This is a genomic window from uncultured Pseudomonas sp. (assembly GCF_913774235.1).
Lineage (GTDB): Bacteria > Pseudomonadota > Gammaproteobacteria > Pseudomonadales > Pseudomonadaceae > Chryseomonas.
Genome location: NZ_CAJYDW010000002.1, coordinates 1 through 216,263, shown reverse-complemented (window position 1 = coordinate 216,263; position 216,263 = coordinate 1). Strand labels below are relative to the sequence as shown.

222 protein-coding genes, 2 tRNA genes, 1 other RNA gene and 4 pseudogenes are annotated in these 216,263 nt (G+C 64.3%); 81 read left to right on the top strand and 148 right to left on the bottom strand.

Going from position 1 to position 216,263, the window contains the following annotated elements; genetic code table 11:
- Window positions 1-519: 519 nt before the first annotated feature.
- The gene (locus tag QZ471_RS01615) at window positions 520-2,424 is read left to right on the top strand and encodes a UvrD-helicase domain-containing protein (RefSeq protein WP_295460571.1); all 1,905 of its coding nucleotides are present in this window, start codon (window positions 520-522) and stop codon (window positions 2,422-2,424) included.
- 49 nt (window positions 2,425-2,473) lie between these two features.
- Here QZ471_RS01615 and QZ471_RS01610 read toward each other — a convergent pair whose 3' ends face one another.
- The 4 genes from QZ471_RS01610 to QZ471_RS01595 all read right to left on the bottom strand — a co-directional run bounded on the left by QZ471_RS01610 (window position 2,474) and on the right by QZ471_RS01595 (window position 7,016).
- Window positions 2,474-3,649, bottom strand: coding sequence for an L-rhamnonate dehydratase (locus QZ471_RS01610; RefSeq protein WP_295460570.1), 1,176 nt, complete (start codon window positions 3,647-3,649; stop codon window positions 2,474-2,476).
- Window positions 3,650-3,743: 94 nt separating this feature from the next.
- Window positions 3,744-4,757, bottom strand: a complete 1,014-nt coding sequence (locus QZ471_RS01605) for a 4-hydroxythreonine-4-phosphate dehydrogenase PdxA (RefSeq protein ID WP_295460568.1) — start codon at window positions 4,755-4,757, stop codon at window positions 3,744-3,746.
- On the bottom strand, window positions 4,754-5,704 hold the full coding sequence (locus QZ471_RS01600; protein WP_295460567.1) for an amidohydrolase family protein: 951 nt from the start codon (window positions 5,702-5,704) through the stop codon (window positions 4,754-4,756). The genes QZ471_RS01605 and QZ471_RS01600 overlap by 4 nt, the downstream gene beginning before the upstream one ends.
- Entirely contained in the window at window positions 5,697-7,016 is a 1,320-nt protein-coding gene (locus QZ471_RS01595; protein ID WP_295460566.1) for an MFS transporter, read from the bottom strand. The genes QZ471_RS01600 and QZ471_RS01595 overlap by 8 nt, the downstream gene beginning before the upstream one ends.
- A 293-nt stretch (window positions 7,017-7,309) precedes the next feature.
- Between QZ471_RS01595 and QZ471_RS01590 the strand changes: the two genes are divergently transcribed.
- The 5 genes from QZ471_RS01590 (at window position 7,310) to QZ471_RS01570 (ending at window position 12,670) form a co-directional block, all read left to right on the top strand.
- Window positions 7,310-8,308: a tripartite tricarboxylate transporter substrate binding protein gene (locus QZ471_RS01590; protein WP_295460565.1), complete on the top strand. Its 999-nt coding sequence runs from the start codon at window positions 7,310-7,312 to the stop codon at window positions 8,306-8,308.
- 28 nt (window positions 8,309-8,336) lie between these two features.
- On the top strand, window positions 8,337-8,855 hold the full coding sequence (locus tag QZ471_RS01585) for a tripartite tricarboxylate transporter TctB family protein (RefSeq protein WP_295460564.1): 519 nt from the start codon (window positions 8,337-8,339) through the stop codon (window positions 8,853-8,855).
- The gene (locus QZ471_RS01580; protein ID WP_295460563.1) at window positions 8,852-10,372 is read left to right on the top strand and encodes a tripartite tricarboxylate transporter permease; all 1,521 of its coding nucleotides are present in this window, start codon (window positions 8,852-8,854) and stop codon (window positions 10,370-10,372) included. Before QZ471_RS01585 ends, QZ471_RS01580 begins: the two co-directional genes overlap by 4 nt.
- Before the next feature lie 91 nt (window positions 10,373-10,463).
- The gene (locus QZ471_RS01575; RefSeq protein WP_295460562.1) at window positions 10,464-11,417 is read left to right on the top strand and encodes a LysR family transcriptional regulator; all 954 of its coding nucleotides are present in this window, start codon (window positions 10,464-10,466) and stop codon (window positions 11,415-11,417) included.
- 221 nt (window positions 11,418-11,638) lie between these two features.
- Entirely contained in the window at window positions 11,639-12,670 is a 1,032-nt protein-coding gene (locus tag QZ471_RS01570; protein ID WP_295460561.1) for an AraC family transcriptional regulator, read from the top strand.
- Here the strand turns inward: QZ471_RS01570 and QZ471_RS01565 are convergent.
- Window positions 12,667-13,644, bottom strand: coding sequence for an AraC family transcriptional regulator (locus tag QZ471_RS01565; RefSeq protein ID WP_295460560.1), 978 nt, complete (start codon window positions 13,642-13,644; stop codon window positions 12,667-12,669). The two genes, QZ471_RS01570 and QZ471_RS01565, sit on opposite strands and share 4 nt — an antisense overlap.
- A 180-nt stretch (window positions 13,645-13,824) precedes the next feature.
- On the opposite strand from QZ471_RS01565, the gene antA reads away from it, so the two are divergent.
- Genes antA through antC form a run of 3 tightly spaced genes read left to right on the top strand, consistent with a single transcriptional unit; the run spans window position 13,825 to window position 16,746 of the window.
- The gene (gene antA / locus QZ471_RS01560; RefSeq protein WP_295460559.1) at window positions 13,825-15,213 is read left to right on the top strand and encodes an anthranilate 1,2-dioxygenase large subunit; all 1,389 of its coding nucleotides are present in this window, start codon (window positions 13,825-13,827) and stop codon (window positions 15,211-15,213) included.
- Window positions 15,210-15,701 carry an anthranilate 1,2-dioxygenase small subunit gene (antB, locus tag QZ471_RS01555; protein WP_295460558.1) on the top strand — a complete coding sequence of 164 codons (492 nt, stop codon included), beginning with the start codon at window positions 15,210-15,212 and terminating at the stop codon, window positions 15,699-15,701. Before antA ends, antB begins: the two co-directional genes overlap by 4 nt.
- A 10-nt stretch (window positions 15,702-15,711) precedes the next feature.
- Window positions 15,712-16,746: an anthranilate 1,2-dioxygenase electron transfer component AntC gene (gene antC / locus QZ471_RS01550; protein WP_295460557.1), complete on the top strand. Its 1,035-nt coding sequence runs from the start codon at window positions 15,712-15,714 to the stop codon at window positions 16,744-16,746.
- A 674-nt stretch (window positions 16,747-17,420) separates the two neighbouring features.
- Here the strand turns inward: antC and QZ471_RS01545 are convergent.
- The 6 genes from QZ471_RS01545 to QZ471_RS01520 form a co-directional block, all read right to left on the bottom strand.
- The gene (locus tag QZ471_RS01545) at window positions 17,421-18,353 is read right to left on the bottom strand and encodes a transporter (protein ID WP_295460556.1); all 933 of its coding nucleotides are present in this window, start codon (window positions 18,351-18,353) and stop codon (window positions 17,421-17,423) included.
- A 97-nt stretch (window positions 18,354-18,450) separates the two neighbouring features.
- Window positions 18,451-18,978: a flavin reductase family protein gene (locus QZ471_RS01540; RefSeq protein WP_295460555.1), complete on the bottom strand. Its 528-nt coding sequence runs from the start codon at window positions 18,976-18,978 to the stop codon at window positions 18,451-18,453.
- Between the two features lie 10 nt (window positions 18,979-18,988).
- Window positions 18,989-20,227 carry a styrene monooxygenase/indole monooxygenase family protein gene (locus QZ471_RS01535; RefSeq protein ID WP_295460574.1) on the bottom strand — a complete coding sequence of 413 codons (1,239 nt, stop codon included), beginning with the start codon at window positions 20,225-20,227 and terminating at the stop codon, window positions 18,989-18,991.
- A 76-nt stretch (window positions 20,228-20,303) separates the two neighbouring features.
- Complete coding sequence (locus QZ471_RS01530) at window positions 20,304-21,098, bottom strand: SDR family oxidoreductase (protein WP_295460554.1); 795 nt, start codon at window positions 21,096-21,098, stop codon at window positions 20,304-20,306.
- A gap of 4 nt (window positions 21,099-21,102) precedes the next feature.
- On the bottom strand, window positions 21,103-22,350 hold the full coding sequence (locus QZ471_RS01525; protein WP_295460553.1) for a dienelactone hydrolase family protein: 1,248 nt from the start codon (window positions 22,348-22,350) through the stop codon (window positions 21,103-21,105).
- Between the two features lie 249 nt (window positions 22,351-22,599).
- Entirely contained in the window at window positions 22,600-24,510 is a 1,911-nt protein-coding gene (locus QZ471_RS01520; RefSeq protein WP_295460552.1) for a sigma 54-interacting transcriptional regulator, read from the bottom strand.
- 239 nt (window positions 24,511-24,749) lie between these two features.
- Here QZ471_RS01520 and QZ471_RS01515 point away from each other — a divergent pair, with 239 nt between their 5' ends.
- The 12 genes from QZ471_RS01515 (at window position 24,750) to QZ471_RS01460 (ending at window position 35,500) form a co-directional block, all read left to right on the top strand.
- The gene (locus tag QZ471_RS01515) at window positions 24,750-25,232 is read left to right on the top strand and encodes an MSMEG_0572/Sll0783 family nitrogen starvation response protein (protein ID WP_295460550.1); all 483 of its coding nucleotides are present in this window, start codon (window positions 24,750-24,752) and stop codon (window positions 25,230-25,232) included.
- Between the two features lie 74 nt (window positions 25,233-25,306).
- The gene (locus QZ471_RS01510) at window positions 25,307-26,251 is read left to right on the top strand and encodes a Nit6803 family nitrilase (protein ID WP_295460549.1); all 945 of its coding nucleotides are present in this window, start codon (window positions 25,307-25,309) and stop codon (window positions 26,249-26,251) included.
- A gap of 4 nt (window positions 26,252-26,255) precedes the next feature.
- Window positions 26,256-27,335, top strand: coding sequence for an MSMEG_0568 family radical SAM protein (locus QZ471_RS01505; RefSeq protein WP_363286467.1), 1,080 nt, complete (start codon window positions 26,256-26,258; stop codon window positions 27,333-27,335).
- Between the two features lie 12 nt (window positions 27,336-27,347).
- Window positions 27,348-27,911, top strand: a complete 564-nt coding sequence (locus tag QZ471_RS01500) for an MSMEG_0567/Sll0786 family nitrogen starvation N-acetyltransferase (RefSeq protein WP_295460547.1) — start codon at window positions 27,348-27,350, stop codon at window positions 27,909-27,911.
- Complete coding sequence (locus tag QZ471_RS01495; RefSeq protein WP_295460546.1) at window positions 27,901-28,887, top strand: sll0787 family AIR synthase-like protein; 987 nt, start codon at window positions 27,901-27,903, stop codon at window positions 28,885-28,887. The genes QZ471_RS01500 and QZ471_RS01495 overlap by 11 nt, the downstream gene beginning before the upstream one ends.
- A 1-nt stretch (window position 28,888) precedes the next feature.
- The gene (locus QZ471_RS01490) at window positions 28,889-29,218 is read left to right on the top strand and encodes an MSMEG_0570 family nitrogen starvation response protein (RefSeq protein ID WP_295460544.1); all 330 of its coding nucleotides are present in this window, start codon (window positions 28,889-28,891) and stop codon (window positions 29,216-29,218) included.
- A gap of 14 nt (window positions 29,219-29,232) precedes the next feature.
- Complete coding sequence (locus tag QZ471_RS01485; protein WP_295460543.1) at window positions 29,233-30,483, top strand: MSMEG_0569 family flavin-dependent oxidoreductase; 1,251 nt, start codon at window positions 29,233-29,235, stop codon at window positions 30,481-30,483.
- A 221-nt stretch (window positions 30,484-30,704) separates the two neighbouring features.
- Window positions 30,705-31,439: an SDR family oxidoreductase gene (locus QZ471_RS01480; RefSeq protein WP_295460542.1), complete on the top strand. Its 735-nt coding sequence runs from the start codon at window positions 30,705-30,707 to the stop codon at window positions 31,437-31,439.
- Between the two features lie 208 nt (window positions 31,440-31,647).
- Window positions 31,648-32,877, top strand: coding sequence for a zinc metallochaperone GTPase ZigA (zigA, locus tag QZ471_RS01475; protein ID WP_295460541.1), 1,230 nt, complete (start codon window positions 31,648-31,650; stop codon window positions 32,875-32,877).
- Window positions 32,878-32,891: 14 nt separating this feature from the next.
- Window positions 32,892-33,791 (top strand): GTP cyclohydrolase FolE2, encoded by a 900-nt coding sequence (gene folE2, locus QZ471_RS01470; RefSeq protein WP_295460540.1) that lies wholly within the window; start codon window positions 32,892-32,894, stop codon window positions 33,789-33,791.
- A gap of 225 nt (window positions 33,792-34,016) precedes the next feature.
- On the top strand, window positions 34,017-35,120 hold the full coding sequence (locus QZ471_RS01465) for a transporter substrate-binding domain-containing protein (RefSeq protein WP_295460538.1): 1,104 nt from the start codon (window positions 34,017-34,019) through the stop codon (window positions 35,118-35,120).
- Between the two features lie 116 nt (window positions 35,121-35,236).
- Window positions 35,237-35,500 carry a hypothetical protein gene (locus tag QZ471_RS01460; RefSeq protein WP_295460537.1) on the top strand — a complete coding sequence of 88 codons (264 nt, stop codon included), beginning with the start codon at window positions 35,237-35,239 and terminating at the stop codon, window positions 35,498-35,500.
- A 217-nt stretch (window positions 35,501-35,717) separates the two neighbouring features.
- On the opposite strand, the gene QZ471_RS01455 is transcribed toward QZ471_RS01460, so the two are convergent.
- Window positions 35,718-37,154, bottom strand: a complete 1,437-nt coding sequence (locus QZ471_RS01455; RefSeq protein WP_295460536.1) for a sensor domain-containing diguanylate cyclase — start codon at window positions 37,152-37,154, stop codon at window positions 35,718-35,720.
- Between the two features lie 798 nt (window positions 37,155-37,952).
- Between QZ471_RS01455 and QZ471_RS01450 the strand changes: the two genes are divergently transcribed.
- Entirely contained in the window at window positions 37,953-39,053 is a 1,101-nt protein-coding gene (locus QZ471_RS01450) for a PIN domain-containing protein (RefSeq protein ID WP_295460535.1), read from the top strand.
- 209 nt (window positions 39,054-39,262) lie between these two features.
- On the opposite strand, the gene QZ471_RS01445 is transcribed toward QZ471_RS01450, so the two are convergent.
- Both QZ471_RS01445 and QZ471_RS01440 read right to left on the bottom strand, forming a co-directional pair.
- Window positions 39,263-39,700 carry a hypothetical protein gene (locus QZ471_RS01445; RefSeq protein WP_295460533.1) on the bottom strand — a complete coding sequence of 146 codons (438 nt, stop codon included), beginning with the start codon at window positions 39,698-39,700 and terminating at the stop codon, window positions 39,263-39,265.
- Window positions 39,701-39,778: 78 nt separating this feature from the next.
- Window positions 39,779-39,898: pseudogene (locus QZ471_RS01440) on the bottom strand (hypothetical protein); the annotation flags it as partial.
- 97 nt (window positions 39,899-39,995) lie between these two features.
- On the opposite strand from QZ471_RS01440, the gene QZ471_RS01435 reads away from it, so the two are divergent.
- Complete coding sequence (locus QZ471_RS01435; RefSeq protein ID WP_295460532.1) at window positions 39,996-40,208, top strand: hypothetical protein; 213 nt, start codon at window positions 39,996-39,998, stop codon at window positions 40,206-40,208.
- A gap of 614 nt (window positions 40,209-40,822) precedes the next feature.
- Here QZ471_RS01435 and QZ471_RS01430 read toward each other — a convergent pair.
- The 16 genes from QZ471_RS01430 to QZ471_RS01355 all read right to left on the bottom strand — a co-directional run bounded on the left by QZ471_RS01430 (window position 40,823) and on the right by QZ471_RS01355 (window position 52,464).
- The gene (locus tag QZ471_RS01430) at window positions 40,823-41,089 is read right to left on the bottom strand and encodes a hypothetical protein (protein WP_295460531.1); all 267 of its coding nucleotides are present in this window, start codon (window positions 41,087-41,089) and stop codon (window positions 40,823-40,825) included.
- Complete coding sequence (locus QZ471_RS01425; RefSeq protein ID WP_295460530.1) at window positions 41,086-41,499, bottom strand: hypothetical protein; 414 nt, start codon at window positions 41,497-41,499, stop codon at window positions 41,086-41,088. The genes QZ471_RS01430 and QZ471_RS01425 overlap by 4 nt, the downstream gene beginning before the upstream one ends.
- A complete protein-coding gene (locus QZ471_RS01420) occupies window positions 41,496-42,140 on the bottom strand; it encodes a glycoside hydrolase family 19 protein (protein ID WP_295460529.1) in 645 nt (214 codons plus the stop codon). Before QZ471_RS01420 ends, QZ471_RS01425 begins: the two co-directional genes overlap by 4 nt.
- 57 nt (window positions 42,141-42,197) lie before the next feature.
- Window positions 42,198-42,584 (bottom strand): hypothetical protein, encoded by a 387-nt coding sequence (locus QZ471_RS01415; protein WP_295460528.1) that lies wholly within the window; start codon window positions 42,582-42,584, stop codon window positions 42,198-42,200.
- A gap of 3 nt (window positions 42,585-42,587) precedes the next feature.
- Window positions 42,588-43,010, bottom strand: a complete 423-nt coding sequence (locus tag QZ471_RS01410) for a DUF4376 domain-containing protein (protein WP_295460526.1) — start codon at window positions 43,008-43,010, stop codon at window positions 42,588-42,590.
- Window positions 43,003-43,356: a hypothetical protein gene (locus QZ471_RS01405; protein ID WP_295460525.1), complete on the bottom strand. Its 354-nt coding sequence runs from the start codon at window positions 43,354-43,356 to the stop codon at window positions 43,003-43,005. The genes QZ471_RS01410 and QZ471_RS01405 overlap by 8 nt, the downstream gene beginning before the upstream one ends.
- A complete protein-coding gene (locus tag QZ471_RS01400; protein ID WP_295460524.1) occupies window positions 43,356-43,967 on the bottom strand; it encodes a hypothetical protein in 612 nt (203 codons plus the stop codon). The genes QZ471_RS01405 and QZ471_RS01400 overlap by 1 nt, the downstream gene beginning before the upstream one ends.
- A 27-nt stretch (window positions 43,968-43,994) precedes the next feature.
- Window positions 43,995-44,666, bottom strand: a complete 672-nt coding sequence (locus tag QZ471_RS01395; protein ID WP_295460523.1) for a hypothetical protein — start codon at window positions 44,664-44,666, stop codon at window positions 43,995-43,997.
- Window positions 44,663-44,947 carry a hypothetical protein gene (locus tag QZ471_RS01390; RefSeq protein ID WP_295460522.1) on the bottom strand — a complete coding sequence of 95 codons (285 nt, stop codon included), beginning with the start codon at window positions 44,945-44,947 and terminating at the stop codon, window positions 44,663-44,665. Before QZ471_RS01390 ends, QZ471_RS01395 begins: the two co-directional genes overlap by 4 nt.
- Window positions 44,944-48,399, bottom strand: coding sequence for a phage tail protein (locus QZ471_RS01385; RefSeq protein ID WP_295460521.1), 3,456 nt, complete (start codon window positions 48,397-48,399; stop codon window positions 44,944-44,946). The genes QZ471_RS01390 and QZ471_RS01385 overlap by 4 nt, the downstream gene beginning before the upstream one ends.
- 58 nt (window positions 48,400-48,457) lie before the next feature.
- A complete protein-coding gene (locus tag QZ471_RS01380; protein WP_295460519.1) occupies window positions 48,458-48,940 on the bottom strand; it encodes a hypothetical protein in 483 nt (160 codons plus the stop codon).
- 152 nt (window positions 48,941-49,092) lie between these two features.
- Window positions 49,093-49,344 carry a hypothetical protein gene (locus QZ471_RS01375; protein WP_295460518.1) on the bottom strand — a complete coding sequence of 84 codons (252 nt, stop codon included), beginning with the start codon at window positions 49,342-49,344 and terminating at the stop codon, window positions 49,093-49,095.
- 8 nt (window positions 49,345-49,352) lie between these two features.
- Entirely contained in the window at window positions 49,353-49,970 is a 618-nt protein-coding gene (locus QZ471_RS01370; RefSeq protein ID WP_295460517.1) for a tail assembly protein, read from the bottom strand.
- Between the two features lie 472 nt (window positions 49,971-50,442).
- Complete coding sequence (locus QZ471_RS01365) at window positions 50,443-51,369, bottom strand: ORF6N domain-containing protein (protein WP_295460516.1); 927 nt, start codon at window positions 51,367-51,369, stop codon at window positions 50,443-50,445.
- Complete coding sequence (locus QZ471_RS01360) at window positions 51,366-52,265, bottom strand: BRO family protein (protein ID WP_295460515.1); 900 nt, start codon at window positions 52,263-52,265, stop codon at window positions 51,366-51,368. Before QZ471_RS01360 ends, QZ471_RS01365 begins: the two co-directional genes overlap by 4 nt.
- A 43-nt stretch (window positions 52,266-52,308) precedes the next feature.
- Entirely contained in the window at window positions 52,309-52,464 is a 156-nt protein-coding gene (locus tag QZ471_RS01355) for an Arc family DNA-binding protein (RefSeq protein ID WP_295460514.1), read from the bottom strand.
- Between the two features lie 102 nt (window positions 52,465-52,566).
- Between QZ471_RS01355 and QZ471_RS01350 the strand changes: the two genes are divergently transcribed.
- Window positions 52,567-53,094, top strand: a complete 528-nt coding sequence (locus QZ471_RS01350; protein ID WP_295460512.1) for an Arc family DNA-binding protein — start codon at window positions 52,567-52,569, stop codon at window positions 53,092-53,094.
- Between the two features lie 40 nt (window positions 53,095-53,134).
- Window positions 53,135-53,440 (top strand): hypothetical protein, encoded by a 306-nt coding sequence (locus QZ471_RS01345; protein ID WP_295460511.1) that lies wholly within the window; start codon window positions 53,135-53,137, stop codon window positions 53,438-53,440.
- Between the two features lie 71 nt (window positions 53,441-53,511).
- Here the strand turns inward: QZ471_RS01345 and QZ471_RS01340 are convergent, their stop codons facing one another.
- The 37 genes and pseudogenes from QZ471_RS01340 to QZ471_RS01160 all read right to left on the bottom strand — a co-directional run bounded on the left by QZ471_RS01340 (window position 53,512) and on the right by QZ471_RS01160 (window position 76,059).
- Window positions 53,512-53,829, bottom strand: coding sequence for a helix-turn-helix domain-containing protein (locus tag QZ471_RS01340; RefSeq protein WP_295460510.1), 318 nt, complete (start codon window positions 53,827-53,829; stop codon window positions 53,512-53,514).
- Window positions 53,826-54,194: a toxin gene (locus QZ471_RS01335; RefSeq protein ID WP_295460573.1), complete on the bottom strand. Its 369-nt coding sequence runs from the start codon at window positions 54,192-54,194 to the stop codon at window positions 53,826-53,828. The genes QZ471_RS01340 and QZ471_RS01335 overlap by 4 nt, the downstream gene beginning before the upstream one ends.
- A 481-nt stretch (window positions 54,195-54,675) precedes the next feature.
- Window positions 54,676-55,431 (bottom strand): C40 family peptidase, encoded by a 756-nt coding sequence (locus QZ471_RS01330; protein ID WP_295460509.1) that lies wholly within the window; start codon window positions 55,429-55,431, stop codon window positions 54,676-54,678.
- Between the two features lie 2 nt (window positions 55,432-55,433).
- Window positions 55,434-56,183: a phage minor tail protein L gene (locus QZ471_RS01325; RefSeq protein WP_295460508.1), complete on the bottom strand. Its 750-nt coding sequence runs from the start codon at window positions 56,181-56,183 to the stop codon at window positions 55,434-55,436.
- On the bottom strand, window positions 56,180-56,518 hold the full coding sequence (locus tag QZ471_RS01320) for a phage tail protein (RefSeq protein WP_295460507.1): 339 nt from the start codon (window positions 56,516-56,518) through the stop codon (window positions 56,180-56,182). The genes QZ471_RS01325 and QZ471_RS01320 overlap by 4 nt, the downstream gene beginning before the upstream one ends.
- Window positions 56,508-59,366 (bottom strand): phage tail tape measure protein, encoded by a 2,859-nt coding sequence (locus QZ471_RS01315; RefSeq protein WP_295460505.1) that lies wholly within the window; start codon window positions 59,364-59,366, stop codon window positions 56,508-56,510. Before QZ471_RS01315 ends, QZ471_RS01320 begins: the two co-directional genes overlap by 11 nt.
- Window positions 59,367-59,403: 37 nt before the next feature.
- Window positions 59,404-59,697 (bottom strand): hypothetical protein, encoded by a 294-nt coding sequence (locus QZ471_RS01310; RefSeq protein ID WP_295460504.1) that lies wholly within the window; start codon window positions 59,695-59,697, stop codon window positions 59,404-59,406.
- Between the two features lie 14 nt (window positions 59,698-59,711).
- Complete coding sequence (locus tag QZ471_RS01305; protein ID WP_295460503.1) at window positions 59,712-60,080, bottom strand: phage tail assembly chaperone family protein, TAC; 369 nt, start codon at window positions 60,078-60,080, stop codon at window positions 59,712-59,714.
- Between the two features lie 9 nt (window positions 60,081-60,089).
- Window positions 60,090-60,305 (bottom strand): annotated as a pseudogene (locus QZ471_RS01300) (phage tail tube protein); the annotation flags it as partial.
- A gap of 225 nt (window positions 60,306-60,530) precedes the next feature.
- A pseudogene (locus tag QZ471_RS01295) lies at window positions 60,531-60,839 on the bottom strand (phage tail tube protein); the annotation flags it as partial.
- A gap of 65 nt (window positions 60,840-60,904) precedes the next feature.
- Entirely contained in the window at window positions 60,905-61,270 is a 366-nt protein-coding gene (locus tag QZ471_RS01290) for a DUF3168 domain-containing protein (protein WP_295460502.1), read from the bottom strand.
- Complete coding sequence (locus QZ471_RS01285) at window positions 61,270-61,704, bottom strand: HK97-gp10 family putative phage morphogenesis protein (RefSeq protein WP_295460501.1); 435 nt, start codon at window positions 61,702-61,704, stop codon at window positions 61,270-61,272. The genes QZ471_RS01290 and QZ471_RS01285 overlap by 1 nt, the downstream gene beginning before the upstream one ends.
- Before the next feature lie 2 nt (window positions 61,705-61,706).
- Entirely contained in the window at window positions 61,707-62,045 is a 339-nt protein-coding gene (locus QZ471_RS01280) for a phage head closure protein (RefSeq protein ID WP_295460500.1), read from the bottom strand.
- Window positions 62,045-62,521 carry a head-tail connector protein gene (locus QZ471_RS01275; protein WP_295460499.1) on the bottom strand — a complete coding sequence of 159 codons (477 nt, stop codon included), beginning with the start codon at window positions 62,519-62,521 and terminating at the stop codon, window positions 62,045-62,047. The genes QZ471_RS01280 and QZ471_RS01275 overlap by 1 nt, the downstream gene beginning before the upstream one ends.
- Window positions 62,522-62,524: 3 nt before the next feature.
- Complete coding sequence (locus tag QZ471_RS01270) at window positions 62,525-62,995, bottom strand: hypothetical protein (RefSeq protein WP_295460498.1); 471 nt, start codon at window positions 62,993-62,995, stop codon at window positions 62,525-62,527.
- 41 nt (window positions 62,996-63,036) lie between these two features.
- Window positions 63,037-64,224 (bottom strand): phage major capsid protein, encoded by a 1,188-nt coding sequence (locus QZ471_RS01265; protein ID WP_295460497.1) that lies wholly within the window; start codon window positions 64,222-64,224, stop codon window positions 63,037-63,039.
- Window positions 64,221-65,084 carry a head maturation protease, ClpP-related gene (locus QZ471_RS01260; RefSeq protein WP_295460495.1) on the bottom strand — a complete coding sequence of 288 codons (864 nt, stop codon included), beginning with the start codon at window positions 65,082-65,084 and terminating at the stop codon, window positions 64,221-64,223. Before QZ471_RS01260 ends, QZ471_RS01265 begins: the two co-directional genes overlap by 4 nt.
- 3 nt (window positions 65,085-65,087) lie before the next feature.
- Complete coding sequence (locus QZ471_RS01255) at window positions 65,088-66,398, bottom strand: phage portal protein (RefSeq protein WP_295460494.1); 1,311 nt, start codon at window positions 66,396-66,398, stop codon at window positions 65,088-65,090.
- Window positions 66,391-66,555, bottom strand: a complete 165-nt coding sequence (locus tag QZ471_RS01250) for a hypothetical protein (RefSeq protein ID WP_166655923.1) — start codon at window positions 66,553-66,555, stop codon at window positions 66,391-66,393. The genes QZ471_RS01255 and QZ471_RS01250 overlap by 8 nt, the downstream gene beginning before the upstream one ends.
- Window positions 66,552-68,285: a terminase large subunit gene (locus QZ471_RS01245; RefSeq protein ID WP_295460493.1), complete on the bottom strand. Its 1,734-nt coding sequence runs from the start codon at window positions 68,283-68,285 to the stop codon at window positions 66,552-66,554. The genes QZ471_RS01250 and QZ471_RS01245 overlap by 4 nt, the downstream gene beginning before the upstream one ends.
- Window positions 68,285-68,770: a phage terminase small subunit P27 family gene (locus QZ471_RS01240; RefSeq protein WP_363286443.1), complete on the bottom strand. Its 486-nt coding sequence runs from the start codon at window positions 68,768-68,770 to the stop codon at window positions 68,285-68,287. Before QZ471_RS01240 ends, QZ471_RS01245 begins: the two co-directional genes overlap by 1 nt.
- Before the next feature lie 115 nt (window positions 68,771-68,885).
- On the bottom strand, window positions 68,886-69,260 hold the full coding sequence (locus tag QZ471_RS01235) for an HNH endonuclease (protein ID WP_295460491.1): 375 nt from the start codon (window positions 69,258-69,260) through the stop codon (window positions 68,886-68,888).
- A complete protein-coding gene (locus QZ471_RS01230; protein WP_295460489.1) occupies window positions 69,260-69,445 on the bottom strand; it encodes a hypothetical protein in 186 nt (61 codons plus the stop codon). The genes QZ471_RS01235 and QZ471_RS01230 overlap by 1 nt, the downstream gene beginning before the upstream one ends.
- Window positions 69,442-69,678, bottom strand: a complete 237-nt coding sequence (locus QZ471_RS01225; RefSeq protein ID WP_295460488.1) for a hypothetical protein — start codon at window positions 69,676-69,678, stop codon at window positions 69,442-69,444. The genes QZ471_RS01230 and QZ471_RS01225 overlap by 4 nt, the downstream gene beginning before the upstream one ends.
- Window positions 69,675-69,998 carry a hypothetical protein gene (locus QZ471_RS01220; protein ID WP_295460487.1) on the bottom strand — a complete coding sequence of 108 codons (324 nt, stop codon included), beginning with the start codon at window positions 69,996-69,998 and terminating at the stop codon, window positions 69,675-69,677. Before QZ471_RS01220 ends, QZ471_RS01225 begins: the two co-directional genes overlap by 4 nt.
- Window positions 69,998-70,288 carry a hypothetical protein gene (locus QZ471_RS01215; RefSeq protein ID WP_295460486.1) on the bottom strand — a complete coding sequence of 97 codons (291 nt, stop codon included), beginning with the start codon at window positions 70,286-70,288 and terminating at the stop codon, window positions 69,998-70,000. Before QZ471_RS01215 ends, QZ471_RS01220 begins: the two co-directional genes overlap by 1 nt.
- Window positions 70,289-70,587: 299 nt before the next feature.
- Window positions 70,588-71,151 carry a hypothetical protein gene (locus QZ471_RS01210; protein ID WP_295460485.1) on the bottom strand — a complete coding sequence of 188 codons (564 nt, stop codon included), beginning with the start codon at window positions 71,149-71,151 and terminating at the stop codon, window positions 70,588-70,590.
- 2 nt (window positions 71,152-71,153) lie between these two features.
- Complete coding sequence (locus QZ471_RS01205) at window positions 71,154-71,453, bottom strand: hypothetical protein (RefSeq protein ID WP_295460484.1); 300 nt, start codon at window positions 71,451-71,453, stop codon at window positions 71,154-71,156.
- Window positions 71,431-71,862: a hypothetical protein gene (locus QZ471_RS01200; protein WP_295460483.1), complete on the bottom strand. Its 432-nt coding sequence runs from the start codon at window positions 71,860-71,862 to the stop codon at window positions 71,431-71,433. Before QZ471_RS01200 ends, QZ471_RS01205 begins: the two co-directional genes overlap by 23 nt.
- Window positions 71,859-72,296, bottom strand: coding sequence for a VRR-NUC domain-containing protein (locus QZ471_RS01195; protein ID WP_295460482.1), 438 nt, complete (start codon window positions 72,294-72,296; stop codon window positions 71,859-71,861). The genes QZ471_RS01200 and QZ471_RS01195 overlap by 4 nt, the downstream gene beginning before the upstream one ends.
- Window positions 72,297-72,492: 196 nt before the next feature.
- A complete protein-coding gene (locus tag QZ471_RS01190) occupies window positions 72,493-72,798 on the bottom strand; it encodes a nuclease domain-containing protein (RefSeq protein WP_295460481.1) in 306 nt (101 codons plus the stop codon).
- A complete protein-coding gene (locus tag QZ471_RS01185) occupies window positions 72,795-73,022 on the bottom strand; it encodes a hypothetical protein (RefSeq protein ID WP_295460480.1) in 228 nt (75 codons plus the stop codon). Before QZ471_RS01185 ends, QZ471_RS01190 begins: the two co-directional genes overlap by 4 nt.
- Complete coding sequence (locus QZ471_RS01180; RefSeq protein WP_295460479.1) at window positions 73,019-73,309, bottom strand: hypothetical protein; 291 nt, start codon at window positions 73,307-73,309, stop codon at window positions 73,019-73,021. Before QZ471_RS01180 ends, QZ471_RS01185 begins: the two co-directional genes overlap by 4 nt.
- 118 nt (window positions 73,310-73,427) lie before the next feature.
- Window positions 73,428-74,090, bottom strand: a complete 663-nt coding sequence (locus QZ471_RS01175; protein ID WP_295460478.1) for a replication protein P — start codon at window positions 74,088-74,090, stop codon at window positions 73,428-73,430.
- Entirely contained in the window at window positions 74,090-74,932 is an 843-nt protein-coding gene (locus tag QZ471_RS01170; protein WP_295460477.1) for a helix-turn-helix domain-containing protein, read from the bottom strand. Before QZ471_RS01170 ends, QZ471_RS01175 begins: the two co-directional genes overlap by 1 nt.
- Entirely contained in the window at window positions 74,929-75,669 is a 741-nt protein-coding gene (locus QZ471_RS01165) for a phage antirepressor KilAC domain-containing protein (protein ID WP_295460476.1), read from the bottom strand. Before QZ471_RS01165 ends, QZ471_RS01170 begins: the two co-directional genes overlap by 4 nt.
- A gap of 162 nt (window positions 75,670-75,831) precedes the next feature.
- Window positions 75,832-76,059 carry a carph-isopro domain-containing protein gene (locus QZ471_RS01160; RefSeq protein WP_295460475.1) on the bottom strand — a complete coding sequence of 76 codons (228 nt, stop codon included), beginning with the start codon at window positions 76,057-76,059 and terminating at the stop codon, window positions 75,832-75,834.
- 44 nt (window positions 76,060-76,103) lie between these two features.
- On the opposite strand from QZ471_RS01160, the gene QZ471_RS01155 reads away from it, so the two are divergent.
- The 12 genes from QZ471_RS01155 (at window position 76,104) to QZ471_RS01100 (ending at window position 82,037) form a co-directional block, all read left to right on the top strand.
- Entirely contained in the window at window positions 76,104-76,856 is a 753-nt protein-coding gene (locus tag QZ471_RS01155) for a S24 family peptidase (protein ID WP_295460474.1), read from the top strand.
- Between the two features lie 91 nt (window positions 76,857-76,947).
- Window positions 76,948-77,271 (top strand): hypothetical protein, encoded by a 324-nt coding sequence (locus QZ471_RS01150; RefSeq protein WP_295460473.1) that lies wholly within the window; start codon window positions 76,948-76,950, stop codon window positions 77,269-77,271.
- Window positions 77,272-77,371: 100 nt separating this feature from the next.
- Window positions 77,372-77,689 carry a hypothetical protein gene (locus QZ471_RS01145; protein ID WP_295460472.1) on the top strand — a complete coding sequence of 106 codons (318 nt, stop codon included), beginning with the start codon at window positions 77,372-77,374 and terminating at the stop codon, window positions 77,687-77,689.
- A 180-nt stretch (window positions 77,690-77,869) separates the two neighbouring features.
- Window positions 77,870-78,106 carry a hypothetical protein gene (locus tag QZ471_RS01140; protein ID WP_295460471.1) on the top strand — a complete coding sequence of 79 codons (237 nt, stop codon included), beginning with the start codon at window positions 77,870-77,872 and terminating at the stop codon, window positions 78,104-78,106.
- A 179-nt stretch (window positions 78,107-78,285) separates the two neighbouring features.
- The gene (locus tag QZ471_RS01135) at window positions 78,286-78,546 is read left to right on the top strand and encodes a DUF1654 domain-containing protein (protein ID WP_295460470.1); all 261 of its coding nucleotides are present in this window, start codon (window positions 78,286-78,288) and stop codon (window positions 78,544-78,546) included.
- Between the two features lie 726 nt (window positions 78,547-79,272).
- Window positions 79,273-79,497 (top strand): hypothetical protein, encoded by a 225-nt coding sequence (locus QZ471_RS01130; protein ID WP_295460469.1) that lies wholly within the window; start codon window positions 79,273-79,275, stop codon window positions 79,495-79,497.
- Window positions 79,494-79,718 carry a hypothetical protein gene (locus tag QZ471_RS01125; protein WP_295460468.1) on the top strand — a complete coding sequence of 75 codons (225 nt, stop codon included), beginning with the start codon at window positions 79,494-79,496 and terminating at the stop codon, window positions 79,716-79,718. Before QZ471_RS01130 ends, QZ471_RS01125 begins: the two co-directional genes overlap by 4 nt.
- Before the next feature lie 47 nt (window positions 79,719-79,765).
- The gene (locus QZ471_RS01120; protein WP_295460466.1) at window positions 79,766-80,104 is read left to right on the top strand and encodes a helix-turn-helix transcriptional regulator; all 339 of its coding nucleotides are present in this window, start codon (window positions 79,766-79,768) and stop codon (window positions 80,102-80,104) included.
- 144 nt (window positions 80,105-80,248) lie between these two features.
- Window positions 80,249-80,500 carry a hypothetical protein gene (locus tag QZ471_RS01115; RefSeq protein ID WP_295460465.1) on the top strand — a complete coding sequence of 84 codons (252 nt, stop codon included), beginning with the start codon at window positions 80,249-80,251 and terminating at the stop codon, window positions 80,498-80,500.
- A gap of 520 nt (window positions 80,501-81,020) precedes the next feature.
- Window positions 81,021-81,239, top strand: a complete 219-nt coding sequence (locus QZ471_RS01110; RefSeq protein WP_295460464.1) for a hypothetical protein — start codon at window positions 81,021-81,023, stop codon at window positions 81,237-81,239.
- Window positions 81,236-81,541 carry a hypothetical protein gene (locus QZ471_RS01105; protein ID WP_295460463.1) on the top strand — a complete coding sequence of 102 codons (306 nt, stop codon included), beginning with the start codon at window positions 81,236-81,238 and terminating at the stop codon, window positions 81,539-81,541. Before QZ471_RS01110 ends, QZ471_RS01105 begins: the two co-directional genes overlap by 4 nt.
- Complete coding sequence (locus tag QZ471_RS01100) at window positions 81,501-82,037, top strand: hypothetical protein (protein WP_295460462.1); 537 nt, start codon at window positions 81,501-81,503, stop codon at window positions 82,035-82,037. Before QZ471_RS01105 ends, QZ471_RS01100 begins: the two co-directional genes overlap by 41 nt.
- Here QZ471_RS01100 and QZ471_RS01095 read toward each other — a convergent pair.
- Window positions 82,016-82,639, bottom strand: a complete 624-nt coding sequence (locus QZ471_RS01095; RefSeq protein WP_295460460.1) for a hypothetical protein — start codon at window positions 82,637-82,639, stop codon at window positions 82,016-82,018. The two genes, QZ471_RS01100 and QZ471_RS01095, sit on opposite strands and share 22 nt — an antisense overlap.
- An 86-nt stretch (window positions 82,640-82,725) precedes the next feature.
- Here QZ471_RS01095 and QZ471_RS01090 point away from each other — a divergent pair.
- The 3 genes and pseudogenes from QZ471_RS01090 to QZ471_RS01080 all read left to right on the top strand — a co-directional run bounded on the left by QZ471_RS01090 (window position 82,726) and on the right by QZ471_RS01080 (window position 86,259).
- Window positions 82,726-84,515, top strand: a pseudogene (locus tag QZ471_RS01090) (DNA cytosine methyltransferase).
- A gap of 450 nt (window positions 84,516-84,965) precedes the next feature.
- On the top strand, window positions 84,966-85,208 hold the full coding sequence (locus tag QZ471_RS01085) for a DUF4224 domain-containing protein (protein ID WP_295460459.1): 243 nt from the start codon (window positions 84,966-84,968) through the stop codon (window positions 85,206-85,208).
- Window position 85,209: 1 nt separating this feature from the next.
- Window positions 85,210-86,259, top strand: a complete 1,050-nt coding sequence (locus tag QZ471_RS01080) for a tyrosine-type recombinase/integrase (protein WP_295460458.1) — start codon at window positions 85,210-85,212, stop codon at window positions 86,257-86,259.
- 120 nt (window positions 86,260-86,379) lie between these two features.
- Here the strand turns inward: QZ471_RS01080 and QZ471_RS01075 are convergent.
- A tRNA-Ser gene (locus QZ471_RS01075) sits at window positions 86,380-86,467 on the bottom strand.
- A 127-nt stretch (window positions 86,468-86,594) separates the two neighbouring features.
- On the opposite strand from QZ471_RS01075, the gene QZ471_RS01070 reads away from it, so the two are divergent.
- The 7 genes from QZ471_RS01070 to QZ471_RS01040 all read left to right on the top strand — a co-directional run bounded on the left by QZ471_RS01070 (window position 86,595) and on the right by QZ471_RS01040 (window position 90,724).
- Window positions 86,595-87,263 carry a Bax inhibitor-1/YccA family protein gene (locus tag QZ471_RS01070; RefSeq protein ID WP_007162313.1) on the top strand — a complete coding sequence of 223 codons (669 nt, stop codon included), beginning with the start codon at window positions 86,595-86,597 and terminating at the stop codon, window positions 87,261-87,263.
- Window positions 87,264-87,312: 49 nt separating this feature from the next.
- Window positions 87,313-87,708, top strand: coding sequence for a sulfurtransferase complex subunit TusD (gene tusD / locus QZ471_RS01065; RefSeq protein WP_295460457.1), 396 nt, complete (start codon window positions 87,313-87,315; stop codon window positions 87,706-87,708).
- 1 nt (window position 87,709) lies between these two features.
- Window positions 87,710-88,066, top strand: coding sequence for a sulfurtransferase complex subunit TusC (tusC, locus tag QZ471_RS01060; RefSeq protein ID WP_295460455.1), 357 nt, complete (start codon window positions 87,710-87,712; stop codon window positions 88,064-88,066).
- Complete coding sequence (gene tusB, locus QZ471_RS01055; protein ID WP_295460454.1) at window positions 88,063-88,362, top strand: sulfurtransferase complex subunit TusB; 300 nt, start codon at window positions 88,063-88,065, stop codon at window positions 88,360-88,362. Before tusC ends, tusB begins: the two co-directional genes overlap by 4 nt.
- Window positions 88,363-88,364: 2 nt before the next feature.
- Window positions 88,365-88,679: a TusE/DsrC/DsvC family sulfur relay protein gene (locus QZ471_RS01050; protein WP_295460453.1), complete on the top strand. Its 315-nt coding sequence runs from the start codon at window positions 88,365-88,367 to the stop codon at window positions 88,677-88,679.
- Window positions 88,676-89,659, top strand: a complete 984-nt coding sequence (locus QZ471_RS01045; RefSeq protein ID WP_295460452.1) for a glycosyl transferase family protein — start codon at window positions 88,676-88,678, stop codon at window positions 89,657-89,659. The genes QZ471_RS01050 and QZ471_RS01045 overlap by 4 nt, the downstream gene beginning before the upstream one ends.
- 63 nt (window positions 89,660-89,722) lie before the next feature.
- Window positions 89,723-90,724: a glutathione S-transferase family protein gene (locus QZ471_RS01040; RefSeq protein ID WP_295460451.1), complete on the top strand. Its 1,002-nt coding sequence runs from the start codon at window positions 89,723-89,725 to the stop codon at window positions 90,722-90,724.
- Between the two features lie 4 nt (window positions 90,725-90,728).
- On the opposite strand, the gene cysG is transcribed toward QZ471_RS01040, so the two are convergent.
- From cysG to QZ471_RS01015, 5 genes are read right to left on the bottom strand one after another with little or no spacing between them, the layout of a single operon-like run.
- Window positions 90,729-92,123 carry a siroheme synthase CysG gene (cysG, locus tag QZ471_RS01035; RefSeq protein WP_295460450.1) on the bottom strand — a complete coding sequence of 465 codons (1,395 nt, stop codon included), beginning with the start codon at window positions 92,121-92,123 and terminating at the stop codon, window positions 90,729-90,731.
- Complete coding sequence (gene serS / locus QZ471_RS01030) at window positions 92,123-93,400, bottom strand: serine--tRNA ligase (RefSeq protein ID WP_295460448.1); 1,278 nt, start codon at window positions 93,398-93,400, stop codon at window positions 92,123-92,125. The genes cysG and serS overlap by 1 nt, the downstream gene beginning before the upstream one ends.
- Window positions 93,401-93,447: 47 nt before the next feature.
- Entirely contained in the window at window positions 93,448-94,776 is a 1,329-nt protein-coding gene (locus tag QZ471_RS01025; protein WP_295460447.1) for a replication-associated recombination protein A, read from the bottom strand.
- Between the two features lie 9 nt (window positions 94,777-94,785).
- Window positions 94,786-95,409: an outer membrane lipoprotein chaperone LolA gene (lolA, locus tag QZ471_RS01020; RefSeq protein ID WP_295460446.1), complete on the bottom strand. Its 624-nt coding sequence runs from the start codon at window positions 95,407-95,409 to the stop codon at window positions 94,786-94,788.
- 18 nt (window positions 95,410-95,427) lie between these two features.
- A complete protein-coding gene (locus tag QZ471_RS01015) occupies window positions 95,428-97,902 on the bottom strand; it encodes a DNA translocase FtsK (RefSeq protein ID WP_295460445.1) in 2,475 nt (824 codons plus the stop codon).
- Between the two features lie 256 nt (window positions 97,903-98,158).
- Between QZ471_RS01015 and aat the strand changes: the two genes are divergently transcribed.
- The 3 genes from aat (at window position 98,159) to infA (ending at window position 99,905) form a co-directional block, all read left to right on the top strand.
- A complete protein-coding gene (gene aat, locus QZ471_RS01010; RefSeq protein WP_295460444.1) occupies window positions 98,159-98,848 on the top strand; it encodes a leucyl/phenylalanyl-tRNA--protein transferase in 690 nt (229 codons plus the stop codon).
- A 35-nt stretch (window positions 98,849-98,883) separates the two neighbouring features.
- Complete coding sequence (locus QZ471_RS01005; RefSeq protein WP_295460442.1) at window positions 98,884-99,591, top strand: arginyltransferase; 708 nt, start codon at window positions 98,884-98,886, stop codon at window positions 99,589-99,591.
- A gap of 95 nt (window positions 99,592-99,686) precedes the next feature.
- A complete protein-coding gene (gene infA, locus QZ471_RS01000; protein WP_002553999.1) occupies window positions 99,687-99,905 on the top strand; it encodes a translation initiation factor IF-1 in 219 nt (72 codons plus the stop codon).
- A 66-nt stretch (window positions 99,906-99,971) separates the two neighbouring features.
- Here infA and clpA read toward each other — a convergent pair whose 3' ends face one another.
- A complete protein-coding gene (gene clpA, locus QZ471_RS00995; RefSeq protein WP_295460417.1) occupies window positions 99,972-102,242 on the bottom strand; it encodes an ATP-dependent Clp protease ATP-binding subunit ClpA in 2,271 nt (756 codons plus the stop codon).
- A gap of 47 nt (window positions 102,243-102,289) precedes the next feature.
- Window positions 102,290-102,646, bottom strand: coding sequence for an ATP-dependent Clp protease adapter ClpS (clpS, locus tag QZ471_RS00990; protein ID WP_295460416.1), 357 nt, complete (start codon window positions 102,644-102,646; stop codon window positions 102,290-102,292).
- Between the two features lie 222 nt (window positions 102,647-102,868).
- On the opposite strand from clpS, the gene cspD reads away from it, so the two are divergent.
- On the top strand, window positions 102,869-103,144 hold the full coding sequence (gene cspD, locus QZ471_RS00985) for a cold shock domain-containing protein CspD (protein WP_295460415.1): 276 nt from the start codon (window positions 102,869-102,871) through the stop codon (window positions 103,142-103,144).
- A gap of 2 nt (window positions 103,145-103,146) precedes the next feature.
- Here cspD and QZ471_RS00980 read toward each other — a convergent pair whose 3' ends face one another.
- Window positions 103,147-103,470 (bottom strand): SelT/SelW/SelH family protein, encoded by a 324-nt coding sequence (locus tag QZ471_RS00980; RefSeq protein WP_295460414.1) that lies wholly within the window; start codon window positions 103,468-103,470, stop codon window positions 103,147-103,149.
- A 70-nt stretch (window positions 103,471-103,540) separates the two neighbouring features.
- Between QZ471_RS00980 and QZ471_RS00975 the strand changes: the two genes are divergently transcribed.
- Window positions 103,541-105,739 carry a patatin-like phospholipase family protein gene (locus QZ471_RS00975; RefSeq protein ID WP_295460413.1) on the top strand — a complete coding sequence of 733 codons (2,199 nt, stop codon included), beginning with the start codon at window positions 103,541-103,543 and terminating at the stop codon, window positions 105,737-105,739.
- A 105-nt stretch (window positions 105,740-105,844) separates the two neighbouring features.
- Here QZ471_RS00975 and QZ471_RS00970 read toward each other — a convergent pair whose 3' ends face one another.
- The 3 genes from QZ471_RS00970 to recQ form a co-directional block, all read right to left on the bottom strand.
- The gene (locus QZ471_RS00970) at window positions 105,845-108,013 is read right to left on the bottom strand and encodes a FimV/HubP family polar landmark protein (RefSeq protein WP_295460412.1); all 2,169 of its coding nucleotides are present in this window, start codon (window positions 108,011-108,013) and stop codon (window positions 105,845-105,847) included.
- Window positions 108,014-108,251: 238 nt separating this feature from the next.
- Window positions 108,252-108,686 carry a MarR family transcriptional regulator gene (locus tag QZ471_RS00965; RefSeq protein WP_017641756.1) on the bottom strand — a complete coding sequence of 145 codons (435 nt, stop codon included), beginning with the start codon at window positions 108,684-108,686 and terminating at the stop codon, window positions 108,252-108,254.
- 73 nt (window positions 108,687-108,759) lie between these two features.
- Entirely contained in the window at window positions 108,760-110,898 is a 2,139-nt protein-coding gene (gene recQ, locus QZ471_RS00960) for a DNA helicase RecQ (RefSeq protein WP_295460411.1), read from the bottom strand.
- A gap of 162 nt (window positions 110,899-111,060) precedes the next feature.
- Here recQ and QZ471_RS00955 point away from each other — a divergent pair, with 162 nt between their 5' ends.
- Together QZ471_RS00955 and QZ471_RS00950 are read left to right on the top strand one after the other, a co-directional pair.
- Complete coding sequence (locus QZ471_RS00955; protein ID WP_295460410.1) at window positions 111,061-111,645, top strand: YecA family protein; 585 nt, start codon at window positions 111,061-111,063, stop codon at window positions 111,643-111,645.
- A 3-nt stretch (window positions 111,646-111,648) separates the two neighbouring features.
- Window positions 111,649-112,047 carry a YbaN family protein gene (locus QZ471_RS00950; protein WP_295460408.1) on the top strand — a complete coding sequence of 133 codons (399 nt, stop codon included), beginning with the start codon at window positions 111,649-111,651 and terminating at the stop codon, window positions 112,045-112,047.
- Window positions 112,048-112,117: 70 nt separating this feature from the next.
- Here QZ471_RS00950 and QZ471_RS00945 read toward each other — a convergent pair whose 3' ends face one another.
- The 4 genes from QZ471_RS00945 to QZ471_RS00930 form a co-directional block, all read right to left on the bottom strand.
- Window positions 112,118-112,294 carry a hypothetical protein gene (locus QZ471_RS00945; protein WP_295460407.1) on the bottom strand — a complete coding sequence of 59 codons (177 nt, stop codon included), beginning with the start codon at window positions 112,292-112,294 and terminating at the stop codon, window positions 112,118-112,120.
- Between the two features lie 57 nt (window positions 112,295-112,351).
- Window positions 112,352-112,963, bottom strand: a complete 612-nt coding sequence (locus tag QZ471_RS00940) for a tRNA-uridine aminocarboxypropyltransferase (RefSeq protein WP_295460406.1) — start codon at window positions 112,961-112,963, stop codon at window positions 112,352-112,354.
- Window positions 112,964-113,025: 62 nt separating this feature from the next.
- Window positions 113,026-114,591 (bottom strand): PAS domain-containing methyl-accepting chemotaxis protein, encoded by a 1,566-nt coding sequence (locus QZ471_RS00935; RefSeq protein WP_295460405.1) that lies wholly within the window; start codon window positions 114,589-114,591, stop codon window positions 113,026-113,028.
- A gap of 109 nt (window positions 114,592-114,700) precedes the next feature.
- The gene (locus QZ471_RS00930; RefSeq protein WP_295460404.1) at window positions 114,701-115,600 is read right to left on the bottom strand and encodes a LysR family transcriptional regulator; all 900 of its coding nucleotides are present in this window, start codon (window positions 115,598-115,600) and stop codon (window positions 114,701-114,703) included.
- A 136-nt stretch (window positions 115,601-115,736) separates the two neighbouring features.
- On the opposite strand from QZ471_RS00930, the gene speB reads away from it, so the two are divergent.
- The 4 genes from speB (at window position 115,737) to QZ471_RS00910 (ending at window position 121,443) form a co-directional block, all read left to right on the top strand.
- Entirely contained in the window at window positions 115,737-116,687 is a 951-nt protein-coding gene (gene speB, locus QZ471_RS00925) for an agmatinase (protein WP_295460402.1), read from the top strand.
- A gap of 182 nt (window positions 116,688-116,869) precedes the next feature.
- Window positions 116,870-118,372: a cytosine permease gene (locus QZ471_RS00920; protein WP_295460401.1), complete on the top strand. Its 1,503-nt coding sequence runs from the start codon at window positions 116,870-116,872 to the stop codon at window positions 118,370-118,372.
- A 62-nt stretch (window positions 118,373-118,434) separates the two neighbouring features.
- Entirely contained in the window at window positions 118,435-119,814 is a 1,380-nt protein-coding gene (locus QZ471_RS00915) for a sodium:solute symporter (RefSeq protein ID WP_295460400.1), read from the top strand.
- Between the two features lie 24 nt (window positions 119,815-119,838).
- Window positions 119,839-121,443, top strand: coding sequence for a 5-guanidino-2-oxopentanoate decarboxylase (locus tag QZ471_RS00910; RefSeq protein ID WP_295460399.1), 1,605 nt, complete (start codon window positions 119,839-119,841; stop codon window positions 121,441-121,443).
- Between the two features lie 10 nt (window positions 121,444-121,453).
- Here QZ471_RS00910 and QZ471_RS00905 read toward each other — a convergent pair whose 3' ends face one another.
- Together QZ471_RS00905 and QZ471_RS00900 are read right to left on the bottom strand one after the other, a co-directional pair.
- Window positions 121,454-122,716 (bottom strand): cytochrome P450, encoded by a 1,263-nt coding sequence (locus QZ471_RS00905; protein WP_295460398.1) that lies wholly within the window; start codon window positions 122,714-122,716, stop codon window positions 121,454-121,456.
- 237 nt (window positions 122,717-122,953) lie between these two features.
- Window positions 122,954-124,651 (bottom strand): dihydroxyacetone kinase family protein, encoded by a 1,698-nt coding sequence (locus QZ471_RS00900; RefSeq protein WP_295460397.1) that lies wholly within the window; start codon window positions 124,649-124,651, stop codon window positions 122,954-122,956.
- A gap of 211 nt (window positions 124,652-124,862) precedes the next feature.
- Between QZ471_RS00900 and msrP the strand changes: the two genes are divergently transcribed.
- Window positions 124,863-125,873 carry a protein-methionine-sulfoxide reductase catalytic subunit MsrP gene (gene msrP, locus QZ471_RS00895; RefSeq protein WP_295460396.1) on the top strand — a complete coding sequence of 337 codons (1,011 nt, stop codon included), beginning with the start codon at window positions 124,863-124,865 and terminating at the stop codon, window positions 125,871-125,873.
- Window positions 125,873-126,484: a protein-methionine-sulfoxide reductase heme-binding subunit MsrQ gene (gene msrQ, locus QZ471_RS00890; protein ID WP_295460395.1), complete on the top strand. Its 612-nt coding sequence runs from the start codon at window positions 125,873-125,875 to the stop codon at window positions 126,482-126,484. Before msrP ends, msrQ begins: the two co-directional genes overlap by 1 nt.
- 167 nt (window positions 126,485-126,651) lie before the next feature.
- Here the strand turns inward: msrQ and QZ471_RS00885 are convergent, their stop codons facing one another.
- Window positions 126,652-127,251 (bottom strand): START domain-containing protein, encoded by a 600-nt coding sequence (locus tag QZ471_RS00885; protein ID WP_295460394.1) that lies wholly within the window; start codon window positions 127,249-127,251, stop codon window positions 126,652-126,654.
- A 51-nt stretch (window positions 127,252-127,302) separates the two neighbouring features.
- A complete protein-coding gene (locus QZ471_RS00880) occupies window positions 127,303-127,557 on the bottom strand; it encodes a YkgJ family cysteine cluster protein (protein WP_295460393.1) in 255 nt (84 codons plus the stop codon).
- Window positions 127,558-127,741: 184 nt separating this feature from the next.
- Between QZ471_RS00880 and QZ471_RS00875 the strand changes: the two genes are divergently transcribed.
- On the top strand, window positions 127,742-128,299 hold the full coding sequence (locus QZ471_RS00875; protein ID WP_295460392.1) for an exonuclease domain-containing protein: 558 nt from the start codon (window positions 127,742-127,744) through the stop codon (window positions 128,297-128,299).
- A gap of 75 nt (window positions 128,300-128,374) precedes the next feature.
- Entirely contained in the window at window positions 128,375-128,656 is a 282-nt protein-coding gene (locus QZ471_RS00870; RefSeq protein WP_295460390.1) for a pyrimidine/purine nucleoside phosphorylase, read from the top strand.
- Between the two features lie 83 nt (window positions 128,657-128,739).
- On the opposite strand, the gene pdxB is transcribed toward QZ471_RS00870, so the two are convergent.
- Window positions 128,740-129,903 carry a 4-phosphoerythronate dehydrogenase PdxB gene (gene pdxB, locus QZ471_RS00865; protein WP_295460389.1) on the bottom strand — a complete coding sequence of 388 codons (1,164 nt, stop codon included), beginning with the start codon at window positions 129,901-129,903 and terminating at the stop codon, window positions 128,740-128,742.
- A gap of 128 nt (window positions 129,904-130,031) precedes the next feature.
- On the opposite strand from pdxB, the gene QZ471_RS00860 reads away from it, so the two are divergent.
- Entirely contained in the window at window positions 130,032-131,393 is a 1,362-nt protein-coding gene (locus QZ471_RS00860) for an MATE family efflux transporter (protein ID WP_295460388.1), read from the top strand.
- Between the two features lie 89 nt (window positions 131,394-131,482).
- Window positions 131,483-133,636: a mechanosensitive ion channel family protein gene (locus QZ471_RS00855; RefSeq protein ID WP_295460387.1), complete on the top strand. Its 2,154-nt coding sequence runs from the start codon at window positions 131,483-131,485 to the stop codon at window positions 133,634-133,636.
- Window positions 133,637-133,892: 256 nt separating this feature from the next.
- On the opposite strand, the gene QZ471_RS00850 is transcribed toward QZ471_RS00855, so the two are convergent.
- The 3 genes from QZ471_RS00850 to rlmM form a co-directional block, all read right to left on the bottom strand.
- Entirely contained in the window at window positions 133,893-134,474 is a 582-nt protein-coding gene (locus tag QZ471_RS00850; protein WP_295460386.1) for an Sbal_3080 family lipoprotein, read from the bottom strand.
- Window positions 134,475-134,548: 74 nt separating this feature from the next.
- Window positions 134,549-134,788: a sulfurtransferase TusA gene (gene tusA, locus QZ471_RS00845; protein ID WP_027597771.1), complete on the bottom strand. Its 240-nt coding sequence runs from the start codon at window positions 134,786-134,788 to the stop codon at window positions 134,549-134,551.
- Between the two features lie 56 nt (window positions 134,789-134,844).
- A complete protein-coding gene (rlmM, locus tag QZ471_RS00840) occupies window positions 134,845-135,906 on the bottom strand; it encodes a 23S rRNA (cytidine(2498)-2'-O)-methyltransferase RlmM (protein WP_295460384.1) in 1,062 nt (353 codons plus the stop codon).
- Window positions 135,907-136,103: 197 nt separating this feature from the next.
- Here rlmM and acnA point away from each other — a divergent pair, with 197 nt between their 5' ends.
- The gene (acnA, locus tag QZ471_RS00835) at window positions 136,104-138,803 is read left to right on the top strand and encodes an aconitate hydratase AcnA (RefSeq protein WP_295460383.1); all 2,700 of its coding nucleotides are present in this window, start codon (window positions 136,104-136,106) and stop codon (window positions 138,801-138,803) included.
- A gap of 47 nt (window positions 138,804-138,850) precedes the next feature.
- On the opposite strand, the gene QZ471_RS00830 is transcribed toward acnA, so the two are convergent.
- From QZ471_RS00830 to QZ471_RS00750, 17 genes are all read right to left on the bottom strand, one after another.
- Window positions 138,851-139,744 (bottom strand): LysR family transcriptional regulator, encoded by an 894-nt coding sequence (locus QZ471_RS00830; protein WP_295460382.1) that lies wholly within the window; start codon window positions 139,742-139,744, stop codon window positions 138,851-138,853.
- A 74-nt stretch (window positions 139,745-139,818) separates the two neighbouring features.
- Window positions 139,819-140,778, bottom strand: a complete 960-nt coding sequence (locus QZ471_RS00825; RefSeq protein ID WP_295460381.1) for an ABC transporter substrate-binding protein — start codon at window positions 140,776-140,778, stop codon at window positions 139,819-139,821.
- A gap of 12 nt (window positions 140,779-140,790) precedes the next feature.
- Entirely contained in the window at window positions 140,791-141,972 is a 1,182-nt protein-coding gene (locus QZ471_RS00820) for an acyl-CoA dehydrogenase family protein (RefSeq protein ID WP_295460380.1), read from the bottom strand.
- Window positions 141,973-143,298 carry an LLM class flavin-dependent oxidoreductase gene (locus QZ471_RS00815; RefSeq protein WP_295460379.1) on the bottom strand — a complete coding sequence of 442 codons (1,326 nt, stop codon included), beginning with the start codon at window positions 143,296-143,298 and terminating at the stop codon, window positions 141,973-141,975.
- Entirely contained in the window at window positions 143,295-144,242 is a 948-nt protein-coding gene (locus QZ471_RS00810) for an ABC transporter substrate-binding protein (protein ID WP_295460378.1), read from the bottom strand. Before QZ471_RS00810 ends, QZ471_RS00815 begins: the two co-directional genes overlap by 4 nt.
- Before the next feature lie 70 nt (window positions 144,243-144,312).
- Window positions 144,313-145,401, bottom strand: a complete 1,089-nt coding sequence (locus QZ471_RS00805; RefSeq protein WP_295460377.1) for an LLM class flavin-dependent oxidoreductase — start codon at window positions 145,399-145,401, stop codon at window positions 144,313-144,315.
- Between the two features lie 246 nt (window positions 145,402-145,647).
- Complete coding sequence (locus tag QZ471_RS00800; RefSeq protein WP_295460375.1) at window positions 145,648-146,004, bottom strand: hypothetical protein; 357 nt, start codon at window positions 146,002-146,004, stop codon at window positions 145,648-145,650.
- Window positions 146,005-146,567: 563 nt separating this feature from the next.
- A complete protein-coding gene (locus tag QZ471_RS00795) occupies window positions 146,568-147,434 on the bottom strand; it encodes an ABC transporter permease (protein ID WP_295460374.1) in 867 nt (288 codons plus the stop codon).
- Between the two features lie 15 nt (window positions 147,435-147,449).
- Window positions 147,450-148,331, bottom strand: coding sequence for an ABC transporter ATP-binding protein (locus QZ471_RS00790; protein ID WP_027601178.1), 882 nt, complete (start codon window positions 148,329-148,331; stop codon window positions 147,450-147,452).
- 14 nt (window positions 148,332-148,345) lie between these two features.
- Complete coding sequence (locus tag QZ471_RS00785; RefSeq protein ID WP_295460373.1) at window positions 148,346-149,227, bottom strand: TauD/TfdA family dioxygenase; 882 nt, start codon at window positions 149,225-149,227, stop codon at window positions 148,346-148,348.
- Between the two features lie 25 nt (window positions 149,228-149,252).
- The gene (locus tag QZ471_RS00780; RefSeq protein ID WP_295460372.1) at window positions 149,253-150,260 is read right to left on the bottom strand and encodes an ABC transporter substrate-binding protein; all 1,008 of its coding nucleotides are present in this window, start codon (window positions 150,258-150,260) and stop codon (window positions 149,253-149,255) included.
- A gap of 167 nt (window positions 150,261-150,427) precedes the next feature.
- Window positions 150,428-151,111 (bottom strand): TerC family protein, encoded by a 684-nt coding sequence (locus QZ471_RS00775; RefSeq protein ID WP_295460371.1) that lies wholly within the window; start codon window positions 151,109-151,111, stop codon window positions 150,428-150,430.
- A gap of 125 nt (window positions 151,112-151,236) precedes the next feature.
- On the bottom strand, window positions 151,237-151,971 hold the full coding sequence (locus tag QZ471_RS00770; RefSeq protein ID WP_295460369.1) for a transporter substrate-binding domain-containing protein: 735 nt from the start codon (window positions 151,969-151,971) through the stop codon (window positions 151,237-151,239).
- Between the two features lie 120 nt (window positions 151,972-152,091).
- Window positions 152,092-152,808 carry an ABC transporter ATP-binding protein gene (locus tag QZ471_RS00765; protein WP_295460368.1) on the bottom strand — a complete coding sequence of 239 codons (717 nt, stop codon included), beginning with the start codon at window positions 152,806-152,808 and terminating at the stop codon, window positions 152,092-152,094.
- Entirely contained in the window at window positions 152,808-153,614 is an 807-nt protein-coding gene (locus QZ471_RS00760) for an ABC transporter permease (RefSeq protein WP_295460572.1), read from the bottom strand. Before QZ471_RS00760 ends, QZ471_RS00765 begins: the two co-directional genes overlap by 1 nt.
- Before the next feature lie 8 nt (window positions 153,615-153,622).
- Window positions 153,623-154,621 carry an aliphatic sulfonate ABC transporter substrate-binding protein gene (locus QZ471_RS00755; protein ID WP_295460367.1) on the bottom strand — a complete coding sequence of 333 codons (999 nt, stop codon included), beginning with the start codon at window positions 154,619-154,621 and terminating at the stop codon, window positions 153,623-153,625.
- 17 nt (window positions 154,622-154,638) lie between these two features.
- A complete protein-coding gene (locus tag QZ471_RS00750; protein ID WP_295460366.1) occupies window positions 154,639-155,622 on the bottom strand; it encodes an aliphatic sulfonate ABC transporter substrate-binding protein in 984 nt (327 codons plus the stop codon).
- A 260-nt stretch (window positions 155,623-155,882) separates the two neighbouring features.
- Between QZ471_RS00750 and QZ471_RS00745 the strand changes: the two genes are divergently transcribed.
- On the top strand, window positions 155,883-157,250 hold the full coding sequence (locus QZ471_RS00745) for an LLM class flavin-dependent oxidoreductase (RefSeq protein WP_295460365.1): 1,368 nt from the start codon (window positions 155,883-155,885) through the stop codon (window positions 157,248-157,250).
- Between the two features lie 17 nt (window positions 157,251-157,267).
- Window positions 157,268-158,053, top strand: coding sequence for a MetQ/NlpA family ABC transporter substrate-binding protein (locus tag QZ471_RS00740; RefSeq protein ID WP_295460364.1), 786 nt, complete (start codon window positions 157,268-157,270; stop codon window positions 158,051-158,053).
- Between the two features lie 12 nt (window positions 158,054-158,065).
- On the opposite strand, the gene QZ471_RS00735 is transcribed toward QZ471_RS00740, so the two are convergent.
- From QZ471_RS00735 to QZ471_RS00660, 16 genes are all read right to left on the bottom strand, one after another.
- Window positions 158,066-158,668, bottom strand: coding sequence for a class I SAM-dependent methyltransferase (locus tag QZ471_RS00735; protein WP_295460362.1), 603 nt, complete (start codon window positions 158,666-158,668; stop codon window positions 158,066-158,068).
- A 91-nt stretch (window positions 158,669-158,759) separates the two neighbouring features.
- Window positions 158,760-160,382, bottom strand: a complete 1,623-nt coding sequence (locus tag QZ471_RS00730; protein WP_295460361.1) for a methyl-accepting chemotaxis protein — start codon at window positions 160,380-160,382, stop codon at window positions 158,760-158,762.
- A gap of 170 nt (window positions 160,383-160,552) precedes the next feature.
- On the bottom strand, window positions 160,553-161,299 hold the full coding sequence (locus QZ471_RS00725) for an ABC transporter ATP-binding protein (protein ID WP_295460360.1): 747 nt from the start codon (window positions 161,297-161,299) through the stop codon (window positions 160,553-160,555).
- 3 nt (window positions 161,300-161,302) lie between these two features.
- Window positions 161,303-162,625, bottom strand: a complete 1,323-nt coding sequence (locus QZ471_RS00720; RefSeq protein WP_295460359.1) for an ABC transporter substrate-binding protein — start codon at window positions 162,623-162,625, stop codon at window positions 161,303-161,305.
- Window positions 162,626-162,682: 57 nt separating this feature from the next.
- A complete protein-coding gene (locus tag QZ471_RS00715) occupies window positions 162,683-163,729 on the bottom strand; it encodes a branched-chain amino acid ABC transporter permease (protein ID WP_295460358.1) in 1,047 nt (348 codons plus the stop codon).
- 11 nt (window positions 163,730-163,740) lie between these two features.
- Window positions 163,741-164,622 (bottom strand): branched-chain amino acid ABC transporter permease, encoded by an 882-nt coding sequence (locus tag QZ471_RS00710; RefSeq protein ID WP_295460357.1) that lies wholly within the window; start codon window positions 164,620-164,622, stop codon window positions 163,741-163,743.
- A gap of 28 nt (window positions 164,623-164,650) precedes the next feature.
- Window positions 164,651-165,439, bottom strand: a complete 789-nt coding sequence (locus QZ471_RS00705; protein ID WP_295460355.1) for an ABC transporter ATP-binding protein — start codon at window positions 165,437-165,439, stop codon at window positions 164,651-164,653.
- Window positions 165,440-165,442: 3 nt separating this feature from the next.
- The gene (sfnG, locus tag QZ471_RS00700; RefSeq protein ID WP_295460354.1) at window positions 165,443-166,534 is read right to left on the bottom strand and encodes a dimethylsulfone monooxygenase SfnG; all 1,092 of its coding nucleotides are present in this window, start codon (window positions 166,532-166,534) and stop codon (window positions 165,443-165,445) included.
- 226 nt (window positions 166,535-166,760) lie between these two features.
- A complete protein-coding gene (locus QZ471_RS00695) occupies window positions 166,761-167,945 on the bottom strand; it encodes a signal peptide prediction (protein ID WP_273807000.1) in 1,185 nt (394 codons plus the stop codon).
- A complete protein-coding gene (locus QZ471_RS00690; RefSeq protein ID WP_295460353.1) occupies window positions 167,942-168,931 on the bottom strand; it encodes a GTP-binding protein in 990 nt (329 codons plus the stop codon). Before QZ471_RS00690 ends, QZ471_RS00695 begins: the two co-directional genes overlap by 4 nt.
- Complete coding sequence (locus tag QZ471_RS00685) at window positions 168,928-169,227, bottom strand: hypothetical protein (protein WP_295460352.1); 300 nt, start codon at window positions 169,225-169,227, stop codon at window positions 168,928-168,930. Before QZ471_RS00685 ends, QZ471_RS00690 begins: the two co-directional genes overlap by 4 nt.
- A gap of 9 nt (window positions 169,228-169,236) precedes the next feature.
- Window positions 169,237-169,986, bottom strand: a complete 750-nt coding sequence (locus QZ471_RS00680) for an SDR family NAD(P)-dependent oxidoreductase (RefSeq protein WP_295460350.1) — start codon at window positions 169,984-169,986, stop codon at window positions 169,237-169,239.
- 10 nt (window positions 169,987-169,996) lie between these two features.
- Entirely contained in the window at window positions 169,997-170,767 is a 771-nt protein-coding gene (locus tag QZ471_RS00675; protein WP_295460349.1) for an SDR family NAD(P)-dependent oxidoreductase, read from the bottom strand.
- A gap of 11 nt (window positions 170,768-170,778) precedes the next feature.
- Window positions 170,779-172,137: an MFS transporter gene (locus QZ471_RS00670; RefSeq protein WP_295460348.1), complete on the bottom strand. Its 1,359-nt coding sequence runs from the start codon at window positions 172,135-172,137 to the stop codon at window positions 170,779-170,781.
- Between the two features lie 25 nt (window positions 172,138-172,162).
- Window positions 172,163-173,044 (bottom strand): polysaccharide deacetylase, encoded by an 882-nt coding sequence (locus QZ471_RS00665; RefSeq protein WP_295460347.1) that lies wholly within the window; start codon window positions 173,042-173,044, stop codon window positions 172,163-172,165.
- Window positions 173,045-173,117: 73 nt separating this feature from the next.
- A complete protein-coding gene (locus tag QZ471_RS00660) occupies window positions 173,118-174,473 on the bottom strand; it encodes an amidase (protein WP_295460346.1) in 1,356 nt (451 codons plus the stop codon).
- A 284-nt stretch (window positions 174,474-174,757) separates the two neighbouring features.
- Between QZ471_RS00660 and QZ471_RS00655 the strand changes: the two genes are divergently transcribed.
- Window positions 174,758-175,771, top strand: a complete 1,014-nt coding sequence (locus QZ471_RS00655; protein ID WP_295460345.1) for a GntR family transcriptional regulator — start codon at window positions 174,758-174,760, stop codon at window positions 175,769-175,771.
- Here QZ471_RS00655 and QZ471_RS00650 read toward each other — a convergent pair.
- The 7 genes from QZ471_RS00650 to QZ471_RS00620 all read right to left on the bottom strand — a co-directional run bounded on the left by QZ471_RS00650 (window position 175,768) and on the right by QZ471_RS00620 (window position 182,322).
- On the bottom strand, window positions 175,768-176,421 hold the full coding sequence (locus QZ471_RS00650) for a methionine ABC transporter permease (RefSeq protein ID WP_295460344.1): 654 nt from the start codon (window positions 176,419-176,421) through the stop codon (window positions 175,768-175,770). The genes QZ471_RS00655 and QZ471_RS00650 overlap by 4 nt on opposite strands.
- Window positions 176,414-177,508, bottom strand: coding sequence for an ATP-binding cassette domain-containing protein (locus tag QZ471_RS00645; protein WP_295460342.1), 1,095 nt, complete (start codon window positions 177,506-177,508; stop codon window positions 176,414-176,416). Before QZ471_RS00645 ends, QZ471_RS00650 begins: the two co-directional genes overlap by 8 nt.
- Window positions 177,505-178,347, bottom strand: coding sequence for a MetQ/NlpA family ABC transporter substrate-binding protein (locus tag QZ471_RS00640; protein WP_295460341.1), 843 nt, complete (start codon window positions 178,345-178,347; stop codon window positions 177,505-177,507). The genes QZ471_RS00645 and QZ471_RS00640 overlap by 4 nt, the downstream gene beginning before the upstream one ends.
- A gap of 61 nt (window positions 178,348-178,408) precedes the next feature.
- Complete coding sequence (locus QZ471_RS00635) at window positions 178,409-179,437, bottom strand: ABC transporter substrate-binding protein (protein ID WP_295460340.1); 1,029 nt, start codon at window positions 179,435-179,437, stop codon at window positions 178,409-178,411.
- Window positions 179,438-179,645: 208 nt separating this feature from the next.
- Window positions 179,646-180,620 carry an ABC transporter substrate-binding protein gene (locus QZ471_RS00630; protein WP_295460339.1) on the bottom strand — a complete coding sequence of 325 codons (975 nt, stop codon included), beginning with the start codon at window positions 180,618-180,620 and terminating at the stop codon, window positions 179,646-179,648.
- Complete coding sequence (locus tag QZ471_RS00625; RefSeq protein WP_295460338.1) at window positions 180,617-181,546, bottom strand: ABC transporter substrate-binding protein; 930 nt, start codon at window positions 181,544-181,546, stop codon at window positions 180,617-180,619. The genes QZ471_RS00630 and QZ471_RS00625 overlap by 4 nt, the downstream gene beginning before the upstream one ends.
- Window positions 181,543-182,322, bottom strand: coding sequence for a class II aldolase/adducin family protein (locus QZ471_RS00620; RefSeq protein WP_295460336.1), 780 nt, complete (start codon window positions 182,320-182,322; stop codon window positions 181,543-181,545). Before QZ471_RS00620 ends, QZ471_RS00625 begins: the two co-directional genes overlap by 4 nt.
- Before the next feature lie 252 nt (window positions 182,323-182,574).
- Between QZ471_RS00620 and QZ471_RS00615 the strand changes: the two genes are divergently transcribed.
- Together QZ471_RS00615 and QZ471_RS00610 are read left to right on the top strand one after the other, a co-directional pair.
- Complete coding sequence (locus QZ471_RS00615) at window positions 182,575-183,177, top strand: cysteine dioxygenase (RefSeq protein ID WP_295460335.1); 603 nt, start codon at window positions 182,575-182,577, stop codon at window positions 183,175-183,177.
- On the top strand, window positions 183,174-184,742 hold the full coding sequence (locus QZ471_RS00610; protein ID WP_295460334.1) for a rhodanese-related sulfurtransferase: 1,569 nt from the start codon (window positions 183,174-183,176) through the stop codon (window positions 184,740-184,742). Before QZ471_RS00615 ends, QZ471_RS00610 begins: the two co-directional genes overlap by 4 nt.
- On the opposite strand, the gene QZ471_RS00605 is transcribed toward QZ471_RS00610, so the two are convergent.
- Window positions 184,739-185,383, bottom strand: a complete 645-nt coding sequence (locus QZ471_RS00605; RefSeq protein ID WP_295460333.1) for an alpha/beta fold hydrolase — start codon at window positions 185,381-185,383, stop codon at window positions 184,739-184,741. The genes QZ471_RS00610 and QZ471_RS00605 overlap by 4 nt on opposite strands.
- Window positions 185,384-185,495: 112 nt before the next feature.
- Here QZ471_RS00605 and hemN point away from each other — a divergent pair, with 112 nt between their 5' ends.
- Together hemN and fnr are read left to right on the top strand one after the other, a co-directional pair.
- The gene (gene hemN, locus QZ471_RS00600) at window positions 185,496-186,878 is read left to right on the top strand and encodes an oxygen-independent coproporphyrinogen III oxidase (protein ID WP_295460332.1); all 1,383 of its coding nucleotides are present in this window, start codon (window positions 185,496-185,498) and stop codon (window positions 186,876-186,878) included.
- A gap of 63 nt (window positions 186,879-186,941) precedes the next feature.
- Window positions 186,942-187,673: a fumarate/nitrate reduction transcriptional regulator Fnr gene (gene fnr / locus QZ471_RS00595; protein ID WP_295460331.1), complete on the top strand. Its 732-nt coding sequence runs from the start codon at window positions 186,942-186,944 to the stop codon at window positions 187,671-187,673.
- A gap of 38 nt (window positions 187,674-187,711) precedes the next feature.
- Here the strand turns inward: fnr and QZ471_RS00590 are convergent, their stop codons facing one another.
- The 8 genes from QZ471_RS00590 to QZ471_RS00555 all read right to left on the bottom strand — a co-directional run bounded on the left by QZ471_RS00590 (window position 187,712) and on the right by QZ471_RS00555 (window position 196,272).
- Window positions 187,712-190,123, bottom strand: a complete 2,412-nt coding sequence (locus tag QZ471_RS00590; RefSeq protein WP_295460330.1) for a TonB-dependent siderophore receptor — start codon at window positions 190,121-190,123, stop codon at window positions 187,712-187,714.
- Between the two features lie 76 nt (window positions 190,124-190,199).
- Window positions 190,200-191,129 carry a DUF4880 domain-containing protein gene (locus QZ471_RS00585; RefSeq protein WP_295460329.1) on the bottom strand — a complete coding sequence of 310 codons (930 nt, stop codon included), beginning with the start codon at window positions 191,127-191,129 and terminating at the stop codon, window positions 190,200-190,202.
- Entirely contained in the window at window positions 191,126-191,641 is a 516-nt protein-coding gene (locus QZ471_RS00580) for a sigma-70 family RNA polymerase sigma factor (protein WP_295460328.1), read from the bottom strand. The genes QZ471_RS00585 and QZ471_RS00580 overlap by 4 nt, the downstream gene beginning before the upstream one ends.
- A gap of 146 nt (window positions 191,642-191,787) precedes the next feature.
- Complete coding sequence (locus tag QZ471_RS00575; protein WP_295460327.1) at window positions 191,788-192,666, bottom strand: AraC family transcriptional regulator; 879 nt, start codon at window positions 192,664-192,666, stop codon at window positions 191,788-191,790.
- Between the two features lie 111 nt (window positions 192,667-192,777).
- The gene (recR, locus tag QZ471_RS00570; protein ID WP_295460326.1) at window positions 192,778-193,377 is read right to left on the bottom strand and encodes a recombination mediator RecR; all 600 of its coding nucleotides are present in this window, start codon (window positions 193,375-193,377) and stop codon (window positions 192,778-192,780) included.
- A 62-nt stretch (window positions 193,378-193,439) separates the two neighbouring features.
- A complete protein-coding gene (locus tag QZ471_RS00565; RefSeq protein ID WP_058762856.1) occupies window positions 193,440-193,766 on the bottom strand; it encodes a YbaB/EbfC family nucleoid-associated protein in 327 nt (108 codons plus the stop codon).
- A gap of 33 nt (window positions 193,767-193,799) precedes the next feature.
- Window positions 193,800-195,812: a DNA polymerase III subunit gamma/tau gene (dnaX, locus tag QZ471_RS00560; RefSeq protein ID WP_295460324.1), complete on the bottom strand. Its 2,013-nt coding sequence runs from the start codon at window positions 195,810-195,812 to the stop codon at window positions 193,800-193,802.
- A 178-nt stretch (window positions 195,813-195,990) separates the two neighbouring features.
- Window positions 195,991-196,272 (bottom strand): hypothetical protein, encoded by a 282-nt coding sequence (locus QZ471_RS00555; protein ID WP_295460323.1) that lies wholly within the window; start codon window positions 196,270-196,272, stop codon window positions 195,991-195,993.
- A gap of 386 nt (window positions 196,273-196,658) precedes the next feature.
- Between QZ471_RS00555 and QZ471_RS00550 the strand changes: the two genes are divergently transcribed.
- The 3 genes from QZ471_RS00550 (at window position 196,659) to QZ471_RS00545 (ending at window position 200,047) form a co-directional block, all read left to right on the top strand.
- A complete protein-coding gene (locus QZ471_RS00550; RefSeq protein ID WP_295460321.1) occupies window positions 196,659-197,936 on the top strand; it encodes a site-specific integrase in 1,278 nt (425 codons plus the stop codon).
- A gap of 855 nt (window positions 197,937-198,791) precedes the next feature.
- Window positions 198,792-198,974 carry a DUF2116 family Zn-ribbon domain-containing protein gene (locus QZ471_RS23820; RefSeq protein ID WP_363286400.1) on the top strand — a complete coding sequence of 61 codons (183 nt, stop codon included), beginning with the start codon at window positions 198,792-198,794 and terminating at the stop codon, window positions 198,972-198,974.
- A gap of 302 nt (window positions 198,975-199,276) precedes the next feature.
- Window positions 199,277-200,047 carry a helix-turn-helix domain-containing protein gene (locus QZ471_RS00545; protein ID WP_295460320.1) on the top strand — a complete coding sequence of 257 codons (771 nt, stop codon included), beginning with the start codon at window positions 199,277-199,279 and terminating at the stop codon, window positions 200,045-200,047.
- Between the two features lie 251 nt (window positions 200,048-200,298).
- Here the strand turns inward: QZ471_RS00545 and QZ471_RS00540 are convergent, their stop codons facing one another.
- Window positions 200,299-200,799 carry a hypothetical protein gene (locus QZ471_RS00540; protein WP_295460319.1) on the bottom strand — a complete coding sequence of 167 codons (501 nt, stop codon included), beginning with the start codon at window positions 200,797-200,799 and terminating at the stop codon, window positions 200,299-200,301.
- A gap of 1,059 nt (window positions 200,800-201,858) precedes the next feature.
- On the opposite strand from QZ471_RS00540, the gene QZ471_RS00535 reads away from it, so the two are divergent.
- The 4 genes from QZ471_RS00535 to QZ471_RS00525 all read left to right on the top strand — a co-directional run bounded on the left by QZ471_RS00535 (window position 201,859) and on the right by QZ471_RS00525 (window position 204,130).
- A complete protein-coding gene (locus tag QZ471_RS00535) occupies window positions 201,859-202,470 on the top strand; it encodes a hypothetical protein (RefSeq protein WP_295460318.1) in 612 nt (203 codons plus the stop codon).
- Between the two features lie 516 nt (window positions 202,471-202,986).
- Window positions 202,987-203,517, top strand: coding sequence for a hypothetical protein (locus QZ471_RS00530; RefSeq protein ID WP_295460317.1), 531 nt, complete (start codon window positions 202,987-202,989; stop codon window positions 203,515-203,517).
- Window positions 203,518-203,537: 20 nt separating this feature from the next.
- Window positions 203,538-203,807, top strand: a complete 270-nt coding sequence (locus QZ471_RS23815; protein ID WP_363286397.1) for a helix-turn-helix domain-containing protein — start codon at window positions 203,538-203,540, stop codon at window positions 203,805-203,807.
- Window positions 203,808-203,815: 8 nt separating this feature from the next.
- Window positions 203,816-204,130, top strand: coding sequence for a hypothetical protein (locus tag QZ471_RS00525; protein WP_295460316.1), 315 nt, complete (start codon window positions 203,816-203,818; stop codon window positions 204,128-204,130).
- Here the strand turns inward: QZ471_RS00525 and QZ471_RS00520 are convergent.
- Window positions 204,108-204,725, bottom strand: coding sequence for a recombinase family protein (locus QZ471_RS00520; protein WP_295460314.1), 618 nt, complete (start codon window positions 204,723-204,725; stop codon window positions 204,108-204,110). The genes QZ471_RS00525 and QZ471_RS00520 overlap by 23 nt on opposite strands.
- 326 nt (window positions 204,726-205,051) lie before the next feature.
- On the opposite strand from QZ471_RS00520, the gene QZ471_RS00515 reads away from it, so the two are divergent.
- The gene (locus tag QZ471_RS00515; RefSeq protein WP_295460313.1) at window positions 205,052-207,343 is read left to right on the top strand and encodes a hypothetical protein; all 2,292 of its coding nucleotides are present in this window, start codon (window positions 205,052-205,054) and stop codon (window positions 207,341-207,343) included.
- 224 nt (window positions 207,344-207,567) lie between these two features.
- On the opposite strand, the gene ffs is transcribed toward QZ471_RS00515, so the two are convergent.
- The 4 genes from ffs to smc all read right to left on the bottom strand — a co-directional run bounded on the left by ffs (window position 207,568) and on the right by smc (window position 214,877).
- An RNA gene (gene ffs / locus QZ471_RS00510) (signal recognition particle sRNA small type) lies at window positions 207,568-207,664 on the bottom strand.
- Between the two features lie 139 nt (window positions 207,665-207,803).
- A complete protein-coding gene (ligA, locus tag QZ471_RS00505) occupies window positions 207,804-210,185 on the bottom strand; it encodes an NAD-dependent DNA ligase LigA (protein WP_295460312.1) in 2,382 nt (793 codons plus the stop codon).
- 113 nt (window positions 210,186-210,298) lie between these two features.
- Window positions 210,299-211,186, bottom strand: a complete 888-nt coding sequence (gene zipA, locus QZ471_RS00500; protein ID WP_295460311.1) for a cell division protein ZipA — start codon at window positions 211,184-211,186, stop codon at window positions 210,299-210,301.
- Window positions 211,187-211,391: 205 nt separating this feature from the next.
- Entirely contained in the window at window positions 211,392-214,877 is a 3,486-nt protein-coding gene (gene smc / locus QZ471_RS00495) for a chromosome segregation protein SMC (protein WP_295460310.1), read from the bottom strand.
- 169 nt (window positions 214,878-215,046) lie between these two features.
- Between smc and QZ471_RS00490 the strand changes: the two genes are divergently transcribed.
- Window positions 215,047-216,048, top strand: coding sequence for a sulfate ABC transporter substrate-binding protein (locus tag QZ471_RS00490; RefSeq protein WP_295460309.1), 1,002 nt, complete (start codon window positions 215,047-215,049; stop codon window positions 216,046-216,048).
- Between the two features lie 90 nt (window positions 216,049-216,138).
- On the opposite strand, the gene QZ471_RS00485 is transcribed toward QZ471_RS00490, so the two are convergent.
- A tRNA-Gly gene (locus QZ471_RS00485) sits at window positions 216,139-216,214 on the bottom strand.
- Window positions 216,215-216,263 lie beyond the last annotated feature (49 nt).

Genomic DNA, 216,263 nt, shown 5'->3' with positions numbered 1-216,263 from the left:
TGTGTTGCTGATAATCTTGCGACATCAGACTTATCTCACAAGCACCCACACGAATTGCTTGATTCAACTTGTTAAAGAGCAGTTGGTTGCGACCGTAGCCGCTAACCGAGGCGCGCATTCTACGCTAACCTCACATCCTGTCAAGCGTTGATTTGAACTTTTTCGTTTCAACTCAACCACTTGCACTACCCCGACCAGATCAACCGATCGCGGCAGCGGGGGGCTAATCCTACAGCATCCTAAGACGCTGTCAACCCCTCCCACTTCATTTCGTTGCCACCCGTAGGTGAAGACCAAACGGCGAAGAATCCCTGGACCCCTCGCCCGACTCAGACCTAAGTGCTTGATTTTCAAGCCGCTTCAGCGTCTGCGCCGGAAGCGGGGCGCATTATAGGGGAGTTTCAGGACAGGTCAACAGGTTATTTTGAGAAACTTTGGATATCGACCAAAAAGGCCAGCGGAGGCCGGGCTGTCACCTGTGCGAGGTAAGATGCCGGCAGACGATGTTTCGAGGACTGCATGACTTCAATACTGGCCCGCTATCGCCAACGGCTTACCAAGACGCTTACCGACTGGTTTCCACGGACCTCGCTCTATTTGCGGGGGCCGGAGACAGCGCCTGCCGGGCAGCAGTCGAAAAAACCACGCCAACGACGCAAGGCTCCGGCTCCCGCTGCGGCAGAGCACCCAGCCGAGCGCCAGCCGGACGTCCAGACGCAAACCACCCCCTCCCCTGCCGCTATCTATAGTAGTGGCTTCACGCCTAAACGCGCCCAAGAGCAACGGATAAGGGCACGGGTCGAGCAAGCGGTGGCAGCAGGTGTGGTACAGGCGCCCTCGCCGGAGCAATGGAAGATGATCCTCGCCAAGGCGCCGGCGACCAGGATTTTCGCCGGTGCCGGATCGGGCAAGACGACGACCTTGGTACTGCGCGTGGTCTTTCTGCTTTATTACCTGGAGATCCCCCAGGAGCGCTTGACGGTCATTTCCTTTACCAAGGCCTCCTGCGAAGAGCTTCGTCGTCAGCTGCAAAGGGTACTGGCGTTCTGGGAACGGCCGCTGACGGACGAGGCAGCACGGGAACTGGTACGGACCTTCCACTCGGCCCTGGCTCAGCTCGCCCGCAAGGAGCTGGGCGTGACGCAGTGGTTCGAGCAGCTTTCTGGCCAGCAGGCGCAGGGGGATGAGCCGGAAAACGGCCTCCTGGCCGGAGCCACCTTGAACGATGAGCAGCGCGGACTGCTGCTGGAAGCCTATGCCGACTGCTATCGCCAGGAGCCAGGGTTTCGTCGACGCGTGCATCTATTGCTCGGCCTGGAGCCGCCCACCGAAGAGATCGAACCCTCGCCAGCCTTGTTTCAGCCTTTCGTACTCACCGGGGAGCGTCAGCCTACTCCCTTGCCGGAGCTGTTCTATGGCCAGGCCTGCTTCGCCGAAGCCCTGGGCATCAGGGTCGGTTCGCTGAAGAGTGCCCAGCTGGAATGTTCGACCCGGGATCGTATCTTCCTGGAGGCCATGCAGCAGTTCTGGCGGCAGTTCGGTAAGTTGCTGAAGCAGCGGCGCCTGTTCACCTTCAATAGTGCCTTCGCCATTCTGACGGATCGCCTGCAGAAGAAGCCCAGCCGCGCACTGATCGGTCGCCTGGAGCCTTTCACCCATCTGCTGATCGATGAGTTCCAGGACATCTCGCCCCAGATCGCGCTGTGGCTGCAGCAGGTACAACGACGGCTTGCGGAAGAAAAAGCCGGGCCTTCGCTGATGGCGATCGGTGACGACTGGCAATCCATCTACGGGTGGCGCGGTAGCTCGCCCGAGCTGTTCATTCATTTCGATCGCTGGTTTCCCGGCAGCACGCCCAGCCAGGTGCTGATGCTGGGTACCAACTATCGCTCGTCTCCACCTATCGTGGCCGATGGCGAACGGCTGCTGGCCAAGGTTAGGCAGAAACAGGACAAGCGCACCCAGGCGGCTCGGGAAGCGACGCCGGAAGGTCATGGCGTGCGAGTGACGACGAGGTTCGATCTAAACCGGCAACTGCCGCTGCTGCTGGCGGAAATAGAGGCTCAACGGCGTTATGCGAGCGAACGGGAGAAGCCGGAGCGCTGTGCCGTGATGATCATGAGTCGCGGCAATGCCGCGCTGAAAACGTTGAACAGCCAGCTCGAGCGCCAGCCAGGCATACGAACCTGCACCATCCATAGGGCCAAGGGTCTGCAGGCGGAAGTGGCCATCGTGCTGGACGATGGCCAACCACTCCAGCCTCATCCGCTGCGCAATGCGCTCTATGCGGTGAGTGGTCATTTTCAGCAGAGCTATGACGAGGCCTGTGCGGACGAAGCGTTGCGCCTGAGCTATGTAGCGGTGACCCGTGGGGTGAGCCGAGTATTGTGGTTCACCCGTCAGGCACAGGTGGCCGGCCTGTAGCGAGCCAGTGAGCCGGCCCTCCGCCTGAGCGAGGAGCCGACCCTTGGCATCACTCGATGATGTCGAAGTCGCGCAGATGTTCTTCGGACAGCTCCAGGCCCAGGCCGGGTTTGTCGTCGTCCAGTTGCAGGTAGCCGCCGACCGGCTGGGGTTCGCCCTTGAAGACGTAGTAGAAGAGTTCGTTGCCCACCTCCACGTCGAATACCGGGAAGAACTCGGCCATGGGCGAGGCAGTGCTGGCCATGGTCAGGTGGTAGTTGTGCATCTGACCGGCGTGGGGGATTACCGGCACCGACCAGGCTTCGGCCAGGGCGTTGATCTTGCGCGCGGCGGTGATGCCGCCGACGCGGTTGGTGTCGTATTGGATGACGTCCACCGCGCGGCGCTCGAGCAGGTCCTTAAAGCCGTAGGAGGTGAATTCGTGCTCGCCGCCGGAGATGGGCATGATGCCCATCTTCTTGAGTTCGACGTAGCCTTCGATGTCGTCGGCGATGACCGGCTCCTCCAGCCAGCGCGGTTCGAACTCGGCCAGCTTGGGCAGCATGCGGCGGGCGTACTCCAGGGTCCAGCCCATGTAGCACTCCAGCATGATGTCGACGTCCGGCCCGGTCAGCTCGCGCAGGGCGCGGACCTGTTCGATATTACGACGCATGCCGGCGGGGCCATCCTTGGGGCCATAGCCGAATCTCATCTTGACGGCATCGAAGCCCTGGTTGAGATAGCCCTGGGCTTCTTCCAGGAACAGGTCCAGGTTGTCGTTGGCATAGAGCTTGGAGGCGTAGCAGGGGATCTTTTCCTTGGTGCGACCGCCGAGGAGCTTGAACACAGGCTTGTTCACGGCCTTGCCCATCAGGTCCCAGAGCGCCAGGTCGACCGCGGAGATGGCAGCCATGCCGATGCCCTTGCGACCCCAGGCGTGGGTGCGGCGGTACATCTTCTGCCAGAGGTATTCGTTGTCGAAGGGATCCTGGCCCAGGATGATGGGTGTCAGGTAGAGGTCGATGATCTCCTTGGCCACCCGTGGTGCCAGGGCACAGTTGCCGAGACCGACAAGGCCGCTGTCGGTCTCGATCTCCACCACGAGCCAGCCATGGAAGCGGAAGGAACCCATGGCGTCGCCGCGCTCATAGAGGATGTCGGTGGCATTGGTGCAGAAGTGTGCCTGGGGCGGGACGACCTTGCCTTTCCATTCGAAGACGCGAGTACGGACGCTGGTGATTTTCATGAGGGATTTCCTTTTTTCGGGTATGAGCCGGGCCTGCCAGCCCCCTGGGCTGGTTCGGCGGATTCGGGAAGCGCCTGGGGCGCCTCGGTCGCTATCAGTGGCGGGACGTGCCCAGGCGGCAGGCGATTTCGAAGGCCTGGCGGGTGGCGCCGACGTTGGCGCGGCCCTGGCCGGCGATGTCGAAGGCGGTGCCGTGGGCGGGTGTGGCGATGGGAATGGGGAGGCCGCCCTGCACCGTCACGCCGCGGGAGAAGCCCATCAGCTTGATCGCGATCTGGCCCTGGTCGTGGTACATGGTCACCACGGCGTCGAAGGCGCGGGTGTCGCCCTGGACCTTGAGGAAGATGGTGTCGGCCGGATAGGGGCCGTCGGCGGAGATGCCCAGGGCCTTGGCGCGCTCCACCGCGGGGCCGATCAGATCCAGTTCTTCGCGCCCGAAGCTGCCGTTGTCGCCATTGTGCGGATTGAGGCCGCAGACGCCGATGCGCGGCCGCGCCAGACCACTACGCTTGAGTTCGTTGTCGATCAGCTGGATGGCCTCGATCACCCGCTCCTGGCTGAGCAGACCGGGAACGTCCTTGAGCGCGACATGGGAAGTAACCCGTGAGGTCCAGAGGTCATCAAGCACGTTGAATTCGCAAAATGGCCCTTTGTAGCCGAGGTGTTCGGCGAACCAGTGCAGCTCGTCATTGTGGCCCATGCCCGCCAGGTGCAGGGAGGTCTTGTTCAGCGGGCCGAAGAGGATGGCGTCGGTGTGGCCCGCCTGAGTCAGGTCGAGAGCGACAGCCAGGGTGTCCAGGCTGTAGCGGCCGCCGACGACACTGGCTTCGCTGCGGGGAAAGGCACCTTCGGCAGTACCTCGATAGGGATACAGCAGGGGGACATCATCCTGGAAATCGAGCGCGTCCAGGCTGTCGATGCAGGTGTAGGGATACTCACAGCCAGCAATGCGCATGCCGGTGCGGGCTTCGTCTTCGTCGGCGATCAGCACCACGCGGGCGCGGCTGCGCACCTCGGGATCGGCCAGCAGGCGGGCGACGAGTTCGGGGCCGATGCCGGCGGGGTCACCCAGCACGAGGGCTAGGCGGGGAAGCGTGGAATTGCTCATGCGGAAGTCCTCAGGTGAGTGTCCAGGCGGATGACGCTGGCGACTGGGCGGTACAGACGCTGGGCGGTATCGTGGAAGAGCTGGCGCTGGGCCGAGATGGGCAGGTCGGCCACCAGGCGCTTGAAGCCGCCGATGATGGTGTCGTAGCTGCCGCACAGGCGGTCGACGGGAAAGTTGCTGGCGAACATGGCACGTTCCGGGCCGAAGACGGCGATGGCCTCGCGGACGATCCAGGCGTTGTCTTCGGCGCACCAGGGCTGGCCAGCGAGCCCCAGACCGGAGATCTTCAGCGCTACGTTGGGCCACTCGGCCAGCCGAGCCAGGGCGGCGCGCCAGGCAGCCAGACCCGCGGCGCTGCGATCGGAAGGTAGTCCCGTGTGGTTGAGGATGAGTTGTATGGCCGGGAAGTCCCGGGCCAGGCGGCAGGCCTCGTCGAGATTCCACCAGGGCGTCTGCAGATCGAAGTGCAAGCCGTGCCGCTGCAACTCGGCATAGCCACGCTGCCAACGCTCGTCGCTCATCAGGGTGCGCTGGCGACCCACCGCCTCCGGACAGCTAGGGCCACCGGGCTTGTGTCTGACGCTGCGCACCCGTTCGAAGGCGGCTTGGGCGGCGAGCAGCTCGGCAGCATCGCCGGCATCCAACCAGGCCTGGGCGACCATGGCGTTGGGTACCCCGTAACGACGCGCCAGATCATGGACGTAGCGGGTCTCGCCTAGGGCATCGCGCGGATCCCACTCGGTCTCGACATAGACGGTCTGGACCACATCATGGCCGGCCGCGTCGGCAAAGTAGTGCTCGGGCAGGTAGTCTCCCTTGATGGCGCTGTAGTCGCCATAACGGAAGGGGATGGTTTCCGCGCCGGACAGCCAGGGGTGGAAGTTGCGCCGGGGCTCCCAGAAGTGGTGGTGGGCGTCGACGATGGGGCCGTCATAGAGCTCAGTCATGCTGCACCTCCCGTTCGTCCAGAGCGATCAACAGGGTGCCGAGGATGAACAGGCCGGAGCAGAGAGCGAAGAAACCCAGGACCGCCGGATAGCCACCCAGGTGCTGCAGTAGCAGGCCGACCAGGATGGGTACGGCGATGCCGCCGAGGCTGCCGGCCAGGTTCATCACCCCGCCGATCAGCCCGACCCGTGCCGGCACCGCCAGCAGGGCCGGGAAGCTCCAGTAGAGGCTGCCCCACATGAGGAAGAAGGCGGTTAGCGACAGCAGCGCCACGGCAGCATAGGGATCGGTGAGCCTCGGCAGCAGCAGGAAGGCTGCCAGCGCCACCAGGCCGGAGCAGGACAGCAGTCCCTTGGCGGCGAGACCACGGCGTACGCCCTGGCGTACCAACAGGTCGCAGAGGAAGCCACCGACCAGGGAGCCGGCGGCACCGCAGAGGAAGATGACGAAGGTCGCGGCGCCGATGCCCTTGATATCAAAGCCGCGGGCCTGGGCCAGGTAGCTGGGTCCCCAGGTCAGCAGGCCGAAGAAGACCATGGCCCAACTGGCGCGACCGATGAGGATGCCGGCCAGGGAGCGGCGGGCGATACCCAGGCCCCGGACTCCTGCCTTGGCCGCGTGGGCCACCGAAGTGGTACGACCTTCGTTGATACGCGCCAGCTCGGCGGCATTGACCCCGGGGTGGGCGGCCGGGTCGTCCCTCAGGTAGCGCCAGGCCAGCCAAGCCATGGCCAGGGTAGCGATGCCGGCGACGAAGAAGGCGGTGCGCCAAGAGCCGAAGACGGCGATCAGGTAGGCGATGAGCAGGCCGCCCAGGGCCACGCCCAACGGTCCGCCACAATCCATCAGCACCGCTCCCCGCCCGCGCTCGCTGGAGGCCAGCCAGAGGGAATTGAGCTTGCCGCCGGCCGGGAACAGCGGTGCCTCGGCGGCGCCCAGGGCGACCCGGGCGAAGATCAGCGACAGCCCGCTGGTGGCGAAGGCGGCAAGGGTCTGGAAGACGCCCCAGAGGCCGGTGGACCAGCCGATGACCCGCCGGGGGCCGTAGCGGTCGATCAACCAGCCGCCAGGAATCTGCAGGAGCGCATAGGCCCAGAAGAAGCTGCTGAGAATCAGCCCCTGGGTGGCCGGCGTCAGCTGGAATTCGCGGGCGATGGTGGGCATGGCGATGGATAGGGACACGCGGTCCACCAGGTTAATGACGGTGAGGCCGAAGATGATGGCGAAGATGCGCCAGCGGACACGGGAGGCCTGCAGCACCGTGGGCACGGCGGTATCGGCAAGGCGTGAGGAACGGGACGTCGAGAGCATGGCGTGGACCCCTGGGATTATTGTTATGGGTGTTCAGCTGCCGGCTGGCGAGGTCGACTATCGGTCGCAGGTTGATAACCGTCTAATCAAATCTGCGCATAGGCGTATAGCCTGAGGATATAGGTCCCTTTGGGAGTATCGCGGCAAGGCCTCTGGCGCCGGCTCTCCCGCGAATCGATCCGCTACGACATAACCTCAGGCTATTGGTGCATGCCTTATTTTGAGTGGTCAGGCTCGCCCTGGGCTGCGCACACTCGGCCCACCCAAAACAACGACAAGAAAGAGGTAGTCCCATGCGCAGCCTTTCCCTGCTCGCCACCCTCCCCCTATGCCTGGCAGCTGTGGTGACTCCCGTCGCCCAGGCTGCCTGGCAGCCCGAAGGCAAGGTGGAGATCGTGGTCGCCGGTGGTCCCGGTGGCGGCACCGACCAGCTCGGTCGACTGATCCAGTCGATCATCACCCAGCACCAGTTGCTCGACGCCAGCACCGTGGTGATGAACAAGGGTGGCGGCAATGGCGCCGAGGCCTTCCTGGAGATGAAGATGGCCAAGGGCGAGGCGGACAAGCTGGTCATCGCCACCAACAACGTCTACCTGCTGCCGCTGACCGCCAAGCTCGGCTACCAGCTCGCCGACCTCACCCCGGTGGCGGCCATCGCCGAGGATGACTTCATCCTCTGGAGCTACGCCGACGCGCCCTGGAAGGACGCCCGTGGCTACCTCGACGCCATCAAACAGGATCCGGCCGGCAAGCGCATGGGGGGCAGCCAGTCCAAGGACGTCGATCAGACCTTGACCCTGCTGATCAATCGCACTGAGGGCACCAAGCTTACCTACATCCCCTTCAAGAGTGGCAGCGAGGCCGCCACCCAGCTCGCCGGCAAGCACATCACCTCCAACGTCAACAATCCCAGCGAGAGCCTGAGCCAGTGGCGCGGTGGCCAGGTGGTACCGCTGTGCGTGTTCAGCCAGGCGCGCATGGCCTATACCGCCAAGGTCACCGAGACCCGCGCCTGGTCGGACGTACCCACCTGCAAGGAACAGGGGCTGGGTATCGACCAATATCGCTTCCCGCGTACCGTGCTCTTGCCGGGCGGGGTCAGCGAGGAGCAGCGCGCCTTTTACGTGGAACTCCTGCGTAAAGTCAGCCAGACGCCGGAGTTCAAGGCCTACATCGAGCGCAACGCTCTGGTGCCGACCTTCCTCGAAGGCCAGGCATTGCAGGACTACATCGCCCAGGACACCGCCCGGGTCACCCCGGTGTTCGAGGAAGCGGGCTGGCTCAAGCGCTGATTGGCGCACCGACACAGGAGAGACGGCCATGGCCGGAGATTCCCTGATCGCCACCCGTTGGGTGGAACTTGGCCTGGCGGCCTTTACCGCCGGGCTCGGCGGCATCGTGATGGTCGGCAGCCTGGAGCAGGGCATCGGCTGGGGCGATGCCGGTCCGGAACCGGGCTACTTCCCCTTCTATATCGGCCTGCTGCTGGCCCTGGCCAGCCTGGCCACGGCGCTGCAGACCCTGTGGCGCTGGCAGGCGCTGCGCACGGCCTTCGTCGAGCGCGCCGCCTTTGGCCAGGTACTGCGGGTGTTCCTGCCGATGCTGGCCTTCGTCGTCGCCCTGCCCCTGCTCGGCCTCTATCTCACAGCCTTCCTGTTCATCGCCTGGTTCATGGCGCGCGATCGCCAGCGGCAGCGTCGCTATGGGGTGCTGCAGATCCTGGCCACCGCCGGTGGGGTGAGCCTGGCCAGCTACCTGATCTTCGCCCTCTGGTTCAAGGTGCCGCTGGACGCCGGCCCGCTCGCCGACTTGGCCGTCCTGCTGAGGAAATCCCCATGAGCGAATTCGACTCCCTGATGCACGGCATGGGCATGATCCTGTCCTTCCACCACATCGCCCTGATGGTGATCGGCGTGCTGCTCGGCATCCTGGTCGGGGTGCTGCCCGGCCTGGGCGCGCCCAATGGCGTCGCCCTGCTGTTGCCGCTGACCTTCACCATGAGCCCCACCTCGGCCATCATCCTGCTCTCCTGTATGTACTGGGGCGCGCTGTTCGGCGGTTCCATCACCTCCATCCTGTTCAACATCCCGGGCGAGCCCTCTTCGGTGGCCACCACCTTCGATGGCTATCCGCTGGCGCGCCAGGGGCGTGCCGGCGAAGCTCTGACGGCCGCCTTCACCTCGGCGCTGCTGGGGGCCCTGGTAGGGGTGCTGTTGCTGACCTTCCTCTCCAGCCGCATCGCCGCCTTCGCCATGGAATTCAGCTCGCCGGAATTCTTCGCCGTCTACCTGCTGGCCTTCTGCACCTTCATCGGCATGAGCAAGAATCCACCGCTGAAGACGGTGGCAGCCATGACGATCGGCTTCGCCATGGCGGCGGTGGGCATGGATACCGTCTCTGGCAATCTGCGCCTCACCTTCGACCAGCCGGCGCTGCTCTCGGGCATCAGCTTCGAGGTGGCGGTGATCGGCCTGTTCGGCATTGGCGAAATCCTCTGCACCGTGGAGGAAGGCCTGGTCTTTCGTGGCGAGCAGGCGCGCATCACCCTGAGGACAGTACTCGGCACCTGGAAGCAGTTGCCGCGCTACTGGCTGACCTGGCTGCGCAGTGCCCTGGTGGGCTGCTGGATGGGCGTAACCCCGGGCGGCCCCACCGCCGCTTCCTTCATGAGCTACAGCCTGGCCCGGCGCTTTTCGAAGAACCGCGAAGGCTTCGGCAAGGGCGAACTGGAGGGCGTGATCGCCCCGGAAACCGCCGACCACAGCGCCGGCACCAGCGCCCTGCTGCCCATGCTAACCTTGGGCATCCCCGGTTCGGCCACCGCCGCGGTGATGCTGGGTGGCCTGATGATCTGGGGCCTGCACCCCGGCCCGACCCTGTTCGCCGAACAGCACGACTTCGTCTGGAGCCTGATCGCCAGCATGTACCTGGGCAACGTGGTCAGCCTGATCGTGGTGCTGGCGACGGTGCCGCTGTTCGCTGCCATCCTGCGCATCCCCTTCTGCATCATCGCGCCCATCATCTTCACCGTCTGCGTGATTGGCGCCTACTCGGTGCACAACAGCCTGTTCGACGTCTGGCTAATGCTCGGCTTCGGCATCCTCGGCTATGCCTTCAAGAAGCTCGGCTACCCCATCGCCCCCTTGGTGCTGGCAGCGGTGCTGGGCGACAAGGCCGAAGACGCCTTCCGCCAGTCGATGCTGTTCTCCGATGGCCAGTTGGGCATCTTCTGGTCCAACCCGCTGGTGGGCAGCCTGACCACCGCCGCGCTGCTGATGCTCTGCTGGCCGTTGCTGGCGCGGGGGCTTCAGGTGCTGCGCCGAGGCCAACCACAAGCCAAGGTAAGACCCTCGTGAAAGCACCGGCCTGGCAGCGGCGAAGCCCGCCTGCGCCAGGTCCAGGCTTCTGCGCTACCCTAGCCGGCCCCCTGCCCCAAGGTCCGCCAGCATGACGCGCATTCCCGATGCCCACACCATCCACAGCCGTCTGCGCCTGCGCCAGTTGCGGCTGGTGCTGGCACTGGCGGAATTCGGCTCCCTACGCCGCGCCGCCGACGACATAGGGATGACCCAGCCGGCGGCCACCAAGATGCTCCATGAGATCGAAAGCCTGTTGGGCGTCGAGCTATTCGAGCGCCTGCCGCGGGGCATGCGCGCCACGGCCTTTGGCGAGACGATGATCTACTACGCGCGGATGGTGTTCGCCGAACTCTCAGGCATGCGCGAGGAGTTGGTCGCGCTGGAATCGGGCAATCTCGGCCGGGTGGCGATCGGCGCTATCCCGGCGCTGGCCTCGGGACTGCTGACCCGCACCATCGCCACGCTCAAGCAGAGCCATCCGCGGCTATCCATGTCGATCCAGGTGGATACCAGCGACGTGCTGGTCCAGGCGCTGTTGCAGGACCAACTGGACGTGGTGCTGGGCCGCATCCCCACCGGCGCCCGCGCTGAAGAGTTGCTGTTCGACAGCCTCGGCGAAGAGGTGCTCTGCGTGATCGCCGGCGCCCAGAATCCCCTGGCCCAGGCCACTCACCTCACCTGGGGCGAATTGCAGGAGCACACCTGGGTGCTGCAGCAGCATCCCAGTCCGATGCGCGCCATCATCAACCAGGCCTTCCACGATGCCCGGGTCGACATCCCAGGCAGCATCGTCGAGACCACCTCCATCATGACCTTGCTGGCACTGGTCCAGCAGACCGACATGCTCGGGGTCACGCCGCTGTCAGTGGTCAACGACTATCCCGGCCGCCACCTGCTGGCGGTATTGCCCATCGCCTTCGAGCCGCGACTGCCGCCCTATGGGTTGATCCGCCGGCGCCATCGGGTGCAGTCCTCGGCCATGCAGACCTTCATGGTGGCGGTGCGCAGCGAGCATGGGCGGCTGCGCCACGACGACGTCTGAGTGAAGCGCGACTACCTCGGTCGCTGATCGCCCCAAACCCTCTGCCAGACGCCTCGCTTGGCCCGCCCCTTGCAAAATCCCTCCCAAGGCCGACTGCGATTGGCCAAGAACGAGTCTCGCTGCCCACTGATTATCCGCTGACTGCAGCCGCTATCCACTGGCTGCATTCTGGAGGAAACAAAAGGGTGCGTGGGGCCACGCCTGTGTGCAAGGAGGTAACAATGACCCAAGACGTCACGCCCTCCGAGAGCGGAGAACGCTTTCGCCAGACCAGCCTGTTCTGCTCGAACAGCCTGCAATTCCTGGTCGCCGACCGGGATGCGGCCTGTCAGGGCGTCAGCAAGGTCTTCAAGCCCCATGAGCTGAAACCGGTCCAGCGCGGTGAGGCGGTCAGCGCCAGCCTGCACCATGTCAGTCGCGGGCGGCTGTCGCTCAACCGCCTGGAATACGGCACCGATGTCGACATCGACCCCCAGTGTCTACAGGACTTCTACCTGATCCAGATCCCACTGACAGGGGGCGCCGACATCCACTGTGGATCGCTGGATTTCCAGTCTTCGCCGCAGGTAGCCGCACTATTGTCGCCGGAGTTGCCGGTGCGCATGAGATGGTATGGCGGCGCCGCCCAGCTGGTGCTGCGCCTGGAGCGTGCCGATATCGAGCATCACTGCGCCCAGCATCTGCCGCAGGAGGGTCGCCTGCCGCAATTCGATCCACGCCTGGATCTTCGCCAGGCCGGCGGCGCCTACTTCCTGCAACTGCTCGGCCTGCTGATGGATGGCCTGGCCGATCCGGCGCACCCAATCCACCAGCCGCTGGTGCTCAAGCAATTCGAATCCTCGTTGCTCAATGCCCTGCTCTATGGCCAGCCGCACTCGCTGCACGGCCAGCTGGAGGGCACCCGCGAGCGCAACGTCTCGCCCTACTTCATCAAGCGCATCGAAGCCTACATCGCCGAGCACCTGCACGAGCCGCTCAGCGTGGAGACCCTGGCCGAGCATGGCGGCGTCAGCGTGCGTACCCTGTTCGCCGGCTTCCGCACCTACCGAGGCACCACGCCGATGCACTATCTGCGCGACCTGCGCCTGGAGCGGGTCAACGAAGAACTGCGCAGCGGGCGGGTGGAATCGGTGACGGACACCGCCTACAAGTGGGGCTTTGCCCACCTCGGTCGCTTCGCCCAGGAATACAAGCGTCGCTATGGCGAGTCTCCTTCGGAAACCCGCCGCTTTCGCGGAGCGCTCTCCGGCTAGTTGAGACGCCGTCCCGCCAGGGTCTGCGACGGCGTCTCGCCGAACGCCTGGCGGTAGTCACTAGCGAAGCGCCCCAGGTGTTCGAAGCCCCAATCCAGGGCGATGCGCGAGACGCTGGCGCCCTCACGACGCGCCAGCAGCAGACGCCGTACCTCTTCCAGTCGCAGCCGCTTGAGATAGGCCATGGGCGGCTGGCCGTGATAGCGGCGGAAGCTGGCGTAGAGCTTGGCCCGGGACACCCCGGCCACGCGCTCCAGGCTCTCCAGCGAGGGATTCTCCCGCGCCTGGGCTTCGAGATAACGCCGCGCCCGCAGGAGAAATTCGGGATAGCCGGTCCCCACGCCTTCTTCCAGAGCCGCGGAATAATTGTGTGGCTGCGCCAACAGCAGGCCCTTGAGCAGCATCACCTCCAGATCATTGGCCAGCGCCGGCTGGCCGTAGAGCGCCTGGACAGCGCTCCAGCCGTCCAGCAATTGGCGCACGCCCTGCCACCAGGCCGCGACCGCCGGGCGCGCCAGTTCCATCTCGCCGGCAAAGCTCAGGGGCGCCGCCAGTGGCCGGCCTAGCAGGCCCTCCGCCACCTCCTGCAGGGCTTCGCGGCGGATCACCACCTGCAACTTGAGGCAGTCGGCGGCCATGTCCAGCCGCTGCCATTCGTGGGGCGCGACGACCATTCCGCACTGGCTGTCGGAACGCACGCGCGCGCCGCGGCTGGCCAGCGACTGGCGCCCCTGCAGCGGCAGGCTGAGGCTGTAGGCATCCAGGGCGTCGATGCCGATCTGCACCGCGGCGCCATAGCCGATCCGCCCCAGTACCGTGGCCCGGCCCGGCAGTCGCAGTCCTTGGTGATGGAAACTCAACTCGGCGCCGCTGCGGGTTTCCAGGCGATGCGGACCGGCCATTGCGCTCATCCAGCGACAGGCCTCGGCGACCTGGCCACTGTGCGTCTGCACCTCGAAATTCGTCTGCTGCATGCTGAGCTCCTCCGCTGGCTGGTTCCATGCTGCACGCCGCGTGCCGCCGCCACTATCCGCAGAGTGCAGGCCAGTCCGGCGAGCGAAAAAATCCGGCTAGCGATCAGCGAAAAAGCGGATAGAGGGGTTGGGGTGGCGGGGCTTCAATCGAGGCGAGTCTCACCCTAGAGGACACCCCTGATGAGCATCCGCAGCATTGCCCAATGGCAGGACTACATCCAAGGTTGCCTGGACTTCCGTCCGGCCGACGGCGTCTACCGAATCGCCCGCGATCTCTTCACCGAACCCGAGCTGTTCGAGCTGGAAATGGAGCTGATCTTCGAGAAGGTCTGGATCTATGCCTGCCACGAAAGCGAGATCGCCAAGCCCCACGACTTCGTCACGATGCGCGCCGGTCGCCAACCGCTGATCATCACCCGCGATGGCAACGGCGAGCTGCATGCGCTGATCAACGCCTGCCAGCACCGCGGTGCCACCCTCACCCGCGTGGCGCGCGGCAACCAGTCCACCTTCACCTGTCCCTTCCACGCCTGGTGCTACAAGAGCGACGGCCGCCTGGCGAAGGTCAAGGCACCGGGCGAATACCCCGATGGCTTCGACAAGGCCACCCGCGGGCTGAAAAAGGCGCGCATCCAGAGCTACAAGGGCTTCGTCTTCGTCAGCCTCGACACCCAGGGCAGCGACTCCCTGGAAGACTACCTGGGCGATGCCAAGGTGTTCTTCGACATGATGGTGGCCCAGTCGCCCACCGGCGAGCTGGAGATCCTGCCGGGCAAGTCCACCTACACCTACGACGGCAACTGGAAGCTGCAGAACGAGAACGGTCTCGACGGTTATCACGTCAGCACCGTGCACTACAACTACGTCTCCACCGTGCAGCACCGCCAGCAGGTCAATGCCGAGAAAGGCAGCGCCAGCAGCACCCTGGACTACAGCAAGCTCGGCGCCGGCGATGCCGAGACCGACGATGGCTGGTTCTCCTTCAAGAACGGCCACAGCCTGCTGTTCAGCGACATGCCCAACCCCACCGTGCGCCCCGGCTACGCCAGCGTCATGCCGCGCCTGGTGGAGGAATACGGCCAGGCCCGCGCCGAATGGATGATGCATCGCCTGCGCAACCTCAACATCTACCCCAGCCTGTTCTTCATGGACCAGATCAGCTCCCAGCTGCGCATCGTGCGGCCGCTGGCCTGGAACAAGACCGAGATCATCAGCCAGTGCATTGGCGTCAAGGGCGAGGCCCCGGCCGACCGCACCAATCGCATCCGCCAGTTCGAGGACTTCTTCAACGTCTCGGGCATGGGCACGCCCGACGACCTGGTGGAATTCCGCGAGGCCCAGCGTGGCTTCCAGGCCCGCCTGGAGCGCTGGAACGACATCTCCCGCGGCCATCACCGCTGGACCGCCGGCCCCACCGTGAACAGCGAGGCCCTGGGCATCCAGCCGGTGCTCACCGGTACCGAATTCACCCATGAAGGCCTCTATGTGAACCAGCACGGCGCCTGGCAGCGCTTCCTGCTCGATGGTCTGGCGCTCAAGGCCCTGCAACCGACGGAGGTGTCGGCATGAACCCGACTCTGCAATACGCCGTGGAACAGTTCCTCTATCGCAAGGCCGCGCTCTGCGATGCCCAGGACTGGGACGCCTATCTGGAGTTGTTCGACACCGGCAGCGTCTTCCACCTGCCGCAGTGGGTCAGCGAGCACGAATACGTGCAGGACCCCACCCAGGGACTCTCCTATATCTACTACGCCGATCGCTCCGGCCTGGAGGACCGGGTGTTCCGCCTGCGCACCGGCAAGTCGGCAGCCTCCACGCCGCTGCCGCGCACCCTGCACCAGATCAGCAACGTGCGCGTCGCCACCCGTGACGACGGCCAACTGGAAGTCCGCGCCGGCTGGCAGACGCTCTATACCCGGCATGGCGTCTCCGAGCAGTTCTACGGCCAGGTGACCTATCACCTGCGCGAGGTGGCGGGCGACTTCCGCATCACCCGCAAGCACGTGCTGCTGCTCAACGACACCATCAACTCCGTGCTCGACTTCTATCACCTCTGAGGCCACCGCCATGAGCCACAACGTCGCTCTGAGCTTCGCCGACGGCAAGACGCTGTTCATCGCGGTGAAGCCCAACGAATTGCTGCTGGACGCCGCCCTGCGCCAGGGCATCAGCCTGCCGCTGGACTGCCGCGAAGGCGTCTGCGGCACCTGCCAGGGGCGCTGCGAAGCCGGCGCCTACAGCCAGGACTACGTCGACGAGGAAGCCCTCTCCGAGCGGGACCTGGCGCAACGCAAGGTACTCGCCTGCCAGACCCGGGTGACCTCCGACGCCGCCTTCTACTTCGACCACGACTCCAGCCTCTGCCACGCCGACGAGCCGGAGCGCATCAGCGCCCAGGTGACCTCGGTGGAGCTGGTCTCGGCCACCACCGCCATCCTCCACCTGGACGCCAGCGCCGCGCCCCGGCAGTTGCACTTCCTGCCCGGCCAGTACGCGCGGTTGCGTATCCCCGGCACCGATGACTGGCGCGCCTACTCCTTCGCCAATCGGCCCAATGCGCAGAACCAGCTGCAATTCCTCATCCGTCTGCTTCCGGACGGGGTGATGAGCAACTTCCTGCGCGAGCGCTGCCAGCCAGGGCTGACCCTGGAGCTGGAGGCGCCCCTGGGCAGCTTCTACCTGCGCCAGGTGGAACGGCCGCTGGTGCTGGTGGCCGGCGGCACCGGCCTCTCGGCCTTCCTCGGCATGCTCGACGAGATGGCCGAAAAAGGCGGCTGCGGCCAGCCGGTGCGACTGTTCTATGGCGTCACCCAGGAGCAGGATCTCTGCGAAGGCGCCCGCCTGGAGGCCTACCGCGAGCGCATCGCCGATTTCGACTACCAACCGGTGGTCAGCCAGCCGAGTCCGGCCTGGCAGGGCCTGAGCGGCTACATTCCCGAGCACTTCGACCGCCGCTTCCTCACCGACCAGGCCTGCGACCTCTACCTCTGCGGCCCGCCGCCCATGGTCGAAGCGGTCAAGACCTGGCTCGACCAGCAGGGGTTGGGCGAGGAGACGCGGCTGTATAGCGAGAAGTTTTTGCAGAGTGCGTCGACGCGTTAACGCTGCGCAGACTCATCCAAGAAGCCCGACAGCTCGCCTGTCGGGCTTCGCTTTTGTAGGTAAGGCTGAAACAGCTTTACCGTCGAAGCCCGACAACCCTCTCGTCCAGCGGCAGCAATAGGTGTCTACTACCTTGGCCTGGATCGCTTGGCGAGACGTCTCTGTCGGGCTTTGCTGCGCTCAGCCGAACCTACCGCGGCCCATGGCAGCCAACGCTCCATCGCGGCCATGGTAGTCCCAAGACAGTCGTTACCAAAGCGAGGACCAGGATCTTACCGGGGCTGAGGAAGCCGAATGCCGGCTCGGCCAGCCCCCTCTCCCTTCGGGAGAGGGTTGGGGTGAGGGCACACCTCGCAGCGGATTCCCAGTGGAAAAGGCTGCGCCGTTTTCCACGCTACGGTTATCCCGACGTCTACAGAAGCAGGTGATGCTGTAGGAGCGGTCGCAACGCCGGGCCGCCAGGGCCTCGATGGACCGGAGGTTGGAATGAGACGGCGCCACCGTCCAAAACCAACAGGACCAACACCTCCGGCGCCACCCCGTATCGTCTGCCGCTGTATCTGGACCGCCTGGACATGCCCTTGGTTGGGCTTCCCGCCCAAACGCCAAGCAAAAAAAAGCCTGCCATCCCCGGCAGGCTTGAAAGTGGACGAAGGGAGCTGAACTCCGTCCGGTCAGAAGTGATGGATGTAGCGCACCTGCACCCGACTGCCCTCCGGACGGTTCTCCGCGTCCTGCTCGAAATAGGCGTTGGCCACCAGGTGGTCGTTCTTGGAGAAGCTGTACAGGGCGCCGGGGCCGATGGCCCAGACCTTCTCGCGGCGTCCGGAGACGTCGTGGCCGTCGACCTGGGTATCGCTGATCTGCTTGAGCCAATAGCCGTTGATGCCCAGGCGTAGTTGCGGGGTGACGGCGTATTCGGTAGCGAAGTTGGCGTGCAGCGCCTGGCCGGCCTGGATGTCGGAGGCATCGCCGAAGGCGTAGTTCGGCTTGTCGTTCTTGAAGTTGTAGAGGTAGTGGGCGCGCACCGAGAAGGTCCAATTCGGGGTGAACCAGTAGGTGGCGGCCCAGTAGGGGTCCAGCGACCAGGCATGGTTGCCGGGGTTGATGTCCTTGTCGCGGTCGTACTCGCCGGTGGGCACGTTGATCTGGAACTCGACCCGCTGGACGAACCGCGGGCCATTGGCACCCATCACCGGATCGAACTGGATGAAGGGCCCTATCAGCAGATCGCCAACGCCACCCTGGTCCTTGAGCGCCGCGTTGTTCAGGCCGTCGTCGACCTTCATTCGCGTCACCACCGGCAGCAGCATGTTCAGACCCAGGTTGCCGTTGCCCAGGCGCAGGTCCGATACGTAGCTGAGCTGGGTCACCGATACCTGGTAGTCCAGCTGGGTCTTCGGCAGCCCGAGCTTGTCGCCGTGCTGGTCCGTCAGCCGATGGCTGCTGTAGTTCTGGAAATACTGCTGCAGGTACCAGCCGTTGCCCGCGGGCAGGCCGCCGTCGAGAAAGCTGGTGAGGCCAAGATTGACCACCGGTAGGTCATAGGCCTGGGCGGCGCCGGCCACCAGGGCACCGGCGAGGGAAAGATAGCGAATCCGGGTCATGCAAGGCTCCTTGAATACGGCTGTTCGTGCTCGCGAAAGGCAGATTCGAAAGGGCAGCGCCCGCCGATCGAGTGGTCTCGAGGGGCGCTGCTGAGGCTCAGGCGCTCAGCGCCGGATGCGCGCTGGCGACCCGGTACTGGCCGGCGTGGAAGACCAGCGGTTCTCCGCCGCTGTGTCGGTAGTGCTCGATCTCGCCGAGGAAGATCAGATGGTCGCCGCCCTCGTACTGGACGTGGTTGCGGCAGATCAGGGTGGCCACGGCCTCCTCCAGCAGGGGTACCCCGGCGATGCCCTCGACGTGGGCGATGCCGGCGAACTTGTCCTCCGCCGGCCGGGCGAAGTGGCCGGAGAGCTGGTGCTGATCGCTGCCCAGTACGTGGATGGCGAAGTGGCTGGCGGCCAGGAAGTCCGGCAGGCTCGGCGCCTGGCGCGCCAGGCTCCAGAGCACCAACGGCGGCTCCAGGGACACCGAGGAGAAGGAATTGGCGGTCATGCCCACCTTGCGGCCATCGCGACCGCGGGTGGTGATCACGGTGACGCCGGTGGCGAACTGCCCCAGCAGGTTGCGCAAGGCGCGCGGATTGGTGGGGTCGGCGGCGATGAGTTCGAGTGTGTCTAGGGTCATGGCGAGTTCCTCAGGCGGCCTGGCTCAGATGTTCACGGATGAAGCTCTGGCAGGCATCCGCCTCGAACCACCAGGGCGCGAAACGCCGGGGATCGTCGAAGGCGTTGACGATGTTCGCGGCGATGGCCTGGGACTGGCTGGCGGCGCCGAGCAGGTCGAGGATGTGCGGTGGCGGCGGGGTCAGCAGGCTGTTAGTCCACTTCACCACCTGGCCGGCATAGTCCCAGTAGCGTTCGAAGGTCTGGTGCATCCATTCGGGCGTGAAGGCCGCATCGCCCTGGGCGAGGATGGCCTCCAGGTAGACCTTGCTGCACTTGGCGGCATTGTTGGAACCCTGGCCGGTGATGGGATCGTTGACCACCAGGGCGTCGGCCATGCCGAATACCGGCCGGCCGGAGGGCAGGCGCAGCACCGGCTTGCGCACCATAGGCGTGAAGCGCCCGGCCAGCACGCCGCCGGCATCGGTCAGCTCCAGGTTCCGGCAGCGCTCGGCCTCCCAGGGTGCGAAGCGACGGACGATCTCCAGGCTGCGCTCCAGGTGCTGCTCCGGCGAGGTGACGTCCTGCCAGCAGTCCATGGGGCCGCCGGGGATGCCTTCGAAGACCATGATCTCGCAGGGTCCGCTCAGGGTCAGGGCCGGGAAGACGAAGTACTCGCCCACGCCGGGGACGAGGTTGAAGGCCACCCGCGAATAGGGCGACATGGGCGTCATGCCCTTCACGTAGGTCAGCGCCAGGGCGCGTTGCGGCTGCTGGAAGACGGTGCGCTCGGTATCCCGGGCGAACAGGTTGACCACCTCGCCCTTGCCGGCGGCCAGCAGGGTCAGGTCGTGGCTGGCACTCAGGGTTTCCAGCTCGGCCAGGCCGACGTCCTGGATGATCAACTCGCCACCGCGGCGCTCGAACTCGTCCATCCAGGCCGGCATCTTCAGGCGCTGGTCCACCGCCTGGGCATAGCGCTCCAGGCGGGCGCTCCACTGGAAGGCCGGGCGGTCAGGGTGCACGGGATCGGGAACGGCCAGGCCGATGCCTTCCACCGCGGGGCACTGGTCTTCCCAGAAGTTCAGCCCCAGGTCGCGCTCGGTCTGCAGCGAGGTGTTGAACATGCACTGGCTGGACATGACCTTGCCGGCGCGCACCTGCTCGCCGGTGCGGTTGGTGGTGAGGGTGACATGGTAGCCCTGGGCGAGCAGACCCAGGCCCAATTGCAGGCCGGCCTGGCCGGCCCCGACGATGGCGATACGACGCATGGAGGTTCTCCGGGGAGTCGAGTTGCGGGTGGGGGTGAAGCCGTTGAACAGGCGCCAGAAGGGGTTCTGCATGGCATCACTCCCGTTCGGCGAGGCGTGGAATGGCCGGCCGGTTGCGCTCCGGTCCCATGACCGAATAACCGCCGTCCACGGCATAGTCGGCGCCGGTGACGAAACTCGCCGCCGGCGACAAGAGGAAGGCGACCACCTGGGCCACCTCCGCCGGCTCGCCGAGGCGGCCGAGCAGGTGGAAGTCGGCGGCGACGCGGTCGGCGTGGGCGCGATCCCCGCCGCTGACCTCGGCGATCACCCGCGACCAGGTCCAGCCCGGCGAGACGGAGTTGACGCGGATGCCGTCCGGCGCCAGGTCCAGCGCCATGCTGCGGGTGAGTTGCTTGAGCGCCGCCTTGGACACCGGGTAGAGCCAGCGCCCGGTCTGGGCACAGTCGGCGGAAATGGAGGTGAAATTGACCACAGACCCGCGCCGCGCCTTGAGGTCGGGGTGCAGGGCTTTGGCCAGCATCACCGCCGATACCAGATTCACGTCCAGCGCCTTGAGCCAGTCAGCGCGCGGCGACCCCAGGCCATCGTCGAGATAGGTGCAGGCCAGGTTGACCAGACCGGCCACCGCGCCGAAGCGTTCGCGGATGGCGGCTACCGCGAGCGCCAAGGCCGCGTCATCGGTCAGGTCCACGGTCTGGAAGAAGGCCGCTTCGCCGAGCACCTCGGCACCGGCCGCGCCATTCGGGTCTATGTCCAGCAGAGCCACCCGGGCGCCCGCCGCGGCCAGTGTCTCGGCCACCGCTTGGCCGATCAGGGTGGCGCTGCCGCTGATGACCACCGTCTTGCCGTCGAGGGAATGCAGACTCATGGCCTCACTCCTCGATGGACTTGCCGGCGCTGGAAGCCCAGCTCGGCATCAGGGTGTTGGACGGCAGGGTCTCGTCGAGCAGCTTGTGCGCCGTCTCGACGCCCGCCACCGGCAGGCCCTCGGGGTCGAGCAGGCCGATCTGCACCAGCACGCTGGCCTGATCCCAATAGATGTGCTCGTGGTAGAGCTTGGGCCCGCGGAACTTCACCACCCCCAGCATGGGGATCTCGACGTAGCGACCGGTGGGGGACACGCCCGGCAGCATCCAGTCGATGGCTTCGTCGTGGGTGAAGCTCATGACGAATTCGTCGACGATCTGCGAGGCACCCACGGTGCGCGAGATCGGCGTGAGCTTCATGTCCTTGGGATTGCCATGCACGAAGTGGTAGCGATAGAAGCGCGCCAGCTCGCGGTAGCCGACCCCGCCGGTCATGGTCGGGATATGGTTGACGTAGGGCTCGGGCACCATGGTGGCCATGGTCGCCGGTACGTCGCGGGTCGCGAATTCGTGGCGGATGTGCTCTTCCCACAGCGCCGAGAGGTTGTAGTCGGGGCCGATGGTGCGGCGCAGCGCGGCGATGGTGCGCTCATGGGCCAGCAGCGCGGCGGGCTTGTCGTAGTGATGGCCGGCGGGCCGGGCGAAGGCATGGTCGACGCCGGGGTAGACGTAACCCTCGGTACCTGGCCGCTCGGCCAGGGCCGCCAGGATGGCTTCCCGCGCCGGTGCCGGACAGAACTGATCGGCTTCGGCGAAGTGCAGCACCAGACGCCCGCGCAGACCCTCCAGTTCTTCCAACGCCTTTTCGATGCCGACCCCGTAGTAGCCGACGGCGCAGGCCACCTCGGGCAGCCGGCAGGCTGCCAGGTAGGCCAGCTTGCCACCCAGGCAGTAGCCCACCACGCCGAGGCCGGCGTCGCTCACCTCGGGCAGGGTGCGCAGGTGCGTCAGGGCGGCGCCGATATCGACCACACCCAGGCCCTCGTCGAAGGCCTGGTAATGGCCGAACGCCTTGTCGAAATCCTCAGGGGTGTAGCCCAGTTCGATGCGCGGCGCCTGGCGCCAGTAGAGGTCGGGCACCAGCACGCTGTAGCCCTCTTCAGCCAACTGATCGGCCACGACACGCATGGCGGCATTGACGCCGAAAATCTCCTGGCACAGGACGATACCCGGGCCGCGACCGTCGATGGAGGGTACGAAGTAGGCATCGAAGGTGCCGGCAGGGGTCGGCACTTGAATGAAGGATCCGGTCATCGCGAGAGACTCCAGGTTGCTCAGGTCTGGAGCCATCTTCGGCGCGAGGGGCCGGTCGAGCTGTCCGCAGACTGCCGCGACCATCCCCTCGGCGCAGCTAATTACGCGGCGCCATCCCCCTACCCGTAAGCGCGCGTCTGGCTGGATCAACTCCCGCAGCGGAGCACGGACTACCGAACAGCGATCTCCGCCACCAGCGACCAGCGATCACTGGCGTCCTTCCAGCGGCTCCATAGCGCGATGCCCGCACTACAGCTGACCGGTATCGATCTGCAGCCGTTTGAGTCGAGAGGCCAGGGTCGTGGGTTTCATCCCGAGCAGTTGCGCGGCACCTTCCTTGCCGAAGAGCTTGCCCTGGCAGGCCCGCAACGCCGCCAGGGTGTTCTCGCGCTCCAGTTCGCGCAGTTGCGTCTCGGTCAGAATCGCCGCATTCGATTCGACGACGACACGCCGTGGCGCCATTCCGCCGCCCTCCTCCGGTAGATCGATACTGAGCTGGTGATCCTGCGCGGTGATCAAGGCCCGCTCGATGACGTTCTGCAATTCGCGGATGTTGCCCGGCCAGGGATAGCGTTGCAGCCGCGCCAGATCCACCGCTCGCAGGCGTCGACCGGGGCGATTCAGGCGTTTGCCGATCTCGCTGATGAAGTGTAGCGCCAGGGGCGCTATGTCCACCGGCCGTTCCCGCAATGCGGGTGAATGGATAGGGAAGACATTCAGGCGGAAATACAGGTCTTCGCGAAAACGTTTGGCCTGGACCTCCTCGCGCAGGTTGCGATTGGTCGCCGCCACGATACGGACATCCACCTTGCGCGTCCGCTCTTCGCCGACGCGCTCGAATTGACCTTCCTGCAGAACGCGCAGCAACTTGCTCTGCAGGTCGAGGGGGATCTCGCCGATCTCGTCGAGGAACAGGGTTCCGCCGTCCGCCAATTCGAAGCGCCCGACCCGGTCACGCACCGCCCCGGTGAACGCCCCGCGGATATGGCCGAAGAATTCGCTCTCGAACAGTTCGGCCGGGATCGCCGCGCAATTGACCCGGATCAGCGGCTGGGCACTGCGCCGACTGGCCTGGTGGATGGCCCGGGCGATCAGTTCCTTGCCGGTGCCCGATTCACCATGGATCAGGACGCTGGCATCGGTAGGCGCAACCACATCGATCTGCTTGATGATCTTCAGGATCGGCTCGCTTTGCCCGACGAGCTCACGGTAGTTGTGCTCGATATGGATTTCTTCCTGGAGATAGGCGTTCTGCTCTTCGAGGCGTTGCTTGAGTTGCTGCAACTCCTCCAAGGCATGCGTCAGCTGCCGTTCCATGTTGCGGCGCTCGGTGATGTCGCGGAACACCACCACCGCCCCGACCAGCTTGCTCTCGGAGATCACCGGGGTACTGGTGAATTCCACCGGAAAACAACTGCCGTCCCGCCGCCAGAAGACTTCCTGGCGGCCTTCGTGGACCACGCCATCGTGTACGGCGCGATAGATCGGGCATTCCTCGACCGGATAGTGCGAGCCATCGGCATGGCTGTGGTGATGGATCAGATGGATGTTCTTGCCGATCATGTCTTCCGGCTCCCAGCCGAGCATGCGCGCGCCCGCCGGATTGACGAAGGTGGCCAGCCCCTCGCAATTGATGCTGTAGATGCCGTCACCGACGGCGCTGAGCAACAGCTGGTTGTCGCGCTCGGTCTCCTTGAACAGGTTGAGAATGTTGCGCCATTCGATCAACCCACCGCGCATGGTGCGCTCGGTCTCCGCTTGATCCAGATGGAAACGCTGGCGCCGTTGCTCGCGCAGCACCAGGATGAGTTGCTGCCGCCCCTTGAGGTGCAGGCTGGTCGCGGTGATCTCCAGCTGCAGGCGCTCGCCATTCTTGCCGGTGCAGCTCAGGTTGTCGGTCCAGCCGCGGCCCTTTTCGATCACGGCCTGGCTGAACACGATGAGATCGGCCAACTGATGACCGAACAGCTTGCTCACCGGCAGGGTCAGCAGGTTCTGCCGCGGATAGCCTAGCAACTGGCACGCCGCGACGTTCAGGTCACCGAAACGATCCGCATAGGGATCGAGCAGCACGATGGCATCCGCACAATGCTCGAACACCATATGGCGAGAGGAATACGCCAGATCAGCCCAGTCGGTGAGGCAATCGGTCTCGATCATCTACGGAATCTCGCAGCGGTCAGTACGAAAAGTCGTAGTTCTACGCCTTTGCGTAGCCACCGAACAGAGGCAGAAAGACCCAGAAAAAACCGTATCAGACCGGCAACTCCAACCTAATCAAAGACCTAGCGTTCTTCAGAGAATATCTATCCAGGCTGGCACGTCCTTCGCTCTTACCTAGGCAGACCGAATCGCCACTTCCGGCGATCGCCCTCGTGACCCTAGCGGAGATAACACCCATGCCCACCGTGGACATTGCCCAGTACCAAGATGGTGACTTCCTGGTCAACTACGAAGAGAAGGTCTTCGAAGACGTCAAGGCCGAGCCGGGCGAAAAGGCCTTGCTGACCTTCCACACCATCGCCTTCGAAGGCTCCATCGGCCTGGTCAATCTGTTGCAGGCCAAGCGCCTGCTGCGCAAGGGCTTCGAAACCAAGATCCTGCTCTACGGACCGGGCGTCCAGCTCGGCGTCCAACGCGGCTTCCCGACCCTGGGCGCCGAAGCCTTCCCCGGCCACCTGGCCGTCAACAACCAGATCAAGGCCTTCATCGGCGAAGGTGGCGAGGTCTATGCCTGCCGTTTCGCCCTGCAAGCCCTGTACGGCCAGACGGAAAAGGCCCTGATCGAAGGCATTCGTCCGATCAACCCCCTGGACGTGATGGACCTGCGCCTGCTGATGCGTCGTGAAGGCGCGCTGATCATCGACACCTGGACCGCCTGAGGCGTATGCGGACTCCCCGTGGCGGCCAAAGGCGTCGGCACGGGGGCCTTCTCCTCGCTCATCGGAACCTCAGCATGACCGTCATTCGCGCCGCCGCCGTGCAGTTCAGCCCTCAGCTCTACTCGCGCCAGGGCACCGTCGACAAGCTCTGTCAGCAACTCCTCGAACTCGGTCGCGACGGGGTGCAATTCGCGGTTTTTCCGGAAACCGTGGTGCCCTATTACCCCTATTTCTCCTTCGTGCAGCCGCCTTTCACCATGGGCAAGCAGCATCTGCAACTGCTGCAGGAATCGGTGACGATTCCCAGCGACGTGACCCAGCAATTGGCCGAGGCCTGCCGCGAGGCGCAGATCGTTGCCTGCATCGGCGTCAACGAACGCGACGGCGGCACTATTTACAACGCCCAGCTTCTGTTCGATGCCGACGGCAGTCTGATCCAGCACCGGCGCAAGATCACGCCCACCTATCACGAGCGCATGGTCTGGGGGCAGGGAGACGGCTCCGGGCTACGCGCCGTCGACAGCGCCGTGGGCCGCATCGGGGCGCTTGCCTGCTGGGAGCACTACAACCCCTTGGCACGCTATGCGCTGATGGCCGATGGCGAGCAGATCCACGCCGCCATGTTCCCCGGCTCCCTGGTCGGTCCGATCTTCGCCGAACAGATGGAGGCCACTCTCCGCCACCATGCCTTGGAAAGCGGCTGCTTCGTCGTCAATGCCACCGCCTGGCTGGACGCCGAGCAACAGGCGCGAATCATGGCCGACACCGGCTGCCCGCTCGAACCGATTTCCGGCGGCTGCTTCAGCGCCATCGTCAGCCCCGAAGGCAAGGTGCTGGCGCAGAAGACCGAGGGTGAGGGCGCGATCATCGCCGACCTCGACTTCGCCTTGATCGACAAGCGCAAACGCATGATGGATTCGGTCGGTCACTACAGCCGGCCCGAACTGCTGAGCCTGTTGATCGACCGGCGTCCCGCCCCCCATGTCCAGGAGCGCAGCGGGGTGACCAGCCATGAATAGCCAAGTGATCGCCAGCGACCTGCTCGCCGAGCTGCAATGCCACGGTGTGCGTTGGCAAGGCGCCGATGGTCTGGCCCGTAAGGGCGGCGCCGGCCCTTCCGACCACAAGGCACTCAGCCTGGGTGAGCACACGGCCATGGTACCGATGCTCAATACCGCCTCGCTGGACTCCCCCTACAGTGCCGTACCGGACGCCAGTGGCGCCCAAGCGCTGATTTTCCGCGAAGGCCACGAGATCGGCCGGGTCGAATTGCCACGCGTGCCGCGGTTCTACGGCTTGAGTACCGACGACGGCATTCCCTATTGGAAAATCGCCACCCTGCACAGCAGGGACGTGCTGGCCACCACCCTGCTGCAACACTGCATCCGCAAGAACGATACCGCCAGCGCCTGCCAGTTCTGCGCTATCGATCAGTCGCTCGCCGCCGGCAAGACCATCGCCCGCAAGCGTCCCGCGCAACTGGCCGCGGTGGCCAAGGCCGCGGTGGCGCTGGACGGCGTCAAGCACCTGGTGATGACCACCGGCACGCCCCAGACCCCGGATCGCGGCGCGGCGATCCTTTGCGAATCCGCCGCGGCCGTGAGCGCGGCGGTCGAGCTACCGATCCAGGCGCAATGCGAGCCTCCTGACGACGACCGCTGGTTCACCCGCCTCAAGGACAGCGGCGTGGACTCCCTGGGCATGCACCTGGAAGCCGTCACCGACAGCGTCCGGCAGCGCATCATGCCCGGTAAGGCCGAGGTACCCCTGACGCGTTATTTCAGCGCCTTCGAGGCCGCGGTCAAGGTGTTCGGCCACGGTCAGGTCAGCACCTACATCCTGGCGGGTCTGGGCGACAGCGAGGATGCCATCGCCGCCATGAGCGAGCGGCTGGCCGCCCTGGGCGTCTACCCCTTCGTGGTGCCCTTCGTGCCCATCGACGGCACGCCGCTGGCCGGGCACCCCAAGCCGGACAGCGCCTTCATGCAACGCCTGTATCCACGGGTGGGTGCCAGCCTGCGCCGCCATGGCCTGCACTCCGAGCAGATCAAGGCCGGCTGCGCCAAGTGTGGCGCCTGTTCGGCACTCAAGCGCCACGAGTAAGAGGAAACGTCCATGGCCGAACATGCCTTTGCCTTGACCAACGATACCTTCAGCGACTTCCTTGCCGGCGACCTGCTGGTCAAGCCGGCGACCGAGGTCTGGGAGCGCGCCGGCTACTATGCCCTGCGCCGTGCGGTCTTCTCGGACGAGCAGCGTTTACTGGAACAGGATCGCGACGCTAGAGACTTCGGCGCCCTTCCTATCGTGGCCGTCACCCATCACTACGGGATGCCCGAGCAGATCGTTGGCGCCGTGCGCATTTACCAGGAGTCGCCAGGCGTCTGGTATGGCGGTCGCCTGTGCGTGGAACGGGCCTACCGCCGCCACAGCATGATCGGCAAGGCACTGGTCAACGAGGCGGTATCACGCGCCCTCGACCTGGGTTGCCAGACCTTCCTGGCCACGGTCCAACAGGCCAATGAAAGCTACTTCCACAAGCTGCACTGGGACACCCGCGCCACCTTGGAGCTCCTGGGGCATCCCCACGTACTGATGCAGGCGCGCCTGGGCTGCTATCCCATCCTGCCCCGCCAGGTGGCGCTGGTCCCATCGCGGAGTCGACGTCATGACGCTTGACCTGGCCGTGCTGCTCGACTCGCTGAAGGATAGCGATGCCATGCTCTCCAAGCAGGCGATCCAGCGTCCCGCCCTGGCATTTGCTGCAACGGGGGGCGAAGACGAGGCGCGCTACGCCTTGCCCGGTGACGACACCGCGGCCCTGCGCTGCGGTGATCAGTATCTGTTGCTGGCCATCGAAGGCATGCTGCCGCACTTCGTCGCCCAGGCACCCTGGTTCGCCGGTTGGTCGGCGGTGATGGCCAATGTCAGCGACATCACCGCCATGGGCGGGCGCGCCACCGCCGTGGTCAACGCCTACTGGCATCACGACCCGGCCGCGGCGGACCAGCTGCTCGCCGGCATTCGCGCGGCCTGCCAGGCCTATGGCGTGCACCTGGCCGGCGGCCATACCAGCCGGGGCCCCGAGCATCCGACCGCCCTGGCGGTGGCCATCACCGGCTGGGCCCGTCGCCTGTTGTCGACCCTGCATGTACGCCCCGGCCAGTGCCTGGCCATGGTGGCCGATCTCGACGGCCGCTGGCACGGCGACGCCCCCTACTGGAAGGCCTTCGAAGAGGTCGCGCCGGCCCGCCTGCGCGCCAAGCTCGAGGTCATTCCGCAGTTGGCCGAGGCCGGTCTGCTGCAAGCGGCCAAGGACATCAGCAATGCCGGATTGCTGGGCACGCTGCTGATGCTGCTCGAGCCCACCGGTTGTGGCGCCCAGATCGACCTTGCCAAGGTTCCACGCCCCGCCAACGCTCCCTTGGAACGCTGGCTGCGCGCCTTCCCGAGCTACGGCTTCCTGCTGACCCTCGCCGACCAGGATCTGGCGTCCGTCAGCTCGGCCTTCGCCCGGGAAGGCCTGCACTGTGCGGCCATCGGCCGGATCGACGCCAGCGCCCGGCTAACCGTTCAACTGGACCAGCAATGCGCCGAATTCTGGAATCTGCACGACTTTTCTTTCACCGGCTTCAGCCAGGCCGAGGAGCTCTGATATGCCCGCCGTCATCATTCGCCTGCGCTGGCCCGACGGCCAGGAAAGCACCGCTTATTCCCCGTCGACCAGCATTGGCCGGCACCTGGAAAGCGGTCGGCGCTACCCCCTGAGCGAATTCTTGCAGCGCGCCGAAAGTGGTCTGCACGCCGCCTCCGAGCGGGTCAAGGAGGTCAAGGGCTTCTACTGCAGCTCCGCCATGGACAGCCTGAGCGAGTTGCGCCGGCAGGCACGCGCCTATGCCGATGGCGATGACCTGCAGGTCGAGGTGCTCGAACTCCAGCAGCAGGGCCGGACAACCGGCAACCCGGCTGCCTGCGGCGATATCTGAACGAGGAATTGCGCATGACCCATTACAGCGCCATTGTCGTCGGCGGTGGCCAGGCCGGGCTGTCCGCCAGCTACTACCTGCAGCAACAGGATATCGATCATCTGGTGCTGGAAAAGCACTCCCTGACCCATACCTGGCGCAATCAGCGCTGGGACAATTTCTGCCTGGTGACGCCCAACTGGCAGTGCGCCTTGCCAGGCCATCCCTACGACGGCCCCGATCCCCACGGCTTCATGAGGAAAGCCGACATCATCGCCTACCTGGATGCTTTCATCGCCAAGGTCCAGGCGCCGGTGCGGGAGGGGGTCACGGTCCAGCGCCTGGTGACGCGCCCAGAGGGTGGGTATCGACTCGACACCAGCGCTGGGGAATTCAGCGCCGATCAGGTGATCGTGGCCAGCGGTGGCTATCACACCCCGATCATCCCCCGGCTGGCCGAACGCCTGCCGGCGTCTATCGTCCAGCTCCATTCCGAGCAATACCGCAACGCCGAGACCTTGCCGCCCGGTGCGGTGCTGGTGGTGGGCTCTGGTCAATCGGGCGCCCAGATTGCCGAGGACCTGCACCTTGCCGGCCGCCAGGTGTATCTCGCCGTCGGCGATGCGCCGCGCTGTGCCCGTCACTATCGCGGCAAGGATGTCGTCGACTGGCTGGCCGAGATGGGCTACTACGAAATCGGCGTCGACACCCACCCGCTGCGCGAAGGCGTGCGCGACAACACCAACCATTACGTCACCGGGCGCGACGGTGGCCGCGACATCGATCTGCGCCGCTTCGCCCTGGAAGGCATGCAGCTCTTCGGGCGGCTGAACGGCCTGGAAGGCGAGGTGCTGACGTTCTCCGCGGATCTGGCGGCCAAGCTGGATGCGGCGGATGCCGTCTACAACCGCATCAATGCCAGCATCGACCAGTACATCGCCCAGAACAGTATCGACGCTCCGCCAGGCGCTCCCTACGAGCCCCTGTGGCGTCCCGAAGGTTTGCCCACCACCCTGGACCTGGGTAGTGCCGGCATCACCAGCGTCATCTGGTGCATCGGCTTCCAGCCCGATTTCAGTTGGGTGGATGTACCGGTCTTCAATGGACGCAGCTATCCGGGCCACACCCGCGGTGTTACCGCGCAACCGGGCCTGTACTTCCTCGGACTGCCCTGGCTGCACACCTGGGGCTCCGGACGCTTCAGCGGCGTGGCGCGCGATGCGGAGTACCTGGTGGCGCAGTTGAGCCGATTAGCCGTCCTTAAGCAGGGCTCTCGGCAGCTCTGATAGCGCCAGGACGTAGGCGGTCTGTAGCCAAGACCGCCGCCCACCGATTTGCAGGCACCCGCCGCGGAAGATACCCAAGACCTCGCCGTCCGCCAGCGGTGAGGTCTTGCCACCTGCGATTGCCGCCTAGGCTCTGCGTCGGCATAGTGAACCGGCTTGTCAGTGGTCGGAGCCATTATGCTGCCCGACCTTGGCCTCTGTGCTGCAATCCGGAGCTCCACATGACGCAACGCACCATGCTGCTCACCGGCGCCAGCCGCGGTATCGGCCACGCCACGGTCAAGCTGTTCCGCAACCTGGGTTGGCGATTGCTCACCGTCTCCCGGCAGCCCTTCTCTGAAGAGTGCGCCTGGCCGGAAGCCCGCGACGCCCACATCCAGGCCGATCTTGCCGACCTCGCGCAGATCGATCGCCTGGTCGCCACCGTTCGCGAGCGCCTGCCCAGCGGCAAGCTGCACGCCCTGGTCAACAACGCCGGCATCTCACCCAAGGGCGCCGATGGTAGCCGTCTCGGCGTACTCGCGTCCGATGCCGAGACCTGGACCCACGTGCTCAACGTCAACCTGGTCTCCACCGCCCTGCTCGCCCGCGCGCTGCTGCCGGAACTGGAAGCGGCCCAGGGCAGCATCGTCAACGTCACCTCCATCGCCGGCTCGCGGGTCCATCCCTTCGCCGGGGTGGCCTACGCCGCCTCCAAGGCCGGCCTCGCCGCCCTCACCCGCGAACTGGCCCACGAGTTCGGCCCGCGCGGCGTGCGCGCCAACGCCATCGCCCCGGGCGAGATCGCCACCTCCATCCTCTCACCCGGCACCGACGGCCTGGTGGAAGCCGAAGTGCCACTCAAGCGTCTGGGCACTCCCGATGAAGTGGCCGAGACCATCTATTTCCTCTGCAGCGAGCGTTCCTGCTATATCAACGGCGCCGAGATTCATATCAATGGTGGCCAGCACGTCTGAGCCATCGTCGCGCCTTGCCGAGAAGGCGCTCGACGAACCGAGTCGCCGCAAGGAAAAGAGTGGCACACCAGTAGCCCTACCGTTGCCATGGGCTATCTCCGCGACGGCGTACTTACACCTCGAAAATGTTATGTTATAACGTGTTTTAAATTTCCCTTATTCCTACTAAGGGAATGCGCCCCTCCATCGATTCTCAATCGTGAAAACCATGACCGCCCAAGCCGCCCTCCCCAGCAAGAAACTCCCCGTCACCGTGCTCTCCGGCTTTCTCGGCGCCGGCAAGACCACCCTGCTCAATCACATCCTCAACAACCGCGAAGGTCGCCGAGTGGCGGTCATCGTCAACGACATGTCCGAGGTCAACATCGACGCCGCCCTGGTCCGCGACGGTGGCGCCGAGCTTTCGCGCACCGAGGAAAAGCTGGTGGAGATGAGCAATGGCTGCATCTGCTGCACCCTGCGTGAAGACCTGCTGCTGGAAGTGGAACGCCTCGCCCGGGATGGTCGCTTCGATCAACTGGTCATCGAATCCACCGGCATCTCCGAGCCGCTGCCGGTGGCCGAAACCTTCACCTTCGCCGGCGAAGACGGCCGCTGCCTCGGCGACGTCGCCCAGCTCGATACCCTGGTCACCGTGGTCGATGCCTTCAACTTCCTGCGTGACTACGCCTCCAGCGACTCCCTGCAGTCACGCGGCGAATCCCTCGGCGAGGAAGACGAACGCACCGTGGTCGACCTGCTGATCGAGCAGATCGAATTCTGCGATGTCATCGTGGTGAACAAGCTGGATCTGATCGGCTCCGAAGACCGTGATCGCCTGCTGGCCATCCTGCACAGCCTCAATCCCCGTGCCCGGCTGGAACTGGCGAGCTTTGGCGCCGTCCCCCTGGAGCGGGTGCTGCAGACCGGCCTGTTCGATTTCGACGAAGCCGCCAAGGCCCCCGGCTGGTTGCAGGAGCTACGCGGTGAGCACACCCCGGAAACCGAGGAATACGGCATCACCAGCTTCGTCTACCAGGCACGCCGCCCCTTCCATCCCGAGCGCTTCTTCGCTCTGGTCGCGGAGGAGTGGCCTGGCGTGGTCCGTTCCAAGGGTTATTTCTGGCTGGCCAGCCATCCGGCCCATGCCGGCACCTGGTCCCAGGCCGGCGCCGTCGCCCGTCACGGCGTGGCCGGTCGCTGGTGGGCCGCGGTACCGCCCGAACAATGGCCAGAGGATGAAGAGACCGTCGCCATCATCAAGGAGAAATGGCACGAAGGCGTCGGCGACGCCCGTCAGGAACTGGTGCTCATCGGCATGGACATGAACGAAGGCGCCCTGCGCGCGCGCCTGGACGCCTGCCTGCTCACCGACCGCGAACTCGCCGCCGGCCCCGAGGCCTGGGTGAAGCTGCACAATCCCTTCAGCGACTGGCCCCAGGCCTCCGCCCCCCACTGAGCCGAACCCTGCCAATGAAGGCCATACTGCCCGACGTCTCCCTCAGCGAGACAACCACCCTACCCGCCGCCCTCGACTGGGTCGGCATGCAGGGCATCGACCTGCCCATCCGCCTCGCCGACCGCGAGGCCAACGGCCTCTGGCCGGCCAGCGCCGACATCCAGGTCGATCTGCCTTCGCCCACGACCAAGGGCATCCACATGTCCCGGCTTTACCAGTTGCTGGATCGCCTGGTTGAACCGCTCACGCCCGAGCGCCTGCGCGCTCTACTGGCCGACATGATCACCAGCCACCGTAGCTGCGACTCCCGCGCGGCGCGCCTACGCCTGGACTTCGCTCTGCTGGTCCGCCGCCCGGCCCTGGTGACGCCCGGACTCAGCGGCTGGAAACGCTATCCCGTGCGCCTAGACGCCAGCCTGATCGCCGGCGTCTTCCAGCTCCGCGCCCGCGTCGAAATCGCCTATTCGTCCACCTGCCCTTGCTCCGCGTCGCTGTCTCGCCAACTGATCGAACGGGCCTTCCTGGACGACCATGGCGCTGAAGAGGCATTGAGCCCCATGACCGTCGCCAGTTGGCTGCGCCGGAACGCCTCGCTGGCCACTCCCCACAGCCAGCGTAGCCTGGCGCGGGTCAGCATCGACCTCCCATCGACCGCGCCCACCCTCGACCTGCTGCCCCTGATCGACCACTGCGAAATCGCCTTGGGCACTCCGGTCCAAACCGCCGTCAAACGCGCCGATGAACAGGCGTTCGCCGCCCTCAACGGCAGCAACCTGATGTTCGTCGAAGACGCCGCCCGCCGCCTGCTGCTGGCCCTGCGCGATAGCTACCGCAACCTGAACATCCACGTCCGCCATCTGGAGAGCCTGCATCCCCACGACGCATCCGCCTGGGCCGGCACGAAGATGGGTTGATCCGCTACGGCAGCTCGACGCTGCCGCCTCACCGATGGCGAAGCGGCATTCGCTCCAGGAAGACCAGGACGCGCGCAAAGACCTCCAGCGAAGGATTCAGGCGCACCTCAAGCCTGGTAAAACCCAGCCGATAGCCAGGCATAGCGCCATTACGCCTCTCCGCCAGCAGCGGCACAGGCGACAACGGCAGCCCTTCCTCACGACCAGGCCCCAGGCGGATTGCCCGTGTTCACCTTCGCTAAATGGATGTTTTCCCGTCGAACCCCCTGGCTGGGGTTGCTCGGACTGCTGCTCGTCCTGGACTCGGTCCGTGCCGCGGAGCCGGTCGCCACCCCGCCGCTGCGAGTCGGCGTCTATGTCACCGCGCCCTTCGTCATGACCGGCCCCTACGGCTACAACGGCCTGGCGGTGGACCTGTGGAACGCGGTCGGGGCCAAGCTCGGGCGCAAGACCGAATTCGTCCGCGCCGGCTCCCTTCCCGAACTGCTGGGCGCCGCCCGTGGCGGGCGCATCGACATCGCCGTTGCCAACGTCTTCGTCACCGCGGAACGCGCCGAGCAACTGAGCTTCACCCAACCCTGGTTCAATGGCGGCCTGCGCATCCTGGTCAACGAGGAGCGCCAGATCGGTCCGCTGAGTCTGCTGCACGACCTGCACAAACTCGGCTATCTCACGAGCTACGCCTGGCTCGGCGCCGGACTACTGCTCATCACCCTGTTGCTCACCCTGGTGGAGCGCCGGCTCGACAAGGAATTTCCACCCCAGTGGTGGCCAGGCCTGGCGATCAGCTTCTACCACGTCATGGCAGTGACCACGACCGGCAAGACCTCGCACAAGAATCTCTTCGGCAGCCTGGGCACCGTGCTCGCCGCCCTCTGGATGGCCTGCAGCGTGGCCGTGATGGCCTACGTGACCTCGACCGTCACCAGCGTCATGACCGTCAACAGCATCACCAGCCGCATCACCGGCCTGGGCGACCTGCCCGGCAAGCGCATCGGTGTCGAGGCCGGCAGCCTCTCCGAGGACCACATCGCCCGCCTCGGCCTCGACTATCGCGCCTTCCCCGACCTGGACCAGGCAGTGGCGGCCTTGACCACCCAGGAGATCGACGCCGTGGTCGACGACGCCGCCACGCTGGAGTACTTCGACCAGCAGCACCCGACCCTGCCCATCCAGGTGGTCGGCAAGATCTTCGAGCCGCGCAAGTACGCCTTCGCCCTGCCGCTGAACAGCCCCCTCACCCACGACGTGACCGTGGCCCTGCTGTCCCTGGAAGAAGACCAGACCGCGGGCAAGCTGCGTACCCAGTACTTCGGTGCCGACAAGTGAGGCTCCGCTGACCGCCTGTTGGCGACGGCTTCGTCCAAGCACGTCCCAGGCTTTACCGATAGGCAGTAACCACCTTAAAACCCGTTCTAAAGCAGACCTTTCAGGAGATACGCCCGATGAAGTCACCTTTCACTGCTGCAGTCATCACGGTCCTGCTGAGCGCTCTGGCCGCCGGCCATGCGTTGGCGGAGAGCCCAGCCGAAAAGAGCCTGCGCCAGGACGGCCGCGATGTCCGCAAGGACCTCAAGCACGACGCCAAGGAAGTCGACAAAGGCGCGTCCCACGCCGCGAAGGAAGCCGACCGTACCGATAACCACCTCGACAAGGAAAGACATCGCGAGGACAAGAAGCTGGATAAGGAATACAAGAAGACGCTGTAGTCCTCCTGGCCAGGACGGGTCTCAGAACGCCTCAGAGCGCAAGGCTTATCTCTAGCGACGCGCTAGCCCTTGGCGGCCCTGGATTGATTCGCCCTTCGCCAGCCTGGCGAAGGGCCCGGATGTAGGTCACTGACGCTCGCCGCGAGAACCCTTCATGCACCGGTGATGATATGCGCTCCATCACTGCTTCGAAGCGCTATCCCGGTCACTGCCTGGATCAATGCTGCTGCGCGGTAAAAACATCGCCGGCAAGGACATAACGATTCTTGCCCAGCCTCTTCGCCTGGTACATGGCCGCATCTGCCTGCCGTAAAATCGCCTCGCTATCACCGGCCTTGGTGGGATCCCAGATCACGACGCCAATACTGGCGTAGACCTGGCCAATACCGCCTTCCAGTTGTAGAGGTTCGCGCACCACCTGCAGAAGTCGCTCAAGAACCTGCCTACCTTCCTCGTGCCCTGCCAGATTCTCCATGATCAGCACGAACTCGTCGCCGCCCAGGCGAGCCAGGGTATCCGAGCTGCGAAGCTGGCCGAGCAGGCGCTCAGCCGTCACGATCAGAACCCTATCGCCCTGGGCATGGCCAAAGTTGTCGTTGACGCCTTTGAAGCCATCCAGATCCAGTAACGCCACGGCTAATCTCTTGCCATCGCGCCTGGTTCGTTCCTGGGCCTGGGCCAGCCGATCCATCAACAGGCGGCGATTGGCCAGCCCGGTCAAGGGATCGAGCAAGGCCTGGCGCAACAATTCGGCACGTCGCTCGCGTCGCCCCATCAGTCCGTACACCAGCCAGGCGAGGGACGCGCCGCCCACCAGCACGAGACCGAATTCGAAATAGTGCCGGGCTTGGCTCTGCCAGGACGCTTGCGGCGAGACGCATAGCGTCCAGGTCATGGCTTCGATTTTGACCTCGCGACAGGTGCCGTCGACCACGGCCGGGCCAGAGCGCAGCAATATCCGTCGCTCGTTGGTCTCGGGATCGATACCTACCAATTGATAGGCATACCCCTGGGCGGCCATAGCCGATAGGTTGGCATCCTCCAGGGCCTCAGGAAGCACCAAGGTCACCACGGTATAACCCCAGAAACGCGGCTTACCCTGGGGGCCGGGCAGGAACACCGGCAGCATGCCGATGGCACCGATGGGCCCCTGGATCAATTTGAACGGCCCCATGAACTGGATGCGCGTATCGTTGGCCTTGTAGGCCCGCAGCACCTCGTCACGATTCTGGAACTCCAGCAGATCGTGGTCACGCACTAGCAGATTGCGATCCAGTGGCTCGATCTGGCGAATGAAGCCGTTCGGTGCCAACGACAAGGCGTAGACGCCCTTGTACAACGGCAGCACGAACCGGGCGAGTGCAGGGAAGTCAGGGACCTCGCCATGCCCCTGATAGACCATGACGGCCAGGGTCCGAGTGGCCGTCAGGGCACGCTCCACTACCTTTTCCACAGAGACGGCGAACGTCGTCGCCACCTCCCGGGTCCGGACCTGTTCGCCGCGCCGAGCATCGTCTTCGAATCGTTGCAGTAGCATCCAGCCGAGGAAGACGGAACCCGCGAAAGACAGCAGCGTTAGCCAACTGCGTAGCCACTTGCCCGTTCGCAGGAAGCCCCCCAGCGCTTGTTGCTTTTCCTTCCGCATTTCGACCATCCAGGCCACACTCCTAAATGCGTGATATCAATCACGCTTTAGGCGGATTATAGCGACCTCCTGATCCGCAACGCGATGCCCTGGGACGGGCGAGGGGAAAGGAAAAGCCGTCTATTGGGCGATTGTCGCCAACCCCGATTTAGCCGAGATGAACAGTGTCCACTAGAGCGCGTTTCACTCATCGGTAGGTTTCGAGTAATTTGTGGTTAGGCAGACAAATCGCTAGCGACACAGGCTAAGGTGCCCGCACCAACCGAAAGAGGCATTTCGCGAAACTCGAAGAAGTAGAGCGCTGTGGAACTGTTCCAAAATGGATTCGGAACTGCAGCTTTTTGCGAGGAAGGAAGCCTTGAAAAACCATCATTCAGACAGCAAAAAGCCCCGTACCAACGGGGCTTCGAAGGTGGCGGAAGCGCAGAGATTCGAACTCTGGGACCCTTGCGAGTCGGCGGTTTTCAAGACCGCTACATAAAGTCAGTCTTGGCGCCGCCGACACCCCGATTCGAGTTCCGATACTTTTTCGAAACTACACAGCCACAACCCGCATGGCTACTGGATAGCGGCTTCGAGTTTCGGAACGGAAATCTACGCTGCTCAGTCGTGCTTAGGTCCTATGGTTGAGGCTCTGGATCCTGCGACCAATCCGCCCTCCTCCAGACCAAACTGGTCGGCGCTTGCTACTGATAAAACCTTACCTGCGACCGTCTTTCATCAGGGGCCTTGTCACGAAGTGAGATCTACGTCTAGTATCAGATCAGCCATAACAAGGCAGTCGTAACTAGTGAAGGACCACATCAAATGCCGAAGCTTCATGTTTTTATTGACACCAATATATTCCTAAACTTCTACTCTTTCTCCGACGACAAGCCAGAAGTAATTGACGAACTGAGTGACATAGTCGCATCTGGCGGAATAGTCTTACATCTACCAAAACAAGTAGAAAACGAGTTCAAAAGAAATAGAGAATCAAAAATCCAAAAGGCAATGGATGAGTTCAAGAATGCAAACTTACCCACTAATATACCGCAACACATGCGGGGAACTGACGTAGCGAACAAATATATAGAAGCGCTAAATATCGTCAAGACCAGTAGAAAACTTCTCATTGGCACTGCGACATCACTGGCGCTAACCAACGAACTTGACATTGATATAAAGATAAATCGACTTTTTGGTACAGCCACAAATCACCCGGATGATAACGAAATATATGCCAAATCTCTCATGAGAACATATAAAGGCGATCCGCCCGGGAAACCAGACGGTCTAGGCGATAGGTACATCTGGGAAACCTTACTATCAGCAGTGCCGAACGTAGATCTATTTATAGTCTCCAAAGATGGAGACTATACATCCAAGCTGTCCGCCGACCAAACCCCCCGACCGCTCCCCTTCTTAACGGATGAGTGGAGTGAAAAGAAAGGACAAAAGCAATTATCTGTATTTAGCAAAATAAAAGACGTCATCAGCTATTACAACAACCTTTTACTGCAACCTGCCGATCCCGTTGATACCCCGGAAGTTCCAGCCCCTCCAGCTCCTGCAGCTCCTGCAGCTCCTGCAGTTCCTCCAGCTCCTCCAGCTCCTGCGTTGCCACCGGTTCTTACTGTGGGTCGTGCAGATATCGATGCTGCTGTCACGCAGTTAGCTGAGAGCCCGGCATTTTCGTATACACATGCCGCGGTGGCAAAGCTTAAGAATCTCCTACCACAACTTACGATTGAAGATGCCAGTCGGCTTTGCCAAGCTGCGCTGAACAACAATCAGATCGGGTGGATAATAACAGATGACGATGTCTATGACTTTTATCTAAAGCTGATCAACAACTGGGCGCCGGCTATGGATGCAGATCTAGCAGAAAGCGTCTTTGAATTACTCGGCTTAACCGAGCAAACTTGATCGACTTTGGAGGAATTCGGCATACCCCGGTGATGCAGCAGTAGTTGTGTCTGGGCGCTGGATGCCGCTCTGATGCTGGCTTTGATACGAAAGCTGTCTAATCTGGTTTCGCCGATTTGGCCGAATTTGACCCAGTATTAGCGCGGTTTACCGCGTTTCAATTAGACAGCTTTTCTCTCTCCTCCGGCGTTCTGCCGAAACTCAATCCTCTACCGCTTTCCCTGCAGCCAACTGACCTGGCTGCGCAGCCGTTCGGCATCCATCTTCTCGTCGACGGCCATCGCCCTGGCCGTGGCCAACTCCTGGCGAAGGTGCTCGCTCTCCTTCTGGCAGATGTCCACCGCCAGCAGCAGCTCGTGATACTTCACGTCGATCTCTTCCAGCGCCGGCGCGGGGGCCCCATCACCTCCACCGGCCATCCACTTCTGCACGCTCAGCTGCTTGAACCCCCGGATGATCCGGACCTCGGTCCATAGCTGGTCGCGCTCGGCCAGGATGGTCAGCAGGTTCTGGCGAAGGCGCCCCATCACTCCGCGCATGATCTCGATCTCCTCGATGTAGAGATCACGCTCGTTCCTGATCATCTCCAGGCTGTCCGGGTCGAAATTGTCATTCCCGAAGCTGCCGAACTCGTCGACTTGTTCCATGGCGAAACCTGATACCTGTTTTTTTATACAGTATTCAGGTTGAGTTGGGCCCACAAGCCTGACAGCGACGAACGGTGTTCACTGGCAACTGGCCACTGCTGCCACCAGCTCCCGCTCGTAGCCGATCCGCTGCCGGCGCTCAGCCAGCAGCGCGCGGACCTTCACCTCCAGGCTGTCTTCCTTGCGCAGTCCCTTAGCCTGAGCGCGTATGAAGCCAAGCGGTGGCACTCGCTTGATCACGCCGGGTCTACCAAGCCCCACGCTGGCTCTTCTAGCCATCGTCTCAGAGGAGGCTATGGCCATTAACGAAGGCAACTACCACACTCGCATCTTGCTCCTACAATACCTGAACATCAGCATGGTGATGGACCAGGCCCGCGCTAATCCGGCACTGCTGGCCAAGCTTATTGCACAGCTGGAGTCGCGTGGTGAAGACAACCTAACTCCCCAGGAGAAGGACCTACTCCACTGGGGACGATCAACCGAACACATACAAGGCAAGGAATGACTGACAGAGAGCTCACGCTTGCGATGGTGATTCTGCTGGTCGCAGCTGGGATGGTAGGAAGCCTCCTATGCTCCGTACTGCAGGGCCATTGGTAAGCTTCCAACCGAAACGTGCTGACCTTCCTATCCAAGTGGGTTGCGATGCCGCTCTGGCTAGTCCTGATGGTCCTTTGTCGTACAGGTGATGTCTGGAGTTGCTTTTTTCGCACCCGAGGCACATCCTCATTCAAGCGCACGTACCTGGCTCAACTCTCCTGAAATTGATCCGATCCGCTTCGTGTGCCGTAACCTCCAAGACAGCCGACCTGAAGCAGTCTCTCGGCTGAGCCTGTCTGCCTGCGCTTGAGGGGAGCTGCTCGCGGCTTCCCTCTCGACATTGCAAGGCGGTTACCATGGCCAACGGGTTCGAACTCCAGTTGCAGTTGATAATGAACAGGTCGATGGTTCTGGACATGGCCGTAGCTAACGCACGGAGAGATCCTGAGCTACTACGACGAATGATCACAAACTTGAAATGCAGGATGGCGGTAAAGCCTACAGATGACGACGTGGCTCTGCTTCGATGGGCGCAGGCAATGCTCGCGATACATCACCTGAGAGACTGTGAAGATAGGGTTACTGGCAGCTCGTAATTGCCGCCTGTAGCTCTGTAATGTAGCCCTTCGCCTGCCGGCGCTCTGCCAGAAGCGCCCTCACCTTCGCCTCCAGGCTGTACTGCTTCCGTAGCCCTTCCGCCGCCCAGGCCGGCACCGCCGGTGCCTTCACCCGGCACGGCACCGGGACCGGAACCTCTACGCGCACCACGCGCGGCTCAGGCTCGGCAACAGGCTGGCCAGCGCACCCCGCCAGCGCGACCACCATTCCCACGATGATCCACCTCATAGGCCCAACTCCTTGTCGATGATCGCAGCGGCCGCCGCCGCCGGGTCGCCCCCAGTCCGTTCCTGCTGCAGGCGGTTGGCTGCCTGGTAGTCCTCGCCGGCGGCCTTGGCGGCCTGCAGCAGGAACGGCTCGGCCTCCTTGGCGCGCTTCTCAGCGGCCAGGCGGAGATCGGCCAGCGCCTGGTTCTGCTGGCCCACCTGCCCTTCCAGCGTGCTGCCGGTGGTCCGGCAGGAAGCCAGTGTGCTGGCCGAGGACTCAACCTTGTCCTGCAGGTCCGCGACGATGGGCCGGTAGTGGCCAGCGGTGAGCCGGTACGCGACGCCGGCACCAGCCATCGCGCCCAGGACGAGCAACACGACTGCGGCGACCGCGAGCACGGCCGCCCTGTACTGCTCGAGCAGCGCGTTCACGCCAGAACCTCAATGCCACGGGCGGTCAGCGCCAAGCGCTCGTCCAGGCCCTTGGTGCCGCCATTGATGCGCTTGGTGATCGCCGTGGTGTTGCCGGCGTCGGCCAGATCGTTCAAGCCGTTCTTCGACCAGAAATGCGCCGCGGACATGCAGGCGTTCCAGGGCAGCTCGAGCAGCTCGGGATGCTGGGCCAGGCCAAGGGCCAGGGCAGCGCCGGCAGCGACGTAATTGGCACGGCCGGTTACCTGTAGCAGGCCGCGCCCCCGGTACTTCCAGCCATCGCCGGACGACTCCGGGCCGTTGCCGTTGCGGTTGGCGTATGCGTTGTTCGCTATAGCCTCTGGGCGCCGGGCAAGCTTGGTGGCGAGCTCGTTCGGCGTGCGGGGACTGGCTGCTGGCGCCACGGCGTAGCGGCTCGGCCAGGTATTGGCCAGGGCCTGGGCGCTGTAGTTCAGGTTCTCCACCAGCACGGTGAGCTGAGCGGATTCGTGGCCGCACTGGGCGATGAAGGCGGCTATGCGCTTCGGGTTCTGGTCAATGGCATAGCGCTGCATGGCGGCGTTCAACGGACCGACGAATGCCGCGGCCACCGACCGGCTGCGCGGCAGAATGGCGACGAGCTGCTGCTCGGTGATGGGCATGGTTTTCTCCAGGCGAAAAAAAGCCCGCGCTCGGCGGGCTAGTGAGATGGATGGAAGTCAGGCGACAGGTCGTACGTAGACGAACAGCTTCACGCCGGCGACGGCGGTATAGCTAGGCAACACGCCAGTATTCAGCGCCGAGGCGATTCGCCGACAGCGCACCGTGCAGGAGGTGGTTGTAGGCTCGCCGACCAGCTCGAACATCACCGGCAGGTCGCCGTCGGCCAGGCGCGGCAGGCAGGTAATGCGCGGCGCCTTGGCCAGCTTGAGCGCGGTGTAGTCGACCTTGGCCTTGCCTTGAGAATCGGTGGTCACGTCGTAGCTGATCGCCACGCTGGAGGCCACGCCCTCGGCAAGTTTCACGGCATCCTGCGCTGTGCTTTTGGCTGCGCTCACTCCTTGCGCCAGGGTCAGCGCATTGGCGAAGAACGGCGTGTTGAACATGAATCACCCCCAGAGCTTGTCGTCGGTCACGTCCGTTGGCTGAGGCACGATGTCCTTGATCTCGCGCGCTTTGAAGATGAGCCTGGCCTTCTGGGCGGCCGAGGCCTTGGCGAAGGCCAGCATGGTCGGTGCGTCCATCGGCACTAGGGTGTTATCGGCGGCTATCCAGGCGAAATCGGAGTTCGCGTCGGCCCAGCGTAGGTTGCCAGCCTCGGCGCCGCCGGCCACAGCCATGAACGCGAGCTGAGCATTGCCCATGATGTTCTCGCGATCAGTCTGGCGGGACTGGAAAATCTTACCATCGAACGTGAAGCCGGCGGCAATCCGGCGGTCCCGCTCGCGGGTCACGTCATCGTCGAAGGCGGCTTTGGCGGCCGCCTGCTGCTGCGCCGCAGTGATCAGCTTGCTGGTGTCGATGTTAGGCATTGACGGCCTCCGTGGCGGCCAGGGCCGCCTGCTCCGTCGCGGGAATGTGGACGTCGATCACCTTCCCGTATTTCTTCCCTTCCAGCAGCGGGAGGTCCGCCGTGACGCCCGGGCCAACCGGCACCAGCAGCGCGACATTTATCACCCCAGCAGAGTCGCAGGTGACATAGCCCGGAGCGAAGTGATCGGACTGGATGGCGTCATGCGGCAGACTCGACCCCTTCTCCATGAAGCTGAAGTCGAACGGCTCGTCATTGATGGTGATAACCGATCCCTGGACGAAGACGACCATGTCCACGGCAGCGGTTCCCGCCGGGCGGCTGGGAGATTGTGTGATGTTGAACATCAGAAGTCTCCGAAAGATAGAAATACGAGTTCAGCGCTGACGTTCTGGACGAAGCTGAATAGACGAGCACTACAGCTTGTTGCATTTGGAACCGTATCTCCCCACGGCGAAGATATACCGCTAACGTGATTGATAGTCCAAGGCAGGGATATTGGTGGAGAAGAAAATGCCGCTGGGAATACCGAGTAGACCGAGGATGACATATAACCAGATCCGTATGCGCTACTTGCAGTAGCGCGCGGACTCTTACTGCTACATATTTGCTTTCCCCCTGCGAACCGGATGTAGCTTCCATTGCTGTTTGCGCCGACCTCAATGATTGACCCGTTTGCAATGGTCCCCAGCACCGCGGCAACAGCGCCGGAATTCAGTCCAAGCACGCTGCGCACGCTGGCCGCGTCAGCCCCGCCCAATATAGAACGGGCATAGTTCGTTATATCGGTGAAAGAAGGCTTTCCGTTCCCATCGAAATAACCGAGCTTGTTTGCTGCGGTTTGGAAGAGTTGGTACAGCTCTGCGAAGTTAGCCTTGGTCTTTTCGAAAGCAGTCTTGCCCGGATCACCCTTGTAAGTCCCGTGATCCGTGGTCGTGTCGATTATTTGCTGAACCATGCCGGCACCTTGGAGAAGTAGTTGAAGCTATGCCCCATAGATGAGGGGAAATTGCAGGGAGTTGGGTTGCGTCTGGGAAATAGTTTCCAGCGATGCAAAGACCTGTGACTTATCAGCCGAGCGATGCCCGATTGAAAGCAAACAGCTGTTATAAGCTGTCACCCCATTGACCACCGTCCGATATATTCCCCGCATAAAGTGGCTGGCCAGGAAATAGAAACCTGTGGAAGGCCAATTTGCGTTGAAGTGGTAGTAGTAGTTCTGGCCTACACGCCCGCTCCCCACATAGCTCCAGGCCTGCGTGCCACCGTAGAAGCGGAAGAACTTGTAGCCGGTATCGGCCAGCACACGGCTGCTGGCATCCAGCACCCGCAGGCCCCAGCCAGGCCTTGCTGGTGGGAACGTTCCAGTAGCGATGTAGCGGCCAGAGCGCGAGATCGAGGTCAGATCGTAGGTGTTCCACTGGAAGGAGAAGCCGGTCCAGTTCCCCGCCGAGCCGGTGTGCTGGAAGTACGTCAGGTAGCCAGCACCGTCTAGGTTGACCCACACCAGAGGTGGCTGGCTGGTGGCGATTGGCGTTGGGTAGGTGACCGAGCCGGAGGAGTCTATGATTCCTGAAGCCATGACATGGCAAAGGCTGTTGGTGTCATCGATGATCGTCTGACCTTGATCGCCGGTGAACAGCGCGCCGAAGCTCATCTGAACCTCACTCGCTGAACGATCAGCACCGAGCCCGCGCTACCCGCATCGAAGACCAGGCTGGTACCGCTGAAGGAGTAGAACGGAACCCCATTGTTCGAGGGGGTTTTCTCGTAGACGAACACTATTTCCTTAGATGAATCAAAGCCAGCGCCCAGGTCGTAGGTCGCTCCGGGGCCCGACACGGTAATTTCTGCGTAGCTCATGGTCCGCAGAGAATTGGCGCCGCTATCGAAATAGACGGCACCGCCAGAGTCACGAAGCTGAAGTCCGAAACTCATGCGCTCAGATTCCCTAGCTGGACCCGGAGCACGCCGCTGGCGTCCCAGATCTTGATGGCCTCGGCCGTCTGCTGCATCCGGCCGCTACCGCCCGCGCTGTTCATCGAGAACCCACTGGTCTTGCTCAGCGACCAGAGGGGCGCGCCATTCGTCCCCACAGCGGTGGATTGGATGGTGTCCCCGATCTTGGCGTTGGTGATGGTTCCGTCGCCGATGATCGCCACGTTGATGATGGTCTGGCCGTTCTGGATCAGGAACGGCGAGGTGACCGTGCTGCCGTCGGTGTTGAGCACCGCGAAGCGCGAGGCCATCACCAGGAACTGGCTGGTGACATCGCCGCCCGAGTAGTCCACGCCTAGGGCGATGCCGGCGGCGTAGCGGGTGCCGTTGGCAGTGATCTCGGTCTTGATCGAGTAAGACGAGGAGATCTTCGTGGCCAGGCCGTTCAGCGAGTTGCCTTGCTGCACGATTGCCTGCTGCGCCACCTGCACCTGGGCAGTGTTCTCGCCGACCACCGCGGTGAGGGTATCGGTCCGCTTGGCCTGGGCCAGATTGTCGTCAGCTGCCACCGACTGAACGGTGATCGTGCCGGCGTAGACGTTGGTGTCGCCAGCACCCCAAGTGGTATCGCCCGCGCCCTGCGGCGTGATGCTGGCCACCAGGCCGGTGACGCTATCGGCCTGCGCCTTCACCCTGCCGTCGAGGTCGGTGATGCTCTGGGTGTTCTTGTTGACCTGGGCCGCAACGGCGCCGGCCTGGGCGATGCCCGCCCCAGCATCCAGCCAGTTCGTCCCGGGCGGCGTCTCGTTGCCATCGGTGTCGCTGTTCCAGGCATAGAGGCGGCCGTCGGTGTAGACGACCGCCTGGCCCTTCTTGTAGGTGGCGTCGGCCTTCCACACCAGCGGCACCAGGGTTTCCGCGGCGCCGATCGGCGCGAGCAGGTCCTGGCCCAGCTGGGTCTTGGTGATCTTGCCCAGCAGGTAGGCCAACATGACGTCGGCATCCGTAGAGGAAACACCTCGAACCCAGGATGACCAATCGCCAACGTTCCCGATGCGGTCGATCAGGCGCCCACGAAAGAAGAAGGCGGCGCCGGGGCCAAGCCCCATCAGGGTGTAGGTGTTGGTGGGGTAGCCGAACAGCCCCATGCTCTGGGCATTTTCGCCCTGGGCATTGGTGGCCTGCTGGATCTCGGTGTAGGCGGTATCGCCAGCGCCCTCAGCCGGGAAAGCCCAGTCCAGGCGAATGGTGAACGGGCCGGGTGTGGTTTTGAGCAAAGCCAGCACCGGCGGCTTGCCCTCCTTCCCGGTGAGCTGGGTCAGGTTGGAGCTCTTCCACACCGAGGCGATGTCCACGGCATTCACCGCCCGGACACGAGCCAGGTAGGCCCCGGCGTATATCCCCGGCACATCGACGGCTAGGCTGCCAGTGCGCTGGATGCGAACCCAGTTGCCACTTTCCTTCTTCCACTCGACGTCGTAGGCAACCGCCCCAGCCACTGCCGGCCAGGCGATGGTCATGGTGGTGATGCTGATCCCCTGGTTCACCGCGTGGTAGGCCGATACCGACACGCTGGCCGGCGCCTCGACGGTGCCGGTGGGCAGGATGCTGATCGGCCGGCTTTCCAGCTTGGCGCCGGTATCGATGGCTGCGAACTTCGACGGCTCGAACTGCAGCGCCGAGATTTCGAAGACACCCTCCTCCGGTCGCCGCACCTTCATCACGCGGTATAGCGGCACGGCCAGGTCGTCGGCGTCGAGCGTCCAGACCAGCTGAGCCTGAGGCGCTTCGCTGTAGGCAGTGGTCACCACGATCTGGCGGCCGACAACCTGGCGAATAGTCCGACCCTCACAGGCCCCGCTGGGCAGGTTGAGGATGAGCCGGTCCCCGGCCTTCGCACGGGTGTCGCGGTCCAGCGTGATGACGGTGCCGGAGGCAGCGCTGATGCGGCCACCGATCTCGGCGCCGGAGATGAGCTTGTCCGCCACCGGGATGACGTGGCCAGGCAACGGAATACGGCCGTCCATGCCTACCTGGAAGGTCACAGTGCGGTCCTGGCTGTTGGTCAGCAGGATCCACTTTCCGCGGCGCTGCCCTTCGGACTCGCGTGTGCAGCCGATGGCGCTGGTCTCGACTGGGTTGTCGCCGTAGCGGCGCTGGAGCTTGGTGTCCGAGACAGCGGCTACGTCGGTGTCGTAGTTGTTGGCCGGGTTGTCGTAGCTCACCAACGCCCGGGTGTAGCGAGTCCGCTCGCTGGCCGAGCCATAGGTGAATTTGCCGTCGATGACGTTCGCCCGGGTGAAGGCGAAATCGAAGTCGGCCGAGCGCGGGATGTCCGCCTGCACGTTGAGCTGGCCCTGGGCCCAGTAGGTCATGCCGCGGTAGATCGCCGAGATGTCGCGCAGCAGTTCCCAGGCGCCGGCACGGGCCTGCAGATTGAGGTCGCACAGGTAACGGGGCTCCAGCCCGCCCTTGCCGTCCGGCACCAGTTGGTCGCAGTACTGCGCGATGCGATAGAGCTCGTACCGGTCGACCATCCAAGGCTTGATGCGCTTGCCCAGGCCGAAGCGATCGTTCGTCGCGATGTCGAAGGTGATCCAGGCCGGGTTGTTGGTCCAGGCCGACTTGAAGCTGCCATCCCACACGCCCGAGTAGGTGCGGTTCACCGGGTCGTAGTTGGTCGGCACCTGGATCTTGCGTGCATTGCACTCCAGGGTCACCGAGGGGATGTTGCTGAACTGCTCGGCGCTGAACTCGATGTAGAGCAGTGCGGTATTCGGATAGCGCAGCTTGGCGTCGATCACCTCGGCCAGGCCGGCGATGAACATCGTGTCCGCGATGCGGTTGTTGTTCTGGTTGGCGGTGATCCGCCGGACGCGGAGCTGCCAGCCGCTGGACGCCTTGGGCAGATCAATGCGGCGGGAGCGCTCGTAGCGGGTGGTGGTCTTGCCGTCCACGGCCTCGAGCAGCACCTGCTGGTAGGCGCCGCCATCGGTGGCCAGGTCAACGGCGTACTCAATCCGGTACCCGTTGATATTGCCCTCGCTGTCCTGCTGCTGCAGGGACGGCCAGGCGAAGCGCAGGCGCACGGCGGACAGCTGGGTGTTGCTGATGGAGCGAACCCAGGCGGCGGTGCTGCGCAGCTCGACGTTCACCGTCGTCTCGTTCTCGACCGAAGGCAGGCCAGGGATATACGGCTGCTCGACGGTGCCCGGGCGCCACGCCCAGGTGACGCCGGTGAAGTTGCTGTTTCCCTGAGCGTCGAGCAGCGGGGTGTTGTCGAGGTAGATGTCTTGCCCTGAAGGCGTGCCGTCGAACTCTCCTTCGCCCGCAGCGATGAGAATCTTCGTCTTGGCGATACTGCGCAGGCTGTCGGCGGCCTCTGAAGGCTGCTTCGGGTTGCTGCTACCGCCCTTGCGGCCGGTGATTTCGGATGGCAATGCGGCGGTCATGGGTTTCTCCGAGGCATAAAAAAACCGCCCGAAGGCGGCATTTTTTTAATTTGATTATCTAGTTAGTTACTGAAATTTTTACATTGCTAGAACTAACTCCAAATTTAGCAGCCACTGCTTTCGCCGCCTCATTAAGGCTGAGCTTTAATTGGCCCGCGCCACTATTCGTAAAATCATCATCTACAAACGCATCTTCAAACTCAGCCCTACTCAGACCAACAAAATAGTGCCTACCGCTAAGCCTATCCTTAATCTTACCCAAAACATCTCCAGAAATATGCCATGCGAATTGAAACTCCCACTTATCGCTTCCCACCCTATGTCGCCAAAAGTCTACCTGAACGATCATGGCGATATCGCCAGCAACTAAAAATGCTACGTAGGGAAGCTCAAAAACATCTTTCGGAGTATAGTTATGGACACGAAGATGATCTTGTTGCACCTCCATATTGATATTAGTTTCGAAACAGCATTTTTCGCGAATTTCTTCAAGCGCACCGCTAGTAACTTGAATAATAGGAATAAATATACAATCAAGCATAAATCTTGCTCCACCTTATGAATTATCATCCGGATAAATTCCGGTGACCTTGAAGGGTTCGCCCCCTGCGAACGTAGCAGAGCTTTACGGCGGCCTAGCAGTCAGTGGAGCACGATTCCCAATTCCTTGGAACGGATGACTTATGAGTGGCTTCACGTTGCAGGAATGATCGTCTTGGTGAAGCTCACGGCGCCGCTGCCGGATACCAGCCTCGCGCGCAGGTCAGGCTTTCCCCTATACGTCTCGCGGTAGCTGCCGGTGGCAACCTTTCCACGGCGCTGAAGGCGGTCGATCTCTGCCTCACCGTCAAAAATGGCAATCTCTAGCCCGCTGCCGCAGATGGCGGCGCCCACAAGCTCGAAAACGTCAGACAGGGCCAGGGTGTAGCTCACTTCGCTTTCCATAGGGCCTCCTAGGTCGCGTCTTCCGCGTAGATCCCGGCGCTGATGATGACGCCGCCCCACCGCCGGCGGCCGTAGCAGATCGGGATGGGGCTGCCGCTCGCCGTGGTGTTTCGAGCGCTGCCGAAGGCGTAGCTCGGCTGGTTCTCCGGGGCGGCGCTGGTTTTCAGGCCTTTGGCCTGGGGGCTGAGCATCTGGACTACGCCGCCGGCAACCAAGCCGATGCCGGCCGTGACGAGAGTGTTCCCGATGGGGGCGGCCCAACCACCAGAGAGTCCTGATACGAAGAGCCCGGCGACTATCAGTACCGCGCCAACGACCGTCTGCAGTACGCCGGCACGCTTGCTGCCGCGCATCACCGGAACGATCCGAATCTCTCGGGTACCCCCAAGTTCGAAGCGATCAGGCCCGACGTTCTCGCGATTGCGGAAGACGGCGTAGACCAGGCCGCGGCGCTCCAAGGCGGCGATGGCTTCGCGGAAGCCGTCCAGGGTATTGCGCAAGGCGCTGAAAGCCTCCTCGGCGGTGCCCCGGTCCAGGAAGTAGCGATGCGTGCGACCGAACAGCCGGGCGAGCGGACCCGAAAGCTTGATGATGGTGGCGGGGGTATAGTGGGCTGCTGATGTCATATTTTCTCCAGGTATGAAAAAGCCGCCCGGAGGCGGCTGTTTACAAGCAGTTTTTCGCAGCTGTTATCCAGCCACCCGTGCCAGGTATCCAGCCGGCCGGCAATCGAACGGCCACCTGAGTTCCCGCTGGCGTCTGGTCAGCAGTTGCCATGGCAACCACCCCGTTGTAGGTAGCGGATGCGACGATCCGGACGCCAGTTTCTGTCTCCACAGACGTGGTGGTCGGATTGAAGTCCTGCCATTTGGGCGCCAGGCACCGCGAATACTGGACCGGCGATTTCTTGCTGACCCCGACAAATGCAGGCTCCCTTTCTGAAAGCCCTGAAGTCGTGCAACCCGCCAGCACCAACATCCCCAGTCCCACTGCAATCCACCGCATAGCGCATTCCTCGCCTAGTTTTCGTCGAGTCTAGCGCAGCGTGGTAGCAGCACAGAAACCCAGCACTGGGCTGGGTTCTGATAGAGGGTCAGATCAATGGGGCTTGTGGTCGCCCTGCTCGCCCGATCTGCTGGTGAGTCTTCCGCCTGGCCGATTGAACACGTCCACCACTCGGACAGAGTGCCCCTCAATCTCCAGCTTGAAGTGAGTGAACTCCCCATCCCACGACTGCTTCATCGGTAACCGGCCGGCCAAGTACAGCTTGTGCAGCCGCTTCGTGCCATCCAAGAGCATGACAGGGGTGTACCTGACGAAGGGCTCTCCACCCTCTCGCGTGCCACGGAACGGCCGCTCGGTCAGATACTTGTCCCTGGCCATGCTTGCCACTCGCCACATCGGTGGTTTTTCTGGGTCCCGCTGCTCGTTGAAAAGCCAACCCAGCTTGAGCAGTTCGCTATTGATGCGATCACAGCGAACGCCGTTCAAGCGCCTGGCAAATCCTACCGTGGTCTCGCCGACCATGAATAAGCTCTCCATGCTCTCTATCTGCTCCGCCTGCTGCTGGTTCTCTACTTGCAGCTGCTTATTTTCGGCAAGGATCGCCAGCTGCTGCTCGGTCAGCTCCTTGATCATCAGCAGCTTGCCGATATCTGTGGTCATGTCTGGCGTCCCAAGCGTCGCTGCCCGGAAGTAGCTGTTTACCAACTGCCGCTGGACGTCCCATGCTAGGTCATCGGTCAGCGACTTCACCAACATCAGGTAACCCCCCTCCGTCAGCAGGATGCCTTTCGCCGTCCTGGGCGGAAAAACGTGACTTAACGACTGCCGACGAATTTCGTCGGCAGTCAGTTCGAAGTACTCGCTCCCCTTGACCAGCCGCTCACGATGCTCCCGGTAATTACGGCCAGCAGTACCTTCGGCACGCTCATGAACTTCATCGATCATTGCCAGGGTAACGACGCGCTGGCCTTGGTACTCGACGATGGGGAGCTTGGTGTTGTGGATCGTCACAGTATTCATGCTGCAGCCCTCCGCGCCGGGGACATCCGCTGCTCATGCAGCTTGGCGAGTTCGCCGGCCTTCTGTCTATCCAGCATGCCCAGGAACGCTCGGATCTCCCAAAGATGGCTGGCCACGCTGATCAGTAGATCGGACCGGAGCGCTCCGCCAGCGCGGTAGATCTCATCAACCATTTTGACGAGCTGCTTCGAGTGGCAGATCAACAGGTGCACGGCCTGTGCCTCATAGTCGCTTAGGCCGATCACGGAGACTGGCTTCTTGGCTTCGATCCACTCTCCCTCCAGCGCATAGGCGGCGATGAAGTTGCACGCGGCCTCAAACTGATCTGCCGGGATCATCTCCAGACGCGGCACGTTGAAGCGGGTGTGAAGGCGACTACACATGGCGGCATGAAAGCTGCGGCGCTTTGCAGCGGCCACGTCCTTGGCCTTGTCGCGGATCGTGCCCTTGATGACGTTTAGCTCGCTCATGCCGATCAGCTCATTGACCAGAGTCGGCATCTTGCGTTTCTCGTCCTCGTACCGCCCGTGCTTGCGGATTGCCGGCAGCACCTCCGCGGTCACCCACTTCCTGAAGCGCTTTGCCTCAACCTTCCGGCTTTTGAATATGAGGGAGTAAAGGCCGGACTCATTGACGACCAGCATTTCTTGATCGCCAGAGGGGGTGTTGACAGTGGCAATACCCCTCTCGTCCGCGTCCAGCCCGTCGCCTTCCCTATCCGCACGACCGTTAACAGCCAGCGACACGTTTGCAATGCCAATTGATCCACACGCGTCGGCAGCCACAAACCAGGGCTCGCCATCGATCAGCAGGGTACGCACCTCGCGCTGATCGAACTTGAAAGGGATAACGTTCGTGCTATGATTTTCCACGTGAATGGCCTCGAAATTGTTCACACTTGAAGCCCTGGCGTCTCGTACACGCTGGGGTTTCGTCTTTTCAGCGCACCTGTTTTTCATCTCTCTTCTTCGCCTCCGCCACCATTCCAAGAATCTCGGCTTGCATGCTGTGGAAGTTGACGCGTGCGCGCTCTTCGAGCCAGGCCTTCAGCTCCGCCGGCAGCCTCAGCTTGAATTGTGCATCGTTACGGGACATGGCTGATCTCCTATAGCCGCCAGAGGGACCCACTGGGTCCGCAAATAAAATGTACCCAGTGGGTCCGTTGTCGTCAATACCCATTTGGTCCATCATCGGCTAATGCATAGAACAGACCCCCAATTCAAGCTTCGCCTGCCTCAGGAGCTGAAAGATCGGCTCGATGAGATAGCTACTCAAAATCGACGATCTACCACCGCCGAGATCGTTGCGCGCCTTGAGGAAAGCCTCGCGCGCGAGGCCGAACCAGTACACCACACGCTCACCTACACGATATCTAAGGAGAAGCTTGCGCAGCCTTCTGCTCAGCCGGAGCTGCAAGACCCGGAGACCGATGTAGCACTCCAGGCACTGGAAAGGGCACGCCAGACGGTGCTGGCAGCGCGCGCCAGGCAGCTGACTGCAACCATCATCGCGGATGTGCTTGCTGGTGCGGTTCTCTCGGAGAGAGGCTTCAGCGTGGACATTACGGAGTCCATGAAAGTGAACCTTGAAGCGCTCGCCTATACGAAGGGCAGCGATGCTGGATCGGAATACGCTCAGATCATGGAGCAGGTAGCCAAGATCATTGAAGAGCGCCAGGCGCTCGCCGGAGACCACACGGAAACCACCAGCCGAGCGGAAGACTGAGCTAGCTCCTACCCAGCACTCCATAGCCCAAGGACGACCTATGAGCACCATCGCAACCGCCGCAAGCGCCTTGAAAGATCTGATCAACGCCATACCCGAGGCCGAATCCATCTTCGAGCGAGCAGCTCTCTACGGCGCCATCAAGGCGATCACGAACGGGCTGTTGGCCCAGGATCTCGAGATAGTCAACGGCTATGCGAAGGAGAAGGCGCGCAAGGTGTGTTGGCACGCCGGTGCAGCACTAGGCTTCGACGAGACCAACGGGCACTCAGTAGAACAGCACTGCAGCTGGGCAGTTGGAGAACTATGGTCACTGCGAGACAGCGACCCGCGCCGAGGCGACTAGGCTTCCTCGCTCAGGTACAGCAGGAACGAAAAAGGCGCCCGAAGGCGCCTTGTTGTAAATCTGGAGCGGGATCAGCCCACTTCTTCCATCCGCTCAAGCATGTCGCCGTGACGCTCCACCAGCTTGAGCAGCATGGCAGCCTGAGGGTTTGGCTTGGCCTTACCCTGCTCCCAATTCCTAAGCGTAGCCGGCTTGGTACGGATGACGCGAGCGAAGACTTCCTGCGACATCTTGTGCCGCATACGAATCGCCACGATCTGCTTAGCGGAGACCTTTGGCTGTGCCTTGGCTTCAACCTTGTGCTGGCGCAGCGTGATCTTGCCCTCGCGCTCAGCTGCCATCTCGCCGATGCCGGTCATGATTTCAGCAAAAATATCGCGTTTGCTCACTTCTTCACCTCGCCTTTAGCCTTGGTTTCTTTGCGGGCCGCAATCTCGGCGGCAATGGCTGCTTTCAGTGCCTTTTCCTGGTCGGGCGTCAGGTTCTCAAGCTCATCCTTGTCGTAGATCGCAAACAGCCAAATCTGGCCCTCATCCGACAACCAGTAGTAGATGACTCGAAGCCCGCCTCGCTTACCTTTCCCGCGGCGCGCATCACCCCAGCGCAGCTTTCGGAACCCGCCGGTACGCTGCATCACATCCCCGCACTTGGGGTTCTTCAGCATCTCTGCCTGTAGCGCGCGGTACTCGTCATCCTTCAGGTAGTCGCCTACCGTGGCGGAGAAGGATGAGGTCTCGAAAAAGGTCGCTTCCATGGGTAGAAGTATAAGCAACTTGCTCATATTTGAGCAACGGGAAAGTGCTCATCAGCACCCTGCTTTCTAGGCATGGCATCACGAAGCAGGCGCCTGCCACCTGGCATCTTCCGCGCACCGCCAGCAGTGAAGACGGCGACGACGCCTCAGCACCCACGGCCCATTGCGGGGATAAGGCTAACCTTTCCATGCAACGATGATCTCCGCGATCCCCGAAAGGAATGCCGCAAGAAACGCCGCGGCGGCCAAGTACAGCCCGGCACGATCTGCTCCCTGCGGAGTCATCTGTCCAACTACCTTTACCCGGTTATTGCGCTTATCTTTAAACACTGCATCGCTCCTATGTCGAAGATAGGGCGGCGAACAGTAGCCCCGGTACGCGTCGGCACCCGGGGGCTTTGCTTGTTCGGGCCACTAGGGCCAATAAATCAGAACCTCCTGATCAGTTCAGCTCAACTCGATGCAGTTACTCCACCTCTACCTATAGCGCCCTCTGGTGTCGCAGAATCAGCCGCGCTCTCTCATGCCAGTTTCCGCCGTAAACGATGACCTCCGAGGGGCGCCCGTGCAGGTGATGCAGTAGGAACGGGCCCGGGCCGAAAACTTGGGCCTGCTCCCCGGGCAGCGCCGGGTCGGTTCCCAGGTAGATGCCCGCATGGTTCGGGTGGGCGGTGCGCCCGACCTGCATGACGATCATGTCGCCGCGCTGCGGCCGATCCACCAGGCGGAACCCGGCGGCCTCGTAGTGCTGCTCGTAGAGGCTGGGGTTGTCGGCCAGCTCCCACCAGCCATCGGTGCGGCTGTAGGCCGGGAATTCCAGCCCCCACTCCCGGTGATACCAGTCGGCGCAGATCGCCCAGCAGTCCTGGACGCCGTGGACGAAGGGCCGGCCCAGCAGCGGCACGTCTGCCTCCGGCAGCAGGGTTCGTAGGTCACCCTCCGGCCAGCTCAAGATGTACCAGGTCAGGCCCGAGGCGTTGCACATGGCGACGTCGGCCGGCGACGGCCTGCTGGTGGCGTCGGGGTGGCTGTGCACCACGGCCAGGATCTCGCCCTGGTCCTCGGCAGCGGCATACGCCTCCGGCGCGATGCGGAACTCCTCGCCAGGGTCGGCGGCGGTGTTCTCGCACGGCACGTATCGCTGGCGCCGGCCATCCTTGATGACCAGGCCGCAGCACTCGCGGGGGTAGACCTCGGCCGCGTGCGCCTGCACCGCCGCCAGTATGTGTTTCAGCATGGTCAGCTCCTGGCGATCAGGGAGACGGCCGGGAAGCCGCCGTGGGGTAGCTCGTTGCCCTCGCCAAAGCGCGGCACGCAGCCGGTGCCCAGGGTGGCATCGCAGATATCGCGGGCCGGGTCATCGGTCAGTTCGCCGTTCTCGTCTCGGTAGGGGCCGGTATAGCCACAGTTCGGGCCGCGGTAGCCGCCGGTCATGGCCCAATGGCACAGCGTCGTGCATTGTCGCCCCACCGCTTCGCCGGCGAGGTCGCCCGGTGACGCTAGCTCCCAAGAAACCACCTCGCCGTCCTCGCGAGTCTTCTGGTCCAGATACCAGACCTCGATTACCTCCTGGGTGGAATCGGCAGTCGGGTTTCCCGCTGGGAAATTGCGTGCGTCCAGGTACTCAGCCAGGGTCTCGCGCATTACCAGGCGGAACTGAAGGAGGTCCTCGAACGCCAGGCAGAGAGCCGTGATGCGGCCCGAAACGTTGCCAGCGGAAAATGTCGGCCGGGCTGATGTGCCGTCGCTGCTGGCTTCGATGCCCTCCAGCTGCACGGGCCAAGCCGCATACTCGATGCCCTTCCACCAGATCGATTTGGCCGGTAGCTGATCAGCGTTGGCTCCAGCCGCGGTGATCTCCTCGGGCGTGTGTGGAATGGCGTGGCCGTGGAAATAAAGCACGTCGGCGCCGAAATCACTGCCGTCGATCTCGAACAGGGTGATCTCGGCGCCGGGCTCCAGCTGCTGATACCGCGTCTGCAAACTCATGGGTGGAACCACTGCTCGAAGGTGACGGTGAGGGTGTAAATGTCGGCCCCATGGGCCGCCAGGCGATGCTCTCCGGCGATGTAGAAGCCCACCGCTCCGAGAGGCGGCGTCCAGAGGAACGATCGGTACCCAGCGTGGCGATCCAGGAAGTCCCGAATCGCAACGATGGTCGCCTCGCCCCCCTTGAACGTCAGCGGCCAGCTCTGCGACTTGTTGTTGAGGCCATCACCGACAACCTGGGCGTATCCGTCACCGAGCGGGGTCTTGCGGGTCCGGTAGGTCGCGGTGCCCTCGGCATCCGGCCTAGGGTCCCAAGTGAACGTTTCAACGGCCATTGACGAGCCTCCAGATTGATCCGCCGGTGGCAAGCTGCTGCTGAACGACGCGCAGGGCGCCGTCGCTGATCATCTTGCCCAACTGCTGTCCAGCGGCGCCGGCCTGCGACGCATCCGTTGACGCCGTGGCATTGCCGCCTGCATCCACATGCACCTCGGTGTGGATTTGGATCGGCGCCGCCGCCGGCAGGTTGTTCTGACCCTGGAGCGCCCTCACGCCCAGCGAGCCGTCCGCGGCCCGGGTCAGGGGCATTACAGCTTCCGGGCCGGCCTCGGCGAAGATCCCAGCGCCCTTCGCGAAGGCGAACAGCTTCGGGGTGTCGTGCACCTGGTTGCTGAAGGCGGAAAGGCTCGGGCTGTCGTAGACGCCACCCTTGGCGTTGTAGGTAAGGCCGGCGGTGTTCAGCTGCGGATTGAAGGTAGTCGTGGAGCCACCCACCGTCGCCGAGGTGCTCGCCGGCGCCGTTCCGCCGGCACCGAAGTAACTGGCAGCGACAGACCCAGCGATGCTCAGTAGCCCGCTCAGCGCCTGGCTGCTGGCCGAGCGCACGGCGATCTTGGCCATGTCCGCCAGCACCGACTTGGCGAAGTCGCTGAAGGACAGCTTTCCGGTCAGGGCGAAGCTGACGATCGCATCTTCCATGCTGCTGAAAGCGTTGGTGAACAGGCTTTTGGTCTGCCCGGCGACATCCCGCGCGCTGGCCAGGTAGTTCTGGTAGGCATCCTGGGCGCCCAGGGTCCAGTCGCTGTTCTGGCGGTCCAGCTCGGCGTAGTAGTCCGCCGACTGCTTGAGCGCCTTTTCCTGCCCGGCCCGGATCTTCTCGGTGGCCTCGTTGTACTGGTCCGACCCCAGCAGATCCTTGGGCGTGGCCTTGTCCAGCTGCTCTTGGTACCGCTGGAACTCGCGATAGATCGACTTCTGCTGGTTCAGCCGGTCCCGGTACTGGTCGCCCATGCCGGCGCCGTCCAGCTGCCGGCCATACTGCTCGGCCTGGGAGGCCAAGGTGCTGGCGATGGAGGCGTCCAGCTGGGCGGCGCGCTCGGTGAGCTTCTGCAGCTCCTGCTTGTGGACGATCTCCTGCTCGATCGCGGCGTTCTTCTGCAGCTGCGCCTTGATCTGGCTCTGGTTGGCCAGCAGGCTCTGCTGGTCGGCCGTCAGCGTCTGCTTGGTCTTCAGGTCGGCAATCTGCTGCTCGAACTGCGCCAGCTTCTGCTGGGAGGCCGTCAGCTTCTCACTGCTGGCCAGCTGCTCTTCCAGGCTGCTCTGCTGCTGCCGGAGTGCCAGGAGGGTTCGCGTGGCCTCGTCGTCGCTATAGGCCTTGGTGCGGGTGGTCGATTTGTCCTTGAACTTGTCCTCGATACCGGCCAGTGCCACAGCGTATTCGCGCTGGATGGCGGCCGCATCGGCGCCGGCCACGCGGAGGCGCGCGGCGCGCTCCCGATCCAGCTCGGCGATGGCGTTCTTCTTCTGAGCCTCCTTGTCCAAGCCGGCCAGGTACTTCTGGTGCATCGAAGTGCTGGCAGCGATGGCCGCGCGCTCATCGTCGGCGGCCAGCCCCTGCGCCCGGGCGATCGAGTCCTGGGTGGCCTTCTGCTGCTTGAGGAAATCGAGCTGGCCCTGGAGGGCGGCGCGCTGGGCATCCTGGGCGGCCTGGTCGCGGCTGGCTTGGCGCCCGGTGACCGAGCTGCGCGCCGGCAGCTCGTCCAACTGCTTCTGTACCTTCTCGATCTGCTGCGCCAGGGTGTCCTCGCGCCCGATGTTGAGCATGGCGTCCCAGGCCTTTTTCGCGCCACTGGTGAGGCTGTTCCAGGCCGACTCCAGGGCGCCGAGGTTCTCCTTGATGTTCTTGGCGCGCTCCTGAAGGGCGCCGGCATAGGTCGCTTCGGCCAGGTTGGCGGCGGCGGTCTTGTTGCCCTGCTCCTCCAGCGCCCGGATCTGGTCGTAGACCGCGGCGGTGAGGTAGTTGTACTGCTCGTTCAGCGCGGCCGAGGCCTTGGTCGGCTCGTCGGCCAGGCGCTTGAACTCGGCGACCGTGTCGGAAACAGCCTTGCCGGTGGCGGACTCCCAGGCCACGGCGGCGACGGCCATGTCCTTGAATTGGTCGCTGGTGAGCGAGCCGGTAGCCACCAGCTGCGCCAGGGCTTCAGCGGCGGCGCCGGTGGTCCCAGTGACGCCGCTGACTTCCTTTGCCAGGTCGGCCATCTGGCCAGTGTTCTTGCCCGCCAAGTTGCCCGTGGTAACCAGGGAAACCCGGAAAGCGTCCTGCTCCTTGGAGCCCTGGTAGTAGGCCAAGGCAAGCGCCGCGGCGGCGGCAGCGGCCAGGGTGAAGGGATTGATGAGGCCGAGGACGTAGCCGCCCAAGGCTCGGGCGGCCGGCGCGGCGCCACCGAACATGTCCTTCAACTGACCACCCTGCTGCAGGAAGACGGTCAGCGGCTGCTGGCCACCCTGCAAGCTGGTGACGATGTCGGTGAACTGCGCCGGCACACCGCGCAGGGCCGCGGCCTGAGCCTTGGCGCTCATGGTGTATTTGTCATTCGCCGAGGTCGCCTTGGTCAGCCCGTCGCGCATGGCGTTGAGCTTGCCCAGGTATTCGGCATAGTCGTCAGCCGGCAGGCGGTTGGCCTTGCGGTGGGCCGCCAGCTGCTGCTCCATCTTGTCCAGCTCGCCCAGGCGTCCTACCACCGGGTCGATCTTGCCCAGCAGCTTTTCCAAGTCGTTCTGCTGCTTGCTGGTCTCGGCCTTGAACCGCTGCATGGAGCGCGCGGCACGGTCCATGCCCTGCTCGAAGCCGCCGGTCTTGGCGACCAGGTCGAGCGTCAAACTGCCGAGGGAGCGGGTTGCCATGTGTCAGTTCCAGGTGGTGGCCCGCCGGAGCGGGCGATCAGTGCCAGGTGGCCATGGCCTGGTCGAGCGAGATGCCCTCGGCCTCCTCCTTGGCCTGGGCCAGGGCGGATTCGTAGGGCATGAAGGCCTCCATCTCCACCTCACCGCCGTGGATGCGGCTCAGCACCGTGGCCAGCATGGCGAAGCCATGCTCCAGGCGATTGCCCAGGTTCAGGCTGCCGCGCCGGCGCAGGTAGGCATACCAGTCCATGGCCTCAACGTAGGTCAGGCGATTCTTGGCTTCGAGGATGGTGCGGCCGCCGATGCCATGCAGCACGAGCTCGTGCCACATCTCATCGACGGCGGTCAGTTTTTTGCCGCGGTCTTCCCGAGGCCGTTGACCTCATGCACAGCGTTGAGCAGGGCGAAGGCCAGGTTCGGCTCCAGGTTGCGCGCGTCCTCGTAGGGGATCTGCTCTTCCCCCTTCTCGCCCAGCAGCACGCACTCACTGATCAGCTTGGCGTTGCGGCTGCGCTTGGCCACGTCGGCTTCGCCCTCGCCCGCGTCCGGGGAATACAAGTTCTCGATCACGGCGAAGGACTGGCGCTTCACCAGGACGGTGAACTCGTCGGTGACGGGATCGCCGTTCTCGTCCAAGTGAGGCCACTTGATGGGCTTCTTCACGGGCGCCGCTTCGACAAAGGCGCCGGCGGCTTTCAGTTCTTTCAGTTTCATGCTCGGTCCTTATGCGCTCTTGCGCTTCCACTTGCTGCCGCCGGAGCGCTGGATGGTGGCGGCCGTGGTCACGACCGTGTTGCCGGCGAAGTCGAACGGGAAGTCGGAGACGTAGCCCTTGAACTCGAACCAGGTTCGGTCGTCCGGAAGCACGAAATTCCAGTCGGTGGTCAGGCTGGCCGTGGCCGTTGCACCCGATCCGGCGCCGCCGCTGAACGCCACCGTGGGCGCGCTGGTGTAGCCGGTGCCGGGGTTGGTGATGGTAAGGCCGGTCACCTTGCCGTCGGCGACTACCGCAGTCGCCGCGGCGCCCGAGCCGCCACCGCCGGTGAGGGCTACGGTCGGCGCCGAGGTGTAGCCGGAACCGCCGTTGCCGATCGCCAGGCTGGTGACGGTGCCGGTCTGCGCGGCGGTCGGCAGAGACGTCGGCTCGTTGTTCTCGTCCACTGGACCGTCGGACCAGCCCACTACCCACTTGATGGTGGTGTCGCCGGTCGCTTCGGACAGCTGGTGTAGCCGGATGTGGCTGTCCTCTTTCGGATCGGCCTGGACGGTCATCGAGGCCGCGCCGGGGGTGCGCAAACCCTTCATGTACTCGCGCTCGAGCGCCGACAGCGGGGTGGTGTCGATCTGATCGGCCGGGGAACCGCCGGGGTTGAACGCGGTAGCGCGCTTGATCTCCATCACGGTGTAGGCGCCGGTGCCGCTGGAGGGCGGGACCAGGGCGAAGATCTGGGTTCCTTGGGTGAGAATTGCCATGTGGAGCGTCTCCTGCGGGCATGAAAAAACCCGCCGGAGCGGGTCGATGGGAAGTCAGTGATGGATCAGCGGAGCACAGTCCACTCAAGGTCGAAGCTGACCCGGTAATTCTTGGTGTCTCGGTCGCGGCTCTCGCCGTTGTAGGCCACCAGGTAGGCCACGCCTTCGAGGGCGTCGCGGAGCGCCATGGCGGCAGCACGCGCGCTGGCAGGGGTGCTGCCGTAGACATCGACCTGGGTGCGGAACCCGTCAACCCCCGGGCGGCCAGTGAGGTAGTTGTCCGGGCTGCCGCTGATGATCTGCCAGGCAGCATAGGGCAGCGCGGTGCCCTCCTCAGCCTCGCCGAAGGGATAGACCCGCACCGGGTCGGCGCCGAACAGCGCCTTGACGGCGGCGGAGGCCGCGACGACCTTGAACAGAGGGGGAAACATCAGACCAGCTCCTTGTTCAGCTCGTCGTTGAGCACGTCGACGAAGGTCTGGATTACGTCCGGCACGTTGTTGTCCAGCGCCGGACGCATGAAGGGCCTGGCGCGGGAGCGCTCGGTGCCCAGTTCGACGAAGCGCCAGTAGGTCGGGTTCGGCGAGTTCTTGTCGTAGCGGGCGCCGCCCATGACGCCTACCCGCATGACGATCCCGCCCTCGCGCCGCCCCTTGATCGTGCCCTCGCGGATCACGATGAAGTCGGCGATGTTCATGGGCGTTTCCGGGTCGTCCTGCTGGTTGGCCCGGTCGACAGCTTCGTCACGGACGATCTTCATCGCCGCCCGGGCGGCCCGGCGCACGGAGCGCTTCTGGACCTTCTCCGGCAGCTGGGTCAGCCGCTCAATTGCATCGTCCACGCCCTTGAGGGTGAAGGTGATCATGATCAGCCCTCGGCGAGTCCGCCGGAAACCATCAGGGTGAGGTACTCCCGCCCGGAGTTCTTGTCCGGCAGGACGGCCTCGATGTTGTAGATCACGTCGCGATGCACGGCGCGCATGCCCGAAGTCACCCCAGCGCGGTACCGGATGACGATCCGGGCCGTGACCTCGTTCTGGGTGGCCTGGCCGGCGATGAACTCGCGGCCGCTCACCGGCTCGACGGAGCACGGGATGGCCTTGCTGGTCAGGTTCGACCAGCCGCTGATCATCTCGCCGGTGTCCGGGTCTTGGTGACGCCCATCGCGCTGCAGCATCACGCGCTGCCGTAGCTGGCCGGCACGCATCACACGCCCATCCCAGTACGGTACGGTGCCAGCAGGTGCCGGGAGCCCATGGGTAACTCGGCGACGGTCACGCCGGTGGCCACGTCCTCGCGGTTGGCGAAAAGATGGCCAAGGATCAGCAGGCATGCAACCTGAATTGCCTTGTTGATGACAAGGCCTCGGGCCTTCATCTCGACTTCGGCCCGGGCATCGGCGAACGTCTTGGCGGCACGATCAAGCGCACCCTGGCGATCATTGAAGTCCACCACCACGTCAGCGGCAGCCACGGCCTGTTCGTAGCGGATGCGGGTGGAGCTGATCGCCGCCGGCACTTCGGCCAGGGCGGCGTCCAGCGAAGCCTGATCGGCATAGAACCGCCGCTGCAGGTACTGGCTGGCCGATTCCTCGGCGCCATCCAGCATGGCCTGGACCAGGACCTGATCCTCTTCCTCGGCCAGCAGGTGCTGCATGGCCAGCTCTATGCTGATCACGGACATCGCTTACTCCTGGGGCGGATTGTCGTTCGGTTGGCCAGCGGGAGGCTGGTCGGCAGGCGGTTGGTCAGCCGGAGGCTGGTCGCCGGCAGCCGGCGGGGGCGTGTCGGCCGGCGGGATGTCAGCAGCAGCAGACGAAAGCGCGGCCAGCTGCTTGGCCAGCTCGGCTTCAGCCTCCTCCCGCTTGCCGATGAAGTCACCGACTCGCGCGCCCTGGGCGTCGACGATGATCCACCGCTGACCCTTCTTCTCCAGCCGCAGAGGAGCTAAGCCCACAGAGTCGGGCGGAACGTCCGGCGCAGTGGTGGGGCCTGGAGCTTTCTTCTGGCCACCCACCTCGCCTACGATCTCGCACAGTTTCAGCTGCTCGAGCTCCTTGGCCAGCCAGACCGGCGCCGCATAGGGCTCATGGTCGACGTCACGGATGGTGCCGCGGTCTTCATAGGCTCGCAGTGGCTTAATCAGTAGATCGGACATTTCTCACCTCGAAGGGCCGGCAACCCCGGCCCGTGCAGGGGTTAGGACGCGGCGGCAGCGAGCTTGCCGGTGACGAAGGCTTCGGTACGGTAGATGGCGAACGCCAGGCGCTCTTCAGCGCGCAGGGTGGCCATGTTGTTTTCGAAGTCCTTGTCGTTCTCGGTGGAAATCAGCACCTCGACGTCCATGCGGTCGAAAATCTGAGCGCCCAGCTTGAACGCGCCGGTGAGGAAGTCGTTCTGCTTCATCGCCTGGGTAGCCACCACCGGGCGGTTCCACAGGCGGGCAGCGGTGCCTTCCTGCGGTTGGCCGATGATGTAGCGGCCGACGTCGTCCTTGATCAACTCGATCAGAGCCCAGTCGATGGGATTCAGCACGATGCCGTCCGAGGGGAATTCGGCCAGCTCGGCCTGCAGGAGCGCCAGGCGCAAGCGGTCGATGCGCTGCTCACCGGTCACGGTCACACCACCAGGAGCGGCGTACTGCGCGGCAACGGTCACCAGGCCCTGCAGGTTGGCACCGGCGCCACTGCCGTAAAGCAGCTGGGACTCTTCGGCCAGTAGCAGGCCATAGCGAGCGCGGGCGTCGATATAGCTCTGCAGCGCCTTGGCATCGTCCAGGATCTGCCGCGAAGCCTTGAACAGGTGCGCGATGGTGCGGACGTTCGCGGTCACCAGGGTGGTGGTGATGTCGGAGTACGGCTTGGCGCCGCCTTCGGCAACAGTTGCTGCGTTGTTGGTGAAGCCGGTCTCGCGAACGTACTCGATGGAGCCGGACTCGGTCTCACCTGGTGCTACCAGGTCCCGAATGGTGGCGCGGCGCAGGCCCGGTAGCGCGACGGTGTCCAGGCGTTCGGCCGGTGCCAGCCCACCCGCGGTGGTGGTGGTGATGGCGGCGCGCGGCACGGACACACGGCGGGAGCCGCGGAACGAGGAGTTGACCCCTTCCATCTGTTCGCTGGCCACGAACAACTCGCCGGCGGACTTGGGGGCCTCGGGCCGCTGGGTAGCGCTGTTGGCCGCGACCAGCTTCTGCTCAGCTTCGAGCACCCGGGCCTGCAGTTCGCCCTGCTTCATCAGCAGTTCGTCGACCTTGGCACGGGTCTCGGTGTTCATCTCGCCGTAGCGGGCGATTTCCTTGTTGCTGGTTTCCGCCTGGGATTTGATCTGATCGCCGATGCTCTTCAGGCTGGCGTTCAGCTCGTTGTACTGCTTATCGAAGTCGCTCATTGCGATACTCCTTGGAGAGATTTGAGGATGTCGGATGCCGCGCTCAGAGAGGCGGTGAGGTCTGGCGCGACAGCGCTGGGCTTGTCGGTCGGGGCAGCCTCACGCGTGCCCCCGCCAGCAGCGCGCGGCGTGCTGGACTTGAAACTGGCGAAGAGCTCGCGCCGTTCGCTGCGGGTCATACCCGCCTTGGCCAGGGCAACATCCATGGCCTTGAGCGCGTTGCTTTGCTGGGACTGCTCGTCCTGGCGCTCGGTGATTTCGTCCGAGGACAGCAGGCCGGTGGCGAAACCCAGCTCCAGGGCGCGCTTGCCGCGGATGAAGGTCTCGTCATCCATCATCTCGGCGATGTCGGTAACCGGCTGGCCGCTGCCCTCGGCGTAGAGGTCGGCCATCGCGGCGTCGAACTCTTCCATGGTCCCGGCGATGTCGCGCAGGCCGTGGCGATTGCCCACCGCCAAGGTCCAGCAGTTGTGGATCATCAGGAACGCGCTCGTCGCGACTTCGCGCTTGGCGCCGGCCATGTAGATGACCGAGGCCGCCGAGGCGGCCAGGCCAAGCACCTTGGTGGTGACTTCCTGGCTGTGCTCGCGCAGGCGGTTGTAGATGGCCAGGCCTTCGAACATGTCGCCGCCGGGCGAGTTGATGTAGACGGTCACCGCCTTGTCGCCGATGGAGCGCAGCGCGGCGTCGATGCGGGAGACGGTCACGCCGTCGCCGTACCAGTCCTCGCCGATCATTCCGTAGATGGTGATGGTGTCGCTGGTGGACTCCACGGCCGCCTTGATGGCCGGGTTCCATTTGTCGAGCGCGCGCGGGCTCAGCTCGCAGCGGAAGCTGCCAGCCTTGGATTTGAATTGCATGAGTTACCCCTTGGAGTTTGCCGGCTGGTCCAGCCAGTTCTGCAGAGCAGCTTTTGCGGCTTGCCCATCGTCGCCCTGACCGAGCTTGTCGATCGGTGACAGGTTGGTTTGCACGGTAAGCACACCAGCGTTGCCGCCCATCCTGGGCAGGTTCTCCTTCACGCGGCATTCGTCGCGGGTGTAGATGCCGTTCTGCACCATCTGCGAATACAGGGTCGCGCGGCCGGCGCTGTCAGCCCGCAGCAGGCCCTCGATGGAGAACTCGGCGTAGACCTGGCGGCGCTGGGCCGAGGTGAGCAGGTTGCGGTTGATGCCCTCCTCGATGCGCCGCATGTAGCTACGTAGGGTGAAGGTCAGGAAGCGCAGCAGCTTCTGCTCCAGGCCCGTGCCCCAGTTCGACGCCTTGTCGCTGTAGCCCACCAGGGTCGGGTCCACCATATAAAAGCGGCAGATTTCCTCGGCGCTGTACTCCCGCGACTCCAACAGCTGGGCGTCGACCGGGTTGATACCGATGACCTTGGCGCTAACGCCCTCCTCCAGCACCGGCGACTTGCCGGCGTTCATGGCGCCACTGATGCGCTGGACGTAATCCCGGAAATCATCGCGCTGTTTCGGCGTGAGGGTCTTGTTCACCTCGAAGGCGACCGTCTGGTGCATCCCGTTCTTGAAAGTGGAGCCGGCCACGTCCTCCGCCGACATCGCCGCGCCGAAGACATCGGCGCCGTAGGCGATGGGCGACAGGCCGATCTGGCCGTCCAGCGAGAACGCCGGGATGTGCATCATGTCGCTGCCCGCGATGTCGCGCAGCTGGCCGTTCTTCTCCCGATACCGGTAGAGGATTTCGCCGTTGTCGGCGACGTCCAGGTCCATGCGGTTGGGCAGCAGAAACTCCAGCGCCACAATCCGGCCGCCGATTCGGATGATCTCGACGAAGGCATTGCCGCGCAGCAGCATCGAGGCGACCACCGCCTCCCAGAACTGCACCGCGGTCATGCGGCTGTTGGGGTTGGTGTTGATGATCCAGTGCAGGTCGTTGTCGCTGGCCACCTTGCGGCCGCCGTCGGCCTGGCGCATGTACAGGCCCAGCGGTAGCGTCGCGATCGTCTCGGAGATCAGCCGGACGCAGGACCAGCAGGCCGCCAGGCGCATAGCCTTGTTGACGGTGATGGTCTTGCCGGTAGCGGACGTGCTGCCGACCGTTTGCGCCCAGATCCCGCCGGCGCCACCGGATAGCGACCGGCCCAGCCAGTCGACGACCGACGTCTGAGGCGCGGACACCGCGCTGCTGAGTACGGACAGGAGGGACTTAGCCACTGGTCAGCCCTCTTCGGATGAATGCCGCCGCGGCGAAGCACGAGGCAGCACCCGCGAGCAGCGCCCAGCCCAGGCCGAGCAGGATGAAAACGCCGGCCACGGCCAGGCCGAAGCCCAGCACTGCGATCAGCAGGTAGAGGATCGATGCCGTGCTCATTCGAATATGGGGTCCCGGATTGAATCCATGAATCGGTCCATGCCGCCGTCGCCAAGCGTGACCTTCGCCATCGCCCGCCCCACCGCCATGATCAGCGCCACAGCGCCGTCGATCTTGTTGTCGTCGCCCTGCTTGATCGGCCGCACGATGTCGTCGTTGCCGGGCAGGCTCTTGCCCACCACGTTGCCGATACACCAGGTCATGATCGGGTTGCCGTCGTGGTGAAAGCGGCCCGACTCGATGGCGGCTTCGAGCTCCTTCATCGGGTCGGACATGTTGGTGTAGTTCTGCACGATGGTGACGGGCGTCAGGCCCTCGTCATCGAGCTGATGGCTCAGGTTCGTAGCACCGTGCGGGTCGATCGGGCTTTCCAGTACCGGGGCGGCCTGGTTGGCCTCTTTGGCTTCCTCGAGGATCTCGCGGTAGTCGATCTCGGCGCCGGCAGTGACCTGCAGGTCGCCGGTGTTGATCCACTTCTGGAAGCGCTCAGCCATCCGCCGGTTGTCGGTGTCGTAGGCCGTGTCTTCTGGCACCCAGAAGCCCGGCGCCACGCTGTAGTAGTGGATCTTCCCGTCGATGAGGCGCCAGAACAGCCGAGCCATGGAGTTCATGTCCAGCTTGCGCGCGAGGTCGAAGCCCAGGATGCACTCCTGCCCCTCGAACTGCTCCAGGGTTAGGTTCTTGTCCTCGCAGGCCTTCCAGTTCTCGACATTGAAGAAGCCGGCCTTGGCGCTCACCCAGAGATTCAGGTGCTTCGTCTTGAAGGTGTTGGTGAAGCGCGCCGAGCGGATCGCCCGTGCCAGCTGACTTTCCAGGTACTCCTGGTAGACCGACACCCCCATGCAGGGGTTGGCCTTGGCCAGGTTCTTCGGATCGGTCCAGTCGTCGCCCTCGTCCAGCGTCCAGATCCACGCGAACAGCTCCGGATCGGGCACCGAGCCTTCCAGCATCTCGATGGACTGGCGGCGCTTGTCGTAGCACGGGCCCTCGATATTCGCGCCGGCCGTGGTGATGATGAACATCAGCGGCTGCCGGCGGGCGCCCATGCCGGTCAGCATGGTGTCGTACTGGGCCGAGCTGTCGTGCTCGTGAAATTCGTCGATGATCGCGCAGCTGGGCGACGCACCGTCGCCGGGGTTGCCAATCAGGGGTTCGAAGCGCGAGCCCTGGGCTGGCACGTTCATGTTCGAGGCGTTCACCTCAATCCCGGCCGCCTCAATCAGCATCGGCGAGCGCTTCACCATCAGCCTGGCCGGGCGGAAGACCTCCCACGCCTGCTTCTCGGTGGTGGCCCCGCTGTACACCTCGGCGCCGAACTCGTTGTCGGCGACGAACATGCTGATGCCGACGCCGGCGGCGATGACGCTCTTGCCGTTCTTGCGCGGCACCTCCCAGTAGCTCTCGCGGAAGCGCCGGTAGCCGTCTTTCTTCCTGAGCCAGCCGAAGGTGCAGGCCATGCCGAACAGCTGCCAGGGCTCCAGGGTGATGAGCTGGCGCTTGAACGCCCACTCGCCCTTGGTGTGCGGCATCAGCTGCACCAGGCGCAGCTTCTTCTCCGCCTGGGCCGCGTCGAACTTGTAGGGGAAGCCCTTGCCGCGGCTCTCGGCCACGTCGTCGAAGTGCCGCTGGATCGCCAGGTGAATGAACCGGCACGCCGGCACCCTGCCCTTCAGGACGGACCGCGCCCACGCCATCGCCTTGTCGACGTTGGGTGTGGGGGTCTTGGCCATCAGGAACTCAGGAGGGAGGCGAACTCGTTGGTGGGTTTCTGCTTGTTGCCGCCGATCAGGCGCGTCCGGCTGGCCGGGTCGAGCCCGAGCAGTGAGCCGAAGGTCACCATCTGGCGCATCGTTTCGTTGGCGGCGGTCAGGGCCGGGTTCTTCATCGGGCCGCCTTGGGCGCCCTCCACCACGATGCCGTGGGTGTTGATCGATTCCTGCGCCAGACGCCAGTTGCCATAGGCCGTGCAGAAGGCCTCGACGTTGTGCAGGTCGGTGAGCGCCAGCACGTTCTCGCGCAGCAGCTCGGGAATGATCATCTTCCACATATCAGCCGCTCGGTCGTTCAACCACTCGGGCGGATCGACGTTGGTGACCGTGGAAAACTGGGGTTCGGCCTTGTTCAAGGCCCGCTTTCCGGGGTTCCCGGCGAGCTGTTTCTTGGCCGTGGGCTTGGGCTTGCGACCTCGGCCAGCGACCGCCGCTGTGCCGCCCATGGCGCTACTCCTGAATTTTTAATTTCGCGGGCGTGAAAAATTGACGGGGCGGGCGGTCAGGAAGGCCATCGGACCAGGGTTTTTACCCTCCCCCTGGCCCGCAGCAGGACCTGCTCTAGGATGCCAATCCGCGGCTGTCTGCTGCCGTCTTGCGCTTATGGCACTCGTGGTTGATCGCACGCAGGTTGCTGAGCGCATCGGTGCCGCCTGCCGCCTTCGGCACCTTGTGGTCTACCTCGTGTGCAGTGCGAACCCTGCCCAGCGACTGGCACTCTTCGCACTGGCAAAGGTACCCATCACGACGCAGCACCTTCTCCCTGAGCTTTTGCCAGCTGTAGCCGTAGCCTCTGGATGTGGTACTACCTGCCGCGTCCTGCCGCCGTGCCCAGCCGCTGCTCTGGCTGGCGTGCTCATCGCAGTAACCACCAGGGTTGCGGGTCAGCGCGTTGCAGCACCGGGCGCGGCATGGCTTGTTGGTTCGCAGCACCATCAGAGAGGCTTTCCTGCCAGGTCAAAGCGAGGAGTGCCGAGGTCGCCGCCCTCATCCTGCTGGTCGGCCAGGTAGTCCACCATCTCGCGGTTGCTCTCGGCCAACAGCCTGTTGCTCTCGGCCAACTCCAGCATCGCCTGTGTCTGGCGTGCCAAGGCAGCCATCAGCTCTTGGTGCTCAGTCATGGGTAACCCTCCAGCGGCGCCTTGCGGCCGCCCCATTGCTCGGGTAGCGCGCAGGCTGTCACCTCAAATTCGTAGAGCTTCTCGCCTACCGGATCACCTGGCGCCGCCGCGTGGATGGTGCGCATGTCGGTCCGGCAGTCGGCTATGCGCCCGACGACGCCGAGGCCACAGCCGAGCAGGAACACGATGGCGCAGGCGATCAGGTAGCAAGCGGTCTGCTTGATCCGCTTCACGGCCTGGCCTGCTGCCGGCGCTCGGACACCCGGCGGTCACGCCCCACGATCAGCGAGCCCACCCGGTGGAAGATGTAGCCGGCGATGAAGACCGAATGCCCCACCACCAGGGCGCTGGCATCGCTGTTGTTGATCACCTTCCAAGGCTCGGCGTACCAGAGCTGCAGGTGGCCCAGCATCAGGAGGACGGTCGAGACCATCAGGAAGGCGATCTCGGCGTGGTCGTCCTGGCGGAACCGGCCACCCAGGGTCAGGAAGACGGCGCAGCGGCCGATCACCAGCGCGTAGGCGATCAGGGCGATTATCGAAACGATGAACATCAGGGGCCTCCGGGGCTGAAACGCTCAACCATGGACTTGACCTTGACCTCCAGCACCCCAAGCACCGGGTATGCGAAGAAGCCCAGCAACATGATGATGCCGGCCCGGTACTGGTTGGAGACGTCGATGAACTCACCGGCCACCTTGCCCACGAAGAACGCCACCACCAGCTTGCCGACGAAGGTTCGCCAGTCGAAGCGCATGGATGTGGCGCCGGGGTAGAACAGGCTGGCGAGTCCACCCAGCATCCCGAGGAAGCCGACCAGCGCCCAGTCCAGAAGCTTCTCCACTGGCTTGGTCCTCTCGGAAATGAAAAGGCCCGCCAGCGGCGAGCCTTGAGAATTGACGCCCGTTGCCAGGCGGACCCGAAGGTCATGTGCCCCTGAGGGGCTGCCTACTGTCGTCACGACGTTGGCGTTTGGATCAGGGGGCTGGACCCGCTCCCAGCTCTGGGCCTCTGGCATCAGCCTGAGCATTCCCCTGAACGCAAAAAGCCCCGGCACATGGCCAGGGCTTCGGAGTCGTCTGCATCTTCATCACGCGCAGAATCGACAAGATAGTGAAATAGTCGCTCAGTCGCTCATCGCCGTCAAGCAGCAATGTGAACCAGTAGCCCTTCCTCTTCGATGATGGCTTCCGCCCGGCGCAGTGCCTGGGTGACCAGCTCCTCGCAGCGCTTGCCAATGCCGCCGCGCCACCGGCGCCGGGTCTGCTCGGGGCGGGCATCCGGGTCCCAGGCGTTCATGCAGTAGAAGGCCTTGGGCAGCACGATCATGTCGGTGGAGCGGCGACCGTCTACCCCACGCAGCTCGGGGATCGCCCAGGCGGTCACGGCCTTGGAAACGAACAGGCGCGGCGCCGGCGACTCGACACGAGGAATCAGGAAGCCGATGGCTTCGATCTTGCGAGCCCTGTGGGTGCTGTACTTGGCCACCAGCACGGCCCAGTCCAGCGGGGAAAGCTGGCGATGCAGCCGGGCGTGCAGTAGGCAGTCCATGTCGCGCTGTTCCTGGGGGCTCAGGCCGCTACCGCCGCGGTTCTCCGGATAGCCGGCGTCATAGAGCTTCTGCCAGGCCTGCTTGCTGGTGTTGTCGATGGTCTCGGCGGACAGGCAGCGGACGACTGCGCTCAGCGTGTCACGGTAGTAGCTCATGGTCAGTCTCCGGTGCGATGCGAGCCGTGCGGGCCGCGGCGGTTGCTCGATTCGTAGGGCTGCATCCGCTGCAGGGTGGCCAGCTGCTGTTCCAGGTGCAGAAGGCGGTGACTCAGGGTGAAAACCAGGTCCTCGGCGGGCATGGCCTGGCCGGTGGAGTAGTCGACCCAGCCGGTACCGGCGCAGGTGTCGCACTCCATCTCGTAGAAGACGCCCTTGGTGACGCCGCGCCCGTGACATGTCACGCAACGCGAAATCGGCTTCACCTTCCGGTTGAGGTCAGGCCCGTGCTGCTTGCGCATTGGCCCTCCGGTCGATCTCCTTCTGGATCTCCTCACGCTCGCCCAGAGCGCGTGACATGTCACGTTGGGCTTTCTCCTGACCGGCGCGGTTGACGCTGGCGCGGTCCTTCCAGATGCGGTCACCCAGGCGAGAGCCGGGGCGACGGGCCGACTGGTAGCCGCGGCAGGCCTGGGCAGTGCTGGCGGCGTTCGTGTACAGCTCCTGCAGCACCATCCGGCGCCGGCGCAGGTCCTCATCGCTGGCACCGGCCAGGCGCTGGGCGGCTAGCGCTTCCATTTCGGCGATCACCGTGTCGGCGTCATCGGCCACGGCCAGGCGGGCTTCGTCGTGGTGGTTGAAGAAGACGACCAGCGAGTGGCCGAGGATCTGCCGGGCCAGGCCGGCCAAGTCTTTTGCTGGGTGGTTCATGGGCGGGCCTCGGTAGCAGGCAGGCGAAGATAGGCGGTCAGGTGCTCCCGGGCGTCGTGCACGCCGCGGCAGACGATGGCCAGATAGCCCTGGTCGGTCAGGCGCTGGAGAGCGGCCAGCTGGCTCGGCGATACCGCGGCGTCGTGCGGCGGGGTGGCCTTGAACTCGATGCGCATGCCGAAGTAGCCGCCCCGGGCGATGTCGACGTTGATGTCCGGCATCCCGGCGCGCACGCCCTGCCCTTTCAGCTTGCCGGCCGTGGCCTTGTGGCGGTGGCCACCGTTGGGGACGTGGTAGATGGACTTCGCCTCCTTGGGGAAGGCCAGATCCAGCCAGGTGAACAGCTGGGCCTGCTCGATGCCTTCCCAGTCGGTGGGTTTCTTGCGGGTGCGGGTCTCGCGCGGGGCGGCCCAGGACTTGAGGGCGGCGGTCATTGGTATGCGCTCCCAGGCTGTCCAGGCTCATTGCTACCCGTGCACGCCAGGTCATGGTCGGCGGCGTGCGGGCAGCGCTTGTTCCCGCATATCGGACACAGGATCATCCTCGTCATGGACAGCGGCAGAAACCCGAAACCAGCGATATCGCGACCCAGGCGTTTTTCCTCAATGCAGCGATGGCATTCGCACTGGCTCATGCGGCCCCCTTGATCGTCATCAGGCCCTGGCTGATCCAGATGGCCTGCGTCTCGCCCAGGGCCCGGATGACATCGCGCTGATCCAGCTCGCCCCGGCGGCGGCCATCCAGCAGGTCGTGGCAGCAGCTGCAGGCAAACACAGCCATGTTGTCCGGGCTCTTCAGGCCCATGCCCTTCTGGCCGCAGGCGATGTGCGCCAGCACCGTCGTCTCTGGGTTGCCGTTGCAAATGCCTGGGATGCGAAGGGTGCAGTCCTGGCCGCGCGCACTGTCGCGGAGCTTCTTGGATTGGACGCGGCTCACTGCTCGTCCCTCCGCCCCTGGATGTCGCCCAGCATGTCGCCGAACGGGCGGCGCGGTGCCGGCGCCTTGAGCTCGCGTTTCACCGGCTGGGCCAGCTCCTGCTCGCGGAAGTGGATGTACGCCTCGGTGTGCTGGACCTTCGCGTCCATGCCGGTGCCGCGGCGGTAGCCCTGGTCATAGGCCAGGCGGCGGGCGTCGTCGTATTCCTTCTGGGTGAACATCATGCCGGCACCTCCTGGGACTTCTGGCGCTCAGGGGCGAAGTCGCCAAGCAGCGGCATCAGTTTGGACTCAGGAGCCATAGCGCCCTCACCCTGAGGAATGTCTTGGTGGTCCAGCCTCCACATGGCGCGCTTGAGAACCGTCTCGCCCTTGCTTACGTTGCTGACCAGTGCTTCGAAGCGGTAGCCAGCAGGTACCAAGCGAACCAGAGCAACTACCGCTCCAGACACCAACGGGCCAACATCTGTCAGGAGGATTGCCAGATCACCGGGCTTGAAGTTGTGATTCATGCTACGTCGGCCTCCGGCCAGATAATGCGAGCGCAGGCCAGGGCCTCGTCGCGGTTGATTTGGGCGCCGACCATTGCGAAGGGCGGGCGATTGGGGAGCAGGACCATCCAGCAGGCCTTCACGAGCGGCGGCCCAGCGCGGCGCGCATCTTGGCCAGCTCGGCGGTGACGGTTTCGGGCTTGGCCGGGGTGGAGACCTCGGCGGGCAGCGCCTTGGGGATCTCACGCAGCGGCTGGCCGGCGGCGACCATGCGGCAGGCGATCACGTAGTTGCGCTCGAACAGCTTCCGGCCCGCATCCTCGTTGAGGCGGAACAGGTTGCTGAGGCCAGACTCCACGGCGGCGTGGTGCACGGCCGGATGGCTCCAGCGGGCGCCCTGCCCTACGGCCGGATGCGAGTTGCGTGCAGCCTCCTGGAAGGCTTTCTCGGCCGGCGGCAGGCCCAGCTGCTCGGCCGTGGGCTGGCACCACTCGACGAACCGGCCCACGCTGGGCGCGAAGTCCTGGCCGCTGGCCCGGCAGGTCATCAGGCCGAAGCGGATCTGCTCCAGCGAGTGGATGCCGGCGGCCATCAGGCCCTTGATCCAGGAGCGCTTGGCGCGCTTCAGGGCTTCGTCGTCCGGCCAGGCCTGGCGCCAGGCGGGGAAGATGGACTTCAGCTCGACGAACAGCGCGTTCACGACCTGGGCGGTACCCTCGTCGATGCTGGCCGGCGTCTGCTGGACTGCCGGGCGAGCCTGGCTGAAGTTCACGTGCTTGACGATGTCGGTAGCGTTTCGCATCACAGTCCACCCTCGTTGAGGTCATTGGCCCAGCTGGTGTCGTCGTCGTTCGGGCCGGCGCCTGGACCCTGTTGACGCTTCAGGCGGTTCACCAGCCAATCGGATTTCAGGCCACGCCATCCGGCGGCCATGGCTTCGGCCAGCGCCTGATCGGCGGTGATGCCGTGCGGCGCCAGCTTGGCCAGCTCGACCAGGGTGGTTTTCCAGATCGTGGCGTTCAGCGGGGCCTTGATCGCCTTCCGGTGGGCCAGGTAGTCCTGGGCGACGTCGGCGGCGATGGAGATTCCAGCGGTGTCGGTCAGGGCCTGCATGTCGGCCAGGCTGAAACCCTTGGCGCGGCTCCGGGGTTGATCAGGTGCGGTCTCGGGATCGTTCGAAACAGCCTCACCGGATGCGCTCGCCGCGCCCTCGCGGCCTTGCTCTTGGTTCTGTTCTTGGTTCCCTGACGTATTGGGTGCAGCCGCTGCACCCCGTTCTGTCGTGGTTTGCACCCCGTGCTGTTGTGAACTGCACCCCGTAGCGTCACCGGGTGCAGCGGCTGCACCCCGTTTCAGCTGCAGGTCATACACGTTGGTGATGCGGTCTTTCCGGCCGATGTAGGCGGCGGCGATCGCCTGGTTGCCGCGGGCGATCAGACCCATTTCTTCCAGCAGGTCCAGCTTGTACCGAACGGTCCGCTCGGACAGGCCGGTGTCTTCAGCCAGCTGCTCGGCAGAGGGGAAAGCACCACGACCGTCCTGGCCGGCGTAGTTGGCCAGGCACAGCAGCACGTGGCGGGCGGAGGCATCGCCCAGGGTGGACTTGGGCATCTGCATGGCCCAGGACATGGCTTGAACGCTCACAGCGACTCTCCGGACAGGCGCTCGGCCAGATAGGCCAGGCCCTTGGGGGTGACCAGCGGCTGAAAGGCAGCGCGCTCGGCGCCGGTCTCTTGGTCAGGCTTCAGCGCAGTGACCTTGTGCACCAGCAGGCCGGCGTTAAGGCGGGGCTGCATGGCGATCCAGCGAGTGGAGCCGTTACGGCGGTAGATCCAGCGGTTCTGGTCCATCCAGGCGAACAGCTTCGAGGGCTCGATCTGCAGCTGCTTGGCGGCGTCGGTGATGCAGATGGCGCCCTGGGCCTTGGCCAGACGGTCTATGGCAGCCACCTTCGGCGCCTGACGATCCACCACCAGGCGGAGCTGGGCGTTCTCGTCGAGGGTGTCGGCGGCCAGGCGAAGGGCTTCGGCCATGGTCTGCGGAATTTGCTTTTCGTGACATGTCACGCTGGCGTCGTATGCGCGGATGACCTGCAGGTGGAAGCGCGGGCTGATCCACATGGCGTAGGCATAGACCAGCTCCTTCGCGACGTAGGTGCCGCCGAATCGGCCTTCCAGGGTTACTACCGGGATTCCGGTAGTTGCCAGCTCGGCGATCAGCTCCTTGGTCTGGGCGTTCGCCAGCCAGTAGCTGGGGCCCTGGCGCTTGATGCCGCCAGCAGCGCGGTGCAGATCGTTCAAGCTGTAACGGCCGGCAGCGTCCTGGCGAATCGCCTGGCCTGCCAGTTCCAGCGGTTGATCGACGGTCTTCATTTGGTTCATACTGAGCCTCGTTGACGACGTATCCCTGGCCTCACCAGGGGGATAAAGGAGCCCGGTTGCCGCCGGGCTTTTTTGTGCCTGCTATCCGCGTACTGGACGGAATAACAGCTATCGCGCATGACTGCTGGCGCAAGGCCACGACGCGGATAATGGGTTCCATGGTCAGGCGGCCCGGCCCGGAGAGGTCTCAGCCAACAGGACGTTGGCGGCCACCCGACCTTCCGATGCACCAGCCAGTACCGACGCATAGCGGGTCTCGCCCGTGTAATCAGTGCGGGGCAGGCTTCCGGCCTTCAGCCACTTGTAAACAGCCCGAGGACTGACGCCGCAAAGCGCGGCCGCTTTCTCGACACCACCTGCGGCATCAACCGCCTCTCTGAGCAAGCTCATGGCTTCTCCTGCGACTTAAATTTGTACCCGGAGTACATATTAAGATGGAACTGAAAGTACAGGCAAGCCGTGAGATTATTGAACTCATGGTTCATTCATCGGATTTACGATCAGGCTTCGCTCAACGCCTGAAGAAGGCGATCTCGGCTGCTGGCTGGCAGGACTGGGGCGCAGGCGCTCGCCTGGCGAAAGCCACCGGCGTCACAGCGAAGGCGGCCAGCAAATGGCTCAACGGCGAAGCGGTACCTGGCTCGGAGAAGCTGCTGAAGCTCGCCGACGAGCTGGGCGTGCGCCGCGAGTGGTTGGAGTATGGTGAGGGCCTGCAGCGCCACAGCATTGCCGCGGCAGACTCACGCGAAGCGCCGAACACCGAGGCGGCGCCGGCCAACCGCGGCAACATCCCGCTGATCAGTTGGGTGCAAGCCGGATCGTTCCATGAGGCAGTAGAGGCCTACGCACCTGGCATGGCCGAGAAATACCTACCCTGCCCCGTTCCCCACAGCGACTGGACGTTCGCCCTGCGCGTGCGCGGGGACTCGATGTTCAACCCCCACGGCGGCAAGTCATTCAGCGAAGGCGACATCATCTACTGCGACCCCGAGGTCGAGGCGATCAATCGCAGCTTCGTGGTGGTGAAGATGGTCGACGAGCAGGAGGCGACCTTCAAGCAGCTGGTGGTCGAGGGCTCCTTCCGATACCTGAAGGCGCTGAACCCCTCATGGCCGGAGCCCTTCGTCCGGATCGACAGTGAGGCTGTGATCCTGGGCGTGGTGATAGCAAAACTAGAGCAATTTTGAATACTGCTTAGGGGTAGCATAGCTCTACGAACTAGAGTCCTGAAAGTCAGCAGATATCTTTAAATGAAACCTATTTATCAGGCGAATGGTAATGACTGATGAAACTCAAGCGCTAGATGGCCTTGATGATGAAATTCGCAAGCTCACCTACGATGATTTTGTTGAATTTCTGAACACTGCGGGTGCTACTGCATGCGAAGCATGTGGTGCGGACGAGTGGGGAATAAGCATGGAGGAAGGCAGCGACTCTCTCCTATCAATAGGCCAAATTGTCTCAGTGCGTAAACCCTCAAGCTCTGTCTGGCTGCTGCATACAACGTGCCAGAGATGCGGCAACATGAGAATTTTCAACGCAAATCGCATTACCAAGTGGGTGCTCAATGGAAAGCCCGAGATTCAGCAGGACGCGCAATAGCTCATCAACTGGCGCAAGAAGCAGGCAACAGGCATACTATCCGGAGCATTCGCCGCACTCTTCAAGCTTTGAATCCCTCAGCAGCGTAGATCACTCCAATATGAGCGAAAACACCAGTGTATGGCATCGCTTCGCGAATAGTCCGTTCGCAACAGCTGCAACTGCTGCTGTGATCGTTCTGGGTGGTGCTTGGGTAATGTATAGCGATGTGAATAGCTCTATCGAGAAAGTCAGGCTGGAGATAAAGCAGGACCTGAAAAGTCAGCGCGACGACTCCGCACGATATGCCGAAAGATCGGAGGACAAAGCTGAAGGACGCCTTATCAGGGTGGAGAAGGACTTCGACAAACTTGAAACTCGATTTAATAACCTCGATGCGAAACTCGACCGAATCTTTGAAGCAGTCAAGTCGAAGTAGCCTTGTTTAGCTCCATCGACACCGGGTGCTTGTATATTAGATATCACTCGCGCAGCTGGCCGCGCTGCAGGCGGTTCATCTCCGCCTTCACCATGTTGCCGTACTGCGCGGGCTCCATGCCGGCAAGCTCCAGGTCGGCCCAGGCGCGCCAGCCCTTCCCCTTATCACCGAGCTACAAGAATGAACCATGAACTTTGGCAGGAACCTGAAGGTTGCCAGACCTTCTGTCTCGCAGGAGCTCATGGGGATGGTGCGCGTGCGCTCCTGCATCCGGACGCAAAGCTTGTGTGGGAGGTTGAAGCTGAGTGTTATTTCGAGGCGATGACCAAATACTACGAGTACATGCAGTGGGGTGAATACGTCACTGACTTTCCTGAACAGGACATGATCCCCTACAGGCATCTTGGCTGGGAATAATCAGCCACAGCGAGCCTGAAAGTCGTCTCCTGATCTGATGCGGGCGTCATGATACGCCCGTGGTCTCCTGGCGGCCTGTGCGCCCGACGCGCTGTAGCAAATACGAAATATCGCCTTGCGGCTCCCGCCTCGCTACACTACTGTATATTTGAACAGTATCACAGCAAGGAGCCATCCCGATGCCGCGCACCGTTTCCACCGCCGAACAGCCCCTCCCGCCAGTGGACGCCTACACGCTGCTATCCCAGCGTGTCATGCGAGCCATCAACGCCCCGGCCGCGCAGAAAGACAAGGCCGCGCTGCTGGAGCGCTACCCAGGCGATGATCCTAAAGCCTGGGACCGGGTACTGGACGAGATCGGCGAGAACGACAATGTGACGATCGCGCATCGCGATGATGGCCATGTCCAGGTGTTCTGGACGGTACCGAAAGAAGAATGACCTGCTGTCAAAAGAAGCCCGCCGCCGAGCGGGCTTTTTCATGCCCTGAGAAAAATCTGTACTTTTGGTACTTGACCGATATTGAACCTATGGTACATATTTACTCCATCGCAGGTCACAACCTGCCGGCAGCGAAAGCCGCCCTGCTCTTTCAACAATTCGGGATCCCCGCGAGCCGATCCGCCACCAGGCGTACAGCGCGGGCTACAAGTTTCGGCTCCCATGCCAGCTCTGGTACTGGCCTCGGCAATACACCCTGCCGAGCGAAGCCACGCAAGCCAGCCGCACACCACCCAGAGAGTGGAGACCGGCCAGAGGGAAGACCCCGGCGATACGCGTGGTGGAGAGCAAGACGCGCCCAGCCCACCGTGGCCTAAAACGGAGGACAGCAACACCGATTCGAATTAGCGCGCCTAGCCTCGGCGAAGGGCGCGCCGGACCTCTCGTCGTGTGCCTACACCACATCGGGCACCGGGGCTGTACGCGGCGAGTTGTATGGCCCGATGACCATGGCGAAACGAACACGATGCCCACGGCGCCATGACCAGGGAAGCCCCACGCCAACCTACAGAAGGCTTTAGCTGCAGGCATCGGCAGCGAGCCATATCGAACTGATGAGTATGCGGTCGCGCAAGAGCCCAGCAGGTGCGCGCGACAAACACAACGCATCACTGGCTGGCCTTCCCACGAGGGCCAGACGGGATGCCACCCGAACAGGAGGCCGCCATGGCCGACGAGCTGACGCCGCGACAGCGGCAGGTGCTGGAGGCGGTGCAGTCCTTCATCCAGCAGCACGAGATGCCGCCCACCCGCGCCGAGCTGGCCCAGGCCATGGGCATGTCATCGCACAACGGCGCCCAGGAGCACCTGGCGGCGCTGGAAAAGAAAGGATTTCTGAAGCTGCTGCCGGGTATCTCCCGCGGCATTCGCCTGGTGAGGACACCGCCATGAGCCTGACCTATGCAGCCTGGCTTCGCAGCGAGATTGAAGCCTGCTCTGACCCATACGTTCTCCACACCGTAATGCTGCCGCATGCCGAGGTCATGGCCGCCCTGTACCGGCGCGAGATGCAGCACGCAGACAGCCCCGGCCTTCGCCTCTACTTCCAGCGCACCCTGGCAGGCTTCGAAGAGCTCATCCAGCAGTACCAGCAGCACGCCACCGCGGCGTAGGGACAACCACCATGATCGTAGTTGGGCAATGGCAAGGACGCCTGGGCATGGGCCTGGCTCCCCGAGAACTGGAATGCGTGATGGGCCTGGCCAGCGGCCTGACCCACAAGCAAATCGCGCGCGACATGGCCATCGCGCCGATGACCGTCACCAAACGCGTGTCGAGCGCGATGTTCAAGCTCGGCGTGGCCAGGGCGCCGCAGCTGGTCGCCGAAGCGATGCGCCGCCAGATCATCAGCCCGCTCTGCATGATGCTGGCCGCCCTGGTGGTTGCCCATGCCTTCCTCGACGAAGACCCAATGCGCCGCGACCGCCGAGCCCCTGAGCGACGCACCGCCCAGGTACGGATGATGCGCCGCGCTGAATCCCCGGAGATCTACGCATGACCAAATAGGATTGCCGATGTGGTGTGTCGACCTTGAGTCCGGTGGCTCTGCCTCGCACTCCATGCTGCGGTCCTCAGGCGGATATCTGCGAGGATTACAAAATCGCGCTGATAGCATGCGAGCCCCACTACAGAGGAATGCCCAGTGGACTACCTGAATGCACGACTGATAAGCGGAAAAACTGTGCTGCAGGCAATACAAGAGCAGAACGAGAAAAGCGGCGAAGGCTGGAAGCTCGTAGCAGAAACAGATGATGCAGATGCCATGGTATCGCTACCGGCTGCAGAGTTTTACGAAAAGATGGAGTTGCGACGCAAGGGCTTCGCAATGATCGAGGAGCAGCGAGTCGCCTTCCTAGAAATGATCGAAGAGCTACATGGCTTTCCCGCCCAGTGACTTTGCTGCCCCGCCCAGTCGGGCAAGCATTTCAATCTAGCAGCTGAATCTAACCCCGACCTGGCGGGCCGACCCGGCGGATACCCAGGAGCGCCAGCCGGCGGAGCGCACATCACCGGCAGCCTGGCATCGGTTCACCAGCATCTGCCTCCGCCGAGGGCCAGGCCGTATTCCCCACGTCACGGGGACTTCATCGGAGAGGGGTTGGGGCGCGCCCGAGTGGGCTGCAGCGCTTGGAAGAGCAAAGACCACCAATCACCTGGGCCGTCCTGTACGGCCAATACCAGAATCGAGCGGGTGGACGTAAGTAGGGGTAACGCCCTGATGTCCCGACCCCTCTCCGATGCAGAAGACCGGACGTCGCGCCAGCTGGCAAGCGCCAACAGGAGCTGGCACTGCATCACCGCCGGCCACGGTTCAACCCTGAAGCCGGCCCCTTTTCGCCAGGTCGCACTCGGTCGCTCCCCCCCAGCGGCGCAGCCTGGCCCTTTTCTTCCCCTTCCCCATCGAGGCCTTCGCCATGAGCGCACAGGTTCTGCTTCACCCTGCAGTTGTGGATCGCGGTGTCGTTTCCATCATCCAGCTGGAGCTGGGTCGTCGAGTGGTGGAAGTTGGCCGCCACCGGCTCCTGGTCCCCTGCCGTAGCCTGGCCAAGCATGGCGATGCCTTGGCGAAGTGGCAGGCGGCTCGCGGCCTGGTCGACAACCTGCTGCGCACTGAAGGGGAGCTCACCGCATGATCCCCGACTTCCAGCACGACATCCGGGCGCGAGAGCCGCAGCGCGCCAGTCTGGGCCAGGCCGTTGAGCAGTACCTGGCCGCCGGCGGCAGCATCGCCACCCTTCCCTACCTGGCTCCGGCCGAGCTGACCCGCCCCGCCGAGTTCAACAGCAGCGCGCCCCGGGTGCGGGGTATTGCTGCTGAGTCCCGATCCAAGAAGCGCGCAGCCGATCAGCACGCTGCCACCTTCGCCGACCTGCTGCAGACGCTGGAGGCTCCCGATGGGCAAGCGCAAGCCGAACAACACCCGCGCTCGGCATGAGCGCGCCAGCCGCGCCCTGCTGCGCACCAACCACGTCGGGGTGATCAACATCGACCCGCACGGTGGCAAGGGCCTGATCCACATGCAGCGCGCGAAGAAGATCGTCTGCGGCAGCGCCCTGGTGACGGCGATCAACGATATCCCTCACCCGTGGACGATCTACCTCAGCGCCTTCTGCATCGATCAACGGGGCAAGCGGTACATCAAGTCAGTTGAAATCGCGACGCCGGGCATCCACATGGCCGGGCAGCTGACCGACGTCATAGCGCACCACTACCGCGGCCTGATGGACACCTGCAACAAGCGCCACATCGTCGGCAGCGCCTGGATAGCCAACCCCTGCGGCGTCTCCCTCAGCGATGAGCAGGCGGCGCATATCTACGACGTCACCGGAGCCTGGGCTCACGTTGAGGAGCCACAATACAGCTTAATAGATAAGTTCATGGATAATTCTCCACCCGTAGAGGTGGAAGCTCATAGTCTGAAATCTTTATAACCAGAAACAGCAACGAACTTAGACCATGCATGCTTAATTATTAAAGCTTGCTGTTCCATATGCGCATATACAGCAACAGGCTCCGAAGACGGCTCCCGCATATAACCTCCTACAACTCTATTTATAGTTTCCATACCTCCAACAATAGTGACGAACTGAGTTACCAGTAAAGGACTGCCAAGCTCATGAGCAGGTACTTTTGTAATACTTTGCAGCGACGCTGAGAAAGACGGGCCCATATGGAGATTCCAGCTTATTTGGAAAGCCCAGTCTTCCGGTGTCTTGGATACAAAAGAGCCTGCACTAGACGCCCACTCTGCTGCGTTATGTATCACCGCATACATTGCCTGCTGTCTTTCTACTTTATCTTTCTCGCTCTGCGATTGACTCTTCTGCATCTGCCAGTTTGCTACAGCTCCCGCGCCAATTATCGCACCGATGGATCCTACCGCCTGGACCCATGATGCCGCTTCAGCTCCAGAAACCCATCCAAGGGAGTTAGTCCTAATAACTATCCAGGACAAGGGTCCTAGTATTAGCGCCACCCACAACAAGCGCAGTGCGAAAGGAACACTCTTGGCCAACTCTTCCCTGATCTTCACGAATAGCTCCCCACACCATACTCAGCTCGATGATGGCTGTGTTTTCGCCCGAGCTTACTCAAAAAACTAGCAATTGAGAAATAAACATGTCCATCTTCCAGAGGCGGCCTTCGCTCGACTTCAAAACGCAGTACGGACTGGGATTCAGCAGCCAGGACGACGAGATCATCGTAGACTTCTTCTGCGGTGGCGGCGGCGCCGGTACCGGCCTGGAGATGGGCCTGGGGCGCCCGGTGGCCACGGCCAAGAACCACAGCGCCGCGGCGATCAGCATGCACACCGCCAACCACCCCACCGCACGGCACTTCACCACCGACGTTTTTGAGGGCGACCCCGATGCGGAGTGCGCGGGCCGCCCGGTCGGCTGGTTCCACATGAGCCCCGACTGCACCCACCACAGCCAGGCCGCCGGCGGCCAGCCGCGGAAGCGCGAGAATGGCAAGTCGGCCGGGCCTGCGACTACGGCGCGCCCACGAGCCGGGAGCGCCTATTCATGATCGCCCGCTGCGATGGCCAGCCCATCGTCTGGCCGGCGCCGACGCACGCCAAGACCCCGGCCAAGGGCCAGAAGAAGTGGCGGAGCGCGGCCGAGTGCATCGACTGGTCGATCCCCTGCCCCTCGATCTTCGAGCGTAAGAAGCCGCTGGCCGCTGCCACGCTGCGCCGGGTGGCCAAGGGCATGCGGAAATTCGTGCTCGACGCTGCTGACCCGTTCATCGTGCCGATCGCCAACTGGTCGCGGGAGGCGGCGCTTTCGGCGGCCGACCCGCTGCACACCGTCACCGCCTGGCCGCGGGGTGGTTCGTTCGCGGTAGCCAGTCCTACGCTGGTCGGCCTTGGCGGCCCAGCCTATGCCGGAAAGCCTGCCGATGCCGGCGCGCCACTGGGCAGCATCCTGACCGAGAACCACCGGGCCATCGTGGCTCCGACCCTGGTGTCGGTCGGCTACGGCGAGCGGGACGGCCAGGAGCCTCGGGTGCCCGGCCTGGACAAGCCGCTGGGCACGGTCATGGCGGGCGGTATCAAGCACGCGGTGGCGGCCGCCCACCTGGTGAAATTCCGCTTCGACTCAGCCGGCGCTGCAGCCGACGAGCCGATGCCGACCATCACCAGCGGCGGCAACTGCCAACGCCCGGCCGGCGCGGCCCATGCTATGGGCGTCTGCACTGCCTTCCTGGAACAGGCAAATGGCGGCTTCAATACCACGCCAGCGCACAGCGTAGAGCGGCCGATGACCACCGTGACCAACTCGGGCAGCCAGCAGCGCCTGGCGGTGGCCACCCTCGCCCACCTCCGCGGCAACTGCGATGCCCGGGCACCGCAGGATCCCCTGCACACCATCAGCGCGGCGGGCCAGCACCATGGCGCGGTCACCGCCTTCCTGTCCCGCCAGTTCGGCGCCTCCATCGGCCAGGGCCTGGACGAGCCCGCGCCCACCGTCACCGCGGGCGGCGGTGGCAAGACCTCGGTGGTCGAGCTGCAGCTGGCGCCCGAGGTCGAAGCCGGCGCCCTGCGCGTGGCGGCCTTCCTAATGAGCTATTACGGCACCGACAACACCAGCCGGCCGGACGAGCCATCCCCCACGGTAACCACCAAGGACCGCCTCGCGCTGGTCACCGTAACCATCCAGGGAACACCCTACGTGGTGGTGGACATCGGCCTGCGCATGCTGCAGCCGCGCGAGCTGTACCGCGCCCAGGGCTTCCCGGACGACTACCAGATCGACCGCGGCGCCGACGGCAAGGCCTTCACCAAGAGCCAGCAGGTGCACATGTGCGGGAACAGCGTCAGCCCTCCTCACATGGCAGCGATTGCCCGGGCCAATGATCCATGGCGCGCCGCGGCGATGGCGCCAAGCAAGACGGTAGCTGCGTGACACCGATGCTTGCCAGCGCCAGATCAACGGATCATCTCCGCCGGGGGGATAAATGGGTCAGTGCTTACGACTTTTGCCCAGACCGAAGGCACCACCGCCTATGGTGAAAACACTTCGACCCTTCTTTTTCTTCTTAGGCCCTTCAAAAAGGAGTTTCAGACGTCGGGCACGGGCTGCCCCTTTGAGATCGCATACGCGCTTGCCGGCCGGACCCAAGCATTTAGGAGCGTGCTTCCTTAGCGCTTTCTCGGTGAAGAGCTCGCCGCAATAGCGGCACTTTTGATCCTTCGGCAATCCCTGTCCATCGCTGTGCAATGTCATCGCGCTTTCCTTTTCCGCCGTCTAGCTAACCGATCGATAGGCACTTTAAACACGCCGCGGTCGGTGGCGCAAAACCATTCCTATCATCCCGAACAGCTGGCCGCCGGCCGGCGCGAAGAGGTATTGCCCATGGAAAGCGAAATCCTTTCCGATGAAGAGCTGGCCGAGATTACCGGCTACAAGGCCAGAGGTTGGCAACGCCGCTGGCTCGATGATCACCGCTGGCACTACGTCGAGAGCCGCGGCAAGCGTCCCCTGGTGGGGCGCCTCTATGCCCGGCAGAAGCTCGGCATCCTGGCGGAGCCCGGAGCCTTACAACCCCCTCCACTACCGGCCCAGGCCTGGACCCCGGACCTCTCCCGAGTGAAATAAGATGCGCCCTAGAAGTAAGGAGAATCGCGACCTGCCGCCGGGCGTCTACCGGCGCAAGCGGGCCAGGAAGAACGGAAAGGTCTGGGTGGCCTACTACTATCGCGATGCTGCCGGAAAGGAGATACCGCTGGGAGGCGACTTGGACGTCGCCAGGATGCGGTGGGCGGAGCTGGAAGCGAAGGAGAAGCCGCAGGACCTACGGGTGATGCGCTCCATCTTCGATCGGTACGTCCGTGACGTGATCCCCAAGAAGGCGCCCCGCACCCAGCGGGACAACCTCGCCGAGCTGCGGCAGCTGCGGCCTGTCTTCGACGAAGCACCTATCGACTCCATCACCCCGGCAACCATCGCACAGTACCGAGATGCCCGGACGGCGAAGGTGCGAGCCAACCGCGAGATTGCCACGCTATCCCACGTCTTCAACATGGCGCGGGAATGGGGGCTGACGGTCCGGGAGAACCCATGCCAGGGCGTCAGGAAGAACCGGGAGGCACCCAGGGACTACTATGCTAATGACGCGGTGTGGGCTGCTGTCTATCAGAAGGCCACGCCGGAACTGAAGGACGCCATGGACCTCGCCTACCTCACCGGCCAGCGCCCGGCCGACGTGCTGTCCATGCGCTGGGACGACGTCGAGGGTGAGTTCCTGACCGTGCAACAGGGCAAGACCAGCAAGCGCTTGCGCATCCTGCTGCAGGCCAATGGAGCGGACAACAGCCTGGGCGCGCTGCTGCGAATGTTCGAAGCCCGCTACCCTGTCCGGGTCAGCCCGTTCCTGATCGTTACCGGCCGTGGGCGCCGCCTCACGACATCCATGCTGCGGATCCGCTGGGATGCGGCCAGGGAGCTGGCGAAGATCGCCGCGATAGAAGCGGGCGATGCGCAGCTGGCGCTCCGGATCGGCCAGTTCCAGTTCCGCGACATCCGCCCAAAAGCGGCGTCCGAGATCCTCGATCCCAAGGAGGCGAGCAAGCTGCTCGGCCACACTGAGGAGGACATTACCGAGCGCGTTTATCGACGCCTGGGCGCCATTGCGAGCCCAACCAAATAGGCGGAGTTTCGGAACTGTTCCGAAATAGTTTCGGAACTCCACCTATTTTACCTGCCGGACGGCCCTTGAAATTCGACCCTGCAGACAGCAAAAAGCCCCGTAAAGACGGGGCCTCGAAGGTGGCGGAAGCGCAGAGATTCGAACTCTGGGACCCTTGCGAGTCGGCGGTTTTCAAGACCGCTGCCTTAAACCACTCGGCCACACTTCCGTAAGAGGGGCGCATAGTACCTGATGGCAACACACTGTCAAACAGTCGCAAGCGATCCTTAAGCAACATTTGCTATCTTCGGGGTCGTACGGTACATCACACCGTTAACTGAGCTTTGGAGTACACCATGAACGAGCGTCAATACGCCTACAACCCTGCCATCGCGCAACCGCGGGACGTCAGCCGTGTATTGCGCAACACCTACGCCCTGCTGGCCATGACCCTGGCGTTCAGCGGCCTGGTCGCCTTCGTCTCGCAGCAGATGCGGCTACCCTACCCCAACATCTTCGTGGTCCTGATCGGCTTCTATGGCCTGTTCTTCCTGACCGTGAAGACGCGGGACAGCGGCTGGGGTCTGGTCAGCACCTTCGCCCTCACCGGCTTCATGGGCTACACCCTGGGTCCGATCCTGAACATGTATCTGGGCTTGCCTAACGGTGGCAGCGTGATCGCTTCCGCCGCAGGCATGACCGCCCTGGCCTTCTTCGGTCTGTCGGCCTACGCCCTGATCAGCCGCAAGGACATGAGCTTCCTCAGCGGCTTCCTGATGGCGGGCTTCTGGATCCTGCTGGGTGCCGTGGTGCTGTCGTTCTTCGTCCAGATCAGCGGTCTGCAACTGGCCATCAGCGCGGGCTTCGTGCTGTTCGCCGCCGCGGCGATCCTGTTCCAGACCAGCGCCATCGTGCACGGTGGTGAAGACAACTACATCATGGCTACCATCACCCTGTACGTCTCGATCTACAATATGTTCATCAGCTTGCTGCAGATCTTCGGATTCGCCAGCAACAACGATTGATCATCAGCGGTAGCCCGAGAGGCCCGCTTCGGCGGGCCTTTTTATATCCATGAAATTTGCCATCGTTGTCCTTTCCCCACCCCAGTCGCCCTCGGCGCGGCGGGCCCTGCGCTTTTGCGAGGCCCTGCTGGCCGGGGGGCATGAAGTCTCGCGCCTCTTCCTCTATCGCGACGGCGTCCATAACGCCTCCCACGCGCTCGTCAGTGGCCAGGACGAGTTGGACCTGCCCGCGCGCTGGCGTGAGTTGATCGAGCGCCACCGGATCGATGCCGTGGTCTGTATCGCCGCCGCCCTCAAGCGCGGGCTGCTGGACGAAAACGAAGCCCGCCGCTACGAGCGTGACGGCGCGATCAGTGTGCGCGCGCCCTGGCAGCTATCGGGCCTCGGCCAGTTGCATGAAGCCATTCAGGATGCGGACCGCCTGCTCTGCTTCGGAGGCGATTGAGATGGCCAAGAGTACCCTCGTCATCACCCGGCAGCCGGCGCTTGGCGGCTCGGGCCCGCGCGAAGCCCTGGACATCGTCCTTGCCGGTGGCGCCTTCGAATTGCCCCTGGCCTTGCTGTTCACCGGTCCGGGCGTGACCCAGCTGCTGGCCGTCGACAGCACCGCCCTTGAACAAAAGGACCTGAGCGCCAATTTATCCGCCCTGCCATTGTTCGGCGTCGAAGCCATCTATGCGGAGGCCGCGGCCCTGCAGCGCCTGGGTATCACGCCCGAGCAACTGCCTGCCTGGGTGACGCCGCTGGCACCCGATGCCCTGGCGGCGTTGATCCATGACCATGATCAGGTGATTTCCATTTGACCACTCTGCACCTGTTTTCCCGCTCGCCTTTGACGGACCCCGCTGCCCTGGAAGGTCTCGCGGTGGTGCGTGGCGAGGACGTCGTCCTGCTCACCGGTGGCGCCGTCGAGGCACTGCGGCCAGGCAGCTTCGCCGCCGAACACCTGGCCCAGTTGCCCGCCAGCGTCGCCCTCTATGCCCTAACGGAAGACGTCCAGGCGCGGCGGCTGCAGCCGGAACGTGACGTGATCCTGATCGACTATCCCTCGTTCGTCGACCTGAGCGTGACCTGCGCCAAGGTCATCAGTTGGACCTGAGCATGCCCTCTCTCGACCTCGACCCCGAAGGCTATCTGCGCGATCTTTCCCAATGGAGCCCGGAGGTCGCCCAGCAACTGGCGCTCAAGGAAGGCATCGAACTGACCGAGCGCCATTGGCAGGTACTGCAGGCGCTGCGAGATTTCTATGCCCAATTCCAGCTGTCGCCGGCCAACCGGCCGCTGATCAAGTACATTGCCCAGACGTTGGGCCCGGAACTGGGCACCAGCCTGCAACTCAATCTGCTGTTCAAGGGGGCGCCGGCCAAGCTCGGCGCCAAACTTGCCGGCCTGCCGAAACCGGACAATTGCCTATGACCCTCACCACGCCCGAAGAACATCCCTTCGCCGTCTATGTCCGGGCCCTGGGCAAGGGCAAGCGCGGCGCCCGCAGTCTGACCGAAGTCGAGGCCGAAGCCGCCATGGGCCTGATCCTCGATGGCCAGGTCGAAGACGTTCAGCTCGGCGCCTTCCTCATGTTGCTCCGGCACAAGGAAGAGAGCGCCGAAGAGCTGGCCGGCTTCACCCGCGCCGTGCGGGCGCGGCTCGAGCGCCCGAATTTCGCCGTCGATCTCGACTGGCCTTCCTACGCCGGCAAGAAGCGCCACCTGCCCTGGTACCTGCTGGCCGTGAAGTGCCTGGCGGGTAGTGGCGTACGCGTCGTCATGCACGGCGGCGGTACTCATACGGCGGGGCGGCTTTACACCGAGCAATGCCTGACAGACCTCGGCCTACAGACGGCCCAGGACTGGCAAAGCGTCGGCGCCCTGCTCGACCAAGGCCAGCCGGCCTTCCTGCCGCTGGCGGCCTGGATGCCGCAACTACAGCGGATGATCGACCTCAAGGCCCAGCTCGGCCTGCGCTCGCCGATCCATTCGCTGGTCAGGCTGCTCAATCCCAGCGGCGCCCGCTGCATCCTGCAGAGCATCTTCCACCCGGGCTACCAGGAGGTACATCGCGAGGCCAGCCGCCTGCTGGGCGACGACAGCATCGTGATCAAGGGTGAAGGCGGCGAGGTTGAGCGGAATCCCGACGTCATCGCCCATCTCTATGGCACCCGCGGCGGTGAAGCCTGGGACGAGAGCTGGCCGGCGCTGACCGAGCGTCGCCAGGTCAAGCCCGAGCAGCTCGACCCTGCCCTGCTGGCCGCCACCTGGTGTGGCGAGGCAGAGGATGCCTATGGACGCCTGGCAGTGATTGCCACCCTGGTCGTAGCCTTGCGCGCCCTCGGACAGGACCAAGCAAGCGCCCAAAGCGCCGCCGAACGCCTCTGGGAAGCCCGTGAGCGCACGCTCTGACCGAGCGACAGGAACCCCGGCCCTGGCCAGGGTTCCTAAACCCATCGCAACGAGGATGACGACATGGGTTTATTGGTCGATGGGCAGTGGCAGGACCGTTGGTACGACAATGGCGAGGACGGCCATTTCAAGCGTGAAGAGGCCCAGCGCCGCGACTGGATCGCGCGCTCGGGGCAGTCCGTCCCGGAAGGTGCCAAGCGCTACCCGCCAGAAGCCGGCCGTTACCACCTCTACGTCTCTCTCGCCTGCCCCTGGGCCCACCGCACCCTGATCTATCGCAAGCTCAAGGGCCTGGAGAACCTGATCGGCGTCTCGGTGGTGAGCTGGCTGATGCGGGAACAGGGCTGGACCTTCGATCCGGCTCACGGCTCCACGGGCGACGATCTCTATCACCTTGAGCGCCTCTACCAGCTCTATCAGCGCGACCAGGTCGACTACACCGGCCGAGTGACGGTGCCGGTGCTTTGGGATCGCCAGGAGGAGCGCATCGTCAGCAACGAATCCGCCGAGATCATCCGCATGTTCAATGGCGCCTTCGATGAGCTCACCGGCAACCGCCTGGATCTCTACCCGGAGGCCCTGCGCGATCGCATCGACGCCCTCAACGACCGTATCTATCCGACGGTCAACAACGGCGTCTACCGGGCCGGCTTCGCCACCACCCAGGAGGCCTACGAAGAGGCGTTCGCCGAGGTCTTCGCCACCCTCGACGACCTGGAAAAATTGCTGCAGACCCACCGCTATCTCACCGGCGAATGGCTGACCGAAGCCGACTGGCGCCTGTTCACCACCCTGATTCGCTTCGACGCCGTCTACCATGGCCACTTCAAGTGCAACCTGCGGCGCATTCGCGACTATCCAGCGCTACAGGGCTGGTTGCGCGAACTCTACCAGTGGCCAGGTATCGCCGAGACCGTGGACTTCCAGCACATCAAGCACCACTACTACGGCAGCCATGCCCAGATCAATCCGACCGGCATCGTGCCCAAGGGGCCAGCCTTGGAGCTGGATCTGCCCCACAGCCGAGACGCCCTGCAGGGCGTCGGCATCCAGGGATCGGCCTGAACGATCAGGCCGTCGTCTGAGCGCCTTCGAACCAGGCCAGCTTTTCTCGTAGCGCGACCACTTCGCCGACGATCACCAACGTCGGTGCATGAACCTCATGCTGGGCGACCAACTGCGGCAGATCCTGCAGGGTTCCGGTGAATACCCGCTGATTGCTGGTGGTGCCCTGCTGCACCAGGGCAGCCGGCGTTGCCGGATTCTTGCCATGGGCGACGAGCTGCTCGCAAATGGTCGGCAGCCCCACCAGGCCCATGTAGAACACCAGGGTCTGTCCCGGAGCCACCAGATCGGTCCAGGGCAAATCGGCCGAACCGTCCTTGAGATGGCCGGTGACGAAACGTACCGACTGGGCATGGTCACGGTGGGTCAAGGGAATGCCGGCATAGGCCGCGCAACCGCTAGCCGCGGTGATGCCCGGCACCACCTGGAAGGGGATGCCTTCGGCCGCCAGCTCCTCGATCTCTTCGCCACCCCGACCGAAGATGAAGGGATCGCCGCCCTTGAGTCGCAGGACGCGCTTGCCCTCCCGGGCCAGCTTGACCAGCAGGCGATTGAGATCTTCCTGGGGCACAGCATGCTCAGCGCGGCGCTTGCCGACATAGATGCGATCGGCATCGCGCCGGCACATGTCGAGGATGGTTGGGGCCACCAAGCGATCGTAGAGCACCACGTCGGCCTGCTGCATCAGGCGCAGGGCGCGAAAGGTCAGCAGGTCCGGATCACCGGGGCCGGCACCAACCAGATAGACCTCACCGCGAAAGGTTTCCCCTTCGCTGGTCAACTTGGCTTCCAGCAGCTTTTCAGCCGCCTGAGGCTGGCCAGAGAACACCTTCTCGGCAACCTCGCCCTGGAACACCTCTTCCCAGAAGATACGCCGCGCCTGGATGTCGGCGAAGCGCGCCTTGACCCGAGCACGGAAGCGCTGGGCCAGCTGTGCCAACTGCCCATAGGTCGCCGGAATCCAGCTTTCCAGCTTGGCCCGCACCAGCCGCGCCAGCACCGGGGCGTCGCCACCGCTGGAAATGGCGATCACCAGCGGCGAACGATCGACGATGGCGGGGAAGATCACGGTGCACAGCTTGGGCGCATCCACCGCGTTGACCGGCAGCCCCAGCGCCTGGGCGTCGTGGGATACCGTTTCGTTGACCTCGTCATCGTCGGTAGCGGCGATCACCAGGCAATGCCCGGCGAGCAGATCCGCTGCGTAGCGTTGGACCCGGCAACTGCCACCCTTCGCCTCGACGAAGGCGCGCACCTCCGGCTCGATCTCCGGCGCCACCAGGGTGATGCGGGCGCCAGCCTCGGCCAGCAGCACGCTCTTGCGCAGGGCGATGTCGCCGCCGCCGATCACCAGCACAGGGCGGCCGTCGAGCTTGTGGAAGAGCGGCAGGTAATCCATCAGCCGATGACCTCGATCCCACCCATGTAGGGCTTGAGCACTTCGGGTACGCGGATGCTGCCATCGGCCTGCTGGTAGTTCTCCAGCACGGCGACCAGGGTACGACCCACGGCCAGACCGGAACCGTTGAGGGTGTGCACCAGCTCGGGCTTGCCCTCGGCGTTGCGATAGCGCGCCTGCATGCGGCGCGCCTGGAAGTCACCGCAGTTGGAGCAGGACGAGATCTCACGGTACTTGCCCTGGCTCGGCACCCAGACCTCCAGGTCGTAGGTCTTGGTAGCGCCGAAGCCCATGTCGCCGGTGCACAGCGACAGCACCCGATAGGGCAGTTCCAGACGCTGCAGGACGGTCTCGGCGTGGCCGGTCAGTTCTTCCAGCGCCTGGAAGGAGGTGCTCGGCTCGACGATATGGACCATCTCCACCTTGTCGAACTGATGCTGGCGGATCATGCCGCGGGTGTCGCGACCCGAGGCACCGGCTTCGCTGCGGAAGCAAGGCGTGTGGGCGGTGAATTTCAACGGCAGGCGCTTGGCGTCGAGTATCTGACCAGCCACCAGGTTGGTCAGGGTGACCTCGGCGGTAGGGATCAGGTAGAGATCGCTCTCCCCTTCGCGACCGATCTTGAACAGGTCTTCCTCGAACTTGGGCAGCTGGCCAGTACCCTGGAGGGTTTCGGCCTGCACCAGGTAGGGGGTGTAGGCCTCTTCGTAGCCGTGCTCACCGGTGTGCAGGTTGAGCATGAACTGCGCCAGGGCACGATGCAGGCGCGCGATGGGCCCACGCATCACGGCGAAGCGGGCGCCGGAGAAACGCGCGGCGGTTTCGAAGTCCAGCCAGCCATGGGTCTCGCCCAGGGCGACGTGGTCCTTGATCTCGAAGTCGAACTCGCGCGGGGTACCCCAGCGGCGCACCTCGACGTTGTCGTCTTCGTCCTTGCCGACCGGCACCGAGGCATCGGGCAGGTTGGGCAGGCCCAGCAACAGGGCGTCCAGTTCGCCCTGGACACTGTCCAGCTCGCGCTTGGCTTCTTCCAGCTCGCTGCCCATCCGATCGACCTCGGCCAGCAGCGGCGCGATGTCCTCACCGCGCGCCTTGGCCTGGCCGATCCCCTTGGAGCGGGCGTTACGCTCGGCCTGCAGGGTCTCGGTGCGGGTCTGCACCTCCTTGCGACGAGCTTCCAGCGACTCCACCAGGCTGACGTCGAGGACGTAGCCGCGGGTCGCCAGACGTGCGGCCACCTCCTGGGTTTGGGTGCGAACCAGTTTCGAATCAAGCATGTCCGTGTCTCTTGCTTAGGAATGGGGGCAGCAGCGCGGGCGAAGGGTCAGGAGCGCCGCCGGCGCTGGCGCGGGCTGGATCGGTCGAGATCCGCCAGGTGCTGCAGTTTATCGCGGATCTTCAGCTCCAGCCCACGGGGAACCGGCTCATAGTAGCGGCGCGGCTCGAGATCATCCGGAAAGTAGTCCTCGCCCGCGGCATAGGCTTCCGGCTCGTCGTGGGCGTAGCGGTACTCGTCGCCGTAGCCAAGGTTCTTCATCAGCTTGGTCGGCGCATTGCGCAGGTGCAGCGGCACCTCGCGCGAGCCATTCTGGCGCACATCGGCCAGGGCGGCCTTGTAGCCCATATAGACGGCATTGCTCTTGGGCGCGCAGGCCAGATAGACCAGCGCCTGGGCGATGGCCAACTCGCCTTCGGGGCTGCCCAGGCGCTCCTGGACATCCCAGGCATCCAGGCACAGGCTCAGGGCGCGGGGATCAGCATTGCCGATGTCCTCACTGGCCATGCGCACCACACGCCGCGCGATGTACAGCGGATCGCAGCCGCCGTCGATCATCCGCGCGAACCAGTAGAGCGCGCCATCGGGACTCGAACCCCGCACCGACTTGTGCAGGGCGGATATCTGGTCATAGAAGGCCTCGCCGCCCTTGTCGAAGCGGCGACGCTGATCGCCCAGCAGACTCTGGAACAGCTCGGCGTCCAGGGCGCCGCCGTCCTCGGCTAGGTCCGCAGCGTTCTCCAGCAGGTTGAGCAGGCGCCGGCCATCGCCGTCGGCGGCGGCCAGCAGCAGCGTCAGGGCGTCGTCGGGCAGGCTGAGGTGACGCTCGCCCAAGCCCTTGGCGCTGGTCAGGGCACGGCGCGCCAAGCCGCCGAGGGCCTCGTCGTCCAGGCTCTTGAGTACATAGACCCGCGCCCGCGACAGCAGCGCATTGTTCAATTCGAAGGAAGGATTCTCGGTAGTCGCCCCGATGAAGATCAGGGTGCCGTCCTCGACATAGGGCAGGAAGGCATCCTGCTGCGACTTGTTGAAGCGATGCACCTCGTCGACGAAGAGAATGGTGCGGCGGCGATACTGGGCGGCCTGTTGCTTGGCCACCTCCACCGCATGGCGGATCTCCTTGACCCCGGAGAGCACCGCCGAGAGGGTTTCGAAGTGGGCATCGGAGACCTGGGCCAGCAACCGTGCCAGGGTGGTCTTGCCCACGCCCGGCGGTCCCCAGAAGATCATCGAGTGCAGCGCGCCCTGCTCCAGGGCCTCGCGCAGGGGCTTGCCGCGGGCCAGCAGGTGCTGCTGGCCCGCGTACTCATCGAGGGTCTCGGGACGCATGCGGGCAGCCAAGGGCTGCCCGACGGGTGCGGCGCTGAAGAGATCCATGGGGTGCTGTCACTCCTGGATGACGTCGGCTCCCTTGGGCACCTGGAAGGTGAACTGGGACGCGGCCACCGGCTCGTTGAGCTTGACGTTGAAGAAGAGGATGTTGGTGCGCTGCCCGGCGCCATCGATCAATTGCATGTCGTTGATCACGCCGTTGCGGAAGGACAACCGCAGGCTGTCGAACAGACTGTCCTTGGTCTTGGGCTTGAGCACGAAGTCGACGACGTTGCCGGCGTCCTTGCTGGTGACGTCGAAGCTGCTCTCGATCTTGGAGATATCACCCGACAGCAGCAGCGCCGGCGTCTGGGTCAGGCGCAGGTCCAGCTTGCGGATGGTGACCTGTTCCAGGTCCGGGTCGTACAGCCAGACCTGCTTGCCGTCCGACACCAGCAGTTGCTCCTGGGGCGCGTCGGAGTGCCAGCGGAACAAGCCAGGGCGCTTCAGGCTCATGTTGCCCGCGGTTTCCTGCAGGCGGGTGCCTGAGCCATCCAGGGTCAGCTGCGAGAAACGAGCGGTCAGGGTCTGGGCCTTGTCCAGCAGTTCAGACAGTCGACTCACCGAGGCCTGGTCGGCATGGGCGGAAAGGCTCACGGCCGCCAGGGCAGCCAGGGCGAAACAACGCAGCTTGTGCATCGAGGTCCTCATGGAATGTCAGTCTCTCACCGGCGCAGGCGCTATGACCTCGCGCGAGCCGTTGGTGTTCATGGGCGATACGACACCGGCCATTTCCATGGTTTCGATCATGCGTGCCGCCCGGTTGTAACCGATCTTGAGCTTGCGCTGGACCGCGGAGATGGAGGCCCGGCGACTCTCGGTGACGAAGCGTACCGCTTCGTCATAGAGCGGATCATCCTCGTCGCTCTCCCCGCCTTCGCCACCGCCGCCTTCGAAGCCTGCACCGCCGCCCTCGTCCGGACCACTGAGGATGTCTTCGATGTAGTCGGGTGCGCCACGCTCCTTCCAGGCCTCGACGACCCGATGGACCTCGTCGTCGGAAACGAAGGCGCCATGGACACGAATCGGCAGGCCGGTTCCCGGCGGCAGATAGAGCATGTCACCGTGACCGAGCAGCTGTTCGGCACCGCCCTGGTCGAGAATGGTCCGGGAGTCGATCTTGCTGGACACCTGGAAGGCCATGCGGGTGGGAATGTTGGCCTTGATCAGGCCGGTGATGACGTCCACCGAGGGCCGCTGGGTCGCCAGGATCAGGTGAATACCCGCCGCCCGCGCCTTCTGCGCGATCCGTGCGATCAGCTCTTCCACCTTCTTGCCGACGATCATCATCATGTCGGCGAATTCGTCCACCACCACCACGATGGTCGGCAGCGTCTTCAGCAAGGGTGCCTCGTCGTCCATGCTCTCGCGACGATAGAGCGGATCGGTCAGCGGGGCACCGGCTTCCTCGGCGTCCTTCACCTTGCGATTGAAGCCGGCGAGGTTCCGTACACCCATCGCAGCCATCAGTTTGTAGCGCCGTTCCATCTCCGCCACGCTCCAGCGCAGGGCGTTGGCGGCTTCCTTCATGTCGGTGACCACCGGACAGAGCAGGTGCGGAATACCCTCGTAGATCGAGAGCTCCAGCATCTTGGGATCGATCATGATCAGTCGCGCGTCTTCCGGGCTCGACTTGAACAGGATCGACAGCAGCATGGCGTTCACGCCCACCGACTTACCGGAGCCCGTGGTGCCGGCCACCAGGAGGTGCGGCATCTTGGCCAGGTCGGTGATGACCGGTTTGCCGCCGATGTCGTGACCCAGCGCCAGGGTGACCGGCGACTTGGCCGCCGCGTACTCCACGGATTCGAGCACCTCGGAGAAGCGCACGATCTGGCGGTCCTCGTTGGGAATCTCGATACCGACGGTGGTCTTGCCCGGAATGACTTCCACCACCCGCACGCTGAACACCGCGAGCGAACGCGCCAGGTCCTTGGCCAGGTTGGAGATACGGCTGACCTTGACGCCCGCCGCCGGCTGGATCTCGAAGCGGGTGATGACCGGACCGGGATGGACGCTTTCCACGGTCACCTCGACGCCGAACTCCTTGAGCTTGACCTCCAGCAGCCGCGACATGTTCTCGAGGAATTCCGGCGAGTAGCTCTGCTGTTTCTTCTCGGCGCGATCCAGGATCGACAGTGGCGGTATGGTTCCTTCCAGATCGGCGTCCACCCGTACCACCGCCGCGGGTGCCGCAGCAGGCAGGGGTGCGCTCTTGCGTGGCGGGGGTGCGGGCATGGCCACGCTGGCCGCAGCGACGGGAGCAGCGGCCACCGGCGCGGGTGTGGCTGTCTCGGCGACAACACGGCTGGGTGCCGGCATCTCGATGCGCGGCGCGGCGCGTTCCACTCGCGGCGGCGGAGCGATGTCGAGCAGATCGTCCAGATCCTCATCGGCGACGGGCACTGGGGTCTCACGGGTCCTCGGCTTGCGCGCGAGCGGCGGTGCGACCGCCTCCGGCTCATCGAAGGCGTCCAGCGCTGGCGCCGCGCGGCGGCCCCCGGCCAGACGACTGAAGCCACCCTGCACCAGGTCCAACAGGTCCAGCACGACCTTGCCGGTGAAATCCATCACCTTGAACCACGACAGGTCGGTGAACACCGTCAGGCCCAGCAGGAACAGCGCCAGGAACAGCAGCGTGCTGCCCTGGACGTTGAGCGCCGTGACCGACAGCTGACCGAGACTTTCGCCGAGGGCACCGCCAGCGGACGCCGGCAGGCCGGCAGCCGCATGGAAATGGATGTAGGCCAGTACCGAACCGGAGATCACCAGCAATACCAGGCCAGTGAGCCGCCAGGAGAACAGCCAGCCGCTCCACTCCCAGTGCAGATGCCGCTTACGGAAGATCTGCCAGGTCTTGACCGCCAGCAACACCGGGAAAACGAAAGCGAAATAGCCCAGCGCCATGAACAGCACGTCGGCCAGCCAGGCGCCGGCGCGGCCTGCGGTGTTGTGAACCTGATCGATGCGGCTGGTGTGGGTCCAACCCGGATCGGAGGGGTCGTAGCTCAGCAGAGCCATGAGCAGATAGAGACACAAGGCGGCCAGCGCGATGAGCACCACCTCCTTGAGACGATAATGCAGGTGCTCACGCCAATGATTGACGTGGCTGGCAGAACTGGATTGCTTCAAGCGCGCTTTTCCCGCACACGGAACGTGTGACCGTGAATCAAAAACAGTGCGCCATTCTAGATCGCCCGGGCCCGGGTTCTACAGTCCCGAGACGAAACATGGCACGATAGCGGACGGCAGTACCGGAACCGCCTTCAGGCACAACATTGGAGCATTCTTTCGTTGTCCTGACAAAGAGTTATGACGATTTCTTGAGCCTGATACGCACTCGTCCCGTCCCTTTCGCCCCACGCATCAGAAGGCGCCCTCCCCTACCATGGTGAAATGGCTGACCCGTGAAAGCCCCGACTTCCCACCGCTGGAGGTGGCCCTGCGCGAACCCAACGGGCTGCTGGCCATCGGCGGCGACCTGAGCGCGGCGCGCCTGGTCAAGGCCTATCGACACGGCTGCTTTCCCTGGTATCAGGCCGGCCAACCCATCCTCTGGTGGTCTCCCGATCCGCGCACGGTGCTTTTCCCACCCGACCTGCACGTCTCCCGCAGCCTGGCGAAGACCCTGCGCAAGACCGAGCTGCGCGTGACCTACGACCAGGCCTTCGACCAGGTCATCGAGGCCTGCGCCGGTCCTCGGCGCGATGCGGACGGCACCTGGATCACCGCACCGATGCGTCTGGCCTATCGTGAGCTGCACGCCCAGGGCTGGGCGCACTCCGTGGAAGTCTGGGACGGCGAACGCCTGGTCGGCGGCCTCTATGGCATCGCCATGGGCAAGCTGTTCTTCGGCGAATCCATGTTCAGTCAGGTGGACAACGCCTCCAAGATAGGTTTCGTCACCCTGGTGAAGGATCTCGCCGCCTGGGGCTTCGTGCTGGTCGACTGCCAGATGCCGACCGCACATCTGGCCAGCCTGGGTGCCAGCAGTCTGTCCCGGGAACGCTTTGCCGATTACCTGGCCAAATACGTCGACGAGGCCAGCACGGCCGCCTGGCCTACCTTTCCCGGGTGACTTACACTCAAGCCAGGCTTATGTAGAGGTTCGACATGACCGAGCTGGCGAGACTCAAGTTTTACGCAACCCAGCCTCACGCTTGCAGTTACCTGCCCAATGAGCAGGCGACTACGCTGTTCCTCGACCCCTCGCAGCCCATGAACGGCCAGATCTACGCCGAGCTTTCCGAGCTGGGCTTCCGACGCAGTGGCGATCACCTGTATCGCCCGCACTGCCAACTCTGCAAGGCCTGCGTCCCGGCGCGCATCCCCGTCGCGCGCTTCCGCCCCAGTCGCAAGCAGAATCGCGTCCTCAAGCGTAACCTCGATATCAAGGTCACTCGCTGTGACCCTGGCTTCACCGAGGAACGCTACCAGCTCTATGCCCGCTACATCAGCGAGCGGCACGCCGACGGCGACATGTTTCCGCCGAGTCGCGGCCAGTTCTCCACGTTCCTAGTCAGCAACCTGCCCTACGCCTTCTTCTACGAGATGCGCGCGGAGGATCGTCTGATCGGTATCGCCGTCACCGACGTGCTGCCCAACGGCATGTCGGCGGTCTATACCTTCTACGATCCCAGCGAAGAGAAGCGCAGCCTCGGTGTCTTCGGCATCCTCTGGCAGATCGCCGAAACCCGCCGCCTGGGATTGGATGCCGTGTATCTCGGTTATTGGATCAAAGGGTGTCGCAAGATGTCCTACAAAACCGAGTATCGCCCCATCGAGCTGTTCGTCAATCAGCGCTGGGTCGCCCTGGCCTGACGAAATAGCGCTTTTTCTGAATTTCTGTCAGAATATGGGCCTTTTTCGCCCGGACTGCTCTGGGCCAATCTTTGTCACCGAGGGCTTTTCTACATATGTCGAAAGAAGACAGCTTCGAAATGGAAGGTACTGTCGTCGACACCCTGCCCAACACCATGTTTCGCGTGGAGTTGGAAAATGGGCACGTCGTCACCGCGCACATCTCCGGAAAAATGCGTAAGAACTACATCCGCATCCTGACCGGCGACAAGGTTCGCGTGGAGCTGACGCCTTACGATCTCAGCAAAGGCCGGATCACCTACCGCGCCCGCTAAGCGAATCCTTTCATGAAAAAGCCCGGCAACGCCGGGCTTTTTCATGTCCAGGTGTGAAACCTGCCCTTAGGCAGGTTCCGCCGTGGTCTCGAACTCGAACTCCAGCTCGCCATCCACTGCATCGATGTGCACGATGCCACCGTGGTCGGCCAGCTCCCCGAACAGGATCTGCTCGGCCAGGGGCCGCTTGATCTTGTCCTGGATGAGTCGCGCCATGGGCCGAGCACCCATCTGCACGTCATAGCCACGCTCCGCCAGCCAGCCGCGGGCCGCATCGCTGACCTCGAGCTGCACACGCTTGTCCTCGAGTTGCGCCTGGAGTTCGGTGAGGAACTTGTCGACGATGCTCTTGATGACTTCGGTGCTCAGGCGGCCGAACTGGATGATGGTGTCCAGACGGTTGCGGAACTCCGGCGTGAAGCTCTTCTTGATGACTTCCATGGCATCGGTGGTGTGGTCCTGCAGCGTGAAGCCGATGGAGGCACGGGATGCGGTTTCGGCACCGGCGTTGGTGGTCAGGATCAGGATGACGTTGCGGAAATCGGCCTTGCGACCGTTGTTGTCCGTCAGGGTGCCGTGGTCCATGACCTGCAACAGCAGGTTGAACACCTCGGGGTGGGCCTTCTCGATCTCGTCGAGCAGCAGCACGCAGTGCGGCGTCTTGGTGATGGCCTCGGTCAACAGACCACCCTGGTCGAAGCCGACATAGCCGGGAGGAGCACCGATCAACCGGGATACGGTGTGGCGCTCCATGTACTCGGACATGTCGAAGCGCACCAGCTCCACACCCATGGCCTTGGCCAGTTGCCGAGCCACCTCGGTCTTGCCCACGCCGGTGGGACCGGCGAAGAGGAAGGAACCGACCGGCTTGTCCGGCGATTTCAAACCGGCACGGGAAAGCTTGATGGCGGTGGACAGTGATTCGATGGCCAGATCCTGACCGAAGACCGTCAGCTTGAGATCGCGCTCCAAATTACGCAGCAGTTCCTTGTCGGAGCTGTTAACGGTTTTCGGGGGAATCCGCGCGATTTTGGCGACGATGTCTTCAACCTGCTGGACGTCGATACGCTCGGCACGACGATCCTCGGGCTGCAGGCGCTGGTAGGCGCCGGCCTCGTCAATGACGTCGATAGCCTTGTCGGGCATGTGCCGGTCGTTGATGTAGCGGGCTGCCAGCTCGGCAGCGGCGCGCAACGCCTCGTCGGTGTACTCGATATGGTGGTGCTGCTCGAAGCGCCCCTTGAGGCCCCGTAGTATGCCGTAGGTGTCATCCACCGACGGTTCGACCACGTCGACCTTCTGGAAGCGCCGCGCCAGGGCCCTGTCCTTCTCGAAGATGCCGCGGAATTCCTGGAAGGTGGTGGAGCCGATGCAACGGATCTCGCCGGACGACAGCAAGGGCTTGAGCAGGTTGGAGGCGTCCATGACGCCACCCGAAGCCGCACCAGCCCCGATGATGGTGTGGATCTCGTCGATGAAGAGCACCGCATGGGGCCTCTTCTTCAACTCGGCGAGCAGAGCCTTGAATCTCTTTTCGAAGTCACCGCGGTACTTGGTACCAGCCAGCAAGGCGCCGAGATCCAAGGAGTAGACAACGCTGTCAGCCAGCAGGTCGGGCACCTGGCCATCGACGATGCGCTTGGCCAGGCCTTCGGCGATGGCGGTCTTGCCCACGCCGGCTTCGCCCACCAACAGCGGGTTGTTCTTGCGGCGACGCGCCAGAATCTGGGCGACGCGCTCGACTTCGTTTTCCCGACCGACCAGCGGATCGATACGGCCCTGGCGAGCCTGCTCGTTCAGGTTGCTGGCGTAGGCTTCGAGCGGATTGTTGGAGGAGCTGGGCTCGGCGCCCTCTTCCTCGGCGGCATCCTGGTCCTGCTCGGCTTCGGGCGCTGCACCGGGGACCTTGGAAATGCCATGGGCGATGAAGTTGACGACGTCGATCCGCGCCACGCTCTGCTGCTTGAGCAGGAACACCGCCTGGCTTTCCTGCTCGCTGAAGATGGCAACCAGCACGTTGGCACCGGTGACTTCGCGCTTGCCGGAGCTCTGCACGTGGAAGACGGCGCGCTGTAGCACGCGCTGGAAGCCGAGAGTCGGCTGGGTCTCGCGCTCGTCATCCTGCTGTGGGATGAGTGGGGTGGTGGAATCTATGAATTCCAACAGATCGCGGCGCAGGCGATCGATGTTGGCGCCGCAAGCTCTCAAGACGGTGGCGGCGGCTTCATTGTCCAGCAGCGCCAGCAGGAGGTGCTCAACGGTCATGAATTCATGACGCTTCGTCCTCGCCTCCTTGAAGGCGAGATTCAGGGTGACTTCGAGCTCACGATTCAACATAGCTTCACCTCATAGCCCAAGCAGCACAGTAGCCCAAGCAGCACAGATCAACTTTCGATTTCGATTTCGCACAGCAGCGGGTGGTTGCACTCCCTCGCATATTGATTGACTTGCATGGCCTTGGTTTCAGCTACGTCACGAGTAAATGTTCCGCAGACCGCCTTTCCCTGAGTATGCACGGTAAGCATCACCTGGGTAGCCGCTTCGCGGTTCATGCTGAAGTAGCGTTCCAACACCTCGACGACGAATTCCATGGGGGTGTAGTCATCGTTATACATCAGAACGCGATATCTGGCTGGCCGTTTTAATGCAGGTTTTGCCTCCTGCACCGCCAGGCCACCTTGGTCGCTGTCCTGTTGATCGTTGTCGTCCGCCGCCAGTCGGATGGGGTCGATTGCACGCATTCTGATCGATTCCGAATTACGGGATGAATAGCAGGAAAAAAAGAGCTTGATCCACGTCTCAGCCACCCGTTGCCTTACCTTGACTAAGACTGAAAGGGTGTTACAAACATCCTGTACCCGACGGGGTACCAAGGGTTCCGTCGTAGTGGCGCCTGTGTGGATTCACTGGAACTGTAGTCGAATGATACTCCAGGCTTGGAGTCCTTTGCAGAGGGAGCCGGTATGCTCAGTGGCAAGGTCAAATGGTTCAACAACGCCAAAGGATATGGCTTCATCGTTGCAGAAAACAGTGATGAAGACCTATTCGCTCATTACTCGGCCATTCAAATGGACGGTTACCGCACACTGAAGGCGGGCCAGGCGGTCAACTTCAACATCGTCCAGGGGCCCAAGGGCTTGCATGCCGTCGAGATACGTCCGGCAGAGGTGAGCGTGGCCGCCCCCACACCTACCACCGGCACCGTCGACGTGCGCGACACGATCAGTACGGAAGCCTGATCTCACGCCCCTCCGGGGGCGCCATCCCCTCCCTGCTCTTCCCGCCTTCCTTCGCCGTGCCCCAGATCGCGCTCCGGGAACAGCCGGTCCCGGACCAGGTTCTTCAACGTGCGGGCGTCCGGAAAGCCGCCATCCCTCTTGCGCTCCCAGAGCAGCTCATCGCCGCAGGCGATCTCGAACACGCCTCCGCTACCCGGCAGCAGGGTGACGCCACCCAAGTCGGTACCGAAGGTGCTCAGCAGTTCCTGAGCCAGCCAACCGGAACGGAGCAGCCACTGGCACTGGGTGCAGTACTGGATGGTGATGATGGGTTTGACGTCGATCACGGTGCACCCCTGAAACCTTGGCTCCCTATAATACGCAGCCCTCGATCCCGTCCGCCATGTGGTCCGACCTATGCGACTGTTGCTGCTGGTAGCCTGTTTTCTCCTGCCCGCCCTGTGTTGGAGTGCCGAGCCGCCCAAGGTGGGCCTGGTGCTGTCCGGCGGCGCGGCGCGGGGTCTGGCGCACATCGGCGTGCTCAAGGCCCTGGAAGAACAAGGCATCCAGGTCGACGCCATCGCGGGTACCAGCATGGGCGCGGTGATTGGCGGCCTCTATGCCGCCGGCTACAGCGCCGAGGAGCTGGAGCGCATCGCCCTGGAGATGGACTGGGCGCAGGTCCTGTCGGACCAGCCGCCGCGCAAGGACGTGCCGTTCCGGCGCAAGCAGGATGACCGCGACTTCCTGGTGAAGCAGAAGCTCAGCTTCCGCGACGACGGCACCCTGGGCCTGCCCATCGGGGTACTCCAGGGCCAGAACCTCGGAATGATGCTGGAAAAGTTGTTCGTCCATACCAGCGATACCCGGGATTTCAACCAGTTGGCCATCCCCTTCCGCGCCGTGGCGACCGATATCACCACCGGTGAGAAGGTGGTCTTCGACCATGGCCATCTGCCGCGCGCCATTCGCGCCAGCATGTCGATCCCGGCGGTATTCGCTCCGGTGGAGATCGACGGGCGCCTGCTGGTGGATGGCGGCATGGTCGATAACATTCCCATCGATGTGGCACGCGCCATGGGCGCGCAACGGGTCGTGGTGGTGGACATCGGTACCCCCCTGCTCAAGCGCAAGGACCTGACCACGGTACTGGACGTGCTCAACCAATCCACCACCCTGATGACCCGCAACAATTCCGAGGCCCAGCTGGCCACCCTGGGCAAGGGCGATCTGCTCATCCAGCCACCACTGGCGAGCTATACCAGCGCCGACTTCTCGGAGGTGCGGGCGCTGATCGATGCGGGCTATCGCGCCACCATGGCCATGGCCGGCGAACTGGCCACCCTGCGCCGGGAACCGCGGGACGGGCGCGCCTCGGCGGTAGCAGCGTCCCGCCTGCCCGACAGTCGCACGCCAGTCATCGACGCCATTCGCATCGAGAACGACTCCAAGGTGGAGGACGAGGTGATCCGCCAGTACATCCGGCAGCGCCTGGGCGAACCCCTGAACGTCGACCGCCTGCAGGACGACATGAGCACCCTCTACGGCCTGGACTACTTCGACCAGGTGGAATACCGGGTGCGCCGCGACGGTCCGGGTGACAACGTGCTGGTGATCTCCGCCCGGGGCAAACGCAGCGGCACGGACTTCCTGCGACTTGGCCTCAACCTATCCGACGACCTGCGCGGCGACAGTACCTTCAACTTCGGCGCCAGCTACCGCATCAACGGTCTGAACCGCCTGGGCGGCGAATGGCTGACGCGGATGCAGATCGGCGATCACCAGGAACTCTACAGCGAGTTCTATCAGCCCCTCGACGTGGGCTCACGCTATTTCATCGCCCCCTACATCGGCGGCGAGGCACGCAACATCGAGCAACTGGAGGGCAATAGCCCTATCGCCGAGTACCGCCGCGAACGTTATGGCTTCGGCTTGAACCTGGGCCGTCAGATCGGCAACAAGGCCGAGGTGCGCTTCGGCATCGGCCACGACTGGGGCAGCACCAAGGTCCATGTCGGACCGCGGGAAACGCCGGAGGAAACCTTCACCGAGGGCTTCTACGAGCTGCGTTATTCCTTCGACGACCTGGACGACCTGAACTTCCCTCGCGAAGGCCTGGAGCTGGCACTGACGCTCAAGCAGTTCGACCCCACCCTGGGCTCGGACTCCCGCTACCGTCAGCTGGACCTGCATCTGAACAAGGCCTTCAGTTATGGCTACGATACCTTCGTCCTCGGCGGCGGCCTGGGTCGCACCCTTTCGACCGACAGCGATACCAACGTGGTGACCAGCAGCTTCCTGCTGGGTGGCGCCTGGCAGCTTTCCGGCTACCGGCAGGACGCGCTCTCGGGGCAGAACTACGGCCTCGCCCGTCTCGTCTACTATCACCAGCTCACCCAGCGCTCGCTGTTTCCGCTGGACACTCCGGTCTACCTGGGTGGCAGCCTGGAGCAGGGACGGATCTGGAACAGAGACGACGACTACGACAGCGGCAACATCAGCGCCGCCAGCCTGTTCCTCGGTCTGGACACGCCGCTGGGACCGCTCAAGTTCACCTATGGCCTGAGCGATCAAGGCGAGCACGCCTTCTATATCAACCTGGGCAACAGCTTCTGAGCCGGACCTACCGATCCGCACACGCAAGCGACCGCTTGGCGCGCGCGTATTTCACGCCAAGCGGTCGAGGGACGTTCGGATACCCCTGCGGGGCTAGCGAGCCTCTCAGGCGAGGCGCGACAAGAGGATCTCGGCGCGCTCGCGCTGGCTGTCGGTGCCCTCGCTGACGATTTCCTGCAACAGCGAGGCCGCCTGGTGGACGTTGCCCTGATCGAGGCAAGCTTCCGCTTCGGCGAAGCGACGGGCGATGTCGTCGGCCATGAAGTGCTCGTCGAGACTCAGGTCCAGCTCGAAGACCGCCGGCAATTCGCCCAGGCCTTCGGGAAAATCGTCCTGCACCACCACGTCGGTGGCGCCGACCGGCTTCCAGCCGGAATCGGCATCCAGCTCCTCGGTGAGGGCGATGGCCTCGTCCAGGCTCAGATCGGCCAGATCCAGATCGTAGTGTTCCTCGCTCACCGGTGCCGGTTGCGCCGGCTCCTGGAACTGCAATTCGGCGGACCATTCGTTAGCCGGGGCATCGAAGTCGGGTAGTTCCAGGTCGTCGTCCTCGAGTTCCTCCACTGGCGAGGCGGACATTCCGGGAAACTGAGCATGGAGGACGGCGAGACTGGCCGCTGCCCCGCCGAGGGCGAGGAAGCGCTGTTCGTGCTGGTTGAACGCCTGGGCCTCGCCCAGGGTGGCGAGCACGCGTAGCAGCAGCAGGCGCAGATCCTGGCGGCGCTCGTCTTCGGCGAGACCGCTTTCCAGCACCTCCCGTGCCTGACCGTAGCGGCCGTAGGCGATATAGATCTCCGCGCGCCCGGCGTGGTCGTCGACCGGTGCCGGCGGCGTGGCGGCGGCGACCTTGGGTCGCAGGGAGTCGGCCTGGGTCGCCACCAGTACCGGCGCAGGAAGCGGCTCGGCAGGTTGGGCGTCCTCCTCCTCGGCGACTACCACGACTTCTTCGGTGCGTCGACGGCGCCACCAGAGCACGCCCGCTAACGCCAGAACGGCCGCGGAACCCCCCAGCACCAGGGAGCGCAGGGAAAACAGCCCCTCGTCTTCGGCAGTACCCACCACCGCAGGCGCAGTGGCGGTCGCCTGGGCCGGCGGCGCCGCGGACGAGACGGGCGCGGCGGCTGGGACCGCCGGCACCAGGGCGACCGAACGCGCCTGCTTGAGCTGCTGTTGCAGGCCATCGCGCTCCTGCTGCAGCTGGGCGATGAGCGCTTCCTTCTGCTCCAGCAGGGTGTCGTAGCGCGACTGCAGCTGGTTGAGCTGGCCTTCCAGATCCCCTACCTGACGGCCCAGGTCCTGGGTGACGAGTAGCGGCTTGGCATCTTCGCCGGTTCCGGCAGGCGGGGGCGCAGCTGCGGCAGCGCTGGGCTCGCTGGTGGCCGGTGCGGGTGCCGCGGGCGGAGCTGAGGCAGGCTGAGGCACGCTGGCGACCGGCGCGGCCGCCAGTGGCGGCGTTGCCACCGGGGCAGGAGCGGGTCTGGGTGCGGCCTTGGCCGCAACGGGTTGCTCGGCTGCGGGCTCGCTGACGCCAGCCGGCAGGCGCAGGGTCTGGCCGGCCTTGAGCCGCCGCGGATCGTTGTTGGAAAAGGATGCGGGGTTGAGGGCGAACAGATCGGCCATCAATTGCTCGGCCGAACGATTGGCCATGGGTCCCAGCCGCTTGGCGATGCTCCAGAGGGTGTCCCTGGGACGGGTCTGATAGATCCCGGCACCAGCGGTGAGGCCAGGCGTAGGCGCGAGCCCGGATGGCTGGGGCGCGGCCGGGGTCTTCGGCGGCGTCGGCTTGGTAGACTGCGCCGGATTGCGGGTCGGCGCAGCGGCGCGGGCCGGTGCGGTGCTGGCCACGCTGGTGGGCGCACCGCCACTGCGCGGCGGATCGACCAGCAGGGTGAATTCGCGCAACTGCTTGCCGCCGGGTTGCTCCAGCTGAACGATGAAGCCCAGATAGGGTTCGATCAACGAGCGCCGCGAGGTGACCTCGATATAGCTACCGGCCGCGGTACGCAGGTGGGGGGTGAAGACCAGATCGTCCATGAACTGGGTACGATCGACACCGGCGCGAGCGAAGGCATCGTTGGGCGCCAGATGGATATGGAAGTCTCCGGGCTCGGCATCGCCGATGTTGACCAGCTCGATCCGTGCGCGCAGGGGTTCGTTGAGCGAAGACTGCAGGGTGATACCACCGAGACCGAGCGCCAGAGCCGCTTGAGGAGTAGTGGTCAGCATCGCGGCCGACAGGGTGAACAAGGCAAGGGGACGGCGTTTCGCGACCATGGATACCGCTGCGTCAGGTATTCGAGGAAACCGGTGTTTTAGCGCGGTGGCTCACAAAAATCGCCCCCGCTACGCTGGAACGTAGCATCGATACCGACAGACGGCAAACCACCGGTCGTGAACGAAAAATGACGTCCTGCCCGGGGTAGCGCGTCAGACCCGGTGCCAGACGCCCTGTCCCGCACCGGCGGATGGGATAAGCGGTTGCGCGGAGGCTTGGCGTGCCGCCGAGCGGCGGTCAGCCGCGCTCCAGGTTGGCGAGCACGCGCTGGTGTACCTGCTGGCAAATGGCGATCTCTTCGTCGTCCAGGCCACTGAGCAATTCCTTGCGCAGGGCTTCGGCGATGGTCTCGATCTTCTCGATCAGCGGACCGGCCTCCTGGGTCAACATGATGCGCTTGGCACGGCGGTCTTCAGTGACCGCCAGCCGCTTTACCAGGCCTTGTTTCTCCAGACCGTCGAGCAGACGCGCCAGGGTCGGCCCCTCGATGCTGATGCTCTGGGCCAGCTCTCGTTGGGTCGGCTGGACGCCTTTCATCCGCGCCAGGTTCAGCAACACCTGCCAGCGCGCCTGGGACAGCCCCAGGTGACTCAGACGACGGTCGAGCTCTGCCCGCCAAGCACGGGAGACATGGAAGATCTGGCGGCCGAACAGGTGTGGATCGGTAGTCATTCAGGCTAAACCTTGTACTTGGATTTTCTCATTATTCTGGTTGAAGGCACGCCGGGGCAACCGGCGCGCCTCGCTAGTCGGCCAATTCCGCCTGCAGCGCGGCCCGCACACAGTAGAGCGCGCCGACCGCTACCCGTCCCTGGAAGCGGGTGGCGACCTGGGCTACGAGCGGCAATTCGCCCTCGTCTTCAAGGAAGGCATCCTGGATTTCCGCGAGCAAGTCTTCAGGCAGGTCCAAGGCTTGTTCCAGAGCGATCTGCTGCTGGGCGATGGCTTCGGCCAATAGTGCATAGACATTCTTTTCCGAGCAATTGAGTTGACGCGCGGCCTGCTCGGGCGTCATGCCGGCGCGCACCAGGGTCAGGACCTCGTGACGGACGTCGACCACTGGCGCCGGCGCGGCAGTGCCGCCCGTCAGGGCATCGAGGAAGGCCTGACCGTAGCGTTCGAGCTTGCGCGCACCGACACCGCTCACCCGGCTCATCTCGTCGAGGGAGCGCGGCTGGCTCCGCAGCATCTCCAGCAGGGTGGCGTCGGGGAAGATGACGTAGGGCGGGACCGAATGCTCTTCGGCCAGCTTGCGCCGGAGCGTCCGCAATGCCTCCCATAGCTCGCGCTCGTCGGCGCGTACCAGTTGGCTGGCGGCGCTGGCGGAAGAGCCGCTGCTGCTACCCCGGCCGCGCTGGGGCTTGGGATCACGGCGCAATTGGATGCTGACCTCGCCACGCAGCAGCGGGCGGCAGCTCTCGGTCAGGCGCAGGCCGCCGAAGCCGTCGACATCCACCTCGGCCAGGCCACGGGCGACCAATTGGCGGAACAGGGTGCGCCATTCGTCTTCGCCACGCGCCTTGCCCAGGCCGAACACGGCCAGGCGCTGATGGCCAAGGCTGGTGATTTTCTCGGTCTCGCGACCGAGCAGGATGTCGACCAGGTGCCCTACCCCATAGCGCTGACCGCTGCGGTAGATGGCCGACAACGCCTGGCGCGCGGGTTCGGTGGCGTCCCAGGTCTCGACGGTATCGATGCAGTTGTCGCAATGGCCGCAAGGCTGGGGCAGATGTTCGTCGAAATAGGCCAGCAGTACCTGGCGGCGGCAGCGGGTTTCCTCGCAGAGCGCCAGCATGGCTTCGAGCTTGTGGCGCTCGATGCGCTTGTGTCGCTCGTCGCCCTCGGAACTCTGCATCATCTGCCGCAACAGCAGCACGTCCTGCAGACCGTAGGCCATCCAGGCATCGGCCGGCAGGCCGTCACGACCGGCGCGACCGGTTTCCTGGTAGTAGGCCTCCAGGCTCTTGGGCAGGTCGAGGTGGGCGACGAAGCGGACGTTCGGCTTGTCGATGCCCATGCCGAAGGCGATGGTGGCGACCATGATCAGCCCTTCCTCGTTAAGGAAGCGCTTCTGGTTGGCGGCGCGCACCTCGTTGGGCAGACCGGCGTGATAGGGCAAGGCCGGGAAGCCCTGGGCGCTGAGTTGCTCGGCGACCTCCTCCACCTTCTTGCGCGACATGCAGTAGACGATGCCGGCATCGCCGCGCCGTTCGGCGAGAAAGGCCAGCAGCTGCTTGCGCGGCGCCTCCTTGGGCACGATGCGGTAGAAGATGTTGGGACGATCGAAGCTGGAGAGAAAGCGCTCGGCCTGCTCCAGGTGCAGCCGGGTGGCCATTTCCTCGCGGGTACGGGAATCGGCGGTGGCGGTGAGCGCCAGGCGCGGCACCCCGGGGAAGTGTTCGGCCAGTTGCCCGAGCTGCATGTATTCCGGGCGGAAGTCATGGCCCCACTGGGAGACGCAGTGGGCCTCGTCGATGGCGAACAGGGCGATCGGCAGGCGCTTGAGGAAGTCCAGCATGCGCGGCTGGACCAGGCGTTCCGGCGCGAGATAGAGCAGCTTGATTTCGCCCCTCTCCAGCTGCGCGGCGACGGATCTCTGCTGTTCGCCGGTCATGGTGGAGTTGAGTGCGGTCGCTGACACCCCGAGTTCCAGGAGGGTAGCGACCTGGTCGTCCATCAGGGCGATCAGCGGCGAGACCACCACGGCCACACCGGGTCGCAGCAAGGCTGGCACCTGGTAGCAGAGGGACTTGCCACCGCCGGTGGGCATCAGCACCAGCGCATCGCCACCGTTCGCCACGCGCTCGATGATCCGGGCCTGGTTGCCCCGGAAGGCATCGTAGCCGAAGACGTCTTTTAGGATGCGCAGCGCGGGTTCTGACATGAAACCTCCTCGAATGGAACGGGCATTATACGGATGCCGGGCTCGCTGCGGCTGGCCTTTTCCGTCGGCCGACCAGGTGCCGACGCGTTCGACGTCACCCTGGCGCTCGTCTACAATTCCCGCCGTTCCGCCCTTTCGAATCCTTTCCGAGGTAAGTAGCCGATGTCCTTCGCCGAACAATTGACCCGTCTGCGCGATTTTCTCGATGCAGACGATCTGCACGAAGAAGCGCTCGACTACGTAGCCGCCCATGGCTACCTGACCGCCCTGTCCATCTGCCCGGAAGAGGTACCCGAGCAGGAGTGGATCGACGCCCTCTTCGCCGAGCCGCCGCAGTATCGCGATGCCGCCCAACAGGAGGACATCGAGCAGGCCCTGGTGCAGCTCAAGGCGCATATCCTGCGTATCCTCGGCAGCGATGAGGAACTCGATCTGCCCTGCGAGCTGGACCTCGGCCCCGAGCCGGACGACTCCGAGCTGCGCGGCTGGTGCATCGGCTTCATGGAAGGGGTGTTCCTCCGCGAGGCCGTGTGGTTCGAAGACGCGGAAGACGAAGTCAGCGAGTTGCTGCTGCCGATCATGGTCGGTTCGGGTCTGTTCGACGAACAACCCGAATTCGCCGAGATCGCCCAGGACCGCCGCCTGGTCGCCGACATGATGGTGCAGATCCCGGAACTGCTGACCCAGCTGTTCCTGCTCTGCCATTCCCCGGAAGAAAAGCCGGCGCTGCTCAAGCCGCGTCACTGAGCGATGGAAGAGGCTACGTCCAGGCCCCGCCAGAAGAAGGGCTGGGTTCGCTACTTGCTGCTGGGCGCCGGCTGGCTGAGCGTCGCCCTGGGCATCATCGGCGCCTTCTTGCCGTTGCTGCCCACCACGCCCTTCCTGTTGCTGGCCGCGGCCTGTTTCATGCGCAGCTCAGAGCGTTTCTATCTGTGGTTGATCAACCACAAATGGCTCGGCCCCTGGGTGAAACCCTATCTCGAAGGCGAAGGCATCCCGCTCAAGGGCAAGGTCTACGCCATCGTCGCCATGTGGATCAGCGTGGGCTTTTCCTGCTGGCTGGTGCCGTACGTCTGGGCGCGGGTGGCTGCCTTCACCAGTTGCGCCGCCGTCACCGTCTATCTGCTGAGGCAGAAGACGCGGCGCTGATGATCGATCAGATAAAAAAGAAGGGGCGATCAGCGCTGATCGCCCCTTCTCTTTGCCGGCCAGGAAACCGCTAGGCGGCGTCCGCCATGGGGGTGGGCGGCGGTTGGTCGGGAATGGTGGGTTCGCCCGGCTCGCCGGGCTGGATGGGGGCTGGATCGGGCTGGTCCGGTTCTCCGCCGGCACGGGGCATGGCGAAGATCGAAAGGGGTGCGAATTCGAGGTCCTGGCGGACGGGGACGCGGGGCATGGCGAGACTCCTCTGCGGGCTACTCTAGGTAGAGTGGCGGGACCGCCGCCGAATTCCCTAGGTGTCCTGCTCTGGCGCGCCGTGATTGCGTGCAAAGGTTTCCGCGCCCATGGCCGCGATCTGGCCGTCGATGAGGGCCTCGAAGGGAGTCAGTAACGCCTCGAAGCGTGCCGGGGCGTCCAGGATGTTCAACGCCGCCACCACCGCCTCGATCGTCGAGACGGCATCAGCCGCAGGTGCCTTGCGGACGCGATAGCGGGACGGTGGGCCAGGCGGCAGTGTCACCCTCGGCAACGCCGCCAGGGCCGGATTGACGTGCAGCAGCAGGCGCGCCTTGCGCCAGGTGCCGTCGGGGACCACCAGCAGGCGCGGCGAGCACGTCTCGGTGGACGGAGGCAATAGATCTAGGCGGATCGCCTCCGGCCCCGGGAACAACAGGCGAGCCTCCTTCCCTTCCAGCCAGAGCGGCAGCTCCGGAAATTCCTCGCCGATCTCCAGTCGGGCGTTGACCAGCCCTAGCGCGGCCAGCCGCGCGGTATTGAGCGGATGGCGCCGCTCGCTGGGGTGCTGCAGCAATAGCACCCGGGTGCGGCTTGGCAAGCGGGGGATCAGCGCGCAGAGGCACAGCGGCATGGGGCGCTGGCAGCGGGCGCAGGCGGGACGGGACATCGGGGTTTCCGGGGCGAGAGACGGCGACGATCATACCGGATCGCCACCGTCTAACCGCCGAATCAGCGATTGAAGCGCGCGGTGAGGTCGTGCAGGTAGTCGGCCATGCCCTCGAGTTCGCGGCTGAGCTCCGACCCGCGCAAGGCCTGGGTCGAGCTGTGGTCGGACAATTCCGCGATGCGGCTGATCTGGCGATTGATGTCTTCCGAGACGTGGCTCTGTTCTTCCACGGCGGTCGCCATCTGCTGGCTCATGGCGGTGATGCGGCTAACCGATTCGCTGATGCCTTCCAGGGACTCGCGCACGGCGGCGGAGTGGCGCTCGCTCTGGCGCGAGGTCTCTTCGCCGCGGCTGGCGGTGGCGACGGCGCGGTCAGCGTTGGCCTGCAGATTGGCGATGATCTGGTGGATCTGCTCGGTGGATTCCCGGGTGCGGGACGCCAGGGAGCGGACCTCGTCGGCCACCACGGCGAACCCGCGCCCGGCCTCACCTGCCCGTGCGGCCTCGATGGCCGCGTTCAGCGCCAGCAGGTTGGTCTGCTCGGCGATGGCGGTGATGACGTCGGCGACGCTGCCGATGCTCTGGGTCGAGTTGGCCAGTTCGCCTACGGCCTGGCCGATGTCGCTGACGGCGGTGCCCAATTCACGCATGGAATTGAGGCTTTCCTCGGCCTTGTCCCGGCCGGAGAGCACCAGGCTCTCGGCATTGGAGGCCGCCTGGGCGGTTTCCTGGACGTTCTGCGAAACCTCGTGGATGGTGGAGGTCATCTGGGTGATGGCGGCGGCGGACTGGTCGGTCTCGTGGCGCTGCTGCTCCAGCAACTGGGCTTCGGACTGCGCCAGCTGCGAGGATTCTCGGGCCTTCAGGCGCACGCTGTCGCCGACGTCGGCCAGCCGGGTCAAGGCGGTTTGCAATCGAGCGGCTTCGCTGTGCAGGGCCAGGTCGAGTCGGGCCGGGGCGCCGACCTGGTCGCTGTAGGTCGGGGCGACGACGTCGCTGGAGAACATCTTGGGATGATCGGCGAGGATGCGCTCGATGCTGGCCCGCTGGCGATACAGCTGGTGGGCGCTGATGCCCAGCAGGGCGGCGACGATGAGCACCGCCTGGGTAGTGTCGTCGAGCAGGAAGTGTCCGCCCAGGATGACGCCGGTCGCAGCTATGGTCGACCAGCAGGCCGCGACTGCGCTACCCAGACGTCGGGCCAAGGGTACGGGCGCCTTGCCCGCGTTGATCCGTGCATAGAGCTCACCGGCGCGACGTACCTCGTCGGCGCTGGGCAGCGAGCGGACGGATTCGTAGCCGATCACCCGGCCATGCTCGAGAATCGGCGTCACGTAGGCGCTAACCCAGTAGAAGTCGCCGTTCTTGCAGCGATTCTTGACAATCCCCATCCACGGCTTGCCTTCCTTGAGGGTGGCCCACATGTGGCCGAACACCGGCGGCGGCATGTCGGGGTGGCGTACCAGGTTGTGCGGACTGCCGATCAACTCCTCACGCGTATAGCCACTGATGGCGATGAACGCCTCGTTGCAGTAGGTGATGTTGCCTTGCAAGTCGGTGGTGGAGATGAGTCGCTCTTCTTCCTTGAAGGTTCGGCCTTGCTGGGTGACCGGCAAATTCGTGCGCATCGCGGGGTGCCTTATTTGTCTGATGATCTACTCCGTGCGGAATCGGCCGTTTCAATAGCGGCGGATTACCTGCACGAGTGATGACGATCACCGCTTGGCTATCGTCAGACTAACTATCGGCGTTCTGCATCTGGGCTTTAAGAATTCGCTGAAAACTCTGGATGAGCGGCTCCTTTCCCCTACCCCGGCGGGTGATCAGCGAGAACGGCGCCTGGTAGCCGAAGGTGGCGGGCTGCAGTGCCTTGAGGCGGCCCTGGTCGACCCAGGCGTGGACATAGTGCTCCGGCAGGTAACCGATGTAGGCGCCGGAGAGGATGAGGATCAGTTGGGCCTCCATGCTTTCCACGGTGGCGGCGCTTTCCTTGAAGCCATGGCGGGCGAGTTCGGCCTGGCTCCAGTAGCCGCGGCGCACCATGCGCTGGCGGGTGATGATCTCGGCGGGCACACGCCGTTCCTGGAACAGCGGATGGCGATCGCTGCAGTAGAGCCAGTGCTGCTCGCGATAGAGCGGCTGGTAAACCACGCCATTCATGCGCGCGGAGAAGGCGCCCACGGCCAGGTCCAGGCGTCCCTCCAGCACGCCCAGCTGCAGTTCGTAGGGACTGGTCACCGCCAGGTGCAGATGCACGCCGGGATAGTCGTGGGTATAGCTGCCGATGACGTCGGCCAAGGGCAACGCCGGCTCGCTGGACAGGGAATCGAGCACCCCCAGGTTGAGGGTTCCGCTGAGCTCGCCCTTCAGGGTGGTGGCGTAGCGCTCGAAGCCTTCGATCTCGCCGAGGATGCGCAGGGTTTCCTGGTGGAACAGCTCGCCCTTGCTGGTGAGGGCGAAGCCGCCCCGGCCGCGATGGCAGAGGGTGACGCCGAGTTGCCCTTCCAGTTGGCTCATGTAGGTGCTGATGGCCGAGGTGGAGAGATTCAGTTCCTGCTGGGCCGCAGCGAAACCCTGGTGGCGCACCACGCAGGCGAACAGCTTCAGCAGGCGGATATCGTGGAGGGCGTTGGCCATGGCGGACTCCGGGCAGGTACGGCCCGGCAGTCTAGCCATTGGTTCAGAAATTTCTGAAGTGATTTTTTGCCCCTGGCGATTCTTCGCCTGCCAGGGGCTTTGCACAATCGGGGCATCAGAACCAAGAGGATGTCCCGTGGAAAAGACCCTGCACCAGCCGCTGGGCGGCAACGAGATGCCCCGCTTCGGGGGCATCGCCAGCATGCTGCGGCTGCCCCACCTGGCCTCGCCTGCCGGCCTGGACGCCGCCTTCATCGGCATTCCCTTGGACATCGGCACCTCGCTGCGCTCGGGCACCCGTTTCGGTCCGCGGCAGATCCGCAGCGAGTCGGTGATGATCCGCCCGTACAACATGGCCACGGGCGCCGCGCCCTTCGATTCCCTGAGCGTCGCCGACCTGGGTGACGTGGCCATCAACACCTTCAACCTGCTGGATACGGTGCGCCTGATCGAGGAGCACTACGACCGGGTGCTCGAGCACGACGTCATCCCCCTTACCCTGGGCGGCGACCATACCCTGACGCTGCCCATCCTGCGGGCCCTGAAGAAGAAGTACGGCAAGGTCGGGCTGGTGCACGTGGATGCCCACGCCGACGTCAATGAGCACATGTTCGGCGAGAAGATCGCCCATGGCACCACCTTCCGCCGCGCCGTGGAGGAGGATCTGCTGGACTGCGACCGGGTGGTGCAGATCGGCCTGCGGGCCCAGGGCTACGCCGCCGACGACTTCGACTGGTGCCGCCAGCAGGGCTTCCGCGTGGTGCAGGCGGAAGAGTGCTGGCATAAATCGCTGGCGCCGCTGATGGCCGAGGTTCGCGAACGGGTCGGGGGCGGGCCGGTGTATCTGTCCTACGACATCGACAGCATAGATCCCGCCTGGGCGCCCGGCACCGGCACCCCGGAGATCGGCGGCCTGACCACCATCCAGGCGCTGGAGATCATCCGCGGCTGCCGCGGCCTCGATCTGGTGGGCTGCGATCTGGTAGAAGTCTCGCCGCCCTACGACACCACCGGCAACACCGCCCTGCTCGGTGCCAACCTGCTCTACGAGATGCTCTGCGTGCTGCCGGGGGTGGCCTACCGCTGAGTCCGGAAAGCCTGCGCGACGTCTCGCGAGCGGACGTCGCGCAGGCACCCAGGTGAGGCGACCCGCCATGACGGTCGCCCACCCGCTGTCCTTTCACTGCCGAACACCCCGATGGACCGCCCGGTCCGTCGACAACAAGAGCGCGGCCCTGGCCTGCGTATAACCGTGTCGAGGCGTCATCCATGGACCATCATGACGGCATCACCCGTGTCGAAACCTTCGGGGTCGAGCAGATTCCGGACCACGAACGTAGCGCCACTCCCTTCGACCTGTTCCGCCTGATCTTCGGCGGCGCCAATACCTTCGCCACAGCGGTACTGGGGAGCTTTCCGATCCTGTTCGGGCTGTCGTTCCAGGCCGGGGTGCTGGCCATCGTCGCCGGGGTCGCCTGCGGTGCGCTGATCCTGGCCCCCATGGGCTTGTTCGGCGCCCTCAACGGCACCAACAACGCGGTCTCGTCCGGCGCCCATTTCGGCGTGCACGGCCGTATCGTCGGCTCCTTCCTGTCGCTGCTCACCGCCATCGCCTTCTTCTCGCTGTCGGTGTGGAGTTCCGGTGATGCTCTGGTCGGTGGTGCCCAGCGTCTGGTCGGACTGCCGGAGAACGCCCTGAGCCTGGGCCTGGCCTACGGCCTGTTCGCCGTGCTGGTGCTGACGGTCTGCCTCTATGGCTTCCGCTTCATGCTGTGGGTCAATAAGATCGCGGTGGTCAGCGCCAGCCTGCTGTTCCTGCTGGGCATTCCGGCCTTCGCCGGGGGCTTCGACGCCGCCTATGCCGGCAGCCTGCAACTGGGCCAGCCGGGTTTCTGGGCAGCCTTCGTCGGCGCCGCCCTGGTGGCCATGAGCAACCCGGTGTCCTTTGGTGCCTTCCTGGGTGACTGGTCGCGCTATATCCCGCGGCAGACGCCGCGTGGACGCATCCTGCTGGCGGTGATCGCCGCCCAGGCGGCCACCCTGATCCCCTTCCTGTTCGGCCTGGCCACCGCCTCCCTGGTGGCGGTGCGCGCCCCCGACTACATCGCCCAGAACAACTACGTCGGTGGCCTGCTGGCCATAGCACCGACCTGGTACTTCCTGCCGGTGTGCCTGCTGGCGGTGATTGGCGGCCTCTCCACCGGGACCACGGCGCTCTACGGCACCGGCCTGGATCTCTCCAGCGTGCTGCCGCGACTGCTGACCCGGGTGCGGGCGACCCTGCTGATCGGCCTGGCGGCCATCGCCTTCATCTTCATCGGGCGCTTCGCTTTCAACCTGGTGCAGAGCGTATCGACCTTCGCCGTGCTGATCGTGACCTGCACCACGCCCTGGATGGTGATCATGATTCTTGGCCTGCTGGTGCGCCGCGGCTTCTACTGCCCGGACGACCTCCAGGTGTTCACCCGCGGCGAGCGCGGCGGGCGCTACTGGTTCCACCACGGCTGGAATTGGCGCGGTATGGGCGCCTGGATTCCCAGCGCCCTGCTCGGCCTGGCCTTCGTCAACCTGCCCGGCCAGTTCGTCGGGCCGTTGGGAGAGCTGGCCGGCGGCATCGACCTGAGCCTGCCCCTGAGCCTGGGCAGCGCCGCCCTGCTCTACCTGGCACTGCTGCTCGCCTTCCCCGAGCCCGCCAGCGTCTACGGCCCCGCCGGAGCGCGGCGGCCACGGCGGGTCGCCGATCATCCGCTGGAGCGCGCCGGCATCGCCTGAGCACGCCCAGCCCAATCGGGGCCGGCCGAGCCGGCTCCTCACACCTACAAGAGATCCCTTCGATGATCCTGGATATTTCCGTCGTCCTGGCCTATGCCCTGGCCATGCTCCTGCTCGGCTGGTACGGCATGCGTCGCGCCCGCAACCAGGAAGAGTTCCTCGTCGCCGGCCGCAATCTCGGTCCGGCCTGCTATCTGGGTACCATGGCGGCCACGGTGCTGGGCGGTGCGGCCACCGTGGGCACCGTACGCCTGGGCTATGTCCACGGCCTGTCGGGCTTCTGGCTGTGCGCCATGCTCGGCGGCGGCATCCTGGTGCTCAACCTGTTCCTCGCCAAGCCGCTGCTCAAGCTGCGCATCTTCACCGTGACCCAGGTGCTGGAACGGCGCTACACGCCGCTGGCGCGCCAGGCCAGCGCCGCCATCATGTTCGTCTACGCGTTGATGATCAGCGTGGTCTCGACCCTGGCCATCGGCACCGTGATCCAGGTGCTGTTCGAATTGCCCTTCTGGAGCGCCATCCTGCTTGGCGGTGGCGTGGTGGTGGTCTATTCCAGCATCGGCGGCATGTGGTCGCTGACGCTGACCGACATCGTCCAATTCGTCATCAAGACGGTAGGCCTGATGTTCGTCCTGCTGCCGCTCTGTCTGACCCGGGTCGGCGGCTGGGACGCCCTGGTGGCCAAGCTGCCGGCCAGCGCCTTCGCCCTGACCACCATCGGCTACGACACCATCCTCACCTACTTCCTGATCTACTTCTTCGGCATCCTCATCGGCCAGGACATCTGGCAGCGCGTCTTCACCGCGCGTAGCGAGCGGGTGGCGCGAGTGGCCGGTAGCCTCGCCGGCATCTACTGCGTGCTCTATGGCCTGGTCGGCGCTCTGATCGGCATGTGTGCACGCATCCTGCTGCCCGATCTCGCCGACGCCAACAACGCCTTCGCCGCCATCGTCCGCGCCGCCTTGCCGGACGGTATCCGCGGCCTGGTGATCGCCGCCGCCCTGGCTGCCATGATGTCCACCGCCAGCGCCGGTCTGTTGGCCGCCTCGACCACCCTGACCGAAGACCTGTTGCCCCGGCTACGGGGCGGCAAGGCCTCGAGCCTGGGCATGGCCCGGCTGTTCACCGGACTCACCGGCCTCGCCGTACTGGCCATCGCGCTGTTGGTGAACGACGTGATCGGTGCCCTCACCCTGGCCTACAACCTGCTGGTCGGTGGCATCCTGGTACCGCTGCTGGGCGCCATCCTCTGGCGCCGGGCCACCACCGCCGGCGCCCTGGCGAGCATGCTGTTGGGATCCGTTGCGGCCATCGTCTTCATGCTCAAGGATGGCCTGGAAGCCAATACCCCCATCTATTTCAGCCTGGGGCTGAGCCTGGCCAGCTTCGTCCTGGTGAGCCTGCTCACCCCCAGAGCCTGCGCGGCCGCCCGGCCCGCCTGATCGACGTCGAAGGAGACCGAACCCATGACCACCTGTGGCGAATACCTGGTCCGCCAACTGGCCGCCTGGGGCGTAGATACCGTGTTCGGCATTCCCGGGGTGCACACCGTGGAGCTCTACCGCGGCCTGCCCGGCAGCGGCATCCGTCACATCACCCCACGCCACGAACAGGGCGCCGGCTTCATGGCCGACGGGTACGCCCGTGCTAGCGGTCGCCCAGGGGTATGCTTCGTCATCAGCGGACCGGGGCTGACCAATAGCCTCACCGCCATGGCCCAGGCCTACGCCGATTCGGTGCCCATGCTGGTGATCTCCAGCGTCAACGAACGTGCCCGCCTCGGCCATGGCGCCGGCTATCTCCATGAATTGCCCAACCAGCGCAGCCTGACCGCCGGGGTGACCGCCTTCAGTCACACCCTGCTGGACGTGGACAGCCTGCCTGGGGTGCTGGCCCGAGCCTTCGCGGTGTTCGAAGGCGAGCGGCCGCGGCCGGTCCATCTGGAATTGCCGCTGGACATCATCACTGCACCGGCGCAGCACCTGCGGCTGCTGCCCAAGCCCACGCTGGCGCGAGCGGAACCGGCCGCCACCCTGCTCGACCGCGCCGCCGAACGCCTGCGCAGCGCCGAGCGCCCGCTGTTGCTGATCGGGGGCGGCTGCCAGGATGCAGCCGCCGAGGTACGCGACCTGGCCGCGGCCCTGGACGCCCCTACCGCCACCACCATCAATGCCAAGGGCCTGCTGCCACCCCACCATCCCCTGGCGCTGGGCAGCAACCAGGCGCTGCCACCGGTACGCGCGCTGGCGCGCGAGGCGGATGTCATCCTGGCGGTGGGTACCGAACTAGGCGAGACCGACTACGACGTGGTCTTCGACGGCGGCTTCCGCCTGACCGGCGATCTGATCCGCATCGACCTGGACCCGCGGATGCTGGTGACCAACCACCAGCCCTGGCTGGGCCTGGTGGGCGATGCCCGGGCCGCGCTGCGCGGCCTGCTCGCGCGCCTGCCGGCCCGTACGCTCGACCCGCTAAGTCCCGGTGCCCAACGCACCGCCCAGGCCCAGGCGGCCCTGGCGGCCGAACTGGCCGGCTGGACGCACTTCCGCGCGTTGTTCGACCGCGTGCGAACCGCCCTGCCCGACGCCCGCTACGTGGGCGACTCGACCCAGACCGTCTATGCCGGCAACCACCTGGTGGAGCTGGACGGGCCACGGCGCTGGTTCAATGCCTCCACCGGCTACGGCACCCTGGGCTATGGCCTGCCGGCCGCCCTGGGTGCCCGCCTGGCCGAGCCGACGCGCCCGGTGGTGTGCCTGGTGGGCGACGGCGGCCTGCTGTTCACCCTGAGCGAGCTGGCGAGCGCCGTAGAGGCGCGCCTGGGCATCGTCATACTGCTGTGGAACAACCACGGCTATGGCGAAATCCGCCGCTACATGGAGCGCCGGGACATCACCCCGCTGGGCGTCGATCTGGTCACCCCGGATTTCCTCGCTCTGGCGCAGGCCTTCGGCTGCATCGCCGAGCGCGCCCGCGACCTGGATCACCTGCAGGCGCTGCTTACCGAGGCGCCGGACGACCGGCCGCTGCTGATCGAGATCCGCGAGGAACCGCCCTTCGCCCCGGCCTGACGGACTCGGCCTAGCTGACCGGACTGCGAGTCCGCTGTACCTGCTGGACCTGGCTCAGGATCAGGCCACTGGCGGGGCGCATGGGCATCCGTGCCAGGTCGATGCGCAGGTCCTGAGTCGGCACCTGGTAGGTCATGTCCTGGAGCAGCAGGCGCAGGGCGGAGCTCATGAGCTCCAGGGCGATGCCTTCACCGGGACAGCGATGCCCCAGCACGACGTCGCCGCCGCCCTGAGGTACGAAGGCGGCCTCCGGTTCCTGTTCCGCGAGAAAGCGCATGGGATCGAACACCTCGGGACGCTCCCAGCTGCGCGGATCGCGGTTGGTGCCATAGAGATCCAGCAAGACCCGCGTACCGCGGGGAAAGGTGACGCCCTGCCATTCGAAGGTCTCCCGCACCCGGGCCGCGGTGAAGGGAAAGAAGGCATAGAAGCGTCGTACCTCCTGGGCGAAGGGCACCCGGGCGGCGGGATCGGCTCTCAGCCGTTCACGCCAGGCCGGTTGTTTGTACAGCGCCAGGGCGGCAAAGGTGGAAAAGCGCGCCACGGCCACCGTCGGCCGCAACACATTGAGCAGCTCCACCGCGGCCACCCGGGGCGAAAGCAGGACACCGTCGCCGTCCCGGTGCGCGGCGACCAGCTCCAGGGCGCTGCCGGCCGGGGGCGGTTGCTCGCGCGCCTGCTCGATCTGCCCGCCCAGCCAGAACTCCAGCCGGCGCCGTGCCCGGCGGGCGGCAAGATGAGCCAGACCGACGCTGCCCGCCCCCTCGATCAGCGCGACCAGCTCGGCACAACGCCGCCCTTCCTCGTCCTCGGCGAGACGAACGCCGGCCCAGTCGCACACGGCACGCGCATAGAGCCGATGCAGCTCGTCCAGCAGGATGATCTGGTCACGCGCCTGCCAGAGCCGCAGGCGGCTACGCCACTCCTGCTCCACCCGGGCGATCAGCGCCTCGACGCGTGCCGGGCGAGTGATCTCGATGAACAGCGTCTTGCGCTGGCGATGGGCAGCGCCATCCAGCCCCTGGACGCCGCCGTCACCGAACAGGGTCTTGCGTAGCTGCCAGGGCGCAGCGTCCACCCGGCTGAAACGCTCTTCGCGATAGAACAGCTCCACAGCCGCCGCGCCGCGCAGGCAGAGCGTGGGCTGCAGGAGCAGCCGGGTAGCGAAGACATCGCGCCCCAGGCGCTCGCAACGGTTGCTGATGAAGGCATAGCCCTCGGAGAGCAGCGCCAGGCTCGAATCGAAGGCCGGCATCCGCGGCAGGATGGACATCGGCGGTCTCCAGAAAGGATGGGAGTCCTGCCGGTGGACTGCCTGCAAGCGGCGCCGGTGCCACCGCTGCGCTGGCTTTTTCCTGGGGCCACGCCGCACCCGCTGCGCTCGAACGCGGCTGGCTGACGTGGCCGGTCCATCCGGGCTCGCTCACCACGGCGGCCAGCTACTTTTCACCGGTATGGTCCCTGCCTTTGAGCGTCCTCCGCTGAGCGCGCAGCACCTTTCGTATAGAACCTAGGCGGCGATCACCGGCTCCAGCGCCTCCAGCCAGCACACCACGGCCACCGCACCGCCGTCGGGAATGCCCAGCGCTCGGTTGCCCAGGTAGCTGGCACGCCCCTGGGCCGGGGCCATATCGGCGGTAGCCTCGGCGCCCTTCCGGGCAGCAGCGAGCGCCGCGGCGAAGGCCTGTGCGGGTGGCGAACCAGCGTGCGCGGCCGCGTGCAAGGCATCCGCGGCGGGTCTCAGTGCATCGAGCATGGTGCGCTGTCCCGGCTGGGCACCGCCCAGTTCGGCCAGGGCCTGGACACCCTGCTCGAAGGCCTCGGCCCACTGGGCCAGGGTGGGCCGTTCCACTCCTTCCAGCACCTGAGCAGCGCGGACCAGGGCGCAGGCATAGAAGGGCCCGGAACTGCCGCCGATGGCCCGCCGCAGCGCCTGGCCCATGGCCGCCAGGGCCGTCGCCGGGGTGTACCAGGCCGAGGCCGGTAATGCCTTGATGGCCTCGGCGCCGCGGGCCAGGCTGGTGCCCAGGTCGCCATCGCCCGCGCGGCTATCCAGTTCGGTCAGGCGCGCTTCATTGGCCAGCAGACTGGCGATCACCGCCGTCGCCGCCCTGTGCAAGGACTCCGCCAGGGGCCCCGGTGCCCCGGTCGCCGCCTCGCTCGGCGCCTGAGGCGCGGGCAACCGGCCGGGCGTGGCCGGCAGTCGACCGTCGCCGGGCCAGGCCCGCGCCCGGGTCGGAGCATCCAGCCAGGCCAAGCGGTCCTCGTCCACCGGCAGCAACGACAGCGAGCAGCCGGGCATGTCCAGGGCGCTGAGGAAGGTGCCGGTCCAGGCCCGCTCCACCACCAGCCCACGTCGTCGCAGCTCGATCAACGCCGCCCGCGCCACCAGGGCGAGCTCCAGTGGTGGCGTGGCACCCAGGCCATTGACCAACAGCGCCAGGCGGGTGCCCGCGGGATAGCCGCCGTCTTCGATCAGGGTATCCAGCAGCCGCGCCACGGTGGCATCGGCGCCCAGCCAGGGACCGCGTTCGACGCCCTGCTCGCCATGGATACCCAGGCCCCATTCCACCTCGTCGTCCGCCAGCGCGAAGCCCGGATGTCCTACCGCCGGCACGGTGCAGGCGCCAAGCGCCACACCCATGCTGCGCAGTTCGGCACTTGCCGCCCGGGCCAGACCGGCCACCTCGGCCAGCGGCAGGCCCGCAGCCGCCGCAGCGCCTGCGAGCTTGTGGATCAGCACGGTGCCCGCGATGCCCCGCCGCTTCTCAGGGGCCACGGTATGGCGCAGGGCGGCGTCATCGGCCACCAGCACCGTCTCCACGGGAATGCCTTCGCTGCGGGCCAGTTCGGCGGCGAGGCCGAAGTTGAGGCGGTCGCCGGTATAGTTCTTCACCACCAGCAATGCCCCGGCGGGACCAGCGGCCGCACGGATGGCCGCCAGGACCGCGTCCACGCTGGGCGAGGTGAAGACGTCACCGGCCACCGCGGCGGTCAGCATCCCCTCGCCCACGTAGCCGGCATGGGCCGGTTCGTGACCGCTGCCCCCACCGGAGATCACCGCCACCGGGCGATCGCCCGCTGCGGCCAGCGGCTGCCGCAGGATCACCTGTTCGTCGGCTAGCAAGGCCAAGCCGGGATCGAGGCTAACCAGACCTTCGAGCAATTCACGCACCACCGCGGTGGGGCTGTTGATCAGCTTCTTCATCGGGCACTCCTGAGGGCGAGGGTTCTGCAGTATGGCACGGGGTCCCTGACCTGCCCGGCGAACGCCAGGGCGGCACTCGTCAAAGCGCGACGGCCTTTCGCCGGACCGACGCGGCAGGCTATCGTCAGCGCGTGGAAGCTTTTCGTGACCGGGATGTCTCACGCTGATCGTTCACCGCGCCGCGGTGCGCGCTGCCCCTGTCGAGGTTCACATGCCGATCAAGATCGTTCCGCGCTCCGCCTGTCGTGCGTCGGAGATCACGCCCGAAGCCGTTTATCTTTCTCGTCGCCAGTTGCTCGGTGCCAGCGGCGCCCTGCTGGCCGGCGCCGCCCTGCCCGGCTGGGCACTGGCGGCCGCGTCCACCTACCGCGACGTCGAGGCCGCCAAGGGCCCGGACTGGTTCGAGCGCAAGCTGCCGGACACCCGCTGGCAGGCGGCCACGGTCAAGGGCGAGGACATCACCCCGTTCAAGGACGCCACCCACTACAACAACTTCTACGAATTCGGCCCGGACAAGAGCGATCCCGCCGCCCATGCCGCCCAGTTGCCCACCCAGCCCTGGAGCGTGGTGGTGGACGGCGAGGTCGGCAAGCCCGGTACCTATGGCCTGGAGGACCTGTTCGGCCCCGACACCCTGGAAGAGCGCATCTACCGCATGAGGTGCGTCGAGGCCTGGTCGATGGTCATCCCCTGGCTCGGCTTTCCGCTGGCCAGCCTGCTCAAGCGCGTCGAACCGAACGGCAAGGCGCGCTACGTGAGGTTCGAGACACTCAAGGACCCGAAGCACATGCCCGGCATGAACTCCAGCTTTGCCTTGCTGGACTGGCCCTATGTGGAAGGCCTGCGCCTGGACGAAGCCATGCATCCGCTGACGCTGATGACGGTGGGCATGTACGGGCGGGTGCTGCCCAACCAGAATGGCGCGCCGCTGCGCCTGATCGTGCCCTGGAAGTACGGCTTCAAGGGCATCAAGTCCATCGTCCGCATCAGCCTGGTAGAAGAGCAGCCGCGCACCACCTGGCAGGGCATGGCGCCCAATGAGTACGGCTTCTATGCCAACGTCAATCCGGAAGTCGATCACCCGCGCTGGAGCCAGGCCCGGGAGCGGCGCCTGCCGAGCGGCCTGTTCAGCCCCAACGTACGGCCGACGCTGATGTTCAATGGCTATGGCGAGGAAGTGGCCTCGCTCTACGCTGGCATGGATCTGCGGAGAAATTACTGATGGGCTTGTTGCTCTGGCGCGGCGCGGTATTCGTCGCTGCGCTCTGCCCGCCGCTGTGGTGGCTGTACCAAGCGTGGATCTTCGCCCTCGGCCCGGACCCGGGCAAGGCGCTGGTGGACAACCTCGGTACCGGCGCCCTGGTGCTGCTGTTGCTGACGCTGAGCCTTACGCCGCTGTCGCGCCTCACCCGCTGGAAACTCTGGCCAGTGATCCGTCGCCAGCTCGGGCTCTGGACCTTCACCTACGCCCTGCTGCATTTCCTCGGCTACCTGGCCTTCGTGCTGGGCTTCGACCTGTCGCAGCTGGGGGTGGAATTGCAGCGCCGCCCCTACATCATCGTCGGCGCCGCAGCGCTGCTGATCCTGCTGGCGCTGGCCGTCACCTCCAATAGACCGGCCATGCGGCGGCTGGGCAAGCGCTGGAAGGAGCTGCATCGACTGGCCTACCTGGTGCTCGGCCTGGGCCTGCTGCACTACCTCTGGATCGTGCGCTCGGATCTGGAAGAATGGGCGATCTATGCCGCCATAGGCGCTGCGCTGCTGGCCTTCCGGGTGGTGGACGGCTGGCGCCGGCGGCAGCGTAGTCATAGGGCGACTACCCCGGCGCCTTGATCGACCGGCCGCTAGGTAGGGAGTGACAACCTACCACCCGCAATCACAGGGGTGGTATTACCGGAACGGAGGCCAAGCCACCATGAGCGGAACGCCGGCCCCTACCGGGGTGGTATTAGCGCGGGCCGAACGCCACTGAGCCCGGCCCGCGCCGTCCTAGGACTGGCTTAGCGCTGCGCGGCCTGGCGTAGGCCTTTCAGGGTATTGAGCGGCGCATCCACCACGAAGCTGTTGGCCAGCCAGGACGGCACGCTGCCGCCCGGTTCGCTCTGGGCCTCGTAGGTCACTTCCGAGCCACCGTTCTTCGGCACCACGCGCCACTGGCCCTGGAAGCTCGCCACCCGCACATAGCCGTCGGCGGCGGGGCGGTAGTCGGGCTGGCCTTCGAGAATACGGGTGAAGCCGCCATCAGGAGTCTTCTGCTCGGTCACATGCAGCACCACGTCGCGGGCGGTCACCGGCCAGGGCATGTCGATGCGCATGTAGGTCCAGGCCTGGTTGTCCTGGCGCTTGAGCACCTGCAGCGACTGGCAGCGGAAGATCCATTTGCACGAGCCCACCGGGTCGTCCTGCAACTTGGCGATGGTGGCCGGATCGGCCTTGATCTGGACCACGCCGCGATAGGCCTTGTACTTTGAGCCGGGCACGGCGCGGGTGTAGACCTGGATACCGTCTTCCTGCTTGGCGAGCTGCCAGTCCTCGGCCTGGGCCAGGCCGGTGGCTGCGAGCAGGGTCAGGGCGAGGATGGAGCGAAGCGACTGGTGCATGGGACGTCCCTTGTTGTTGTGGTTGTCGGAGAGCGTGAGGGGCAATCGGAATCAGGCGGCGGTTTCACCCTCGAGGCGCAGGAGGATGGCCATGGCCTCGGCACTGCTGTTCCCGCAGAAGGCCAGCTCGGCCTGGAAGCCGCCGCACACGGCGGGGCGTAGCGGCGAGCCGAAGAGATCGCAACGGTTGGTGGCGTCCAGATGGGCACAGCGCACACCGGAGGGCTTGCCCTGGGGCATGCGTGGCAGCGGTGAGGAGATCGATGGCGCGATGCAACAGGCGCCACAACCCGGACGGCACTCCATGGGCGGAACTCGCAGGAAAGAGGCCTCAAGCTTAAGAGCAAGGCGGGGGTCTCACAAGCGAATCGTGACCAGATGTCACTATCGAGTCATGAATGTAACATCCACTCGCAGGCTGCTACGCAACCCCAGGAGATTTCCACCGTCATATCTGCGATGAACGCAGCGGCCGGCCGAGGGCGTGACGATGAAGCATTGGTTGGTACTGGACCTGGAAGCGACCACCGACGAAGGCGGCTGGCCAATAGAGTTGATGGAAATCATCGAGATCGGTGCGGTGATGGTGGACGCCGAGGGCCAGGAGCTGGATCGCTACCAGAGCTTCGTCCAGCCGCGCCGCCTGCCGCTGCTCACGCCCTTCTGCCGTGATCTTACCCACATCAGCCAGGCGGACGTCGATGCCGCCGAGTTGCTGGAAGACGCCTGGATTTCCTTCGAAACCTGGCTGAGCGCCTACGAAACCACCCTGGCCGGCTGGTGCAGCTGGGGCGACTTCGACCGCCGCCTGCTGGAACGGGTCTGGCGCGAGCACGACCTGCACACCCATCTGGCACGCGTTCCCCACCGCAACCTCAGACAGGCCTTCGCCAAGGCACGGGGCCTGGCCAGGCCGCTGGGGCTCACCGCCGCGCTGGAGTCGGCCGGCCTCACCTTCACCGGGGTGCTGCACCGCGCCGAGACCGATGCCCGCAACACCGCCAAGCTGCTGCCGGCGAGCCTGGCGGCCTTCGCGCGCCAGGCGTGACTAACCGGTGACAGCGGGGGACGGCCTTGGGCATACTCGCGGACGGTTCTAACCGCTCTCGCACAAGGAAATCCGATGTTCAAGGTCAACGAATACTTCGACGGCACCGTCAAATCCATCGCCTTCAGCCTCAAGTCCAAGCCCGCTACCCTGGGCGTGATGGCACCCGGTGAATACGAGTTCGGTACCAGCCAGCTGGAAGTCATGCACGTGGTAGCCGGCGCCCTGACCGTCAAACTGCCGGGCAGCGAGAGCTGGGAAACCTTCGCCGCGGGCAGCCAATTCACCGTGCCGGCCAACGCCAAGTTCCAGCTCAAGGTCGCGGAAGATACCGCCTACCTCTGCGAGTACCACTGAGTCTGGGTCGCCCGTCATTCGGCCACCCGGGCCGATTGGCGGGGCATCTTTACCCGTTTGAACGCTTCCGCTTCGCCTCGGTCCTAAGCGACGCCACCGCTGTCGGAGCCGTCGCTATGTCGCCAGTCGCACCCCAGGGCACTCGCCAGCCGAGCCATGCCCGTCCCTTCGAGCACCAGCCCCGGAATCTCCCGACGCATGGGATAGCCCTTGCGCAGGGCGTCGAACGCCTGGGCGCGCGCCAGGGCCGGCAGGCCGAGGGTCGCGCGTAGCGCCGCATCGTCGTCGCGCGGATCGTAGACCGCCCGGCAGATGCGCTTGAAGGCAGTGGCCTCCGCTACCTCCTTGCCGAAAACCAGGCGCTCCAGCTGTTGTGGCGGCAGCAAATCAGCCAGGGTCAGCCGCGGCGTCACGCCAGCCCAGGCACAGAACGCCTGATAGATCTGCGCCGTCCCCCGCCACTTGCCTTCCAGACTGTGCCCGGCGATATGGGGTGTCGCGATCCGGCACAGCCTGGCCAGCTCGGGGTCGATGCCCGGCTCGCCCTCCCAGACATCCAGCGCCACCGCCAGCTCGGCGCCGCCCGCCAGGTGGGCGCACAGGGCGGCGTTGTCGACCACCTCACCGCGGCAGGCGTTGAGCAGCCAGGTACCCGGACGCAGGCGGGCCAGGCGCGCAGCATCGAACAGGTGCAGGGTGCGGTGGTCGCCGTCCCGGATCAGGGGGGTGTGCAGGCAGAGGACGTCGCAGCGCTCGATCAGCTCATCCAGGGGGTGGAAGTCACCGCCCTCCGCAGCCTGGCGGGGCGGATCGCAGACCAGCACCGTCCAGCCCAGGCCGCGCAGCAGCTCGGCCAGGCGCCCGCCGACCTGGCCGGCACCGACGATGCCATAGCTGCGGCTGGACAGCTCGGTCCCCGCACCGTCTGCCAGTGCCAGCAAGGCGCCGAGCACCCAGTCCACCACGCCCCGGGCATTGCAGCCGGGGGCGTTGCTCCAGCGGATACCCGCCTGGTCCATATAGGCGAGGTCCAGATGATCGGTGCCTATGGTACAGGTGCCGACGAAACCGACCTTGGAGTCGGCCAGCAGGGCCGCGTCGACGCGGGTGATGGAGCGCACCAGCAAGGCATCGGCACGGCGCACGGCTTCACGATCGAAGGCGCGGCCGGGACGGCGTTCGAGGGTCGCGTGAGGACCGAAGAAGGCGTCCAGCAGCGGAATGTTTTCGTCGGCGAGGATGTGCATGCCTGGGCACTCGGGATCGGGGACCGGCACTTTAGCAGGCCAATCGCGGGAGGCAACGATGGCCGCGAGGGTTGCCAGCCGGCCCATGAAGACTAGACTATCGGCCCCGAACCTGACCGAACGATCAAGTGACCTCCTCCCTGCCCCGCATCAGACGTGAATTCGGCGCCCTGCTCTCCCTGGCGGCGCCCATCGTCATCGCCCAGCTCTCCCATTCGGCCATGGGCTTCGTCGACGCCGTCATGGCCGGTCGCGTCGGACCGCTGGACCTCGCCGCCGTCGCCCTGGGCAACTCGGTGTGGATTCCGGTGTTCCTCTTGATGACCGGTATCCTGCTGGCCACCACGCCCAAGGTGGCCGAACGCCACGGCGGCGGCCGCACCGGCGAGATCGGCCCGCTGGTCCGCCAGGCGTTGTGGCTGGCCCTGGGCTGCGGCCTCGTCGCCAGCCTGCTGTTGCTCAATGCCCGCCCCCTGCTGGTGGCCATGCACGTCGATCCCCAGTTGATCGGCCCCACCCTGCTCTATCTCAAGGGCATCGCCATGGGCCTGCCCGCGACGGCCTTCTACTATGTGCTGCGCTGCTTCAGCGATGGCCTGGGACGCACCCGCCCGGCGATGCTGGTGGGCCTCGCCGGCCTGGCGCTCAACGTACCGCTGAACTGGATCTTCATCCATGGCCATCTGGGCATGCCCGCCCTGGGCGGCGCCGGTTGTGGCTTCGCCTCCGGCACGGTGATGTGGGCGATGCTGCTGGCCATGCTGGCGATCGTACGCACCGAGCGTTATCGCCCCTGCGCGATCTTCGCCCGCTTCGAGCGCCCCCACGGACCGACGCTGCGCGCCCTGCTCACCATCGGCGTGCCCATCGGCATCGCGGTGTTCGCCGAATCCAGCATCTTTTCCGTGGTCGCCCTGCTGATCGGCGAACTGGGCCCGACCGTGGTCGCCGGACACCAGGTGGCGCTGAATTTTTCCGGACTGGTGTTCATGGTGCCCCTGGCGCTGGGCATGGCGGTCACGGTCCGCGTCGGTCAGGCGCTGGGCCGCGGCGAACCGCGGGAGGCGCGCTTCGCCGCCGGGGTCGGCATGGCCGCCGGGCTGCTCTGCGCCTGCGTCTCCTGCACCCTCATGTTCACCGCGCGCACCTTCATCGCCGGCCTCTATTCCCAGGACCTGGCGGTGATCCAGCTGGCAGCCTCGCTGCTGGTGTTCGCCGGCATCTTCCAGTTCTCCGACGCCATCCAGGTCACCGCCGCCGGCGCCCTGCGCGGCTATCAGGACACCCGCGCGACCATGGTCATCACCCTGTTGGCCTACTGGGGCGTGGGGCTGCCGGTAGGCTGGGCGCTGGGTTTGAGCGACTGGTTCGGTGCACCGCGCGGCCCGGCCGGCCTCTGGCAGGGACTGGTGCTGGGCCTGACCTGCGCCGCCATCCTGCTCGCGGTGCGCCTGGCGCGCAGTGCCCGGCGACGCATCCACAGCGCCTAGCACGCGGCCTTGTTACACTGCCCGCCTCGTCGGACGGCCCCGCGTCGTCCGCGGCGAGCGTCTCCTCTATTCGCGAGAGTGCGGCTTCGATGATCTTTCGCCTGCTACAACTGCTCTGCCTCTGCCTGCTGTTCATCGGCCCGGCCCAGGCCGCCCTGCCCGGCCTGCCGACTACCCAGAAGGACCAGGTCGACCCTCAGTTCGGCCAGTCCCTGGACCAGGTCATCAAGACCCTGGAAAGCGACCAGCAGCGCAATCGCCTGCTGGCGGATCTGAAGAAGCTGCAGGCCGCCCAGGCCCAGGCCGAGCCAAGCGCCTCCCAGGGCGTGATCGGCCTGATCACCGACACCCTGACGGTGGTCGAGCAGCAATTGCAACGCGACAACCTGCGCGAGCGCTGGCAGTTCCAGCTGGACCAGGCCGGTGCCGAGCTGGCGGCGCTGGTGCCGGCGCCCGAGCAACGGCTGAATCTGCTGTCGGGATTCGTCGTCACCCTGGCCTTCTGGGCCGGCTGCGCCCTGGGCCTGAAGAGTCTCAGTCATCGGCTGCGGGTGAGATTCGGACTGTCCGAGGAGTTACCCCTGCGGCCGCGCACCCTGGATCTGGTGCGCTTCGCCCTGCGCAAGCTGGCGCCCTGGCTGCTGGCTTTCATCATCACCCTGGTGGTATCGCTGTGGCTGCCGGATTCCCTCGGCAAGACCTTCGCCGTCACCCTGGCCTACGCCGCGGTGACCGGTCCGCTGTTCGCCGCGACCGTGGTGGTGATCTGCTCGTTGCCCAGCGGCGCCCACCGCAGCCGGGCCCTGCTGATCCTGCGGCGCCGCGCCTTCCGCCCGCTGTGGATCATCGGCAGCCTGGCCGCCCTGGGCGGCGCCACCAGCGACCCGCACCTGGCCGAGAAACTGGGTCCGCACCTGGCGTCCATCATCGCCATCGCGGCCAATATCTGCGCCGCGCTGCTCACCGGCCAATTCGTGCTGAGATTCCGCCGTCCCGTCGCCCACCTGATCCGCAACCAGCCGCTGGCCAAGCGCCAGGCGCTACGCGGTCTGCAGGGCGTACGCCAGTTGGTTGCCCGACTCTGGCACCTACCGGTGTTGATCCTGGTAGCAGTCTCCCTGGTGGCGACCTTCGTGTCCGCCGGCGATACCAGCGATGCCCTGCGCCGGGCCCTGCTGTGCGCCGTGCTGATGGGCGCGGCCCTGGGCCTCAATGCCCTGGTGCGCGCCCGGCTGCTGCGCCCGCGGCATCACAGCCGCCTGCAGGAAGCCTATGCCGAACGCCTGCGCGCCTTCTTCGCGGTCGTCCTGGGGATCGTCATCTGGTTGGTCGCCGTCGAGTTGTCCTTGCGCGCCTGGGACGTATCGCTGCTGAGATTCAGTCAGGGCGACGGCCATGAGATCGCGGGCAAGTTCTTCGGGCTGGGCGGCACCCTGCTACTGGCCTGGCTGGTGTGGATCCTGGCCGACACCGCGGTGCACCGCGGCCTCAATCTGCACCGGGTCAGCCCCAACAACGCCCGCGCCCAGACCATGTTGCCGCTGATCCGCAACGTGCTGTTCCTCACCATCTTCGTCATCGCCCTGATCGTCGCCCTGGCCAACATGGGCGTGAACGTCACGCCGCTGCTGGCCGGTGCCGGCGTCATCGGCCTGGCCGTGGGCTTCGGTGCCCAGAGCCTGGTGGCCGACCTCATCACCGGGCTGTTCATCATCATCGAAGATTCCCTGGCGATCGGCGACTACGTCGACGTGGGCAATCACCTGGGCACGGTCGAAGGCCTGACCATCCGCACCGTGCGCCTGCGCGACATCGACGGCATCGTCCACACCATCCCCTTCAGCGAAATCAAGAGCATCCAGAACTATTCACGGCAGTTCGGCTACGCCATCTTCCGCCTGCCCATTCCCCAGGCGCTCTCGGTGGACCAGGCCATCGAGATGGTCCAGGAGGTCGGCCGTTCGCTGCGCCAGGATCCTTTCATTGGCCGGGACATCTGGTCGCCGCTGGAATTGCAGGGCGTCGAAAGCTTCGAGTCGGGCATGGCCATTCTGCGTTTCCGCTTCAAGACCGCGCCGATCAAGCAGTGGGAAGTCTCGCGGGCCTTCAACCTCAGGCTCAAGCGCCATCTGGACGACGCCGGCATCGAGCTGGCCTCGCCACGCATGAACGTGCGCTACGAGACGGGCGGCCCGCCGCTGGACCCGGCGACGCGGAGCGACGAAGCACCGAGCGGGGGCTGAGTCGGCTTCGCTGGTACGATCAGCGGCCCTCGCGCGACGACTTGAAGCTGTCCCACCCAGCCGAGGGCTGAATCTTTGTGCAGGAGCGGCCCATGGCCGCGATTAGAGGTCGAGCCGTGGCTGGAAGTAAAGAGAAGAGCCCGCGTTATCGCGGCCATGAGCCGCTCCTACAGAGGTGCGTTATACCTGTAGGAACGGCCGCATCGGCGGATCGCCATGGCCGCGATGAAGATCGAGTCTCGGCTTGGTCACGCCCTCAGCGATCCAATCCATAACGCTGACGAAGCGCACGGTACTGGTCACTGTAGTCCTGATAATTAAGGTTTCTCGCTTGAAGGGCTGACAGCTCTTCTTCAAACGTCGAGGCAGCAGGAGCTGAGATTGTCGAGGCAGGGACAGTCGTCTTGGCTACGGGCGCCGGACGCATCTGACCCAAGAGTTCGTCTATGACAGGATCCAGCTTTGCTGCAGTTCCCTGCCACTTCATCAGCGAAAGGCCACCCTTGCCACGCAAATGATAGTTGGCTTGACCGACCATTCGGCCATTGGCGTCACGTAGCGTCAGTTCGGCAACGGAAAGGTAAGGCGTGAAATCCCAGGTCTGCCGCGCAGTGTACTCGAGCACATAGGGGCACTGGCGCGGTACCTGAGCATAGCTCTCAGTAGCGATGCCATGCCGAGCGAAACCAGCGCGAACTACGGGAAGAAAATCCTTGATCCAGACGGCGGGATTTTCCTGGATACATACCAGATCGGGACGCACGGCGACGGGCTCAACCTGTACCGACGTGCAGCCCGTGAGAATCATGGAAACGACCAACAGCGTCCTGGCTTTCATCAAAGGCATCCTTGCTTGCTAGATCGGCAATTGTGAGCCAATTCGCAATGGCAAGCGAGCCTTGGCGGTGACCGTCACTCCACCTTCTTGCGAATCCAATACAGATAACGCCCTTCCCCCTCGCTCTTCTCCACCAGCTCATGGCCGAGGAAGACGCAGAACTTGGGGATGTCGCGCTGGGTGGAGGGGTCGGTGGCAATGACCTTGAGCAAGGCGCCGGGGGCGATGTCGCGCACCTTGTTGTGCAGCATCATCACCGGCTCCGGGCAGTTCAGCCCGCTGGCGTCGAGGGTGGCATCGGCTTCAAGGGTCATGGGGTCTCCAAGAGGTAAACGGTTGCGGCGATCTGCATTCAGAGCGCGGCAGCGACCTAGGGTTTCCGGTCAAGCCGCCGCAGATGACAGGTCACTTCTTCACGGTCGTGGTAGAGCTGCTTGCAGCCGATGGTGACGCGCTGGCCGCGGCCTTCGAAGTGGTCGTGCAGGCGTTCGAGGATACCGGCCACTTCGCGATAGCGCTGTTTCATCGGCAGCTTGAGGTTGACCACCGCCTCACGGCAATGGCCCTCGCCGATCCAGCGCTCGATCAGCGCCGCAGTACGGGCGGGCTTTTCGACGATGTCGCAGACCATCCAATCCACCGGGCGCTTGGGGACGAAGGCGTAGCCATCGACCTGCAGGTGTTCCACCAGGCCCGTGTCCATCAGCGCCTCGTTCATCGGGCCGTTGTCCACCGCCGTCACCAGCATCTCGCGGGCCACCAGTTGCCAGGTCCAGCCACCGGGGGCGGCGCCCAGGTCGACGGCTCTCATCTCGGACGACAGCCGGCTTTCCCACTCGGCGCGGGGGATGAAGTGGTGCCAGGCCTCTTCCAGCTTGAGCGTGGAGCGACTGGGCGCCTCGCGCGGGAATCTCAGCCGCGGGATGCCCATGGGCCACAGCGCGGCGTTGTCAGGCTCCACCACACCGACGAAGACCTGGCGGCCGCTGAGAAAGGTCAGTTGCAGCCGTGGCGCCCGGGCATCGTCCACCAGGCGACCGGCCTTGCGCAGAGCCAGAGTCAGGGGGCGCTCGAACTTCTTGCAGAAGGTGGAAAGCGCCTTGCCGTCGTTGGTGTCGGGCATCTCCAGGGCCAGGCTGCCGCAGATGGGATAGTCGGCCAGGCACTCCAGCAACGGACCGATACGATCCTGCTCGGGCAGGTCGAGAAAGGCGCCGCGGGACCACTGGCGGGGGAAGATCAGCTCGGCGAAGCTCAGACTCTGCATGATCTTCGCCGCGCCCGCCGCATCGCCGCAGACGAATTCGGCATAGGCCGCGCCCGGCTTGCCCTTGGCGTAGCCGGCCACGCCAAGCAGCGCCGCCCGTTCGCCGAGCTCGGCGCAGACCTCGCCTTCGAATCCGGTACGGCACAGCAACAACAGGGTATTCACGACGGGGCTTCCTCAAGGGGTCACGCAGGGCGCGCACTATACCCCAGCGCGCCAGACAGGGAACGTAGACGGCGCCTATCGGTCCAGTACTACACCTAGAAAAATCAGTCCGCCCAGCGCTGCTACGGGTCTCCTTCACCTTTCGAGGCTCGAACGGCCAGCGGGCAACCGTCGAAGCGTCGATAAGGAGACCCCTGATGCCAGCCCTGGATAGCCTCAACAGCCTCAAGACCCTGCAGGTCGGCGAGCGCACCTATCACTACTACAGTCTGCCCGACGCGGCCAAGACTCTGGGCAACCTGGACAAGCTGCCCAAGTCGCTTAAGGTGCTGCTGGAGAACCTGCTGCGCTGGGAAGACAACCAGACCGTCACCGGCGAAGACCTCCAGGCCCTGGCCGACTGGACCAAGACCCGCTCCGCCGACCGCGAGATCCAGTACCGCCCGGCGCGGGTGCTAATGCAAGACTTCACCGGCGTACCGGCGGTGGTCGACCTGGCCGCCATGCGCGAAGCCGTCGCCAAGGCCGGCGGCGATCCGCAGCGGATCAATCCGCTCTCCCCCGTCGACCTGGTGATCGACCACTCGGTAATGGTGGACCGTTACGCCAGCGAGAACGCCTACCATGAGAACGTCGAGATCGAGATGGAGCGCAACGGCGAGCGCTATGCCTTCCTGCGCTGGGGCCAGAACGCCTTCGACAACTTCCGCGTGGTCCCGCCGGGTACCGGCATCTGCCATCAGGTCAACCTGGAATACCTGGGCCGCAGCGTCTGGACCAAGGACGAGGACGGCAAGACCTATGCCTTCCCCGACACCCTGGTCGGCACCGATTCCCACACCACCATGATCAACGGCCTCGGCGTACTGGGCTGGGGCGTGGGTGGCATCGAGGCCGAGGCGGCCATGCTCGGCCAGCCGGTTTCCATGCTGATTCCCGAGGTGGTGGGCTTCAAGCTCACCGGTAAGCTGCGCGAGGGCATCACCGCCACCGACTTGGTGCTGACCGTCACCCAGATGCTGCGCAAGAAAGGTGTGGTGGGCAAGTTCGTCGAGTTCTTCGGCGACGGCTTGGCCGCCCTGCCCCTGGCCGACCGCGCCACCATCGGCAACATGGCCCCGGAATACGGTGCCACCTGCGGCTTCTTCCCGGTGGACCAGATCACCCTGGATTACCTGCGCCTCTCCGGTCGCCCCGAGGAGACCGTGCAGTTGGTCGAGGCCTACACCCAGGCCCAGGGCCTGTGGCGCAATCCCGGTGACGAACCGGTCTTCACCGACGTGCTGGAACTGGACATGGGCGAAGTCCAGTCCAGCCTGGCCGGTCCCAAGCGGCCCCAGGATCGCGTGCTGCTCGGCGACGTGGCCAAGGCCTTCGGTGACTTCACTGCCCTGGCGCCGAAAAAGGCCGAAGCGCCCAAGGCCGGCAGCAGCGTGAAGGTGCAACTGAACGGCGAAACCTTCCAGCTGGAAGACGGCGCTGTGGTCATCGCCGCCATCACCTCCTGCACCAACACCTCCAACCCCAGCGTCATGATGGCGGCCGGCCTCCTGGCCAAGAAAGCCGCCGAGAAAGGCCTGATGCGCAAGCCCTGGGTCAAGTCGTCCCTCGCCCCCGGCTCCAAGGTGGTAACCGACTACTACAACGCCGCGGGCCTCACCCCCTATCTCAACGACCTCGGCTTCGACCTGGTGGGCTACGGCTGCACCACCTGCATCGGCAACTCCGGCCCGCTGCTCGATCCCATCGAGAAAGCCATCCAGGACGCCGATCTCACCGTGGCCTCGGTGCTCTCCGGCAACCGTAACTTCGAAGGCCGGGTGCACCCGCTGGTCAGGACCAACTGGCTGGCGTCGCCGCCGCTGGTGGTGGCCTACGCCCTGGCCGGTAGTGTCAAGGTCGACCTGACCAAGGAGCCGCTGGGCACCGGTAACGACGGCCAGCCGGTCTATCTGAAGGACGTCTGGCCGAGCCAGCAGGAAGTGGCCGACGCCGTGCAGAAGCTCGATACCGCCATGTTCCACAAGCAATACGGCGCCGTGTTCGATGGCGACGAGAAGTGGCAGGCCATCCAGGTGCCGGACGCCGAGACCTATGTCTGGGACGCCGACTCCACCTACATCCAGAATCCGCCGTTCTTCGAGAGCATCGCCGGCGATCCGCCGCGCATCGCCGACATCCACGACGCGCGCATCCTGGCGCTGCTGGGCGATTCGGTGACCACCGACCACATCTCTCCCGCCGGCAACATCAAGAAGGACAGCCCCGCCGGCCGCTACCTGGCCGAGCATGGCGTGGCCTATGCCGACTTCAACTCCTATGGCTCGCGTCGCGGCAATCACGAAGTCATGATGAGAGGCACCTTCGCCAACATCCGCATCAAGAACGAGATGCTCGGCGGCGAAGAAGGTGGCAATACGATCCATGTCCCCAGCGGCGAGAAGCTGTCGATCTATGACGCGGCCATGAAGTACGAGCTGGAGAACACTCCGCTGGTGATCATCGCCGGCAAGGAATACGGCACCGGCTCCTCCCGCGACTGGGCGGCCAAGGGTACCAACCTGCTGGGCGTCAAGGCTGTGGTGGCTGAAAGCTTCGAGCGTATCCACAGGTCCAACCTGGTGGGAATGGGCGTGCTGCCGCTGCAGTTCAAGGACGGCGTGGACCGCAAGTCCCTGGGGCTGACCGGCAAGGAGAAGATCGCCGTGCTGGGCATCGATGGCGTCGAGTTGCGTCCGCGCATGCCGCTGACCCTGGAGATCACCCGCGAGGACGGCAGCCTGGAAAGCGTCGAGGTGCTCTGCCGCATTGATACGGTCAACGAAGTGAGCTACTTCAAGGCCGGCGGCATCCTGCACTACGTCTTGCGGGAGTTCCTGGCCAAGCCGGCGGTCTGAGCCGGCTCGACGAACGCCCGGTAGCCTGGCTGCCGGGCGTTTTGCTGTCAGCCAGTTGCCAACAGACGGCTGGCATCCCGCCCGAACCCCTCCACCACCTCCTGCAACGGCCCGAGAAAGCGCGGGTGGATCAGCCACAGCTGGATTTCCGGCTTGAAGTCCTTCAGCGGGATGGCCGCCAGACGTTCGCGGTGAGCGCTGCGCGCCAGCAGCGGTGCCGGGACCAGGCCGAGGCCCTGGCCGTCGGCGACCAGACCGAGTTGGAGTTCGGTACCGTAGGTCTCCAGGTTGATGCGTAGCGCCTGGCCCTGCTCGGCCAGGGTGCGTTGCAGACTGGCGCGAAAGCCGCAGCCGTCGGGATTGAGCACCCAGCCCTGTCCCTGGATATCGGCCAGGCGCTGGGCCTTGGCCGGCGCCTGGTCGCGCGCGCAGACCACCTGCAAGGGCATGGCGCCCAAGGCCTGGGCCTCGACGCCGTGAGGAAACACCTTGTTGGCCGGGAACAGCACCAGGGCGCCGTCCAGCTCGCCGTGCTCGATACGGCTGACCAGCACACCGCCCCACCCCGTCGCCACCTGGGTGCGTAGCTCCGGGTAGCGGGTGCGGATGTCTTTCACGGCTTCCAGTAATAGGGCATCGCCCAGGGTCTGGGGCACGCCCAGACGCAACAGCCCGGAGGGGGGCGCGTCGCCGGCCACCCGCTCGCGCAGGGCATCCATCTCGCGCAGGATGGCGCGGCAATGCCCATAGACCTCCTGGCCCAGACGCGTCGGCTTGAGCGGCTTGGTATGGCGGTCGAGCAACTCGACGCCCAGGTCCTGCTCCAGGCTCTGCAGGCGCCGGGTAATGGCCGGCTGGGTCAGCCCCAGAGACTGGGCGGCGGCATTGAGTGAACCGCTGCGGATCACCGCGACAAAGGCTTCGATATCGTCGGTCTTCATGAGGAGGCGTCTGAGTTCCGGCTGCTGGACATGCGCTCCAAGCATAACGCAACGCCTCTTCATCGGTATCGGGCTCAGCGCTGCGCCGTCTGCGTTGGCGGCGCCAGACTGGTGTCGAAACCGTCGTAGAACAGGCGGTTGGCGTCGTAGCCCTTGACCAGACCTTCAGCGGCGAAGAAGTCGACGGTACGCTGGGCCTGGGCGATGGACTCCGGGGTGACCGGTCCGATAGCGGTGCGCGCCCGAGCGAACCAGGCCTGGGCGATGGCAGCGTCGGCGCGGGTGTGCTCGGCCCAGGCGCTGGCGTAGCGCGCCGTGTGCTCGGGATCGGCATTGGCCCAGGTGCGCGCCTGCTGCAGTCGCTGGAGGAAGTCGGCAATGGCCTGGTGCTTGGCAGCATCGTCCAGCGCCCCTTGACTGGCGACCACGAAGCTCTGCGCCGGGATCAGCCCTTCGGCGGTGGTGAGCACCCGAGCGCCCTGGCGCTGGGCCTGGGTGACATAGGGCTCCCAGGTGGCGATGGCGTCCACCGAGCCGCCTTCCAGGGCGTGGGAGGCATCCAGAGCGTTGAGATAGCGAAAGCTCACCTTATCGCGCGGCACACCCGCGCGGTCCAGCGCGGACAGTGCCAGTTGCTGGCTCCAGGAGCCCTTCCAGATGGCCACCGTCTTGCCCGGCAAATCCGCCAGGCTGTGGATGCTGGAATCGCCGCGCACCAGCACCGCCACGCCGTCCAGACTCTGGCGGCTGATGCCGACCACCCTGATCGGTGCGCCCAGGGCACCCAGGAATAGCGGCGGCGCATCGCCCAGAAGGCCCAGGTCGAGGCTGCCGACGTTGAGGGCCTCGGCCACCGGCGAGCCAGCGGTGAATTGCTTCCATTCCAGTTGGTACGGCAGGTCGTGCAGTACCCCGGCCGCTTCCATCACGGTGCGGGTGTTGTAGCTCTGGTCGCCCACCACCAGGCTGGTGGCCAGTGCCTGGGTGGTGGCCAGCAGGCCAAGAGTGAGACTCGCGAGGGTCTTGCGCAGCATGGGAGGTTCTCGTCAGGTATAGGCGCGGATGTCGGGGTACTGGCGATTGACCGCATAGCGGCCAACCTCCAGCACCTTGTAGGCCAGCGGATCGTGCAGGCTATGGGTGCGCACGTCGCGCCAGAAGCGATCCAGACCGAGGCGGTTGTGGGTGGCGCGGGCGCCCAGGGCATCGAATACCCGGGTGGTCACGTCCAGGGCGGTACGGGCCGCCAGCACCTTGGCGCTGGCCACGGCAATGGCCGTTTCGCCCCGCAGCTCGGCGGTGAAGGCGTCATCGGCCGCGAGCAAGGCATCCACCCGCTGCGCTGCCACGTCGGCCAGGGCCACGGCACCTTGTAGGGCGATCCAGAGTTCGCCCACCTGGCTCAGCACCAGTTGGTCCTCGCTGGCGCTGGCGGCCAGCGAATGCACCCAGGGCCGCGCCTCTTCATGCAGATAGCGCCGTGCCTCGCGCAGGGCACCCTGGGCCGCGCCCAGGTAGTACTGGGTGAAGGCGGACTGGTTGACCGGGGTACGGATCACCGCCGCGAAGTCACCCGCGTCTTCCAGGTCGCAGACCTGGGCTTCCTCGGCGCTGACCCAAACCTCGGTAAGGGTGAAACTGCCGCTGTCGCTGCGGGCCACCCCGAAGTGATCCCAGTCGTCGGCATAGGCCAGCCCTGGCCGATCCGCTGGCAGGGTGATCATCAGCCGCGCGCCACTTTCCCGATCCCGGGCACTGATGGTGAGCCGATCGGCGAAGGCCGCGCCGCTGCAGAAACCCTTGCGTCCGGTCAGGCGATAGCCACCGCCAGCGAGCGGCGTGGCGAGGATGTCGTCATCACGGGGATTGACCACCCCGGCCAGCCATAGCCGGCCTTCGGCGATCTCCGCGAGCAAAAGGTCACGCCGGGGCTGGGGTTCGCGGCGCAGGTTGACGGTGTTGAGCAGGTGATAACCAAACAGCAGGCCCACCGAGCCATCGCCGGCAGCTATCTCGCGCAGCACCCGCGTGGCCAGTGACCAAGGCTGGCCGGCACCGCCGAGGCGTGTCGGGATCAGCAGGTTGGTCAGGCCACTGTCCTTCAGTCTTTGCAACTGGGCGTCGGGGCGGACCCGGTCGCGCTCGTCGGCCACTACCTGGGCGGCGAACTCCGCGGCTATTTCACCGGCCAGGCCCAACCAGCCGTCGGCATCCTTGATCGTACTCATCTAGTCCTCCAGCGGGCCGAGGCCCAGGTGATCTCTCAGGGTCTCGCCCTGGTACTGGCGTCGGAACAGGCCGCGGCGCTGCAGGTGCGGCACCACGCTCTCGCTGAACTCGACGAAGGAGCCCGGCAGGTAGCCGGGGGAAATCACGAAGCCATCGCAGCCACCGGCCTCGAACAGCTCGGCCAACTGTTCGGCGATCTGCGCGCCGGTACCCACCAGCTGCGGTACGCGGACGCTGGCGGCATAGCTGCGGCCGAGTTCGGCCAGCGTCGTTCGTGGGCCGAACGCCGAGAGCTTCTCAGCGGCGGCCAATGGCAGTTTGCCGACCTCGACCACCTCACCCAAGGAGGTATCCAGGGTGAAGCGCGACAGGTCGATATTGAGCTGGGAGCAGAGGGTGATCAGCCCCACCTCGGGTTGCGCCAGGGCGTTGTGTCGCTCCTGCTTGGCCCGAGCCTCGGCTTCGCTGCCACCGATGAAGGGCATCACCGAGGTGAGGATCTTGCAGCCGTCGGGAGAGCGCCCCTGCTCCAGCACCTGGCGGCGGACATCGTCGCGAAAGGCGCGCATGGCGGCCAGATTCGGCTGGATAGTGAAGATGGCCTCGGCCCAACGCGCGCCGAAGCGACGGCCGCGACCGCTGGAGCCGGCCTGGATCAACACCGGCCGCCCCTGGGGGCTGCGCGGGATATTGAGTGGACCTTCCACGCGGAACCAATCGCCACGGTGATTCAGAGAGCGCACCTGCGCCGGATCGGCCAGCACCCCGGCTTCCCGATCCAGGTGCAGGGCCTGCGGCCCCCAGCTGCGCCAGAGCTCGACCGCCACCTCGACGAATTCGTCGGCGCGGTCGTAGCGCAGGTCGTGTTCCAGGTGGCGCTCCTTGCCGAACAGCCGGCCTTCGCTGTCGTTCATCGAGGTGACGATATTCCAGGCCGCCCGCCCGCGGGACAGGTGATCGAGGGTGGCGAAGGCCCGCGCCACATGGGCCGGTTCGTAGTAGGTGGTGGAACGGGTGCAGCCCAGGCCGAGGCGGCGGGTATGGGCTACCAGATAGGACAGTAGTGGCAGCGGATCGAGTCGGGTGGCGTCCTGGGCGCCCAGGCGCAGGGCGGTCTCCCGCGAGCCGCCGAGCTGGTCGCCCACGGCCAGGCGGTCGGCGAAGAACAGGAAGTCGAACAGCCCCTCCTCCAGCGCCTTGGCCGCGCGCGCATAGTAGTCCGGGTCGAGGAAGTCGCCCTGGGTCTCGGGGTGGCGCCAGACGGCGTGGCTATGAACGACGGGACCGGCCAGCAGAAAGCCGGCAAGGTGCAGTTGACGACTCATCGGCTGGCCTCCCGGGGCGTCTGCAGATAACGGTTGAAACTCTGGTCATAGAGCGTCTTGACGTCATAGGGCTGCTGCAGCACCCCGGCCTTGACCAGGAAATCGGCGGTCTTCTGACCGTCGCTGAGGGTCTGGGCGCTGATCGGTTCGACCCAGGTCGCATCCCGGCGGAACCAGCGTTCGGCGATGGCCGGATCGGAGTTGTTGCGCTTGGCCCAGGCCTGGGAATAGACGTCGACGTGGTCGCGCGCCCAGCTGCGGGCGCGTTGCAGGCGGGCGACAAAATCGCCGATGGCGGCGCGGTTCTCGTCCAGGTGGTTGGTGTTGGCCACCACATAGACCGGCGCCGGCATCAGGTCCTTGGCGGTGACCAGTACCCGACCACCCTGGCGCTCCACCATGCTGACGTAGGGTTCCCAGGTCGCGGTGGCGTCGAGCGTGCCCTGACTCAGGGCGGCGACCGCCTCGGTAGGCATCAGGTAGCTATAGCGCGGGGCGTCGCTGGGCAGCCCGGCCTGTTCCAGCGCCGAGTAGACCAGTTGCTGGCTCCAGGAGCCCTTCCAGATGGCCACGCGCTTGCCGGCGAGATCGGCCACGGTCTTGATCGGCGAGTCCTTGCCGACCACGATGGCGGTGCCGTCCGGGCGATTGCGGGTTACCGCCACCACCTTGACCGGGCCACCGCGGGCCGCCAGGGCGATCACCGGGGTATCGCCGACGATGCCCAGGTCGATGGAGCCGACATTGAGCGCCTCCACCACCGGGCCACCGGCGTTGAATCTCTTCCATTCGATTTGGTACGGCAGGTCCTTCAGTTCGCCCGCCTGCTCCAGCAGGGTGCTGCTGTAGTAGAACTGGTCACCGATGGTGAGGGTGACCGCCTGGGCCAGGCTGGTAATGGTGCCAGCCAACAGGCCGGCGGCGAATAGCAATCCCTTGTTCACGAAGGCGTCTCCTCGAGGGTATCGGGAGCGCTCCGTGGGTACGGTCGCGCGGTGGGTGGGTCTGCAAGCGTCAGCCGGTGCGCCGGGCACCGGCCAGGCGCGCGGCGACCTTCTGACGGGTCAGGGGAATCAGTTCGCGGCCATATTCGACGGCATCGTTGAGCGGATCGAAGCCGCGGATCAGGAAGCTGTCGACACCCAGATCGTAGTAATCCAGCAGGGCATCGGCGACCTGTTCGGCGGTGCCGACCAACGCAGTGGAGTTGTGCCCACCGCCCACCAGGGCGGCGATGCCAGTCCAAAGCCGGCGGTCTACCCGGTCGCCCAGCGCCACGGTGTCGCGCAGGCGCTGCGCGCCGACCGCCTCCGGCTTGGCCGGATGCACGGCGCCGTCTGCCGCCAGGCGTGCCTTGGCCTGTTGCCGGATGGCTTCGGCCTTGTCCCAGGCCTCGCTCTCGGTATCGCCGAGGATCAGCCGAAAGGAGACGTTGAACTTGGGCGTGCGGCCGTGGCGCGCCGCCTCGGCCCGCACTGCGGCGATGGTCTCGCGAGTCTGGGCCAGGGATTCGCCCCACAGCGCAAAGACGTCGGCGTGCTTGCCGGCCACCCGCAGAGCGGCAGGCGAGGAGCCGCCGAAGTAGACCGGCAGACTCGGCTGCTGCAGCGGCTTGATGGCGGAGAAGCCATTCGCCACACGGTAGTGCTCGCCCTCGTGATCGAAGGGCTGGGTAGCGGTCCACTCCTGGCGCACCACATCGAGGAATTCCTCGGTGCGGGCATAGCGCTGGTCGTGGTCGAGCCAGTCGCCGTCCTTGCGCTGCTCCCCGTCGCTGCCACCACTGATGATGTGCACCGCCAGGCGGCCGTCGAGCAGATGATCGAGGGTCGCGAGCTTGCGCGCCGCCAGGGTCGGGGCAACGAAACCGGGACGGTGGGCTAGCAGGAACTTGAGCGTCTGCGTGGCCTGCCCCGCCAGGGCGGTGACCAGGAACCCATCGGGCTGATCGGACCAATAACCGACCAGGATGCGATCGAAGCCGGCCTGCTCATGGGCCTGGGCGAAGCGGGTGACATAGCCCTTGTCGAAGATGGGGCCGGAGGGGGCGATGATCTCCGAGGTCAGGCGATGGCCGATCATGCCGAGGAATTGAACGCTCATGGTGGTGAATCCCGTGCCTAGGTAAGGGAACGCCTTTTGGGAAGACGTTGGCTGGGGTCCACCTTAGGCAGACGGGGCATAAGAAGGAAATTCTTTATGCGCATATCCTAATTCACGATTTATCTACTATGCGCATTTAATAGTTTGGCATCGGAGTCGGTATCGCGGCCATGGGCCGCTCCTTCGGGCTCGATTTTCCTGTAGGAGCGGCCCATTGCCGCGATCGGGCAGTGCACCCTACAGCGCTCAGAGCCAGATTGTCGCAGCCAGTCCCAAGGCACCTAGGATGAAACCGACCAAGGCGCCACGACCGGGCAGCTCGTGGAACAGCAGCCAGATGAGTACCGGCTCGCAGATCAACAGGGCCAGAACGGAGACCACCGCGACCAGCCAGATATTACCGGTAGCCCGGTATCCCAAGGCATAGGCCAGCAGCAGGCAGAGCCCTGAAAAGCAGGCGAAGAGCACCAGCAGCAAAACATCGCGCCAATCGAAGGTCGCGCTGGACGCCAGGCGCGCCGCGGCCAATTCACCATAGATGATGCAGGCTTCGCCAAGGATCATCAGCGCCATGGCGGAAATTCCCAGGAGCTCTTTGGACATGGACAACCTTCCTATCGGACCGAGCAGGCCGCCGCTGTGCCCGAGTACGCACAGCGCCCAGAGTGGAGGCTGAGGGCATGGCGATCAGCGGGGTCAAAGGCTCGGAGCAGAAGGCGTACATGAAGGGAACCTCTCCAGGGGAAGATGCCTTATCGATGCTAGGACAAGGCGCCACTAGAGAACAGCGGTTTGAGCTCTGGCTACCAGGGACATTGGGTTTCGATGCCATCATCTCCTCGCTTATACAGCGAAATCGATGTCTCCCCGTCTTACCTTGGTCAGACGATCCGTTGGGATGGATATCTCCGTAGGAGCGGCCCATGGCCGCGATCGCCCAAACGATCCCATAGCACCGTAGCGTAGAAAACGGCGTTAGCCTTTTCCACTGGAGGATCGGGTATGAGGTGCGCCCTCACCCCAGCCCTCTCCCAGAGGGAGAGGGGTAGTCCGCGCGAGGATCGAGAGCCGTTGCTCCCAGGACAGATCCGGTGGCCTATTGGGCTTCGACGATAAAGCTGTAGGTTGAGTTGAGCGCAGCGAAGCCCAACGAAAGGCGCCAGGCGCTATCGCTGCATCCCCCACTTCTTCACCGTCAGCCGCTCCAGGGTGGCGAACACCAAGCCTTCCACCAGCAGGCCGATGATGATCACCGCAGCAAGGCCGGCGAAGACGCGGTCGGTGTAGAGCTCGTTGCGATTCTGGAAGATGTACCAGCCCAGGCCGCCCTTGCCACTGGAGGCACCGAACACCAGCTCGGCGGCGATCAGGGTGCGCCAGGCGAAGGCCCAGCCGATCTTCAGGCCCGAGACGATGGCCGGCAGCGCCGCCGGGATGAGGATCAGGCCCACATACCTCAGGCCCTTGAGGCCGTAGTTACGCCCGGCCATGCGCAGGGTGTCGGAGACGCCGAGAAAGCCCGAGTAGGTGTTCAGCGCCATGGGCCAGAGCACCGAGTGCACCAGCACGAAGACCAGGCTGTTCTCGCCCAGGCCGAACCAGAGCAGCGCCAGGGGCAGCAAGGCGATGGCCGGCAGCGGGTTGAACATCGAGGTCAGGGTGCCGAGCAGATCGCGACCGAACTGGGTGGAGACGGCCAGGGCACTCAGCGCCAGGGCCAGCACCACGCCCAGCAGGTAGCCCTTGAGCAGGGTACCGAGGGAGATGGCCACCTTGGCCGGCAACTCGCCGGTGACCAGGCCATCCCAGAAAGCGGCGGCGGTCTGCAGGAAGCTGGGCAGCAGCAGGTCGTTGCCTTGCCAGCGCGCGGCCGCTTCCCAGGCCAGCATCAGGATCGCCAGGATCACCAGCTTGCGCAGCCAGGCCTGGCTCCACAGGCGAGTCACCAGGGGCAGTTCGACCGCCAGCGGCAAGTCGTCGAGGGGCGCGAGGTCCCGTTGGTATTCGGCCCGCACCGGGGGCTGTCGAGTCATGAATCTACCTCGAAATTAGTAGGAAATGCGGCCCTGGACGATGGCCTGCTGCAGGCGCAGGCGTTCGTCGGCCACCTCCGGCGGCAGCGTCTGGACATCGTCGGGGAACAGCAGGTTGTGGATGCGCAGCGCGGTGCTCTGGAATTCGGCGCCGCCGAAGTCTTCGAGGCCGAACTGATGGCAGTTGAGCTCGGCTCGTACCCGTCCCGGATGGGGCGACAGGAGCAGGATGCGATTGCCCACCACCAGCGCCTCTTCGATGGAGTGGGTGACGAACAGCAGGGTAAAGCGCACCTCGTCCCAGAGCGCCAGCAGTTCTTCCTGCATCTTGCGCCGGGTCAGGGCGTCCAGGGCGGCGAAGGGTTCGTCCATCAGCAGGATCTTGGGCTGCATGGCCAGGGCGCGAGCGATGGCCACCCGCTGCTTCATACCGCCGGAAAGATGATGCGGATAAGCATCGACGAAACGCGCCAGGCCGACCTTGTCCAGGTAGTGCAGCGCCCGCTCGCGGGCCTCGCCACGACTGGCCTGGCGACTGGCGAGCAGTGGGAACATGGTGTTCTCCAGCACCGTCTTCCACGGCGGCAGCTGATCGAACTCCTGGAACACCACGATGCGATCCGGTCCCGGCCCTTTGATCGGCTGGCCTTCCAGACGGATCTCGCCGTGCAGCGGCGGCAGAAAGCCCGCCACCGACTTGAGCAGACTGGACTTGCCGCAGCCGGACGGGCCGAGCAGGACGAAGCGATCGGCGCCGTGCACCTCGAAGGACACCTGGTGGGTAGCCCGCACCCGGCGTTCACGGGTGCGGTATTCGAGGTCGAGATCCTGCACCTGCAGCAGCGGCTGGGTCTGTGCCAGGGTCAGGTGCGGACGGGAAGCGAGAGGAGCGTTCATGGTCGTCTACTCCCTTAAAAAGGCGCATCGCCCTGGATGGTGGTGCGATACAGCTTGCGCCTCATATAGTTGGGGCAGCCGGCCGCCAGGTGCAGCAGCGAGCGATTGTCCCAGAACACCAGGTCGTGGGGCTTCCACTGGTGGCGATAGAGGTGCTCGGGCTTGACGCTGTGGGCATACAGCTGGTCGAGCAGGTCGCGACTCTCGTCTTCCGGCAGGCCGACGATATGGGTGGTGAAGCCTTCGCTGACGAACAGCGCCTTGCGGCCGTTCTCCGGATGGGTGCGCACCACCGGATGGACCACCGCCTTGACCTCGGCCAGTTGCGCGGCAGTCAGGGTCGGCCGCCAATTGCCCTCGAACTTGGGCTTGGCGTAAGTAGCGGTATAGGAATGCTCCGCCTGGAGGCCTTCGATCTGGCGCTTGAGCGCCTCCGGCAGGGTGTCGTAGGCCAGGTGCATGTTGGCGAAGATCGTATCGCCACCCTCCTCCGGCAACTCCTGCGCATGCAGCATCGAGCCCAGGCTCGGCAGCTCCTTGTAGGAGAGATCCGAATGCCAGAACTTGCCGGCATCGCCCAGGCCGATAGGCTGGCCGTCTTCGATGATGTTGGAGACGATGAGGATCTCCGGGTGGCCGGCCAGGTGGAATTGCTTGAGCACATGGATCTGCAACTCGCCAAAGCGACGGCTGAAAGCGATCTGCTGCTCGGGGGTGATGCGCTGGTCGCGGAACACCACCACGTGGTGGTCCAGGTGGGCGCGGTGGACGCGGGCGAAGTCTTCGGCATTGAGTGGCTGGGCCAGATCGATACCGAGGATCTCGGCCCCCAGGTTGCCGAAGGGACGGATCTCGAAGGCTTGGCCAGCAGCCGGTGCGTGGGCGGCGAGGGTCATGGAGTTTTCTCCTTGGTGGTCCGGCTCAGCTGCCGGGACGCTCGTGGGCTTCAGGGAAGAAATAGTCCTGCCAGGAGGCAGCCTGGTGTTTCAGCACACCCAGCTCGTGCAGCTTCTGGGCGTAGACGAAGGTGCGCTGCGGCTCGACGGTAAAATCGATCTCCGGGTCCTCGACGATGCGCTGCACCAGGGCCAGCGGCAGCTTGGAGTTCTCCACCCGGATGTACACCTCGGCCGCAGCGGCCTTGTTAGCGCGGATGAAGGCGGCGGCTTCCACCAGGGCATCGTAGAAGGCGCGGTAGGTCTTGGGATTCTCGTCGTGGAATTTCTCGGTGGTGTAGAGCACGTTGAAGGTGCCCGGCCCGCCGAGCACGTCGTAGCTGCTGAGGATGCGGTGGACCTTGGGATTCTCCAGCGCCTGGTACTGGAACGGCGGGCTGGAGAAATGGGTAGTGATCTCCGACCCGCCGGCCATCAGGGCGGCACTGGCATCGGGATGCGGCAGGCTCACGCTGATGGCATCGAATTTCTTGTATTGGGCATCGCCGAAGACCTTGGCGGTCTCGATCTGCAGGGTGCGCGACTGGAAGCCCACGCCCGCCGCCGGTACGGCGATGCGATCCTGATCGGTCAGGTCCTTGATCGACTTGACCTCGGCACGATTGCTCAGCAGGTAGTTGGGCATGGCGCCCAGGGCGGCGATGGCCTTGACGTTCTGCCGTCCGCGGGTGCGATCCCAGACGGTCAGCATCGGCGGCACTCCGGCGGAGACCACGTCCAGCGCGCCGGCCAGCAGCGCTTCGTTCATGGCGGTGGCGCCGGAGATACTGTTCCAGTCCACCTTGATGTCAAGGCCGGCGGCCTTGCCATGCTTCTCGATCAACTGCTGATCGCGCACCACGTCGAGGATCAGGTAGCCGATACCGAATTGCTGGGCAATGCTGATCTTGCCCTCGGCTGCGGCGCTACCGGCGAACCCGAGGACGCCGGCCACGGCGGCGACAACCGCCAATCCCTTCCCTACCCTGCTCATCATCCCGCTCCGTGCCGACTGGCTACCCGAAAGCGTTATAGGCTAATGAGCTGTTATAACTTTTGGTAAAGACGGATTTTATCTAACGATATGCAGTGACGGCGTATGCCAGAGGCAGACCGCCCTGCAAGTCTGCCGCGATATGAAGCTGAAGCGATCCGCGAGCCTCAGGCCGTGACCGCGCGCCGCGCCAGCAACTGACCCATGACGAGCACGAAGGCTACACCGATCGCCCCAGCCACATAGGGTGCCCAGTGCCAGTCGCCGGTGCCGAGCAAGCCCTGCAGCCATTCGTCGCTGGCGATCAGCTTACCGGCGATCCAGCCCAGCAGGGCTGCGCCGGCCATCACCAGCCAGCGAAACTTTTCCATGAGCTTCAGGATGAGCTGGCTGCCGAAGATGATGATAGGAATGCTGATGAGCACCCCGGTGATGGCCAGGCCCAGGTGCCCCTGGGCCGCACCAGCCACGGCGATGACGTTGTCCAGGCTCATCACCACGTCGGCCACCATGATGATCCAGATGGCCTGCCCCAGGGTGGTACCAGCCTTGACGTTGGCCTCGTCCTCGTCAGGCAGCAGCAGCTTGATGCCGATCCACAGCAGCAGCACGCCACCGACCACCTTGAGCAGCGGCCAGCCCAGTACATAACTGGCGACGAACAGCAGCAGGATGCGCAGGAGCACGGCGCCGGCGACGCCGCCGAGGATGGCCTTGCGGCGCTGGGCCTCGGGCAACCGCCGACAGGCCAGGGCGATCACCACGGCGTTATCGCCACCGAGCAGGATATCGATGATGACGATCTGCAGCAGACCGGTGAGAAAGGCGGGATCGGACAGGGTGGCGAGCAAGGGAAACCTCGGAGCGAAGCGTTGAGCACGCCTATTTGGCAGCAGGATGCGGTAATGATTTCATCCCACCGCCCAAAGGGGCACCGAATCCACACCCGCTCCCCGCTCCGCCTGGGAGGCGCCGATCAATTGCTCGCGGGCGTACCGAGACGGACATCACCCTGCCCGGTGGCAGCCAGCTCCCGGGCAACGAAACCATTGCGCAGCTGTTCGTCGAGAAACGCCTGTACATAGGCCGCTGCCGCCTCGTGTCCCTTGGGCACCGCCATGGCCTGGCGAATCTCGGTGAAGCTGTCGGCCATCACTCGATAGCCCGGGTGGGCGGCGGCGTAGGCTTCGAGGGGTTGCCTCACCCCGGCCGCCGCGTCCAGCCGCTGGGCGACGAAGTCCTCGATGGCGAGCGCCGAGGTGGACGACCGCACCAGCTCCGCCTGGGTCAGGGTCCGGCTCAGGTAGAGATCGTAGGCAGCGCCCTGGCCGACGGCGATGCGCCGTCCGGCACTGTCCAGCTCGGCGACTCGCTGCGCCGGATCATCCGCGCGCAACAGATAGGTGCCCTCGATGATGACGTAGGGCTCGCTGAAGGCGATCTGGGCGGCGCGCACCGGTTCGATGGCGAGGAAGGCCAGATCCCAGGCCTGCTGTTCCAGGGCGGCGAAGACCTTGCCGGCGGCATCGTAGGTGATGAACTCCACCGGTACGCCCAGGCGCTCGGCCAAGGCCTTGGCCAGGGCCACCGAAACGCCGACCGGCTGACCATCGGCGCCGCGCTGAGCCAGGACGGTATTGCCGTAGTTGATCGCTGCACGGAGAACGCCGCGGGGGGCCAGTTCGGCCATTGTCTCTGCAGAGGGGGTCATAGAGGCTCCTGGAAAGCATCGAGTTGAGGTAGACGGCATCAGGGCACCGCCGGCCCTCGATACTGCCCGCTCCCGCCGGATTGCGCACGCCTCAAGGTGGCGCTTTCGGCGGTAGTGCGATCAGGCGCGCAGTCGCTGTAATGCCTCGTAGGCCTCGGCCGCCTGGGCCAGCAAGGCAGGCGCCCGTCGTTCGCGAGGGTGAGGGGCGGCGACGGCGAAGCGGCGTTGCACGCGGGAGGGCGCGCCACCCAGGACCAGGACGCGGTCGCCCAGGTAGAAAGCCTCGTCCAGATCGTGGGTCACCAACAGCACGCCGATGTGGTACCGGGCCACCAGGCGCAGCACCAGGTCCTGCAGTTGCCAGCGGGTGAAGGCATCCACCGCGCTGAAGGGCTCGTCGAGCAACAGCAGCCGCGGGCGGCCATAGAGCCCGCGGGCGATGGCGACACGCTGGGCCATGCCGCCGGATAGCTGTTTGGGCAACAGCGCGCCCTGCCCCTCCAGCCCGACATCGCGCAGCAGTTGTTCGATCCAGGCACGATCGGCCCGCGCGCCGTCGGCGAAGCCGACGTTGGCGGTGACGTCCAGCCAGGGCATCAGCCGCGGTTCCTGGAACACCACGCCGACGCCATGACTGGCCGCCGCCAGGGTCATGCGGCCACTGAAATCGTCGTCCAGCCCGGCGGCGATGCGCAGCAGGGTGCTCTTGCCGCAGCCACTGGCACCCAGCAGGCTGACCACCTCGCCGGCAGCCAGGGCCACGTCGACACCTTCCAGCACCCGGCGCCCGGCGAAGGCCTTGCCGATGCGCTCGAGGGACAGCAGGGGTTCGCTCATCACTGGCCTCCCTGGTAGGTGTCGCGCCAGGCCAGCGCCCGGCGTTCCAGACGCACCAAGAGTTCGTCGCTGAGCTTGCCGAGTACCGCCAGCACCAGGATGGCGGCGATGACCACGTCCGGCCGCGAGGTCTCCCGGCCGTCACTGAGCAGATAGCCGAGACCGGCGGTGGCAGCGATCAGCTCGGCCGCCACCAGGAACATCCAGCTCATGCTCAGGGCCCCACGCAGGCCGGTGAACAGACTCGGCAAGGCGGCCGGCAGCAGGATGCGGCGGATCAGCGCCGGGCGCGACAGGCGATAGAGTCGGCCTACCTCTACCAGACGGCGATCCACGTCGCGGATGCCGCTGACCAGGGCGAGGTACAGCGGAAAGAAGGCGCCCAGGGCGATCAACACGATCTTGGGCGTTTCATCGATACCCAGCCAGAGCAACAACAGGGGCACCCAGGCCAGGCTGGGAATGGCGCGTAGCGCCTGGAACAGCGGATCGAGATAGGCCTCGGCGCGGCGCGACAGCCCTACCCAGGCGCCGATCAGCAGCGCCAGGCCCGCGCCCAGGGCGAAGCCACTGGCGACTCGCGCCAGACTGGCCGCCAGATGCCGCCACAACTCCCCTTCCCCCAGCACCCAGAGCGTGCGCAGCACCTCACTGGGCGGCGGCATCTGGTAGGCCGGCAGCCAGCCGAGGCGGACCACCGCCTCCAACACGACGACCAGCCCCAGGGGCAGCACGGCGCCACGCCAACGGCCATTGCCAGCCCGTACGACGCTGGGACCTTGGCCGAGTGGAGCGGCCTGGGTCAGTTCATCGCTCACGGTGCAGCCACCTGGGCCACCGGCTGCTTGTTCTCGATCACCGCCTGGGCCAACGCGGGCTGGACCAGGGCATCGACTGCCGCCACGGCGTCCACGCCGGGTCGCACCAGGCCCTCTTCACCCAATAGCGGCGCGGCGCCCTTGAGCGCGGCGACGAACTGCGGCCCCGGCAGTGGCTGGCTGAAATCGGTACGCGCGAGCTGGCGCTGGGCGACCTCCAGCGGCAGGCCGGACGCCTTGGCCAGCAACTCGGCGGTCTCCTGGGGATGCGCCAGGGTCCAGTGGCGGGCATCTTCGTAGGCGCCCAGCACCGCCTTGACCAGCTCCGGCTGGGCCTTGGCGAAGGCCTCGGTGGTGCTCAGCACGCCATAGCTGTTGAAGTCGAGATTGCGATAGAGCAGCCGCGAACCGGCTTGCAACTCGCTGGCGGCCATGTGCGGATCGAGACCGGCCCAGGCATCCACCTGGCCACGCTCCAGAGCGGCGCGACCGTCCGGGTGCTGCAGGTGGACGATTTCCACGTCGCCCTTCTTCAGGCCCGCTTCGCGCAGGCTGCGCAGCAGGAACAGATAGGGATCGGTCCCCTTGGTCGCGGCGATCTTCTTGCCCTTGAGATCGGCCAGGGACTTGAGCGGCGAATCCTTGGGCACCACCAGGGCCGTCCACTCCGGACGACTGGCGAGATACAGGGTTTCGATCGGGGCGCCATTGGCGCGGCTGAGCAGTGCGGCAAGTCCTGCGGTGGAGGCGAAATCGGTACTGCCGCTGTTGAGGTATTCCAGTGAGCGGTTGCTGCCCTGACTGAACACCCAGCGCACGGCGATGCCCTGGTTGGCGAGGCGCTTCTCCAGCAGCCCCTGCTCCTTGAGCACCAGGCTGGTAGGGGCGTAGTAGGCGTAGTCCAGGCGGACCTCCTGGGGCGCAGCGGCCTGCGCCAGCAGCGCGCTGCCGAACAGGGCCAGGCCGGCGGCCCAGCGTAGCGTGGTCTTGTGCATTTCGAGTTCCTTTTCGGCTAGCGGGAGGTCAGGGGGGCACTGGGGGTCCAGAGGTCCACGGCGCTGGCGTCCACCGCGGTGGGCAGCAGCTTGGCGGCGTGGAAGGCATCGGCGATGCGCTGCTGCTCGCCGAGGGCGGCGCGGCTGACCGGCTGGACATCGTAGGTGCGGCGGCCGTTGGCCAGCTCCACGGTGGCCTCGTCCAGGCGACCCCACTGCGGACCGAGAATGCGTGCCGCCTCGGCGGGGTGTTGCTTCACCCACTGCCCCGTGCGCTGCAGCTCGGCGAACACCAGGCTCAGCACCTCGGGATGGGCCTGGGCATAGGGGGTGGCCGCCAGGTAGTAGCGCTGGTAGCTGGCCAGGCCCTCGCCGGAGGCGAGGATGCGGACGTGCTGCTGGCGCTGGGCGCTGGCGACGAAGGGCTCCCAGGTCACCCAGGCGTCCACCTTGCCGTTCTCCAGGGCAGCACGACCGTCCGCCGGGGTGAGATAGGCCGGCTGGATGTCGGCGAAGGTCAGACCGGCTTTCTGCAAGGCGGCGATCAGCAGGTAGTGGCTACCGGCAGCCTTGGTGACGGCGATGCGCTTGCCCTTGAGGTCGGCAAGGGTCTTCAGCGACGAGCCCTCCGGGACCAGGATGGCCTGGGCCTGGGGCGACGGCGTTTCCCGGGCGAAATAGGTGAGCTTGGCGCCCGCCGCCAGGGCGAACACCGGCACGGTGTCGGCGACGTCGGCGGAGAGATCCACGTTGCCGACGTTGAGGGACTCCAGCAGCGGCAGGCCGCTGGAGAACTCATGCCAGCTGACGGTGATGCCCTTGGCTGCCAGATCCCGTTCCAGGGTGCCCTGCTCCTTGAGCAGCACCAACAGGGTGGAAGATTTCTGATAGCCGATGCGCAGGGCGGTATCGGCCTGGACGGCGCAGGCGAGGCCCAGCAAGCCTAGGGCGAGCAGCCCCTGGCGCAGGCGTGAGCCTGGTGAAAAACGGACGGCGGCCATGGATTCCTCGGCGAGCGGCGAATGGATGCCGGCCAAGATAAGGAATAAGCAAACGTCAGCTTAATACCGATTTGGAATTTATTTAGAGGGCCGCACGGCACTGCCAGCAGCCTAACGTTATTCCGAAAGGCTATTTAAAACTGTCTGGATCTTGAGGCTACCGTATAACCACCGGACCACCGGAATCTCTCTTCTTGCCTTGACTCCGAGGATCCCATGGCCGTGCTCCGGACCTTCAACCCTGCGCAGGCGCCCGCGCCATGAGCGCTCCCGCCAAGCAGGTGCTGCTCAACGCCTTCAACATGAATACCGTGGGTCACATCAACCACGGTCTCTGGACCCACCCGCGCGATACCTCCAGCCACTATCACAGCCTCGGTTACTGGACCGAGCTGGCCCAGCTGCTGGAGCGCGGCCTGTTCGATGGCCTGTTCATCGCCGACATTCTCGGTGTCTACGACGTCTATGGCGGCAACGTCGATCTGACCCTGCGCGAATCCATCCAGCTGCCGGTCAACGATCCCTTTCTGCTGGTCTCGGCTATGGCTGCCAGCACCCGGCACCTGGGTTTCGGCCTCACCGCCAACCTCACCTACGAGCCGCCCTATCCCTTCGCTCGCCGCCTTTCCACCCTGGATCACCTGAGCGAAGGCCGCGTCGGCTGGAACATCGTCACCGGCTATCTGGACAGCGCCGCCCGCGCCATGGGCCTGGACCGCCAGATCGCCCATGACCGCCGCTACGATCAGGCCGACGAATACCTGGAAGTCCTCTACAAGCTGCTCGAAGGCAGTTGGGCCGACGATGCCGTGGTCCGGGATCGCGTCCAGCGGATCTATGCCCGTCCCGAGCGGGTGCGCAAGGTCGAGCACCACGGCGAATTCTTCGACGTCGAGGGCTATCACCTCTGCGAGCCCTCGCGGCAACGCACCCCGGTGCTATTCCAGGCGGGTTCCTCGGATCGCGGCTTGGCCTTCGCCGGGCGCCATGCCGAATGCGTGTTCATCTCCGGACAGGATCAGGCCGCCACCCGCGCCCAGGTCGAACGAGTCCGAGGCGCGGCGGTGGCAGCCGGCCGGCGCGCGGATGACGTGAAGCTGTTCATGGGCCTGACGGTGATCGTCGCGCCCACCGCTGCCGAGGCCCGCGACAAGCATGCTGAATACCTGAGCTACGCCAGCCCCGAGGCCGGGGTCGCCCACCATTCGGCCTCGGTCGGCATAGATCTCGCCGCCTACGACCTCGACGAACCCATCCGCCCGCAAAAGACCGAGGCCATCGAATCGGCGCTCAAGCGCCTGGTCGCCAAGGACGCCGGCTGGACCCGCCGCAAGCTGCTAGAGCAGCACGCCCTGGGCGGGCGCTACACCGCCCTGGTCGGCGATCCTCAGCAGGTGGCCGATGCCCTGCTCGGCTGGATCGACGAGACCGGGCTGGACGGCTTCAACCTGGCCCGCACCGTCACCCCCGAGTGCTATAGCGACTTCATCGACCTGGTGATCCCGGAGCTACAGAGCCGGGGTCGCTACAAGACCGCCTACGCCGAGGGCAGCTTCAGACACAAGCTGTTCGGCCGCGGCGACCACCTCGACGCCCGCCATTTCGGCAGCCGTTTCCGCCAGGACTGAACCCTCAAGGACGCCTCATGACCCGCCTCAAACCCCTGCTCTTCGCCCTCGGTCTCCTCAGCACCGTAGCCCTGGCCGATCCGCTCAAGATCGGCACCACCGCCGCCTTCGCGCCACCGCTTGAAGTGGCGGTGCAGGAGGCCAAGGCCGCCGGGGTGGACGTGGAAATCGTCGAATTCAGCGACTGGATCGCGCCCAACACCAGCCTCGCCAACCGCGACATCGACGCCAACTACTACCAGCACATCCCCTTCCTGGAGAACGCCAAGCGCACCGCCGGCTACGACCTGGTGGCGGTGGCACCAGGGATCATCAACAACGTCGGACTCTATTCGAAGAAGTACAAGACCCTGGCCGAGGTACCCAAGGGCGCGCGAGTGGCCATCGCCAACGACGCCATCAACGGCGGTCGCGGTTTGTTGCTGCTGGAGAAGGCCGGCTTCATCACCCTCAAACCCGGCGTCGGCTACCACGCCACCCTGGCCGACATCACCAGCAATCCGCGCGACATTCAGATCGTCGAGCTGGAGGCCGTGCAGTTGGCCCGCTCCCTGGATGACGTCGACGTGGCCCAGGGCTATCCGCACTACCTGCGCCTGGCCAAGACCATCGACCCCAACCAGGCGCTGCTCTTCGACGGTCTCGACCATCCCGAGTACGTCATTCAGTTCGTCGCCCGCCCGGACAACAAGGACGATCCGCGGCTGGCCAAGCTGATCGATATCTACCAGCACTCACCCAAGGTCCGTGCCGCCCTGGACCAGGCCCACGGCACGCTCTACCAACCGGGGTGGAAAGAGTAGCGTGCCCGCTGATCAGAGCTTCTCGACGACGAAGGCGCAGCGCCCCTTGTTGCGCTCGCCGTCGGGCAGGTCCAGGAATTCCTCGACGAGGATACGCGTGCCCTGCGTCAGCAAGAGCTCACGCAGCACCTCGGGAGGATGGGAGTCGTAGAAGAACGGCTGATCGAACATGTGGTCGACGAAGGCCTCGCTCGCCGAACCGCCCGAGGTCAGCATCAGCCGCCCGCCCCGCGGCAGTCCGGCGATCACCCGGCCGAGGACGACGGCATGCCACTGGCGCTCCAGATGGAACAGTGAATCCCAGAGCAGCGCGCCCTGGTAGGGTTCGGCGCAGGCATAGCTTTCCAGACGCGCCTCGATCCAGCGCTGCTTGGGGAATTCCCGGCGGGCATGGGCCAGCATGGCGGCCGCCTGATCTACGCCAAGGACGCGATGCCCCCGGGCGATGATGGCCGCCGCGACCGGCGTTCCTGTACCGCAGCCCAAATCGAGCAGCGTCGAGCCGGGCGGTAGGTGTTCCAGCAGCACGTCCAGATAACGGCCTTCGTCGGCGCTGAGGTTTATCCTGGCCTGGCGGAAGGTATCGGCGACGGCGTTGTAGGAGGTCTTGTTCACGGCGAAATCCCGTTGCTGCCCTGGAAGATCAGCCCAGGGTAGCAACGGGAGCGGGAGCCTGGAGCAGGCTTAACCGGACTTCGGTCACGCCTCAGAACTGAAAGCGATGCAGCATTCGCTGCAACTCACCCGAGGTCCCGTTCAATTCGTCGATGGCTTTGCCCACCTGGGACGAGGCGTCCGAGTTGCGCACCGAGAGATCGCGGATGTTCACCAGGTTGCGGTCGATTTCCCGGGCGACCTGGGCCTGCTCCTCGGCGGCGCTGGCGATCACCAGGTTGCGCTCATGGATGGCGACGATCGCCTGGTTGATCTCCTCCAAGGCCTGGCCACTGGCCTCGGCGCTGACCAGGCTCTCGCTCACCTGGCGCGTGCCGCTTTGCATGGCATCCACCGCCTGCCGAGTGCCGTTCTGTATCCGCGAGACCATCTGCTCGATCTCGGCGGTTGAGCTCTGGGTACGTCCGGCCAAGGCGCGAACCTCGTCGGCGACTACGGCGAAACCACGGCCGGCATCGCCAGCCCGCGCGGCTTCGATGGCCGCGTTGAGCGCCAGCAGGTTGGTCTGCTCGGCGATGGCGCGGATCACGTCCAGCACCGTCCCGATCTTCTGCGACTCTTCGGCCAATTGCTCGATGTCAGTCGACGCCTCGTCCATCCCCTGCCCCAGGGTACGAATGGTGGAGAGGGTGTGCTGTACCTGCTGGCTACCCCGCTGGGCGATCCGTTGGGAGTCGTCGGACGCCTGGGAAGTGGACACGGCATTGCCAGCCACCTCTTCCACGGCAGCGGTCATTTCGTTGACCGCCGTGGCGGCCTGCTGGATTTCGTCGTGCTGCTGCGCTACTTCGCCCAGGTTGCGCTGGGTGATGCGACTGACTTCCCCGCAGGCACTGCCCAGCTGGTCCGAGGTAGCGTTGATCAGCCCCAGCGCCTGGCGCAGGCTCGCCTGCATGCCGGCGAGGGCCTCGAGCAGTTGCGAGGGTTCGTCACGGCCCTGCACCTGCAGGGTCTGGCGCAGATCGCCGTCGGCCATGGAGCGCGCCGCCGAGATGGCCGCGCGCAGCGGCTTGACGATGCTGCGGGTCAGGCCCCAGGCCAGCGCGATGGTCAGCAGCAGGGCCACGCCCAGCACCGTCAGCGAACCGAACCAGATGGCCTGGTAGCGTTGGGTGGCCTCTGCGGTGTAGGCGTTGCTTTCCTCGACGTTGGTCTTGAGCAGGGCGTTGAACAGATCGCCGGTCTTGTTCGAGGCGTCCTGGATGCCGCCATTGAGCAGCGCGCGCATACCGTCCAGATCACCCTGGTCTGACAGGGTACGATACTGGCCAAGCAGGGTTCGGTAGTTGCCGATGGTGGCGTCAAGTTGTTCGAAGCTGGGGCGACCCTGGTCGGTCACCACCTTGCGGTAGTCCTGCATGGCCTTGTCCAACAGGCCGAGCAATACCTGGAGCCGGTCCACGGTGGGCTGGAGCACGGCAGGCTCGCGATTGAGCATCATGCGCAGTGTGATGACCCGGATACCCAACTGGTTGTCGCGGATCTGTGCCAGCGAGCGACTACCCGCCAGGGAGACGTCTTCGGTATGGATCAGCGCGCTGCGCAGCGAGTGAGCATTGTAGAGACCGAACAGACCGAGCAGGAGCACCAGCGCGGCGATGACCGCAAAGCTCAGTCCTGCCCGAGTGCCTATGCTGTAGTTATTGGAATTCATAGAGGCTTCCCAGGAAAGCTAATTGGTTGACCTCTCAGCTATCGACCCCAATGGCGCCGACTTGAACGTCCGGATGCCGCTGATTTGCGGGTTCCGGGCGATTATCGTCCAGTCGCTTTCTGTCGCGCGCACACTGGGAGAAGACTTCGTGCCACCAGACGCGCGTTGGCTCAACCCACCCCGAGATAGGCCGCCTGCACCGCCTCCCGCGTCAGGCTCTCGCCGGGAACCCCCGCCTGCACCACTCGGCCGCTTTCCAGCACGAAGGCCTGGTGGGCATAGTCCAGAGCGATGGCGCTGTTCTGCTCGGCCATCAGCACGCTCAACCCATCCTCCCGGTTTAGCCGGGCGACGCTGGCGAAGATCTCTTCCACCACCAGGGGCGCCAGGCCCATGGAGGGTTCGTCAAGCAGCAGCAGGCGGGGCCGCGCCATGAGCGCGCGGCCCAGAGCGATCATCTGCTGCTCGCCGCCCGAGGTCAGACCCGCCAGTTGCTTGCGCTTGGCAGCCAGGCGCGGAAACCAGGCATAGATCCGCTCCAGCTCGGTGCGCTGGACGCCCCGGCCCAGGCGGCGGACGAAGCCGCCGCTGAGCAGATTCTCTTCCACGCTCAATCGCCCGAAACAGTGGCGACCCTCCAGCACCTGGACCAGCCCGGCACGCACCCGGGTATCCGGTGCCTGGCCGGCCAGATCCTGGCCCTGGTAGCGGATGGTGCCGCTCACGAGCTGGCCGCGCTGGGCGCCGAGCAGCCCGGAGATGGCCTTGAGCGTGGTGCTCTTGCCTGCGCCATTGGCGCCCAGCAAGGCCACCACCTGCCCCGGCTGGACTTCCAGGCTGACCCCGCTGACGGCGAGGATCGCCTGGTCGTAGCGGACTTCGATGGCGTCAACCGCCAGCAAGGGGGTGGTGGTCATGAATCAGCTCTCCTTGCTGCAATCACGCGGGGTGATGCCCTTTTCCTTGGCGTATTGCTGCGCCGAGGCCTCGATGATCGGCCGCAGGAAGGCGCGGTCGGCCTGTACCCAGTCGCTCACCAGTTTCCACTTCTCGCCATCCCACTGCTGGATACGGATGGCGCCACCGCCTTCGTGGTCGGCGCAGGAGAGCTTGAGCGGCTGCACCAGACCCTTGGCGCCCAGGGCCTGCAGGCGGGCATCGTCCAGGTTCAAATGTTCGAAGCCCCAGCGCACCTGCTCGCCGCTGAGGGGCTTGTCGCCATACTTGGCCTGGGCCAGGCGCAGCGCCTCGACGTTGAGGATGCCGTTGACCACCCCGAGGTTGTAGTAGACGGTACCGAAGCGCTTGGGATCGGCCAGGTCGCTCTGCCCCTTGGCCACCACGTCGCGTTCGATGCCCTGCAACACCGGGAAGTCGGTACCCGAGGGGTGGGTGGTGATGGCCAAGAAGCCCTTGGCCGCCGCCCCGGCCGGGCGGACGTCTTCCTCGGAGTTGCTCCAGATGTTGCCGATGATGTGGTCGACCGGGAACCCCACCTTCTGCGCGGTCTTGATCGCCACCGGATTCATCACGCCCCAGCCGCGTAGGATCACCCAGTCGGGCTTGATGCGGCGGATGTTGAGCCACTGGGACTGCTGCTCGTTACCCGGATGGGGCACCTCCAGCAGGGTCAACTCGAAGCCGTAGCGATCCGCCAGCTTCTGCAGCACCTCGTTGGTCTCCTTGCCGTAGGGCGAACCGTGGTAGAGGGTGACGATCTTCTTGCCCTTGAGGCTGTCGACTCCACCACCCTGCTGGGCGATCCAGTTGAGGATGGCCGAGACCTCCGAATAGGGATTGAGCTGCAGCGGGAAGACATAGGGGAAGACGCTGCCGTCGGTGGAATCGGTACGACCGTGGTTGATGGTGATCAGCGGCAGGTGGTCGGCGGTGGACCTCTCCAGGGTGGCGTAGGCGATGCCCACCGACAGCGGATTGGTGGCCGCGGCGGGCGCGCCGTCATGGCCGTTCTTCAAGCGCTCGTAGCACTCCACGCCCTTCTCGACGATGTACTCGGTCTCGCACTCGCTCCACACCAGCTTGACGCCATTCACGCCACCGTTGGCGTTGACGTACTTCATGTAGTCGATGAAACCGCCGAAGAAGCCGGTGCCGCCGGCGGCATAGGGGCCGACGCGATAGCTCTGCAGCGGGAAATATTGCTCGCCGGCGGCCTGGACCGGGCCGAGGGTGGTGAGGCCCAGGGCCAGGACGAGGCTGCCGAGCAGATGACGTTTGAACATGGAGACTTTCCTTGTTGGGGGTGTTGGGCCGGCGAGCCTTCCCGCCGGCGAAAGGGGTCAGGCGCGACGCAGGCGTTGCCAGGCGCGGGTGGCGAGGCGGGCCAGGCCCTCGGGTTCCTTGATCAGCACCAGGATGATCAGGGCGCCGAAGACCATCTTCTGCAGGTTCTCCAGCTGACCCGCGGCGATGAGATCGCCCGGCAACCAGCCGGCCAGGTTGGAGAGCAACAGCGGGAACAAGACGATGAAGGCCGCGCCATAGAGGCTGCCGGCGAGGCTGCCCAGGCCGCCGAGGATGACGATGAAGAGAATCTGGAAGGAGCGACTCAGGTCGAAGCCGTTGGGCTCCACGGTACCCAGGTAGGTGAAGGCCCAGAGTGCTCCGGCGATGCCCAGGTAGAAGCCGCTGAAGGCGAAGGCCAGCAGCTTGGCCCGCACCACCGACAGCCCCATCACCGCGGCGGCCGTCTCGCGATCGCGTACCGCCATCCAGGTGCGGCCCAGTTCGCCGTGCACCAGGCGCGCGGCCAGGGCGAAGAGCACGAGTGTCACCACCAGGGTGGCCAGATAGCGGCCCAGTGGCCCCGCGAAGTCATAGCCCAGCAGCACCAGGGGTGGCGCGCTGATGACGCCCGAGGCGTTGCCATGGGAGAACCAGTCGAAGCGGGTCAGCGCCCAGAGGATGAAGAATTGTGCGGCCAGGCTGGAGACGATCAGGTAGAAGCCGCGAATCCTCAGACTGGGCAGGCCGAACAGCAGGGAGACCAGGGCCGCCAGCAGGCCACCGGCGAACAGGCACAGCGGCAGCGGCCAGCCGAGGCGTACCTGCAGGTTGTAGGTGGTGAAGGCGCCCACCGCCATGAAGGCGGCCGAACCCAGCGACAGCTGCCCGGCGTAGCCGGTGAGCAGATTCAGTCCCAACCCGGCCAGGGCCAGCACCAGGAAGGGAATCAGCAGGGCATTGAACAGATAGTCATTGCCCACCCAGGGCAGCACGCCAAAGGCCAAGGCCAGAATGGCAGCCAATACCAGGCGCGCCGGCCGAATCGCGGGCGCACGGGGAGACAGCGGACGCGCGGCCAGCGCGTCGACGGAGGTGGTCATGAGTGAATCCTCTAGACGCGCTCGACCGTGGGTTCGCCGAACAGGCCGACCGGTCGAATCAGCAGGAATACCAGGGCGAAGGCATAGGGAAACCAGTTCTCGATGCCGCTACCGATGAAGGGGCCAAGATAGACCTCGGCGAGCTTTTCACTGGCGCCGATCAGCAGGCCGCCGACGATGGCCCCGGTGACCGAGGAGAAGCCGCCGATGATCAACACCGGCAGGGCCTTGAGCACGATCAGCGACAGCGAGAACTGCACGCCCAGCCGCGCGCCCCAGAGCAGCCCGGCCACCAGGCCGACGCAGCCCGCCACCGCCCACACCAGCGCCCAGATCCGCGGCAGGCGGATGCCCACGGCCTGGGCCGCCAGGGGATCGTCGGCCACGGCGCGCAGCGAGATGCCCAGCCGCGTCCGGTCGAACAGCAGCGACAGCCCGACCACCAGCACTGCCGCCACCATCGCCGCGAACAGGTCGAAGGTCGACAGCAGCAGACCGCCTACTTCCAACGGACTGTCCTCGATGCCGAGGTCCAGGCCGTGGACCTGGGCCCCCCACAGCGCCTGGGCCGCGCCCTCGATGAAATAGGCCAGCCCCAGGGTGGCCATGAACAGCACCAGCGGCGAGCGATTCACCAGCGGCCGCAGCACCGTGCGCTCCACCGCCACCGCCAGCAGGATCATGACGCCCACCGTGACCAGCAGTGCCAGCCAACCGGGCAGGCCGCGCTCGACCAGGCTGACGTAGGTCAGGGCGGCGAACAGCAGCATGGCGCCCTGGGCGAAGTTGAATACGCCGGAAGCCCGGTAGATGAGCACGAAGCCCAGCGCCACCAGGGCGTACATCACCCCGGCGAGCAGGCCGCCAAGCAAGACTTCCAAGAAGAACGCCATGGTTTTCTCCCTTAGGCGCAGGTATTCCCTAGTGTCGGGTACCGAGGTAGGCGGCGATCACCGCCGGGTCGTTACGCACCGCGGCGGGCGGGCCATCGGCGATGAGGCGACCGTAGTCCAGTACCACCACGTGGTCCGCCAGCTGCATCACCACCTGGATGTCGTGCTCGATCAGCACCACGGTCACTCCGCGCTCACGATTGATCGCCCTGATGTAGCCGCTCAACTCCTGCTTCTCGCCGGCATTCATCCCGGCCATGGGCTCGTCCAGCAGCAGCAGCCGTGGCTCGGCGGCCAGTGCCCGGGCCAGCTCCACGCGCTTCTGCAGGCCATAGGGCAAGGTGCCCACCAGGGCGTCACGCCAGGGCCGCAGGTGCAGGAAGTCCAGCGCCCACTCGGCGATCTCTCGCTGCGCCCGCTCCTCCGCCGGCGCCCGGCCGAGGGCGAATACCTGCTCCGGCCAGGAGGCGCGGCGATGACGTCCGCGTCCGGTGAGCACGTTGTCCAGCACGCTCATGCCCTTGAACAGCGCCAGGTTCTGGAAGGTACGGGCGACGCCCGCGTGAGCCGCGGCCTGGGGCCGACGCAGGGCGCGGCTCGATCCGCCCAGGCGCACCGCTCCCCGCTGTGGCCGATAGAGGCCGTTGATCACGTTGAGCAGCGAACTCTTGCCGGCACCATTCGGGCCGATGAGGGCGCAGATCTCGCCCTCGCGCACCTGGAAGCCCACCTCGGCGAAGGCCGTGACCCCGCCGAAGGCCAGTGCCAGGTCACTCACCTCCAGCAGCACCGGACGCCTGACCAGGCTCACGCCCATGGCCTAGGCCGCTGCCTGGGCCGCGGCCCGGGCTTCCAGCTCGCGCACCAGCAGCAGCACCCGCTTGCCGAAGTACTCCACCTCCTCCTGGAAGTGCAGGAAGCCGGCCAGCACCAGGTCCACGCCCTCGGCCTTGAGCGCCACGATGCGCTCGGCGACCTGCTCGGGGGTACCGATCAGGTTGGGCTTGAAGCCGTCGTTGTATTGCACCAGGTCCTCGAAGCTAGAGTTCGCCCAGTTGCCCTTGCCTTCCGGGCTGGCGGCACCGGCCTGGCGCGCCGCCTCGCCGAAGGCCTTGACCGCCTCGGGATTGGCCTGGGCGACGATATCCTGCAGCACCTCGCGCGCCTCGGCCTCGGTGTCGCGGGCGATGATGAAGGCGTTGACGCCGATCTTGACCTCGCGCCCCTCCGCCGCGGCCTTGGTGCGCAGGTCCTGCACCTGGGCGCGGATCTCCTCGCGGGTACCGCCGTTGGTGAAGTACCAGTCGGATACCCGCGCTGCCATGTCCCGTGCCGCCCGCGAACTGCCGCCCTGGAAGATCTCCGGGTGCGGCTGCTGCAGCGGCTTGGGCTTCAGGGTGTAGTCGCGGAAGCGATAGAAGTCGCCGGCGAAGGTGAAGTTGTCCTGGGTCCAGATGCCCTTGAGGGCGCGGATGAATTCCTCTGAACGGCGATAGCGCTCGTCGTGTTCCAACCAGGGCTCACCGATGCCATGGAATTCGCCCTTGAACCAGCCGGACACCAGGTTGATGGCAATGCGGCCGTTGGTGAGCTGGTCGATGGTCGCCAGCTGCTTGGCCGCCAGCGCCGGATTCCAGGGCCCGGGCAGGATGGCGGCGATCACCTTGAGTCGCTCGGTGGCCGCCAGCAGTGCGTGGCTGAAGGCCACCGACTCGTGCTGGTACTCGGCGCCGTAGCCGGCGGTGAAACGGATCTGCGTCAGGGCGTAGTCGAAGCCGGCCTGCTCGGCGAGCTGGGCCAGTTTGCGGTTGTAGTCGATGCCCCAGTGGGTGCGCTGCTCGATGTTGCTGACGACCAGGCCGCCGCTGACGTTGGGGACCCAATAGGCGAATTTGACGGGGTTCTGCGACATGCAAAGGCTCTCCGGGTTGGGCTCGCCGCGGGGACGAGCGAAACAGTGACCCTGAGCCTCTAATCAAGAACCGAACCAAGTCTAAAAATTATTAAAAATCATATACTTAATAAGAATAGCAAGACGCCTTCCGCTGTCGCCCCAAGGGCAGCTGTCCAGTAGCTGTTGCCTGGGCAACAGTACAGGAAGGCGTCTGGCACGCCCTTCTCGCCTGGAAAGGATCATCTCAAGCCGCCGTGGTGCGCAGGAATTCGCTCCAGCGCCGCACCAGGTAGTTGTGTTCGTCCATCACCGAATTCCACACGCCGATATGGCTCATGCGCTCGGCGTAGGAACCCCCTTCGCGCCGCTGGCCCACCTCGATCAGCGGCAAGCCGTCGCTGCCGGCGAGCTCTTCCCGGGCCGGCAAGCCGCCGTACCAGAAGTCCCATTCCGCGGCGCTGAGGTGATCCCGCGCCCGCACCGGATTGGCGATATAGAACCCCTGGCGCGCCATCACCGCGCCGGGCCAGCCGGCCAGCCACCAGTTGAGATAGGCATAGGCGGCGTCGCGCACCCGGCCCTCCGCGCAGCGCGACAGCGACAGGCCGCCGAACCAGGCGCGATAGCCTTCGCGCGGGACCGCCACCCGGTAATCCACCCCCGCCCGGTGCAGGGCCATGAGCATGGGCGACCAGAGACTCTGGATGTCCACCCCGGCGGCCAGGGTCAGCTCGCCGGCGCTGCGGTCGTCGGACCAGAACGCCGCGAAGTGGCGATGACGCTGGCGCTCCACCAGTAACTCGGCCAGGCGATCGATCTCCTCCAGGCGCAGATTACCGATGTCGTCGAAACGGGCGAGGCCGGCCGCCTGGATCGCCAGGGCGGCGTCCAGGGCACCGATGGCGGCATCGCTCTGCAGGGCGCTGTGGCCGCACCAGCCTTCGTCGATCAGCCAGGCCCAGCTTTCCTGCTGCCCCACCAGCGCCGCAGGCAGGCTTTCCGGACGATAGGCGAAGCTGTCGGCGTTGTGGGTCAGCGGCAGCATGCTGATGCGCTCGCTGGGCTGGCCGCCGAGGCTGCCGTCGTGCTGCACATAGAGGCGGTCGCACGGCCGGCAGCCGGGCGCCAGGCGATCCGTGGCATGTAGCCGGCCGCGCTTGGGTAGGTCGTTGATCTCCTCCCAGAGCGCGATGCGGCGGATGTCGATGGGCTGGATCGCTCGCGCCGGCCAGACGAAGTCGACATTGTGGAACCACTGGTCGTAGAGGTCGTAGCTGCCCGGCTCCAGCACGGCGATGCGCTGGGCGGTCTGGACGTCGTGGATCTGGTAGACCAGGCGGATGCCCAGTTCCGCCTCCGCCCGCTGGCGGATGGGTTCGAGCAGGGTCACCGAGGTGCCCAGCACCCGCAAGGTCAGCGGCGTGCTCATGCGGCCCGTCCCAGGCCGCCCATGAAGGCGGCGAAGGAACGCCTGAGCAGCGCGGTGTCCAGGTCGCGGACGATGAACACCAGGCGCGAGCGGCGTTCGCCCGCCGGCCAGGCCGGCAGGTGCACCGGCGGATGCAGGCTGTGCTGCACGCCGTGGATGACGATGGGTTGGCTGGCGTCGATCACGTCGAGGAGGCCCTTGACTCGCAGGATGCGTTGCCCGTGGCATCTTAGCAGCATCGACAGCCACACCCCGAAGGCCATCCAGTCCAGGGGGCGGTCGAACTCCAGGCAGCAGACCTCGGCGCTGCCGTGGCGACCTTCGGCAACGGCGGCGAACAGGCGCCAGCGACCGACCTCGGCCGTCGGATCGGCAGCGCGCAGGCCCTCGCCCAGCAGCAGGTCATCGCCGCTGGCCACCGTCGCCGCCAGGGCCCGGGTGGCGGTGGGATTGAGCTGGGCCAGATGCCGGTCCAGCCGCTCCAGCACGGCAGGCGCGACCCGGTCGGCCTTGCTCAGCAACAGCCGGTCGGCCGCGGTGACCTGGTTGAGCCACTCCGGATGCAGGCCTTCCTGCAAGGCGGCGTGCTCGGCGTCCACCACGGTCACCAGCAAGCCCAGGTGGAAGCGTCCGCGCAACTGGGGATCGAGAGTGAGGGTGGCCAGGATCGGCCCGGGATCGGCCAGGCCGGTGGTCTCCAGCAATACCCGGCGAAAGGCCGGGATCTCGCCGCGACTACGCCGCCCGTGCAGGGTCAGCAGCGCCGCCTTGAGATCGCCGCGCACCGAGCAGCAGACGCAGCCGCTGGGCAGCAGCACGGTGTCCGGGGCCACCTCTTCCACTAGCAGGTGATCGATGCCGACCTCGCCGAATTCGTTGATCAGCAGCGCCGTCTCGCCCAGGGCCTCCTGGGCCAGCAGCCGGCGCAGCAGGGTGGTCTTGCCGCTGCCGAGAAAGCCGGTGATGACATTGACGGCAAGGCTCAAGACACTCCCTCCAGCGGTACCAGCACGCGCGGGTCCAGGGGATCGAGCGGCCGTCCCAGCACCGCCTCGGCCTGGCGCCAGAGCTCGTCCAGCCCTTCGGCCAGGGCCTGGCGCCCAGTCGGTCCCTGGACCAGGTAGGAAGCGCCCTGGACGTCGCTCACCGTCAGCCGGAACGGTGCCACCACCCGGTTGATGGCGGCGACCCGGCGCAGGCGCTCGCGCCGCCGCGGCAGGTCGTCGCCCAGCGGATCGCTCCAGTGGAGATCCAACCCGAGCAGGCCGCACAGTCCACACATGGTTACCTCCTAGGGCATGACATCGCCGGAATTGGGGCCCAGGGTCTGGCCGACGAAGAGGTTGCCACCCGGATCGCTGGCCAGCAGCAGCGCCACCGGCGCCACCTCCTCCGCCCGGCCGAAGCGACCCAACGGCAATTCACGGGCCTTGGCGGCCTTCCAGTCGGCGCTGATGCCATCCACCAGCGGGGTTTCTATGGGTCCGGGGGCGATGGCGTTGACCAGCACGTTGTCGCGGCCCACCTCCAGCGCCAGCGACTTGGTGAAGCCGATCACCCCGGCCTTGGCCGCGGCATAGTGGCAGAGTTCGGCGCCGCCCTTGATGCCGAGCTGGGAGGCGACATTGATGATGCGGCCCCAGCGCTGCGCCTGCATGAACGGCAGGGCGCGCTGGCTGGCGAGAAAGACGCTGGTGAGGTCGACGCGCAGCATGTCGTTCCACTGCGCCAGGGTCAGGTCGACGCAGGGTGCCTGGGTCAGCATCCCGGCGTTGTTGACCAGGATGTCGATGCCGCCATGGGCCGCCACGCAGGCATCCACCCCGGCCCAGGCGCCCTCCGGCTGGCCAACGTCGGCGACGGTCTCGATCACCACGGCCCCCAGGGCGCGGCATTCCGCGGCCACCCGCGCCAGTCGCTCGGCATCGCGGTCAGCCAGCACCAGGCGCGTACCCGCGCCGGCATAGCTGCGGGCGATGGCGGCGCCGATGCCGCTGGCCGCGCCGGTCACCAGGGCGCGGCGGTCTGTCAGCTCGAACATGCTCTTCTCCTCAATCGGGCCAGCGGACAGTGAGACCACCATCGACGATCAGACTCTGGCCAGTGATGTAACTGGCCTCGGGGCTGGTCAGGAAACGCACCAGCGCCGCCACCTCCTCGGGCTTGCCGACCCGTCCCAGGGGAATGCTGCGGGCGGCCTTGGCCAGGCCCTCCGGCCCCAGGGAGTTGTTGGCGTCCAGCGACTGGGGCGTCTCGATCAAACCGGGGATCACCGCGTTGCAGCGGATGCCACGCGGCGCCAGTTCGACGGCCAGCGAGCGGCACAGGCCCGGCACCCCGGCCTTGGCCGCGGCGTAGTGGGCATGGTCCTGCCAACCGTAGACGCCGCCAGCGATGGAGGAGATGGCGACCAGGGCCCCACCCTCCTCCAGGTGTCGCGCGGCGGCGCGAAAGGTACGCATCACCCCGGTGAGGTCGACGTCGAGCATCTCCTGCCAGCGCGCATCGCTCATTTCCAGCAACGGCGCGGCACGCAGGAGACCGGCGTTGGCCACGGCATAGTCGAGGCGGCCGAAATGCGCCAGAGCGGCAGCGGCCAGGGCGTCCACCGAGGCGCTGTCGCGGACGTCCAGGGGTTCGAGCAGGCAGTCGCCCCCCGCTGCAATCACCTTCTGGCGAGTCTCTTCTGGGTCATGGGGATCACCGGGGTAGTAGCCGCCGACCACCCGCACGCCCTGCTGGGCATAGGCGACGGCCAGGGCCTGGCCGATGCCGCTGGCGGCACCGGTGATCAGGGCGACGGGAGAGGTATGAGCTGTCATGGGGGCTCCTGTCATTTGAGACTGGTGGGTTCGACATGGCGGGCGGCCCACATCACCAGGCCGGAGAGAAAGCACGGCAGCGCCCCGAACCAGAGGGCGGCGCTGTGCCACTGGCCACCGCTGCCGAGCACGCTGGTGATGCCCAGGCCGGCGAGGATGGCGCCGATGGGCCCCATGGCATGGACGATGGCACCGCCGGTGGCGCGGATGCTGGTGGGGAAGCTTTCGCCCATGAAGAACAACATGGCCGAATAGGGTCCGGTGAGAAAGAACAGCCCCAGGCTGTAGAGCGCCACCACCGGCACCAGTTGGCTGGGCGCTTGTAGCATGGCGAAGAAGGCCAGGCCGCCACACATCCAGCCGAGGGCCACGGTGTTGCGCCGACCGATGCGATCGCCCAGCCAGCCATGGAACAGGTAGCCGATGAAACCGACGGCGTTGGACAGCACCAGGATCCACAGCGAATTCTCGAAGCTGAGCTTGTGCACGCTGACGATCACCGAGGTCCCCAGCACGCTGAACACCTGGATCGCCGACCAGTTGAGCAGGATGGCCAGGCTCAGCACCAGGGTCGGGCGCAACGCCTGGCCCTTGAAGGCCATGGCCACGCCGGCCTTGGCATGCTCTTCGTAGTCCACGCCGTATTCCCGGGCCAGGCTGCGGGCGTCCTGCTCCTGACCTTCGCGGCGCAGGCGCTGGATGCGGGCATGCACCTGGAATTGCGGGCTTTCCTTGAGCTTGCGCGCCAGCACGGCGATGACGAAGGCCGGCACGGCGGCGAACACGAAGCAGCCCTGCCAGCCGATGTGCGGCAGCAGCAGGGCGGTGAGGCCGGCGGCGATCAGCGCGCCGATCGGCCAGCCACTTTGCACCAGGCTGTAGATGAAGCCCCGGCGGCGGATCAGTCGCGGATCGTCGGAGGCGGCGTAGACCTCGGTCAGGTAGGTGGCGTTGACCCCCTCCTCCGCATAGCCCAGGCCGGCCACGGAGCGCACCAGCACCAGCGGCACCTTGCCCATGCCGGCGCACAGCGCTGTCAGCGCCGAACACAGGGCGGTGCCGCCGATGGTGACGATGATGCCGCCGCGGCGACCGATGCGGTCCACCAGCGGGCCGATGGCGAAGGCGATGATGGCCCCGCCCAGGGCGACCCAGGTGGCGAGTTCGGCCTGCTCGGCCTCGCTCCAGTTGAAGTGCCCACCCATCACCGGCAGCAGGGTGCCGAAGAGGATGAAGTCGTAGACGGCGAACACCCAGGCGAAGAAGGCGATCCAGGTGGCGTAGCGGACATCACCGGAAGACAGCGGCTGCGGTTTCCAGGCAGCCGTGGGGGTTTCCGGGTGGAGCGAGCTGGCGGCAGGGAGGGTCATGGTCCTGTACCTGTGGGCTGGGCGCTTAGCGCTGGCGCGGCTGGCGCCGCAGGAAGTCGTCGGCGATCTCGTCCATGGTGGCGAAGCGCACCCCGGCGTGACCCTGGATATGCTCGATCAGGCGTTCGAGCATCAGCAGCACCTGCGGCCGCCCCGATACATCGGGGTGGATGGTGATGGGGAAGACGGCGTAGTCCAGTTCGCGATAGACCCAGTCGAACTGGTCGCGCCACATCTCTTCCAGATGGCGCGGATTGACGAAGCCATGGCTGTTGGGCGCCTTCTTGATGAACATCATCGGCGGCAGGTCGTCGAGGTACCAGTTGGCCGGGATCTCCACCAGATCGGTTTCCTGGCCGCGCACCAGCGGCTTCATCCAGCTCTCGGGCTGCTGGCTGTAGTCGATCTTGGTCCAGCTGTCGCCGACCCTTACATAGTAGGGGCTGAAGTCGTTGTGCATCAGGCTGTGGTCGTACTTGATGCCCTTCTTCAGCAGCAGCTCGTTGGTCACCCGGCTGAATTCCCACCAGGGCGCGACGTAGCCGGTGGGCCGCTTGCCGGCCAGGGCGGTGATCAGCTCGATGGACCGATCCAGCACCTCCTCCTCCTGCTCGGGGGTCATGGCGATGGGATTCTCGTGGCTGTAGCCATGGATGCCGATCTCGTGACCGGCCGCGGCCACCGCCTGCATCTGCTCGGGAAAGGTCTCCACCGAATGCCCGGGAATGAACCAGGTGGTCTTGAGGCCGTAGCGCTCGAACAGCTTGAGCAGCCGTGGCGCCCCCACCTCGCCGGCGAACAGGCCGCGGGAGATGTCGTCGGGCGAATCCTCGCCGCCGTAGGAACCGAGCCACCCCGCCACCGCGTCGACGTCGACGCCGATGGAAACGAAGATTTCTTTGGCCATCGTTGCACTCTCCAGTACCCGGAAGAGACACAGGTCGATGGCGGAGCCGGGCCCCCGCCACCGCCGCTTGAATTCAGGCGCTGACCAGGGCTTCCACGGCCGAGGCGGCATCGAGCAGGCGTTCGTCCGCCGCTGCAGGGGCCACCAGCAACAGCCCGGTGGGCAGGCCCTGGGCGTCGCGACCGCTGGGTAGCGACACCCCCGGCGCGCCGAGCAGGCTGCCGGCCATGGTCAGGCGTAGCAGCTCCAGATTGGTGGCGGCGAACAGCTCCGCATCCGCTTCCAGGGGGGCCAGCAGCGGTGCCACCTGACTCACCGTCGGCACCAGCAGCAGCGCCTCGGCGAATTCGGCGGCGAAGCGCGCCCGCAACCGATCACGACGCTCATGCAGGACCGCCAGGTGGCCATCAGGCAACGCCCTTGCCCGCTCCAGGCGCTGACGCACCCGCGGATCCAGGCGCTCGGCCGCGGGGGCGTCGAGCACCTCGCGGTGCAGGGCGAAGGCTTCCAGGGCCCCTGGCCACCCTTCCGCGGCGAGAAAGTCCAGGGCCTCGGCAAAGACCGTACGGGCACGGCGCTCCACCCTCACGCCAGCGCTGGCCAGCCGCTCGGCGGCGGCCAGTAGATTGGCCCGCACCGCTGGCGACACCCGGGCGTCGTCCAGCACGCTCAGGTCCAGCACCACACGCAGCTCCGTCGGCGCCGGCAGCGGTCGGGCAGCCGCGCCCATCAGCAGGCGATCCAGGCACTGCAAATCGCGCAGGCTGCGCGCCAGCGGACCCGGTACGTCATAGGACGCGGCCAGCGGAAAGATGCCGGTCGCCGGATAGCGCCCCAGGCTGGGGCGATAGCCGACCAGTCCATTGAGGGCTGCCGGCAGGCGCACCGAACCAGCGGTGTCGGTACCGAACGCCAGGGGCACGATGCCGGCGGCGACGGCCACTGCCGAACCCGAGGAAGAGCCGCCGGGTATACGTATCTCGCCCTGCGCGCACGGATTGGCAGGTGTCCCGAAATGGGGATTCAGCCCCACGCCGGAATAGGCGAATTCACTAAGATTGACCTTGCCCAGGCTGACCAGCCCAGCGTGGCTCAGACGCTGGACCAGCGCGGCATCGGCCGTGGCCGGCGGCGCCAGGCGGCGCAGCTCGGCACCGCAGGTAGTGACCTCGCCCTGCAGATCGAACAGATCCTTCCAGGCCAGCGGCACCCCATCCAGCGGCGAACGCGGCTGCCCGGCCTCCCAGCGCTCGCGCGCGGCCAGGGCCTCGGCGCGCCCGCGCTCGGCGGTCAAGGTGATGAATACGGCCGAGGATGCCTGAGCGCGCGCCAGCGCGGCCTCGAAGACCGCGACCGGATCGAGGGTCCCGGCGGCATAGGCCTCGCCGAGACCGACTGCATCCAGTACCAAGGCTTGGGCGGGTTCCATGGTCGCTCCTTAAACGTACATTTTATAATTTGGTACGTTTACCAGAGCAGGCTTTATGCCAGCTTTAGCCAGGCCAGGTGAAAATCGCTACGGCTCAGCCGGGCAAGGCCTCTGAGCAGCCAACTTCGCACGGCACTAAAAATGTACTTAAATTAAATAGATCCATTTTTGTGCAGAACCGTAACGTCTGCCCCGTTACCGTGCGTGCGCCAGCCTCGGCCGGTAACGCGCGAAAGGCCGCTGGCCTGTGCCACAATTCTCATCTCGTTTCTGGAAGGCCCCCGATGTCGGCAGCAGTCCCCGCCCCCCTCGATGACAGTCGTACCGCCGCACGCTACGCGATGATCCGCAGCGCGCTGCGCGAAGCCATCCTGGCCGGCCGTGCCGCACCGGGGCTGGTGCTGGTCGAGGCGCCGCTGGCGCAACTGTTCGGCACCAGTCGGGTGCCGGTGCGCCAGGCGCTGACGCTGCTGCAGGAGGAAGGCCTGATCCGCCGCTTTGAGGGGCGTGGCTATCTGATCGATCCGGCCGGCACCGCGGGCGAGCCGCAGCGCCAGCCGCTGACCCGACAGTTGCTGGGGCTGGACGATGGCGAAGAGTTGATCGACACGCGCTCCCTGGGCGAGCGGGTCGGCGACGAGATCGCCGCCTGCGTCAGCCACGCCCTGCTGTTCGGCCATTTCCGCCTGGACGAGCAGCGGGCGGCCGACCACCTGGGCGTCAGTCGCGCCGTGGTGCGCGAAGCCCTGATGCGCCTGCGCGACCGCGGCCTGGTGGAGAAGGAACCCTATGGCCAGTGGCTGGCCGGCCCCCTCACCGCCCAGGCCATCCGCGACGACTATGAGATCCGCGCCCTGCTGGAACCCGAGGCGCTGCTGCAGACAGCGCCGGGCCTGGCGCGCAGCGAGTTGCTGGCGATGCTCGAACGGCTGGAGCAATTGGCCGCCCACCCCGCTCCCACCTCCTGGGCGGCGGTGGAACGCATCGAGGCGGATCTGCATGGGCGCTGCCTGGCCGGCCTGCGCAATCGCAAGTTCGCGCAGCTGATCGCCCACAGCCAGAGTCCGCTGAACGTCTCGCGCATCTTCCACCAGTCGCTCGGCACCCCGCTGGACGAGGCGGTGCTGGTGGAGCATCGCCTGGTGCTGGAATCCCTGCTGGTGGGCAGCCTTGATTCGGCGGCCAGCCAGTTGCGCAATCACCTCCTACGTGGCCGCGACCGCACCCTGCAGCGACTCAAGGTGCTCTCGGTGCTGCCCGACCCGGAATTGCCGGCCTATCTGGAGCGCCTCAGCTAGCGCGCTCGCAGGTGCCGCACGTAGCGGTCACCGATGAACTGGATGCCGCACACCAGCACCACCAGGATGGCGATCACCACGGCCATCACCTGGGTGTCGTAGCGCTGGTAACCGTAGCGGATCGCCAGGTCGCCGAGACCGCCCGCGCCTATGGCGCCGGCCATGGCCGAGGCGCCGATCATGGCCACCAGGGTCACGGTGAAGCCGCCGATGATGCCGGGCAGGGCCTCGGGCAACAGCACGTTGAAGACGATGTGGCGCCGTTCGCAGCCCAGCGCCTGGGCCGCTTCTATCACCCCACCGCCCACCTCGCGCAGGCTGACCTCGGCGATGCGGGCGAAGAACGGCGTAGCGCTGAGGGTAATGGGCACCACCGCGGCCCAGACGCCGATGGTGGTCCCGGTGATCAGCCGCGTCAGCGGGATCAGGGCTACCAGCAGGATGATGAAGGGCGTGGCACGAAAGGCGTTGATCACAGTGCCCAGCACCCGGTTGAGGGTGGGCGCGGCGAAGATGGCGCCGCGTCCGGTGGTGACCAGCACCACCGCCAGGGCGATGCCGACGAACCAGACGATGAGCGCGGAGACGCTGACCATGGTCAGGGTATCGAGAAAGGCCTTCCACAGCGCCTTGAGCATGAAGTCAGACATAGCCCAGCACCTCCGCCCTAGCGAACAACCCGGCCTGGGTCAGGAAACTGGCCAGCCGCCGCTCCGGCGCCGTGGTGGCCACCAGCAGGCGCCCCAGGGCGCGCCCCTGGATACGGTCGATACCGCCGTGCAGCAATTCCACCGGTGCACCGAGGGCCTGGCCCAGGGCCTGGAAGTCGGGCTCAACGCCCTGACCGTCGTAGCTTAGTTCCAGCACCGCTCGGGCGCCCGGTTGGCGGGTGGCACTCAGACGGCTGGCGAGATCCGCCGGCAACTGTGCCGCCAGGGGTGCCAACAGCGCCCGGGTGGCCTCGGCCTGGGGCGCGCCGAAGATCTGCCACACCGGCCCCTGCTCGACGATGCGGCCATGCTCCAGCACCACCACCCGGTCGCAGATCTGGCGGATCACCGCCATCTCGTGGGTGATGAGCACGATAGTCAGGCCCAGGCGGCGATTGATGTCCTGCAATAGCGCCAGGATCGACTGGGTGGTCTCCGGGTCCAGCGCCGAGGTGGCTTCGTCGCAGAGCAGCAGTTCGGGTTTGAGCATCAGCGCCCGGGCAATGCCGACCCGTTGCTTCTGGCCGCCCGAAAGGCGCGACGGATAGACCCGCTCCTTGCCCTGCAACCCCACTAGTTCCAGCAGCTCGCGGGCGCGGGCCTCGATCTCGTCGCGGCGAAAGCCGGCGGCCTTGAGCGGCAAGGCCAGATTCTCCAGCACCGTCTGCGACGCCAGCAGGTTGAAGTGCTGGAAGATCATGCCGATGCGCCGGCGCAAAGCGACCAACTGGCTGCCGCGCAGGGTGCCGATGTCGACGCCATCGACCAGTACCTGGCCGGCACTGACGTCTTCCAGGCGATTGAGGGTGCGGATCAGGCTGGACTTGCCGGCGCCGCTGCGGCCGATGATGCCGAAGATCTCGCCGCGGGCGATGGACAGGTCGATGTCCGCCAGGGCAGTTACCGGCACCGCGCCACCGGTATAGACCTTCTGCACCCCGCTCAGGCGCAGATGCTCCCGTGCGGGTACCGCCTCAGGCTCGGCTGGCACCTGCTGTTCCTGGGTTTTACGAAGCGCAGTGCTCATCGCGAAGCCTCCTGCCGGTTCAACCAGGCCAGGCTGTAGAGCTGCGGATTGCCATAGGCCTTGGCGATGGCTTCGCGCACCCGCGGATCGTTCTGGAACACCTGGATGAAGGTGCGGATCGCCGGGTCAGCGGCCTTGTCCGGCTTGGTGACGAATCTCAGGGCATAGAGGTGGCCGTTGGCCTCGTCGTCGCTGAACAGCAGAGCGCTATTCGGATCGGTGGTCCCAGCCGCGAGGATGTGCGAGGGATAGCTCTGCGCCAGGGTTACGTCGTCCAGCACCCGCGCCAGTTGCGGACCCGGCAGTTCGATGAATTTCAGGTGGTGAGGATTGGCGACGATGTCCTGCAGGCTGGCCTTGGGCCCGGCGTCCGCCTTGAGCTGGATCAGGCCGGCGCGGGCATAGAGCTGCAGCCCGCGGCCCTGATTGACCGGATCGTCGGCCACCGCCACGGTGGCGCCGTCCGGCACCTCGGCGAAACTCTTCACCCGCTTGGAATAGAGACCGACCTTGTTTTCCACGCCATAGGCGATGGGTACCAGGCCATAGCCATTCTGGGCGTTGGCGTTGTCCAGGAAGGGTTGGTGCTGGAAGTAGTTGACGTCGATGTCGCCGTGGGCGAGCGCCAGGTTCGGCGTATTCCAGTCGCTGAAGGCGACGATTTCCACCTCCACGCCCTTCTCTTTGGCCAGTTCGGCGGCAAGCTCCAGAGCAGCGTTTTGCGGACTGTCGTTGATGCCGAGACGAATCTTCTGCAGCTCGGCAGCCTGGACGGACAGCGCCAGGGCGCTGCCCGCCAGAAGCAGCCCGAGCCGCCGGGCAAACGAAGTAATAGTCATGGGGAGACCTCGAGATGTCGAGGGCTCGTCCGGTGGTCCGGTGGAACCCTTGGGAAAAGGATCAGCTGCCCTTCTGGTCGGGCGCGTCGACGAAGAAGTAGTCCTGCCAGGACGTGGGCTGGTTGCGGATCGCCCCGATGCGGTACATGAACTCCGCGAGCTTCAGAGTGTTCTGCGGCGCCGTGTCGAAGTTGACCTCGGGACTTTCGATGATCTGCTGGACCAGCGCCGGGTCGAGCTTGGAATTCTCCACCTTGATGTAGGTACGGGCGGCGGCTGCCTTGTCCTTCTCGATGATCTGGCCAGCTTCGACCAGGGCCTCACGGAAGGCCTTGTAGGTCTTGGGATTGTCCCGGCGGAATTTCTCGGTGACGAACACCAGATTGGGCGAAACGGTACCGCCCAGGACATCGTAGGAGCTGAGCACCTTGTGCGCCTTGCCGCTGGCCAATTCCTGCTCCTGGAACGGCGGATTGGCGAAGTGGCTGTTGATCTCGGTACCGCCGGAGATCACCGCCGCGGTGGCATCCGGATGCGGCACCGCCACGGTCAGGGGATCCAGGCGATTCCAGTTCTTCTCACCGAAGGCCTGGGCGGCGGCGTACTGCAGGAAGCGCGACTGCACCGAGACGTTGACTGCCGGCACGGCGATGCGGTCCTTGGCGGTGAAGTCGGCCAGGGTCTTCACCTGCGGGTTGTTGGTGACCAGGTAGTTGGGAAAGGCCCCCAGGCTGGCCACGGCCTTGACGTTCTGCCGACCATGGGTGCGATCCCACAGGGTGAACAGCGGCCCGAGACCGGCGGAGCCGACGTCCACCGCCCCCGACAGCACCGCCTCGTTGACGGCCGCGCCACCGGACAGCTTTATCCAGTCGACCTTGATGTCGACGCCCTCTTGCTTGCCATGCTTCTCGATCAGTTGCTGATCGCGGACCACATGCAGGATCACGTAGGACACGCCGAATTGTTCGGAGATGCGCAGGGTGCCCTCGGCCTGGGCAGCTTGGGGTGCGGCCACCAGCCCGGTGAGCACGCTGGCGGCGAGCCCCAGGGCCAGGGGACGAAGGGTGAAAGGGAGACGTGAAGGCATTATGACGGGCTCATCCATGGAAATGGCTTATAGCCTAATAAAGATGTTCGGCATTTTTGAAATAAGGATGGGTTATATGGATAGGTCGAGTGTCGGGGTGGCTTTTCCCTCACCCCAACCCTCTCCCGAAGGGAGAGGAGGTGCCCAGCGTGTGTACGTTGGCCCTGAGCAACGCGGAGTCCAATTCCGCCCGGAGACGCCTACCACCCTACTCCCGCGCCGCCTGCCGCGATGCGTCCGGCTTGGTTACCCGGAATCCCTCGGCGAAGGTCGCCTTGGCCTCCAGCCGCTGCGGGATCAGGCCGCTGCGGTGGTAGAAGTCCGCCGCCGCCTGCTGGTCGGCCACCACCTGGGCATCGATGGGCTCCCAGTGCAGCTGGCGCCGCTCGAATTGCAACCGTGCCACCGCTTCGGGAAAGCCGATGATCTGCGCCAGGGTCTTGGCATAGCTGTCCAGATGCGTATAGCCCCAGCGCTGCGCAGCGGCGAGGCGGTCGAGGTAGTCCTGCAGCGCCGCGCGCCTGGCGGGATCGGCCAGGGCCGTGTCGGTGGCGGCCAGGAAGCTGTTGCCCGCCCAGAGCCCGCGACCGTTGACCAGCACCCGGGCGCCGTCGACCTGCTCGGCCTGGGCGGTATAGGGCTCCCAGGTCGCCCAGGCGTCCACCGAGCCATTGGCCAGGGCCATCTTGGCATCCACCGGACCGAGGAAGCGAAAGCTCACGTCCTGGGCGGTCAGGCCCACCGAATCCAGCGCCTTGAGGGCGATGTAATGGCCGATGGAGCCGCGTCCGGTAGCGATGCGCTTACCTTTGAGGTCGGCCGCGCTATGCAGGGGCGAGCCGCGCGGCACGATCACGGCCGTACCGTAGGGATCGGACTTGTCCACGGCGATGGCCTTGACCGGCGCGCCAGCGGCCAGGGCGAACAGCAAGGGACCGTCACCGATGATGCCGGCGTCCACCGCGCCGGCGTTGAGCGCTTCGGCCAGGGGCGCAGCGGCGGGAAATTCCGCCCACTGGATGCGATAGCCCGGCAGGTCGCGCAGGCCGTCGGCGGCTTCTAGTTGCGCGCGCATGTTGCCCTTCTGGTCGGCGATGCGCAGGGTGAGGGGCTCGGCGGCCAGGGCCGCGCTGGCGGCGAGCAGCACCGGCAGCGCCAGCAGGATGCGGCGGAGGGAAGTCATGGCGTGGGTTCCTGGGTGAATACGGAGGGATCGGCCAAGGCGGCTACATCGACCGGCTTGGGCAGTACTCGGAGTTCGCTGAAGAGATCGGCCACCTTCTGCACCGCCGCGACGTCCGTTGGCTGCACCGGGCGCAGGCCACGGGAGGTGCGGGTGGAGATGGCCGCTGCGGCGCCTTCCGGCAGGCGAGTCAGTTCGGCATAGACCCGGGCATAGTCCTGCGGATGGGCCAGGCGCCCGGCGAAATCGGCGATGGCGGCGCGCTTGGCCGGGTCCTCCAGCGATGCCGGCGTGGCGGTGAGAAAGCCCAGGGCGGTGGTCAGCCCCTGGCCGTCGCGCAACAGGCGCGCACCGTGCTGCTCGGCGATGCCCAGATAGGGATCGAAGGTGGCCCAGGCGTCGATCTGTCCGGCATTGAACGCGGCGCTGGCATCGGTGGGCAGCACGAACTTGACCGTTACGTCGTCGCGCTTGAGCCCCGCCTCTTCCAAGGCGGCATAGAGCAGGTGCTGGGAAATGCTGCCCTTGGCCGACGACACCACCACGGTGCGCCCCTTGAGATCTTTAATCGAATGGATCGGTGAATCGGCCTGCACCAACAGACCATTGGCCTGGGGGTAGCCGACATTGGTGGCGATCAGCTTGAGCGGTACGCCGCCGGACGCGGCCATCAGCACCGGCAGGTCACCGGCATAGGAGGTATCCACCGCGCCGACGCGCTGGGCCTCGAACAGCGGTGCGGCGCCCTGGAAGTTGGCCCAGCGATACTGGTAAGGCGCCCCTTCGAGGCTACCGGCGGCTTCCATCATGGCGCGCAGACCGCGGGCCTGGTCACCCAGCACCAGGGTCACCCCGGAGAGATCCGGCGCCGCCTGGGCCTGCCCCAGCAGCAGCGCCAGGCCCAGCGTGGCGAGCAGTCGCATCATTGCGCGTACTCCCGGCCCTCGTGGCGCTCCAGTTGGCGCACCGCCGCTTCCCAGTGACGGACATGGGCGCCACGCGCCAGGTTGCCGGGGATGAGGTCGCTGACCTTCCGCGCGACGGCGTCCGGGGCGATCACCAGCTCGGCGCCGCCACTCTGGGCCGCCAACTGCGCAGCGCAAGAGCGCTCCAGGTAGTAGAGGTGCCAGAAGGCTTCCTCCAGGCTCTGACCGGTGGTGAGCAGGCCGTGATTGCACAGGATCATGGCCTGGTGCGGCCCGAGATCGGCCACCAGCCGGCTCTGCTCGTCCAGGTCCAGGGCCACGCCCTCGTAGCCGTGGTAGGCCAGGCGCTGGAAGAACCTCATGGCGTGCTGGGAGATCATCAGCAGGCCCCCGCGCTGGGCCGAGACGCCGATACCCGCCGCGGTATGGGTGTGCAACACCGCGTGGGTCTCGGGTTGAGCGCGATGGATGGCGCTATGGATCACATAGCCGGCGGGATTGATGCCGAAGCCCGTGGGATCGAGGACGATCTCCCCGTCGATGTCCACCTTCACCAGCGAGGAAGCGGTGATCTCATCGAAGGTCTGGCCGAAGGGATTGATCAGGAAGTGCTCATCCGGCCCCGGCACCCGTAGCGAAAAATGGGTGTAGATGTGATCGGTCCAGCGTTCGCGCGCCGCCAGCCGATAGGCCGCCGCGAGCTTGACCCGCGCCTCCCATTCGGCGGCGGACACCTGGGCACGGACGCTGGCGAGCGAGGGGACGAAGGCGGTCATGCAAAAAAGCTCCGGGGGCTGAAGAAGTGCCAGGGCGACGGGCGTTGCCCTGGTCTGCTTAGAACCTAACCCTAGTCGCCAACCCAGCATAAATACCGATTCCGCATAACCTAATATGCTCATTTCGGATAATAGAAATTGAGCAACATGCGTTTATAGGTTTTCAGCACAGAACCAATCGATCTAAGGTCGAGGATCTCACCCCTGCTTTAATGGCCCCACTGCCCACCCGCCCTCTTCGTGGAGCCCCTCATGCCCCCTAGGCTCGACCGCCTGCGCCTGTTCCTGCACGACCTCGCTGCCCTGGTGGACGAACAGCCCGCCGAACCCGAGCTACTGGCCCGCGGCGCGACCCTCCTCGGCGACCTGGTGCGCCATGACGACTGGCTGCCCGAGGACTGCGCCCTGCCCCGGCCCGAGCGCTACAGTCAGTACCTGCTGCATGCCGATGCCCGCCAGCGCTTTTCGGTGGTGAGCTTCGTCTGGGGCCCGGACCAGGCCACGCCGGTGCACGACCATCGCACCTGGGGTCTGATCGGCATGCTGCGCGGCGCCGAGAACGCCCAGGGCTTCGCCCGGTCCCCGGATGGCCGCCTGCTGCCGGAGGGCGCTGCCGTGCGCCTGGAGCCGGGCCAGGTGGAAGCGGTGTCGCCGCGGGTGGGTGACATCCACCAGGTCAGCAACGCCTATGCCGACCGCACCTCTATCAGCATCCATGTCTATGGCGGCAACATCGGCGCCGTACGCCGCGCCGTCTATGACCTCGACGGCCAGGAAAAGCCCTTCATCTCCGGCTACACCAACGACTACCTGCCCAACCTGTGGGACCTGTCCCAGGAGACCGCCACGCCATGACCGCCCTCCGTACCCCCGCCGAGATCCGCCAGGCGCTGCTTGCCGGCGTGGAAGTCGCCCTGCTCGACGTCCGCGAGGAAGCCCCCTTCGCCGAGGGTCATCCCCTCTGGGCGGCCAACCTGCCGCTGTCGCGCCTGGAACTGGACGCCTGGTCGCGCCTACCCCGCCGTGATGTGGCCATCACTCTCTACGACGCCGGCGAAGGCCTGGCCGAACGCGCCGCCGAGCGCCTGCAGGCCCTGGGCTATAGCGATGTCGCCCTGCTCGAAGGCGGCCTGGCCGGCTGGAGTGCCAGCGGCGGCGAGTTGTTCATCGACGTCAATGTGCCGAGCAAGGCCTTTGGCGAGCTGGTGGAAAGCCGACGCCACACTCCCTCGCTGCCGGCCGAAGAGGTCAAGGCGCTGCTCGATCAGGACGCCGATGTGGTGATCCTCGATGCCCGCCGTTTCGAGGAATACCAGACCATGAGCATTCCCGGCGGCGTCAGCGTACCGGGCGCCGAACTGGTGCTGCGCGTCGCCGAGCTGGCGCCCGATCCGCGCACGCGGGTCATCGTCAACTGCGCCGGCCGTACCCGCAGCCTGATTGGTGCCCAGTCGCTGATCAACGCCGGCATCCCCAACCCGGTGGCCGCCCTGCGCAACGGTACCATCGGCTGGACCCTCGCGGGTCAGCAACTGGAACACGGTCAGGCACGCCGCTTCGGCGAGGTGAGCCCGGCGACCCAGGCCGTCGCCGCCGCTCGCGCCCGCCAGGTGGCCGACCGCGCCGGTGTCGCCCGCCTCCCCTTCAGCGAACTGGAGGCCTGGCGCAGCAACCCCCAGCGGACGAACTACCTGATCGATGTCCGTACCCCCGAGGAATTCGCCGCCGGCCACTTGCCCGGCGCCCGCTCCACCCCGGGCGGTCAGCTGGTACAGGAGACCGACCACAGCGCCCCGGTGCGCGGCGCGCGCCTGGCCCTGGTGGACGACGACGGCGTGCGCGCCAACATGAGCGCCTCCTGGCTGGCGCAGATGGGCTGGGAGGTAGCGGTGGTGGATGACATTCCGGCAAGCGCCCTGAGCGCCACCGGCCCCTGGCAGGCACCCGCTCCCACACCGGGGCCGGTCGAGCGCATCTCCGTGGTCCGCCTACAGGAATTGCTGGCCGAGCCGGGTACCCTGGTGCTGGACGTCACCACTAGCGCCAGCTACGTCCAACGCCATATCCCCGGCGCCGCCTGGGTGCTGCGCGCCGATCTGCCTGCCGCGCTGCCACCGGCCGAGCGCTATGTCTTCACCTGTGGCAGCGGCCAACTGGCCGCCTTCGCCGCCGTCGACAGCCAGGCCTTCACCGACCGGCCGGTCCTGCTGCTGGAGGGCGGCACCACCGCCTGGCTGGCCGCCGGGCTGCCGGTGGAAAGCGGGGAGACGCAACTGCTGTCGACCCGCCGCGACCGCTATCGCCGTCCCTACGAGGGCACCGACGCCCCGCGCGAGGCCATGCAGGCCTACCTGGATTGGGAATTCGGCCTGGTCGAGCAGTTGCGGCGCGATGGAACCAGCGGCTTCCGGGTGATCTAGCCGGTGCGTACGAAGGCGGCGATCCGCGCCGCCGTGTCCGCCAGTACTTGGGCCTGACTCAAGCCGCTGCTCTTGAGCGGCTTGAGATCATGATCCGCGGTGGCAATCCACTGCACCTCGATGGCCGGCGCCAGGCTATAACCGGCCACCTCCTCCCGGCTGCCCAGGGCGTCTCGCTCGCCTTGGACGATCAACGTCGGCGTGGCCAGAGTCGCCAGGTGCTCGGTGCGCAACCGCTCCGGCTTGCCGGCCGGGTGGAAGGGATAGCCCAGGCAGATCAGTCCCGCCGCGCCTAGCTCGTCGGCCAAGAGACTGGCCATCCGTCCGCCCATGGACTTGCCCGCCAGCCACAGTGGCCCGCTTTCCGCTGCACGCCAGCGCGCCACCATCTCCCGCCAGTGCTCCAGCAGCACCGGCGCCGGATTCGGCGGGCGCCGCTTGCCCTCGGCGCGGGCCCGGGCCATGTAGGGAAAGTCGAATCTCAGGGTACGGATCTCGCGCCGCGCCAACTCTTCGGCCAGTAGTTGCATGAAGGGGCTGTCCATCCCCGCACCAGCGCCGTGGGCCAGCAACAGGGTCGCCAGGGGCGTCCCCATCGGCCTGACCTCGCGGAAGCTGTCGAGGTACAACTCGTCTGCCATGGGCTACTCCTCGTCCAAACCGCAAAGCTTAACCGGCTATCCATTGATCTGGATCAACAAAGCTCAGCCCACGCCCCTCACACTGGTCACCTCGAAACCTTTGGAGCCCGGCATGACAGCCGCTCTCGTCTGGGACGCCGACCTCATCGCCCGCTACGATCGCGCCGGCCCCCGCTACACCTCCTACCCCACCGCCGTGCAATTCCACGACGGCATCGGTGCCTTCGACCTGCTCGGTGCCCTGCGCCTGAGCCGGCAGGCCGGCCGCCCGCTGTCGCTCTACGTCCACGTGCCCTTCTGCGCCAACATCTGCTACTACTGCGCCTGCAACAAGGTCATCACCAAGGACCGCAGCCGCAGCGTTGCCTACCTCGCAGCCCTGCGCCAGGAAATGGCCCTCACCAGCCGCCACCTGGACGGCGCGCAGCGGGTGGAGCAACTGCACCTCGGCGGCGGCACCCCGACCTTTCTCAATCCCGTGCAGTTGCGCGAGCTGATGGCCGATCTGCGCCGCCACTTCAGCCTGGCCGACGATGACCATGGCGACTACTCCATCGAGATCGATCCGCGCGAGGCCGACTGGAGCACCATGGGCCTGTTGCGCGAGCTGGGCTTCAACCGCGTCAGCTTCGGCGTCCAGGACCTCGACCTGCAGGTGCAACTGGCGATCAATCGCCTGCAACCCTTCGACGACACCCGCACCCTGGTGGAAGCCGCCCGCGCCCTCGGGTATCGCTCCATCAACCTCGATCTCATCTACGGCCTGCCGCGGCAGACCCCGGCCAGCTTCGCCCACACCGTGGCGCGGGTGCTGGAGTTGCAACCCCATCGGCTGTCGGTGTTCAACTACGCCCATCTGCCGCACCGCTTCCCACCGCAGCGGCGTATCGAGGCCAGCGAACTGCCGGACCCCGCGGCCAAACTGGAGATGCTCCAGCGCACCGTGGAACAGCTGCTGGCCGCCGGCTATCGCTACATCGGCATGGACCACTTCGCCCTACCCGACGACGATCTGGCCATCGCCCAGGAAGACGGCACCCTGCAGCGCAACTTCCAGGGCTACACCACCCATGGTCACTGCGACCTGCTCGGCCTGGGCGTCTCCGCCATCAGCCAGGTCGGCGACGTCCTCTGCCAGAACAGCCCCGACCTCGCCGGCTATCAGGCGCGCCTGACCCACGGCGAACTGGCGGTGGCCCGCGGTCTACGCCGCTCGCGAGACGACCGTATCCGCGGCGCGGTGATCGCCCAGCTGATCTGCCACTTCCAGCTGGATTTCGCCGCCATCGAGCGCAGTTGCGAACTGGATTTCCGCCAGTATTTCGCCGAGGCTTGGCCCCAGCTCGCAGCCATGGCCGCCGACGGCCTGATCCGTCTCGACGCCCGCGGCCTCCAGGTGCTGCCGCCGGGACGACTGCTGATCCGCGCCCTGTGCATGCTGTTCGACCACTACCTGCCGGACGGTGACCCCCAGCGCTTTTCCCGGGTGATATGAACCATGGCTGCCATGACTGCTAAAGTTAGACTTTTGGAACAAGACGAGAAGCGACCCGCCCCCATGACCGAGCCCCTCAAGCTGCGCACCGCCCAGGCCCATTGCAAGGATTGCAGCCTCGCCTCGCTATGCCTGCCGCTATCGCTCGATCTGAAGGACCTGGACGCCCTCGACCAGATCGTCAAGCGCGGCCGGCCGCTGGCCAAGGGTGATTACCTGTTCCGCCAGGGCGACGCCTTCGGCTCGGTCTACGCGGTGCGTTCCGGCGCCCTGCGCACCAGCAGCCTGAGCGATGCTGGCGAGGAGCAGATCACCGGCTTCCACCTGCCCAGCGAACTGGTCGGCCTGTCGGGCATGGACAGCGAGCGCTATCCAGTCTCGGCGCGGGCGCTGGAGACCACCACCGTCTGCGAGATTCCCTTCGAGCGCCTCGACGAACTCTCCGAGCAACTGCCGCAACTGCGCCGGCAACTGCTACGCGTGATGAGCCGGGAGATCCGCGACGACCAGCAGATGATGGTGCTGCTGTCGAAGAAGAGCGCCGACGAGCGCATCGCCACCTTCCTGGTCAATCTCTCGGCGCGCTTTCATGCCCGCGGCTTCTCCGCCCAGCAATTCCGCCTGAGCATGTCGCGCAACGAGATCGGCAACTTCCTCGGCCTGGCCGTGGAAACAGTGTCGCGCGTCTTCACCCGCTTCCAGCAGAGCGGTGTGCTGGCAGCGGAAGGCAAGGAGGTGCGCATCCTCGATTCCGCCCGCCTCTGCGCCCTGGCCGGCGGGCAGCTGGAAGGTTGAGGCCAGGGGTCCTGCCTGAATGACAGGACCCCGAACGTCTAGAAGCTGTAGCTGACCGTCGCGGTCACGTTGCGCTCCTCCCCGAAGTAGCAGAAGTCCAGGCTGTAGCAGGACGCCACGTAATCCTTGCCCATGAGGTTGTTGGCATTGAGCCGTGCGGTGAGCCCCGGTAGGCCCAGTCGGCTGAAGTCGTAGGCGAGCATGGCGTCCACCAGAGTATAGGCCGGCACCTTGAGTGTGTTGGCCTTGTCCGCCCAACTGGTGCCCACGTAACGCGCGCCGGCACCGACGCTGAAGCCCGCCAGCGGCCCCGCCAACTCGTACTGCCCCCACAGCGACGCCTGGTGCCGTGGCGCCTGGTTCGGCGTGTTGCCCTGGGTGCCGTCCAGCGCCTGGGTGTATTCGATGGCGGTTAAGGTGTAGCTACCCAGAAGCTTCAGGCGCTCGGCCAGTTGCAGGTGCCCCTCCAGCTCCAGCCCGCGCGAGCGGATTTCGCCCACCGAGGTGTAGAAGTTGTCCTGGGGCAACTTGGTCGCCACGTTTTCCTGGGTGATGTGGAACAGCGAGGCGGTGTAGAAGCTGGCGCTACCTGGCGGCTGGTACTTCAGGCCCAGCTCCCACTGCTTGCCCTCGGTGGGCTCCAGCGGATTGCCCGCGGCGTCGTTGTAGGCGTTGGGATTGAAGGACGTGGAATAGCTCAGGTAGGGCGCCAAGCCGTTGTCGAACAGATAGAGCACCCCGGCACGCCCGCTGGCCTGACCACGGCGCTCGCTGCTGCGTGAGCCGTTGCTGCGGTCTTCGATGCCGATCTCTACCCAGTCCTGGCGCAAGCCCAGGGAGAAGCGCCAACGATCCAATTCGATCAGATCCTGCAGGTAGACACCGGTCTGCTGCAGCTCACGGCGGTACTCGCTGCCGGGGTAGATGGTCACCTGGCCGCCATAGCTCGGCTCGAAGGCATCCAGCGGGTCGGCGGTACCGCTGGGCCAGTCGACGTGGGTCCAGCGGCGCTGGTAATCCAGGCCGGCCAGCAGGGTATGGCGGCTGCCAGCCCAGTCGAAGTCCGCCTGCACCAGGTTGTCCAGGGTATAGGCGTGCAGATTCTCGCGGCCGCCGGAGTAGTAGCGATTGAGCAGGTCGCTGTCGCCGATATAGCCGTAGCCATAGACCTGCTCCAACTCGACTCGCGACTTGGCATAGCGGAAATTCTGCCGCGCGCTCCAGACGTCGTTGAACCTGTGCTCGAACTGATAGCCGACCATCTGCTGGGTCCGCTCGAATTTGTCGTGGTCCGGCTCGCCGTCGAAGAAGTGGTTGCTGATATAGCGGCCATTGCGGCGATAGAGGCTGCCCTCGGCCGGCACCCCGCTGTGATAGCCGCCGTCCGGATCCTTCTGCAGATAGGCCTGCAGGGTCAGGGTGGTGGCGTCGCTCAGGTCGATGGCCAGGCTCGGCGCCAGGGCATAGCGCTCCTCCTCCACATGATCGAACTGGGTGTCGCTGTGCTGCGCCAGACCCACCAGGCGATAGGCAATATGTCCCTCCTCGTCCAGCAGTCCGCCAAAATCGAAGCCGGCGCCGCGCTGGCCGAGATTGCCCAGGGTGGCCTGGATCTGGTGATAGGGCTGGTACAGCGGCTTCTTGCTGGTCAGGGCCACCAGACCGCCCGGCAGGCTACGGCCATAGAGCACCGACGCCGGTCCCTTCACCACATCGATGCGCTCGAGGAAATAGGGATCGACCTGCAGCGAGCTGAAGGTGCCGCTGTCGCCCATGGTCTTGAGCCCGTCGAGAAAGACGTTGTCGACGCTGTTGTCGGCGAAACCGCGCATCACCACGTAGTCGTAGCGATTGGACGCCCCGACTTGCCCGGTGAAGATCCCCGGGGTGTACCTCATGGCCTGCTGCACGGTCTTGGCACCCTGGTCGTCGATCTGCTCGCGGGTCACCACCGAGACCGACTGGGAGGTTTCCAGCAGCGACTTGCTGGTCTTGGTGGCTACGTCGCTATGGGTCGCCAGGTAGCCATCGGTCTCGCCCAGGGCATTGCCCAGGGCGAAGCCGGTCACTGTGGTGTCGCTCAGGGAAGTCACCCCGCTCGCGGGTATGGCTTCCAGGCGATAGCTGTCATCGGCCTGGCGCACCGCCCGCAAACCACTGCCTTGGAGAATCTGCTGGAAGCCCTCGGCCGGCGTGTAGCGGCCCTGCAAGCCAGGACTGCGGCGGTCCTCCAGCCCCTGGGCCGATGCGGATAACAGCACGCCGCTCTGGGCCGCGAAGGTGCTCAGCACCCTGGCCAGACTGCCCGCCTCGATGCGGTATTCCTGGACACTGGGCGCGGCCTGCACCAGCGGCGCAACCACGCCGGCGATGCCCAGCGGCACCGCCAGGGCGAAGGCACGCGCCGCACGGCGCAGGGGATGAAGAGCGAAACGAGAATGGCGCTGCATGGAAGCCTCGAATGATGGATCGTTTCCCCCAAGGCCCCGCGAGAGCGCCAAAGGGGAACCGCCCGCGCCATTTTTTTCAGGCAGGCACGATCTGCACCCACCAGGGCAGGCGTCGTTCCACCCGCACCGGGAGGCTGTCGGCCAGGGCTGCCAGGGCCCGGTCGGTGTCGTCAAGTGGATAGCTGCCCACCACCCGCAGCTGGGCCACCATGGCGGTGCAGGTCAGCAATCCCGGGCGATAGCGCGCGAGTTCAGCCACCAAGGCACCCAACGACCAGTCATCCACCACCAGCCGTCCCTGGCGCCACAGTTGGCGACCGGGATCGACCCGGCCCAAGGGACGCACCGCGGTCGCCGTCATCAAGGCCCGCTGCCCCTGGGCCAGGGTCCGGGAGCGCGTCTGCTGGGGAAAGAGTTCGACCGACCCGGTGTAGGAGGCGATCTCCACCCCCTCATCACGCCTGCGCACCTCGCAGCAGCCCAGACCCAGCCGCAATTGGCCGACTCCCGTCTCCAGTTGCAAGATCGCCGCGCCGTGGTTCTCGAAGGCAGCCCCGCCACGCAGCAGACGCCACTGCGCGGACGACCCCATCCGTGCCAATTGACTATCGGTATCGAGCCAGACGCTCAGGCCCTCTGCCAGCTCGAAGGCGCGAATTTCCCCGACCGCGGTACTCAGCTCGGCGCCTTGCCCCAGCCGCCAGTCATCCGCGCGATTCCAGCCCAGTGCCAGTCCACCCAGCGCCAGACTGAGCACCTTGAGTGCCCGGCGCCGTCCCAAGGCGTCACGCCGCGCCAGCACGGCGCGTCCGGACGCCGGCAGCGCACTGAAGCGCGCGCTGATCTCCTCGACCCGCGCCCAGGCCACGGCGTGCCGGGTATCGGCCTGCAACCAACGCTGCCAGGCCCGCTCGGTGGCCGGGTCCACCTCGTCGGCGGCCAGCTCGGCGAACCACTGGGCAGCCTCCTCCAAGGGATTGCTCCGGTCACGACTCAGGACGCTCAAGACACCAGTTCCAGGCAATGTAGCATGGCCTGGGCCATGTACTTCTTCACCATCCGCTCCGACACACCCAGCCGCTGGGCGATGACGGCGTAGGTAAGGCCTTCGAGTTGCGCCAGCAGAAAGGCCTGGCGTACCCGCGCGGGTAGCCGGTCGAGCAGCGCATCGAGTTCGGTGAGGGTTTCCAGGATAAGCGCCTGGTCTTCCGGTGAGGGCTGGACCTCTTCCGGGCGGGCGGCCAGGGCCTCCAGATAGGCACGCTCCAGTGCCTGGCGCCGCCAGTGATTGGCCAGCAGGCCCTGGGCGACGGTAGCCAGGAAGGCGCGAGGTTCACGCAGTCGCTCCAGCTCCCCTTCCCGGGCCAGCAACCGGACGAAGGTGTCCTGGGCCAGGTCGGCCGCCTGCCCCAGGCACCCTAGCCGGCGCTGCAAGCGCTCGCGCAGCCAGCCGTGGTGGTCCAGGTAAAGGGTCCGAATATGTCCGTATCGGTCGGACTCGAGCGTCTGCATCACCATCCCCGGAAGCTACTGATTCTCGGAAATGATAATGCTTCTCGATCACAAGATACAGCCCAGGCTGCCCCCCCTGAGAAGGTAGCTTGCTGTCCCCTCTCCCCGTGACCTGCCGGCGCGTGAGCACAGCGAAGCGTCCGGATGCCTGTTCAAACCAGAGGTACGTAGATATCCGTCTGCCAGCGCTCCTGGGGTGTTTCCGGATAGACGCTCAGGTAATGGAAGAACAGTGGTGCGTCGCGTAACTCCTCACCACTGCCCGGCAGCCAGTCGCGATAGAGCGGGTAGATGCTCTCGTCGATACGATCGGTCGAACCTTGGTGGCGGACCACGGCATAGCGGCCGCCGGCGATGAGCAGTTCCCGTACCCCCTGGGGATTGGGCCGGACGTCTTCGCTGATCTCGCCGCCGATGGCGAAGCGAAAGTCTTCGGCGGGCGTCGTATCGGGATTGCCGAAGGGAATCCCGAAGGAACGGCTGGTCGCCACCGGCGACTGGCCACTGCGCTTGCGCCAGTCGATGAAGATGCGCACGCTCTCCTCGACGTTCTGACGCGGTCCGCGATGTTCGAAGGCAGCGATCCTGACGGCAGTGAATTCCACTAGACGTATGTGCATGACGAGGCTCCTGGATAGTCGGGGGATGTCGAACACCCGATGCCAGGGCCGCCAATCGGGCGCCTGGCGGAAGCGTCGCGGCGCCTGACCGAAAAGCCGGCGGAACGCCCGGGTGAAGGCTTCAGGGCTTTCGAAGCCGGCCTCCAGCGCCACCTCCAGCACGGGGCGGCGCTTGGCCGCAAGCAGGCTCAACCCGGCACGCCGCAGGCGCAGCAGTTGCACGTAGCGGGCAACCGGCATCCCCAGGTAGGCGGTGAACTGCCGATGGAAGTGAAAGGCGGAGAAAGCGGCCACCTCACTCAGGGCCGTTACCGACAGGTCACCCTCCAGATTCGCCTCGATGTAGGCCAGAACCCGGTCGAAACGCTGGGGATAGGTGGAGGTGCGCGAAGACGTGACGGGCAGATCCATGGGGGGTTGGCCTGGTGTGGTTCGACCACGTCAGGATCACCCGTTCCGGGTGACGATACCTGGCCGTCCTTGCGCAATGGCCAACCGCTGGCGCGTCCAGGGCCCAGTGGCCTAGAGACTGATCGGCTTGCGTCCGGCGAAGGCGTGGGTCAGGGTGCCGCCATCGACCAGATCCAACTCGCCACCCAGCGGCACACCATGGGCGATACGGGAGATGGTCAGGCCCCTGGGCGCCAGCAACTGGGCGATGTAATAGGCGGTCGCCTCGCCCTCCACCGTGGGATTGGTGGCGATGATCATCTCCTGGAAGTTGCCCTCGCTGACCCGCCGCTCGAGTTCCGGCACGCCGATGGCGTCCGGACCCAGGCCGTCGATGGGCGACAGATGCCCCTTGAGCACGAAGTAGCGTCCGCGATAGCCGGTCTGCTCCACGGCAAAGACGTCCATGGGGCCTTCCACCACGCAGAGAATGCTGTCGTCACGGCGGCTATCGGCGCAGAAGCCGCAGATCTCGTCTTCGCTCAGGGTGCGGCACTGGCGGCAGTAACCCACCCCTTCCATGGCAGCACTCAGGGCACTGGCCAGGCGCAGGCCACTCTGGCGTTCGCGTTCCAGCAGTTGCAGGGCCATACGCTGAGCGGACTTCTGGCCGACACCGGGCAGGACCCGGAGCGCATCGATCAATTGGCGAATCAGGGGACTGAAGCTCATGGACTACCGTACTGGAAGGCGGGAGAAACGGGTGCCCGCTGGACACCCGTAGCTGAAGCAGCTTAGAAGGGCATCTTGAAGCCGGGCGGCAGCTGCATCCCGGCGGTCATGCCGGACATCTTGTCCTGGCTGTTCTGCTCGATCTTGCGTACGGCGTCGTTCACCGCGGCGGCGATCAGGTCCTCGAGGATTTCCTTGTCTTCCTGCATCAGGCTGTCGTCCAGGCTGACGCGCTTGACGTCGTGTCGGCCGGTCATGACGACGCTGACCAGGCCGGCGCCGGATTGACCGGTCACCTCGGCGTTCGCCAGCTCTTCCTGCATCTTCTGCATCTTTTCCTGCATCTGCTGGGCCTGCTTCATCAGGCCGGCCATGCCACCTTTCATCATGTCTGCTACCTCGAACTATGAATGGAAAACCGGTCAGGCTTGGGTGTCGACCGGCTCGATGGTACCCGCGCGCACCGTGGCGGCGAACTGTTGCATCATCTGGCGGATGAGCGGGTCGTCCTGAATGGACTGCTCCGCCTGCCGCTGACGCTCCGCCCGGCGCCGAGCGGCGGCCTGGGCGGGTGTTTCCTGCTCCGGCGTCTGGATGGTCACCTGGAGCGTGATGGTCCGGCCCTGCTGCTGGTTCAGGGCGTCGTTGAGGCGGCGCTGCTGGTTGGCGTTGAACAGGGCACTCTGCGCCGGGTCCAGGTGCAGGTGCCAGTGATCGCCGTCCAGCGCCACCAGGGTGCAGTTGGCGGCGATGCTGGCCGTCAGGCCGCCCAGCTTCAATTCCGGGAACAACGCCAGCCAATCGGCCGCGAGGCCGGTGGCCGGCTGCACGGCAGGCGCCGGGGCCGCCGCGATCTCCTCGGCGGCCGGTTCACCGAGGCTATCGAGATAGTCGTCCAGCCCCACCTCGTAGTAATCCTCGGCCGGCGGCGGCTCTTCGTCGCCGTCCAGGTCGTCACCGGAGGTGTCCGCCGGCAACTCGGCGATCACCGTGGCTTCAGGCGTCGCCTCGACCTGGGGGGTCGGCAGCGCCTGGGATGCTACCGGCGCAGCAACCGCCTCGACCGGAGCCGGAGCCGGAGCCGGAGCCGGAGCCGCCTTGACCGCCACGGACGCAGGTTCCTCCCAGGGGAGATCCACCGGCTCTTCTACAGGGGTGGTATTACTCGACGCTGGCGCTGCTGGCACCGGCGCAGGTGCCGCCTCTGGAGCAGGTGCCGCCGCTGGCGCAGGAAGGGGCGCAGGCGCCGCCGGCCGGGGAACCGCCGCGGCCACCGGACGCTGGTCGGAGTCAGCCGTGGCCGGGCTGGCTCCCGTCATCTTTAAGGCCGGTCGCTCGGGAATCGCCGCACCCGCCGGCCGGAAGGCCAACATCCGCAGCAAGACCATCTCGAAGCCGTGCCGCGGGTCCGGGGCCAGCGGCAAATCACGCCGGCCGACCAGACCCAGCTGGTAGTAGTACTGAACGTCCTCGGCCGGCAGCGACTGCGCCAGGGTCAGGACGCGTTCGCGATCGCCCTGGCCATTGTCCACTGCATCGGGCAGCACCTGGGCGATGGCCACCCGGTGCAGCACGTTGAGCAATTCGGCCAATACGCCGCTCCAGTCGGGCCCCTGCTCCGCCAGATGACGCACCGCATCCAGCACGGCGCGGCCATCGCCTTCCAGCAGGGCCTGGAGGACGTCATAGACCTGGCCATGGTCGAGGGTACCGAGCATGGCGCGCACGTCGGCGGCCAGCACCTTGCCCTCGCCGAAGGCGATCGCCTGGTCGGTCAGGCTCATGGCATCGCGCATGGAACCATCGGCGGCGCGACCCAGCAGCCAGAGAGCGTCGTCTTCGAAGGGAATGCTTTCCGCGGCGAGCACCTGCTGCAGGTGCGCGACCACCCGCTCCGGCGGCATGTTCTTCAGGGCGAACTGCAGGCAACGCGAGAGGATGGTGACCGGTAGCTTCTGCGGATCGGTGGTAGCGAGCAGGAACTTGACGTGGGGCGGCGGCTCTTCCAGCGTCTTCAGCAGGGCGTTGAAGCTGTGGGTGGAGAGCATGTGCACCTCGTCGATGAGGTACACCTTGTAGCGACCGCGGGACGGCGCGTACTGCACGTTCTCCAGCAGCTCACGGGTGTCTTCCACCTTGGTACGGCTGGCGGCGTCCACCTCGATGAGGTCGACGAAGCGCCCCTCGTCAATCTCGCGGCACACCGAGCAGGTGCCACAGGGAGTGGAGCTGATACCGGTCTCGCAGTTCAGGCACTTGGCCAGGATCCGCGCGATGGTGGTCTTGCCCACTCCGCGGGTGCCGGTGAAAAGATAGGCGTGGTGCAGCCGCTCGTTGTCCAGCGCATTGATCAGCGCCTTGAGCACATGGGTCTGGCCGACCATTTCGCGGAACGACCGCGGGCGCCATTTGCGCGCAAGAACCTGGTAACTCATCGAGACCTGATCGGGAGAAGACGGGAAGGGAGCACATGCTAACGAAGAGGTGCGTTTAATGCACCCCGCATGCTCAACCGCCAGGCCGTATGACGGGCCGGCATTACCTCCCTAAGTGGAGGCGGCGATCAGACCTTTCAAGCGATCGGCGCCGGAAACCACGGCCGTCGGAGCACGCTCAGGCGCGCAGGCAGCGGTCTTCGCCATCGGCCAGCACCACGCTGGCGACATAGGCCGCCAAAGCGTCCAGTTGGACCCGCAGGCTCGCCACGGTGGCGTTCATCTTGAAGGGATTGCAGGCATCGTCGTTGCTCAGGTCGAGCTTGAGCAGCAACAGGGGCTCGGTGGGATGATAGATCTGGGCGACCAGCATGGCGTCGGGCGCGTGCCGGCAGGTGATGCGATAGGGATGCAAACCGAGGCTGAGTGCGCGTCCCGCGCTTTCGAGTCCGTTCTTCACGATGAGTCCTTGGACATCAGTCCATAAGTGAGAATGCGACTCGAATGATGGCATGAAGCCACGAAGCAAACAGTGCACCGCATCACGATTAACTCGTGAGGGGGTTAACGGAAGAACAGCACTGGAGGGAAAGAAAAACGCGGAAAAAAAGCGGAGGGTAGAAATGGAGGTGGCCCCGCCAGCCACACCCCGGCACACGACATCACCGCTGCGGCTGCTCCCTTCCGGGCCTGACCGGGGTCGCATGCAAGCATGCTGCTGGGCTGGGACACCAGCAATGACGGGGCTTTGCGCTTTTTGGGGCTCTCTTCCTTTATAAGCTGCTCGATGACCATTCTGTAGGTGATGGCCTTGTCACACATCGGTGTCACACAGGCTTGTCACACATGTTCGTTATTCGCAGAGGGTCAACCTACTACCTGAACGTTCGTCTAGGGAGTCAACACCTTCGATTGAGCTTAGGGATACAAGAACGAAGGGCCGCGATCTTCAAGGCCACAGCGATAGTTCAGAGGATCGATGAGCATCGGACTGCTCACCCCGAAGCCACCTACAGTGAGCTACACGGATTGTGTCGATGTTTGGTGCGGACGGAGAGACTCGAATTCCCACCCTCCTCCCCTTCTCTGCCTTCAGACAGCTTCCTGCTCCCGGCTAAAGCAAAGGGGCCTCTGCTGAGTAGGCTAGCCAAGCAATACGTTGATGAAGGGAAACAGGGGGCTTGGAGGCAGGGGCAGATTGCTGATGTCGAACGCACCATCCACGATTTCTTTGCCCTGATGGGGGATATGCCTATAGAAGCATTTGACCAGCAACAGGCACGGACGCTGAAGCAAAGGCTATGTCGGTGCCCTAGCTACTATGGCCTCAGACCTGAATTCAAAGGCAAAACGCTGCTGGAGATTGTCGAGTCAGGGGGCCAGTACGAGGCCATCACCCCAGTGACGATCAATAACCGGCTACGAAAGCTCACCTCTTGGATGAATTGGTGCGTTTCGAACGGATACCTTCAGGCAAACCCTCTTAGCGGAATGAAGGTGATGGAAGCGTCAGCCAAGGATGCTCGCCTACCCTTCGATCAACGCGACATCGCTGCCCTCCTCAACCAAGCCTCTTTGATAAAGGAAGCTAGGAAGAACCCTTGGAGGTATTGGCTGCCTCTCTTGGCACGAGCCACAGGGGCACGCCTGGAGGAGCTAGCTCAGCTCTATCTAGATGACGTTGTAGAAGAGCAAGGCATCTTGTGTATCAAGATCGATGACACTCGCCCAGACCAAAAGCTCAAAAATCCTTCAAGCAGGCGAATTATTCCAATTCACAAAGAACTTATAGAACTAGGATTAATTGAGTACATAAACAATTTAAAAGAAAAAGGAGAACAAAGGTTATGGCCGGAACTTAAACAAATTAGAGATAGATATGGTTATGCGGCATCCAAATGGTTTGGAACTTATAGACATAAACGAAATATATCTGATTCTAGAAAAACATTTCATAGTTTCAGACATTCATTTATAGATGACCTAAGAAACCATGGAATTGAGGATAGCCTGCTAAAAGACCTAGTTGGTCATGGAGACCATGGCGTCACGTTCGCCGTGTACGGCAAGCGTAGATTCATTGAGCGCATGCAAGAAGCCGTGAACACCCTAAAACTGGGTTAGCCTCTAAAATCGCGTACAAGGCCCGCTGAGGGCCACCCGCTACCATGCCCCTACTTTCTGGAGAACGCATTGTATAAAAGGTTTTAGGCGCTTTATACAACGCATCTAAAGCCAGTCCTGGGAGAGAATAAGATAAATTGACGAGGGCTTAAGTTAAAACAAGCTGCTTCAGACAATCGGTATCAGAATAGCTTGACAGACTTTAGAACACTCGTTATTTTTATTCTTCTAATTAATATAATAATTAAAGAGATAATACTAATAATAAAAGAATATACCAATATCTAAGTAATATTCTTATTAATATCTTTATTAAATTCCATATATCTACTAATTAATCTACTAAATAAATACATTACTTAATATCTAAGCGATGTGTATTTCTACGTCTAAAATAAATATAAGGATACACTATGAATCAATCGACTCCTGATATCGTTACCAAGTCAGACCAATGGATAGAAGTTTATGAGGCTACCTCCATTCCTCAGGGCGCTGCTCTCACCCTCTACAACAAATCGTGTGCTGAGATTCTATTCTGGGTCGACGCAACTCCGCCAACGAGTGACAGCAACAATGGTTTCCCGTTGCCCAAGGGTCAGCCCTTCGAAATTACCGCTAGCTCAGGCCCTCTCAAGCTCTACTTGAAAGGTGGTGGCCCTGTCGCTGTACTGCGAAAGTAAAATATTTTAACTATTTTAGGTCAACCCTCTTGACATATACAGATTGTGTGATAGAGTGGTAGCTATCAGATTTTTCTGATTTCTCTCGGCCACTCGATTATCTCCGATTAGCCCACGGCACTCTCTCTGAGAGTTTTCGTCGTGGGCATTTTTCAGTCCAGATAATTTTACTGTGTCACTTAAATTTAAATTTCACCTAACCGAAGGAGGCCTAACTGTGGCTGTAGTAATTCGTCAGTGCATCATCTGTGGTGCAGACATTGAAACTAAAAGATTCACCCGTAAGACCTGTTCCGACCGTTGCCGCACAAAGCTACGTCGATCTAGAAACACAACATATGAGTTGATTAAGTGATAGTCCATGCACATTCCTTGTGCACGTACCATGCACACATACTATGCACGTAGAGCCTTCTCCATGCACATTCCTTGTGCACGTACCATGCACAATCCTTGTGCAGTAGTAATACTGATTACTAACACTGATAAAGAAATAATACTAAATACTAATACTGATAAGAGAAAAAGGTAAAGAAGCCGTGTAGAAATTTATAGAGTTTCAAGGAGATCTATCTGGACACTCCTAAATCTGTGTTGGCACATTATCTGTATCAACTAATCTGGGAGGATTAACTATGATTTTATCTGGAGTACATTATGACAAACGAAGACAAACAAAAGAATGTAGAGCAATTCCTTCAAGTACCTAAGAATATTCTTAAGGCCAAATATTATCTCAGCCTGTCAACTGGAAAAGCTGTAGATATAGACCTCACTTCCAAATCCGTCTATTCATGGATGAAAGATAGATTTACCTTCTTCACCAAGGACAATGGGCAGTATTATGACAGTCAGTCTGACGTTGCTGATGCTTTAGGGCTCCATCGAAACACTGTTGGCAAGATCATTGCCAAGTTTCTAGAGCATGGAATTTTTGTAGTGGAAAAGAGAAAGAACGGGAGGTTTGAGAACAACGTCTACGTACAGATTCATTCCCTGACATTAGTTGATGCTCCTAAAGCCTCTCAGAAGGCGCCTAAGAGCGTCTCTCCTATTACCCTACACCCATGCCAGGGGTTAGAGGAGATCGTTGAATCTAAGGCCCCTCTGGAGCTTTATAGCGAGTCTGTAGCAGTGATTGAGGAAAATGATTGGGAAGGAGAATCTGAAGTTGTGTTTATAGAGCATGCTCCAGTACCTATCCCGGCTCCTGCTTCTGTCAGAGACCCATCGAAGGTTTATGCTGGCGATTACTTCTCAGACTATCCAGCGAAGTTTTATAAGATAACTGGCCAGCACTCCGACGAGTTTTTAGCTTGGCTGGATGGGAAAGGTGGAGTGATCGTTGATAACTTCCACTTCACTCTAGGCGGTATCGAATACTTCATTCCGTATGATCCAGCCTGGAAACTACAGGACGCCATATAAAGCGCTTTAAGGGCCTTCAAAGCCTACCCCAGTACCATCGCATTACCTTACCCCTAAAAACCTCACAGAGAGGCTTGTAGAGCGTTTTTAACGTATCTCTAGCGTTATTCTGTGCCTTGATAAATAAACAAGAGGAAATTAACTATGAAAATCATTTTCGAAAGGTATCACTGGCTCCTTGATAGAGCCAGGGCAAACGACACTAGCGCCCAAGCTTTGTGCAATAGGCTCATCAGCTTGGTCGCCATGCACTATGACGGATTGCTTGATGATGACGAGTTCATCGAGTGCCTAACAGACGTACTAGAAGATAAATAAAGAATCTGAGATTTGAGCGCCTGTATCTCCATATCTTTGGAATACAGGGCCTTCCTCAAACTATCAATCTCCCGCTTCGCATCCGCCATGCTCCCAACGATTGCCTCAAAATTTCTTTGAGCTTGGTGCTCTGGAAGCACTGGCAGGAAGCGATTGGCTAGCGCTGTGCCTGACGTATGGCAGGTGATCTTGTACTGAGTCCAAGCCATCAGCTCGCCTCTGAGGCGCTTCACCTCTGCCCTCATCTCGTCATGCTGGGCCAGGAGCTTGAGGCCATCCCTTTGATACCGAGCGATCAACTCATGAGCAAAGGAAAGCTCGTCGTTGAGCAGGTCGATGGCGTTCTTTGCATACCGCAACTGACAGGGCTGGAAAAGCTCCTGCTGGTGCTCGAAGGTGTCCAGGTCTTCAGAGTGGTCAGAGAAGCGGTGCATGGCTGAAGCGTCCTACAGATACTGTCTATGCGTACAGTAGTGGCAGAATGCTCAGCCAGCAAGCTCAGGGGCGACGGACGGCGCATCCGATTAGCGCTCTACTCAAACACATGTTTCAACCAAGGCCCCGTAGCGGACTGGAAGAATTCCTTAGCGGTAATTTGCTCGGCAAGGCTAAGGATTACGAGAAGAAACATAAGCGCACCATAGTTGAATATGAATCTCAAATACCATGGCTTACCTGACGCAATTACAATTGATGCTATGAAGCCAGTTAATCCCCAATAGAATTGCAGGGAAAAGGCGTAAAATCGAAAATCAGGAGATTTGAGCGATAGGACCATCATCACTGTGGAAAGAGATGACGCCATTAGAATGCTCACTCTAACTGAAAGTTGACCCCCACTTAAAAGCGCACACATCCAGATATGCGTTAAAAACAAAACCACACTCAACCCACTTATGGAAATACAGAACAGTATTAGCTTACTGAGGTCGTAATTTTGGACGATATCGGGCCTGTAAGTAAACAAAACAAGGAAGCCTGGGCAAACGCACGAAAATCCAAGCAGCAAATAAAATCCTACATCCGCCCCTTTCGACTCTTCTAATAACTGCCCTATCTTATCTACATCCATTTCGACCTATCCTTACGTTTACGCAATAAAATCAAGCCACCTTATGGGGTAGTATAGCTCACACCTTTATCGTTTAACACAGAGGCTCTTAGAGCGTTTTAAATACATCTATGGCGTGGTCTCTCGCCCACCCTCAACTAAATATGGAGAACCACCAATGACACACAGAGAATGGATAGCAGCAATTGCTAAAAAACTGAATTTAAGCACAATTGAAGTTGAAGATAGATTGTTGAAAGCCTATCACACAATGCCAGAGGACCAGTTGTCCCTGTATGTACGAATGTTGGAAAGCGGAATACCCGATGAGAGTGCATGGACAAGAGACGACCACAACCTAGTGGCCTCGCAATTTGGAGGGTGGAGAAAACCTGTGATATGTGCTATCTATCAGAATTTTGGGAATAAGAGTTTGTAAAGCATGCCTGGAGCAGATTGGGTAAGTGCAATTGCAACTGTGGTGGCTGCCGTCGCTGCTGTGGTAGCGCTAGGAGTATCACTGTTTGCTCTAGCATGGGCGAAGGCTTCTGCTGAAGCTGCGCAGAGAGCCAATAACATTCAACTACACACATACCGCAGAGAATTATTTATTGCCTTTCAGCAGCTCTTCATAAATTTTCAAATGAGTAACCATTTAATAACCAAGGATCAAGTCATAGGATTTCATGAGCACTCACGCACACTTTATCTATATGTGAATGACTCATTGGCTAAGGACATAGAGGAGTTTTATAAAAAATGCTTAGAAATCTCCAATATAAACTTTAGCCTAACCTTTATATCTTCTGAAATGCAAAAACTTAGAGCGCAAGGATATATAGATGAAGAATATAAGTCGCTACATGAAGATCTCAAAGAATATAAAAGCAAGCAATACTCGCTAGCATCTAAAGCAACAATGCTAGGCAACCCTACTTATCAAGCGCTCAAAGAAGAAATTAGATTAGACAAAATACCACAGACCCCCTGGCAGCGTTTTAAAGATCTCTATAACAAACGCTTTGACTGGGGCGATGAAGAGGAACAAGAATGAGTATTTTCATTACTGAAAGGGATGATGAGAGGGTTAAGCTAATTCCTCAAATTACACATTGTTCACTGTTTTCTAAGAATTAAATTAAATAAACTCAGTATTGACACAGGCTAGAGGGATTTAGCATGCTTCAAATAACAATAAATTATCAATTATTATTGCGATTGCTAATGTGTCCAAACACTCCCTACATGCTGTTGGTTATTTCAGAAGGTATTTCGAAAGTCGAAACTAAGGCGCAACTTTTACTTGACAAATTTGCACTTCGGGTGTATCATTTATAGAGTGGTACAAAGAAGTTTTATTTCTAGCCGCACCCCTCCCAAGATTTCTAAAAGACCAACTAGCTCCTCTCCAGTTAGTTGGTCTTTTGTTCGTATAGCCATTAGTTAGCTCATCTAGCGATCTCCGTCTATACACCCCTACAGTCAGCTTCCTTCCTCTACCTGTCATATAGGGACGGCTTGACTGTGGGTCTTTTATTCTTCCAACCAAACACAAACAGAGGTATTTAAAATGAGTACAACATTAAGCGTTCACCCATTCGTTACACACCGTGTCGAACCGAAACCTGAAACGGAACCTGCCAAAATCACCAAAGACCAACTAACTGCAAAAAAGCTAGCCTGTGAGTTTTCTCAAGAGACACTTGATGCATGGGTGCAGTCTGCTAAGAATAGTTTTTCGTCTGTACACCGGTGCTACGGAGAGAATCCATATACTTTCTTGCGAAACTTGCAAACCCTTATTCTCGATGGATACCGGCTGCACCCTGATATGTTTCCGATCATCACTCACTACGGGCACACAGAAATCGCAATTTCTAAACCTGAGGCACAGCAAGCTGCTGAGCTGGAGCAAGTCATAGTAGAGACCACCGCCTCATACTACGAATCACTGCGCAAAGAGCGTGAGGAGTATGCAGAGATGTGTGGTGAGTTTGCTGTACAGGAATCCCGCATTGAAGCAGAAGAGAAGCAAGCAGCAAAAGAAGCCAAGCTCCGTGAGCAAGCCATCAAGCTAGCTCTTGAGATGAAATCACTATAAAAATCAATAGGATAAACAAAATGAAGACCAGTATTACCTACGTCGATAACGACACAGTGAGCGTATCCCTTACGCTCTCTCTAGGAGTGTTGCTCAAGACCATAGAGCAGCTTGAGAAAGCTCAGAAACCCCACTACAGACCGTGCAAGCTCTCTATGGCCCAGCAACTGGACGTACAACGTCTCTACGCTCAGGGCATGAGTCAGAAAGAGCTAAGCGTGAGGTTTGGAGTTAGTAGACCAACAATCTCCCGTATCACAAGAAAGAAAATCAATTCAACCATCCACTAAGGAGAATAATGATGGCAATTCTAAACAGACTAACTGGAAGGGGCTTCAAAGCCCTAGAGGTAGGCGAAGTGGCAGAGGTGGTGGCTAGTGTCACCAGTGATAGCGATAGAGGCCTAGACAAAGCCTTGGTGCTGATTCGCCAGCAGAAGGAATTGATTGTGAAGCAGCAGGCTCAGCTCCAGCAGCAGAAGGGAACGATAGCCTCCCTGATGAGTACTATCGATATCCTTAAAAAGAAGAAAGCCAGCCCAGCAGAAGCTAAGCCAGCTCAGAAGGAAGAGAGCAGCACCCTTAGCGTGCTTAAGAAGCGATTCGGCCTCTGACCCTTTGAACTGTGGCAGTGGAGCAGCCCAGCAGTGACGCCACGTTGCGAATGGATTTCCCTTCTCCAAGTAGGATCATGATTTTCTTGTGTAGTACGTCATCCACTGGACGTCCCTTATAGACACCAGCGGCCTTTGCCTTCTCTACACCCTCGGCCTGACGCCTACGGCGATCCTCGTAGTCCTTACGGGCGATTGCAGCCAGCATATCCAGCATCATGCCATTGATAGCGGAGAGCATCCGGCCATCGAAGTTATCTAGGTCCCCACTTTTTAGGAAGCGATGGGACGTTGGTAAATCCAGTGCGACAACCAACACCCCTTTGACCCTGAGCCGGTCCTTGAGTGTGTCCCAATCCTTTTGGTTGAGGCGAGCGAGTCGGTCAACCTGCTCCAATAGCAGCACGTCCCCACTCTCACTGTCATCGATGAGACGGAACAGCTCTGGGCGCTCCAGCTTGGCCCCTGATTCGTTCTCAGTGTAGTAGCCAGCAATTCTATGGCCTTCCTCACTGGCGAAGGTCTTGAGAGCTTCCCTGGCACGGTTGGCATCTTGGTCGCCGGTGGATGCCCTGAGGTACGCACGAATCATCATGGCTACGTTCCTGTAGTCGTTTGGATGTATCAATAATGGATGTAGTCGTTTGGATAGTCAAACGGTATTTATTGATACGTTACTAGATGTCCTTTTGTAGTAGTCGCTCAGGTATACCCATCTAACCACACATTAGATGAGAACAGCTCTCGTCTAGAGGGTGAGGGATATTTCAAAATCTCAAGTGAGAGTCATTTGCATCGAGAGGCGATGCTCAACACCCATTGTTCCATTTAAACAAAACAACAAAACACCCCTTGGATATATTTTCTGGCAAAGGAGAACGGAAAATGTAAAGAGGTAAATTTATTTTCGGAGAAAAGAAAATGTCAAATAACAAACTAGCAGAGTACTTTGCTCAATTAGAAGTTAGGATCAGGGGATTACGTCAACTAGAGAAGGTGCAATCCTCACTGGATGCTATTGCTTCTAAATCGGGAGCAGTTCAAGCCAGCCTTGATAAAGCATCGAAATCTATTGTATCTAGCCAGAGCAAGATAGATCAGGCGGGTAAGAAGTCAGTAGCTACAGCAAAATCCAATTCTAAGGGCTATGCGGATGCCCTTAAGCAACAGGCCAAAGCCGCTGAAGAAGCTGCAAGACGGATTCAGGCCATCCAATCACGCCATATCAACTCCAATAGAGTTCAACGTGTCCGCTCACAGCTTGTATCAGCAGCTAACACAATCAAACCAAGATTGCGTGTTAACGCTGATGGCGTGGTGACTAGTCCCCCTAGTAAATTTGAAGAAAAGAAGCAGGAGCTAATTGGGCGAATCCGTAGACAGTCTAACAGTCAGTTCTCAGTGTTTGCTAACAGAGAGAATGCTCTAGCAGGGATTCGAGACAAGCTTAAGGCAGAAGAACAGAAGATTGCAGCCTCTGCCATAGCCCAGACCAAAGCAACTGAAAAAGCCCGTCAAGAGTACTATGCAAAGGCCCAAGCTCAGTACATCCGCGACATGGATAGATTTACTCATCAGGACGAACTCAACAAAGCGAAAGCTCAACGGCAAGCAGAGGGTGAGGCTCGGCGTCAGCAGCAGGCGCAACGCATTGCCCTACAGATTGAACGGGAGAAGAACAAGCTTGCCCTACAGAGTGCAGCCATAGCTTCAGCAGAGGCTAGGCAACGCCTTCAGGGCATCAGGGAGAACGCTGCTCGTCTAAGCGCGGCTAGGCAATTATCCAAGGGACGTGCCAAGGCTCAGCAGGAGACACTACGCCAGAGCATCCTGGCTAGCAGACTCCAAGCCACACAGGCCAGAACCCAAGCAACGCTCACCCGAATCCAAGAATCCGCTGCTATTCGGCAGGCAAGGCAAGCTTCATCCAGTCTCCAAGAGTCTGGGAATAGCTTCTTTGGCCCGATTTCGGGACCAGTGGCTGGAGTGGCTGCTGCTGGCTACATCGCTCAACAGGTGGTAAGTGCACTGCAAGAACGAGTGCAGAAACGACAGGAAGGGGCAGACGTTTCCGAACAGACTTCTAACGTATTCGCTGCCGCTGCTTCCAAAGACCCTGGCAAAGAATCATTTATAAAAGATGTCTTCTATCGGATGTCAAACAAGTTCGGTATTTCCAATGATATTGATAGCGCCAAGGATTACCGTAATTTCATCCTTGCTCAGCGTGGCCGTGGAGAGAATCTAGATAATGCCTTGAATACCTATATCCGTCAGAACATGGCATTCCGTGGGGCCGGCATGACACAAGAAGAAATGAAGCGAGCAAACCTCCAGCTTGGTCAAATACGTTCAAAGGGTTATGGAGACCGTGAAGATTTAAACACCTTTACGGAAGCAGCTCCGATTCTGAGAACTTACGTCGAACAAGCATGGGCACAGCGTAATAAGTTCAAAGGCAACGATCAGCAAAGAGCGGCGGCCGTGACGAACTCAACGGGCAAGCATAACCTTCTTGCAGTGGACTTTAACGAAGCCTTGAAGCTGTACGTTGCTCAGAACAAAGAAGTCATTGCTCGTCAATCTTCGAGTATCCAAGCAAATCAACAGAGAACCGAAAACGCTCAACGTGAACAAGCCATAGCGATTAATAGTGACCCGGAACTGGTCAAAGCGGTAAATGAGAACATCATTGCCCACCAGCGACTCACAGAGGCCATGCTTCCTGTTAATCAGGCACTAGAAAAGTTCGATACTGTACTAACTAACATCAGTGCCACTCTACTAGGCAGCCTTACAGGAAAACTTAAGGAAACCCCTACAGGAAACCTATCCTTTGGTGCTGATGCAGGAGTAGCCATCGATCCTCAGGCCCTGATGGGCCGTACACCGACATCCGATGACATGATGCCTAGAGATACGATGTGGGATTGGTTGCTAGGCCATAAGGAAACAGGTGCATTTAATCCTCAGGCTCAGGACATGATGAGGCAGCTTTCAAGCCCCTCTTACAAGCTTGAGATGAGCGAAAAAATGCTGGACAGGATGGGAGCCCCTGCTACCACCACTACGAACAATGACAACCGCCAAATTCAAGTGGGAAATATCGTAATCTCATCCAGTGACCCCCAGGCCACGGCCCAGGAGGTGAAGACACAGCTCAACGGCCTCTGGAACCTCACCATCAGTAATTTCGCCGAGGTGGTTCCTTGATTGCAGAGCTTTGGTGGTGTCTCGGGGGCTTAGCGTTCGCCGTCTTGGTGGCGTGGCTGTGCTCAGGAAAGGATAGCTAGGTTGTATGACGTAGCGGCTGGGGATAGCATCGCAGTCATGCACGCGATCTTGTCACACAAGAAGGTGCTAGGCGGCTGTCACACAGAAGGGTTTTGAGCAGAAAATGTGTAAGTAAAACAATTACTTAGCAGAAATGGAGGTGGCCCCGCCAGCCACACCCCGGCACACGACATCACCGCTGCGGCTGCTCCCTTCCGGGCCTGACCGGGTTCACGGCTGATCGTTGCGGGGGGACCGACGGAGCCACCATAACGCCTCACCCTGAGGTGAGGTGCGCCATTCTACGCGGTTGGGATGAAGTTGCAAGCCATACAAGGACTTAGCTACTGCAGAAGACTCGCGAACTCAAGCCTCGATGCCTCCATCCCCCTTGCCGAGGTCAATGCCCCTGAGCCTCCAGGATCTGCAGGAAGGCAGCCTCATCCAGCACCTTCACGCCAAGCTCCGTCGCCTTGGCGAGCTTGGAACCCGCTCCTGGCCCAGCCACCACTACGGCGGTCTTGGCCGACACCGACCCCGACACCTTGGCGCCCAGCGCTTCCAGGCGCTCCTTGGCCTCGTCACGACTCATGGCCTCCAGGGTACCGGTGAGTACCCAGGTCTGGCCGGCGAAGGGCAAACCCTGCACGCTTTGCCGGGTACTTTCCCAATGCATGCCGAAGGCCTTGAGCTGGGCCTCGATGGCGAGCGCCTTGGCCACCTTGTCCGCCTCGGCGAAGTATTCGCGCAGGCCCTGCTTGGCTCTCTCGTTGAGGCCGGATAGGGTCTTGAAGGTCAGCCAGTCCTGGGAGCCTTCGATCAGGGCGGCCAAACTCGGGAAAGCCTTGGCCAGGGTCTTGGCGCCGGTCTTGCCCAGGTAGGGGATGTGCAACTGATCGAGGAAGTCGGCGAAGCTGGCATAGCCGGAGAATTCGGCGTGCACCTCGCCTTCGTCGGCCAGCTCGATGCCGTTGGCCAGCAACGCTTCCAGCACATCGCGGTTATGCGCGGACTGGAAGAAGTTATGGATTTCGAAGGCTACCTCCGGCCCGATATCCGGCAGATAGACCAGCACCTCGGGCAGCGCCTCGCGGATGCGCTGCAGACTGCCCAGGGCGCGTGCCAGACGCTTGGCGGTCTCCTCCCCCACCTCGGGAATGCCCAGGGCGAAGATGAAACGCGCCAGCGCCGGCCTATGGCTGGCCTCGATGGCGGCGAGCAGATTGCGGCTCGACACTTCGGCGAAGCCTTCGAGCTCGAAGACCTGCTCGTAGGTCAGGGTGTAGAGATCGGCCGGCGACTTGACCAGCCCGCGATCCACCAGTTGCTCGACGATGCGATCGCCCAGGCCGTCGATGTCCATGGCCCGCCGCGAAGCGAAGTGGATGATCGCCTGCTTGAGCTGGGCCTGGCAGGCCAGACGACCGACGCAACGATAGACCGCGCCTTCGCTGACCGACTCCTTGCCCTTGGCGCGCTTGACCAACTGGGTGCGTTCCACCGCCGAACCGCAGACCGGGCACTCCGTAGGCACTTCGACCGGGCGGGCATCCGCCGGACGTCGCTCCGGCACCACCTGCATGATCTGCGGGATGACGTCCCCGGCGCGGCGGACGATCACGCTGTCGCCGATCATCACCCCCAGCCGGGCGATCTCATCCATGTTGTGCAGGGTGGCATTGGTCACGGTGACACCCGCCACCTGCACCGGCTTGAGCCGGGCCACCGGGGTGATGGCGCCAGTACGACCGACCTGAAAATCCACATCGAGCAATTCGGTCAGCTCTTCACGGGCGGGAAACTTGTGGGCCAGGGCCCAGCGCGGCTCGCGCGCACGGAAACCCAGCTCGCCCTGCCAGTCCAGGCGATTGACCTTGTAGACCACCCCATCGATCTCATAGGCCAGGGCGTCGCGCCGCTGGCCGATGTCCTGGTAGTAGGCGCGGCAACCTTCGGCCCCCCGTACCTTGCGCAGCTCGCGGCTGATGGGGATGCCCCACGTCTTGAGCTGCTGCAGGATGGCGTACTGGGTATCCGCCAGGCTGCCGCCCTCGACGCGGCCGAAGCCGTAGGCGCAGAACTCCAGCGGCCGCTGGGCGGTGATGCGCGAATCCAGCTGGCGCAGGCTGCCCGCTGCGGCGTTGCGCGGATTGGCGAACGTCTTGCCACCGCTCTCCATGGCCCGAGCATTCAGCGCCTCGAAACCGGCCCGGGACATGAACACCTCGCCGCGTACCTCCAGTACCGCCGGCCAGCCTTCGCCCTGCAGGCGCAGCGGGACGTTGCGGATGGTCCGAACATTGGCGGTGATGTCCTCGCCGGTGGTGCCGTCGCCCCGCGTAGCGCCGCGGGTCAGCACCCCATCCTCGTACAGCAGGCTGACCGCCAGGCCATCGAGCTTGGGTTCGCAGGTGTATTCCACCCCCGAATCCGGCCCGGCGAAGTCGGTCTCGCCGAATTCCTCGCGCAGGCGCTTGCCGACGCTGCGGTCGAAGTCCTGCAGATTTTCGTCGGCGAAGGCGTTGCCCAGGCTGAGCATGGGCACCTCGTGGCGGATGGTGCCGAAGGCCGCCAGGGCCGAACCGCTGACCCTCTGGGTGGGCGAATCGGGCGTCACCAGTTCGGGATGCTCGGCTTCCAGCGTCTTGAGCTCACCGAACAGCCGGTCGTACTCGGCATCCGGCACGCTGGGTTCGTCGAGCACGTAGTAGCGATAATTGTGGGCATCGATTTCGCTGCGCAGGGCGGCGATCCGGGTGACGGCATCTTGGGCGTCGGTCATGGCGGTCTCTCACTGTCGCCACCCCTGGGGTGGCTCTGGCGCCCGCGGGCGCCACTGCAAAGATTACAAACAAAAAGAGCAGCCGAGGCTGCTCTTGGTTCGCTCTGGCGCGATCAACGCTTGAGCATCAAGCTCTTGCGTTCGAAATCGACGATACGCTGGCGATAGTGCTCGATGGTCTGGGCGGTCATGACACTGCGCTGCTCGTCCTTCAACTCGCCATTGAGTTCGGAGGACAACTTGCGCGCCGCGGCAACCATCAGGTCGAAGGCCTGCTTGGGATGCCGCGGACCGGGCAGACCCAGGAAGAAGCTCACCGCCGGGGTATGGAAGTCGTCGATGGCATCCAGGTCGAAGGTGCCCGGGCGCACAGCATTGGCCATGGAGAACAGCACCTCGCCGTTGCCGGACATGCTCTCGTGGCGATGGAAGATATCCATGTCACCGAATCTCAGGCCGCTCTCGAGGATGTTCTGCAGCAGCGCCGGACCGGCGAAGCCCTTTTCGTCCCGGGAAATGACGTTGATCACCAGCACCTCGTCCACCGGTGCCAGGGTGCCGCCACTGCTGCCACCGCTGGCAGGTTCGGCGGCCGGCTCGCGTTCGGCGGCCTTGGCACTCAGCGGCTTTTCCTTGCGCGGCTTCTCACGGCCGCGCGTGGCTACGTCGTCGGAATCGGCGGCCAATCCGTCCGTACCCTCGTCACCCGCGAACAGATCGAAGTTATCGGCCTTGGGTTCTTCGCGACGCTTGCGCTGGGTGGCACGGGGTGGCGTCGGCTCGCCGGGGTCATCCAGCGAAGGCTCCTTCTGCTCCACGACGCGCGTCGGGCCGACGATTTCCGGCTCCTCGTCCTCATGTTCCGGATGATTGCTCAGGGACTGGTCAAGCTTGAACTTGAGCTTGCCCTTGCCACTCATGCGACGCCAACCATCGAACAGAATACCGGCGATGACGATGACGCCGATGATGATCAGCCACTCGCGCAGACCCATATCCATGAAAAAGACATACCCCTGTGAAAATAATGGACCGACAGCCGTCGGGAAACTTTGGAAAGTCGTCGCCTGCGAGGTCTTTCCAAAACGTCCGAAACCTACGCCAAGTCAGTGTTCTTCTTAGCTTTTTCTACCTACCACGGAAGCGGCCATAAGCTAGCACGACTGCCGCCAACTTTACACCGCCACGCCACCAGCCTGTGGGGCACTACGCGTCCACCATGGCCACCGCCTCCTCCACGTCCACGGCCACCAGCCGCGAACAGCCCGGCTCGTGCATCGTCACGCCCAGCAGTTGATCGGCCATTTCCATGGCGATCTTGTTGTGCGTGATGTAAATGAACTGCACCTTCTCCGACATGCTCTTGACCAGCCGGGCATAGCGACCGACGTTGGCGTCGTCCAGCGGTGCGTCCACTTCGTCGAGCATGCAGAACGGCGCCGGATTCAATTGGAAGATGGCGAACACCAGGGCCAGAGCCGTCAGGGCCTTTTCCCCACCCGAGAGCAAATGGATGGTGCTGTTTTTCTTACCCGGCGGACGCGCCATGATCGCAACCCCGGTATCGAGTAGATCTTCCCCGGTAAGTTCCAGGTAGGCACTGCCGCCACCGAAAACTTTCGGGAACAACGCCTGCAGGCCGTGGTTGATCTGGTCGAAGGTATCCTTGAATCTGTTGCGCGTTTCCCGGTCGATCTTGCGGATGACGCTTTCCAAGGTCTCCAGCGCCTCCACCAGGTCGGCGTTCTGGGCGTCCAGGTAATTCTTGCGCTCGGCCTGCTGCTGGTACTCGTCGATGGCCGCCAGGTTGATCGGCCCGAGGCGGGCGATGCGAGTGGCCACGGCTTCCAGCTGCTCTTCCCAGACCGCCTCGCTGGCTTCGGCGGGCAAGGTAGCGATCACCGTCGGCAGGTCGTAACCGTCGGCCGCCAGCTGCTCGGCGAAACCGCTGCGCCGGGTGGCCAGGCCCTGCCACTCCAGCCGGTGCTGTTCCAGTTGGCCGCGCAGCAGAGTGGCCTGTTGCTCCGCCTGCAGGCGACGGCGTTCGAAATCGCGCAGCTCCCGATCGGCGTCCTCCAGGGCCAGGCGCGCCGTGCGCATCTCCTCGTCCACCTGCAGGCGCCGCTCCAGCAGTTCTTCCAGGCGCAGACGCAACTCGTCGAGGGGCTCCCCGCCCTCCTCCAGATTGAGGTTGAGCTGTTCGCAGCGCTCACCGAGCCGCGCGGTCTGCAATTCCAGCCGCTCCAACGCCTGGAGCGTCGACTGGCGCTGCGCTCTCAGGGTCGTCAGCCGCACCGTCAACTGGTGAAGCTGATCCTGCGCCTGGCGTTGTCGTTGCCGCGCCGCCTCCACCGCCTGCCGATGGCGCTCGCGCTGCTCCTGCAACTGGGTACGCCGCTCGGTATCCACCGCCATGGCGTCCAGGGCGTCCTGCAGGCGCAACCGGCACTCGCCCAGCTCTTCCTGCTCCCGCGCCAGCTGCTGGTCGAGATCGCCGAGATCGGCCTCCAGCTGCCGACGACGGATGCTCAGCTGCTCGGCCCGCGCCTGCTGGGCAGACAGCTGGGCGCGGCGCTCCGCCAGGCGCTGTTGCTCCTGCTGCTGGCGTCGACGTCCCTCCTCTCGCTCGCCCTCTAGGCGCTGCTGGGCGGCACGACTGTCCTCCAGACGCTCCTCCTGCCGCGCCAGCGCGTCACTCAGCTCCTCGCGCCGCGCCTGCAGCTCGTCCAGCTCCCGTCCGCGGGCGAGCACGCTGCCCTCCGCGGCCTGGGCACGCCGCACGCGCAGGAAATGCCGGGAAATCCAGTAACCTTCCGGCGTGATCAGACTTTGTCCGGCCGCGAGCGCGGGGCGCCGCGCCAGGGCCTCTTCATAATTGGCCGCCACCAGCACCTGGCCCAGCCAGGGAGACAGATCGCGCGGCGCCTGCACCTTTTCCAGCAAGCTGCCCGCGGCGACTGGTGCCGCGCCCGGGACCACGACGTTCAACTCACCGCTGACGAAGCCCTCGAGTCGCAGCGGCGCCAGGTCGTCCAGGCAGACTGCCTGCAGATCCGTGCCGAGCACCGTCTCCACCGCCTGCTCCCAACCGGGCGCGACCTGCAACTCGTCCGCCAGCTGGGCGGCCTGGGCCAGCCCCGCGGACTCGAGCCAGGCCGCGGCGCCGGTGTCGGGCGCCAGCGCCGCCTGCTGCAGTGCCTCCAGTGAAGCGATACGTCCTTCGAGGCGCTGCAGCTCGCCCTGTCGCTGACTCTGCTCGCCGGCCAGCGCCAACAATTCCTCACGCAGGCGCTGCAGGCTATCGGCCACCTGCAACTCCTGCTCGGCCAATCCCTCCAGCAGCAACTCGTCTTCGGCGATCTGCTCTTCCAGCGCCACCAGGCTGTCTGATGGCCCATCCTCACCCAGCAGGGTGCGCTCGTCCCGCAAGCGGCGCTGGCGCTCGACTCCGCGCTCCAGACTCTGCTCCAGAGACCGGATGCGCGCCTGTTGCACGTCTGCCTCCCGTTGCGGCTCGACGCTCGCCGCGCTGAGCTGCTCCCAGCGCTGCTGCCAGTCCGCCAGGGCGAGCTCCGCCTCTTCCAGGGCCGCGGCGCCCTCTTCACCCTGAACCCGCGCCGCTTCTTCCTCAGGTTCGAGCATCGCCAGCTCCTCCTCGAAGGTGGCGAGCAGCACCCGATCGTGCTCCAGGTGGGATTCAGCCTCGCTGCGCGCCTGCTCGGCTTCGCGCAGATCATCCTGCAACTGCCGCTGGCGCTGCTGGCCATGCTGGATGGTCTGCTCCAGCCGGGCGATGTCGCCACCGAGGGAGTAGAAGCGTCCCTGGACCTGATTGAAGGCCTCGCTCAGCTCATGATGACCGTCGCGCAGCCGCTCGATACCGGCATCGGCGTGGCGCTGCTCGGCGATCAAGGCTTCGAGGGCGGTCTCCTGGTCGCGGATCACCGTCTCGCGCTGCTCGACGCGGCCATCCAGCTCCCGCCAGCGCACGGCCTGCAACTGCGCCCTGAGCTGCCGTTCCTCCTGCTTGAAGGCCTGGAAGCGCTCGGCCGACTGCGCCTGGCGATGCAGACGTTCGAGCTGGCGCTCCAGTTCTTCGCGCAAGTCGGTCAGGCGGGCGAGATTCTCCTGGGTGCGACGGATGCGATTCTCGGTCTCGCGCCGCCGTTCCTTGTACTTGGAGATGCCGGCGGCTTCCTCGATGTAGTGCCGCAGGTCCTCGGGACGCGCCTCGATCAGCTTGGAGATCATCCCCTGTTCGATGATCGAATAGCTGCGCGGCCCCAGGCCGGTACCGAGGAAGATGTCGGTGATGTCGCGGCGACGGCACTTGGTGCCATTGAGGAAATAGGTGTTCTGGCCTTCGCGGGTGACACGGCGGCGGATGGAGATCTCCGCGTAACTGGCGTACTCGCCCACCAGGGTGTGGTCGGAGTTGTCGAAGATGAGTTCGATGGAGGCCTGGGACACCGGCTTGCGGCTGTTGGAGCCGTTGAAGATGACGTCCGTCATCGACTCGCCGCGCAGATTCTTGGCCGAGCTTTCGCCCATCACCCAGCGCACCGCGTCGATGATGTTCGACTTGCCGCAACCGTTGGGGCCGACCACCGCTGCCATGTTGCTCGGGAAATTCACCGTCGTCGGATCGACGAAGGATTTGAATCCCGCCAGCTTGATCGACCTCAACCGCATATCAGGTGCCCTTGTCCGCCGCGCCGTGCCCAACTGCACGCGAAAGGGCGGCAGTCTACCATCCGCGGACCACCCTGCCCTCGCCGTGCATTACCTTATTTCCAGCGGTTATGCACGCAGACCGGGGTGACAGGCTATAGTCCTGCACCCTCATCCGCAGGACGCCCCCATGAAGAGACTTCGCCTCACCCTGCTAGCGGCTGCCCTGACCGCCAGCGTCCAGGCCCTGGCCGCCCAGCCGCCGCTGCTCAACGTCTCCTACGACGTGATGCGCGACTTCTACAAGGATTACAACCCCGCCTTCCAGGCCCACTGGAAGGCCGAGCACGGGGAAACCCCGGTCATCCAGATGTCCCACGGCGGCTCCAGCAAGCAGGCCCGTGCGGTCATCGACGGCCTGCAGGCCGACGTCATCACCATGAACCAGGCCACCGACATCCAGGCCTTGGCCGATCGCGGCCTGGTGCCCAAGGACTGGGAAAGCCGCCTGCCCGACCGCAGCGCGCCCTTCACTTCGGCCACGGTGCTGATCGTGCGCCAGGGCAATCCAAAGGGCATCCACGACTGGTCCGACCTGCTCAAGGACGGCGTCCAGGTGATCGTGCCCAACCCGAAAACCTCCGGGAACGGCCGCTACACCTATCTCTCCGCCTGGACCTATGCGCTGCGCCAACCGGGCGGGGACGAGCAGAAGGCCCGCAGCTTCGTCGCCGACCTGTTCAAGCATGTGCCCATCCTCGACACCGGCGGTCGCGCCGCGACCACCACCTTCATGAAGAACCAGCAGGGCGACGTCCTGGTGACCTTCGAGAACGAAGCGGAGATGATCGCACGGGAATTCGGCCGTGGCGGCTTCGAGGTGGTCTATCCCAGCATCTCGGTACAGGCCGAGCCGCCGGTGAGCGTGGTGGACAGCGTCGTTGACAAGAAAGGCACGCGCGCCGAGGCCGAGGAATATCTGAAGTATCTCTGGTCCGACGAAGGCCAGAAGATCGCCGCGGATAACTTCCTGCGCCCGCGCAATGCGAAAGTCCTCGCGCAATACGCCGATCGCTTCCCCAAGCTCGAACTCATCGATGCCCAGAAGCAATTCGGCCCCTGGAGCGGTATCCAGAAGACCCACTTCGCCGATGGCGGCGTCTTCGACCAGATCTATACGCCAGCCCAGTGACAGACCCGCCCGGCCTCGCGCCGGGCAGCCACTCGCGGGCAAAAAAACCGCACAAACGAAAACACCGCCCGAAGGCGGTGTTTCGATATTTGGAGCGGGAAACGAGACTCGAACTCGCGACCCCGACCTTGGCAAGGTCGTGCTCTACCAACTGAGCTATTCCCGCAATATGGCGTCCCCTAGGGGACTCGAACCCCTGTTACCGCCGTGAAAGG

Coding starts and splice junctions, on each gene's coding strand:
- QZ471_RS01615 (WP_295460571.1), top strand. CDS start 520: ATGACTTCAATACTGGCCCGCTATCGCCAACGGCTTACCAAGACGCTT.
- QZ471_RS01610 (WP_295460570.1), bottom strand. CDS start 3,649: ATGAAAATCACCAGCGTCCGTACTCGCGTCTTCGAATGGAAAGGCAAG.
- QZ471_RS01605 (WP_295460568.1), bottom strand. CDS start 4,757: ATGAGCAATTCCACGCTTCCCCGCCTAGCCCTCGTGCTGGGTGACCCC.
- QZ471_RS01600 (WP_295460567.1), bottom strand. CDS start 5,704: ATGACTGAGCTCTATGACGGCCCCATCGTCGACGCCCACCACCACTTC.
- QZ471_RS01595 (WP_295460566.1), bottom strand. CDS start 7,016: ATGCTCTCGACGTCCCGTTCCTCACGCCTTGCCGATACCGCCGTGCCC.
- QZ471_RS01590 (WP_295460565.1), top strand. CDS start 7,310: ATGCGCAGCCTTTCCCTGCTCGCCACCCTCCCCCTATGCCTGGCAGCT.
- QZ471_RS01585 (WP_295460564.1), top strand. CDS start 8,337: ATGGCCGGAGATTCCCTGATCGCCACCCGTTGGGTGGAACTTGGCCTG.
- QZ471_RS01580 (WP_295460563.1), top strand. CDS start 8,852: ATGAGCGAATTCGACTCCCTGATGCACGGCATGGGCATGATCCTGTCC.
- QZ471_RS01575 (WP_295460562.1), top strand. CDS start 10,464: ATGACGCGCATTCCCGATGCCCACACCATCCACAGCCGTCTGCGCCTG.
- QZ471_RS01570 (WP_295460561.1), top strand. CDS start 11,639: ATGACCCAAGACGTCACGCCCTCCGAGAGCGGAGAACGCTTTCGCCAG.
- QZ471_RS01565 (WP_295460560.1), bottom strand. CDS start 13,644: ATGCAGCAGACGAATTTCGAGGTGCAGACGCACAGTGGCCAGGTCGCC.
- antA (WP_295460559.1), top strand. CDS start 13,825: ATGAGCATCCGCAGCATTGCCCAATGGCAGGACTACATCCAAGGTTGC.
- antB (WP_295460558.1), top strand. CDS start 15,210: ATGAACCCGACTCTGCAATACGCCGTGGAACAGTTCCTCTATCGCAAG.
- antC (WP_295460557.1), top strand. CDS start 15,712: ATGAGCCACAACGTCGCTCTGAGCTTCGCCGACGGCAAGACGCTGTTC.
- QZ471_RS01545 (WP_295460556.1), bottom strand. CDS start 18,353: ATGACCCGGATTCGCTATCTTTCCCTCGCCGGTGCCCTGGTGGCCGGC.
- QZ471_RS01540 (WP_295460555.1), bottom strand. CDS start 18,978: ATGACCCTAGACACACTCGAACTCATCGCCGCCGACCCCACCAATCCG.
- QZ471_RS01535 (WP_295460574.1), bottom strand. CDS start 20,227: ATGCGTCGTATCGCCATCGTCGGGGCCGGCCAGGCCGGCCTGCAATTG.
- QZ471_RS01530 (WP_295460554.1), bottom strand. CDS start 21,098: ATGAGTCTGCATTCCCTCGACGGCAAGACGGTGGTCATCAGCGGCAGC.
- QZ471_RS01525 (WP_295460553.1), bottom strand. CDS start 22,350: ATGACCGGATCCTTCATTCAAGTGCCGACCCCTGCCGGCACCTTCGAT.
- QZ471_RS01520 (WP_295460552.1), bottom strand. CDS start 24,510: ATGATCGAGACCGATTGCCTCACCGACTGGGCTGATCTGGCGTATTCC.
- QZ471_RS01515 (WP_295460550.1), top strand. CDS start 24,750: ATGCCCACCGTGGACATTGCCCAGTACCAAGATGGTGACTTCCTGGTC.
- QZ471_RS01510 (WP_295460549.1), top strand. CDS start 25,307: ATGACCGTCATTCGCGCCGCCGCCGTGCAGTTCAGCCCTCAGCTCTAC.
- QZ471_RS01500 (WP_295460547.1), top strand. CDS start 27,348: ATGGCCGAACATGCCTTTGCCTTGACCAACGATACCTTCAGCGACTTC.
- QZ471_RS01495 (WP_295460546.1), top strand. CDS start 27,901: ATGACGCTTGACCTGGCCGTGCTGCTCGACTCGCTGAAGGATAGCGAT.
- QZ471_RS01490 (WP_295460544.1), top strand. CDS start 28,889: ATGCCCGCCGTCATCATTCGCCTGCGCTGGCCCGACGGCCAGGAAAGC.
- QZ471_RS01485 (WP_295460543.1), top strand. CDS start 29,233: ATGACCCATTACAGCGCCATTGTCGTCGGCGGTGGCCAGGCCGGGCTG.
- QZ471_RS01480 (WP_295460542.1), top strand. CDS start 30,705: ATGACGCAACGCACCATGCTGCTCACCGGCGCCAGCCGCGGTATCGGC.
- zigA (WP_295460541.1), top strand. CDS start 31,648: ATGACCGCCCAAGCCGCCCTCCCCAGCAAGAAACTCCCCGTCACCGTG.
- folE2 (WP_295460540.1), top strand. CDS start 32,892: ATGAAGGCCATACTGCCCGACGTCTCCCTCAGCGAGACAACCACCCTA.
- QZ471_RS01460 (WP_295460537.1), top strand. CDS start 35,237: ATGAAGTCACCTTTCACTGCTGCAGTCATCACGGTCCTGCTGAGCGCT.
- QZ471_RS01455 (WP_295460536.1), bottom strand. CDS start 37,154: ATGGTCGAAATGCGGAAGGAAAAGCAACAAGCGCTGGGGGGCTTCCTG.
- QZ471_RS01450 (WP_295460535.1), top strand. CDS start 37,953: ATGCCGAAGCTTCATGTTTTTATTGACACCAATATATTCCTAAACTTC.
- QZ471_RS01445 (WP_295460533.1), bottom strand. CDS start 39,700: ATGGAACAAGTCGACGAGTTCGGCAGCTTCGGGAATGACAATTTCGAC.
- QZ471_RS01435 (WP_295460532.1), top strand. CDS start 39,996: ATGGCCATTAACGAAGGCAACTACCACACTCGCATCTTGCTCCTACAA.
- QZ471_RS01430 (WP_295460531.1), bottom strand. CDS start 41,089: ATGAGGTGGATCATCGTGGGAATGGTGGTCGCGCTGGCGGGGTGCGCT.
- QZ471_RS01420 (WP_295460529.1), bottom strand. CDS start 42,140: ATGCCCATCACCGAGCAGCAGCTCGTCGCCATTCTGCCGCGCAGCCGG.
- QZ471_RS01415 (WP_295460528.1), bottom strand. CDS start 42,584: ATGTTCAACACGCCGTTCTTCGCCAATGCGCTGACCCTGGCGCAAGGA.
- QZ471_RS01410 (WP_295460526.1), bottom strand. CDS start 43,010: ATGCCTAACATCGACACCAGCAAGCTGATCACTGCGGCGCAGCAGCAG.
- QZ471_RS01405 (WP_295460525.1), bottom strand. CDS start 43,356: ATGTTCAACATCACACAATCTCCCAGCCGCCCGGCGGGAACCGCTGCC.
- QZ471_RS01400 (WP_295460524.1), bottom strand. CDS start 43,967: ATGGTTCAGCAAATAATCGACACGACCACGGATCACGGGACTTACAAG.
- QZ471_RS01395 (WP_295460523.1), bottom strand. CDS start 44,666: ATGAGCTTCGGCGCGCTGTTCACCGGCGATCAAGGTCAGACGATCATC.
- QZ471_RS01390 (WP_295460522.1), bottom strand. CDS start 44,947: ATGAGTTTCGGACTTCAGCTTCGTGACTCTGGCGGTGCCGTCTATTTC.
- QZ471_RS01385 (WP_295460521.1), bottom strand. CDS start 48,399: ATGACCGCCGCATTGCCATCCGAAATCACCGGCCGCAAGGGCGGTAGC.
- QZ471_RS01380 (WP_295460519.1), bottom strand. CDS start 48,940: ATGCTTGATTGTATATTTATTCCTATTATTCAAGTTACTAGCGGTGCG.
- QZ471_RS01375 (WP_295460518.1), bottom strand. CDS start 49,344: ATGGAAAGCGAAGTGAGCTACACCCTGGCCCTGTCTGACGTTTTCGAG.
- QZ471_RS01370 (WP_295460517.1), bottom strand. CDS start 49,970: ATGACATCAGCAGCCCACTATACCCCCGCCACCATCATCAAGCTTTCG.
- QZ471_RS01365 (WP_295460516.1), bottom strand. CDS start 51,369: ATGAATACTGTGACGATCCACAACACCAAGCTCCCCATCGTCGAGTAC.
- QZ471_RS01355 (WP_295460514.1), bottom strand. CDS start 52,464: ATGTCCCGTAACGATGCACAATTCAAGCTGAGGCTGCCGGCGGAGCTG.
- QZ471_RS01350 (WP_295460512.1), top strand. CDS start 52,567: ATGCATAGAACAGACCCCCAATTCAAGCTTCGCCTGCCTCAGGAGCTG.
- QZ471_RS01345 (WP_295460511.1), top strand. CDS start 53,135: ATGAGCACCATCGCAACCGCCGCAAGCGCCTTGAAAGATCTGATCAAC.
- QZ471_RS01335 (WP_295460573.1), bottom strand. CDS start 54,194: ATGGAAGCGACCTTTTTCGAGACCTCATCCTTCTCCGCCACGGTAGGC.
- QZ471_RS01330 (WP_295460509.1), bottom strand. CDS start 55,431: ATGCTGAAACACATACTGGCGGCGGTGCAGGCGCACGCGGCCGAGGTC.
- QZ471_RS01325 (WP_295460508.1), bottom strand. CDS start 56,183: ATGAGTTTGCAGACGCGGTATCAGCAGCTGGAGCCCGGCGCCGAGATC.
- QZ471_RS01320 (WP_295460507.1), bottom strand. CDS start 56,518: ATGGCCGTTGAAACGTTCACTTGGGACCCTAGGCCGGATGCCGAGGGC.
- QZ471_RS01315 (WP_295460505.1), bottom strand. CDS start 59,366: ATGGCAACCCGCTCCCTCGGCAGTTTGACGCTCGACCTGGTCGCCAAG.
- QZ471_RS01310 (WP_295460504.1), bottom strand. CDS start 59,697: ATGTGGCACGAGCTCGTGCTGCATGGCATCGGCGGCCGCACCATCCTC.
- QZ471_RS01305 (WP_295460503.1), bottom strand. CDS start 60,080: ATGAAACTGAAAGAACTGAAAGCCGCCGGCGCCTTTGTCGAAGCGGCG.
- QZ471_RS01290 (WP_295460502.1), bottom strand. CDS start 61,270: ATGTTTCCCCCTCTGTTCAAGGTCGTCGCGGCCTCCGCCGCCGTCAAG.
- QZ471_RS01285 (WP_295460501.1), bottom strand. CDS start 61,704: ATGATCACCTTCACCCTCAAGGGCGTGGACGATGCAATTGAGCGGCTG.
- QZ471_RS01280 (WP_295460500.1), bottom strand. CDS start 62,045: ATGCGTGCCGGCCAGCTACGGCAGCGCGTGATGCTGCAGCGCGATGGG.
- QZ471_RS01275 (WP_295460499.1), bottom strand. CDS start 62,521: ATGTCCGTGATCAGCATAGAGCTGGCCATGCAGCACCTGCTGGCCGAG.
- QZ471_RS01270 (WP_295460498.1), bottom strand. CDS start 62,995: ATGTCCGATCTACTGATTAAGCCACTGCGAGCCTATGAAGACCGCGGC.
- QZ471_RS01265 (WP_295460497.1), bottom strand. CDS start 64,224: ATGAGCGACTTCGATAAGCAGTACAACGAGCTGAACGCCAGCCTGAAG.
- QZ471_RS01260 (WP_295460495.1), bottom strand. CDS start 65,084: ATGCAATTCAAATCCAAGGCTGGCAGCTTCCGCTGCGAGCTGAGCCCG.
- QZ471_RS01250 (WP_166655923.1), bottom strand. CDS start 66,555: ATGAGCACGGCATCGATCCTCTACCTGCTGATCGCAGTGCTGGGCTTC.
- QZ471_RS01245 (WP_295460493.1), bottom strand. CDS start 68,285: ATGGCCAAGACCCCCACACCCAACGTCGACAAGGCGATGGCGTGGGCG.
- QZ471_RS01240 (WP_363286443.1), bottom strand. CDS start 68,770: ATGGGCGGCACAGCGGCGGTCGCTGGCCGAGGTCGCAAGCCCAAGCCC.
- QZ471_RS01235 (WP_295460491.1), bottom strand. CDS start 69,260: ATGGTGCTGCGAACCAACAAGCCATGCCGCGCCCGGTGCTGCAACGCG.
- QZ471_RS01230 (WP_295460489.1), bottom strand. CDS start 69,445: ATGACTGAGCACCAAGAGCTGATGGCTGCCTTGGCACGCCAGACACAG.
- QZ471_RS01220 (WP_295460487.1), bottom strand. CDS start 69,998: ATGTTCATCGTTTCGATAATCGCCCTGATCGCCTACGCGCTGGTGATC.
- QZ471_RS01210 (WP_295460485.1), bottom strand. CDS start 71,151: ATGAGCTACTACCGTGACACGCTGAGCGCAGTCGTCCGCTGCCTGTCC.
- QZ471_RS01205 (WP_295460484.1), bottom strand. CDS start 71,453: ATGCGCAAGCAGCACGGGCCTGACCTCAACCGGAAGGTGAAGCCGATT.
- QZ471_RS01200 (WP_295460483.1), bottom strand. CDS start 71,862: ATGAACCACCCAGCAAAAGACTTGGCCGGCCTGGCCCGGCAGATCCTC.
- QZ471_RS01195 (WP_295460482.1), bottom strand. CDS start 72,296: ATGACCGCCGCCCTCAAGTCCTGGGCCGCCCCGCGCGAGACCCGCACC.
- QZ471_RS01185 (WP_295460480.1), bottom strand. CDS start 73,022: ATGATGTTCACCCAGAAGGAATACGACGACGCCCGCCGCCTGGCCTAT.
- QZ471_RS01180 (WP_295460479.1), bottom strand. CDS start 73,309: ATGAATCACAACTTCAAGCCCGGTGATCTGGCAATCCTCCTGACAGAT.
- QZ471_RS01175 (WP_295460478.1), bottom strand. CDS start 74,090: ATGCGAAACGCTACCGACATCGTCAAGCACGTGAACTTCAGCCAGGCT.
- QZ471_RS01165 (WP_295460476.1), bottom strand. CDS start 75,669: ATGAACCAAATGAAGACCGTCGATCAACCGCTGGAACTGGCAGGCCAG.
- QZ471_RS01160 (WP_295460475.1), bottom strand. CDS start 76,059: ATGAGCTTGCTCAGAGAGGCGGTTGATGCCGCAGGTGGTGTCGAGAAA.
- QZ471_RS01155 (WP_295460474.1), top strand. CDS start 76,104: ATGGAACTGAAAGTACAGGCAAGCCGTGAGATTATTGAACTCATGGTT.
- QZ471_RS01150 (WP_295460473.1), top strand. CDS start 76,948: ATGACTGATGAAACTCAAGCGCTAGATGGCCTTGATGATGAAATTCGC.
- QZ471_RS01145 (WP_295460472.1), top strand. CDS start 77,372: ATGAGCGAAAACACCAGTGTATGGCATCGCTTCGCGAATAGTCCGTTC.
- QZ471_RS01140 (WP_295460471.1), top strand. CDS start 77,870: ATGAACCATGAACTTTGGCAGGAACCTGAAGGTTGCCAGACCTTCTGT.
- QZ471_RS01135 (WP_295460470.1), top strand. CDS start 78,286: ATGCCGCGCACCGTTTCCACCGCCGAACAGCCCCTCCCGCCAGTGGAC.
- QZ471_RS01130 (WP_295460469.1), top strand. CDS start 79,273: ATGGCCGACGAGCTGACGCCGCGACAGCGGCAGGTGCTGGAGGCGGTG.
- QZ471_RS01125 (WP_295460468.1), top strand. CDS start 79,494: ATGAGCCTGACCTATGCAGCCTGGCTTCGCAGCGAGATTGAAGCCTGC.
- QZ471_RS01120 (WP_295460466.1), top strand. CDS start 79,766: ATGGGCCTGGCTCCCCGAGAACTGGAATGCGTGATGGGCCTGGCCAGC.
- QZ471_RS01110 (WP_295460464.1), top strand. CDS start 81,021: ATGAGCGCACAGGTTCTGCTTCACCCTGCAGTTGTGGATCGCGGTGTC.
- QZ471_RS01105 (WP_295460463.1), top strand. CDS start 81,236: ATGATCCCCGACTTCCAGCACGACATCCGGGCGCGAGAGCCGCAGCGC.
- QZ471_RS01100 (WP_295460462.1), top strand. CDS start 81,501: ATGGGCAAGCGCAAGCCGAACAACACCCGCGCTCGGCATGAGCGCGCC.
- QZ471_RS01085 (WP_295460459.1), top strand. CDS start 84,966: ATGGAAAGCGAAATCCTTTCCGATGAAGAGCTGGCCGAGATTACCGGC.
- QZ471_RS01080 (WP_295460458.1), top strand. CDS start 85,210: ATGCGCCCTAGAAGTAAGGAGAATCGCGACCTGCCGCCGGGCGTCTAC.
- QZ471_RS01070 (WP_007162313.1), top strand. CDS start 86,595: ATGAACGAGCGTCAATACGCCTACAACCCTGCCATCGCGCAACCGCGG.
- tusD (WP_295460457.1), top strand. CDS start 87,313: ATGAAATTTGCCATCGTTGTCCTTTCCCCACCCCAGTCGCCCTCGGCG.
- tusC (WP_295460455.1), top strand. CDS start 87,710: ATGGCCAAGAGTACCCTCGTCATCACCCGGCAGCCGGCGCTTGGCGGC.
- QZ471_RS01050 (WP_295460453.1), top strand. CDS start 88,365: ATGCCCTCTCTCGACCTCGACCCCGAAGGCTATCTGCGCGATCTTTCC.
- QZ471_RS01045 (WP_295460452.1), top strand. CDS start 88,676: ATGACCCTCACCACGCCCGAAGAACATCCCTTCGCCGTCTATGTCCGG.
- QZ471_RS01040 (WP_295460451.1), top strand. CDS start 89,723: ATGGGTTTATTGGTCGATGGGCAGTGGCAGGACCGTTGGTACGACAAT.
- cysG (WP_295460450.1), bottom strand. CDS start 92,123: ATGGATTACCTGCCGCTCTTCCACAAGCTCGACGGCCGCCCTGTGCTG.
- serS (WP_295460448.1), bottom strand. CDS start 93,400: ATGCTTGATTCGAAACTGGTTCGCACCCAAACCCAGGAGGTGGCCGCA.
- QZ471_RS01025 (WP_295460447.1), bottom strand. CDS start 94,776: ATGGATCTCTTCAGCGCCGCACCCGTCGGGCAGCCCTTGGCTGCCCGC.
- lolA (WP_295460446.1), bottom strand. CDS start 95,409: ATGCACAAGCTGCGTTGTTTCGCCCTGGCTGCCCTGGCGGCCGTGAGC.
- aat (WP_295460444.1), top strand. CDS start 98,159: ATGGTGAAATGGCTGACCCGTGAAAGCCCCGACTTCCCACCGCTGGAG.
- QZ471_RS01005 (WP_295460442.1), top strand. CDS start 98,884: ATGACCGAGCTGGCGAGACTCAAGTTTTACGCAACCCAGCCTCACGCT.
- infA (WP_002553999.1), top strand. CDS start 99,687: ATGTCGAAAGAAGACAGCTTCGAAATGGAAGGTACTGTCGTCGACACC.
- clpA (WP_295460417.1), bottom strand. CDS start 102,242: ATGTTGAATCGTGAGCTCGAAGTCACCCTGAATCTCGCCTTCAAGGAG.
- clpS (WP_295460416.1), bottom strand. CDS start 102,646: ATGCGTGCAATCGACCCCATCCGACTGGCGGCGGACGACAACGATCAA.
- cspD (WP_295460415.1), top strand. CDS start 102,869: ATGCTCAGTGGCAAGGTCAAATGGTTCAACAACGCCAAAGGATATGGC.
- QZ471_RS00975 (WP_295460413.1), top strand. CDS start 103,541: ATGCGACTGTTGCTGCTGGTAGCCTGTTTTCTCCTGCCCGCCCTGTGT.
- QZ471_RS00970 (WP_295460412.1), bottom strand. CDS start 108,013: ATGGTCGCGAAACGCCGTCCCCTTGCCTTGTTCACCCTGTCGGCCGCG.
- QZ471_RS00965 (WP_017641756.1), bottom strand. CDS start 108,686: ATGACTACCGATCCACACCTGTTCGGCCGCCAGATCTTCCATGTCTCC.
- recQ (WP_295460411.1), bottom strand. CDS start 110,898: ATGTCAGAACCCGCGCTGCGCATCCTAAAAGACGTCTTCGGCTACGAT.
- QZ471_RS00955 (WP_295460410.1), top strand. CDS start 111,061: ATGTCCTTCGCCGAACAATTGACCCGTCTGCGCGATTTTCTCGATGCA.
- QZ471_RS00950 (WP_295460408.1), top strand. CDS start 111,649: ATGGAAGAGGCTACGTCCAGGCCCCGCCAGAAGAAGGGCTGGGTTCGC.
- QZ471_RS00945 (WP_295460407.1), bottom strand. CDS start 112,294: ATGCCCCGCGTCCCCGTCCGCCAGGACCTCGAATTCGCACCCCTTTCG.
- QZ471_RS00940 (WP_295460406.1), bottom strand. CDS start 112,963: ATGTCCCGTCCCGCCTGCGCCCGCTGCCAGCGCCCCATGCCGCTGTGC.
- QZ471_RS00935 (WP_295460405.1), bottom strand. CDS start 114,591: ATGCGCACGAATTTGCCGGTCACCCAGCAAGGCCGAACCTTCAAGGAA.
- QZ471_RS00930 (WP_295460404.1), bottom strand. CDS start 115,600: ATGGCCAACGCCCTCCACGATATCCGCCTGCTGAAGCTGTTCGCCTGC.
- QZ471_RS00920 (WP_295460401.1), top strand. CDS start 116,870: ATGGACCATCATGACGGCATCACCCGTGTCGAAACCTTCGGGGTCGAG.
- QZ471_RS00915 (WP_295460400.1), top strand. CDS start 118,435: ATGATCCTGGATATTTCCGTCGTCCTGGCCTATGCCCTGGCCATGCTC.
- QZ471_RS00910 (WP_295460399.1), top strand. CDS start 119,839: ATGACCACCTGTGGCGAATACCTGGTCCGCCAACTGGCCGCCTGGGGC.
- QZ471_RS00905 (WP_295460398.1), bottom strand. CDS start 122,716: ATGTCCATCCTGCCGCGGATGCCGGCCTTCGATTCGAGCCTGGCGCTG.
- QZ471_RS00900 (WP_295460397.1), bottom strand. CDS start 124,651: ATGAAGAAGCTGATCAACAGCCCCACCGCGGTGGTGCGTGAATTGCTC.
- msrP (WP_295460396.1), top strand. CDS start 124,863: ATGCCGATCAAGATCGTTCCGCGCTCCGCCTGTCGTGCGTCGGAGATC.
- msrQ (WP_295460395.1), top strand. CDS start 125,873: ATGGGCTTGTTGCTCTGGCGCGGCGCGGTATTCGTCGCTGCGCTCTGC.
- QZ471_RS00885 (WP_295460394.1), bottom strand. CDS start 127,251: ATGCACCAGTCGCTTCGCTCCATCCTCGCCCTGACCCTGCTCGCAGCC.
- QZ471_RS00880 (WP_295460393.1), bottom strand. CDS start 127,557: ATGGAGTGCCGTCCGGGTTGTGGCGCCTGTTGCATCGCGCCATCGATC.
- QZ471_RS00875 (WP_295460392.1), top strand. CDS start 127,742: ATGAAGCATTGGTTGGTACTGGACCTGGAAGCGACCACCGACGAAGGC.
- QZ471_RS00870 (WP_295460390.1), top strand. CDS start 128,375: ATGTTCAAGGTCAACGAATACTTCGACGGCACCGTCAAATCCATCGCC.
- pdxB (WP_295460389.1), bottom strand. CDS start 129,903: ATGCACATCCTCGCCGACGAAAACATTCCGCTGCTGGACGCCTTCTTC.
- QZ471_RS00855 (WP_295460387.1), top strand. CDS start 131,483: ATGATCTTTCGCCTGCTACAACTGCTCTGCCTCTGCCTGCTGTTCATC.
- QZ471_RS00850 (WP_295460386.1), bottom strand. CDS start 134,474: ATGAAAGCCAGGACGCTGTTGGTCGTTTCCATGATTCTCACGGGCTGC.
- tusA (WP_027597771.1), bottom strand. CDS start 134,788: ATGACCCTTGAAGCCGATGCCACCCTCGACGCCAGCGGGCTGAACTGC.
- acnA (WP_295460383.1), top strand. CDS start 136,104: ATGCCAGCCCTGGATAGCCTCAACAGCCTCAAGACCCTGCAGGTCGGC.
- QZ471_RS00830 (WP_295460382.1), bottom strand. CDS start 139,744: ATGAAGACCGACGATATCGAAGCCTTTGTCGCGGTGATCCGCAGCGGT.
- QZ471_RS00825 (WP_295460381.1), bottom strand. CDS start 140,778: ATGCTGCGCAAGACCCTCGCGAGTCTCACTCTTGGCCTGCTGGCCACC.
- QZ471_RS00820 (WP_295460380.1), bottom strand. CDS start 141,972: ATGAGTACGATCAAGGATGCCGACGGCTGGTTGGGCCTGGCCGGTGAA.
- QZ471_RS00815 (WP_295460379.1), bottom strand. CDS start 143,298: ATGAGTCGTCAACTGCACCTTGCCGGCTTTCTGCTGGCCGGTCCCGTC.
- QZ471_RS00805 (WP_295460377.1), bottom strand. CDS start 145,401: ATGAGCGTTCAATTCCTCGGCATGATCGGCCATCGCCTGACCTCGGAG.
- QZ471_RS00800 (WP_295460375.1), bottom strand. CDS start 146,004: ATGTCCAAAGAGCTCCTGGGAATTTCCGCCATGGCGCTGATGATCCTT.
- QZ471_RS00795 (WP_295460374.1), bottom strand. CDS start 147,434: ATGACTCGACAGCCCCCGGTGCGGGCCGAATACCAACGGGACCTCGCG.
- QZ471_RS00790 (WP_027601178.1), bottom strand. CDS start 148,331: ATGAACGCTCCTCTCGCTTCCCGTCCGCACCTGACCCTGGCACAGACC.
- QZ471_RS00785 (WP_295460373.1), bottom strand. CDS start 149,227: ATGACCCTCGCCGCCCACGCACCGGCTGCTGGCCAAGCCTTCGAGATC.
- QZ471_RS00780 (WP_295460372.1), bottom strand. CDS start 150,260: ATGAGCAGGGTAGGGAAGGGATTGGCGGTTGTCGCCGCCGTGGCCGGC.
- QZ471_RS00770 (WP_295460369.1), bottom strand. CDS start 151,971: ATGACCCCCTCTGCAGAGACAATGGCCGAACTGGCCCCCCGCGGCGTT.
- QZ471_RS00765 (WP_295460368.1), bottom strand. CDS start 152,808: ATGAGCGAACCCCTGCTGTCCCTCGAGCGCATCGGCAAGGCCTTCGCC.
- QZ471_RS00755 (WP_295460367.1), bottom strand. CDS start 154,621: ATGCACAAGACCACGCTACGCTGGGCCGCCGGCCTGGCCCTGTTCGGC.
- QZ471_RS00750 (WP_295460366.1), bottom strand. CDS start 155,622: ATGGCCGCCGTCCGTTTTTCACCAGGCTCACGCCTGCGCCAGGGGCTG.
- QZ471_RS00745 (WP_295460365.1), top strand. CDS start 155,883: ATGAGCGCTCCCGCCAAGCAGGTGCTGCTCAACGCCTTCAACATGAAT.
- QZ471_RS00740 (WP_295460364.1), top strand. CDS start 157,268: ATGACCCGCCTCAAACCCCTGCTCTTCGCCCTCGGTCTCCTCAGCACC.
- QZ471_RS00730 (WP_295460361.1), bottom strand. CDS start 160,382: ATGAATTCCAATAACTACAGCATAGGCACTCGGGCAGGACTGAGCTTT.
- QZ471_RS00725 (WP_295460360.1), bottom strand. CDS start 161,299: ATGACCACCACCCCCTTGCTGGCGGTTGACGCCATCGAAGTCCGCTAC.
- QZ471_RS00720 (WP_295460359.1), bottom strand. CDS start 162,625: ATGTTCAAACGTCATCTGCTCGGCAGCCTCGTCCTGGCCCTGGGCCTC.
- QZ471_RS00715 (WP_295460358.1), bottom strand. CDS start 163,729: ATGACCACCTCCGTCGACGCGCTGGCCGCGCGTCCGCTGTCTCCCCGT.
- QZ471_RS00710 (WP_295460357.1), bottom strand. CDS start 164,622: ATGGCGTTCTTCTTGGAAGTCTTGCTTGGCGGCCTGCTCGCCGGGGTG.
- QZ471_RS00705 (WP_295460355.1), bottom strand. CDS start 165,439: ATGGGCGTGAGCCTGGTCAGGCGTCCGGTGCTGCTGGAGGTGAGTGAC.
- sfnG (WP_295460354.1), bottom strand. CDS start 166,534: ATGTCGCAGAACCCCGTCAAATTCGCCTATTGGGTCCCCAACGTCAGC.
- QZ471_RS00695 (WP_273807000.1), bottom strand. CDS start 167,945: ATGAGCACGCCGCTGACCTTGCGGGTGCTGGGCACCTCGGTGACCCTG.
- QZ471_RS00685 (WP_295460352.1), bottom strand. CDS start 169,227: ATGTGTGGACTGTGCGGCCTGCTCGGGTTGGATCTCCACTGGAGCGAT.
- QZ471_RS00680 (WP_295460350.1), bottom strand. CDS start 169,986: ATGTTCGAGCTGACAGACCGCCGCGCCCTGGTGACCGGCGCGGCCAGC.
- QZ471_RS00675 (WP_295460349.1), bottom strand. CDS start 170,767: ATGACAGCTCATACCTCTCCCGTCGCCCTGATCACCGGTGCCGCCAGC.
- QZ471_RS00670 (WP_295460348.1), bottom strand. CDS start 172,137: ATGACCCTCCCTGCCGCCAGCTCGCTCCACCCGGAAACCCCCACGGCT.
- QZ471_RS00665 (WP_295460347.1), bottom strand. CDS start 173,044: ATGGCCAAAGAAATCTTCGTTTCCATCGGCGTCGACGTCGACGCGGTG.
- QZ471_RS00660 (WP_295460346.1), bottom strand. CDS start 174,473: ATGGAACCCGCCCAAGCCTTGGTACTGGATGCAGTCGGTCTCGGCGAG.
- QZ471_RS00655 (WP_295460345.1), top strand. CDS start 174,758: ATGTCGGCAGCAGTCCCCGCCCCCCTCGATGACAGTCGTACCGCCGCA.
- QZ471_RS00650 (WP_295460344.1), bottom strand. CDS start 176,421: ATGTCTGACTTCATGCTCAAGGCGCTGTGGAAGGCCTTTCTCGATACC.
- QZ471_RS00645 (WP_295460342.1), bottom strand. CDS start 177,508: ATGAGCACTGCGCTTCGTAAAACCCAGGAACAGCAGGTGCCAGCCGAG.
- QZ471_RS00640 (WP_295460341.1), bottom strand. CDS start 178,347: ATGACTATTACTTCGTTTGCCCGGCGGCTCGGGCTGCTTCTGGCGGGC.
- QZ471_RS00635 (WP_295460340.1), bottom strand. CDS start 179,437: ATGCCTTCACGTCTCCCTTTCACCCTTCGTCCCCTGGCCCTGGGGCTC.
- QZ471_RS00630 (WP_295460339.1), bottom strand. CDS start 180,620: ATGACTTCCCTCCGCCGCATCCTGCTGGCGCTGCCGGTGCTGCTCGCC.
- QZ471_RS00625 (WP_295460338.1), bottom strand. CDS start 181,546: ATGATGCGACTGCTCGCCACGCTGGGCCTGGCGCTGCTGCTGGGGCAG.
- QZ471_RS00620 (WP_295460336.1), bottom strand. CDS start 182,322: ATGACCGCCTTCGTCCCCTCGCTCGCCAGCGTCCGTGCCCAGGTGTCC.
- QZ471_RS00615 (WP_295460335.1), top strand. CDS start 182,575: ATGCCCCCTAGGCTCGACCGCCTGCGCCTGTTCCTGCACGACCTCGCT.
- QZ471_RS00610 (WP_295460334.1), top strand. CDS start 183,174: ATGACCGCCCTCCGTACCCCCGCCGAGATCCGCCAGGCGCTGCTTGCC.
- QZ471_RS00605 (WP_295460333.1), bottom strand. CDS start 185,383: ATGGCAGACGAGTTGTACCTCGACAGCTTCCGCGAGGTCAGGCCGATG.
- hemN (WP_295460332.1), top strand. CDS start 185,496: ATGACAGCCGCTCTCGTCTGGGACGCCGACCTCATCGCCCGCTACGAT.
- fnr (WP_295460331.1), top strand. CDS start 186,942: ATGACCGAGCCCCTCAAGCTGCGCACCGCCCAGGCCCATTGCAAGGAT.
- QZ471_RS00590 (WP_295460330.1), bottom strand. CDS start 190,123: ATGCAGCGCCATTCTCGTTTCGCTCTTCATCCCCTGCGCCGTGCGGCG.
- QZ471_RS00580 (WP_295460328.1), bottom strand. CDS start 191,641: ATGGTGATGCAGACGCTCGAGTCCGACCGATACGGACATATTCGGACC.
- QZ471_RS00575 (WP_295460327.1), bottom strand. CDS start 192,666: ATGGATCTGCCCGTCACGTCTTCGCGCACCTCCACCTATCCCCAGCGT.
- recR (WP_295460326.1), bottom strand. CDS start 193,377: ATGAGCTTCAGTCCCCTGATTCGCCAATTGATCGATGCGCTCCGGGTC.
- QZ471_RS00565 (WP_058762856.1), bottom strand. CDS start 193,766: ATGATGAAAGGTGGCATGGCCGGCCTGATGAAGCAGGCCCAGCAGATG.
- dnaX (WP_295460324.1), bottom strand. CDS start 195,812: ATGAGTTACCAGGTTCTTGCGCGCAAATGGCGCCCGCGGTCGTTCCGC.
- QZ471_RS00550 (WP_295460321.1), top strand. CDS start 196,659: ATGTTCGTTATTCGCAGAGGGTCAACCTACTACCTGAACGTTCGTCTA.
- QZ471_RS00545 (WP_295460320.1), top strand. CDS start 199,277: ATGACAAACGAAGACAAACAAAAGAATGTAGAGCAATTCCTTCAAGTA.
- QZ471_RS00540 (WP_295460319.1), bottom strand. CDS start 200,799: ATGCACCGCTTCTCTGACCACTCTGAAGACCTGGACACCTTCGAGCAC.
- QZ471_RS00535 (WP_295460318.1), top strand. CDS start 201,859: ATGCCTGGAGCAGATTGGGTAAGTGCAATTGCAACTGTGGTGGCTGCC.
- QZ471_RS00530 (WP_295460317.1), top strand. CDS start 202,987: ATGAGTACAACATTAAGCGTTCACCCATTCGTTACACACCGTGTCGAA.
- QZ471_RS23815 (WP_363286397.1), top strand. CDS start 203,538: ATGAAGACCAGTATTACCTACGTCGATAACGACACAGTGAGCGTATCC.
- QZ471_RS00525 (WP_295460316.1), top strand. CDS start 203,816: ATGATGGCAATTCTAAACAGACTAACTGGAAGGGGCTTCAAAGCCCTA.
- QZ471_RS00520 (WP_295460314.1), bottom strand. CDS start 204,725: ATGATGATTCGTGCGTACCTCAGGGCATCCACCGGCGACCAAGATGCC.
- QZ471_RS00515 (WP_295460313.1), top strand. CDS start 205,052: ATGTCAAATAACAAACTAGCAGAGTACTTTGCTCAATTAGAAGTTAGG.
- ligA (WP_295460312.1), bottom strand. CDS start 210,185: ATGACCGACGCCCAAGATGCCGTCACCCGGATCGCCGCCCTGCGCAGC.
- zipA (WP_295460311.1), bottom strand. CDS start 211,186: ATGGATATGGGTCTGCGCGAGTGGCTGATCATCATCGGCGTCATCGTC.
- smc (WP_295460310.1), bottom strand. CDS start 214,877: ATGCGGTTGAGGTCGATCAAGCTGGCGGGATTCAAATCCTTCGTCGAT.
- QZ471_RS00490 (WP_295460309.1), top strand. CDS start 215,047: ATGAAGAGACTTCGCCTCACCCTGCTAGCGGCTGCCCTGACCGCCAGC.